This is a genomic window from Paucibacter sp. B51 (assembly GCF_027863535.1).
In the GTDB taxonomy this organism is placed as follows: Bacteria; Pseudomonadota; Gammaproteobacteria; order Burkholderiales; family Burkholderiaceae_C; genus Paucibacter_A; species Paucibacter_A aquatilis.
On sequence record NZ_JAPIVN010000001.1, the window covers coordinates 1 to 230,686 of the forward strand.

General features: G+C 66.6%; 170 protein-coding genes, 8 tRNA genes and 6 rRNA genes (1 of these 184 cut by a window edge). 75 read left to right on the forward strand and 109 right to left on the reverse strand.

Going from position 1 to position 230,686, the window contains the following annotated elements; all coding sequences use genetic code 11:
• Window positions 1–204: 204 nt before the first annotated feature.
• The 11 genes from rrf (OOB33_RS00005) to ptsP all read right to left on the reverse strand — a co-directional run bounded on the left by rrf (OOB33_RS00005) (window position 205) and on the right by ptsP (window position 13,988).
• Window positions 205–317, reverse strand: a 5S ribosomal RNA gene (gene rrf / locus OOB33_RS00005).
• A gap of 239 nt (window positions 318–556) precedes the next feature.
• A 23S ribosomal RNA gene (locus tag OOB33_RS00010) occupies window positions 557–3,391 on the reverse strand.
• Window positions 3,392–3,735: 344 nt separating this feature from the next.
• Window positions 3,736–3,811: transfer RNA gene (locus OOB33_RS00015), tRNA-Ala, on the reverse strand.
• 18 nt (window positions 3,812–3,829) lie between these two features.
• A tRNA-Ile gene (locus tag OOB33_RS00020) sits at window positions 3,830–3,905 on the reverse strand.
• A 182-nt stretch (window positions 3,906–4,087) separates the two neighbouring features.
• Window positions 4,088–5,611: ribosomal RNA gene (locus tag OOB33_RS00025) — 16S ribosomal RNA — on the reverse strand.
• A gap of 485 nt (window positions 5,612–6,096) precedes the next feature.
• Window positions 6,097–6,209: ribosomal RNA gene (gene rrf / locus OOB33_RS00030) — 5S ribosomal RNA — on the reverse strand.
• Window positions 6,210–6,448: 239 nt separating this feature from the next.
• Window positions 6,449–9,328 (reverse strand): 23S ribosomal RNA (locus OOB33_RS00035).
• A 345-nt stretch (window positions 9,329–9,673) separates the two neighbouring features.
• A tRNA-Ala gene (locus OOB33_RS00040) sits at window positions 9,674–9,749 on the reverse strand.
• A gap of 18 nt (window positions 9,750–9,767) precedes the next feature.
• Window positions 9,768–9,844, reverse strand: a tRNA-Ile gene (locus tag OOB33_RS00045).
• A gap of 182 nt (window positions 9,845–10,026) precedes the next feature.
• Window positions 10,027–11,550: ribosomal RNA gene (locus OOB33_RS00050) — 16S ribosomal RNA — on the reverse strand.
• Together the 16S, 23S and 5S rRNA genes with 4 tRNA genes alongside form the textbook arrangement of a ribosomal RNA operon.
• Window positions 11,551–12,203: 653 nt before the next feature.
• Window positions 12,204–13,988: a phosphoenolpyruvate--protein phosphotransferase gene (gene ptsP / locus OOB33_RS00055; protein WP_271007177.1), complete on the reverse strand. Its 1,785-nt coding sequence runs from the start codon at window positions 13,986–13,988 to the stop codon at window positions 12,204–12,206.
• Window positions 13,989–14,113: 125 nt separating this feature from the next.
• Between ptsP and OOB33_RS00060 the strand changes: the two genes are divergently transcribed.
• Complete coding sequence (locus OOB33_RS00060) at window positions 14,114–14,971, forward strand: GNAT family N-acetyltransferase (RefSeq protein WP_271007178.1); 858 nt, start codon at window positions 14,114–14,116, stop codon at window positions 14,969–14,971.
• A gap of 18 nt (window positions 14,972–14,989) precedes the next feature.
• On the opposite strand, the gene OOB33_RS00065 is transcribed toward OOB33_RS00060, so the two are convergent.
• The 3 genes from OOB33_RS00065 to OOB33_RS00075 form a co-directional block, all read right to left on the reverse strand.
• Entirely contained in the window at window positions 14,990–15,259 is a 270-nt protein-coding gene (locus tag OOB33_RS00065) for an HPr family phosphocarrier protein (protein ID WP_102769438.1), read from the reverse strand.
• 68 nt (window positions 15,260–15,327) lie between these two features.
• Entirely contained in the window at window positions 15,328–15,723 is a 396-nt protein-coding gene (locus OOB33_RS00070; protein ID WP_102769437.1) for a PTS sugar transporter subunit IIA, read from the reverse strand.
• A gap of 94 nt (window positions 15,724–15,817) precedes the next feature.
• Window positions 15,818–16,378: a hypothetical protein gene (locus OOB33_RS00075; RefSeq protein WP_271007179.1), complete on the reverse strand. Its 561-nt coding sequence runs from the start codon at window positions 16,376–16,378 to the stop codon at window positions 15,818–15,820.
• A 144-nt stretch (window positions 16,379–16,522) separates the two neighbouring features.
• Here OOB33_RS00075 and OOB33_RS00080 point away from each other — a divergent pair, with 144 nt between their 5' ends.
• The 4 genes from OOB33_RS00080 to OOB33_RS00095 all read left to right on the forward strand — a co-directional run bounded on the left by OOB33_RS00080 (window position 16,523) and on the right by OOB33_RS00095 (window position 20,585).
• On the forward strand, window positions 16,523–17,740 hold the full coding sequence (locus OOB33_RS00080) for a CaiB/BaiF CoA transferase family protein (RefSeq protein ID WP_271009994.1): 1,218 nt from the start codon (window positions 16,523–16,525) through the stop codon (window positions 17,738–17,740).
• A 273-nt stretch (window positions 17,741–18,013) separates the two neighbouring features.
• Complete coding sequence (locus OOB33_RS00085; RefSeq protein WP_271007180.1) at window positions 18,014–19,183, forward strand: hypothetical protein; 1,170 nt, start codon at window positions 18,014–18,016, stop codon at window positions 19,181–19,183.
• Between the two features lie 36 nt (window positions 19,184–19,219).
• The gene (locus tag OOB33_RS00090) at window positions 19,220–19,741 is read left to right on the forward strand and encodes a TlpA family protein disulfide reductase (protein WP_271007181.1); all 522 of its coding nucleotides are present in this window, start codon (window positions 19,220–19,222) and stop codon (window positions 19,739–19,741) included.
• A 19-nt stretch (window positions 19,742–19,760) separates the two neighbouring features.
• Window positions 19,761–20,585 (forward strand): substrate-binding periplasmic protein, encoded by an 825-nt coding sequence (locus OOB33_RS00095; protein ID WP_271007182.1) that lies wholly within the window; start codon window positions 19,761–19,763, stop codon window positions 20,583–20,585.
• A gap of 30 nt (window positions 20,586–20,615) precedes the next feature.
• Here the strand turns inward: OOB33_RS00095 and lipA are convergent, their stop codons facing one another.
• Window positions 20,616–21,623, reverse strand: coding sequence for a lipoyl synthase (gene lipA / locus OOB33_RS00100; protein WP_102769431.1), 1,008 nt, complete (start codon window positions 21,621–21,623; stop codon window positions 20,616–20,618).
• 15 nt (window positions 21,624–21,638) lie between these two features.
• Window positions 21,639–22,307: a lipoyl(octanoyl) transferase LipB gene (gene lipB, locus OOB33_RS00105; RefSeq protein ID WP_102769430.1), complete on the reverse strand. Its 669-nt coding sequence runs from the start codon at window positions 22,305–22,307 to the stop codon at window positions 21,639–21,641.
• A 79-nt stretch (window positions 22,308–22,386) separates the two neighbouring features.
• Between lipB and OOB33_RS00110 the strand changes: the two genes are divergently transcribed.
• Window positions 22,387–23,085: a tetratricopeptide repeat protein gene (locus OOB33_RS00110; protein ID WP_271007183.1), complete on the forward strand. Its 699-nt coding sequence runs from the start codon at window positions 22,387–22,389 to the stop codon at window positions 23,083–23,085.
• Between the two features lie 12 nt (window positions 23,086–23,097).
• Here the strand turns inward: OOB33_RS00110 and OOB33_RS00115 are convergent, their stop codons facing one another.
• The 7 genes from OOB33_RS00115 to OOB33_RS00145 form a co-directional block, all read right to left on the reverse strand.
• Window positions 23,098–23,400, reverse strand: a complete 303-nt coding sequence (locus OOB33_RS00115; protein ID WP_263520865.1) for a DUF493 family protein — start codon at window positions 23,398–23,400, stop codon at window positions 23,098–23,100.
• Window positions 23,401–23,453: 53 nt separating this feature from the next.
• Window positions 23,454–24,329 carry a D-amino acid aminotransferase gene (locus OOB33_RS00120; protein WP_102769427.1) on the reverse strand — a complete coding sequence of 292 codons (876 nt, stop codon included), beginning with the start codon at window positions 24,327–24,329 and terminating at the stop codon, window positions 23,454–23,456.
• 82 nt (window positions 24,330–24,411) lie between these two features.
• Complete coding sequence (locus OOB33_RS00125) at window positions 24,412–25,614, reverse strand: D-alanyl-D-alanine carboxypeptidase family protein (RefSeq protein ID WP_271007184.1); 1,203 nt, start codon at window positions 25,612–25,614, stop codon at window positions 24,412–24,414.
• Window positions 25,615–25,675: 61 nt separating this feature from the next.
• Window positions 25,676–26,314 (reverse strand): alpha/beta hydrolase, encoded by a 639-nt coding sequence (locus tag OOB33_RS00130; protein WP_102769425.1) that lies wholly within the window; start codon window positions 26,312–26,314, stop codon window positions 25,676–25,678.
• An 18-nt stretch (window positions 26,315–26,332) separates the two neighbouring features.
• The gene (locus OOB33_RS00135) at window positions 26,333–26,659 is read right to left on the reverse strand and encodes a (2Fe-2S) ferredoxin domain-containing protein (protein WP_102769424.1); all 327 of its coding nucleotides are present in this window, start codon (window positions 26,657–26,659) and stop codon (window positions 26,333–26,335) included.
• 51 nt (window positions 26,660–26,710) lie between these two features.
• Window positions 26,711–27,817 (reverse strand): VanZ family protein, encoded by a 1,107-nt coding sequence (locus OOB33_RS00140; protein WP_271007185.1) that lies wholly within the window; start codon window positions 27,815–27,817, stop codon window positions 26,711–26,713.
• 14 nt (window positions 27,818–27,831) lie between these two features.
• Window positions 27,832–28,254, reverse strand: coding sequence for a CopD family protein (locus OOB33_RS00145; RefSeq protein WP_271007186.1), 423 nt, complete (start codon window positions 28,252–28,254; stop codon window positions 27,832–27,834).
• Window positions 28,255–28,628: 374 nt separating this feature from the next.
• Here OOB33_RS00145 and hemB point away from each other — a divergent pair, with 374 nt between their 5' ends.
• A complete protein-coding gene (gene hemB, locus OOB33_RS00150) occupies window positions 28,629–29,642 on the forward strand; it encodes a porphobilinogen synthase (protein WP_271007187.1) in 1,014 nt (337 codons plus the stop codon).
• Between the two features lie 8 nt (window positions 29,643–29,650).
• Window positions 29,651–30,751, forward strand: a complete 1,101-nt coding sequence (locus OOB33_RS00155; RefSeq protein WP_271007188.1) for a magnesium transporter CorA family protein — start codon at window positions 29,651–29,653, stop codon at window positions 30,749–30,751.
• A gap of 9 nt (window positions 30,752–30,760) precedes the next feature.
• Here the strand turns inward: OOB33_RS00155 and ybeY are convergent, their stop codons facing one another.
• A complete protein-coding gene (gene ybeY, locus OOB33_RS00160) occupies window positions 30,761–31,207 on the reverse strand; it encodes an rRNA maturation RNase YbeY (RefSeq protein WP_271007189.1) in 447 nt (148 codons plus the stop codon).
• Window positions 31,204–32,238 carry a PhoH family protein gene (locus OOB33_RS00165; protein WP_271007190.1) on the reverse strand — a complete coding sequence of 345 codons (1,035 nt, stop codon included), beginning with the start codon at window positions 32,236–32,238 and terminating at the stop codon, window positions 31,204–31,206. The genes ybeY and OOB33_RS00165 overlap by 4 nt, the downstream gene beginning before the upstream one ends.
• Window positions 32,239–32,334: 96 nt before the next feature.
• Here OOB33_RS00165 and OOB33_RS00170 point away from each other — a divergent pair, with 96 nt between their 5' ends.
• The 4 genes from OOB33_RS00170 (at window position 32,335) to ruvB (ending at window position 36,419) form a co-directional block, all read left to right on the forward strand.
• Complete coding sequence (locus tag OOB33_RS00170) at window positions 32,335–33,864, forward strand: sensor histidine kinase (protein ID WP_271007191.1); 1,530 nt, start codon at window positions 32,335–32,337, stop codon at window positions 33,862–33,864.
• 145 nt (window positions 33,865–34,009) lie between these two features.
• Window positions 34,010–34,663 carry a response regulator gene (locus OOB33_RS00175; protein WP_102769750.1) on the forward strand — a complete coding sequence of 218 codons (654 nt, stop codon included), beginning with the start codon at window positions 34,010–34,012 and terminating at the stop codon, window positions 34,661–34,663.
• Window positions 34,664–34,747: 84 nt separating this feature from the next.
• Window positions 34,748–35,320: a Holliday junction branch migration protein RuvA gene (ruvA, locus tag OOB33_RS00180; RefSeq protein ID WP_102769417.1), complete on the forward strand. Its 573-nt coding sequence runs from the start codon at window positions 34,748–34,750 to the stop codon at window positions 35,318–35,320.
• Window positions 35,321–35,360: 40 nt separating this feature from the next.
• Window positions 35,361–36,419 (forward strand): Holliday junction branch migration DNA helicase RuvB, encoded by a 1,059-nt coding sequence (gene ruvB, locus OOB33_RS00185; protein ID WP_102769416.1) that lies wholly within the window; start codon window positions 35,361–35,363, stop codon window positions 36,417–36,419.
• Between the two features lie 772 nt (window positions 36,420–37,191).
• Here ruvB and rpoC read toward each other — a convergent pair.
• The 13 genes from rpoC to OOB33_RS00250 all read right to left on the reverse strand — a co-directional run bounded on the left by rpoC (window position 37,192) and on the right by OOB33_RS00250 (window position 51,588).
• Entirely contained in the window at window positions 37,192–41,412 is a 4,221-nt protein-coding gene (rpoC, locus tag OOB33_RS00190) for a DNA-directed RNA polymerase subunit beta' (protein WP_271007192.1), read from the reverse strand.
• A gap of 103 nt (window positions 41,413–41,515) precedes the next feature.
• A complete protein-coding gene (rpoB, locus tag OOB33_RS00195; RefSeq protein ID WP_102769414.1) occupies window positions 41,516–45,637 on the reverse strand; it encodes a DNA-directed RNA polymerase subunit beta in 4,122 nt (1,373 codons plus the stop codon).
• Window positions 45,638–46,061: 424 nt separating this feature from the next.
• Window positions 46,062–46,442: a 50S ribosomal protein L7/L12 gene (gene rplL / locus OOB33_RS00200; RefSeq protein ID WP_102769413.1), complete on the reverse strand. Its 381-nt coding sequence runs from the start codon at window positions 46,440–46,442 to the stop codon at window positions 46,062–46,064.
• A 48-nt stretch (window positions 46,443–46,490) separates the two neighbouring features.
• On the reverse strand, window positions 46,491–47,012 hold the full coding sequence (rplJ, locus tag OOB33_RS00205; RefSeq protein WP_102769412.1) for a 50S ribosomal protein L10: 522 nt from the start codon (window positions 47,010–47,012) through the stop codon (window positions 46,491–46,493).
• A gap of 316 nt (window positions 47,013–47,328) precedes the next feature.
• Window positions 47,329–48,036, reverse strand: coding sequence for a 50S ribosomal protein L1 (gene rplA, locus OOB33_RS00210; RefSeq protein WP_102769411.1), 708 nt, complete (start codon window positions 48,034–48,036; stop codon window positions 47,329–47,331).
• 1 nt (window position 48,037) lies between these two features.
• Window positions 48,038–48,469 carry a 50S ribosomal protein L11 gene (gene rplK / locus OOB33_RS00215; RefSeq protein ID WP_271007193.1) on the reverse strand — a complete coding sequence of 144 codons (432 nt, stop codon included), beginning with the start codon at window positions 48,467–48,469 and terminating at the stop codon, window positions 48,038–48,040.
• Between the two features lie 187 nt (window positions 48,470–48,656).
• Window positions 48,657–49,244, reverse strand: a complete 588-nt coding sequence (gene nusG, locus OOB33_RS00220) for a transcription termination/antitermination protein NusG (protein WP_102769409.1) — start codon at window positions 49,242–49,244, stop codon at window positions 48,657–48,659.
• 85 nt (window positions 49,245–49,329) lie between these two features.
• Window positions 49,330–49,713 (reverse strand): preprotein translocase subunit SecE, encoded by a 384-nt coding sequence (gene secE, locus OOB33_RS00225; protein ID WP_102769408.1) that lies wholly within the window; start codon window positions 49,711–49,713, stop codon window positions 49,330–49,332.
• Between the two features lie 149 nt (window positions 49,714–49,862).
• A tRNA-Trp gene (locus tag OOB33_RS00230) sits at window positions 49,863–49,938 on the reverse strand.
• 15 nt (window positions 49,939–49,953) lie between these two features.
• Window positions 49,954–51,144, reverse strand: a complete 1,191-nt coding sequence (gene tuf / locus OOB33_RS00235; RefSeq protein ID WP_102766014.1) for an elongation factor Tu — start codon at window positions 51,142–51,144, stop codon at window positions 49,954–49,956.
• Between the two features lie 48 nt (window positions 51,145–51,192).
• Window positions 51,193–51,267, reverse strand: a tRNA-Thr gene (locus OOB33_RS00240).
• 85 nt (window positions 51,268–51,352) lie between these two features.
• Window positions 51,353–51,426 (reverse strand) — tRNA-Gly (locus OOB33_RS00245).
• A gap of 76 nt (window positions 51,427–51,502) precedes the next feature.
• Window positions 51,503–51,588, reverse strand: a tRNA-Tyr gene (locus OOB33_RS00250).
• A gap of 673 nt (window positions 51,589–52,261) precedes the next feature.
• Between OOB33_RS00250 and OOB33_RS00255 the strand changes: the two genes are divergently transcribed.
• Window positions 52,262–55,054, forward strand: coding sequence for a TonB-dependent receptor (locus tag OOB33_RS00255; RefSeq protein WP_271007194.1), 2,793 nt, complete (start codon window positions 52,262–52,264; stop codon window positions 55,052–55,054).
• Between the two features lie 107 nt (window positions 55,055–55,161).
• Window positions 55,162–56,772 (forward strand): tryptophan halogenase family protein, encoded by a 1,611-nt coding sequence (locus OOB33_RS00260; RefSeq protein ID WP_271007195.1) that lies wholly within the window; start codon window positions 55,162–55,164, stop codon window positions 56,770–56,772.
• 23 nt (window positions 56,773–56,795) lie between these two features.
• On the opposite strand, the gene OOB33_RS00265 is transcribed toward OOB33_RS00260, so the two are convergent.
• Both OOB33_RS00265 and OOB33_RS00270 read right to left on the reverse strand, forming a co-directional pair.
• The gene (locus OOB33_RS00265; protein WP_271007196.1) at window positions 56,796–57,815 is read right to left on the reverse strand and encodes a cupin-like domain-containing protein; all 1,020 of its coding nucleotides are present in this window, start codon (window positions 57,813–57,815) and stop codon (window positions 56,796–56,798) included.
• Window positions 57,816–57,836: 21 nt separating this feature from the next.
• Window positions 57,837–58,787 carry a cupin-like domain-containing protein gene (locus tag OOB33_RS00270; protein WP_271007197.1) on the reverse strand — a complete coding sequence of 317 codons (951 nt, stop codon included), beginning with the start codon at window positions 58,785–58,787 and terminating at the stop codon, window positions 57,837–57,839.
• Between the two features lie 280 nt (window positions 58,788–59,067).
• Here OOB33_RS00270 and OOB33_RS00275 point away from each other — a divergent pair, with 280 nt between their 5' ends.
• The gene (locus tag OOB33_RS00275) at window positions 59,068–61,734 is read left to right on the forward strand and encodes a TonB-dependent receptor (protein ID WP_271007198.1); all 2,667 of its coding nucleotides are present in this window, start codon (window positions 59,068–59,070) and stop codon (window positions 61,732–61,734) included.
• Window positions 61,735–61,847: 113 nt separating this feature from the next.
• Here the strand turns inward: OOB33_RS00275 and OOB33_RS00280 are convergent, their stop codons facing one another.
• Entirely contained in the window at window positions 61,848–63,371 is a 1,524-nt protein-coding gene (locus tag OOB33_RS00280) for a tryptophan halogenase family protein (RefSeq protein ID WP_271007199.1), read from the reverse strand.
• 472 nt (window positions 63,372–63,843) lie between these two features.
• Between OOB33_RS00280 and OOB33_RS00285 the strand changes: the two genes are divergently transcribed.
• The 6 genes from OOB33_RS00285 (at window position 63,844) to OOB33_RS00305 (ending at window position 67,633) form a co-directional block, all read left to right on the forward strand.
• Entirely contained in the window at window positions 63,844–64,329 is a 486-nt protein-coding gene (locus OOB33_RS00285; protein ID WP_171829033.1) for a GNAT family N-acetyltransferase, read from the forward strand.
• Between the two features lie 7 nt (window positions 64,330–64,336).
• A complete protein-coding gene (locus OOB33_RS00290; RefSeq protein WP_271007200.1) occupies window positions 64,337–65,284 on the forward strand; it encodes a polysaccharide deacetylase family protein in 948 nt (315 codons plus the stop codon).
• A 225-nt stretch (window positions 65,285–65,509) separates the two neighbouring features.
• Window positions 65,510–65,836 carry a toxin-activating lysine-acyltransferase gene (locus OOB33_RS24475; RefSeq protein WP_442953031.1) on the forward strand — a complete coding sequence of 109 codons (327 nt, stop codon included), beginning with the start codon at window positions 65,510–65,512 and terminating at the stop codon, window positions 65,834–65,836.
• Complete coding sequence (locus OOB33_RS00295; RefSeq protein ID WP_271007201.1) at window positions 65,794–66,912, forward strand: hypothetical protein; 1,119 nt, start codon at window positions 65,794–65,796, stop codon at window positions 66,910–66,912. Before OOB33_RS24475 ends, OOB33_RS00295 begins: the two co-directional genes overlap by 43 nt.
• Window positions 66,909–67,211: a glycosyltransferase family 2 protein gene (locus OOB33_RS00300; protein ID WP_271007202.1), complete on the forward strand. Its 303-nt coding sequence runs from the start codon at window positions 66,909–66,911 to the stop codon at window positions 67,209–67,211. Before OOB33_RS00295 ends, OOB33_RS00300 begins: the two co-directional genes overlap by 4 nt.
• Window positions 67,212–67,444: 233 nt before the next feature.
• Complete coding sequence (locus OOB33_RS00305; RefSeq protein ID WP_271007203.1) at window positions 67,445–67,633, forward strand: hypothetical protein; 189 nt, start codon at window positions 67,445–67,447, stop codon at window positions 67,631–67,633.
• On the opposite strand, the gene OOB33_RS00310 is transcribed toward OOB33_RS00305, so the two are convergent.
• The 24 genes from OOB33_RS00310 to trpE form a co-directional block, all read right to left on the reverse strand.
• Window positions 67,605–68,324: a 4'-phosphopantetheinyl transferase family protein gene (locus OOB33_RS00310; RefSeq protein WP_271007204.1), complete on the reverse strand. Its 720-nt coding sequence runs from the start codon at window positions 68,322–68,324 to the stop codon at window positions 67,605–67,607. The two genes, OOB33_RS00305 and OOB33_RS00310, sit on opposite strands and share 29 nt — an antisense overlap.
• Complete coding sequence (locus OOB33_RS00315) at window positions 68,321–70,069, reverse strand: FAD-dependent monooxygenase (protein WP_271007205.1); 1,749 nt, start codon at window positions 70,067–70,069, stop codon at window positions 68,321–68,323. The genes OOB33_RS00310 and OOB33_RS00315 overlap by 4 nt, the downstream gene beginning before the upstream one ends.
• Window positions 70,066–71,400, reverse strand: coding sequence for an MFS transporter (locus OOB33_RS00320; protein ID WP_271007206.1), 1,335 nt, complete (start codon window positions 71,398–71,400; stop codon window positions 70,066–70,068). The genes OOB33_RS00315 and OOB33_RS00320 overlap by 4 nt, the downstream gene beginning before the upstream one ends.
• Complete coding sequence (locus OOB33_RS00325) at window positions 71,397–85,070, reverse strand: non-ribosomal peptide synthetase (protein ID WP_271007207.1); 13,674 nt, start codon at window positions 85,068–85,070, stop codon at window positions 71,397–71,399. The genes OOB33_RS00320 and OOB33_RS00325 overlap by 4 nt, the downstream gene beginning before the upstream one ends.
• 60 nt (window positions 85,071–85,130) lie before the next feature.
• Entirely contained in the window at window positions 85,131–92,729 is a 7,599-nt protein-coding gene (locus OOB33_RS00330) for a non-ribosomal peptide synthetase/type I polyketide synthase (protein ID WP_271007208.1), read from the reverse strand.
• Between the two features lie 27 nt (window positions 92,730–92,756).
• The gene (locus tag OOB33_RS00335) at window positions 92,757–99,218 is read right to left on the reverse strand and encodes a non-ribosomal peptide synthetase (protein ID WP_271007209.1); all 6,462 of its coding nucleotides are present in this window, start codon (window positions 99,216–99,218) and stop codon (window positions 92,757–92,759) included.
• Window positions 99,215–101,023, reverse strand: a complete 1,809-nt coding sequence (locus OOB33_RS00340; protein ID WP_271007210.1) for a non-ribosomal peptide synthetase — start codon at window positions 101,021–101,023, stop codon at window positions 99,215–99,217. Before OOB33_RS00340 ends, OOB33_RS00335 begins: the two co-directional genes overlap by 4 nt.
• A 65-nt stretch (window positions 101,024–101,088) precedes the next feature.
• Window positions 101,089–102,249: a hypothetical protein gene (locus OOB33_RS00345; protein WP_271007211.1), complete on the reverse strand. Its 1,161-nt coding sequence runs from the start codon at window positions 102,247–102,249 to the stop codon at window positions 101,089–101,091.
• Window positions 102,250–102,341: 92 nt separating this feature from the next.
• The gene (locus OOB33_RS00350; protein WP_271007212.1) at window positions 102,342–103,490 is read right to left on the reverse strand and encodes an acyl-CoA dehydrogenase family protein; all 1,149 of its coding nucleotides are present in this window, start codon (window positions 103,488–103,490) and stop codon (window positions 102,342–102,344) included.
• Window positions 103,491–103,593: 103 nt separating this feature from the next.
• On the reverse strand, window positions 103,594–103,806 hold the full coding sequence (locus OOB33_RS00355; protein WP_171829044.1) for an MbtH family protein: 213 nt from the start codon (window positions 103,804–103,806) through the stop codon (window positions 103,594–103,596).
• Window positions 103,807–104,124: 318 nt separating this feature from the next.
• Window positions 104,125–105,195: an acyltransferase family protein gene (locus OOB33_RS00360; protein WP_271007213.1), complete on the reverse strand. Its 1,071-nt coding sequence runs from the start codon at window positions 105,193–105,195 to the stop codon at window positions 104,125–104,127.
• 86 nt (window positions 105,196–105,281) lie between these two features.
• On the reverse strand, window positions 105,282–106,238 hold the full coding sequence (locus tag OOB33_RS00365; protein ID WP_207795989.1) for a glycoside hydrolase family 16 protein: 957 nt from the start codon (window positions 106,236–106,238) through the stop codon (window positions 105,282–105,284).
• The gene (locus OOB33_RS00370) at window positions 106,235–107,569 is read right to left on the reverse strand and encodes an MFS transporter (RefSeq protein ID WP_243392847.1); all 1,335 of its coding nucleotides are present in this window, start codon (window positions 107,567–107,569) and stop codon (window positions 106,235–106,237) included. The genes OOB33_RS00365 and OOB33_RS00370 overlap by 4 nt, the downstream gene beginning before the upstream one ends.
• A 36-nt stretch (window positions 107,570–107,605) precedes the next feature.
• A complete protein-coding gene (nagZ, locus tag OOB33_RS00375; RefSeq protein WP_102769397.1) occupies window positions 107,606–109,081 on the reverse strand; it encodes a beta-N-acetylhexosaminidase in 1,476 nt (491 codons plus the stop codon).
• A gap of 15 nt (window positions 109,082–109,096) precedes the next feature.
• A complete protein-coding gene (locus tag OOB33_RS00380; protein WP_271009995.1) occupies window positions 109,097–110,107 on the reverse strand; it encodes an SIS domain-containing protein in 1,011 nt (336 codons plus the stop codon).
• Window positions 110,108–110,126: 19 nt separating this feature from the next.
• Window positions 110,127–111,257 carry an N-acetylglucosamine-6-phosphate deacetylase gene (nagA, locus tag OOB33_RS00385; RefSeq protein WP_271007214.1) on the reverse strand — a complete coding sequence of 377 codons (1,131 nt, stop codon included), beginning with the start codon at window positions 111,255–111,257 and terminating at the stop codon, window positions 110,127–110,129.
• Window positions 111,258–111,264: 7 nt separating this feature from the next.
• Window positions 111,265–112,002 (reverse strand): GntR family transcriptional regulator, encoded by a 738-nt coding sequence (locus OOB33_RS00390; protein WP_171829049.1) that lies wholly within the window; start codon window positions 112,000–112,002, stop codon window positions 111,265–111,267.
• Window positions 112,003–112,012: 10 nt separating this feature from the next.
• Window positions 112,013–112,945 carry a BadF/BadG/BcrA/BcrD ATPase family protein gene (locus OOB33_RS00395; protein WP_102769395.1) on the reverse strand — a complete coding sequence of 311 codons (933 nt, stop codon included), beginning with the start codon at window positions 112,943–112,945 and terminating at the stop codon, window positions 112,013–112,015.
• A 338-nt stretch (window positions 112,946–113,283) separates the two neighbouring features.
• Entirely contained in the window at window positions 113,284–114,003 is a 720-nt protein-coding gene (locus tag OOB33_RS00400) for a uracil-DNA glycosylase (RefSeq protein ID WP_271007215.1), read from the reverse strand.
• A gap of 4 nt (window positions 114,004–114,007) precedes the next feature.
• Window positions 114,008–114,817: an indole-3-glycerol phosphate synthase TrpC gene (trpC, locus tag OOB33_RS00405; RefSeq protein WP_271007216.1), complete on the reverse strand. Its 810-nt coding sequence runs from the start codon at window positions 114,815–114,817 to the stop codon at window positions 114,008–114,010.
• A 34-nt stretch (window positions 114,818–114,851) separates the two neighbouring features.
• Window positions 114,852–115,892: an anthranilate phosphoribosyltransferase gene (gene trpD, locus OOB33_RS00410; protein WP_271007217.1), complete on the reverse strand. Its 1,041-nt coding sequence runs from the start codon at window positions 115,890–115,892 to the stop codon at window positions 114,852–114,854.
• A 12-nt stretch (window positions 115,893–115,904) separates the two neighbouring features.
• Window positions 115,905–116,933 carry a low-specificity L-threonine aldolase gene (ltaE, locus tag OOB33_RS00415; RefSeq protein WP_442952977.1) on the reverse strand — a complete coding sequence of 343 codons (1,029 nt, stop codon included), beginning with the start codon at window positions 116,931–116,933 and terminating at the stop codon, window positions 115,905–115,907.
• 5 nt (window positions 116,934–116,938) lie between these two features.
• On the reverse strand, window positions 116,939–117,523 hold the full coding sequence (locus OOB33_RS00420) for an anthranilate synthase component II (protein WP_171829054.1): 585 nt from the start codon (window positions 117,521–117,523) through the stop codon (window positions 116,939–116,941).
• A gap of 3 nt (window positions 117,524–117,526) precedes the next feature.
• Window positions 117,527–119,026 carry an anthranilate synthase component I gene (gene trpE, locus OOB33_RS00425; protein ID WP_271007219.1) on the reverse strand — a complete coding sequence of 500 codons (1,500 nt, stop codon included), beginning with the start codon at window positions 119,024–119,026 and terminating at the stop codon, window positions 117,527–117,529.
• A 474-nt stretch (window positions 119,027–119,500) separates the two neighbouring features.
• On the opposite strand from trpE, the gene OOB33_RS00430 reads away from it, so the two are divergent.
• Window positions 119,501–120,142 (forward strand): chalcone isomerase family protein, encoded by a 642-nt coding sequence (locus OOB33_RS00430; protein ID WP_102769388.1) that lies wholly within the window; start codon window positions 119,501–119,503, stop codon window positions 120,140–120,142.
• On the opposite strand, the gene gph is transcribed toward OOB33_RS00430, so the two are convergent.
• Entirely contained in the window at window positions 120,114–120,785 is a 672-nt protein-coding gene (gene gph / locus OOB33_RS00435; RefSeq protein ID WP_102769387.1) for a phosphoglycolate phosphatase, read from the reverse strand. The genes OOB33_RS00430 and gph overlap by 29 nt on opposite strands.
• A 245-nt stretch (window positions 120,786–121,030) precedes the next feature.
• On the opposite strand from gph, the gene OOB33_RS00440 reads away from it, so the two are divergent.
• The 7 genes from OOB33_RS00440 (at window position 121,031) to OOB33_RS00470 (ending at window position 129,844) form a co-directional block, all read left to right on the forward strand.
• The gene (locus tag OOB33_RS00440; protein WP_271007220.1) at window positions 121,031–121,363 is read left to right on the forward strand and encodes a hypothetical protein; all 333 of its coding nucleotides are present in this window, start codon (window positions 121,031–121,033) and stop codon (window positions 121,361–121,363) included.
• Window positions 121,364–121,481: 118 nt separating this feature from the next.
• Window positions 121,482–122,612 (forward strand): PfkB family carbohydrate kinase, encoded by a 1,131-nt coding sequence (locus OOB33_RS00445; protein ID WP_271007221.1) that lies wholly within the window; start codon window positions 121,482–121,484, stop codon window positions 122,610–122,612.
• Window positions 122,609–123,559 carry a pseudouridine-5'-phosphate glycosidase gene (locus OOB33_RS00450; RefSeq protein ID WP_271007222.1) on the forward strand — a complete coding sequence of 317 codons (951 nt, stop codon included), beginning with the start codon at window positions 122,609–122,611 and terminating at the stop codon, window positions 123,557–123,559. Before OOB33_RS00445 ends, OOB33_RS00450 begins: the two co-directional genes overlap by 4 nt.
• 113 nt (window positions 123,560–123,672) lie before the next feature.
• Window positions 123,673–124,986: an efflux RND transporter periplasmic adaptor subunit gene (locus OOB33_RS00455; RefSeq protein ID WP_271007223.1), complete on the forward strand. Its 1,314-nt coding sequence runs from the start codon at window positions 123,673–123,675 to the stop codon at window positions 124,984–124,986.
• Window positions 124,987–124,988: 2 nt separating this feature from the next.
• On the forward strand, window positions 124,989–128,105 hold the full coding sequence (locus OOB33_RS00460) for an efflux RND transporter permease subunit (RefSeq protein ID WP_271007224.1): 3,117 nt from the start codon (window positions 124,989–124,991) through the stop codon (window positions 128,103–128,105).
• A 111-nt stretch (window positions 128,106–128,216) separates the two neighbouring features.
• Window positions 128,217–129,272: an alkene reductase gene (locus OOB33_RS00465; RefSeq protein ID WP_271007225.1), complete on the forward strand. Its 1,056-nt coding sequence runs from the start codon at window positions 128,217–128,219 to the stop codon at window positions 129,270–129,272.
• 137 nt (window positions 129,273–129,409) lie between these two features.
• Window positions 129,410–129,844: a response regulator gene (locus tag OOB33_RS00470; protein ID WP_171829063.1), complete on the forward strand. Its 435-nt coding sequence runs from the start codon at window positions 129,410–129,412 to the stop codon at window positions 129,842–129,844.
• A gap of 30 nt (window positions 129,845–129,874) precedes the next feature.
• Here the strand turns inward: OOB33_RS00470 and OOB33_RS00475 are convergent, their stop codons facing one another.
• The 4 genes from OOB33_RS00475 to OOB33_RS00490 form a co-directional block, all read right to left on the reverse strand.
• Window positions 129,875–130,369, reverse strand: a complete 495-nt coding sequence (locus tag OOB33_RS00475; RefSeq protein WP_271007226.1) for a low molecular weight protein-tyrosine-phosphatase — start codon at window positions 130,367–130,369, stop codon at window positions 129,875–129,877.
• Window positions 130,370–130,374: 5 nt separating this feature from the next.
• Window positions 130,375–131,061 carry a ribulose-phosphate 3-epimerase gene (gene rpe, locus OOB33_RS00480; RefSeq protein ID WP_171829064.1) on the reverse strand — a complete coding sequence of 229 codons (687 nt, stop codon included), beginning with the start codon at window positions 131,059–131,061 and terminating at the stop codon, window positions 130,375–130,377.
• Between the two features lie 117 nt (window positions 131,062–131,178).
• Window positions 131,179–131,592: a VOC family protein gene (locus OOB33_RS00485; RefSeq protein ID WP_271007227.1), complete on the reverse strand. Its 414-nt coding sequence runs from the start codon at window positions 131,590–131,592 to the stop codon at window positions 131,179–131,181.
• Between the two features lie 175 nt (window positions 131,593–131,767).
• Window positions 131,768–132,418 (reverse strand): TetR/AcrR family transcriptional regulator, encoded by a 651-nt coding sequence (locus OOB33_RS00490; protein ID WP_102769376.1) that lies wholly within the window; start codon window positions 132,416–132,418, stop codon window positions 131,768–131,770.
• Window positions 132,419–132,655: 237 nt separating this feature from the next.
• Between OOB33_RS00490 and OOB33_RS00495 the strand changes: the two genes are divergently transcribed.
• The 3 genes from OOB33_RS00495 to OOB33_RS00505 all read left to right on the forward strand — a co-directional run bounded on the left by OOB33_RS00495 (window position 132,656) and on the right by OOB33_RS00505 (window position 135,350).
• Complete coding sequence (locus tag OOB33_RS00495; protein ID WP_271007228.1) at window positions 132,656–133,717, forward strand: fasciclin domain-containing protein; 1,062 nt, start codon at window positions 132,656–132,658, stop codon at window positions 133,715–133,717.
• Between the two features lie 175 nt (window positions 133,718–133,892).
• Window positions 133,893–134,846, forward strand: coding sequence for a fasciclin domain-containing protein (locus OOB33_RS00500; RefSeq protein WP_271007229.1), 954 nt, complete (start codon window positions 133,893–133,895; stop codon window positions 134,844–134,846).
• 51 nt (window positions 134,847–134,897) lie between these two features.
• Entirely contained in the window at window positions 134,898–135,350 is a 453-nt protein-coding gene (locus tag OOB33_RS00505) for a fasciclin domain-containing protein (RefSeq protein ID WP_102769373.1), read from the forward strand.
• Between the two features lie 701 nt (window positions 135,351–136,051).
• Here the strand turns inward: OOB33_RS00505 and OOB33_RS00510 are convergent.
• Window positions 136,052–136,687, reverse strand: coding sequence for a DNA-3-methyladenine glycosylase I (locus tag OOB33_RS00510; RefSeq protein ID WP_102769372.1), 636 nt, complete (start codon window positions 136,685–136,687; stop codon window positions 136,052–136,054).
• A gap of 102 nt (window positions 136,688–136,789) precedes the next feature.
• Here OOB33_RS00510 and apaG point away from each other — a divergent pair, with 102 nt between their 5' ends.
• Complete coding sequence (gene apaG, locus OOB33_RS00515) at window positions 136,790–137,164, forward strand: Co2+/Mg2+ efflux protein ApaG (RefSeq protein ID WP_171829069.1); 375 nt, start codon at window positions 136,790–136,792, stop codon at window positions 137,162–137,164.
• Window positions 137,164–139,203: a site-specific recombinase gene (locus OOB33_RS00520; RefSeq protein WP_333780307.1), complete on the forward strand. Its 2,040-nt coding sequence runs from the start codon at window positions 137,164–137,166 to the stop codon at window positions 139,201–139,203. The genes apaG and OOB33_RS00520 overlap by 1 nt, the downstream gene beginning before the upstream one ends.
• 11 nt (window positions 139,204–139,214) lie before the next feature.
• Here OOB33_RS00520 and OOB33_RS00525 read toward each other — a convergent pair whose 3' ends face one another.
• On the reverse strand, window positions 139,215–139,343 hold the full coding sequence (locus OOB33_RS00525; RefSeq protein ID WP_263300076.1) for a hypothetical protein: 129 nt from the start codon (window positions 139,341–139,343) through the stop codon (window positions 139,215–139,217).
• Between OOB33_RS00525 and mltA the strand changes: the two genes are divergently transcribed.
• A complete protein-coding gene (gene mltA / locus OOB33_RS00530; protein ID WP_271007230.1) occupies window positions 139,342–140,580 on the forward strand; it encodes a murein transglycosylase A in 1,239 nt (412 codons plus the stop codon). The two genes, OOB33_RS00525 and mltA, sit on opposite strands and share 2 nt — an antisense overlap.
• Before the next feature lie 31 nt (window positions 140,581–140,611).
• Here mltA and OOB33_RS00535 read toward each other — a convergent pair whose 3' ends face one another.
• Together OOB33_RS00535 and OOB33_RS00540 are read right to left on the reverse strand one after the other, a co-directional pair.
• Entirely contained in the window at window positions 140,612–140,893 is a 282-nt protein-coding gene (locus OOB33_RS00535; RefSeq protein ID WP_271007231.1) for a DUF427 domain-containing protein, read from the reverse strand.
• Between the two features lie 71 nt (window positions 140,894–140,964).
• Window positions 140,965–141,747, reverse strand: a complete 783-nt coding sequence (locus OOB33_RS00540) for an SDR family NAD(P)-dependent oxidoreductase (protein WP_271007232.1) — start codon at window positions 141,745–141,747, stop codon at window positions 140,965–140,967.
• Window positions 141,748–141,931: 184 nt separating this feature from the next.
• Between OOB33_RS00540 and gcvA the strand changes: the two genes are divergently transcribed.
• The 5 genes from gcvA (at window position 141,932) to OOB33_RS00565 (ending at window position 146,356) form a co-directional block, all read left to right on the forward strand.
• Window positions 141,932–142,894 carry a transcriptional regulator GcvA gene (gcvA, locus tag OOB33_RS00545; RefSeq protein WP_271007233.1) on the forward strand — a complete coding sequence of 321 codons (963 nt, stop codon included), beginning with the start codon at window positions 141,932–141,934 and terminating at the stop codon, window positions 142,892–142,894.
• Entirely contained in the window at window positions 142,891–143,133 is a 243-nt protein-coding gene (locus OOB33_RS00550) for a hypothetical protein (RefSeq protein WP_171828703.1), read from the forward strand. Before gcvA ends, OOB33_RS00550 begins: the two co-directional genes overlap by 4 nt.
• A gap of 232 nt (window positions 143,134–143,365) precedes the next feature.
• Complete coding sequence (locus tag OOB33_RS00555) at window positions 143,366–144,358, forward strand: hypothetical protein (protein WP_271007234.1); 993 nt, start codon at window positions 143,366–143,368, stop codon at window positions 144,356–144,358.
• A 214-nt stretch (window positions 144,359–144,572) separates the two neighbouring features.
• Window positions 144,573–145,454 carry a hypothetical protein gene (locus OOB33_RS00560; RefSeq protein WP_271007235.1) on the forward strand — a complete coding sequence of 294 codons (882 nt, stop codon included), beginning with the start codon at window positions 144,573–144,575 and terminating at the stop codon, window positions 145,452–145,454.
• Window positions 145,451–146,356 carry a hypothetical protein gene (locus OOB33_RS00565; protein ID WP_271007236.1) on the forward strand — a complete coding sequence of 302 codons (906 nt, stop codon included), beginning with the start codon at window positions 145,451–145,453 and terminating at the stop codon, window positions 146,354–146,356. The genes OOB33_RS00560 and OOB33_RS00565 overlap by 4 nt, the downstream gene beginning before the upstream one ends.
• 7 nt (window positions 146,357–146,363) lie before the next feature.
• Here the strand turns inward: OOB33_RS00565 and OOB33_RS00570 are convergent, their stop codons facing one another.
• The 4 genes from OOB33_RS00570 to OOB33_RS00585 form a co-directional block, all read right to left on the reverse strand.
• Window positions 146,364–148,037, reverse strand: a complete 1,674-nt coding sequence (locus OOB33_RS00570; protein WP_271007237.1) for an NAD(P)/FAD-dependent oxidoreductase — start codon at window positions 148,035–148,037, stop codon at window positions 146,364–146,366.
• Window positions 148,038–148,218: 181 nt separating this feature from the next.
• Window positions 148,219–148,386, reverse strand: a complete 168-nt coding sequence (locus OOB33_RS00575) for a hypothetical protein (RefSeq protein WP_165794692.1) — start codon at window positions 148,384–148,386, stop codon at window positions 148,219–148,221.
• Between the two features lie 170 nt (window positions 148,387–148,556).
• Complete coding sequence (locus tag OOB33_RS00580) at window positions 148,557–151,778, reverse strand: EAL domain-containing protein (protein WP_271007238.1); 3,222 nt, start codon at window positions 151,776–151,778, stop codon at window positions 148,557–148,559.
• 130 nt (window positions 151,779–151,908) lie between these two features.
• Window positions 151,909–152,922 (reverse strand): NAD(P)/FAD-dependent oxidoreductase, encoded by a 1,014-nt coding sequence (locus OOB33_RS00585; RefSeq protein WP_271007239.1) that lies wholly within the window; start codon window positions 152,920–152,922, stop codon window positions 151,909–151,911.
• A 146-nt stretch (window positions 152,923–153,068) separates the two neighbouring features.
• Here OOB33_RS00585 and OOB33_RS00590 point away from each other — a divergent pair, with 146 nt between their 5' ends.
• Complete coding sequence (locus OOB33_RS00590; protein ID WP_102769359.1) at window positions 153,069–153,323, forward strand: TIGR02450 family Trp-rich protein; 255 nt, start codon at window positions 153,069–153,071, stop codon at window positions 153,321–153,323.
• Window positions 153,320–154,042 (forward strand): SDR family NAD(P)-dependent oxidoreductase, encoded by a 723-nt coding sequence (locus OOB33_RS00595; RefSeq protein ID WP_271007240.1) that lies wholly within the window; start codon window positions 153,320–153,322, stop codon window positions 154,040–154,042. Before OOB33_RS00590 ends, OOB33_RS00595 begins: the two co-directional genes overlap by 4 nt.
• A gap of 8 nt (window positions 154,043–154,050) precedes the next feature.
• On the opposite strand, the gene OOB33_RS00600 is transcribed toward OOB33_RS00595, so the two are convergent.
• The 7 genes from OOB33_RS00600 to OOB33_RS00630 form a co-directional block, all read right to left on the reverse strand.
• The gene (locus OOB33_RS00600; RefSeq protein ID WP_271007241.1) at window positions 154,051–155,340 is read right to left on the reverse strand and encodes a glycoside hydrolase family 18 protein; all 1,290 of its coding nucleotides are present in this window, start codon (window positions 155,338–155,340) and stop codon (window positions 154,051–154,053) included.
• A gap of 121 nt (window positions 155,341–155,461) precedes the next feature.
• Complete coding sequence (locus OOB33_RS00605; protein WP_271007242.1) at window positions 155,462–156,187, reverse strand: hypothetical protein; 726 nt, start codon at window positions 156,185–156,187, stop codon at window positions 155,462–155,464.
• Window positions 156,188–156,211: 24 nt separating this feature from the next.
• Window positions 156,212–158,011 carry an arsenical pump-driving ATPase gene (arsA, locus tag OOB33_RS00610; protein WP_271007243.1) on the reverse strand — a complete coding sequence of 600 codons (1,800 nt, stop codon included), beginning with the start codon at window positions 158,009–158,011 and terminating at the stop codon, window positions 156,212–156,214.
• A 44-nt stretch (window positions 158,012–158,055) separates the two neighbouring features.
• A complete protein-coding gene (locus tag OOB33_RS00615) occupies window positions 158,056–158,943 on the reverse strand; it encodes an EamA family transporter (protein ID WP_271009997.1) in 888 nt (295 codons plus the stop codon).
• A gap of 117 nt (window positions 158,944–159,060) precedes the next feature.
• Window positions 159,061–159,636, reverse strand: coding sequence for a PEP-CTERM sorting domain-containing protein (locus tag OOB33_RS00620; protein ID WP_271007244.1), 576 nt, complete (start codon window positions 159,634–159,636; stop codon window positions 159,061–159,063).
• Window positions 159,637–159,818: 182 nt separating this feature from the next.
• A complete protein-coding gene (locus tag OOB33_RS00625; protein ID WP_271007245.1) occupies window positions 159,819–160,406 on the reverse strand; it encodes a hypothetical protein in 588 nt (195 codons plus the stop codon).
• A gap of 26 nt (window positions 160,407–160,432) precedes the next feature.
• Window positions 160,433–161,026, reverse strand: coding sequence for an Lrp/AsnC family transcriptional regulator (locus tag OOB33_RS00630; protein WP_271007246.1), 594 nt, complete (start codon window positions 161,024–161,026; stop codon window positions 160,433–160,435).
• A gap of 269 nt (window positions 161,027–161,295) precedes the next feature.
• On the opposite strand from OOB33_RS00630, the gene OOB33_RS00635 reads away from it, so the two are divergent.
• The 5 genes from OOB33_RS00635 to OOB33_RS00655 all read left to right on the forward strand — a co-directional run bounded on the left by OOB33_RS00635 (window position 161,296) and on the right by OOB33_RS00655 (window position 170,882).
• The gene (locus OOB33_RS00635; protein ID WP_271007247.1) at window positions 161,296–164,856 is read left to right on the forward strand and encodes an indolepyruvate ferredoxin oxidoreductase family protein; all 3,561 of its coding nucleotides are present in this window, start codon (window positions 161,296–161,298) and stop codon (window positions 164,854–164,856) included.
• Window positions 164,857–165,612: 756 nt separating this feature from the next.
• On the forward strand, window positions 165,613–166,989 hold the full coding sequence (locus tag OOB33_RS00640; RefSeq protein ID WP_271007248.1) for an AAA family ATPase: 1,377 nt from the start codon (window positions 165,613–165,615) through the stop codon (window positions 166,987–166,989).
• Complete coding sequence (locus OOB33_RS00645; RefSeq protein ID WP_271007249.1) at window positions 166,986–167,651, forward strand: RloB family protein; 666 nt, start codon at window positions 166,986–166,988, stop codon at window positions 167,649–167,651. The genes OOB33_RS00640 and OOB33_RS00645 overlap by 4 nt, the downstream gene beginning before the upstream one ends.
• A gap of 123 nt (window positions 167,652–167,774) precedes the next feature.
• The gene (locus OOB33_RS00650) at window positions 167,775–169,256 is read left to right on the forward strand and encodes an IS5 family transposase (protein ID WP_442952978.1); all 1,482 of its coding nucleotides are present in this window, start codon (window positions 167,775–167,777) and stop codon (window positions 169,254–169,256) included.
• A 711-nt stretch (window positions 169,257–169,967) separates the two neighbouring features.
• Window positions 169,968–170,882 carry a pirin family protein gene (locus OOB33_RS00655; protein WP_271007250.1) on the forward strand — a complete coding sequence of 305 codons (915 nt, stop codon included), beginning with the start codon at window positions 169,968–169,970 and terminating at the stop codon, window positions 170,880–170,882.
• 216 nt (window positions 170,883–171,098) lie between these two features.
• On the opposite strand, the gene OOB33_RS00660 is transcribed toward OOB33_RS00655, so the two are convergent.
• Entirely contained in the window at window positions 171,099–171,746 is a 648-nt protein-coding gene (locus OOB33_RS00660) for a PEP-CTERM sorting domain-containing protein (RefSeq protein ID WP_271007251.1), read from the reverse strand.
• A gap of 521 nt (window positions 171,747–172,267) precedes the next feature.
• Window positions 172,268–172,921: an MliC family protein gene (locus OOB33_RS00665; RefSeq protein WP_271007252.1), complete on the reverse strand. Its 654-nt coding sequence runs from the start codon at window positions 172,919–172,921 to the stop codon at window positions 172,268–172,270.
• Between OOB33_RS00665 and OOB33_RS00670 the strand changes: the two genes are divergently transcribed.
• The 5 genes from OOB33_RS00670 to OOB33_RS00690 all read left to right on the forward strand — a co-directional run bounded on the left by OOB33_RS00670 (window position 172,920) and on the right by OOB33_RS00690 (window position 178,072).
• On the forward strand, window positions 172,920–174,395 hold the full coding sequence (locus OOB33_RS00670) for an FAD-binding oxidoreductase (RefSeq protein ID WP_271007253.1): 1,476 nt from the start codon (window positions 172,920–172,922) through the stop codon (window positions 174,393–174,395). The two genes, OOB33_RS00665 and OOB33_RS00670, sit on opposite strands and share 2 nt — an antisense overlap.
• Window positions 174,396–174,494: 99 nt before the next feature.
• The gene (locus OOB33_RS00675; protein WP_102769345.1) at window positions 174,495–175,016 is read left to right on the forward strand and encodes a hypothetical protein; all 522 of its coding nucleotides are present in this window, start codon (window positions 174,495–174,497) and stop codon (window positions 175,014–175,016) included.
• Window position 175,017: 1 nt separating this feature from the next.
• Entirely contained in the window at window positions 175,018–175,704 is a 687-nt protein-coding gene (locus OOB33_RS00680; protein ID WP_102769344.1) for a PspA/IM30 family protein, read from the forward strand.
• Entirely contained in the window at window positions 175,701–176,333 is a 633-nt protein-coding gene (locus OOB33_RS00685) for a YqiJ family protein (RefSeq protein WP_102769343.1), read from the forward strand. The genes OOB33_RS00680 and OOB33_RS00685 overlap by 4 nt, the downstream gene beginning before the upstream one ends.
• 35 nt (window positions 176,334–176,368) lie before the next feature.
• Window positions 176,369–178,072, forward strand: coding sequence for a flotillin family protein (locus OOB33_RS00690; protein ID WP_271007254.1), 1,704 nt, complete (start codon window positions 176,369–176,371; stop codon window positions 178,070–178,072).
• A 27-nt stretch (window positions 178,073–178,099) separates the two neighbouring features.
• Here OOB33_RS00690 and OOB33_RS00695 read toward each other — a convergent pair whose 3' ends face one another.
• The 5 genes from OOB33_RS00695 to OOB33_RS00715 all read right to left on the reverse strand — a co-directional run bounded on the left by OOB33_RS00695 (window position 178,100) and on the right by OOB33_RS00715 (window position 184,911).
• A complete protein-coding gene (locus OOB33_RS00695; protein ID WP_271007255.1) occupies window positions 178,100–180,436 on the reverse strand; it encodes a putative bifunctional diguanylate cyclase/phosphodiesterase in 2,337 nt (778 codons plus the stop codon).
• Between the two features lie 45 nt (window positions 180,437–180,481).
• A complete protein-coding gene (locus OOB33_RS00700) occupies window positions 180,482–181,603 on the reverse strand; it encodes a DUF418 domain-containing protein (protein WP_271007256.1) in 1,122 nt (373 codons plus the stop codon).
• A gap of 200 nt (window positions 181,604–181,803) precedes the next feature.
• The gene (locus OOB33_RS00705) at window positions 181,804–183,630 is read right to left on the reverse strand and encodes an ATP-binding response regulator (RefSeq protein WP_271007257.1); all 1,827 of its coding nucleotides are present in this window, start codon (window positions 183,628–183,630) and stop codon (window positions 181,804–181,806) included.
• Window positions 183,631–183,680: 50 nt separating this feature from the next.
• Window positions 183,681–184,232, reverse strand: a complete 552-nt coding sequence (locus OOB33_RS00710) for a DUF2799 domain-containing protein (RefSeq protein ID WP_102769338.1) — start codon at window positions 184,230–184,232, stop codon at window positions 183,681–183,683.
• 91 nt (window positions 184,233–184,323) lie between these two features.
• On the reverse strand, window positions 184,324–184,911 hold the full coding sequence (locus OOB33_RS00715; protein WP_102769337.1) for an HD domain-containing protein: 588 nt from the start codon (window positions 184,909–184,911) through the stop codon (window positions 184,324–184,326).
• 229 nt (window positions 184,912–185,140) lie between these two features.
• Between OOB33_RS00715 and OOB33_RS00720 the strand changes: the two genes are divergently transcribed.
• The 8 genes from OOB33_RS00720 to OOB33_RS00755 all read left to right on the forward strand — a co-directional run bounded on the left by OOB33_RS00720 (window position 185,141) and on the right by OOB33_RS00755 (window position 191,986).
• A complete protein-coding gene (locus OOB33_RS00720) occupies window positions 185,141–185,737 on the forward strand; it encodes a cytochrome b (protein ID WP_271007258.1) in 597 nt (198 codons plus the stop codon).
• A gap of 84 nt (window positions 185,738–185,821) precedes the next feature.
• Window positions 185,822–186,418, forward strand: coding sequence for a YceI family protein (locus OOB33_RS00725; protein ID WP_442953032.1), 597 nt, complete (start codon window positions 185,822–185,824; stop codon window positions 186,416–186,418).
• A gap of 82 nt (window positions 186,419–186,500) precedes the next feature.
• Window positions 186,501–187,070, forward strand: a complete 570-nt coding sequence (locus OOB33_RS00730) for a YceI family protein (protein WP_271007260.1) — start codon at window positions 186,501–186,503, stop codon at window positions 187,068–187,070.
• A 293-nt stretch (window positions 187,071–187,363) separates the two neighbouring features.
• Window positions 187,364–188,803 (forward strand): sensor histidine kinase, encoded by a 1,440-nt coding sequence (locus OOB33_RS00735; RefSeq protein ID WP_271007261.1) that lies wholly within the window; start codon window positions 187,364–187,366, stop codon window positions 188,801–188,803.
• Window positions 188,800–189,210, forward strand: a complete 411-nt coding sequence (locus tag OOB33_RS00740) for a hypothetical protein (RefSeq protein WP_271007262.1) — start codon at window positions 188,800–188,802, stop codon at window positions 189,208–189,210. The genes OOB33_RS00735 and OOB33_RS00740 overlap by 4 nt, the downstream gene beginning before the upstream one ends.
• 30 nt (window positions 189,211–189,240) lie before the next feature.
• Window positions 189,241–190,086 carry a LytR/AlgR family response regulator transcription factor gene (locus OOB33_RS00745; RefSeq protein ID WP_271007263.1) on the forward strand — a complete coding sequence of 282 codons (846 nt, stop codon included), beginning with the start codon at window positions 189,241–189,243 and terminating at the stop codon, window positions 190,084–190,086.
• Between the two features lie 734 nt (window positions 190,087–190,820).
• The gene (locus tag OOB33_RS00750; protein ID WP_102769326.1) at window positions 190,821–191,714 is read left to right on the forward strand and encodes an SPFH domain-containing protein; all 894 of its coding nucleotides are present in this window, start codon (window positions 190,821–190,823) and stop codon (window positions 191,712–191,714) included.
• Window positions 191,715–191,743: 29 nt separating this feature from the next.
• Complete coding sequence (locus tag OOB33_RS00755; RefSeq protein ID WP_271007264.1) at window positions 191,744–191,986, forward strand: hypothetical protein; 243 nt, start codon at window positions 191,744–191,746, stop codon at window positions 191,984–191,986.
• A gap of 24 nt (window positions 191,987–192,010) precedes the next feature.
• Here the strand turns inward: OOB33_RS00755 and OOB33_RS00760 are convergent, their stop codons facing one another.
• The gene (locus tag OOB33_RS00760; protein WP_102769324.1) at window positions 192,011–194,074 is read right to left on the reverse strand and encodes an ATP-dependent helicase; all 2,064 of its coding nucleotides are present in this window, start codon (window positions 194,072–194,074) and stop codon (window positions 192,011–192,013) included.
• Window positions 194,075–194,165: 91 nt separating this feature from the next.
• Here OOB33_RS00760 and OOB33_RS00765 point away from each other — a divergent pair, with 91 nt between their 5' ends.
• Window positions 194,166–194,918 carry a substrate-binding periplasmic protein gene (locus OOB33_RS00765; protein WP_271007265.1) on the forward strand — a complete coding sequence of 251 codons (753 nt, stop codon included), beginning with the start codon at window positions 194,166–194,168 and terminating at the stop codon, window positions 194,916–194,918.
• Between the two features lie 61 nt (window positions 194,919–194,979).
• Complete coding sequence (locus OOB33_RS00770) at window positions 194,980–196,551, forward strand: alkaline phosphatase D family protein (protein ID WP_271007266.1); 1,572 nt, start codon at window positions 194,980–194,982, stop codon at window positions 196,549–196,551.
• A 22-nt stretch (window positions 196,552–196,573) separates the two neighbouring features.
• Here OOB33_RS00770 and OOB33_RS00775 read toward each other — a convergent pair whose 3' ends face one another.
• Window positions 196,574–197,638 carry a serine/threonine protein kinase gene (locus OOB33_RS00775; RefSeq protein ID WP_271007267.1) on the reverse strand — a complete coding sequence of 355 codons (1,065 nt, stop codon included), beginning with the start codon at window positions 197,636–197,638 and terminating at the stop codon, window positions 196,574–196,576.
• 262 nt (window positions 197,639–197,900) lie between these two features.
• Between OOB33_RS00775 and OOB33_RS00780 the strand changes: the two genes are divergently transcribed.
• Together OOB33_RS00780 and ppk2 (OOB33_RS00785) are read left to right on the forward strand one after the other, a co-directional pair.
• Complete coding sequence (locus OOB33_RS00780; protein ID WP_271007268.1) at window positions 197,901–198,893, forward strand: AEC family transporter; 993 nt, start codon at window positions 197,901–197,903, stop codon at window positions 198,891–198,893.
• Window positions 198,894–199,012: 119 nt separating this feature from the next.
• The gene (gene ppk2, locus OOB33_RS00785; RefSeq protein ID WP_271007269.1) at window positions 199,013–200,161 is read left to right on the forward strand and encodes a polyphosphate kinase 2; all 1,149 of its coding nucleotides are present in this window, start codon (window positions 199,013–199,015) and stop codon (window positions 200,159–200,161) included.
• Between the two features lie 10 nt (window positions 200,162–200,171).
• Here the strand turns inward: ppk2 (OOB33_RS00785) and OOB33_RS00790 are convergent, their stop codons facing one another.
• The 4 genes from OOB33_RS00790 to OOB33_RS00805 all read right to left on the reverse strand — a co-directional run bounded on the left by OOB33_RS00790 (window position 200,172) and on the right by OOB33_RS00805 (window position 204,593).
• Window positions 200,172–200,756, reverse strand: a complete 585-nt coding sequence (locus OOB33_RS00790) for an MOSC domain-containing protein (protein WP_442952979.1) — start codon at window positions 200,754–200,756, stop codon at window positions 200,172–200,174.
• Window positions 200,757–200,802: 46 nt separating this feature from the next.
• Window positions 200,803–203,364 carry a PAS domain S-box protein gene (locus tag OOB33_RS00795; protein WP_102769318.1) on the reverse strand — a complete coding sequence of 854 codons (2,562 nt, stop codon included), beginning with the start codon at window positions 203,362–203,364 and terminating at the stop codon, window positions 200,803–200,805.
• A gap of 4 nt (window positions 203,365–203,368) precedes the next feature.
• On the reverse strand, window positions 203,369–204,064 hold the full coding sequence (locus OOB33_RS00800) for an HD-GYP domain-containing protein (protein ID WP_102769742.1): 696 nt from the start codon (window positions 204,062–204,064) through the stop codon (window positions 203,369–203,371).
• Between the two features lie 157 nt (window positions 204,065–204,221).
• The gene (locus OOB33_RS00805) at window positions 204,222–204,593 is read right to left on the reverse strand and encodes a response regulator transcription factor (protein ID WP_271007271.1); all 372 of its coding nucleotides are present in this window, start codon (window positions 204,591–204,593) and stop codon (window positions 204,222–204,224) included.
• Window positions 204,594–204,728: 135 nt separating this feature from the next.
• Between OOB33_RS00805 and OOB33_RS00810 the strand changes: the two genes are divergently transcribed.
• Genes OOB33_RS00810 through OOB33_RS00820 form a run of 3 tightly spaced genes read left to right on the forward strand, consistent with a single transcriptional unit; the run spans window position 204,729 to window position 206,709 of the window.
• The gene (locus tag OOB33_RS00810; RefSeq protein ID WP_271007272.1) at window positions 204,729–205,355 is read left to right on the forward strand and encodes a helix-turn-helix domain-containing protein; all 627 of its coding nucleotides are present in this window, start codon (window positions 204,729–204,731) and stop codon (window positions 205,353–205,355) included.
• Window positions 205,352–206,140: a hybrid sensor histidine kinase/response regulator gene (locus OOB33_RS00815; protein WP_271007273.1), complete on the forward strand. Its 789-nt coding sequence runs from the start codon at window positions 205,352–205,354 to the stop codon at window positions 206,138–206,140. The genes OOB33_RS00810 and OOB33_RS00815 overlap by 4 nt, the downstream gene beginning before the upstream one ends.
• On the forward strand, window positions 206,137–206,709 hold the full coding sequence (locus OOB33_RS00820; protein ID WP_271007274.1) for an ECF-type sigma factor: 573 nt from the start codon (window positions 206,137–206,139) through the stop codon (window positions 206,707–206,709). The genes OOB33_RS00815 and OOB33_RS00820 overlap by 4 nt, the downstream gene beginning before the upstream one ends.
• On the opposite strand, the gene OOB33_RS00825 is transcribed toward OOB33_RS00820, so the two are convergent.
• The 3 genes from OOB33_RS00825 to OOB33_RS00835 form a co-directional block, all read right to left on the reverse strand.
• Window positions 206,699–208,894: a serine/threonine-protein kinase gene (locus OOB33_RS00825; protein WP_271007275.1), complete on the reverse strand. Its 2,196-nt coding sequence runs from the start codon at window positions 208,892–208,894 to the stop codon at window positions 206,699–206,701. The genes OOB33_RS00820 and OOB33_RS00825 overlap by 11 nt on opposite strands.
• A 42-nt stretch (window positions 208,895–208,936) precedes the next feature.
• Window positions 208,937–209,803 carry a PEP-CTERM sorting domain-containing protein gene (locus OOB33_RS00830; protein ID WP_271007276.1) on the reverse strand — a complete coding sequence of 289 codons (867 nt, stop codon included), beginning with the start codon at window positions 209,801–209,803 and terminating at the stop codon, window positions 208,937–208,939.
• A gap of 111 nt (window positions 209,804–209,914) precedes the next feature.
• A complete protein-coding gene (locus OOB33_RS00835) occupies window positions 209,915–211,702 on the reverse strand; it encodes a LuxR family transcriptional regulator (protein ID WP_271007277.1) in 1,788 nt (595 codons plus the stop codon).
• Between the two features lie 299 nt (window positions 211,703–212,001).
• On the opposite strand from OOB33_RS00835, the gene OOB33_RS00840 reads away from it, so the two are divergent.
• The 5 genes from OOB33_RS00840 (at window position 212,002) to OOB33_RS00860 (ending at window position 218,598) form a co-directional block, all read left to right on the forward strand.
• Complete coding sequence (locus tag OOB33_RS00840) at window positions 212,002–212,649, forward strand: hypothetical protein (RefSeq protein ID WP_271007278.1); 648 nt, start codon at window positions 212,002–212,004, stop codon at window positions 212,647–212,649.
• The gene (locus tag OOB33_RS00845) at window positions 212,649–215,255 is read left to right on the forward strand and encodes a hypothetical protein (RefSeq protein WP_271007279.1); all 2,607 of its coding nucleotides are present in this window, start codon (window positions 212,649–212,651) and stop codon (window positions 215,253–215,255) included. The genes OOB33_RS00840 and OOB33_RS00845 overlap by 1 nt, the downstream gene beginning before the upstream one ends.
• Before the next feature lie 59 nt (window positions 215,256–215,314).
• On the forward strand, window positions 215,315–216,028 hold the full coding sequence (locus OOB33_RS00850) for a PEP-CTERM sorting domain-containing protein (protein ID WP_271007280.1): 714 nt from the start codon (window positions 215,315–215,317) through the stop codon (window positions 216,026–216,028).
• A 175-nt stretch (window positions 216,029–216,203) separates the two neighbouring features.
• Window positions 216,204–216,752 (forward strand): chemotaxis protein CheW, encoded by a 549-nt coding sequence (locus tag OOB33_RS00855; RefSeq protein ID WP_271007281.1) that lies wholly within the window; start codon window positions 216,204–216,206, stop codon window positions 216,750–216,752.
• 58 nt (window positions 216,753–216,810) lie between these two features.
• The gene (locus tag OOB33_RS00860) at window positions 216,811–218,598 is read left to right on the forward strand and encodes a methyl-accepting chemotaxis protein (RefSeq protein WP_271007282.1); all 1,788 of its coding nucleotides are present in this window, start codon (window positions 216,811–216,813) and stop codon (window positions 218,596–218,598) included.
• Window positions 218,599–218,617: 19 nt separating this feature from the next.
• On the opposite strand, the gene OOB33_RS00865 is transcribed toward OOB33_RS00860, so the two are convergent.
• Together OOB33_RS00865 and hemE are read right to left on the reverse strand one after the other, a co-directional pair.
• Window positions 218,618–220,741, reverse strand: a complete 2,124-nt coding sequence (locus OOB33_RS00865) for a primosomal protein N' (RefSeq protein WP_271007283.1) — start codon at window positions 220,739–220,741, stop codon at window positions 218,618–218,620.
• Between the two features lie 376 nt (window positions 220,742–221,117).
• Window positions 221,118–222,209, reverse strand: coding sequence for a uroporphyrinogen decarboxylase (gene hemE / locus OOB33_RS00870; protein WP_271007284.1), 1,092 nt, complete (start codon window positions 222,207–222,209; stop codon window positions 221,118–221,120).
• 164 nt (window positions 222,210–222,373) lie between these two features.
• Here hemE and OOB33_RS00875 point away from each other — a divergent pair, with 164 nt between their 5' ends.
• The 3 genes from OOB33_RS00875 to OOB33_RS00885 are packed head-to-tail and all read left to right on the forward strand — an operon-like array spanning window position 222,374 to window position 224,527.
• Complete coding sequence (locus tag OOB33_RS00875) at window positions 222,374–223,018, forward strand: LemA family protein (protein WP_102769305.1); 645 nt, start codon at window positions 222,374–222,376, stop codon at window positions 223,016–223,018.
• 7 nt (window positions 223,019–223,025) lie between these two features.
• A complete protein-coding gene (locus OOB33_RS00880) occupies window positions 223,026–223,991 on the forward strand; it encodes a TPM domain-containing protein (RefSeq protein ID WP_102769304.1) in 966 nt (321 codons plus the stop codon).
• Window positions 223,991–224,527 (forward strand): TPM domain-containing protein, encoded by a 537-nt coding sequence (locus OOB33_RS00885; protein ID WP_271007285.1) that lies wholly within the window; start codon window positions 223,991–223,993, stop codon window positions 224,525–224,527. The genes OOB33_RS00880 and OOB33_RS00885 overlap by 1 nt, the downstream gene beginning before the upstream one ends.
• Here OOB33_RS00885 and ppk2 (OOB33_RS00890) read toward each other — a convergent pair.
• The 6 genes from ppk2 (OOB33_RS00890) to atpA form a co-directional block, all read right to left on the reverse strand.
• The gene (gene ppk2, locus OOB33_RS00890) at window positions 224,516–225,376 is read right to left on the reverse strand and encodes a polyphosphate kinase 2 (protein WP_271007286.1); all 861 of its coding nucleotides are present in this window, start codon (window positions 225,374–225,376) and stop codon (window positions 224,516–224,518) included. The genes OOB33_RS00885 and ppk2 (OOB33_RS00890) overlap by 12 nt on opposite strands.
• Window positions 225,377–225,421: 45 nt before the next feature.
• On the reverse strand, window positions 225,422–226,294 hold the full coding sequence (locus OOB33_RS00895) for a D-hexose-6-phosphate mutarotase (RefSeq protein ID WP_102769301.1): 873 nt from the start codon (window positions 226,292–226,294) through the stop codon (window positions 225,422–225,424).
• Between the two features lie 151 nt (window positions 226,295–226,445).
• Window positions 226,446–226,859 (reverse strand): F0F1 ATP synthase subunit epsilon, encoded by a 414-nt coding sequence (locus tag OOB33_RS00900; protein WP_102769300.1) that lies wholly within the window; start codon window positions 226,857–226,859, stop codon window positions 226,446–226,448.
• Window positions 226,860–226,942: 83 nt separating this feature from the next.
• Window positions 226,943–228,367, reverse strand: a complete 1,425-nt coding sequence (gene atpD / locus OOB33_RS00905) for a F0F1 ATP synthase subunit beta (protein WP_171828713.1) — start codon at window positions 228,365–228,367, stop codon at window positions 226,943–226,945.
• Between the two features lie 45 nt (window positions 228,368–228,412).
• On the reverse strand, window positions 228,413–229,297 hold the full coding sequence (gene atpG, locus OOB33_RS00910; protein WP_102769298.1) for a F0F1 ATP synthase subunit gamma: 885 nt from the start codon (window positions 229,295–229,297) through the stop codon (window positions 228,413–228,415).
• Window positions 229,298–229,359: 62 nt separating this feature from the next.
• Window positions 229,360–230,686, reverse strand: partial view of a F0F1 ATP synthase subunit alpha gene (gene atpA, locus OOB33_RS00915; protein WP_102769297.1) — the 3' portion only. The gene runs 227 nt beyond the window's last position; 1,327 of the gene's 1,554 nt are visible here — the last part of the coding sequence; the start codon falls outside the window, past its right edge — the gene reads right to left on this strand; it ends in the stop codon at window positions 229,360–229,362.

Sequence of the window (230,686 nt, forward strand, 5' to 3'; positions counted from 1 at the left end):
GGCTGACCGAACTGCAGAGTTTCCTTGAAGTCGGTTTCGACACCTTCAGAGCCATGCTCGGCGTGATCCTTCTGAGCTGGGCATCGAACATCGGCTCGCCAGCGTCTGAGATCCAAAACGATGCAAAGTTGAACCACGCAACGTCGGCTCCACAAAGCAAAACGCCCCCGATTCTTTCGAACCGGGGGCGTTGCTTAAATATTAGCCTGACGATGACCTACTTTCACACGGGAACCCGCACTATCATCGGCGCTGAGGCATTTCACTGTCCTGTTCGGGATGGGAAGGAGTGGGACCGCCTCGCTATGGTCATCAGGCTTAACTGGTTGGCTTGCTGAAGTCTCGTCAGAGATTTTCAACAGGCCCAATTTGTAGAGCTGCGCAGTATACATGAGTTTGTCATGTATTGCACTTCGAATCAGCTGGTTTTGATTGCGTTCACACGTTGGATCATTTCGTTGAATGATCTGACTTCTGAAGAACGGTATAACTTGTGTCCTCAATAATCCTTGATCAGACCGGCTGATGTTTCCATCGCCTGAACTGTCAAAGTTATAGGGTCAAGCCTCACGGGCAATTAGTACTGGTTAGCTTAACGCATTACTGCGCTTCCACACCCAGCCTATCAACGTCCTGGTCTCGAACGACCCTTCAGGGGCGAGTTGCCCGCTTAGATGCTTTCAGCGGTTATCTCTTCCGCACTTAGCTACTCGGCGATGCCACTGGCGTGACAACCGATACACCAGAGGTGCGTCCCCTCCGGTCCTCTCGTACTAGGAGCAGGCTCTCTCAATCTTGCAGCGCCCACGGAAGATAGGGACCAAACTGTCTCACGACGTTTTAAACCCAGCTCACGTACCTCTTTAAATGGCGAACAGCCATACCCTTGGGACCGGCTACAGCCCCAGGATGAGATGAGCCGACATCGAGGTGCCAAACACCGCCGTCGATATGAACTCTTGGGCGGTATCAGCCTGTTATCCCAGAGTACCTTTTATCCGTTGAGCGATGGCCCTTCCATACAGAACCACCGGATCACTTTGTCCTACTTTCGTACCTGCTCGACTTGTCAGTCTCGCAGTCAAGCACGCTTATGCCAATGCACTATCAACACGATTTCCGACCGTATTTAGCGTACCTTCGAACTCCTCCGTTACACTTTGGGAGGAGACCGCCCCAGTCAAACTGCCCACCATACACTGTCCCCAATCCCGATAAGGGACCAAGGTTAGAACCTCAAACACACCAGGGTGGTATTTCAACGTTGGCTCCATGAGATCTAGCGTCCTCACTTCAAAGCCTCCCACCTATCCTACACAGATCTGTTCAAAGTCCAATGTAAAGCTACAGTAAAGGTTCATGGGGTCTTTCCGTCTTTCCGCGGGGAGATTGCATCATCACAAACATTTCAACTTCGCTGAGTCTCTGGAGGAGACAGTGTGGCCATCATTACTCCATTCGTGCAGGTCGGAACTTACCCGACAAGGAATTTCGCTACCTTAGGACCGTTATAGTTACGGCCGCCGTTTACTGGGACTTCAGTCAAGAGCTTGCACCCCATCATTTAATCTTCCAGCACTGGGCAGGAGTCACACCCTATACGTCGACTTTCGTCTTTGCAGAGTGCTGTGTTTTTAATAAACAGTTGCAGCCACCGATTCTCTGCGGCCCCATTCTGCTTCGAGAGTAAATCTCTACACATACTAGAGGCACACCTTCTTCCGAAGTTACGGTGTCAATTTGCCGAGTTCCTTCTCCAGAGTTCTCTCAAGCGCCTTAGAATACTCATCTCGCGCACCAGTGTCGGTTTGCGGTACGGTCGTCAATAGCTGAAGCTTAGTGGCTTTTCCTGGAAGCAGGGTATCACTCACTTCGTCTGCAAGCAGACTCGTTATCACGCCTCATCTAAGCTCTCCGGATTTGCCTAAAGAGCACGACTACACGCTTGAACCAACTATTCCAACAGTTGGCTGAGCTAACCTTCTCCGTCCCCACATCGCACTATTGATCGGTACAGGAATATTTACCTGTTTCCCATCAGCTACGCATCTCTGCCTCGCCTTAGGGGACTCACCCTACGCCGATGAACGTTGCGTAGGAAACCTTGCGCTTTCGGCGAGGGGGCTTTCCCTTTAACGCTACTCATGTCAGCATTCGCACTTCTGATACCTCCAGCAGGCTTCACAACCCACCTTCACAGGCTTACAGAACGCTCTCCTACCACGTGCAATAAATTGCACATCCGCAGCTTCGGTAACTGGCTTAGCCCCGTTACATCTTCCGCGCAGGACGACTCGATCAGTGAGCTATTACGCTTTCTTTAAATGATGGCTGCTTCTAAGCCAACATCCTGACTGTTTTAGCCTTCCCACTTCGTTTCCCACTTAGCCAATTTTGGGGACCTTAGCTGGCGGTCTGGGTTGTTTCCCTCTTGAGTCCGGACGTTAGCACCCGGTGCTCTGTCTCCCAAGCTGTACTCATCGGTATTCGGAGTTTGCAATGGTTTGGTAAGTCGCCATGACCCCCTAGCCATAACAGTGCTCTACCCCGATGGTAATACTTGAGGCACTACCTAAATAGTTTTCGGAGAGAACCAGCTATTTCCAAGTTTGTTTAGCCTTTCACCCCTATCCACAGCTCATCCGCTAATTTTGCAACATTAGTCGGTTCGGACCTCCAGCACCTGTTACGGTACCTTCATCCTGGCCATGGATAGATCACTTGGTTTCGGGTCTACACCCAGCGACTAATTCGCCCTATTCGGACTCGATTTCTCTACGGCTTCCCTATTCGGTTAACCTCGCCACTGAATGTAAGTCGCTGACCCATTATACAAAAAGGTACGCAGTCACCCTTGCGGGCTCCTACTTTTTGTATGCATGCGGTTTCAGGATCTATTTCACTCCCCTCCCGGGGTTCTTTTCGCCTTTCCCTCACGGTACTAGTTCACTATCGGTCGATTACGAGTATTTAGCCTTGGAGGATGGTCCCCCCATATTCAGACAGGATTTCTCGTGTCCCGCCCTACTTGTCTTACGCTTAGTTCCACACCGCAGCATTCTCATACGGGGCTATCACCCGCTATGGCCGGACTTTCCATTCCGTTCTGATATACACGATGCTAAAACGTAAAGGCTACTCCAATTTCGCTCGCCGCTACTTTCGGAATCTCGGTTGATGTCTTTTTCCTCGAGCTACTGAGATGTTTCAGTTCACCCGGTTCGCCACAATGACCTATGTATTCAGTCAGAGTTACCCCTCGCGGGGCCCCATTCGGAAATCTCCGGATCAAAGCTAATTTGCCAGCTCCCCGAAGCTTATCGCAGGCTATCACGTCCTTCGTCGCCTGTAATCGCCAAGGCATCCACCACATGCACTTAGTCACTTGACCCTATAACTTTGACAGCGCTGACTGCACTGTCGTCAAGGACTCGTACAGAGCCTCTCAGCTCCATACGTTTATTGAGTATTCACGCGTTACGCCGTTCTTCATATCTAAACAATTTCTTGCTCAGTTGAAGTCTTGTGTTTGACGCAATCAAAAGCTACTAGCGGCACGGTACGCTCACCCCTTTACGAGATGGCGCTTTCCGCTAGCAGCGCTGATTCGACTCTACAAATTGTTAAAGAACAACAGCCGACTCTTTCGAGCCTTATGACTGACAAACCAGAACAACCGCTCACGCCTTCGCGCAACGGATGCTTTGGTTTGTCAACCATGCCTTCAGAGTAAATTGGTGGAGGATGACGGGATCGAACCGACGACCCCCTGCTTGCAAAGCAGGTGCTCTCCCAGCTGAGCTAATCCCCCGGGATCTCTTCAAATCCGTGGTGGGTCTGGCTGGATTCGAACCAGCGACCCCGCCTTATCAAGACGGTGCTCTAACCGACTGAGCTACAGACCCACGCGTTTCTTGCGTGCACTGCCTCTCAGTAACGCTCGCCTGTTGAGGCCAGCTCGGCAGGCTCACGCTATTACTCTGATGTTGTATTCACAGCCGATAAGTGTGGGCGCTTAAAAATGAGTCATGTGGATCTCGCTGGTCATCTGCTGCACGCAGCAAACAACTGCTCGACCATTTTCTAGAAAGGAGGTGATCCAGCCGCACCTTCCGATACGGCTACCTTGTTACGACTTCACCCCAGTCACGAACCCTGCCGTGGTAATCGCCCCCCTTGCGGTTAGGCTAACTACTTCTGGCAGAACCCGCTCCCATGGTGTGACGGGCGGTGTGTACAAGACCCGGGAACGTATTCACCGCGGCAAGCTGATCCGCGATTACTAGCGATTCCGACTTCACGCAGTCGAGTTGCAGACTACGATCCGGACTACGACCGGTTTTCTGGGATTAGCTCCCCCTCGCGGGTTGGCAGCCCTCTGTACCGGCCATTGTATGACGTGTGTAGCCCTACCCATAAGGGCCATGATGACCTGACGTCATCCCCACCTTCCTCCGGTTTGTCACCGGCAGTCTCATTAGAGTGCCCTTTCGTAGCAACTAATGACAAGGGTTGCGCTCGTTGCGGGACTTAACCCAACATCTCACGACACGAGCTGACGACGGCCATGCAGCACCTGTGTCCAGGTTCTCTTTCGAGCACTCCCACATCTCTGCAGGATTCCTGGCATGTCAAGGGTAGGTAAGGTTTTTCGCGTTGCATCGAATTAAACCACATCATCCACCGCTTGTGCGGGTCCCCGTCAATTCCTTTGAGTTTCAACCTTGCGGCCGTACTCCCCAGGCGGTCAACTTCACGCGTTAGCTACGTTACTGAGAAGAAACCCTCCCAACAACCAGTTGACATCGTTTAGGGCGTGGACTACCAGGGTATCTAATCCTGTTTGCTCCCCACGCTTTCGTGCATGAGCGTCAGTACAGGCCCAGGGGATTGCCTTCGCCATCGGTGTTCCTCCGCATATCTACGCATTTCACTGCTACACGCGGAATTCCATCCCCCTCTGCCGTACTCTAGCTATGCAGTCACAAAGGCAGTTCCCAGGTTGAGCCCGGGGATTTCACCTCTGTCTTGCATAACCGCCTGCGCACGCTTTACGCCCAGTAATTCCGATTAACGCTTGCACCCTACGTATTACCGCGGCTGCTGGCACGTAGTTAGCCGGTGCTTATTCTTCAGGTACCGTCATTAAGTCTCTGTATTAGAGAAACTCGTTTCTTCCCTGACAAAAGCGGTTTACAACCCGAAGGCCTTCTTCCCGCACGCGGCATGGCTGGATCAGACTTGCGTCCATTGTCCAAAATTCCCCACTGCTGCCTCCCGTAGGAGTCTGGGCCGTGTCTCAGTCCCAGTGTGGCTGGTCGTCCTCTCAGACCAGCTACAGATCGTCGCCTTGGTGGGCTTTTACCCCACCAACTAGCTAATCTGATATCGGCCGCTCCAATCGCGCGAGGCCTTACGGTCCCCCGCTTTCACCCTCAGGTCGTATGCGGTATTAGCCACTCTTTCGAGTAGTTATCCCCCACGACTGGGCACGTTCCGATACATTACTCACCCGTTCGCCACTCGTCAGCTTAACCTGTTACCGTTCGACTTGCATGTGTAAGGCATGCCGCCAGCGTTCAATCTGAGCCAGGATCAAACTCTACAGTTCGATCTTGATTTACTCAACGGAATCGACAAAACCATTTACATGATTCCATCTAATTTCCGTGAGCGTTTAAAGTCTAAGAGACTTGATACTCGTCACCGAGCATCAAAACTCACCTTCAAACGCCCACGCTTATCGGCTGTTAATTTTTAAAGAACCAAGAGAGCCAAGCTCATCTTGACAAGACCGACTCGCATCGAGTCTTGCGTCCGTCGACTGCTTTGCAGCTCGTCAACAGCACAGAAGCGAGATTATGACTGATGTTTTTACTATCGTCAACACCTATTGCATGCGATTTTCATCAGCCTGCAACTTCTGCTCTGCTTACCATCAGGCCTAGCCTGGCGGGATCCACAGATGCAAACGCTGCCACACACCAGGCAGACTTCGCTTGCATCTAGGGACCGAGTGCCCGACCTGCCTTAGCAGACCCACACTCAGAGACAGAAACGCCCGGCCATGTGACCGGGCGTTTTGCATAGATATTAGCCTGACGATGACCTACTTTCACACGGGAACCCGCACTATCATCGGCGCTGAGGCATTTCACTGTCCTGTTCGGGATGGGAAGGAGTGGGACCGCCTCGCTATGGTCATCAGGCTTAACTGGTTGGCTTGCTGAAGTCTCGTCAGAGATTTTCAACAGGCCCAATTTGTAGAGCTGCGCAGTATACATGAGTTTGTCATGTATTGCACTTCGAATCAGCTGGTTTTGATTGCGTTCACACGTTGGATCATTTCGTTGAATGATCTGACTTCTGAAGAACGGTATAACTTGTGTCCTCAATAATCCTTGATCAGACCGGCTGATGTTTCCATCGCCTGAACTGTCAAAGTTATAGGGTCAAGCCTCACGGGCAATTAGTACTGGTTAGCTTAACGCATTACTGCGCTTCCACACCCAGCCTATCAACGTCCTGGTCTCGAACGACCCTTCAGGGGCTCAAGGCCCCGGCAAGACTCATCTTGAGACGAGTTTCCCGCTTAGATGCTTTCAGCGGTTATCTCTTCCGCACTTAGCTACTCGGCGATGCCACTGGCGTGACAACCGATACACCAGAGGTGCGTCCACTCCGGTCCTCTCGTACTAGGAGCAGGCTCTCTCAATCTTGCAGCGCCCACGGAAGATAGGGACCAAACTGTCTCACGACGTTTTAAACCCAGCTCACGTACCTCTTTAAATGGCGAACAGCCATACCCTTGGGACCGGCTACAGCCCCAGGATGAGATGAGCCGACATCGAGGTGCCAAACACCGCCGTCGATATGAACTCTTGGGCGGTATCAGCCTGTTATCCCCAGAGTACCTTTTATCCGTTGAGCGATGGCCCTTCCATACAGAACCACCGGATCACTTTGTCCTACTTTCGTACCTGCTCGACTTGTCAGTCTCGCAGTCAAGCACGCTTATGCCAATGCACTATCAACACGATTTCCGACCGTATTTAGCGTACCTTCGAACTCCTCCGTTACACTTTGGGAGGAGACCGCCCCAGTCAAACTGCCCACCATACACTGTCCCCAATCCCGATAAGGGACCAAGGTTAGAACCTCAAACACACCAGGGTGGTATTTCAACGTTGGCTCCATGAGAACTAGCGTCCTCACTTCAAAGCCTCCCACCTATCCTACACAGATCTGTTCAAAGTCCAATGTAAAGCTACAGTAAAGGTTCATGGGGTCTTTCCGTCTTTCCGCGGGGAGATTGCATCATCACAAACATTTCAACTTCGCTGAGTCTCTGGAGGAGACAGTGTGGCCATCATTACTCCATTCGTGCAGGTCGGAACTTACCCGACAAGGAATTTCGCTACCTTAGGACCGTTATAGTTACGGCCGCCGTTTACTGGGACTTCAGTCAAGAGCTTGCACCCCATCATTTAATCTTCCAGCACCGGGCAGGAGTCACACCCTATACGTCGACTTTCGTCTTTGCAGAGTGCTGTGTTTTTAATAAACAGTTGCAGCCACCGATTCTCTGCGGCCCCATTCTGCTTCGAGAGTAAATCTCTACACATACTAGAGGCACACCTTCTTCCGAAGTTACGGTGTCAATTTGCCGAGTTCCTTCTCCAGAGTTCTCTCAAGCGCCTTAGAATACTCATCTCGCGCACCAGTGTCGGTTTGCGGTACGGTCGTCAATAGCTGAAGCTTAGTGGCTTTTCCTGGAAGCAGGGTATCACTCACTTCGTCTGCAAGCAGACTCGTTATCACGCCTCATCTAAGCTCTCCGGATTTGCCTAAAGAGCACGACTACACGCTTGAACCAACTATTCCAACAGTTGGCTGAGCTAACCTTCTCCGTCCCCACATCGCACTATTGATCGGTACAGGAATATTTACCTGTTTCCCATCAGCTACGCATCTCTGCCTCGCCTTAGGGGCCGACTCACCCTACGCCGATGAACGTTGCGTAGGAAACCTTGCGCTTTCGGCGAGGGGGCTTTTCACCCCCTTTAACGCTACTCATGTCAGCATTCGCACTTCTGATACCTCCAGCAGGCTTCACAACCCACCTTCACAGGCTTACAGAACGCTCTCCTACCACGTGCAATAAATTGCACATCCGCAGCTTCGGTAACTGGCTTAGCCCCGTTACATCTTCCGCGCAGGACGACTCGATCAGTGAGCTATTACGCTTTCTTTAAATGATGGCTGCTTCTAAGCCAACATCCTGACTGTTTTAGCCTTCCCACTTCGTTTCCCACTTAGCCAATTTTGGGGACCTTAGCTGGCGGTCTGGGTTGTTTCCCTCTTGAGTCCGGACGTTAGCACCCGGTGCTCTGTCTCCCAAGCTGTACTCATCGGTATTCGGAGTTTGCAATGGTTTGGTAAGTCGCCATGACCCCCTAGCCATAACAGTGCTCTACCCCGATGGTAATACTTGAGGCACTACCTAAATAGTTTTCGGAGAGAACCAGCTATTTCCAAGTTTGTTTAGCCTTTCACCCCTATCCACAGCTCATCCGCTAATTTTGCAACATTAGTCGGTTCGGACCTCCAGCACCTGTTACGGTACCTTCATCCTGGCCATGGATAGATCACTTGGTTTCGGGTCTACACCCAGCGACTAATTCGCCCTATTCGGACTCGATTTCTCTACGGCTTCCCTATTCGGTTAACCTCGCCACTGAATGTAAGTCGCTGACCCATTATACAAAAGGTACGCAGTCACCCTTGCGGGCTCCTACTTTTTGTATGCATGCGGTTTCAGGATCTATTTCACTCCCCTCCCGGGGTTCTTTTCGCCTTTCCCTCACGGTACTAGTTCACTATCGGTCGATTACGAGTATTTAGCCTTGGAGGATGGTCCCCCCATATTCAGACAGGATTTCTCGTGTCCCGCCCTACTTGTCTTACGCTTAGTTCCACACCGCAGCATTTCTCATACGGGGCTATCACCCGCTATGGCCGGACTTTCCATTCCGTTCTGATATACACGATGCTAAAACGTAAAGGCTACTCCAATTTCGCTCGCCGCTACTTTCGGAATCTCGGTTGATGTCTTTTCCTCGAGCTACTGAGATGTTTCAGTTCACCCGGTTCGCCACAATGACCTATGTATTCAGTCAGAGTTACCCCTCGCGGGGTGGGTTTCCCCATTCGGAAATCTCCGGATCAAAGCTAATTTGCCAGCTCCCCGAAGCTTATCGCAGGCTATCACGTCCTTCGTCGCCTGTAATCGCCAAGGCATCCACCACATGCACTTAGTCACTTGACCCTATAACTTTGACAGCGCTGACTGCACTGTCGTCAAGGACTCGTACAGAGCCTCTCAGCTCCATACGTTTATTGAGTATTCACGCGTTACGCCGTTCTTCATATCTAAACAATTTCTTGCTCAGTTGAAGTCTTGTGTTTGACGCAATCAAAAGCTACTAGCGGCACGGTACGCTCACCCCCTTTACGAGATGGCGCTTTCCGCTAGCAGCGCTGATTCGACTCTACAAATTGTTAAAGAACAACAGCCGACTCTTTCGAGCCTTATGACTGACAAACCAGAACAACCGCTCACGCCTTCGCGCAACGGATGCTTTGGTTTGTCAACCATGCCTTCAGAGTAAATTGGTGGAGGATGACGGGATCGAACCGACGACCCCCTGCTTGCAAAGCAGGTGCTCTCCCAGCTGAGCTAATCCCCCGGGATCTCTTCAAATCCGTGGTGGGTCTGGCTGGATTCGAACCAGCGACCCCCGCCTTATCAAGACGGTGCTCTAACCGACTGAGCTACAGACCCACGCGTTTCTTGCGTGCACTGCCTCTCAGTAACGCTCGCCTGTTGAGGCCAGCTCGGCAGGCTCACGCTATTACTCTGATGTTGTATTCACAGCCGATAAGTGTGGGCGCTTAAAAATGAGTCATGTGGATCTCGCTGGTCATCTGCTGCACGCAGCAAACAACTGCTCGACCATTTTCTAGAAAGGAGGTGATCCAGCCGCACCTTCCGATACGGCTACCTTGTTACGACTTCACCCCAGTCACGAACCCTGCCGTGGTAATCGCCCCCCTTGCGGTTAGGCTAACTACTTCTGGCAGAACCCGCTCCCATGGTGTGACGGGCGGTGTGTACAAGACCCGGGAACGTATTCACCGCGGCAAGCTGATCCGCGATTACTAGCGATTCCGACTTCACGCAGTCGAGTTGCAGACTACGATCCGGACTACGACCGGTTTTCTGGGATTAGCTCCCCCTCGCGGGTTGGCAGCCCTCTGTACCGGCCATTGTATGACGTGTGTAGCCCTACCCATAAGGGCCATGATGACCTGACGTCATCCCCACCTTCCTCCGGTTTGTCACCGGCAGTCTCATTAGAGTGCCCTTTCGTAGCAACTAATGACAAGGGTTGCGCTCGTTGCGGGACTTAACCCAACATCTCACGACACGAGCTGACGACGGCCATGCAGCACCTGTGTCCAGGTTCTCTTTCGAGCACTCCCACATCTCTGCAGGATTCCTGGCATGTCAAGGGTAGGTAAGGTTTTTCGCGTTGCATCGAATTAAACCACATCATCCACCGCTTGTGCGGGTCCCCGTCAATTCCTTTGAGTTTCAACCTTGCGGCCGTACTCCCCAGGCGGTCAACTTCACGCGTTAGCTACGTTACTGAGAAGAAACCCTCCCAACAACCAGTTGACATCGTTTAGGGCGTGGACTACCAGGGTATCTAATCCTGTTTGCTCCCCACGCTTTCGTGCATGAGCGTCAGTACAGGCCCAGGGGATTGCCTTCGCCATCGGTGTTCCTCCGCATATCTACGCATTTCACTGCTACACGCGGAATTCCATCCCCCTCTGCCGTACTCTAGCTATGCAGTCACAAAGGCAGTTCCCAGGTTGAGCCCGGGGATTTCACCTCTGTCTTGCATAACCGCCTGCGCACGCTTTACGCCCAGTAATTCCGATTAACGCTTGCACCCTACGTATTACCGCGGCTGCTGGCACGTAGTTAGCCGGTGCTTATTCTTCAGGTACCGTCATTAAGTCTCTGTATTAGAGAAACTCGTTTCTTCCCTGACAAAAGCGGTTTACAACCCGAAGGCCTTCTTCCCGCACGCGGCATGGCTGGATCAGACTTGCGTCCATTGTCCAAAATTCCCCACTGCTGCCTCCCGTAGGAGTCTGGGCCGTGTCTCAGTCCCAGTGTGGCTGGTCGTCCTCTCAGACCAGCTACAGATCGTCGCCTTGGTGGGCTTTTACCCCACCAACTAGCTAATCTGATATCGGCCGCTCCAATCGCGCGAGGCCTTACGGTCCCCCGCTTTCACCCTCAGGTCGTATGCGGTATTAGCCACTCTTTCGAGTAGTTATCCCCCACGACTGGGCACGTTCCGATACATTACTCACCCGTTCGCCACTCGTCAGCTTAACCTGTTACCGTTCGACTTGCATGTGTAAGGCATGCCGCCAGCGTTCAATCTGAGCCAGGATCAAACTCTACAGTTCGATCTTGATTTACTCAACGGAATCGACAAAACCATTTACATGATTCCATCTAATTTCCGTGAGCGTTTAAAGTCTAAGAGACTTGATACTCGTCACCGAGCATCAAAACTCACCTTCAAACGCCCACGCTTATCGGCTGTTAATTTTTAAAGAACCAAGAGAGCCAAGCTCATCTTGACAAGACCGACTCGCATCGAGTCTTGCGTCCGTCGACTGCTTTGCAGCTCGTCAACAGCACAGAAGCGAGATTATGACTGATTTTCTTTCTACTCGTCAAGCATTTCTGCAAGATTTGTTTTGAATCTCAAATCACATCGAATAGCTTCGATCCTCGCCACCCAGATACTCAAGCAACTCTTTCGAGCCACTCGCTGACTTCCGAAGAAGTGTTTCGTTTCTGTGCAGCGAAGCCCTCTACTGTAGCACAGGAATTTTTGACTCAGCAAGACTTTCGCTCAAAAGTTTCATGGCGATCCAGAGGTCACCGGATCGTCACACAGGATCAAGGACGGATCGAGGGCGGCACTCAACCCGACAAAGCCGTGAGGTGGCCCGCCTGAATCCAAACGCTTTGCTCGCTCACATGCCGCTGCGGGCGCGGTCAACACGGATACATCAAGCGCTGCTCGCGCCCGATGCCCGCCGGCCAGCCATCACTGCAGGCTGTGCGTACCCTTGTGCGAAGCGAACACCGCCTGCGCCTCGCGCTGAGGATCTTCGCTGGCCAAGACTTGCGGCAACACGCGAGCCAGGCGGGCGGCATCTGCGCGCAAGATGCGCTGCTTGACCGACGGGATCTGCGACGGGTGCATGGAAAAACTGCGCAGCCCCATGGCCAGCAGCAGGTCCGTGAAGACCGGGTCCCCGGCCATTTCCCCGCAGACGCTCACAGACTTGCCGGCGGCGACCGATTCCGCGATGGAGCGCGACAACAGCTGCAACACCGCCGGATGCCAGGGGTCATACAGATGGGCGACGGCCTCGTCGGCGCGGTCAATGGCCAGGGTGTACTGAATCAAGTCATTGGTTCCAACCGAAACGAAATCGACATGACGCAGGATCAGCGGCAGCATCACGGCCGCCGCGGGAATCTCCACCATCACCCCCAGATCCACTTTCGTGAAGGCCTGGCCGGCGTCGGTCAGCTGCTGCTGCACCTTCTTGACCGATTCCAGGATCTGCCGCACCTCGCCGAGATGCGCCACCATGGGAATCAAGAGGCGAACCTTGCCAAAAGCACTGGCGCGATAGATCGCACGCAGCTGCTGGCGGAACATGCTGGGCTCGGCCAAGCTCCAACGGATGGCGCGCAAACCCATGGCCGGGTTGAGCACATGCTCGTGACGCAGCTCGCTGGCACTCATGCGATCGAGCGGCTTGTCCGCCCCCACATCCACCGTGCGGATCGTCACCGGCATGCCGCGCATGGCCTCGACCGCTGCCTTGTAGGCGATGAACTGCTCTTCCTCGCTCGGCAGCTCACCGCCGCGATTCATGAACAAGAACTCGCTGCGGAACAGGCCCACGCCCGTGGCACCGGATTCGATGGCCCCGGCTGCATCCGCCGGCAGCTCAATATTGGCGTGCAACTCGACCCGCTCGCCGTCCAGCGTCACCGCCGGCGTGTGGCGCAAACGGGTCAGGCGGGCGCGCTCCAGCTCGCTCTGGCGCTGACGGAAGCGGTACTCCTCCAGCATGATGGGCGAGGGGTTGACGATCACCGCACCAGCATCGCCGTCGATGATGACCCAATCGTCGTGGCGGATCAGGCGCGAGGCCTCGCGTGTGCCCACGACCGCCGGGATGTCCATGCTGCGCGCCACGATGGCGGTGTGCGAGGTCTTGCCACCGATGTCGGTGATGAAGCCGTGGAACACGCTGCGCTTGAACTGCATCATGTCCGCCGGTGCAATATCGGCCGCCACCAGCAACAGCGGGTCTTCGCCAGCGAAATCACGCTGCACCACACTGGCAGCATCGACCGGCGCATGGCCTTGCTCGCGCGCCAGGGCGCTGAGTACCCGCTCGACCACCTGCTCCAGGTCGGCTTTGCGCTCCCGCAGGTAATCGTCTTCCATCTCATCGAACTGCCGGGCCAGCACTTCCAGCTGGGCAGACAGCGCCCATTCGGCGTTGTAGTGGCGCTCGATGATCCACTGCTTGGTGGCACCGGTCAGCGCGTCGTCGTGCAGCAGCATCAAATGGACATCGAGCAAAGCGGCCAGCTCGTGCGGTGCATCGCCCGGCAGGTCTTGTTTGAGGGCCTCCAGCTCGGCGGCCACCACATCGCGGGCCCGCAGTGCGCGCTGGATTTCCGATTCGATCTGCGCCTCGGCAATGAAGTAATGCGCCACATCGACCCGGCTGGACGCCACCAGCACCGCCCGGCCGATGGCCACGCCGCGCGAAACAGGGATACCAAAGACCTGGAAGCTCATGCGCCGACTTTAGCAGCGCCGATGGCTCAAGACTGGCGTCATCGAGACGTCATTCCAGCGTCACGGCCCCGTCATTGCGGCCGCCGAGCATGGCGAGGCCAACAACGAACCGCTCGAGGCCACCAATGAGGGATCTTCCGCTGCCCACGCTGCCCTTCTCCGATCTGCGCGCCCTGAAGACCGAGCGCCGCCCCGGCATGACTCCGCCCGCGGCGCTGCGCCCGGCGCCGGCTGCCGCGGCACCCGCGCGTCTGGACGTCAGCTGGGCTCGGCATGAAGACGATGTGCGCGAAGCCCAGCGCCTGCGCTACCAGGTCTTCGCGGAAGAGATGGGCGCCCGCCTGAGCGTGCCGCCCGGCGCACCGGCCCGTCACGACATCGACACTTTCGATGCGTTTTGCGAACACCTGCTGGTGCGCGAAGTCGACGCCCATGGCCGCGTCGGCCAGGTGATTGGCACCTACCGCGTGCTGACTCCGGCCGCCGCCAAGCAAGCCGGCGGCTGGTACAGCGAGACCGAGTTCGACCTGACCCGCCTGCGCGGCCTGCGCGAGCAAATGGTGGAACTGGGCCGCTCCTGCATCCACCCGGATCACCGCTCGGGCGGCGCCATCATGGCGCTCTGGGGCGCGCTGGCGGAATTCATGATGCGAAACAAGCTGGACACCATGATCGGCTGCGCCAGCGTCAGCATGCGCGACGGCGGCCATTTCGCGGCCAGCCTATGGAAGCAGCTGGAGCAAAGCCATCTGGCCAGCATCGAGTGGCAGGTGCGCCCTCGCCTGCCGCTGCCGGTGGAAGAACTGCGCCACGATCTGGTGGTGGAAGCGCCGCCGCTGATCAAGGGCTATCTGCGCTGCGGCGCCCGCATCCTGGGCGCACCGGCCTGGGATCCCGACTTCAACACCGCCGACCTGCCGATGATGATGCGCCTGGCCGACCTGCCCTCGCGCTACCGCCGGCACTTCATGGGCGGCCAGTGAGGGCCGCCCGGGCGGGGCTCACTGGCCCTCGCCGAACTTGTCGTTGACCAAGGCCGTGATGGCGTCCTGAGCCGCTTGCTCATCGACGCCATCGGTTTCCAGCTCAACCTGGGAGCCCAGTCCAGCCGCCAGCATCATGACGCCCATGATGCTCTTGGCATTGACGCGCCGGCTGTTGCGACTCATGAAGACCTCGCACTGAAAACTGCCCGCCAGCTTGGTCAGCTTGGCCGAGGCGCGGGCGTGCAAGCCCAGTTTGTTGCTGATGGTGAGCGTGGACTTGATCATTGAAACTCAGGACTCCAAAGAAAGACGATTCACCGTCGGCATCCATCGATACGCGAGCGCCCTGCGAATCAGGGCGCAGCACCCGGGGTCTCGGACAGAACAATGCCCGACTGCCCGCCCCCACTGGCCCGCTCGGCCAAACTGGCCAGCGGTTGGCCGGCGTAGCACAGCGAGCGCCACAACATCGGCACATTGACCCCGCTGATCACCTGCACCGTGGCGCTGCGCAAGCGCAAGGCCGCGTTGCTGGGCGTGGCGCCGAACACATCGGTCAGCACCAGGTTCTCGGCATGGCCGCCAGCCAGCAGCAAGGCGCGTGCCGCGCTCTCCACCGCCTCGGCGGACATCTCGGGCGTCACGTCCAAGACCTGCAATTGCCGGGCGCAATCCGGAAAGGTGTGCTCCGCCACGGCTTTCAGGGCAGAGGCAAGCGGGGCGTGAGCGATCAAGAGCAGTCCGGACATGGCATCCCATTATCAATGCAGCTCAGCCGCTGGCCGGCTGAAACCCGCTCTGCCGCACACGGCAAGAAGCGGTCTTTTTCATCCATACCGAAGCTCAAGTCTCCAGCTTCATCGCGTTGATGAAGCCTTCCCAAGCCGCCGGCTGGCGCTTGGGTGCCAGCATCAACACCTGGTAGACCCAGAGGCCGCGGGTGAACAGGGCCAGGTCGACCTCGCTCGCGCCCGCCTCACCGGGGCGAGCCGGGCTGCGCAGATGCAACTGCACGGCCTCCGGGCTGGGCGTCATGCCGGGCACCTGAAGGGCTTGCGGCGCGCCGGCCTCTGCAGCACCCAGCTTGCTCATCACCGACTCACGCATCTGCCGCATGGCCGGCGTGACCAGCGCCGGGTCGCGCACCTCGGCCCAGGAGACCGAAAAGGTGATGCCGTCGGCCTTGCACTGCGCCATGCCCATGCGCACCGGCTCACTGGCCGTGGCCGGGCGGCTGTGGACTTCGGGCTTGCAGGGGAACATGAGCAAGAGGCCCGAATCGGCCGGTCGCACCTCGCGCCAGTCCAGCCCTGGCGAACAGGCCGCCAGCGAAGCCGGCACCAGGAAAACACAAGCCCAGCGCGAAAACGCGGGGCGGCGGCGGAACGGGCGAGGCGATGTCATCCGGGCATTATCGGAGCCCGGCACGCAGCGCCAGCACGCACAATGATTCGCATGAATCCATCGCAGACGAATTCCTCCTCGATGCCGGGCGCGGACACGGTCTCCACTCCGCAGGCCCCGCACCTCGCCTCCCTGCTCCCGCCCATGGCCCTGGCCGGCGTGCGCGTGCTGGACCTGTCGCGCGTGCTGGCCGGCCCCTGGTGCACCCAGACCCTGGCCGACCTCGGCGCCGATGTGATCAAGGTCGAGCGCCCCGGCAGCGGTGACGACACCCGCGCCTGGGGCCCGCCCTATTTGAAAGACGCGCAAGGCCAAGACACCTCGGAAGCAGCCTACTACTTGGGCGCCAACCGCAACAAGCGCTCGATCGCCATCGACATCGCCTGCGCCGAGGGTCAGGCCTTGATCCGGCGCCTGGCACAGCAAGCCGATGTGCTGGTGGAGAACTTCAAGGTCGGGGATCTGGCCCGCTTCGGCCTCGATGCGCAAAGCCTGCAAGAGGCCAACCCGCGCCTGGTGGTCTGCTCCATCACCGGCTTCGGCCAGACCGGGCCCTACCGCGACCGGGCGGGCTACGACTACGCCATCCAAGGCATGGGTGGGCTGATGAGCATCACCGGCGAGCGCGACGACAAGCCCGGCGGCGGCCCGCAAAAAGTGGGCGTGGCGGTGGCCGACCTGTTCACCGGGCTCTACGCCACCGTGGCCGTGCTGGCGGCCCTGCGCCATGCCGAAGCCACCGGGCGCGGCCAAATCATCGACATGGCCCTGCTGGACACCCAGGTGGCCATGCTGGCCAATGTCGGCGCCAACTTCCTGTGCACCGGCCGCGCGCCCGGCCGCCTGGGCAATGCCCACGCCAATATCGTGCCCTACCAGGTCTTCGCGGCCAGCGACGGCCACCTGATTCTGGCCGTGGGCAACGACGCGCAGTTCGCCAAGTTCTGCGAAATCGCCGGCCACAGCGAATGGGCGCTGGATCCGCGCTTTGCCCGCAACAACGCGCGCGTGCGCCACCGCGCCGAGCTGGTGCCGCTGATCGAGGCGGCGCTGCTCACCCAAGCGCGCGACCACTGGCTGCGCGCCCTGGAGGCCGCCAAAGTGCCTTGCGGCCCGATCAACAACCTGGCCGAGACCTTTGCCGACCCGCAGGTGCAGGCGCGCGGCACCGTCGTGCCCCTGGCCCACCCGCTCAGCGACGAGCTGCGCGTGGTGGCCAACCCGATCAAGCTCTCGCTGACCCCGGTGAGCTACCGGCACGCGCCACCGCTGCTAGGCCAGCACACCCGCGAGATCCTGAGCGAAGCCGGCTGCAGCGAGGCCGAGATCGAGGCCCTGCTCGCCAGCGGCGCGGTGGCCTGAAGCGGCAGCAGGCGCTTCACCCTAGCCCCTCAAATCAGCGGTATCTGCATGCAAATCCCCAGCTTCAGCGTGCAGAGTTCACCGAAATGCCGCCAGCCGGCCTGCCACTCGGGTTTGCCCCCGGATCGGGGGATGGACGCTGCACCGCTTCACCATGACCATGGCGACCGCTGCGGGAAACGCCCTCTCGAACGCTTCCCAGGCCGATAAACACAAGAAACTCCACGCCCTGCTTCAGCAGCACATCCCACCGCCCCCGCCCCCGCCCCTGTCATGCGCACCCCGCTCCCACCTTCTGCCAACGCCAACGCTGCGAACGATGTCGCTGGCGAGCCGAGCCATGCGCAGTGGGCCGAGATCGTGCAGCAGCTGGGCGCCGAGATCGCCGGGCCGCTGAGCTCCGCGCTGGAGCGCATCCACAAGCTGGTCAGCACCGGACAGATCGACCGGCAAAGCCTGCGTGCCCTGCGTGAAAGCGTCAGCCAGGCGCGCGAGGCCGGCATGGTCGGCCAGCAGCTGGCCCGACTGGCCTCCGGGCGCCTGCACCTGTCGCGCGAAAAAATGCACCTGACCCAGGTGCTGCGCAGCGTGCTGGCCCAACGCAGCCGCGAGACCCAGGCACGTGGCATCCAGGTGCGCCAGGTGCTCAAGCCCATCGAGGTGATGACCGATGGCTCCTTGCTGTTCGCTCTGCTCAATGCCTTGATGGACTGGGCCTTGGCCAGCACGCACAGCTCCATCGACCTGCGCCTGGACCTGACGCCCTGGCCGGCCAAGGCCCGCCTGGTCTGCCGCTTTGCCCATCGCTCGCTGGACCTGCTGGATGACCCGCGCGCCGCTGAAACCCCGGCCACCCTGAACTCCCTGGCCTGGCGCCTGGTCGAACAGACGGCCATCACCCTGGGCGTGCTGCCGCTGCGCGAGGACGAAGCCGGCATCACGGTGCTGACGCTGGAGTTCCCCCACATCGTCGGCGACGAGGCCAATGGCCTGGCCGCCACCGAGCGCGCGCTCGACGCACCCAGCGAAGGCGAGAGCTCGCAGGACTATCCGCCCTCCAGCAATTCCAAACCCCTGGCCGGCAGCCATGTGCTGGTGATCGCCCAGCGCCGCGAGCTGCGCAGCCAGCTGCAGGCGGCCATGCAGCACATGGGCCTGATCATCGATGTGGTCGGCAGCATGGAGGAGGCCGCCCAGTTCTGTTCCGAAGGCCTGCCGCATGGCATCGTCTTCGAAGCCCGCCTGCGCGGGCCCGAGTTCGACCGTCTTTACGCCGAGGCCATGCGTGAAGTGCAGGACTTCAGCTTTGTGGAAGTGCTGGACGAGGCGCACAAGACCCAGCTCTCCACCGCCACCCCCGACGGCCTGGCCCGCATCTCGCGCCAGCATCTCAACGACGCCCTGCCTTCGGTGCTGCTGTTCGAACTGTCCAAAGGCCTGTGAAGGCAGCGCCACGGCGCAGGCTCTAAACTCCAGGCCATGACGACATCGAAGACCTCCCGCCTGCTCGCCCCCGCCTTGCTGGCCCTGGCCCTGGCCGGCGGTGCCTACCTGGCCTACCAGAGCCTGGGTGCCCGCGAAACCGTGCCGCGGGTGGACTATGTGCTGCTGGACGGCAAGAAGGCCGATTCCAGCCAGTGGCGGGGCCAGGTCATGCTGGTCAATTTCTGGGCCACCAGCTGCACCACCTGCGTCAAGGAAATGCCGCAGATCGTCGCCACGCACGAAAAGTTCAAAGGCCGTGGCTTCGACACCCTGGCGGTGGCCATGAGCTACGACCCGCCGGCCTTTGTTGCCAAGTTCGCCGAAAGCCGGCAGCTGCCCTTCGGCGTGGCCATCGACAACACCGGCCAGATCGCCCAAAGCTTCGGCCGCGTGCAGCTGACGCCGACCACGCTGCTGATCAACAAGCGCGGCGAGGTGGTCAAGCGCTATGTCGGCGAACCGGATTTCGCGGCCCTGCACGCCCTGGTCGAAAAGCTGCTGGCCGAATCGGCCTGAGGCCCGCGCGAGCGCTTGCATGTCGAGGACGCGGCCAACCACCCACAGGCGCTGCCTCTGCGCCCTGCTCGCGGCGTTTGCGCTCGGCACGCAGCACCAGGTCTGGGCTGAAGACGGCCCGGGCACCAAGCCCGCGGCGCCCTTGGTCCTGGCCGGCGAGGACGATTGGCCGCCCTACAGCGCCGCCGAGAAGCCCGGCGCCGACACGCAGCGCCCACCGGTCGGCTTCAGCGTCGACCTGATCCGCGCGGCCCTGGCCACGCAGGGTGTGCAGGTGCAGATCGTCACCGTGCCCTTTTCGAGGTGCATGCTTTACGCCAAGACTGGTCAAGTCGCGGGCTGTTTCAACGCCACCATCACCGACGACAACCGCAACGACTACGTCTGGCACCAGCCGGCCATGTTCGAAGAAGAGCTGTCCATCTTCGGCCGGGCCGATGACAAAAGCCCCGAGATGCGCTTGTCCGATCTGCGCGGCAAGCGGGTGGCCTACACCAATGGCTACACCTATCCCAGCGAGTTCATGCACGACGCGCGCATCCAGAAGTTCAGCGCCGTCTCGGATGCCGCCCTGATCCGCATGCTCTTGAGCAAACGCGTGGACTACATCCTCTTGAACCGCACGCCGGCCTGGCTGCGCATCGACAACACGCCCGAGTTCCGTGGCCAGCTGCGCCGCACCGGGCTGATCTCCATGGATGGCTTCTGGGTCGCGTTTTCCAAGCAGCACCCGCAGGGCGAACGCCTGGCCCAGCAGTTCAGCCAGGGCCTGGCGCAGATGCGCAAAGACGGCAGCTACCAGCGCCTGGTCGACGAGTTCAGGCGCCGGGTCCGCTACCGTTGAGCGCGGCGCCGACCCGACGACAGGCCACGTTCAGGACGCGGCCGGGGCTTCCGCGCCGGCGGCCAGCACGCCATGCGCCTGCTGGTCGGCGTGGTAGCTGCTGCGCACCATGGCGCCCACGGCGGCGTGGGTGAAACCCATCTTGTAGGCCTCTTCCTCGAACATCTTGAAGGTATCCGGGTGCACATAGCGGCGCACCGGCAGGTGGTGACCGGAAGGAGCGAGGTACTGGCCGATGGTCAGCATGTCGATGTGGTGGGCGCGCATATCGCGCATGACCTGGAGGATCTCCTCATCCGTCTCGCCCAGGCCCACCATGATGCCGCTCTTGGTGGGCACGCCCGGCACTTCTTCCTTGAAGCGCTTGAGCAGGTTGAGGCTGAACTCGTAGTCCGAACCCGGGCGCGCTTCCTTGTAGAGGCGCGGCGCGGTTTCGAGGTTGTGGTTCATCACGTCCGGCGGTGCGGCCTTGAGGATGTCCAGCGCACGGTCCATGCGGCCGCGGAAATCGGGCACCAGCACTTCGATCTGGGTCGAGGGGCTGAGTTCGCGCACCTTGCGGATGCACTCGGCAAAGTGGCCGGCGCCGCCGTCACGCAGGTCATCGCGGTCCACGCTGGTGATCACCACATACTTGAGCTTGAGCGCGGCGATGGTCTTGGCCAGGTTCTCGGGCTCGTTCACATCGAGCGGATCGGGGCGGCCGTGGCCGACATCGCAGAAGGGGCAGCGGCGGGTGCACTTGTCACCCATGATCATGAAGGTAGCCGTGCCCTTGCCGAAGCATTCACCGATATTGGGGCAGGAGGCTTCTTCGCAAACCGTGTGCAGCTTTTGCTCGCGCAGGATCTGCTTGATTTCGTAGAAACGGGTGCTGGGCGAACCGGCCTTGACGCGAATCCAGTCGGGCTTTTTCAGCGTCTCGGCGGGCACGATCTTGATCGGGATGCGCGCCGTCTTGGCCTGGGATTTCTGCTTGGCCGTGGCGTCGTACGCCTCGCCTGTCTTTGCTTCGTGAGTGATGTTCTCGGTCGCCATGCCAGCCTCGTTTCGTCAACGCTCCAGCTGGGCTTGCAGCCGTTCCCCGAAGCGTTGGGCCACTTCGGGCCAATCCGCAAAAACCCCAAGTGTAACGAGGTCCACCGTGCGCAGCCCCGCATAGCCACAGGGGTTGATGCCCGAGAAGGGTTGCAGGTCCATGGCCACGTTGAGGGCCACACCGTGGTAAGTGCAGTGGCGCGTGACCTTGATGCCCAGGGCCGCCACCTTGCCCAGGCCGCGGAAGGGGTCGTCGGCCGGCGCCGGGCCGGTCAGCGCCGCATGGGCAAACGGGTCGTCCAGGCGCACGTAAATGCCCGGCGCGCCGGCCACGCGGTGACCGGTGACGCCGTAGCTGTCCAGCGTCTGGATCACCGCCGTTTCCAGGCGGAACACAAACTCACGCACATAGATGCCCAGGCGCTGCAGGTTTACCAGCGGGTAGGCAACCACCTGGCCGGGGCCGTGGTAGGTCACCTGGCCGCCGCGGTTGGTCTGCACCACCGGGATGCCGGCGGGGGCCAGCACATGGTCGGCCTTGCCGGCCAGGCCTTGGGTGTAGGTGGGGGGATGCTCGCAGAGCCAGAGCTCGTCTTCGGCCTCGGGCCCGCGCTGTTCGCTGAAGGCCCGCATGGCGTCGACCGTCTCGGCGTAGTCGACCCGGCCCAGGTTTTTCACAATCATGGCGACATGGTAGCCAAGCCTGCAGGGCGGCGGGAAATCGGCTACCGTCTGGCCCTTTCCGAAACGGAAGCTTTCACCGATGCAGCCGATACACACTTTCTCTCTTTGGAAGAAAACCGTCTGGACGGCGGCCTTGCTCGCCTTGAGCAGCAGCGCCGCGCTGCATGCCCAGGAAACCCCAGCGCCCGAGACTCCGCCCACCCCCTTGGAGCGTGCCGTTCAAGCCTACGAAGCCGGCGAGCTGAAGACTGCCGCGCGCGCATTCACCGCGCTGTCGGCCCAGGCTCGCCCCCTGCCCCTGGCCGACTACAACCTGGCCATGATGCATTTGCGCGAAGAGCTACCCAAGCCCAGCGCGCGCCGAGCCGAGCGCCTGCTGAAGCGAGCGGCAGCAGGCGGCCTGGTGCGCGCCGAGCTGGCCCTGGCCCAGCTCTACGAGCAAGGCCTGCTGGGCAAGCCGGACCTGGCCAAGGCCAAGGAATGGAATCTGCGCGCCGCCAAACGCGGCAGCAGCGAGGCCCAGGTCGCCCTGGCCACGGCCATCTACCTCGGCCGAGGCACGCCGGCGGACCCGGAGCAGGCTGCGCACTGGTACCGCGAGGCGGCCAAGGCCGGGGATGTAGGAGCTCAGTACCTCTTGGGCTCGATGTACGAGAGCGGGTATGGCGTGCCGGCCGACCTGCGCCTGGCGCGCTATTGGTACGACATCGCAGCGCGCAATGGCGACGAAGGTGCGCCCTACAAGATCAAGGCGATCGACGCGCAGTTGGGAAACTAAGCCCCAGCTTGCTCAGAGCACGACCTTGACCATGGGGTGAGTCGTCAGCGTGCGATACAGCTCGTCGAGTTGTTCGCGGCTGGTCACGCGCACGGTGATGGTCAGGCCCAGGTAGTTGCCGGCCTTGCTGGGGCGCTGCTCCACGGTGGCGGCGTCGAAGTCCGGGTCGAAAGCCTGGGCCACCTTCACGATGGCCTCCACATAACCCTCGACCTTGGCGCCCATGACCTTGATTGGGAAGTGCGAGGGGTAGGTGATCAGCGACTGCTCGGGCGGGATGTCCGGCGGCGGCTGCATGGGAGGGAATTGGCTCATGGTGCTTCTTCAACAATCAAAAGATTCGGATCAAGGGACGCAGATGCGTCGTTTCAGATCGATTGCAAGGGCTTGGCGCGCTGGTAGGCCTCGTAGAGCCGGGCGTAGACCGGGCCGGGCTTGCCATGCAGGGCGCCATGGCCCACCGGCTGGTGGTCCAGGCGGGTCACGGCCAGCACTTCCTTGCCGGCCGAGCTGAGGATGATCTCGTCGGCCGCAAACAGCTCGGCCTCGGAGATGGGCCGCAGGTTGTAGCCGATGCCGCACTCTTCGCAGAGCTCGCGCAGCAGCTCGACACGGATGCCTTCGAGCAGGTCCTCGCTGCGCGGCGGGCCCAGCAAAGCGCCCTCCTTGACGATCCAGACATTGGAGGAGGCGCCCTCAGTCAGGAAACCGTCGCGCAGCAGAATCGTCTCGGCCGCGCCCTCGTCGGCCGAGATCTGCCGGGCCAGCACATTGCCCAGCAGGGAGATGCTCTTGATGTCACCGCGCTGCCAGCGGAAATCACGCGCGCTGATGCAGGCCACGCCGCGGTGCCGCTCTTCGGCCGACATCGGCTTGGAGGCCATGCTGTAGGCAAACACCGTGGGCACGGCGCCCTCGGGCATGGCGTGGTTGCGCGGCGCGACGCCGCGCGTCACTTGCAGGTAGATCAGCTGCTCGTCCGCAGCCACGCCGCGCACCAGCTCACGCGCCAGCTCCAGCCACTGCGCGCGCAGCAGCGGGCTGGTGATGCGCAGCTTGGCCAGGTTGCGCTCCAGCCGCTCCATGTGCGAGTCAAAGCGGAACAGGCGGCGCTCGTAGACCGGCAGCACCTCGTAGACCCCATCGCCGAAGATGAAGCCTCGGTCCATGACCGAGATCTTGGCCTCGGCCAAGGGCTGAAACGCGCCGTTCAGGTAGCAACGGACATCAGGCAAAGCAAGCATGGGGCGGGCCTCCGGCTCCAAAAAACAGCGTTCTCGTCAGCCCCAAGCTTACGCCCGCGGCGCGCGGGCCAGGCTCAGGAGATCACTTGATCCACAAACGCATGGCGTCCCAGGCGCGACCGAAGATGCCGGCCAGCGGCACCTCCTCCAGCACCACCAGGGGCACCTCGGCCACCGGCACGCCGCCGGCCGTGCTGACCTTGAGCGTGCCCACGCGTTGGCCCTTGCTCAGCGGTGCGACCAGCGGATCGGTGCGCTCGATCTGCGTCTGCAGCTTGGCGCCGTCGCCACGCGGCACGGCCACGAACACCGCACCCGCCGCGCCCAGCTTGGCCTGCGGGCTGGCGCCCTTCCAGACCGGCACGGTGCTGATGGCGGCGTTCTTGTCAAACAGGCGCACGGCGTCAAAGGCCGAATAGCCCCAGTTCAGGAGCTTCTGGCTCTCCGTCGCACGCGCTTCCTTGGAGGCCGTGCCCATGACCACGCTGAGCAGGCGGCGCTTGCCATTGGGGAACTCGCGCTGGGCGCTGGAGACCAGGCAATAGCCCGCGGCTTCGGTGTAGCCGGTCTTCATGCCGTCGACGCTGGGGTCGCGGCGCAGCAGCAGATTGCGGTTTTCCTGGCGGATCTTGTTGAAGGTGAACTCGCGCTGCGAGTAGTAGCCGTAGTACTCGGGGAAGTCGCGGATCAGGTTGGAGGCGATGATCGACAGATCGCGCGCGCTGCTCTTGTGGCCAGGCTCGGTCATGCCGGTCACGTTCTTGAACTGCGTGTTTTTCAAGCCCCAGGCCTGGGCTTGGCGGTTCATCAAGGCCACGAACTGCTCGACCGTGCCGGCCACGCCTTCGGCCAGGGCCACGGACGCGTCGTTGCCGCTCTGGATGATCATGCCGCGCAGCAACTCGTCGACCTTGGGCGTCATGGTCGTGTTGATGAACATCAGCGAGGGGTCGCCCTTGCGCTCGTCCCAGGCGCGGGTAGAGACGGGCAAGGCCTGCTCCAGGGTCAGGCGCTTGTCGCGCAGGGCACCAAACACCACATAAGCCGTCATCAGCTTGGTCAGCGAGGCGGGGTCATTGGGCGTGTCGGCATCGCGCTCGGACAGCACGCGGTTGGCGCTCATGTCCAGCAGCAGATAGCTGCGCGCGGCAATCTCGGGGCCGGGCATCTGCGATGCCGCTTGGGCCTGGCTGGCAGCGGCCGGCGCCTGAGCCAGCACCACGGGCGAGACCAGGGCCGAAGCCGCGGCCAGAGAGATAGCGAGGGGGAGCGAATAACGATTCATCACGGGGTTCTTTCGACTCGGGTTCAGGCGAGTCCAGGCAGGAAAACAGGGGCAGGCGTGCTCAAGCGCGCCAGTTGCGCACGACCAGATTGCGCAGCAGGGGCAGCTGGCCGTGAAAGAAATGGCCGACGCCCGGCACCACCACCACCGGCAGCGACTGCGGCCGCGCCCAGTCCAGCACCGAGCTCAGGGGCACGACATCGTCCACCTCGCCGTGGATGACCAGGGTCTCGGGCGGCACGGGCGCGGTGTCGAAGCGGCTGGTCGCCGGGCCCACCAGCGCCAGCCGTTCGGCGCGCTGGTCTTCGGGCAGGCGCAGCGCGGCTTGCGAGGCCACATAGCCGCCAAAGGAAAAACCGGCCAGCACCAGAGGCTCGCCCGGCTCGCGCAGAGCGGCCAGCACGGCCAGGGCATCGTCGATCTCGCCGCGACCCTCGTCCCAGCCGCCTTCGGACTTGCCGATGCCGCGGAAGTTGAAGCGGGCCACGCGGTAGCCCAGCTGCACAAAGGCGCGCGCCAGGGTCTGCACCACCTTGTTGTCCATGGTGCCGCCCTGGGTCGGGTTGGGGTGGCAGACCAGGGCCAGGCCGCGCGTGGGCGGCATGGGCAGATCGGCATGGCCGCTGGCGGGCCGGTCGATGGCGCATTCGATGGCGCCGGCCGGGCCCGGCACCAGGCGCTTTTCGGTTAGGGAATTCATCGCGAAACCGTGGTGGCGTCAGCGGCCGACGCTGTCGGGCAGCACCAGGCGCTCAACCACTTCGCCACCCTTGAGGTGCTTGTCGACGATCTCGTCGATGTCGGTCTGGTCGACGTAGGTGTACCAGACGGCCTCGGGATAGACCACCGCCACCGGGCCACCGGCGCAGCGGTCCAGGCAACCGGCCTTGTTGACGCGCACGCCGCCCTGGCCGCCCAGGCCCAGTTCGCGCACCCGCGCCTTGCAGTGGTCGAAGCCCGCCTGAGCGCCATGCTGAGCACAGCTGTTGTCACCGTTTTCGCGGTGGTTCAGGCAGAAGAAGATGTGGCGCTCGAAATAGCTCATGCCGCCATTGTAGGGAGCCGAGGCAAGAAACCCTGGGGTTCACCCTTTGTTTCAGGACTCGCGGCGGGCGATCACGCGCAGCAGCCAGGCCAGGGCCGCAAACGGCCAGACCCAGCCCAGCCATTGGGCCAGGCCGTACATATTGATGAAGCGGCCCAGCTCCCAGGTCTGCAGGCGTTCTTCGAGGTAGGGGTCGGTCGGCGCCTGGCTGACCAGGGCGATCAAGCTGCTCAGCACGATCAGGCCCAGGGCCGCATTGACCCGGCGCGGCAAGGCACTGGCCGCCATGCCGAGCAGCGCACCCACCAGCAAGCCCGGCCCGCTGGCCAGGGTCAACCAGGACCAGGCATGTTGCGGGCCGAAGTTGAGGCCGGTGGAAATGGCCGTGCCCAGCGCGCCCAGGCCCAGTGCACTCAAGCCCAGCGCCAGGCGACGCTTGCCCGGCCGCGCCACCGACAAAGCCACCAAGGTGGGGGCAAGCACGCCGAGCGCGATGGCAATCGCCTCCAGCCCCGGCGGCAGGGCGCGCGCCGCACTCTCGCTGAGTTCATCGCCCCATTGCAAAGCCCAGGGCGTGCCGGCCAACAGATCGACCGCCGCCATCTGCAGGCGCGGCAGCCATTGGCCCAGGCCCAGCGGCACCGGCGTCGGGAACAGCAGGCCCAAGGGCCAGAGCGCCAGCAGCGCCAGCGCACCGGCACTGTGCGGCTGGAACCAGTAATCGCGCACATCCTCCCAGCGCCGCAGACCGCCCAGGCGGTAGAGCAGCCAGGCCAGCCCCACCCCGAGCCAGGCACCGGCACTGTTAAGCAAAAAATCGCCCAGGGCGGGCACCCGGTTGGGCAGGAAGTACTGCAGGCTCTCGAGGCTGTAGGACAGCAGCGGCCCGGCCAGCAGGCTCAGCAGCACCCCGCTGCGCAGACGCCAGCCACTGCGCATGGCGGCGGCAAAGCAGAGAAAACCAAAGGGCAGATAGCCCGCCAGATTGGCCTGCAAATCGATCCAGCTGGCATAGCGCGACCAGGGCAGGCCCAGCATGCCGCGCCCGTCCAGGCCAGGCGGCCAGACCCAGGGTCCGAAGGGGTAGAGGCTGGCGTAGACGATCAGTGCCGTGCAAGCCAGCAGCAGCCAGGAGGCAGAGCTTTGGCGGCGCACCATGGCGAGCCCGTGGCTCAGAAGGGCTTGACGACCACCAGCACGACGATGGCGATGAACATCAGCACGGCCACCTCGTTGAAGACCCGGAACCAGCGATGGCTGCGGCGGTTGGCCGACTGCTCAAAGCTGCGCAGGATGGCCTTGCAAACATGGTGATAGCCGATCACCCCGATCACCAGGAGCAGCTTGGTGTGCATCCAGCCCTGGTTGAAGCCGGCGAAATTGAGCGCCCACATCCAGCCGCCCAAGACCAGCGCCGGGATCATCAGCAAGGTGGCGAAGCGGTAGAGCTTGCGCGCCATCAGGAGCAGGCGCTCGCGCTCGGCATGGCTGTCGGCCGGCACCATGGCCAGGTTGACGAAGATGCGCGGCAGGTAGAACAAGCCGGCAAACCAGCTGGCCACGAAAACGATGTGAAAGGCTTTGATCCAGAGCATCGCCACATTATGCGGGGCGCTTTCGCCGGGGCAGGAACCGGGCTTGAGGTGGGAGCAAAACCGCTCTGCAAACCGGCTGCAAATGCCACGCGAAGATCTTGCGGGCAAAAAAAGGCCCCGGCCACAAAGCCGGGGCTGGAAAGCCTTATCGCTGTCATCACGCTAAGGCTCCTGCTCAGGGAGGAAAAGCAGGGAACGACCACCTTGCGGCTATCATTCAAAGTGAATTTTAACATAAGCGTCATCGGAGGGCGCATCAGGGAAGTCGCGTAGATTGCGCAGTCCCTCACGCATGCGAACGAGGAAGCGGCCGATCCGGCCCGCCCCGGCGCGCGCGCCGCCTCCTGCCACGCCCTCTCTCCCGGAGTTGATCAGTGTCCCTGCCCGCCCCCTACCCCGCCAGCCGCCCCCGCCGCCTGCGCCGCGATGCCTTCACCCGGGCCCTGGTCCGCGAGCACCATGTGCGCGCCAGCGATCTGATCCTGCCGGTGTTTGTGCACGAGGGCGAGAACCGGGTCGAGCCCGTGGCCTCCATGCCTGGCGTGGCCCGCCTGAGCCTGGACCGTCTGCTCGACGTGGCGCGCGAATGTGTGGACCTGGGCATTCCGGTGCTGGCGCTCTTCCCGGTGATCGATGCCTCGCTCAAGACCCCTGACGGCCGCGAAGCCACCAACCCCGACGGCCTGGTGCCGCGCGTGGTGCGAGCACTGAAAGAACAAGTGCCGGAGCTGGGCGTGCTGACCGATGTGGCCCTGGATCCGTTTACCAGCCACGGCCAGGACGGCGTGCTGGACGAGCGCGGCTACATCCTCAACGACCAGACCGTTGAGATCCTGGCCCAGCAAGCCCTGGTGCAGGCCGCTGCCGGCGTGGACATCGTGGCGCCCAGCGACATGATGGACGGCCGCATCGGGGCGATCCGCACGGCGCTGGAAGCCCATGGCCACATCCACACCCGCATCATGGCCTACAGCGCCAAGTACGCGAGCGCCTTCTACGGTCCCTTCCGTGATGCCGTGGGCTCGGCCGCCAACCTCGGCAAGGCCGACAAGAAGACCTACCAGATGGACCCGGGCAACAGCGACGAGGCCCTGCGCGAAGTCGGCCTCGATCTGGCCGAAGGCGCCGACATGGTGATGGTCAAGCCCGGCATGCCTTACCTCGACATCGTGCGGCGTGTGAAGGACGAGTTCCGCGTGCCCACCTTCGCCTACCAGGTCAGTGGCGAGTACGCCATGATCAAGGCGGCGGCCACCAACGGCTGGCTGGACCACGATGCGGTGATGATGGAATCCCTGCTGGCCTTCAAGCGCGCCGGCGCTGATGGCGTGCTGACGTATTTCGCGCTGGAAGCCGCGCGCCTGCTGAAGCAAGCAAAAGCCGGCTGATCCCTGGGATGCGCCTGTTCCACATCCACGGCGACCAGTTCACCGAGCTGAGCCAGCTGCCGGCCGATTTGCCCGCCGATGGCTTCCTCTGGCTGGGCTATGGCCGACGCGAGTTCGAGCTGCAGCTGGGCGAGATCCAGCAAGGCCTACAGCGCTGGGGCTGTGGTCAGCTGGTGGACTTGCATGTCTCTGACCTGCTGAACAACCAGCTGCCCTCGCATTTCGACTACACCAGCTGGTACGACCTCTTGGTGTTTCGGCGCCTGGCCGCTGCGCCCGGCCATGAGCATCTGCTCGCCGACCCCGAGCACGGCACCCTGCACAGCACCCATGAGGCGCTCAAGGCCATCGACACCAGCCCGGTGGGCTTTGCGGTCTTCGACCGGGTGCTGCTGACCGTGCACCCGACCGACTGCCTGGTGCGCGACTACTTCGCCAGCAAGATGGGCGCCCTGGCCGAAGGCCGCGATCTGCGTGGCAGCGCCCGCCTGCCCAACAGCCCGGCCGATCTGATGCTGCGCATGGTCAACCACATGGTGGACAGCTATCTGGAACTGCGCCGCCTGCTGACCCGGCAGATGACGGCGCTGCAGCGCACGCTGATGGATGCCAACAGCCATTTCGAGGACTGGCCCCTGCTGCTGGAATCGCGCGACGCCTTGCACCGGCTGGAGGACACCTGCGAGGACCAGCGCAGCGCCATCCAGGAATGGATCGATGTGCTGGACGATTGGCCCTCGGCTGAGGAGCCAGCGGCACAACGCGAGCGCGAGCTGCTGCGGGTGCGCTCACGTGATGTGCAGGAGCATATCGAGCGGGTGCTGGCCCATGTGCGGCGCATGGAGTCGTCCAGCGAGTCGGCGGTGCAGATGCACTTCTCGGCCCTGGGCCACCGCACCAACTCCATCATGCGCACGCTGACGGTGCTGACCGCCATCTTCCTGCCGCTGAACCTGATCACCGGCATCTTCGGCATGAACTTCGACGGCCTGCCCCTGATCCACAAGGCCGCCGGCTTCTGGGTCGCCTTCGGCCTGATGCTGGCCGTGGGCCTGGGCCTGGGCCTGTTCTTCTGGCGCAAGCGCTACCTGGGCACGCGCCACGGCTGAGGCGTCGTTTCAGCGCGCCGCGTACGGATCGGCAAAACCGAGGGTCTGCATCAGCTCGCTTTCACGCGCTTCCATGCAGGCGGCCTCGTCGTCGTCTTCGTGGTCATAACCCTGGGCATGCAGGGTGCCGTGCATCAGCATATGGGCGTAGTGCGCTGCCAGATCGAGGCCGGCTTCTTTCGCCTCGCGCTCCACCACTTCGGCGCAAATGACCAAGTCGGCCGTCACCACGGGTTCGTGGCTGTAGTCGAAGGTCAGCACATTGGTCGCGTAGTCCTTGCTGCGGAACTCGCGGTTGAGCTGCTGCCCCTCCTCGGCATCGACGATGCGCACGGTGATCTCGCCCGGCAGCTCCAGGGCGCTGCGGATCCAGCGCGCCACCTTGTGGCGGGGCAAGAGCGCCTTGTGGCGCGGGTCGGCAAATTGCAGGGACAGGCTCAGTTCGGGCAGGCTCATGGCGCGGCTTTCTTGGTTTTGGTGGACGAGGCCGGGCTCGCTGAACGGCTGTGTGCCTCGTAGGCATCGACGATGCGGGCCACCAGCGGGTGGCGCAGCACATCGGCGCTGCTGAAATGGGTCATGGCCACGCCCTCGACGCCGGCCAGCACCTGCTCGGCCTCGACCAGGCCGCTGTTCACGCCCTTGGGCAGGTCGATCTGGCTGGTGTCGCCGGTGACCACGCAGCGGCTGCCAAAGCCGAGCCGGGTCAGGAACATCTTCATCTGCTCGGGCGTGGTGTTCTGGGCCTCGTCCAGGATGACGAAGGCATGGTTGAGCGTGCGGCCGCGCATGAAGGCCAGCGGGGCGACTTCGAGCTGGCCTTTCTCAAACGCCTTGCTGACCTTGTCGAAACCCATCAGCTCGTAGAGCGCGTCATAGAGCGGGCGCAGATAGGGGTCGACCTTTTGCGTCAGGTCGCCGGGCAGAAAGCCCAGGCGCTCGCCGGCCTCCACGGCCGGGCGGGTCAGGATGATGCGCTGCACCGTGCTGCGCTCGAGCGCGTCGACGGCACAGGCCACGGCCAGAAAGGTCTTGCCCGTGCCCGCCGGCCCCAGGCCCAGGGTGATGTCCTGGCTCAGGATCTGGTGCAGGTATTCATGCTGGCGCGGCGTGCGGGCGGCCAGATCGGCGCGCCGGGTGCGCAGCACGATCTCGCTGGGCGCGGCCCGGGGCAAGACTGCGGCAGCGCGCTTCACCGTGCTGCGCCGGGACATGCGGGCCGGGCCCAGCTCGGCGACCGCCTCGGCCAGGGCCACATGCATCAGCTCGGGCGGAATCGCCCGGCGGCTGCGCTCGTACAAAGCCAGCAAGAGCTGCAGCGCGCGCTCGGCCGCGGCCTTGGGGCCCTCGATGCGCACACGCTCGTTCTGGCGACCGATGCGCACGGCCAGGGCCAGCTCAATCTGGCGCAGATGTTCATCCAGGCTGCCGCACAAATGGGCCAGACGCTTGTTGTCGACCGGGGCAAACTCGTGGTGAAGAATCACAGGGGCACTTTCTTCTAGGGATTTGGCAACAAGTGCATTGTCGCGCGGGCTTCTTGCACATGGGAGAGACGCCTCTGTCCTGCACAATCGGGCCCCATGCTGAGCCTGTTACAAGAAGAAACGCCCCACCCGCTCGCGGCCGCAGCCGCGGCCTCTGAACCTTGCTCCCATCGCCTCGCGGCAAAGCCCGCACTTCGAGGACTGGCCGGCCTGACGCTTTGCTTCATCGGCAGCCCCGCGCTGGCCGCGGGCACCGGGGCATCGAGCGGCCACGCGGGGCTGAGCTTCGGCCTGGCGGGCATGCTCCTGATGATGGCCTTGAGTGTGTTGACCCTGGCCTACCGCCACGGTCATGAGCGCGGTGCCGGTTTGGGTCTGGGCGGGTGGATGCTGAGCCTGGCCCTGACGGCCGTGCTGAGCGTGGTGGGACCGATCGGCAGCGCCACGCTGGCGCCGGCCCTGAACCTGGGCCTGCTGGCCCTGGCCACCTGGTGCAGCCTCAAGTTCTTCCTGAGCCGCACCTTGCCCATGCCGCTGTGGCAAGACCTGCTGCTGCTGGGCCAGATGCTCTTGCTGCCGGCCCTGTCCAGCACCTTGCAGAACAGCCCCAGCCCGGCCACGGCGGCCTGGGCCGGCCTTTTGCACCAGTTCGCGCCGACCTGGCTGGCGCTGCAATCGCTGCTGGCCATGGCCAGCGGCTGGAAGCGGCGCGTGCGCCGGCCTGACGCTGAAGCCAAAGATGGCGGCAACGCTGCGGCCAGCCGTCGGCAGGAGGCCCGCTTCACACCGACTCTGCTGCTCGTCTGCGGCCTCGGTCTGCTGGCCGGCGCGGCGGCCGCAGCCCTGACCGGCGTGGCAGCCATCGAGCTTGGCTTGGCCCTGGGTCTGCTGCTGCCGCTGAGCCTGCTGGCCCTGGGCCTGCAGTACCTGCTGAGCTTCGCCCAGGACCGCCTGGAGGCCGAGAAGGAACATGCCCAGTTCGAGCACCGCATGCAGGAGCGGGTCACCGAAATGGAGCGCAATTTCGGTGCGCTGGCGGAGCAGCGTCTCGAGCAGGTCACCGAGCGCGAGCGCAAGCGCATTGCCGCCGACCTGCACGACGACCTGGGCGCCAAGCTGCTGACCATCGTGCACACCAGCGAGTCGGACCGCATCTCCAGCCTGGCCCGGGAGGCGCTGGAAGAAATGCGCCTGTCGGTGCGCGGCCTGACCGGCAAGCCCGTGCATCTACTCGACGCTCTGGGCGACTGGCGCGCCGAGGTGGTGTCGCGCCTGGGTCAGGCCAATATCAATGCCGAGTGGAAGTCGCCGTCCGAAGACATCACCCACACCCTGCCGGCGCGTGCTTACGTGCAAACCACGCGCATCTTCCGCGAGGCGGTCAGCAACATCATCAAGCACAGCGGCGGCACCAACTGCACCATCAGCTGCAGCGTGCAGGACGGAGACTTCGTGGTGGTGATTCAGGACAATGGCCAGGGCATCCCGGCCGAGCTGGACGGCCGCCTGGACCGAGGCCACGGCATGGCCAGCATGAAGTCGCGGGCCAAGCAGATGCATGGCCAATGTCTGGTGGAGTCGGGCCCTGGCTGGGGAACCGTGATCCGCCTCACGATTCCCCTCTGACCCTTCAACCCCAAACCCGCGCATCATTCAGTTTGACGCTGCAATTGCCGAAATTGTCATACCGCTGGACCCATGTCCAGCCCAACCCTGAACGCCACCCTGCAGGCGCGCATACCGCGTGACCACAGGGCCGACCGAGAACGCCATGGACCACATCCTGCTGCTTGAAGACATTCCCGAGATCCGCGCCTGGTTGAAGGCGCTGGTGAAACAGGTGTTCGCCAATGCCCAGATCACCGAGTGCTCCCGCGTGCAGGATGCGCTGGCCTTGGTCAACAGCCAACGTTTCAACCTCGCCCTGCTGGACCTGGGCCTGCCCGATGGCTCGGGCGTCGATGTGATTGCCGCGCTGCGCGAGAAGCAGCCCGAGGTGCAATCCGTCATCGTCACCATCCACGACGACGACGAGCACCTGTTCCCCGCCCTGCAGGCCGGAGCTTTCGGCTATCTGCTGAAGGAGCAATCGCGCGAGCTGCTGGTCGAGCAGTTGCAGCGCATGAGCCAGGGCGAGCCGCCGCTGTCGCCCTCGATCGCCCGCAAGGTGATCTCGCACTTCGCCAACCAGAAGCGCCCGCAAGCGGCCGCCGTGCTGCATGAAGTCTCCCTGACCGACCGCGAGACCGAGGTGCTGCTGCGTGTGGCCAAGGGCTTCACCCTGCCCGAGATCGGCGTGCAACTGGGCCTGTCGCGCCACACGATTGCCGATTACGTTAAGCAGATCTACCGCAAGCTCAATGTGTCCTCGCGCGCCGAAGCGGCACTGGAAGCGCAGCGCCTGGGCCTGTTCGGTCGGAACTGAGCGGCGCGCCGCCGGCGAAGGTGCGCAGCAAAATACTGGACGAACATCCAGCAGACCCGCGCTAAACGCGGATAATCCGCGCTCATGATTGGCAAGCTCAGCGGCGTCATCGCGGAAAAATCGCCCCCGCAGGTTCTCATCGATGTGCAAGGGGTCGGCTACGAGCTCGACGTGCCCATGAGCACCTTCTACAACCTGCCCGCCCTGGGCGAGCGCACCAGCCTGCTGACGCACCTGAGCATCCGCGAGGATGCCCATGTGCTGTTCGGCTTCCTGACTGCCGAGGAGCGTGCCACCTTCCGGCAGCTGATCAAGATCAGCGGTGTAGGCCCCAAGATGGCCTTGTCCCTGCTGTCCGGCCTGTCGGTCGCCGAGTTGGCCCAGGCCGTGTCCAAGCAGGAGGCCGGCCGCCTGGTCAAGGTGCCCGGCATCGGCAAGAAAACGGCCGAGCGCCTGCTGCTGGAACTCAAGGGAAAGCTGGGCCCCGATCTGGCCCTGCCGGCCAGCCTGGCCAACGACAACCAGGGCGACATCCTGCAAGCCCTGGTCGCCCTGGGCTACAGCGAGAAGGAAGCCACCGCCGCGCTCAAGCTGTTGCCGCCCGATGTGGGCGTCAGCGAGGGCATCAAGCAGGCGCTGAAGTCGCTGTCGCGTTGATGATCAAGGTGTTGATGGGCTGCGGCCGGAGACCTTTCGCATGAGCATTCAGACCGACGATTTCGCCAGCCAAGTCAGCCGCGTCATCAGCGCGGCGCCGGCCTCGCCGCGCGAAGAAGCCATCGAACGCGCCCTGCGGCCCAAGCTGCTGGACGAGTACGTGGGCCAGGCCAAGGCGCGCGAACAGCTGGAGATCTTCATCGGCGCCGCACGCAAACGCGACGAAGCGCTGGATCACGTGCTGCTCTTCGGCCCCCCGGGTCTGGGCAAGACCACGCTGTCCCACATCATCGCCGCCGAGCTGGGCGTGAACCTGCGCCAGACCTCGGGGCCGGTGTTGGAAAAGCCCAAGGATCTGGCCGCCATCCTGACCAATCTCGAGAAGAACGATGTGCTCTTCATCGACGAGATCCACCGGCTCTCGCCCGTGGTCGAGGAAATCCTCTACCCCGCACTGGAGGACTATCAGATCGACATCATGATCGGCGAGGGCCCGGCGGCCCGCTCCATCAAGCTGGACCTGCAGCCCTTCACCCTGGTCGGCGCCACCACCCGCGCCGGCATGCTGACCAACCCGCTGCGTGACCGCTTCGGCATCGTCGCCCGGCTGGAGTTTTACACCGCGGCCGAGCTGCAACGCATCGTCACCCGCTCCGCCGCCCTGCTCAACAGCGCCATCGATGCCGAGGGCGCGCTCGAGATCGCGCGCCGCTCACGTGGCACCCCGCGCATTGCCAACCGCCTGCTGCGCCGCGTGCGCGACTATGCAGAGGTGAAAGGCAATGGCCACATCGGCAAGGACATCGCCGACAAGGCCCTGGCCATGCTGGACGTGGACCCGCAAGGCTTTGACCTGATGGACCGCAAGCTGCTCGAGGCCATCGTCCACCGCTTCGACGGTGGTCCGGTGGGGCTCGACAACGTCGCCGCCGCCATTGGCGAAGAAAGCGGGACGATCGAAGACGTGATCGAACCCTACCTGATCCAGCAGGGCTTTCTGCAACGCACCCCACGCGGCCGCATCGCCACGCTGGCCGCTTACCGCCATCTGGGCATGACCCCACCGAAAGCACACGGGCAGTTGTTCGGGGACGAATAACTTTGCGCTTGTCGCAAGGCTGGCGATGGCCGGACGACAACTTGCGGCATATCGCGGCCCCTCGTTGAGCCAATCGCTCACGCTGCGGTGGCACGGCCCGCCGCCGGGCTCATGGTTCCCGGGTCGGCTCTGCGAGCCGACTCCCCTCGGTGCTTACTGCGCGGCTCAGCGACGCCAAACTCCCTCCGTTCGCTGCGCTCACTGTGGTCAAACAGTGGCGCCGAGTCAGAGCTTGAAGCGCGCGATTACGCGCGCCAGAGCCGCTCCGCTGCGCCCTCGGCCGCGCACAAATCGCCCGTCGGCGGGCCGAACCACCTCCGGGGGTGGCGTGTTCCACCGTTGATGAGGCACATCGACCGCGATGCAAGCGCCCTGCAGCCCGTGCCGCTGCCGGGCGATTTGTGCCGGGCCGAGCAGCGCAGCGCCTCGGGGCGCGCACGTACTCGTGCGCTTCAAGTTCTGACTTGGCGCTTCTGTCTGAACGAAGCGAACGCAGTGAGCGAAGTGAGTTATGCGCCAGCCCCGAGGTGCGAGCAGCGCAGGGAAGTCGGCCCGCCAGGGCCGGCCCCGGAACCATGAGCCCGGTGGCGGCACGGGCTGCAGGGCCTCACGAGAAAATCGAGTCACTGCTTTATGAAGCAAGACACGCTCTAGCAAGCAAACACTCCAAAGCGTCGCGGATGTAAAAAAGCCGCCCGATCTCTCGATCGGGCGGCCTTTGTTTTGAATCCGGGCCCCTGTGGGCGCCCGGGTGTCAAACGCGGTGGATGGCTTACTCGGCAGCCGGCTCGGCGCCTGCGTCGACGCTGGCCATCTGTGCAGACGCCAATTCCTCGGCTTCTTGCTGAGCAATGGCGCGGCGCTCGGCGTCGTCCATCTTCTCCTTGGCATAACGGGCGCGGTGGAAAGCCATGCCGGTACCTGCGGGGATCAGGCGGCCGACGATGACGTTTTCCTTCAGGCCACGCAGCTCGTCGCGCTTGCCCATGATGGCAGCCTCGGTCAGCACGCGGGTCGTTTCCTGGAAGGAAGCGGCCGAGATGAAGGAGTCGGTCGACAGCGAAGCCTTGGTGATACCCATCAGCACGTCGGAATAGGTGGCCGGAACCTTGCCTTCCTTGCGCAAACGATCGTTGGTATCGAGCAGCTCCGAGCGTTCCACTTGCTCGTTGATGATGTAGCTGGAGTCACCGGCATTGGTGATCTGCACACGACGCAGCATCTGGCGAACGATCACCTCGATGTGCTTGTCGTTGATCTTCACACCTTGCAAACGGTACACGTCCTGCACTTCGTCGACGATGTAGCGAGCCAGCTCTTCCATGCCCAGCAGGCGCAGGATGTCCTGCGGATCTGCAGCGCCGTCCACGATCAGTTCGCCGCGGTTCACCACCTGGCCTTCGTGCACCAGGATGTTCTTTTCCTTGGGCACCAGCTCTTCGTGCTTCTTGCCATCGGGGTCGGTGATTTCCAGGCGGTTCTTGCCCTTGGTCTCCTTACCGAACGACACCGTACCGGTCAGTTCGGCCAGCACCCCCACATCCTTGGGTGAACGGGCTTCGAACAGCTCGGCCACACGCGGCAGACCGCCGGTAATGTCACGGGTCTTCTGACCTTCCATCGGGATACGTGCCAGCACTTCACCCGGGGCCAGGTCTTGACCGTCACGCACCTGCACCAGCGCACCGACCGGGAAGCCGATGGTCACCGAGTGGTCGGTGCCGGGGATCTTCACTTCCTGGCCGTTGGCGTCCAGCAGCTTGACTTGCGGACGCACCACCTTGGCAGCACCGCGACGCTTGGGATCGATCACCACCAGGGTGGACAGACCGGTCACTTCGTCGACCTGCTTGGCCACGGTCACGCCTTCTTCCACATTCTCGAACTTCGCCTGACCGGCGAACTCGGTGATGATGGGGCGGGTCAGCGGGTCCCAATTGGCCAGAATGGTGCCAGCCTTGATGGCTTGATCCGGCTTGATGCTCAGGATCGCACCGTACGGCACCTTGTGACGCTCACGCTCGCGACCGTGCTGGTCGGCGATGATGATTTCGCCGGAACGGGAAATCACCACCAACTCACCCTTGCCGTTGGTCACATAACGCATGGTGGCGTTGAAGCCGATCAGACCGTCGGACTTGGCATCCACGCTCGAGGCCACAGCTGCACGCGATGCCGCACCACCGATGTGGAAGGTACGCATGGTCAGCTGGGTACCCGGCTCACCGATCGACTGTGCAGCGATCACGCCCACCGCTTCGCCCACGTTCACCAGGCCACCGCGGCCCAGATCGCGGCCGTAGCACTTGGCGCACAGACCGTAGCGCGTGGCGCAGGTCAGCGGGGTGCGGACCTTGACTTCGTCGGCGCCGGCAGCTTCCAACACGTCGAGGTTGTCTTCGTCCAGCATGGTGCCGGCAGTCAGCAGCACGGCCTGGGTTTCAGGGTGCAGCACGTCGGTGGCGGCGACACGACCCAGGATGCGGTCGCGCAGCGATTCGATCACTTCACCGCCTTCGACCAGGGCGCGCATGGCGATGCCGTTGTCGGTGCCGCAATCGTCCTCGATCACCACCAGATCCTGCGTCACGTCGACCAGACGACGGGTCAGGTAACCCGAGTTCGCGGTCTTCAGCGCCGTATCCGCCAGACCCTTACGAGCACCGTGGGTGGAGATGAAGTACTGCAACACGTTCAGGCCTTCGCGGAAGTTCGCGGTAATCGGCGTCTCGATGATGGAGCCGTCCGGCTTGGCCATCAGACCCCGCATACCTGCCAACTGGCGAATCTGAGCGGCAGAACCCCGGGCGCCGGAGTCGGCCATCATGTAAATGGAATTGAACGATTCTTCGTCCACTTCCTTGCCATGACGGTCGATGGTCTTCTGCTTGGACAACTGGCTCATCATGACCTTGCCGACTTCGTCGCCGGTCTTGCCCCAGATGTCCACGACCTTGTTGTAGCGCTCGCCCGCGGTCACCAGACCGGAGACGTACTGCTGCTCGATCTCCTTGACTTCCTTCTCGGCGCGTTCGATCAGGCCCGGCTTCTGCGGCGGGACCAGCATGTCGTCCACAGCGATCGAGATACCGGCGCGCGTGGCCAACTTGAAACCGGACTGCAGCAGCTTGTCGGCCAGCACCACGGTTTCCTTCAGACCGCACTTGCGGAAGGAGGTGTTGATCAGGCGCGAGATTTCCTTCTTCTTCAGGGCCTTGTCGATGTTCGAGAACGGCAGGCCCTTGGGCAGGATTTCGCTCAGCAACGCGCGACCGACAGTCGTGCTCACCAGCTTGGTCTCGGGGATCCATTCACCCGGGGTCGCGCCCTTGGTGTACTGGGTCATGCGGACATTGACCTTGGCCGTGATCTCGACGGCGCCGTTTTCCAGCGCACGGATCATTTCCGCGATGTCCGAGAACACCATGCCCTCGCCCTTGCCGTTGATGCGTTCGCGGGTCGCGTAGTACAGACCCAGCACCACGTCTTGTGACGGCACGATCGACGGTTCGCCCGAAGCGGGGAACAGCACGTTGTTGGAGGCCAGCATCAGGGTGCGGGCTTCCATCTGCGCTTCAATCGACAGCGGCACGTGAACAGCCATCTGGTCACCGTCGAAGTCGGCGTTGAAGGCCGAGCAGACGAGCGGGTGCAGCTGGATGGCCTTGCCTTCGATCAGCACGGGCTCGAAAGCCTGAATGCCCAGGCGGTGAAGCGTCGGCGCACGGTTCAGCAGAACCGGGTGCTCCTTGATGACCTCTTCCAGGATGTCCCAGACCACGGGGGTGCCGGATTCGACTTCCTTCTTGGCGGCCTTGATCGTCGTCGCGATGCCCATGGCTTCGAGACGCGAGAAGATGAAGGGCTTGAACAGTTCCAGTGCCATCAGCTTGGGCAGACCACACTGATGCAGCTTCAGGGTCGGGCCCACGGTAATCACCGAACGACCGGAATAGTCGACGCGCTTACCCAGCAAGTTCTGACGGAAACGACCGCTCTTGCCCTTGATCATGTCGGCCAGGGACTTGAGCGCGCGCTTGTTGGCGCCGGTCATGGCCTTGCCGCGACGGCCGTTGTCCAGCAGCGAGTCGACGGCTTCCTGCAGCATGCGCTTTTCGTTGCGCACGATGATCTCGGGGGCCTTCAGCTCCAGCAGGCGAGCCAGACGGTTGTTGCGGTTGATGACGCGGCGATACAGGTCGTTCAGGTCGGAGGTCGCGAAGCGGCCGCCGTCCAGCGGCACCAGCGGACGCAGGTCCGGCGGCAGCACGGGCAGGACTTCCAGCACCATCCAGCTCGGCTTGATGCCCGAACGCTTGAAGGCTTCCATGACCTTGAGGCGCTTGGAGTTCTTCTTGACCTTGAGCTCGGAGCCGGTCATGTCGTTGCGGAGCTTGTCGATCTCGATGTCGAGATCCATCTCTTCCAGCAACTTCTTGATGCCCTCGGCGCCCATCAGCGCGATGAACTCGTCACCGAATTCCACGCGCTTCGCGTCGTAGTCGTCCTCGGTCATGATCGCGAATTTCTTCAGCGGGGTCATGCCCGGATCGACGATCACATACGCTTCGAAGTACAGCACGCGCTCGATGTCGCGCAGGGTCATGTCCAGCACCAGGCCCAGGCGCGAAGGCAGGGACTTCAGGAACCAGATGTGAGCGCAAGGCGCGGCCAGGTCGATGTGACCCATGCGGTCACGACGCACCTTGGTCTGGGTGACTTCAACGCCGCACTTCTCGCAGATGACGCCGCGGTGCTTCAGGCGCTTGTACTTGCCGCACAGGCATTCGTAGTCCTTGATGGGACCGAAGATCTTGGCGCAGAACAGGCCGTCGCGTTCGGGCTTGAACGTGCGGTAGTTGATGGTCTCAGGTTTCTTCACCTCGCCGAAAGACCACGAGCGAATCTTCTCGGGCGATGCGAGCCCGATCTTGATTGCGTCGAAATGTTCGTCGGGTGTGAACTGCTTGAAAAGGTCCAGCAAGCCTTTCATGCATAACTCCTTGGTTTTTTAGTCGGATACGGAAACAGTCAGCTCAAGAGAAGGGGCCGCGCCGGGCGCTTCAAGCGCCGCGGCGGGCTGACCCCGCCCTGCCTCAGTTGCGCTCCAACTCAATATCGATACCGAGCGAACGGATTTCCTTGACCAGCACGTTGAACGATTCCGGCATGCCGGCTTCGATGGTGTGCTCGCCCTTGACGATGCTCTCGTAGACCTTGGTCCGGCCGTTCACGTCGTCGGACTTGACCGTCAGCATTTCCTGCAGGATGTAGGAGGCGCCATAAGCTTCCAGCGCCCACACTTCCATTTCACCGAAACGCTGGCCACCGAACTGGGCCTTGCCGCCCAGCGGCTGCTGGGTCACCAGGCTGTACGGGCCGGTCGAACGGGCGTGCATCTTGTCGTCCACCAAGTGGTGCAGCTTCAGCACGTGCATGTAGCCCACGGTGGTCGGGCGCTCGAAGCGCTCGCCGGTGCGGCCGTCCGACAGATAAGCCTGGGTGCGCGTGGCGGTCAGGCCCTTCTTGGCGGCGATGTCATCCGGGTAAGCCAGCTTCAGCATGGCGCGGATTTCATCTTCCTTGGCACCGTCGAACACCGGCGTGGCGAAAGGCACACCGTGGCGCAGATTGCGCGCCATTTCGATGACTTCGTCGTCGCTCAGCTGATCCAGGTCTTCAGGCTTGCCACCGGATTTGTTGTACAGCTCATCGAAGAACTGACGCAGCTCGGACACGCGGGCGTGTTCTTGCAGCATGTCGCCGATGCGCTGGCCAATGCCCTTGCCGGCCCAGCCCAGGTGAACTTCCAGCACCTGACCCACGTTCATCCGCGAGGGCACGCCCAGCGGGTTCAGCACGATGTCAGCCGGCGTACCGTCGGCCATGTAAGGCATGTCTTCGATCGGAGCGATCTTGGACACCACACCCTTGTTGCCGTGACGGCCTGCCATCTTGTCGCCAGGCTGCAGGCGGCGCTTGACGGCCAGGTAAACCTTGACCATCTTCAGCACGCCCGCCGGCAGCTCGTCGCCTTGCGTGAGCTTCTTGCGCTTTTCTTCAAAGCCCAGGTCGAAGCTGTGACGGGTCTGCTCCAGGGAGTTCTTGATCGATTCCAGCTGGTTGGCGACTTCGTCCTCGGCAGGACGGATGTCAAACCAGTGGAACTTGTCGACGCCGGCCAGGTAGGCCTTGTCGATGACCGTGCCCTTGGCGATCTTCTGCGGGCCGCCGTTGGCCACGCGGCCGATCAGCAGCTTCTCGATACGGTCAAAGGCGTCGGCCTCGACGATACGCAGCTGGTCGTTCAGGTCCAGGCGGAAACGCTTCAGTTCATCGTCGATGATCTGCTGGGCGCGCTTGTCACGCTGGATGCCTTCACGGGTGAAGACCTGAACGTCGATGACGGTGCCCGAGGTGCCTTGGTCGACACGCAGGGACGTGTCCTTCACGTCGGAGGCCTTCTCACCGAAGATGGCGCGCAGCAGCTTCTCTTCCGGCGTCAGCGTGGTTTCGCCCTTGGGCGTGACCTTGCCGACCAGCACGTCGCCGGGGTTCACTTCGGCGCCGACGTAGACGATGCCCGACTCGTCCAGGCGAGCCAGCTGCTGCTCGGACAGGTTGGGAATGTCGCGAGTGATTTCTTCGCTGCCCAGCTTGGTGTCACGCGCGTTGACCACCAGTTCCTCGATGTGGATCGAGGTGTAGCGGTCTTCGGCGATCACGCGTTCGGAGATCAGGATCGAGTCTTCGAAGTTGTAGCCGTTCCAGGGCATGAAGGCGACCAGCATGTTCTGGCCCAGAGCCAGCTCACCGATGTCGGTGGAGGCGCCGTCCGCGATGATGTCTTCAGCCGCCACATGGTCACCGCGCTTGACGATCGGGCGCTGGTGAATGTTGGTGTTCTGGTTGGAACGCTGGTACTTGATCAGGTTGTAGATGTCGACGCCGACTTCACCGGCCACGGTCTCCGCGTCATTGACGCGAATCACGATACGGTTGGTGTCCACGTAGTCCACGATACCGCCGCGGCGAGCTGCCACCACGGTACCCGAGTCCTTGGCCGCCACGCGCTCGACACCGGTACCGACCAGGGCCTTTTCGGGGCGCAGGATGGGCACGGCTTGACGCTGCATATTGGCGCCCATCAGTGCACGGTTCGCATCGTCGTGCTCCAGGAAGGGCACGAGCGAGGCAGCGACCGACACGATCTGCGTAGGCGCCACGTCCATGTACTGGATGCGCTCGGGCGAGGTCAGCACCGATTCGCCGTTCTCACGGGCCGAGACCAGCTCGTCGATCAGCGCGCCTTCCTTGCTCAGCGAAGCATTGGCCTGAGCGATGACGTACTTGCCTTCCTCGATGGCGGACAGGTAGTCGATCTGCTTGGTGACCTTGCCTTCAACCACGCGGCGATACGGCGTTTCCAGGAAGCCGTACTCATTCAACTGAGCGTACAGCGCCAGGGAGTTGATCAGACCGATGTTCGGGCCTTCCGGCGTTTCGATCGGGCAGACACGGCCGTAGTGGGTGGGGTGCACGTCCCGGACTTCGAAGCCGGCACGTTCGCGAGTCAGACCGCCCGGGCCCAGTGCGGAGACACGACGCTTGTGCGTGATTTCCGACAGCGGGTTGGTTTGGTCCATGAACTGCGACAGCTGCGAGGCACCGAAGAACTCCTTCAGTGCCGCCGAGATCGGCTTGCTGTTGATCAGGTCATGCGGCATCAGGGCTTCGGTCTCGGCCTGGCCCAGACGTTCCTTGACAGCCTTTTCGATACGAGCCAGACCCGAGCGGTACTGGTTTTCGGCCAGTTCGCCCACGCAACGGACGCGACGATTGCCCAAGTGGTCGATGTCATCGACTTCGCCGCGGCCATTGCGCAGCTCGACCAGGATCTTGACGACGTCCAGGATGTCCTCGTTGGACAGCGTCATCGCGCCTTCGGGCGTGTCGCGGCCAGCACGGGCGTTGAACTTCATCCGGCCCACGCGCGACAGATCGTAGGTGTCGGCGTTGTAGAACAGGCGGTTGAACAGGGCCTCGACGGCGTCTTCCGTCGGCGGCTCGCCGGGGCGCATCATGCGATAGATGGCGACGCGGGCAGCCAGCTGGTCGACGGTTTCGTCGGTGGCCAGGGTCTGGCTGATGTAGGCGCCTTCGTCCAGTTCATTGGTGAACAGGCACTGCACGTCCTTGATGCCGGCGGCGCGCAGCTTCTTCAGCAGCGCGTCGGTCAGCTCGTCATTGGCCTTGGCGATGATTTCGCCGGTGTCGCCGTCGACCATGTTCTTGGCCAGCACGCGGCCGAGCAGGAAGTCTTCGGGCACAGTAACGTGCTGGGTACCGGATTGCTCCAGCTGGCGGGTGTGGCGCGCGGTGATGCGCTTGTCCTTCTCGACGATGACGGCACCGCTCTTGTCGGTGATGTCGAAGCGAGCGACTTCGCCCTTCAGGCGATCGGCCACGAATTCCATCTGCGCACCCACGTCCATCAGACGGAAGTTGTCGAAGACGAAGAAGTGGGCCAGGATCTGCTCGGGGTTCAGGCCGATGGCCTTGAGCAGGATGGTGACCGGCATCTTGCGACGGCGGTCAACGCGGAAGAACAGGATGTCCTTGGCGTCGAATTCGAAGTCCAGCCACGAACCGCGGTAAGGAATGATGCGGGCCGAGAACAGCAGCTTGCCGGACGAGTGGGTCTTGCCCTTGTCGTGTTCGAAGAACACACCGGGCGAGCGGTGCAGCTGCGAGACGATGACACGCTCGGTGCCATTGACGATGAAGGAACCGTAGTCGGTCATCAGGGGCACTTCGCCCATGTAGACCTCTTGTTCCTTGATTTCCTTGACGGTCTTCGCCTGGGGCGATTCACGGTCGTAAATGATCATCTGCAGACGCGCGCGCACGGCGGCTGCATAGGTCAGGCCACGCTGCTGGCACTCACGGGTGTCGAACGGCGGCTTGGCGATGTTGTATTCGAGGAATTTCATTTCCACGAAACCGTTGTGCGAAACAATCGGGAACGCGGACAGGAAGGCTGCCTGCAGGCCTTCGGCCTTGCGCTTGGTGGGCGGCAGATCCTTCTGAAGGAAGGCGACATAGGCCTCCCGCTGCATGGTGAGCAAATAGGGAACGTTGAGAACGCTCTCGCGCTTGCCGAAGCTCTTGCGAATCCGCTTGCGCTCGGTATAGCTATAGGGGGTTGCTTGCGCCATAAACACTCCGTGTCGAGAGCCCACCCCTGGCCGTGGGACGGGCTTCGTCGGCGACTGGCTACTCGAGCATTGCGCTCGCGCTTGGTGGTTGGCCACTACCAACCGCTGGCGGACAACCCCGGTCACATGCTCATGTGAACCGAAGTCCGACCAAACCGGCTCTCTGCAGTCGGATCAGAGAACACTTGAAAGAACCGCGCATCATACCTCGCGCGAAGCTTTCAACTATTCTCAACAGGACTAACCCCTAAAACAGCAAAAGGGGGAGGTCCTCAGACCTACCCCTTTCAGGCTCCAAGCCACCGTCTCGCGGTTCGCTGCCCTACCCCAATCCTCGTCAGGCAGGGGGCCAGCGCACATGCAAGACCCGCTTGCAGCCGGGTCGATGGGAGCGAAGCTGCCAGGCAGCTCACCCCCAAGCCAATTACTTGACTTCGACCTTGGCGCCAGCTTCTTCCAGCTTCTTCTTGGCGGCTTCGGCGTCGGCCTTGGCAACACCTTCCTTGACAGCCTTGGGAGCGCCGTCGACCAGGTCCTTGGCTTCCTTCAGACCCAGACCGGTGATTTCGCGCACGGCCTTGATGACGGACACCTTGTTGGCGCCAGCGTCGGTCAGCACGACGTTGAACTCGGTCTTTTCTTCAGCGGCAGCAGCGCCACCAGCAGCAGCGCCGCCAGCAGCAGGAGCAGCCATCGAAGCGGCGGACACGCCGAACTTCTCTTCAATTGCTTTGACCAGATCGTTCAGTTCCAGAACGGTCATGCTGTCCAGAGCGGCCAGGAATGCGTCTTTATCGAATGCCATGATAGTTTCCTAATAACAGATAGATTGCAGAGTACGGGGCTACGCGCTTCAGGCTGCAGCAGTTTCGGCCGGGGCTTCTGCGCCACCGCCCTTTTGCTGAGCCAGAGCTGCCAGCACGGCCGCGGTGCGTTGCACCGGCGACAGCAGCAGGCCAGCGATTTGCGACAGCAAGACTTCCTTGCTGGGCACGGATGCCAGGGCCTTGATGCCGTTGGCATCCAGAGCCTTGCCACCGTAGGCGCCACCCTTGACGACGAGCTTGTCGTTGGTCTTGGCGAAGTCAGCGATGACCTTCGCGGCAGCGACCGCGTCCTCGGAAAAACCGTAGATCAGCGGGCCGACCATGCTCTCCGCAGCAGCTTCGAACGGGGTGCCAGCGACAGCACGGCGAGCCAGGGTGTTCTTCAGCACGTGAAGATACACACCTTGGGCACGCGCGGTGACGCGCAGCTTGTTCAAGGCTTCAACGGTGAGGCCACGGTACTCGGCCAGCGCCAGGGTCTGCGACTTGGCTGCCTGGGCGGCCACTTCGGAGACGACGGTTGCCTTCTCGTTGCGATTGAGACTCAAGGTCTACTCCTCACAAAAACGTGTCTTCCGCCTTGCGGCATCCGACACACCGGGGTTCAGCGACCTTCTGTCAGGAAACCCAAGCCTTGCGGCTTTTCAATTCCTTTCAGCGGGACCGCCATCTGCGCTGGCCGTGAACCCGGGCTTGCACCCGAAATTCACCGATTAAGCAAAGCGCTGCAGCCACAAGGGCTCGCACTTCGCACCAGCGGTCTTGGATGACGCGCCAGCGAACCGGAATTCGCCGACGCCCCACCAATTCATCAATGCAGCGCCAGACCAGCGCCGCATTTCAATCGAATTCGCTTGCGACCGATCAGGCCGAAGCTTGTGCGTTGATGCTGGCCACATCCACGCGGGCGCCAACGCCCATCGTGGAGGAGATCGCCACCTTGCGCAGGTAGACGCCCTTGCTGCTGGCCGGCTTGGCCTTGTTCAGGGCTTCGATCAGAGCACGCAGATTGCCTTCCAGCTTGTCGTTCTCGAACGAGCGACGACCCAGGGTGCCGTGAATGATGCCGCCCTTGTCCACGCGGAACTGGACTTGACCCGCCTTGGCGTTCTTGACAGCGGTGGCCACATCGGGGGTGACGGTGCCGACCTTGGGGTTAGGCATCAGGCCACGGGGACCCAGCACTTGACCCAGGGTACCGACGATACGCATGGTGTCGGGCGAAGCGATCACCACATCGAAGGGCATGTCGCCCGCCTTGATGCGCTCGGCCAGGTCTTCCATGCCGACCACGTCTGCACCGGCGGCCTTGGCTTCTTCAGCCTTGGCGCCTTGGGCGAACACAGCGACGCGCTTGGTCTTGCCCAGACCGTGAGGCATCACGACCGCACCGCGAACGACTTGGTCAGACTTCTTGGCGTCCACGCCCAGTTGCACGGCCACGTCGATGGACTCGTCAAACTTGGCAGTGGCCAGGCTCTTCACCAGGGCCAGCGCTTCACCCAGGGGGTACAGCTTGGTGGTTTCGACCTTGCCTTGCAGGGCCTTTTGGCGTTTAGTCAGCTTTGCCATTTCAGACACCCTCCACCAGCACGCCCATCGAGCGAGCGGAACCAGCAATCGTACGAACAGCGGCGTCCAGATCAGCAGCGGTCAAGTCCTTGACCTTGATCTTGGCGATTTCTTCCAGCTGGGTGCGGGTCAGCTTGCCAACCTTCTCGAGGTGGGCCTTTTGCGAACCCTTGTCGATCTTGGCAGCCTTCTTGATCAGGGCGGTCGCCGGGGGCGACTTGATCACGAAGGTGAAGCTCTTGTCTGCGAAGGCGGTGATCACCACCGGCAACTTCATACCCGGCTCGTGGCCTTGGGTCTGAGCGTTGAACGCCTTGCAGAATTCCATGATGTTCAGACCGCGCTGACCCAGCGCCGGACCGACCGGAGGCGAAGGATTGGCCTTGCCTGCCGCGACTTGCAGCTTGATAAAGCCGACAATTTTCTTGGCCATGATTTCTCCTGAAAGAGCCACAGCGGCCTCGCCGCAGCTCTTGAGTGCTAGCGCAAGGGGCTGAAGGCATATCGCCTCTTACCCTTGCTCCTCTTGCCCGCGTCTCGTCGCAGGCTGACTACGGACAGGATGCGCTGCTCTTGCGAACGACGCGAGCCCTGTCAGGCTCTTGAACAGCAGATGTGGCTCAGACCTTCTCGACTTGCGAGAAGTCCAGCTCCACCGGCGTGGCGCGGCCGAAGATGGTGACCGACACACGAACCTTGGACTTGTCGTAGTTGACGTCCTCGATGGCGCCGTTGAAGTCCGTGAACGGGCCTTCCTTGACGCGCACGATTTCGCCGACCATCCACTCGACCTTGGGCCGGGGCTTTTCGACACCTTCCTGCATCTGGCTGACGATCTTCATCACCTCAGACTCAGAAATCGGCGCCGGGCGGTTCTTCGCACCACCCACAAAGCCCGTCACCTTCGAGGTGTGCTTGACCAAGTGCCAGGTGTCGTCTTCCATCACCATTTCCACCAGCACATAGCCGGGAAAGAAACGGCGCTCGGTCACGGCCTTCTTGCCGTTCTTCAGTTCCACCACTTCTTCGGTCGGCACCAGGATGCGACCGAACTTGTCTTGCATGCCGGCGCGATCAATGCGCTCACGCAGATTGCGCTCGACGGCCTTCTCCATGCCTGAATAGGCGTGCACCACATACCAGCGCTTGGGAAGCCCGGCGGGGGCTGCAGCAGCCTCGGTCACGACAGTGCCTTGTTCTTCAGTCATTGCAATCCTTCAACGCTCTACAACGCTTGCCTTGCGGCTCAATTCCAGCGCGAAAGACGCCCGCAGGCGTCTGTTCACGATTCGGTCAACGCTTCCAACCCAGAATCAAGTCGTAAATCACCCATTCCAGGGTTTTGTCCGTGATCCAGAGGAACAAGGCCATCACCACGACAAAGGCAAACACATAGCCGGTCATTTGGCGCGCCTCTTTGTGCGTGGGCCACACGACCTTGCGCACTTCGCGACTCGAATCACGACCGTAAGCAATCAACGACTTGCCCGCTTCGGAGGTAAAAAACGCCGCCAACGCTGCCGCCAGCAAGACCAGCAAGGCACCCCACTGAACCCACTGCCCCTGCTTGGCCAGGTAGTAATACGCGAACAGCGCAGCAGCCAGCAACACGGCGGCGGCACCCAGCTTTGCCTTGTCGGCGCTGGTGGTCACGGTTTCGACTTGAGGATTCGACATTGATTCGGTTCCATGCCCAGCCTCACAGCTGCGCATTCAATTCTTCGGAAGTGTCGGTGGCGATACCCACCAGCAGCAAAGCCCGCCGGGATGAACTCCCGCGGGCCGATGCCTGGACCAACAAACCAGCTTCCGCGATCAACGGTGGCTGGCAGGGGCAGAGGGTCTCGAACCCCCAACCTTCGGTTTTGGAGACCGACGCTCTGCCAATTGAGCTATGCCCCTGTGGCCTTACAAATCTTAAGCGAGGATGGTGGCAACCACACCCGAACCCACGGTACGGCCACCTTCGCGGATTGCGAAGCGCAGACCGGTTTCCATGGCGATCGGAGCGATCAGCTTCACGGTGATGCCGACGTTGTCGCCGGGCATGACCATTTCCTTGTCGGCCGGCAGCTCCACAGCACCGGTCACGTCCGTCGTACGGAAGTAGAACTGGGGACGGTAGTTGTTGAAGAACGGGGTGTGACGGCCGCCTTCTTCCTTGCTCAGCACATACACCTCAGCGGTGAAGTGGGTGTGCGGCTTGATGGTGCCGGGCTTGGCCAGCACTTGGCCGCGCTCCACGTCTTCGCGCTTGGTGCCGCGCAGCAGGATACCGACGTTGTCGCCGGCTTGACCTTGGTCCAGCAGCTTGCGGAACATTTCCACGCCCGTGACGGTGGTCTTCTGCACGTCGCGGATACCGACGATTTCGATTTCTTCGCCGACCTTGATGATGCCGCGCTCAACGCGACCGGTCACCACGGTGCCACGACCCGAGATCGAGAACACGTCTTCGACCGGCAGCAGGAAAGCACCGTCCACAGCGCGCTCAGGCGTGGGGATGTAGCTGTCCAGAGCGTCAGCCAGGCGCATGATGGCTTGCTCGCCCAGATCGCCGGTGTCGCCTTCCAGAGCCAGCTTGGCCGAACCCTTGATGATGGGGGTGTCGTCGCCGGGGAAGTCGTACTTGCTCAGCAGCTCGCGCACTTCCATTTCCACCAGTTCCAGCAGCTCGGCGTCATCCACCATGTCGCACTTGTTCAGGAACACGATGATGTACTTCACACCCACTTGGCGAGCCAGCAGGATGTGCTCGCGGGTCTGGGGCATCGGGCCGTCAGCGGCCGAGCACACCAGGATCGCGCCGTCCATCTGTGCGGCGCCGGTGATCATGTTCTTCACATAGTCAGCGTGGCCGGGGCAGTCCACGTGGGCGTAGTGACGGCCAGCGGTTTCGTACTCGACGTGAGCGGTGTTGATGGTGATGCCGCGAGCCTTTTCTTCAGGCGCAGCGTCGATCTGGTCGTAGGCCTTGGCCTCGCCGCCGAACTTCTTCGACAGCACGGTCGCGATCGCAGCCGTCAGGGTCGTCTTGCCATGGTCCACGTGACCGATGGTGCCGACGTTGACGTGCGGCTTGGTGCGTTCAAACTTGCTTTTTGCCATTTCTGCGCTCCTGAGAAGGACTCGATCAGACTAGAAGAAGAAAAGAGGTGGTGCCCATGACGCGGATCGAACGCGTGACCTCTCCCTTACCAAGGGAGTGCTCTACCACTGAGCCACATGGGCATCGGCACGGGTTTGCAGGCTGCTTGCAGAGAACCACAAACCCGTGACGACACAAACTGACACTGCTTCGCTTCTCACCCAACTCTGGAGCGGGAAACGGGAATCGAACCCGTGTCATTAGCTTGGAAGGCTAAGGTTCTACCATTGAACTACTCCCGCCCGGGAGCCTTGCCACTTGACTTGGGATCGAGCTGCCGGACCAGCCGACAGCTCGAATCAAGAAAAGCGTTTGCCTTGGTGGAGGAGGCTGGATTCGAACCAGCGTACGCGTAAGCGGGCAGATTTACAGTCTGCTGCCTTTAACCACTCGGCCACCCCTCCGAGGCAAGCCCGCTACTGTAGCACAGCATTTTTCCTGCGCCAACAAATTTTCTGAAAATCTTTCAGAGCCATGGCCGCGAGCGCTTGAACGCACCCAGACACCCATCCCGAAACGCCCCAGAACTCAGGGGAGGGTTGCCGGTGGCGAACACCCTGAACAAAGGACCGTTGGTCGCAGCCGGCTCTTTTGGACACACTTCTCCGCACTGGCCTCCGCAACAGACTCCCCCCATCAACTGAAGCCAAGCAGATTCACGAGCGAAAGATTCACGACCGAAGGCAGGCTCCACACACGCAGGCGTTTCACGCAAGCCCAAGCCCATAGCCAGCCCTGTTCCAGCACAAGGCAGGTCGCCCGCCCAGCAATACCAATGTGCTACCAAGATTGCGTGACAGTGGTCCGCAGTGCGAGTTTTACCCCACTCCTCTCGACTCAGCGCGGGCGGCATGAGCAAGTACCAAAAAACATGGTGGCACGCTCGCCACAGCAGGGAAAACACGAACCGAAAAGTGGTAGCAAAGTGGCACTAGCGGGCCGTATAGTGGCATGGCATTGGTTGCATTCGTACGTCAAAGGAGGCACCAGGCTCAGACCAATTTGCAGATTGGTCTGCTGCCGGTTCCGCGTCTTAACAGGCCGACTCATCCATACCGGCCATATCGAGGAGCAGTTATGAAGGTCAAACAAAAGCCGATCGCGGCAGCGGTTTCGCTCACCTTGCTGAGCGTGACGCTGGCAGCGCAGGCTCAAACCGCAGAAACCAAGCCGGCCAAGCCTGAAGCCAATCAGCTTGAGCAAGTGGTCGTGACGGGTATTCGTGCTTCGCAAGAGAAGTCTCTGAGCGTCAAGCGCAATGCCGACACCCACGTGGATGTCATCTCGGCCGAAGACATCGGCAAGATGCCGGACAAGAACGTCGCCGACTCGCTGGCCCGCGTGCCTGGCGTGACCATTCTGAACAGCCCTTCGGGTGGTTCGGGCGGCTTTGACGAGCGTGATCGTGTGGGTCTGCGCGGCACCAACCCCAGCCTGACTCAAACCCTGCTGAACGGCCACGCCGTGGCAAACGGCGACTGGTTTGTTCTGGACCAGACCGGCTCCGGCGTCGGCCGCAGCGTCAGCTATTCGCTGCTGCCCTCCGAGCTGGTGAGCCGCGTGGAAGTCCACAAGAACGCCCAAGCCTCGGATATTGAAGGTGGCACCGCCGGCTCGGTCAACATCATCACCCGCAAGCCGCTGGACTTCGCCAAGGCCCTGACCTTTGAAGCCCGCGTCGGTGCCGTGCATGCCGACCTGCCCAAGAAGACCGACCCGCAGCTGAGCGCCCTGCTGAACTACAAGAACGATCAGAAGACCTTCGGCGTCTTGGTGCAGGTTTTCAACGAAAAGCGTTCGCTGCGTCGTGACGGCGTCGAAACCCTGGCCCATGACGGCTTGATCGCGCTGCAGCCCTTCACCGACCTGGGCAATGGCGACGCCTTGATCGCCGCCCACCCGCAATTGAAGGGCGCGACCTTCCCCAACTTGATGGGCTCCGCCTACTTCACCCAAGAGCGTGAGCGCAAGGGCGGCCTGATCAGCGCCCAGATCAAGCCGACCAAGGACATCGACCTGACCCTGACAGGTTTCTCGTCCAAGATGGATGCGGACAACTACAACCGCAACTACCTGCTGTCCAACTGGTGGTCGCTCGGCCGCACGGAAGCAGGCCGTGAAGGCACCATTTCCAACATCACGGTGGATCCGACCACCAAGATCCTGACCAGCGCCAGCTACACCTTCACCAAGCCGATTGAGATTGGTGCGTATGACCTGATCTCGCGCAAGGCATCGGCCGAGACCGGTTTCGTGAGCCTGGACGGCTCGTGGAAGGTCAATGACGCGCTGAAGTTCAAGGGCAATGTGGGCACCTCCAACGGCAAGGGCAAGACCCTGCGCCAGGACGTGTTTGAAGGCGCCATCATGGGCACCGCCTCCAGCTTCAAGCTGAATGGTGGCAGCTCGGCTCCCTCCTTCAGCATCACGCAAGCCCCGGCTGTGGACGGTGTGACCTACCCGATGGACTGGGTGTTCGGTGACCAAAACGTCGTCGTTCAAGACAAGGAAACCTGGGCCCAAGTGGACGGTGAGTACGCGCTGGACGCAGGCATGCTGCGCAGCCTGTCCTTCGGTCTGCGTGGTGCCGAGCACAAGCGCTACACCGATGGCCCCATCGTCGGCCAAGGCCCAGGCCCGGACGCCGGCAAGAACCCCATCAAGGACAGCGAGTACACCGGCGCCTACCCGAGCAACTTCGGCTCGGGTCTGGGCAGCGGCTTCCCGACCAACATCCGCTTCCCCTCGGCTGAAGCGATGGCGGCCTGGGGCGCGAAGTATGCCAACCGCAACCCCGAAACTCGTCGTCGCCTGGACGCCGAATACTCCGTCAAGGAATCCGTCAAGTCCGCTTTTGTGCAGGGCAACTTGGAAGGTGATGGCTGGAGCGGCAATGTGGGCCTGCGCGTGGTGAACACCAAGACCACGACTCTGATCTGGGTGCCTACCGCCGACAAGACCAAGCCGGGCTGGGCAGCTTCGCCCTGGTACGCCGAAGGCGGCGCCTATCAGGAATACAACAAGCACAGCTACACCGACCTGCTCCCGAGCGCAAGCGTCCGCATCGACGTGACGCCGAAGGTCGTGGCTCGTCTGGCCCTGTCGCGTACCCTGACTCGCCCGGACTACACGGCGCTCTCGGCTGCTCGCAACCTGGGTGGCTACACCGATGCGACCGGCAAGACGATCGGCACCGGCAGCGCCGGCAACCCGGATCTGGATCCGATCCGTTCGACGAACTTTGACGCCAATGTGGAGTGGTACTTCGCACCGCGCGCCTTCGTTTCGATGGGCGCCTTCCACATGCATCTGGGCAGCTACATCACCGAAGGCGTCAAGCGTGGCACCTACACCACCGACCTGCGTCAGACCGTGGGCGGCCCCGTGGTGCCACCCGGCACGTTCGTGACGGCCCAGTTCGATCTGCAAACCCAGATCAACAAGAAGGCCAGCGTCACGGGCCTGGAGTTCGCGTTTGAAACCCCGGTCTTCCAGAACTTCGGCATCAGCGGCAGCTATACCTATGCTGACGCGCACGACGAAGACGGCAAGGATCTGCGTGGCTCAGTCAAGCACTCGGCCAATCTGGGTGGCTACTACGAGAACGACAACTTCTCGGCCCGCGTGAACTACGGCTACTCGTCCAACAACTACCTCGGACGTGACCGTGGCAGCCGTTACTACCAACAAGGCGGCGGCGTCCTGTCGGCTTCGCTGGGTTACAAGTTCAACGACAACTTTGCGCTGAGCCTGGACGCCCAGAACTTGAACGACCCGACCCTGAAGTACTTCGGTGACTTTGAGTCTCAGCCGCGCGCCATCTACAAGAATGGCCGCCAGTTCTACGTGACAGCAACCATCAAGTATTGATGCACCAGGGCGCTCGCGATGCCTTCGGGCTTCCGCAGTGCCCAGGTTGAACCACAATCAAAGGGGGGCGTGTTCATCACGCTCCCCTTTTTACTGGCGACTTGCTCATGGCCGACACTGCCACCGTTTTCAACCAACAACTGAATGCACGCCCGGCGGGCGGCACCACGGACGCACCGCCACCGGTTCGCCACGTCTGTGTGGTCGGCGGCGGAACAGCGGGCTGGATGACGGCCTTGATGCTCGCCAGTACGGCCTATGGGCCGCGCTTGCAAGTGACCGTGGTCGAGTCACCGCAGGTGGGCATCATCGGTGTGGGCGAAGGGTCGACGCCCTGGCTGCGCGGTTTCTTCGACGGTCTGGGCATCGAAGAATCAGAGTGGATGCCCGCTTGCAACGCCACCTACAAAAGTGGCATCACCTTTCAGAACTGGTCCACCAAGCCGGGCTTCGAGCGCTATTTCCACCCCTTCGCGTCGATGCTGGACAACATGACCATGCATCAGTTCGTCGACAACGTGCACGCCCGGCTGGAAGGTGCCGATGTGTACGCCCACCCTGACCGCTTCTTTGTCGCTGCGGCGCTGGCCCGTCAGGGCCGTGGGCCGCGAGCCCAACACAGCTTTCCCTTTGACATCTGGTACGGCTATCACTTCGACGCGACCCTGCTGGGGCAGTTCCTCGGGCGCAAGGCCGTGGAGCGCGGAGTTCGGCATGTGCAGCGCCATGTCACACGGGTGCAGCTCAACGAGCACGGTGACATCGCCCGCCTGCAACTCGATGGCGAGCAGTCGGTGGAGGCCGATTTCTTCGTCGACTGCAGCGGCTTCGCGTCGCTGCTGATCGGCCAGGCGCTGCAGACACCCTTCATTTCCTACGCAGAAAATCTCTTCAATGATGCGGCCATCGCCATGCCGACCGAGTTGGCGGGGCCGATCGAATCGCAAACCGTGTCAACCGCGCTGCGTCATGGCTGGGCCTGGAAGATTCCATTGACCAACCGATATGGCAATGGCTATGTCTACAGCAGCGCGCATTGCTCCCCGGATGAAGCCGAAACCGAGCTGCGCCGGCACCTGGGTTTGCTGGACGCGGACACACCGGCCCGGCATCTCAAGATGCGCGTCGGCCGTATGGCCCAGCAATGGAATCGCAACTGCGTGGCCGTGGGCTTGTCTCAAGGCTTCATCGAACCGCTCGAAGCCACCGCGCTGCTGTTCGTGCAACGCACCGCATCCATGCTGGTGGAAGCCCTGGAACAGGGCGATGTCGGCCCGGCCGCACAGCACAAGTTCAACGAGGGGATGGCCTCTCGCTTTGAGAACACGCGGGACTACATCGTCGCTCACTACAAGACCAACTCCCGCAGCGACACGGACTACTGGCGCGCCAACGCTGCAAACATGAACCTGTCGGAATCACTGCAGACTGTGCTGATGACCTGGATGGCGCGCAAACCTCTGGCTGCAGCGCTGAAAGCAGGGCGCTGCGGACACGGCTACCCCATCGTCTCCTGGTACGCACTGCTGGCTGGCATGGGCATCTTTCCCGAAGCTGAAGACCTGCGCCCGCCCAGCGCGCATGAGGGACGGCATCGCCTCGATGCGGTGGACGACTTTGTTGCACGCAGCAGCCTGAACTTTCCGGACCATCGCGAGCTGCTGGCCAACATCCCGCCGCGCGTGGGCGACAAGACCTTGCAGCTCTACCTCTGGTAGCGGCCGCAAGCCGCAAGAGCGCCTCAGACCTTCAGAAAGTCCGCCAGCTCTTTGCGGAGCCTCGCCTCGGTGCCAGCATCGATGCGGCCGAACAGATGACGCTGCGATTCCGGGATATGGGCCAGCGCCTCCGCTTCGGCGCCAAAGACATAGTGCGCGAACAGCGCCAGCCAGGCCTGGCGTTCAGCGGCCGGCAGGTGGCGAAAAGCGAGCATGGACAAACGCATCGCCGGCAGATGCAGATCATCCTTGCGGCCCGGCGCAGGGGCCGGCCGCCACCAGTAGTTCATCAGGATGTTGAGCTGCGGTGCCAAGGCTTCGACCTGATGGAACCAGAGTGGCGGGATGTAGATCGCATCGCCGGGTTCCAGCTCGGCCACCTGAGCCTGCTCCAGTGCTTGCGGAACCAGCGGGAAGCTTGCCGGATCGGCCTGGTACAAGTCACGAACCACCGACATCGGCGCCTGCGTCGGCGCATGGTCGGGCGGGCCCATATAGAGCAAGGGCGCGCATTGTGGCGGCAAAAGAGTGAAGCGGCGCCGGCCTGCCGTAACACAGGCCACATTGTGCGAGTCATCGAAATGCGCGGGCACGGTGGCACGGTTGCCAATCCAGATCCGTGGGGGCGCGAGCGCCGCATCCAGCAACACAAGCTCGTTGGCCTGCGCCAGCCCTGGCAAAGCCTCCGCCACCGCCACACTCTGCACGGCCAGGCTCGGCGGATCCGGAAAATGACTGTAGCGCCACAGCTGCTCGAACAGGGTGGCAAGCGGCCGCTTGTCATGCATGAAATTGAAGCCGTCCAGCTCTGGCCGGTAGCCAAAGGCGCGCACAGGCTCGGGCTTGGCCAGCAAGGCATCGACCGGCTTGCCTTGGTCAAAACCCATCAAATAGCGCAGACAGGGCTCAAGCCCCGCCCGCCCCTGCTGCACCAGGGGCCAATGCGCGGCCACGCCGCGCAAGACCACCGGCTCATAGGCAGGCAGCACCTCGCGCTCGAACTGCGTGCGGCTGATGCTGCCTAACTCCTTCATCGCTTGCATTGAACTCGTCCTCGTTCGGTCTCAGGATCGCCGGGCCAGCGCACCACGCCAGGGCTCAGGAATATGCGCACTGGAATCAAGCTCGCGCTGCACCACATAGTGATTGAACAGGGCCGCCCAGGCCTCGCGTTGCGCGGCCGGCAGCGCATTCAGCACCTGGATCGCCTGCATCAGCGTGGCAGCCGGACTGGGCAATTGCGGCTGCCCCTGCACCGGCCACCAATAATTGATCAACAAATTGACCTTCTCCAACGCTTCGACTTGGTGGTACCACAGCGGAGGTATGTACAGCGCATCACCGGGCTCCAGTTCAGCCACAGAGGCCGAAGCCAGCGCCTCGCGGTAGCGCGGATAGCGCGTCAGATCCGGCGATTGGGGGTGAACGACCGAGATGGGCGCACCCGATGGGGTGTGCTCCAAGGGGCCGATGTAGAGATTGCTCACCTGTTCAGGTGCGAACAGGGTGAAGCGCCGACGCCCGGCCACCACACAAGCCACGTTGTAAGGATGGTCGTGGTGCACCGGCACGGTGAGCGCATTGCCCAACCAAAAATTGGGCACCACACCGGGCAAGGCCTGCAATCGGTTTTCCTCGCTGAAACCCGGGATCACCTCACTGACCTTGGCGCACTGTGCCGCGATCGCGGGGGCCCCATGCACCGGCAGAAATGCCTTCAAGTTGGCGATGAACTCCCCCAAGCTCATGCGAGCTTTGACGAAAGAAAAGTCAGTCAGGCTTTCGTTGTAGCCCATCACCCCACGTGCAGCGGCGCGGGTCTTGGTGGCGACCACCAAATGCCCCCGATCAAACTGGCCGAGGTAGTCGCAAATGGCCGTCTCGCCTTCGCGGCCTCGATGCACGGCCGGCCATTGGGCGACCAAACCCCTGAGAACCAACGGTGTAAGCCGAGCCTCCAAACGCTCGCGCAGCACTGGCTCGTCCTGAGCCGTGCAAACCTCCACTGACTTCATCCATGCCCCTCGACGCAATGCGGAAAAAACAGGCCACCGCCCGGTTTGATGATCCTAGTGCGCCTCCAAGACTCAGATCGCGAGGATGCAACAACAGGGTAAGCACGGGCCCTTAATTGGTAGCATAGTGGCACCATACATTTTGCGCATTGGTATTTCATTGGTTGTTCGTTTTTGGGCAGCCGAGATCGAACCAGTCCATCCGGCCATCGCAGCCGCCGGTCCTCACCCACAAAACATGCCGGACCGTTTCCGACGCCGGCCACACCAAGGAGCATTCATGAAGGTCAAGCACACGCCGATCGCCACTGCGGTGGCTCTGACACTGCTGAGCACGGCGCTGGCCGTGCAAGCGCAGCAGGCCGACGCCACCAAGGCCACGGACTCCAGTCAGCTGGAGAAGGTGGTGGTCACCGGCATCCGCGCCTCGCTGGAATCCGCCGTCAACATCAAGAAGAACGCCAGCGCCGTGGTGGACGCGGTGTCGGCCGAAGATGTGGGCAAGTTGCCCGACTCCGACGTTGGCCAGTCGCTGGGCCGGCTGCCGGGTGTTTCGGTGGGACGAGCCTTCGGCCAGGGCGCTTCGGTGTCAATCCGGGGTTCGGACCCGCAGATGACCTACACCACGCTCAATGGCCAGACCGTCGCATCGACGGGTTGGTATGACCAAGCGACCGTGGATCGTTCATTCAACTACTCGTTGCTGCCTTCCGAGCTGATTGGCGGCATGGAGGTCTACAAGTCTTCCCAGGCCGACCTGACCGAAGGTGGCATTGGCGGAACCGTGATCGTCAAGACGCGCAAGCCTCTGGACCTCAAGCCGAACTCGGTGTTCGGTGGCGTCAAGCTCGGCAAGGGTACGGTCAGCACGGACCTCTCCAAGGATGTGGCTGGCTTGTACAGCTGGCGCAACGAAGCCAAGACCTTCGGTGTGCTGGTGGCCGGGGCGATGGAGAAGAGTGAGTACGTTCGCCGCGGTATCGAGTCGGACAACAGCTGGGCTGGCGACGTGGCTCCTGCCACTTTCGTTCAGGACCGCAAGCGCAATGCTGTGAACGTGACGCTGCAGGCCAAGCCCAGCGACAACATCGAGCTCGGCCTGAACTATCTGAACCTGGAGCTCACCGGTGACAACCTGAACAGCAACCACTACCTGTTCTTCGGCCTGAACGAAGACCCGGGCCAGGTGTCGAACTGCACGCAGAAGAACGCTGCGGGCCTGTGCGTGGCCGGCGACTACGGCATGAACGGCAAGACCAGCCCGATCAACACCTTCATGCAGACCTGGGCTCGCCGCGGCAAGATGAGCTCGGACAGCCTGGTCCTGAACGGCAGCTTCAAGGCCGACGGCTTCAAGCTGGATGCGCTGGCGGGTGAAACCAAGGCCAAGGGTGGCACCAGCCACACCATGAACTACGGGTTCGGCTGGTGGGATGACGGCTTCGGCACCCCCAACCTGCCCAAGTTCAAGGGCACGATCGATGCTACCGGCAAAGAAGTGGTCATCTCTCCGGCCAGCTCGATGGATGTCTCTCTGTCCAATCTGCCCAAGCAAGTGCTGCCCACCGGCTGGGCGCGGGACCTGCAGCAGCCGAACTCGGACAAAGAGCGCTTCGCCCAGGTCGATGGCACGTTTGATCTCGATTGGAACGGCCTGACCTCATTCAAGGCAGGCCTGCGCGCCACCCACCACAAGTACGAGCAAGACGGCATTCGCGCGACCGGCTGGAAAGCCACGAAGACGCCCGGCAACGTGAGCGATCTCTACGGCAACGGCACCATCAAGATGGGCACCAATGGCTGGTCCTTCCCCGGTGCGAACCTCGATGCAATGGAGGCGATCTACACGGCCAATACTGCGGGTTGGACCCAGCAGCGCTCGAGTTTCGGCCAGATCGAGGAGAAGAACACGGCGGCCTACGGCATGTTCGAGTTCGAGAAAGCCGGCTGGCGCGGCAACTTCGGCCTGCGCTACATCCACACGAATGTGACGGGCCGTGCCTATGTGTTTGATGGCAAACCGCAGCCCAACGACATCCCGAACAACTCGGGCTGGAGCAAGAACATCAGCGAGGAGAAGGCCAGCTACAGCGACTGGCTGCCGAGCCTGAATGCGGCCTACAACCTTGATCGCAACACGATCCTGCGTGTTGCGGCGGCCAAGGCCATTACACGCCCCAACTTCGACCGGATGCTTGTCAAGCAGGCTGGCTATGACGACGATCGTGCGGGCAACGAGAACATGTTCTACGGCTCCGTGGCTTTGAAGCCGCAATCGTCGAAGCAGTTTGACTTGGGCATCGAGTACTACTACGGGCGCGGCAATATGGTCGCGGCCACCCTGTTCCATAAGAGCATCGACAACTTTGGCACGGCCATCGTCAAGCGCGACCAGAAGCTGAACGTGGTGGATCCACTCAGCAAGGTCGACAGCTGGACGACCACGACCTATGTCACCGGCGGCGGCGCGAAGATCAACGGCCTGGAACTGCAGCTCAACCACAGCTTCGCCAATGGCTTCGGCTTTGCTGGCAGCTACACCTATTCAGATGCCAAGGCACCTGCCAACAGCTATCCCGATGAGCTGACGGTGTTCACGGATTCTTCCAAGCACAACATGAACCTGGTCGGGTTCTATGAAACTGCGGATTACTCTGCGCGTCTGGCCTACAACTGGCGCTCCAAGTACATGATTCGTGAAAGCGGTTACTACAACTACCGCATGCACGATCCCTACGGTTCCTTGGATTTCAGCGCCGGCTGGAACATCAACAAGTCGCTGCGCCTGACGTTTGAAGCCGTCAACCTGCTGAAACAAGACGATGTGCAGTACGGCGTTGCCGCAGTGGACAACAAGAACGTGAAGTCGAACATGAAGCTCGGCTATCCCGCTTGGTCCTTCATGGGTGAAACAAGCTACCGCCTCGGTCTGAGCGTGAAGTTCTAAGAACCGCTCGCCCCGGCATTCAGGCCCGGCAATGCCGGGCCTTTTTTCGTCTTGCAGTCGCTCTGGAACGGCTGTTTGGCCCGCCCGCGATCGCCGGGCGCCTCCAGCGAAGACTAGCGTCCCGCCGCGCGACGCAGGCCCCGCAGCCAGTCCTCATGCGATGGCAAGGTCTTGAGCAGTTGCCGGGTATGGGCGTGGATCTGCGCCAGCTGTTCGACACCATCCTGCCGCTCCAAGTCGGAGATCGGGAAGCCTTGTGTCGCGAAGTGCATGCCGTAGAGCACGTACAGGAAGTTCTCGACGTTGAACAGCTCAAACCGGCTTGAAAAGTCAGTGGAATGGGGCGGCAGCAAGCGCCATTTGGCAAGCCGCTCCCTCAGCACGGCCGAGAGATGGGTCGGGCATCGCTGCGCACGCCAGAACTCGGAATCCTCACGATCCGAGAGGTGGTAGTGCAGCTGCACAAAATCGATCACGCGCTCCCAGGCATACCGGGTCGCTGCATTGAAATGCCCCCGCAAGGCGCCGGCATCACCGAGCTGGCGCGGGAAATTCTTGGCCAGCAGGTTGGCACTGAAATCGGTCAAGAGGATGGACGTGGCCTCCAGAGGCTCGACAAAGCCTTGCGCCAAGCCCAAGGCCACGCAGTTGTGCGTCCAGAACTCCTGCCTGAAGCCGATCTTCATCGCGATCTTGCGTGGCTCGAAGCCTTGAAGCGGACGTCCCAGGTAGTGGGCAAACGCCTGGACGGCGGCATCCTCGCTCATGCAACTGCTGGCATAAACAAAGCCCGTGCCGCGCCGCTCGGTCACCGGAATGTCCCAGATCCAGCCCGCTTCATGGGCGCGCGCCAGGGTGTAGGGTGGAATCGCTGCACCGGGCTCGAAAGGGACTTGCTGCACCAGCGCCGTATCGGTCAGGACCTGGTGAGACTTGTCGACAAAGGGCACTTTCAACACCTGCTGGGTCAGCAATGAAGCAAACCCACTGCAATCGACATAGAAGTCAAAGGCCCATCGCTCGCCATTCTTTGTTCTCAGGGCTCCGATGTCGCCATTTGGCTGGCGCTCGGCGCCCAGCACCGTCGCCAGGCGATGCTTGACGCCAAAGCGTTGCTGCGCATTGCGCGCCAGCAGCTTGGCAAATTGATGCGCGTTGACGTGGTAGGCATAGTCAACCTCCCCCTCGTAGGCGCCCGATTCGACCCGCTTGGGGCAGCGTCCGGCCTCGGACAGCCCCGCACTCATGGACACATGGTGGAAGGCTGGCGCCTCATGGCCCTGTTGCACCCACCACGGAGCGATGTCCACACCACCAGGGAACGGTGTCGCGAACGGGTGGTAGTAGAAGTTCTCGGGGCCATGCCGGCCCGCATCCAACCAGCCCTGGAACTTGATGCCGGTCTTGAAGGTGGTCTCGCAAGACAACAACAGCTCCGCCTCGGAGATGCCAAATCGGCGCAGCGCCGCCTTGATCGAAGGCACCGTGCCCTCGCCCACCCCGATGATGGGCACATCCTCGGACTCGATCACAGTGATCTCAACCTCAGGATCGGCGTGCAACTCGCGGCCGAGGTGGTTGGCAGCCAACCAACCGGCGGTGCCGCCGCCGATGATGGCAATGCGTTGGGTCTTCATGGGCATGTTGATTCGGAATCAAGCCGACGTGAGCGGGTCGGCCAGGGTTGCCATCGTGACTGGTATTTTATTGGTCGCCATGTGGGAATACCCCGCCTCGGGGCTGCTCACATGCCCGACCGGACACAAGGCCGGCGCCGCCGACAAGCGCCATCGTTCTGCCTGGAACAGGCTCGCATCCCAGGAGCGATGCGGAGCAGAAGCACGACAGATGCAGGGTGGCGTTCAGCCGTCGAGGACGCCGCCGAACTCCGCCGGAGCAGGGGCTGAGCCCCGAGGTTTCACTGAATAAATTGGACTTACATTGGTATACATTTCATCTCCTAACTGGACAGCTGTACGGCCGGTTTCGTAAGCCTCCGGGCCTGGCCATTGCCAAGGCACCGGACAGAGCAGAAGTGTTGCTGGTGGCCCAACGAGCCCTGTCGGCGCAGACCGACGGCCCAGCCACCGGCGGTGCCGGAGGGATGCCATGGACATGTTGATTCGGCTTTACGACCTGCCTTCGCGCGGGCGTTATCAGCCTTGCCTGGACGAGTTGGCGCTGGACCTGCGCCGCGCCCGTTCCTATGAAAAGAGCCAGGTGCTGGACTGGGTCAGACAGCATTTCAGCCGCGGCTGGGCCGACGAGATCAGTGCCGCCTTTGCGCGTGACCCGATCAGCCTCTTCCTGGCCATTCGCGAAGGGCAGATCGTCGGCTTCGCGGCCTACGAGGTGACCTGCCGCGGCTTTGCCGGCCCCATCGGCCTGCACCCAGATCTGCGCGGCACCCAGCTCTGCCATGCGCTGAGCAATTGCGTCTTCCATGCAATGGCTGACGACGGCCATGCCTACGCCGTGCTCGGCGGCATACGCCCCGACTTCGCCCCGCTGCAGCGCCGCTACTTCAAGGCGGTTGAAATCCCGGGGTCCACGCCGGGCATCTACACCAGCCGGCTGCTCGGCGCCGACAGTTGAGCGCGCCATGAACCGTCTGCAATGGTTGGAGAAGCTGGGCCTGCGCCCGGGCGAGCGCGCGGTCGTGCTGCATGCCGACGACGTCGGCCTGTGTCAGGCCACGCTGGAGGCGTACCGACGCATCCACACCGAGGGCTGCCTCAGCTCGGCCTCGGTGATGGCGCCTTCGCCCTGGCTGCCGGCACTGGCCGAGCTGTGCCTGCGCGGCGACCATGATCTGGGCGTCCACCTGGTGCTCAACAGCGAATGGTCGAGCTTTCGCTTCGCGCCGGTCAGCGGCCTGGCGGCTGCGTCCAGCCTGGTCGATGCGCAGGGCTACTTCTGGGCTTCGGCGCGCGACACCCATGCCCATGCCCGGCCTGGCGAAGTGCGGCTGGAGCTGGAGGCGCAGATCCAGCGGCTGCGCAGCCTGGGCCTCAACCCCAGCCACCTGGACAGCCATATGTTGACCCTGGTCGCCCCCGGCCTGCTAAGCATCTATGCCGAACTGGGCATGACGCACGGCCTGCCGATCAGCCTGATACGGCTCAGCGCCGACGGCCTGGCCCGGCTGTGCAATATCGGCGCCGAGGCCGCCCAGCGCGCCCATGGTGAGCTGCTGCAGGCCAGCGCTGCGGGCCAGGTGCTGTTCGATGCCTGGGCCGAACTGCCGCTGAACGATGCCGGCGACCGTTTCAGCCACTGCCAACGGCTTTTAGGCGGATTGCCCGAAGGCGTGTCGCTGCTGATCAGCCACCCGGCCGTCGATGCGCCGGAACTGCGCGCCTTGGCGCCTGATTGGGCGGCACGGGTGGCCGACACCCGCTTGCATCTGGACCCGCGCCTGCCCAAGGCACTCGAGGTCGAAGGGCTGAAGCTGCTGCGCATGCGCGAGCTGATGCAGGCATGGCGCGAGCTACAAGCCGGCTCGGCGCCCGGCGAACGCTTCAAAGCCTGGCCGCGGCCAGAGCACTGAGGGTCTGTTTGGCATCGATCGGCTGCACACGTCCGGTGACGGTGCGCCCGAGCACGCACAGGCTCAGCGCATGACCGGCAGGCGCTGGCAGGCTGCAGAGCCGGTGCGCCACGGCCCCGCCCGGCCGTTCATCACGAACGGCATCGCACCCTTCGTCGGCCTAGACACACCATCGGCAACGCCGCAGCGCTGTATTCGCTCACGCGCACGCAACAAGTCGCGCTCATCAAACCGACCCTATCCGCGCCCCAGTTCATCGTTCATTTCAACGATGCCGATGCCCCAGTCGGCTTCATGCCTTGGGCCACACTCACCGATGCCGACTTGTCGGCATGCCAGCGCGAGCCGAGCTACCTACTTCATTGGCGTGAGTGGAACGACGGTAGCCTGCGCTGCATCTTTGATTCCGTCGACCCTCACGGTCACGCGCAGCCGATCATCAGGGACTCCGCATCACAGGGCCCCTGGCAACCGCTCAGCCCGCGGATCTTCACTAAGGAAAGAAGGCTATGCACTACCCACTTTGGCTCGCAGCTGTATTCGCAGTTCTGACCGTTTCATGGACGCCAAGTTTCGCCGAAGCAGCCTCACTAGAGCCGTTGTGCACGCAATGCGGAAACTCCGTGAATTGGTGGGGCACCGTCGCGATGAGCGTCGATGGGACCCATGTGGTGGCCAGTGGCGAAGACCTGCTGAAGCGGACTACTCCCTGCCGCGGCCCTCGGCAGTGCTCGACGGCGTTCGTACTCAAGAAAGGGGTTGCAATTCCGATGCCGTCGATCAGCGGCTTCGCCGAAGGTTTCGCGCGGGCCGTCGCCAACGATGGCACGGTTGTCGGATACGCGTATGACTCCGCAAGATTCGAACCGCTGTTCTTGCCGGTCGTCTGGCCGGGCGGTGAGGCCGCGAAACGATTGGCGACGCTCGCCCATGTCGAGGAGATGCAGGCGGTCGGCATCGATTCGTCTAGCCGAATCATTGGAATTGGCCAGATCCCGGCCGTGAACCGCGGAATGGGACGGTCAGTCGCCATGGTGTGGTGTTCACATGACTCGACGCCCAGATTGCTGCCTGGCCTAGTCGCCGCAAGGGACTCGAGTTTCAACAGCGGCGCGACCTTAGCGAACGCAATCACGGATGATGGCTACATCGTCGGTGCCGTTGGCCAGTCTGACGGTTTTCATCCAGCTTACTGGCGCATCGACGGACACTGCAATGTTTCGGCGCCGACGCTGCTGTCCAATTCGCCCGGCGCAGCATTGGCACGTACCGCCTCTGGCCAATTCGTCGGGAACATCGATCGGGGTACCAGGTCGGTGGGGGCTGTCTGGGACGCGGGAAAGCAAATCACGCTGGAAGTGCCTTCGCCGTCGATGTTGACTCTCAACACAGGTGACTCTGACACGCTGTATGGCTTCGTCAATCATCCTGATCGAACCGTCAGCCGGATCTATGCCCGCGACCGGCGCAGCAACAGCGACATCAAGCTGCCGGCGAAGGTTGCCGACAGCCTGAGGTTCGTGACCAGCGTAGACCCCAGCGGCATAGCGGTAGGCATGGGGGTTGTGGACGGCCGCTTTCAACCCGTAAAACTGTGTCGCCCTGCCGCTAGCAAGGCCGCCCCATGACCAGCCCGCAAATCGCACTGATCATCCCGACACGCAACCGGCCCACGCTAATGGCCCGGGCGTTGGACAGTGTCGCCGGACAGGGCCTAGCCCCACAGAAGGTCATCGTCGATGATGACGGCGACTGGCAGGATGGCCGCACTGCAGACGTGGTGGCGGCTGCGATCGACACCGGATTGCGCGCGCGTTATGTTCGCAACGGCGGCGCACGCGGCGCTGCCGCTGCGCGCAACTTCAGTGCGCGAAGCACCAAGTCTCTGATGGTCGCTTTCCTCGATGTTGACAGCGCGCGCAGCTAGTCGCGCGCGCGCAATTGCCTTGCACGACGCTTACCGCCGGCAGCATGAAATGTGCGTGGCGTTCGCCGAAGTCGAGACGGACGGGCCCGTGCAAATGCGAGACCGTGTGGTTTTGGCAAGGAGGGGATCGCTCAAAGAAGCAGTCAGGTTCCGCAGAGCGCCCAGGCAGTCCGTCGCGATTTCCATCGGAGGTGCCGATGCGAGGTTCGCCATTCCCACTGGAACTGCCCGCCTTGGCGCCAGATTGGGCGGCACGGGTGGCTGACACCCGCTTGCATCTGGACCCGCGCCTACCCAAGGCACTCGAGGTCGAAGGGCTGAAGCTGCTGCGCATGCGCGAGCTGATGCAGGCATGGCGCGAGCTACAAGCCGGCTCGGCGCCCGGCGAACGCTTCAAAGCCTGGCCGCGGCCAGAGCACTGAGGGTCTGTTTGGCATCGGTCGGCTGCACACGTCCGGTGAGGGTACGCCCGAGCACGCACAGGCTCAGCGCATGACCGGCAGGCGCTGGCAGGCTGCAGAGCCGGTGCGCCACGGCCCCGCCCGGCCGTTCATCACGAACGGCATCGCACCCTTCGTCGGCCTTGACACACAGCTGCAAGGGATTGATCTGGAAGCCCAGGCCCAGCGCCTTGCAGTAGGCCTCCTTCTGCGTCCACAGGCGGCAGAACCAGCGTCGGCGCTGCGCCAGGTCCAGCGGCGCCGCCTGGTGCTCCTCGGCATGGCAGACGATGTCCATCAAACCGGCAAGATCGTCGCCCAGCAAGGCCTCGCTCTCGCCGTCCAGGCCCACCGGCTCGGGCCCCAGCGCCAGCCAAGCCAGGCCGCCGCTGTGGCTCAGGTTGAAATGGCCCGGCACACCGTGAACCCAGGGCTTGCCAAACGGCCCTCGCTGCAACAGCAGGCGCTGAGGCGCCAGACCCCAAGCCAGGCCCAGCAAGCCGCGCAGGGCAATGCGAGCACGGCGGCTGCGGCGCTGATGCTCAAGCACTTTCAGCCGCTCAAAGCCCTGCCACTCCTCGGCACTCAACCAGCCATTGCCCTGGTCCCAGGCTTCGTCATCGAGGCTGAACTGCCAGACCTGGCAGGTCGCCAACCCCGGCCAGAGGCTCATGGCTGCGGCCCGAGCAACTGGTTCATCACCTGATCCAGCTGCTCGAACGCCTGCTCGGCACTGTCGCTGCGCCAAGCGATGTGGCGATCGGGCCGGACCAGCCAGGCGGTCGACGGCCCGGCCTGCGCGAGCGTGAGCCAATTGCCCTCCACATCCTGAACCTCCGCGTCGGGCCCGATCGAGATCACCGTCAGGCCCAGGCCGCGATCCTCGAACAGCCGCTGCGCAGCCTGCCGCCACGGCCCCGCCTCGGCGCCGCACAGCAGCACCCAACGGCCATGGCCGACCAGATCCAGCGTCGAGCAGCGCTGGCCGCCCCGCTGCAGCCAGGCATGCGGCAGCGGCGCGCCGGCCACTGCATGCGGCTGGTAGTGCAGGATGGGATCGGCATCGCCAGCGGGACGCGGCCCGGCGCCGACAACGGCGCCCTGCTCGTACCACTGACCCATCTCGATGCCCAGCGCATTGAGCTGGTAGTTCTGCAGCGCCAGCGCCTGCTGCAGCCGCGCGCGCCGGGCCTCTCCCTCGGGGCTGGAAGCCTTCAGCCCGGCCAGCGTCGTTGCCGCCGCCTCGCTGGGCAGGCCGGGGTAGAGGCCGATGGCCTCAAACATCGCGTGCATCTCGAAGGAGGACTCCATGGCGCGGTGAACGACGGCGCGCGCCACCGGCAGCCGCTCGGCCTCGTAGCTGTCGAGCAGGCTGTCTGCGGCCTGCCCGCGCAGCACCAGGGCCAGCTTCCAGGCCAGGTTGAAGCTGTCCTGGATGCTGGTGTTGGTGCCCAGGCCATTGGTCGGCGGATGGCGATGGGCGGCGTCACCGGCCAGGAAGACACGGCCGACGCGCATCCGGCTGGCCACCGCCCGGCGCACCGTCCAGCGGCTGACATCGCGGATCGCAATGGGCACGCTGGCATCGCCGATCACCGCCCGCGCCCGCGCCAGAAGTGCGGCAGGTTGCAGCTCGGCCTCGATCTGATCGGGCGGCACGCCAAAGGCCATCATCCATTGATGCCAGGGCTCGACATTGACCAAGGTCGCACATTGCACGCCTCGCTCGGCATGCAGCGCCGACAGCCAGTACAGCGCGCCGGGGCGGTCTGCCACCCAGGGGCTCAGGTCGGCCTCGATCCAGCAGCTGATCGCCGTGCCCAGCACCAGCTCGTCGTCCATGCTGACGCCCAGCTGCGTCGCCACCCGGCTGTTGGCGCCGTCGGCGGCCACCAGATAGCGGGCACGCAGCTCGTAGACCTCGCCGCTGCGCAGATCGCGCAGCTCGGCGCGCACACCCTCCTCGTCCTGGCTCAGTGACAGGAACTCCTGCTCGAAGTCGACCCTGGCACCAGCCCCCTGTGCGGCATCGAGCAGCAGTGGCTCCAGCCGGTGCTGGTGCAGATTGCAGGGCGCGCAGGGGCTGGCACGCTGGTACTCGGGCAGGCGCTCAGGGCCGGCGCCCCAGCTGTCCAGCGAGGCCAGCACCTCACCATCGGCCAGCTGCGTGGCCCACTGGCTGTGGCGCATCAGGGCCTGCGGCATGGCCAGCTCACGGGCACGCGACTCCAGGCCCATATCGCGCAACACCTCCATCGTCCGCGCATTGGTGATGTGGCCGCGCGGCGTGTGCGCCGTGCCGCGGTGGCGGCTGATCGCCCGCACCCGGATGCCCTGGCGGGCCAGCAACTGCGCCATTGAAAGCCCCGTGGGCCCGGCGCCGACGATCAGCACCTCAAGATCATCACGGCGCTTCATGCCGCCTCCCCGGCCAGCGTGCTGCGGTCACGCAGCTGCGGCATCAGGCCATGCCAGTAGGCGCCGGCCACGACCAGCAACACGCCAGCGCCGCTGGCGGCAAACACCTGGCTGGGCGAGCACCAGCGCAGCAGCGCCCCAAAGCCGAGCATGGACAGCGGCGCAATCGACAACATCATCAGCATGAACAGGCTCATCGCCCGACCCAGCAGGGCCGGCGGCACCCGCTGCTGGGTCCAGTGGTAGACCATGTTCTGCAGGAAGCCGAACAGCAGGCCGGACAAGGCCAGCAGCAAGGCCATCAGCCACAGCTGCTGCAGCTGAGACAGCAGCAGGAACATCAAGGCGATGATGGCGTCGAACAGCAGCATGGTGTTGCCGACGGTGCCGGCGCGCCAGTCCGGCCGCCAGCCGGCGAGCAGCGTGCCGCCGACACAGCCACCACCGAATGCGCCCAGCAGCAGGCCGTAGGCGCCAGCGCCCCAGCTGCGGCCCAGCTGCTCGGCCAGCACCGGCAGCGCCACCTGCATGGGCCCGGCGGCGCACAGGGCCACCAAGGCGCCGTAGGCGAAGCTGGTCAGCAGCTGCCGATCGGCGCGCACCGCGCGAAAACCCTCCAGCAGCGATTGGCGCACGTTCGGTCGTGCCGGCCGTTCGGCGGCCTCGGTGCTCTCGGCTGCAGCGGCTGGACGCAAGGCCGGCAGGCCCAGCACGCTCAGCGTCGAGGCCAGAAAGCCCAGGGCATCCAGGCCAAAGGCCCAGGCCAGACCCAGCTGCGATTGCCCAGCCTGCGGCCCAGCGCCCAACAAGACGATCAAACCGCCGGCCAGCGGCGGCCCGGCGAACAGGGCCAGCTGCGACATGCCGACCATGGCACGGTTGGCCACCCGCTGTCGCTCCGGCCGTATCACCTGCGGCACCAGGGCCGCTGCCGCCGGGCTGCTGAATGCGGTGGCCGTTCCCAATGCAAGCGCCAGCACCAGCACGCCACTCATCTGCAGCGCTTGAGCAAACACCGCCGCAGACAAAAGCCCCAGCAACAGCGCATTGGCCAGTTGCGCAGCCAGCAGCACCGACCGGGCGCCCCAGCGGTCGACCGCCACGCCGCCGAGCAGGATCAGCAACGAGCGCGGCACCAGCATGGCCGCCAGCACCGTGCCCACCGCCAGCGGATCGGCGCTCAGCGCCAGCACCAGCCAGGGCAGCGCGACCTGTGAGCATTGCGCGCCCAGATGGGACAGCAGCTGGCCACCGAGCAGGCGGCGCAGCAGCGGATCACGGCGCAGCGCCGGCAGCAAGGCGTCTTCGGAATGTTGTGAGTTCTGATTCATGACTGTGGGTTCAACACATGGGCGGGGTTCGGTGCCTCGAGGGCGGTGGCGTCCAGCCACTCATCGAGGATCTGGGTGACGCTGTGCGTGAAGCGCTCGAAGCTGCGTGGGTCGAACTGCGTGCGGCAGTAGGCCCAGACAAAGGTCAGCACGCCCTCGTCAATCGAGCAGGCCGAGAAGGGCCGGAAGCGCGCGCGGATCGGCCCGTCGGTGCTGCCGGCCGCCTCCAGCGCCTTGCTCCAGGCTTGTGCATCGCTGGCCGCGCCAAGCTGCTGCATCGAGGGCGGGTGGTACTGGAACTCGAGCTGCGGATCGGGCAAGGCCGCCATCGCGGCGCGTACCGCTGGGTCGGCATGGGCATCGCGCAGCAGGCTGTAGTCGGCCTCATGGCCCTGCAGCGCGGCCTGCGCCTGGCGCGCCCGCTCCAGCCGCTCCTCGACGCTGTCAGCACCGTTGAGATCCAGTGCCAGCACCGCGTAATGGCCGCACCAGCCGACCGTGCGGGTCAAATCCAGGTCTTCGGGCAGATGGCTGCGACCGTTGTGCACCTGAATGATCTGCACCGCCGGCGAACCGGTCCAGCGACCGTAGGCCTCGGTAATGGCCGCGTGCAGCCAATCGTTCAGCGCCGGTGCGCCGCTGCGCTGGCTGCGCTCCAGCAGGCGCCGCGTTTGCGCCGCCGTCCAGCGGACCAGCGAGAAGCCAGGCAAGCCGGCGCCCGGCAGCGGCGATGCCGGCCGCTCGCCCGCTTCTTCGGGCCAGGGCCGGAAGCGGGCGGCCGTGATGCGGCGCCAGCCCTCGACATCCGGTTCACCCAGTTGGGCCGCGCGGCGCTGCCAGAGCTGAGCCAGGCTGACCATCGAGCCCGTCTTGGCCGGCAGCTGCGTTGCACGGCCGGCCTGCAGCGCCTCGCACAGCGCGCGCAGATCGTCGAGCACCACCGTGCAGGCGTACTTGTCGACCAACAGGTGGTGATAGAGCAGCAGCAGCCGGGCCGACTGGTCGGCCAGGCGCAGATGCACGAGCTTGAACAGCGCATGCTCGATGTCCAGGCTGGCCTGCAGCTCGGCGCACAGAGCCTCGACCGCTACGCGCTGTTCGGCCGCCGGCAACGCCGACAGATCGACCGAGAAGAAGCTCGGCGGCATTTCCTCCGGCAGCCTGACCCATTGCTGCCAGCGCCCGTCGCGATGGGCCCAGACGCTGCGCAGTTCGTCGTGATGGGTCAGCAGCAGCTCGCTTGCCCGCGCCAGCAGCGCCGGCGCCAGCTCGGCATCCAGGTTCAGCAGATCCACCACGTTCCAGTGATGCAGATCGAGGCGCCGGAAGAACCAGCCGCGGTTGGGCATGTCGGCCACCGGCCCGTGCAGCAGTTCGCGCTGCGCGCCTTGCGGGTCGGGCCAGCGAGGCGGCGCCATGGCCAGGCAGGCCTGGGCGATCTGTTCCAGCCCCAGCTGCAATGCGTCCATGAAGGCCTGCATCTGCCCGCCATCCTGGGCCTCGCCGTTGAAGTCCAGCGTGAACTGCAGCCGGCCCTGGTAGACCCCGCCATTGAGCACCATGGCATGGGTGCGGCGAATTGCTGCGCCCATCAGCGCACCGGGCGACTCGGGTGCCGGTTGCCAGGCCTGCTGACCCGGATCGCCCTCGTCACTTGCCGCCTCGCCAAACTGACCCAGGTAGTTGAACAGCAGCGGCGCCGGCTCGCCGGCGGCCAGCGGCGCGGTGGCCAGCTCACGCAGCAGGCCGTGGCCCAGACCGCGGCGCGGCACAGCGCGCAGCCGCTGCTTGACGCCGCGGATCAGCCCGGCCCAATCACCGTCGTCGGCCGGCGTGCTGAGCAGCAGCGGGAACACGCTGGTGAACCAGCCAACCGTCTCGCTCAGATCCATCTCCTCGCTCCAGGGCTCGCGGCCATGGCCTTCGAGTTCGATACGGCCATGGCGGATGCCGGCCCAGCGCCGCAGCGCCCAGGCCAGCGCCGCCAGCAGCAGGTCGTTGATCTGCGTCTCCAGTGCCTGATGGCAGGGCCCCAGCAAGGCCTGGGTGCTGGCCTCGTCGAGGCGCAGCCGCAGGCTGCGGGTCTGGGCCACGGTGTCGAGCGCGGGCGCCATCACGATGGGCCAGGGGTCGACGGGCGCCTGGCTGATCCACTGCCAGCCGGCGCGCTCGGTGGTCAATTCCAGGCTGTCGGCGCGCTGACGCAGCGCCAGGCCCCAGTGCTGCAGCGCATCGGTCTTGGGCGGCAGGCGCAACGCCGCCGCGCCGCCGTCCTGCCATTGCGACCAGAGCAGCTGCAGGTCCTTCATCAAGATGCGCCAGGACACGCCGTCGACCAGCAGGTGGTGCACCACCCACAGCAGCCGCCAGGCGCCGCGCGCGTCACTGCACAGCAGCCAACGCCACAGCGGCCCCTCGGTCAGATCGAGGCTGGCCTGCGCCTGATCGAGCTGCGCCTGCAGTGCCGCGGCGGCGCCCGGCGCCTCGCGGTCGGGCAGCTGCCACTCGCCGACCAGCTGATCGAGCTGCGCCGCGTCCCAGGGCCGATGCTCGGCCTGCCACTGGCCGTCATGCTGATTGAAGACCAGGCGCAGCGCATCATGGCGCTGCACCAGCGCCGCCGCCATCGCACGCAGCGCCTCCAGGCCAAGCGCGGCCGGCGGCACGAGCAGCACCGCCTGGTTGAAGTGATGCAGATCGCCGCCGCCCGCGCGCAGGAACTGGCGCTGGATGGGCAGCAGCTCCAGCGGCCCGCTCACCGCCCCCTGCTCGGCGCTGTCACGCCGCAGCTCGCGCCATTGCGACAGCAAGGCACGCACCGTCTGGTGCTCGAAGACCTGGCGGGCCGAAAAGACCAGGCCGATGTCCTTGGCGCGCGCCAGCATGCGGATGGACTGGATGGAATCGCCGCCGAGCGAAAAGAAATTGTCTTCCGGGCCCACCGGGCGCACGCCCAGCACCTCTTCCCAGACCCGGCACAGCGCCGCCTCCTTGGGATGGGCCGGCGCCACATCGCCACGTTCACCCAGCGCTTGCGCGCTGAGCACCGGCAGGGCCTGGCGGTCGAGCTTGCCGCCGGGCGTCAGCGGCAGCCGTGCCGCCCAGGCCCAGCAAGCCGGCACCATATAGGCCGGCAGCTGCCGGCTCAGGCGCTCGCGCAAGGCAGCCAGCGGCTGCGGCCAGCCGGCCTGCGGCTCGGCATCGGCCAGCGCCTGCAGCGCCTGGAGATCGCCGTCCGGCCAGGCCTCGTGCTCGACCACCCAGAGCTGCTGCACCGCCAGCGCAACCGGGCTCGGCCAAGCCTGCCAGGGATCGTCGCGCCTTGCGCCCATGTCCAGCGGCTCATGGCGGACCCAGATGCAGGGGTCCTCATAAACGCCCACTTGCCGCTGCGGGTCGAGCTGCACCGGCGCCAGCGTGTCGCCCGGTGTCCAGCTGCCGGCCTCGGCCGGCGACATGCCGCACCAGCGCGCCCAGTCGGTCAAGGGCGCCTCGACCCGCTGCGAGCGCGCCTCACTGCCCAGCAGCTGGCCGCCGGCGTTCAGATGCAGGCGCAACCAGCGGTCAAAGACGCGACCCTGTTCATCGCGCAGCTGGGCATAGTCGGCAATCGCCATCTGCGGATGGGCGACCTTGTCCAGCGGCCGCAACGCGACCAGCACATGCGCCAGCCCCAGTTGCGCGGCCAGACGCTTGAAACCGTCAACGATCAGCCCGGCCAGCTTGCGCGATTTGTGCTGCGGATCGATCACCCCAGCCAGCACGACCAAGGCGTTAGGGTTTTGACCGCGTTCGGCGCCAGCCAGGCCTTCGCGCAGCGCACCCTCCCAGCCGGCCGGCAGCGAGCCCGCATCGCCATCCCAGTGCAGCAGCACCGCATTGCCGATGCCCAGCAGCGTGTCGCGGCCCTCGCGCAGCAGCATCTGCGCCTGCGGGAAGGTCTGGTACATCGCGTCCCAGTCCTCGCCCAGCACGGCGGAGCCGGCGAAGTAGGCCGGCCAGGCCTCGGCATGCAGGGCATCAAAGCAGCGCCGCCACTGCGGATGCAGGGCCAGGCTGGTGACGCGGGCCTCGCCCCCATCGGCCAGCGGAAGGCGCAGCGGCGAGCGGTGGCGCAGCAGGCCCAGCGGCCAGGCTTGCGCCGCCGTGTTCGCCTGCAGTGGCCAGGCGCCGGTCCAGCCCTCGTCCAGCCGGTCCACGCCCGCCAGCGGGCCACCCAGCCCCAGCGCACCACGCGGCGGCACGCCGATCCAGCGCTGCGGCTGCAGATGGGCGGCCAGCTGCGGTCCCTGCTCGCTCGACTGCAGGCGCACCGCCGCCGCCTGCACGCCAGGCAGCTGCGCCAGCTGCGCCTCGATCTCCTCCAGCTCGATGCGGAAGCCGCGCAGCTTGACCTGCTGATCAATCCGGCCCAGATACTCCAGCCCCTGCGGCTCGCGCCAGCGCACCAGATCGCCGGTGGCATAACGGCGGCTGCCCGGCGGGCCGTCGGGGTCGGGCACAAAGCGCTCGGCGGTGGCCGCTGCGGCGCCCAGATAGCCGCGCGCCAGCGCCACGCCAGCGAGGACAAGCTCGCCCGGCTGGCCCTCGGCGACCGGCTCACCCGCCGCATCGACGATGGCAAAGCGCACGCCCGGCTGCGGCCGGCCGATCACGGGCCGCTCGCCCTCGACCGGCGCCCACACCACATCGACGCAGGCCTCGGTCGGGCCATAGGCATTGAAGACCCGGGTGCCAGCCAGGCCACCCAGCCGCGCCCACAGATCGCGCGAGATCGCCTCGCCACCGCAGACGATGCGCGCCGGCCAGGGCGCGTCCAGCCCGGCGTCGAGCAGATAGCGCAGCTGCGCCGGCGAGCTGTCGAACACGGCGATCTGGTGGCGAACCAGGAAGGCGCGCAGCAGCTCGGGGCTGAGCCGTACTTCGTCGGGGAAGACGTGCAGGGTCTGGCCGTCCAGCAACAGGCTCAGCTCGGACAGCGAGGCGTCAAACACCAGCGCAGCGTTGAAGCTGCACGCATGCGGGCCCGGGCCCAGCGGTCGCAGCAGCGTCTCGGCATGAACCTGGGCCAGGCGCATCAGCGCGCCATGTGTGCCGACCACGCCCTTGGGCCGGCCGGTCGAACCGGAGGTGTAGATCACATAGGCCGCCTGCAGCGCATGGCGAGGCGGCTGCACCAAGGGCGCAAGGTCTGCCGGCAGGTTCTCGTCCACGCAATGCAGCGGCAGGCCATGCGCCTGCATCGCCTCGCGATGGCGGACATCGCTGAGCAGCAGCACCACCTGCGCATCGTCAAGCATGGCCTGACGGCGCGCGGCCGGGTAAGCGGGATCCAGCGGCACATAGGCAGCGCCGGCCTTCCAGACCGCCAGCAGCGCGCCAATCATGCGCCAGCTGCGGTCCATGCAGATCGCCACCCGCTGCTCAGGCGCCACACCGGCCGCCTGCAGCTGCTGGGCCCAGCGGGTCGACCAGGCGTCGAGCGCGCTGAAGCTGAGCGTCTCGCCGCCGTCAACGACGGCCGCGCGCGTCGGATGCGCGCGGCACTGCGTCTCGAAGGCCTGCAGCGCATGGCAGCAGCCGCCGTCGCTCCAGGCCGGCCCCTGGCGGGCGGCCCACAGCGCGACACGTTGCGGCTCGGGCGCCAGCGGCAGCGCCAGCAGCGGCCGGCTGGCGTCAGCGCTGATCGCGGCCAGCAGTTGCTGCCACAGCGCGACCCAGGCCTGCACCGTCGGCGCTTCCAGCACATCGCTGCTGAACTCGAACACGCCCTGCAGTGCGCCGTCCTGCTCCTGCACCGCCACCGTCAGGTCGAACTGCGATTCCAGCCGTTCGAAGGCCAGCGGGCTGACACGCAGCCCCGGCAGCTGGGGGGCCTCGGTGGCCGCGTTCTGCAGCACCAGCATCACCTGGAACAGCGGATTGACCGCCGCCTCGCGCGACAGGCCCAGCGCATCGACCAGGCTCTCGAAGGGCAGATCCTGGTGTTCGTAAGCCTGCAGCAGGCGCTCGCGCACCTGGGCCAGCAGCTCGGTGAAGGGCTGCGCCGGTGTCGATTCAGTGCGCAGCACCAGGGTGTTCGCAAAATAGCCAATCAGGCCTTCCAGCTCGGCATGGCGGCGGTTGGCAATCGGCAGGCCCAGGCAGATGTCATGCTGACGCGACAGCCGTGCCAGCAGCACGTGCAGCGCGGCAGCCAGCACCATGAACAGGCTGGCGCCCTGGCGCTGCGCCAAGGCCTGCAGGCCAGTCAGCGTGGCGGCGTCGACGCTGAAGGGCAAGCGCGCACCCTGGAAGCTGGGCCGCGCCGGGCGCGGATGATCCAGCGGCAGATCCAGCAGCGCCGGCGCAGCGCGCAGCCGCCCGGTCCAGTAGTCCAGCTGCGCCTGCAGAGCGCCGCTGGCCATCGCGTCCAGCTGGGCATGGGCATGGTCGGCGTACTGCAGCGGCAGCGGCGCCCAGTCCGGCACCTGGCCAGCGGCCAGCGCCGCGTAGGCCTCGCCCATCTCGCGCATCAGCACGCCCAGCGACCAACCGTCCGAGACGATGTGATGCATGCGCAGCAAGAGCACATGCTGCGCGGGCGACAGCTTGATCAGCAGCGCCTGGAACAGCGGATCGCGAGCAATGTCCATGCCCTGCTGCACGGTCGCCTGCACCCGCCAGAGCGCCTGCGCCCGCGCCTCGGCCAGCGGCAGCGCCGCGAGCTCCAGCGTTTGCCACTGCCAGCCCGGTGCCTCATGCAGGCGCAGCACGACGGCGCCGTCCACGGTGTCGAAGGCCGCGCGCAGGCCCTCATGGCGCTGCACCACCGCATCCAGCGCGGACTGCAGCGTGGCGGCGTTCAGCGCGCCCTCGATCTGCAGCGCCGTGGCGATCTGGTAGGGCGAACGATCGCCGTCCAGATGCTGCAGAAACCACAGCCGCTGCTGCGCCGGCGAGGCGCGGCGCGGCGCGTCCGCCGGACGCCGCTGCGGCGCCGGCAGCGAGGGCTGCGCCGAGGCTGCAGCCGCCATCGCCTGCAAGGCTGTGGCCAGATCGGCAAAGGTCGATCCCTCGAAGATGCGCCGCAGTGGCAGCTCCAGGCCGGTATCGGCACGCAGCGCCGCGACCAGGCGCGTGGCCAGCAGCGAGTGGCCGCCGGCGGCAAAGAAGTCCTGCCGCTTGTGCGCCGGCGCACGCCCCAGCACCCGCTGCCAGGCCGCGGCCAGCGCCGCCTCGATCTCGCTCAGCGGGCCCTCAGCATCGAGCGCCTCGGCAGATTCGGCCTCAGACGCCGTGGCCGGCGCCGGCAGCGCGCTGCGATCCAGCTTGCCATTGGGTGTCAGCACAAAGGCCTGCAGCGCGATCAGATGGCTGGGCAGCATATAGGCCGGCAGCTTTCGTGCCGCCCCCGCCAGTAGCACGGCGGCGCCGGGGTCGGCCTGACCCGGCTTGCAGCTGTAGTAGGCGCACAGCGCCTGATCGCCGGCACCATCGGCGCGCACCACCGCCAGCACCTGCTCGACGGCCGGGTGCTCGGCCAGCACGGCCTCGACCTCGCCCAGCTCGATGCGGAAGCCGCGCAGCTTGATCTGGTGATCGATGCGACCCAGGCATTCGAGCACGCCGTCGCGGCGGTAGCGGGCGCGGTCGCCGGTGCGGTACATGCGCCCGCCCTCGGCCGACCAGGGATTGGGCACAAAGCGCTCGGCCGTCAGCCCCGGCTGGCCCAGATAGCCGCGGGCCAGGCCGTCGCCGGCCAGATAGAGCTCGCCAACGACGCCGGGCGGCACGAGCTGGCCCTGCTCGTCCAGCACATAGGCCTGGCTGCCCAGCATCGGACGGCCGATATCGCAGAGCCCGCCCTGCCCGCGCGGCATCAGCGCCCAGGTCGAATAGGTGGTGTCCTCGGTCGGCCCGTAGAGGTTGTAGACCTGCAGCTGCGGCGCGCTGTCGTGCAACGCCTGCACCAGCGCACGCGGCAGCATCTCGCCGGCCAGATTGACGACCTGAACTGTGGCCGGCAGCGCGCCCAGGCGCAGCAGCTCGGTCATTGCCGAAGGCACGGTATTGACCAGGCTGACCGGGTAGGCCGCGGGATCTTCGGCCAGCGCCAGCACCGAGGGCGCCAGCCAGCAGGCACCGCCCTGCACCCAGGGCGCGAAGATCTCGAAGATCGAGAGGTCAAAGCAGACCGAGGTGGCGGCCAGCACGGCGCGCATCGCCGCCGGCTCAAACACGGTGGCCGTCCAGGCCAGGAAGCTGGCCGCATTGCCGTGGCTGATGCCCACGCCCTTGGGCCGGCCGGTCGAACCCGAGGTGTAGATCAGATAGGCCAGCTGCTCGGCGGCGATGGGCACATGCAAGGGCGTGTCCAGCTCGGCATCGGCCAGCGCCCACAGCGCGGCCAGCGGCAGTTGCTCAGTCTCGCCCGCGCCCAGCAGCGCCGCCGTCTCGGCGGTGCTGATGCACAGCAGCGCGGCACTGTCGGCCAACATGTGCTGCAGCCGCCCGACCGGATAGGCCGGATCCAGCGGCACATAGGCGGCGCCGGCTTTCAACACCGCCAGCAACACCGGGATCAGTTCAGCCGTGCGCGGCAGACAGACGGCGATACGCCGCTCGGTCGCCGCACCGCGTGCCCGCAACACCCGCGCCAGCTGGTTGCTGCGCGCCTCCAGCTGCGCATAACTCCATATTTGACCGTCCACAACCAAGGCCGGCGCATCGGCATGGGCCGGCAGCTGCCGCTGCGGCCACTGGTGCATCCAGACCAGCGGCCGCGCGGCGTGGCCGGTGGCGTTCCATTCGTGGGCGGCGCGCTGCAACTCCAGCGCCGTGCACAGCGGCCACTGGCCCAGCGGCAGCGTGCTGGCCTGAGCCGCCAGCTCCAGCCAGCGGCAGAAGGTCTGGGCCAGGCGGGCCATGGTGTCGCGATCAAACAAATCGCTGCGGTACTCGAAGGCGCCGACCAGTCCCTGCTCGCCGTCCTGCAAGCCGACGCTGATGTCGAACTTGGCGCCGCGGCCGCCGACCGGCCAGCTCTGACGTGTCAGCCCGGCGGCCGAGCTCAGCGGCCGGCCGCCCTCGGCAACCAGCAGCAGCACCTGGAACAGTGGCTCGTGGCCGGTATTGCGCGGCAGCTGCAGCGCCTCGACGATCTGCTCAAAGGGCAGGTCCTGATGGGCAAAGGCCTGCAGCGCCCGCTCGCGCACCTGCTGCAGATAGTCGGCCAGACCCAGCTCGGGCTGCCATTGCAGACGCAGCGGCAGCGTGTTGACAAAGAAGCCCTGCATCTGCTCGGTGCCCGGCAGCTGGCGGTTGGCCACCGGCGTGCCCAGGCAGACATCGCGCTGCGCGCTGCTGCGCCCCAGCAGCAGGCTGAGCAGCGCCGCGCTGAGCATGAACAGCGTGCAGCCCTGCGCCTGGCACAGCGCGGCCAGCGGTGCGCGCAGCTCGGGCCGCAGCGCAAAGGCGACGCGATCGGCCGACGCACTCAGCTGGCTGCCGCGCGGCCGGTCGCTTGGCAGCTCCAGCAGCGCCGGCAGGCCGGCCAGCGTCTGCTGCCAGAAGCTGCACTGCGCCTGGGCCTGCTGCTGTGCCGCCGCGCTGCGCTGCCAATGCGCGTAGTCGACGTATTGCAGGGCCAGCTCGGGCAGTACCACGCCCTCACCACAGGCGGCACGGTAGGCGCTGAACAGCTCCTCGAACAGCAGGGCCAGCGCGACGCCGTCGGTGATGGCGTGATGCAGAACCAGCACCAGCACCGTCTGCGCCACCTTTTCGTTAGGCGCTCCCTCATGGACTCGAGCCGGCCCGCGTATCGCCCGCAGCCGCGCCAACGGCGCACGGTCCAGCGCGAAAGCTTCGGCCACGCAGGCATCGACCAGCGCCTGCAGCGCCGCCTCGCTGTCCGCTTCGGCCCACTGCAGCACAGCCAGCGGCTCGGGGTGGACGCGCAACAGCAACTCGCCATCGGCCTGCTGCTCGATGTCGGCGCGCAGCAGCTCATGCCGCCGCTGCAGCTGCGTCCAAGCCTGCGCCAGCGCCCTCGCGTCCAGCGGGCCGCTCCAGCACTGTGCCTGCGGCGTGTTGTAGAGCCCGGCGCTGGCCGCCGCCTCGCCTTCGAGCTGGTGCAGGAACCACAGCCGCTCCTGGCCCGGGCTGAGCGCAAAACGCTGCAGCTGCTCGGGCTGCCGGGGCAGCGCCTGCAGCGCCGGGGCGGCCTCGGCAGCCTGCTCACGCAACGCATCGATGGCGGCGGCCAGCGCGCGCAGCTGCGGTGCCTCGAACACCGCACGCAGCGGCAGTGCCAGGCCGAACTGCTCGCGCACCCCGGCCACCAGCCGGGTGGCGAGCAGCGAATGGCCGCCCTGACGGAAGAAATGCGCCAGCGCCCCCGGCGGCTCGCCGCCCAGCAGCGCCTGCCAGAGCCGTGCCAGGCCCTGCTCGGTGGCCGTCTGCAGCGGCTGCTCGGCCTCGGCCTGTGGCAGCGGCGCCGGCAGTGCACGGCGATCGAGCTTGCCGCTGCGGGTCAACGGCCACTGTTCCAACACCATCAGCTCGGCCGGGCAGGCGGCCTCGGGCAGACGCTCGCGCAAGGCCTGCATCCAGGCCTGCTGTTGGGCCTCATCGACGCTGGCAGCGCCATCGGCCAGGCGCAGATAGCCAATCAGCCGGCGCTGTGCATCCTCGCCCTGCAGCGCTGCGGCCGCCGCCTGAACGCCCTCGAGTTGCATCAGCGCCTGCTCGACCTCGGCCAGCTCGATGCGCACGCCGCGCAGCTTGATCTGGCCATCGCGCCGGCCCTGCAAGGTCAGGCCCTCGGCGGCCGTCCAGCGGCCCAGATCGCCGCTGCGGTAGAGCAGATCGGCAGCGTCGCGGCGCAAGGGATTGGGCACCCAGACCTCGCTATTGCGTTCATCGGCGCCCAGATAGCCGAGGCTGCGATATGGCGTGCGCAGATAAACCTCGCCCTGCTGCCCCTCGGCGCAGGGCTGCAAGGCCTCGTCCAGCAGCAGCAGCTGCGCGCCGGGCAGCGGCCGGCCGACCGGCAGCTGCGTCGGCCATCCTTTTTCGGGGTTAGCTTCTGTCGGCAGCTGGTAGACGCACTTGGCCAGCGTCGTCTCGGTCGGGCCGTAGAGATTGAACAGCTCAGCCGCGGCGCCCATCAGCGTGCGCCAGCGCTGCACATCGACGCCCAGCAGCGGCTCGCCGGCCAGCACCAGCTGGCGCAAGGCCGGCAGGCGCTCGGGACTCAGCGCGGCCGCCATCAGATGGCGCCACAGCGTCGGCACCGCATGCATCAGCGTCACGCCGGCCGCCTGCAGCCAGTCGCACAGCGCTTCCGGCGACAGCGTGCGCACCGGCGGCGGCAGATGAACGCTGCCGCCGGCCGCCAGCGGCGCCCAGACCTCGCGCAGATAGACGTCGAAGCTGGCCGGTGTCAGCTGGCTGGCCCGCGTGCCGGCATCCAGCGCCAGGCTGCGGCATTCCCAGTCGATGAAATGGGCCAGGCCCTGCGAGCGCCCCAGCACGCCCTTGGGCTCGCCGCTGCTGCCCGAGGTGAAGTAGAGATAGACCGGCGCGTCCGGCGCGAGCGCCTGCCAGGGGCCGGCGAAGTCGGCATCGGTTGGCGATAGCGCTGCGTTGTCGAACGCGAAGCCGGTGGCATCGATGCAGCGCGGGCCGCTGTCTCCCCATGAGGCGTTGAACTCGGCAGTCAGCGCTGCGCTATCAGCATCGTGCAGCAGCAGTGTCGGTCGGGCGGCGGCCAGCATCGATTGCAGACGCCGCGGCGCCTGCTTGGGATCAAGCGGCATGAACAGCGCCGCCGCCCACATCAGGGCCAGCATGCTGCGCAGCTGCAGCAGCGGATCGTCGCTGAGCACGGCCACCGTCTGGCCCGGCTGCAGACCGCAGGCCTGCAACTGCCGCCCGAGAGAGATCGCCTGTGCGGCCAGCTCGGCATGGCTGTAGCGGCGCTCATGCTGTTGAACGGCCAAGGCCTGTGGCGCCTGCTGCAGCGGGCGCTGCCAGAGCGCCAGCACATGGGCCGGCAGCCCCAGCAGACGCAGCGCGTCCTGCGGCTCGCTGGCAATGCCGGGCATCTGTTCGGCCCAGAAGCGGCGCCGCCGCGCGCCCTCGGCGGCCGAGCAGCTGGGCAGGCGCTGGCAGGGCAGATCGGGGTTCAAGGACAGCGCATCCAGCATCGTCTGCCAGGCCGCGGCCCAGCCGGCAATCGTGGCTGCATCGAACAAGGCGCAGCGGTATTCGATGCCACAGTACAGGCCTTCGGGCATCTCGGTGACCGAGAGGCGCAGGTCCAGCTTGGCCGCGCCCGATTCACCGGCCAGTGGCTGCAGCTGCGCACCGCTGAGTGCCCAGCGCACCGGCGGCGTGTTCTGCAGCACCAGCATCACCTGGTAGAGCGGGCTGTAGGCGCTGCTGCGCTCGGGATTCAGCGCATCGACCAGACGCTCGAAGGGCAGCGCCTGATGGTCGAAGTCCGCCAGCGTTTGGGCGCGCACCTGGCGCAGCAGCTCGCGGAAGCTTCCCGGCTCGGACAGGTCGGTGCGCAGCACCAGGCTGTTCAGGAAGCAGCCGATCAAGCCCTCCAGCGCCGCCTCGGTGCGGCCGGCCACCGGCGTGCCGACGCAGACATCGGTTTGCCCCGACAGCCGCCCGAGCAGCAGCGCCAGCGCCGCCTGCAGCACCATGAACAGCGTCGCCCCTTCCTCATGGGCCAGCGTGCGCAAGCGCTCGGCCAGCCCCGGCGGAATGATGAAGCCGTGGTGCGCGCCGGCCTGGCCCTGCACCGCCGGCCGCGGCCGGTCGGTCGGCAAGGCCAGCAGGGCCGGCGCGCCGGCCAGGCGCTGCTGCCAGTAGCCCAGCGCCGCCTGCAGCTGGCGCTGCTGCGCCGGTTGCTGTTGCCACAGAGCGTGGTCGGCCACCTGCAAGGCCAGCGGCGTCCAGTCCGGGCTGCCGCCCTGCAGCGCGGCGGCATAGGCCTCGGCCAGCTCGCGGGTCAGCACCGCCATCGACCAGCCGTCGGCAATGATGTGGTGAACGGTGATGCTCAGCAGCTGCGGCCCGGTCTCGCCTGCGGGGCGCTGTGCATAGCGCACGCGCAGCAGCGGCCCCTGGGACAGATCGAAAGGCTCGCGCGCCTCCTGATCGGCGCGGCGCTGGCAGGCCTCGCGGCCGCTGCCTGCGAGCGTCTCGACACGCAGAATGCCCGGCATGGCTTCGAGCACCCGCTGCGTGGCCTGCGGCTGCGCTTCGCTGGGCGCGATGAAGACGGTGCGCAGGCTGTCGTGACGCTGAACCAGCGCGTCAATCGCCGCGCTCAGCGCCGCCACATCAAGATCACCTTCGACGAGAAAGGCAGCCGGGATGTTGTAGCTGGGGCTACCGGGATCGAGCTGGTCCATGAACCAGAGCCGCTGCTGCGCGGCCGACAGCGGCAGCTGCGCCGGCCGTGGCAGTGCCTGCAGCCGTGTCGCCGCCTGGTTCTGCGTCAGCAGAGCGATCAAGGCGTCGCGATGCTGGCGCACCCAGGCGAGCTCGGCGGCGTCGAGCACCGCCTGCGCGCCCTGGCTGCGCAGCTTGCCCTCGACGACGCTGAAGCGTGCGCCGCGAGCCGCGAAATCAGCCAGTCTGGCCGTCAGTGTGTGTTCGATGTCCATTGCCCCGTCCTCCAGCGTCCAAGGCCCCTGCGGGCCCGACGCCTATGCCGCTTGCGCGGCTCAATACTCGATGTCGTCCAGCTCGGCAGCCGCTTGCTGCAAGTCCTCGCAGCGCGCCGCCAGATCGGCCAGCAGCGGCGTCTCGAACAGATCACGCAGCGACAGCGTCAAGCCCAGCTGCTCGCGCAGCTGCACCGTCAAACGCGTGGCCAGCAGCGAATGCCCGCCGAGCAGGAAGAAGTGGTCGTTCAGCCCGACCCGCTCGCAGCCCAGCAGCTGCTGCCACAGCTGCGCCAGTTGTTGCTGCAGCTCGGTTTGCGGCGCCTCGTAGGCCGCCGCATCCTCGCGCGGCCGCTCGGCCAGCAGCCGCTCGAGCGCGGCCTTGTCGACCTTGCCATTGGCCGTCTGCGGCAAGGCCTCCAGCAGCAGCAGCCGCCCCGGCAACAGGTGCTCCGGCAGCCGCTGGGCCAGCGCCTGGCGCAGCTGCATGGCCGTCTGCCCCGGGGCGACCAGCACGCCGACCAGCTCCGGCTGCTGTGCACTGCGCTGCACCAGCACCGCCGCCGCCTGCACGCCCGGCAGCGCCGCCAGCGCGCCCTGCACCTCGCCGAGCTCGACGCGGATGCCGCGCAGCTTGAGCTGGTCGTCGCTGCGGCCGAGGAATTCCAGCGTGCCATCGCGCCGCCAGCGCGCCAGATCGCCGGAGCGGTACAGCCGCGCCCCGGCCTGGCCGCTCAAGGCGTCCGGCACAAAGCGCTCGGCCGTCATGCCGGCTCGGCCGAGGTAACCCCAGGCCAGGCCTTCGCCGCCGAGCCAGAGTTCACCGGTCACGCCGGCTGGCACCGGTTCGCCCTGCTCGTCCAGCACATAGGCGCGCGCATTGGCGATCGGCTGGCCAATCGGCACCACGCCTTGTTCCAGCTGTTCGGCTTGCAGCGTTTGGGCCGTGGCGCAGACGGTCAGCTCGGTCGGGCCGTAGGCATTGAGCAGGCGCCGGCCCGGCAGCCAGCGTGCCGCCAGCGCCGCCGGGCAGGCTTCACCGGCGGTGATCAACAGGCGCAGCTCGGGCAGCGTCTCGGCGTCCAGCAGATTCAGTGCCACCGGCGGCAGCGTGGCCACCTCGATGGCCCAGTCCTGCAGCGTGGCTTGCAGCGCCGGGCCGGGCATCAACGCCTCGCGCGGCGGGATGCACAAGAGCGCCCCGGCGGCCAGCGTGGTGGCCAGCTCGGACACCGAGGCGTCGAAGTTCAGCGAGGCGAATTGCAGCACCCGCTGGCCCGGCTGGATGTCGAACAGCCGACCCTGGGCGTGGGTCAGGTGGCTGAGGCCGCGATGGCCCAGCAGCACGCCCTTGGGCTGGCCGGTCGAGCCGGAGGTGTAGATCACATAGGCCAGGTCGGCGCCTTGCACCGCGGGCAGCGGCTCAGGCTCGATGGCTTCTGCTTCAGCATGCAGCTCGGCCAGCGAGCGCCAGCCCGGCAGCGGGGTCAGGTCTTGCGGGGGTGCCTCGTGTTCGCTGAGCACCAGCAGGGGCCGGGCGTCTTCCAGCATGAAGGCCAGCCGCGCGGCCGGATAGGCCGGGTCCAGCGGCAGGAAGGCGCCGCCGGCGGCCAGCACGGCCAGCTGCGCGACCGCCGTGGCCACGCCGCGGTTCAGGTGCAAGCCAACGACGACACCGCGCCCCACACCCCAGCGGCGCAGCACCATGGCCTGGCGGCGCAGCGCTTCGGCCAGTTCGGCGTAGCTGAGCTGCTGGGTCTCATCCAGCAGTGCCGGCCGGCTGGCGTGGCGCGTGGCCAGGGCCAGCAGCTGCTCGTGCAGTGGGCGTTGATCGAAGGCTTGTGCAAAAGGCTCGACAGGCGACTGGCGCAGCAGCGCCTCGCGCTCGCCCGGCAGCAGCCACCAGCCACCGCCCACCGGTGCCTGCGGGTCGCGCACCAGCTGTTCCAGCACGTGGACAAAGCGGGCGGCCTGGCGCTGCACCGTCTCGGCATCGAAGAGATCGCGGCGGTACTCGATGCTGACGCCGAGGCCCTGCTGCAGCGGTGTCAGGCTCAGCGAGACATCGAACTGCGAGCCGCCCGGATGCAGCGCTTCGGCACGGCTGCTCAGCCCGGCCAGGTCCAGCGCCTGGGTGTTGCCGGCCTGCAGCGTCAGCAGGGTCTGGAACAGCGGCGTGCGGCTGCTGTCGCGCGGCAGCTGCAGCTGCTCCACCACCTGCTCAAACGGCACGTCCTGGTGCGCAAACGCATCCAGCGCGACCTGACGCACCGCCGACAAGGCCTGGCTCAGCGTCTGCTCGGCGGGGAAACGAGCCCGCAGCACCAGCGTGTTGACAAAGAAGCCCACCAGCGGCTCCCAGCCCTCCTGCTGGCGGCCGGCCACCGGCGTGCCGACGCACACCTCATCCTGGCCGCTGAGCCGCGCCAGCATCAGCATATGGGCGCACATCAGCGTCATGAACAGCGTGGCCTGATGCGCCTGCGCCAGCCCTTGCAGGCCCTGGCACAGCGAGGCGCTCAGCTCGAACTGCAGCACGCCGCCGGTGCTGGACGGCAGCGGCGGCCGGGCCCGGTCGGCCGGCCAGCTGCTCAGCAGCGGCGCGTCGGCCAGGCGCTCGCGCCAATGGGCCAGTTGGCGCTCCAGCCGCGGGCCGCGCAGCAGCTCGCGCTGCGCCCTCGCGTAGTCGCGGTACTGCATGGGCAGCGCCGGCCACGCGGGGCTTTGTCCAGCAAGGGCGGCGCGATAGGCCTGCTGCAGCTCGCGCAGCAGGATGCCGGTGGACCAGCCGTCGGACGCGATGTGGTGCTGGCAGATCACGAACAGCGCGCGGCCATCGGCCCAGCGCCACAGCCGCGCCTTGATCATCTGCCCCTGCTGCAGCGCAAAAGGCTCAGCAATCCACTGCCGCGCCTGAGCCAGCGCTGCCTCGGCCTCGCCCTCGAAGGCCTCGGCGTGCAGCAGACGTGCCGGCGGCGGCAGCACGCGCTGCACCAAGCCGGTCTCGCTCCAATGCAGGCCGCTGCGCAGCACCTCGTGGCGAGCCAACAGCTGCTGCAAGGCCTGCTCCAGCGCCTGCTCATCCACACCACCATCCAGCCACCAGGCCGAGGGCATGTGGTACAGCGGCGCGCCCTGCGCCATCTGCTCCAGCATCCACATGCGCTGCTGGGCAAAAGAGGCCGGATGCTCATCGCTCGGCAGGCTTGGCGACGCTTCGGTCGCCGCTTCTGCAGGTGCCTCGGCGCCCGCAAGCTGCAGCGCCTCCAGCGCCGCGCACATCGACGCAAAGCCGGGATGCTCGAAGACAAAGTTCTGCGGCAGCTCCAGCTGCAGCTGGCGGCGCAGCTGGGCCAGTAACTGCGTGGCCAGCAGCGAATGGCCGCCGAGGGCAAAGAAGTCGGCGTCCGATGCGGGTGCCGCCACACCGAGCAGCTGCTGCCACAGCGCCGACACGCGGCGTTGCAGCGTCGAAACGCCCTCATCGGCAGCAAGATCCTGCAGCTCGGCGTCGGGCAGCTTGCCTTGCAGCAGCTCGCGATTGAAGACGGCCGTTTGCTGCTGCACCAGGGCCAGCGGCTGCGGCGACACCATCCACAGCGGTTCGCTTGAGCCCAGCAGCAGCGGCAGCAGTCGGGCGGCCTGGGCCGGCTGGATCTCGTTGTGGCCGCCGGCCTGGGCCAGCGAGCCGCTGATCCTGGCGGCCATGCCGACCTCGCTCCAGGCGCACCAGTCCACCGCCACCAGCCGCGCCACACCACGCCAGGCTTGCGCCAGCGCGGCCTGGAAGGCATTGGCCGCGGCGTAATGCGCCTGGCCCAGCCCCGGCGCCCAGGGGCTCAGCGAGCTGCACATCAGCATCACCGCCAGCTCGGGGCCATCGAAGGCCTGCAAGAGATTCAGGCTGCCCTGCACCTTGGGGGCGAACACGGCATCGAGCGCCGCTTCGTCGAGCTGGTCCAGCAGCGCGCCGCCGGCCACACCGGCGGTATGCAGGATCGCGTTCACCGGCCCGCCGAAGGCGCCGGGGCGGGCGCAGTCCTGCGCCAGCGCCTGCAGTGCCGCCGCATCGGCCACATCCAGCGCCAGATAGCGCAGCTGCGCGCCCAGCCCTTGCAGCTCGCGCAAGGCCTCGCGGCGCTGCGCGACCACCGCGGCCGGCCCCTGCTCCAGCGGGCTGCGGCCCAGCAGCGTCAGGCGCAGATCGGCCACGCTGCCGGCCAGTGCGCGCGCAAACGTCAGGCCCATGCCGCCCAGGCCACCGCTGATCAGCACATGGCTGCCGCTCGGCAGCGAGAACCCGGTGGGCAACTGCTCGACGCTGCCACTGAACTCAGCGGCCACCCAGCGGCTCTGGCCCCGCCAGGCCTGCCACCAGGGCTCCAGCGCGGCAGCCGCCGTGGAAGCCAGGCCCAGCCGCTCGGCCTGCGCCTCGCTCGGCGCTTCGGCGCCCAGATCAATCAGCTGCAGCGCCAGCTGCGGCCATTCGGCCGCCGCCGTGCCGACCAGGCCGCGCCAGACGGCACGCGCCGGCAGCAACGCCTCGCCATCGAGCACGGCCGCACTGCCGCGGCAGAGCAGCTGCACCGGCAGCGGTTCAGCCAGATCCAGGGCCTGCACATCGGCGGCCAGGCCGCGCAGCAACTGCTGCAGCGAGAGGAATTCCTGCCGCGGTGTCAGTGGCTCGGCCAGGCCCCAGGCGCAGACCACGGCGCCCGGCGCGCTGCGCCATTGCTCGCGCCATTCCTCCAGCCAATGCGACCAGGCCGAGGACTGCGGGCCCGGCGCCTGCACTGAGCGCCAGCCGGCGGCACGCGGCAGCCAGGGCTGGCCCTGCGCCTGCTCACGGGCCAGATACCAGCGCCGTGACTGGGCCTGCGGCTGAACACGCGGACCGGCCGGCAGGCGCTGCCAGCTGGGCAGACCGCACCAGTCGCGCAGCTCGGCGCGGCGGCCACCGGCCGGTGCCGAACGCGAAGGCGGCACCCAATGCGGCTGGTGCTCGAAGGGGTAGCTGGGCAGCACCGCTTTGCGCTGCGCACGCGGCTGCAGGGCGGCGGGCAGCGCCAGCCCAAAGGTCCAGGCCTGCGCCCAGGCATCCAGCCACTGGCGCCAGCCTTCCGCCGTGCCCAGCATGTCGGCCTTGGGCTGCAGCGGCAGCGCCAGGCGGCTGGCATCGTCGGGCCAGCAGGCGCCGGCCATGCGGCTGAGCGCGCGGCCGGGGCCCAGTTCCAGCAGCAGGGCCGCGCCCGCCGCCACCGTCTGCAGCCCGGCATGGAAGCGCACCGGCGCCAGCAGCTGCTGCTGCCAGTAGGCAACCGACTGTGCATCTTCGGCGCGTATCCAGTCGCCGCTGACATTGGAAACAAAGGGCCGCTGCGGCGCTTTCAGCTGCCAGCGCGACAGCAGCTCACCAAACGGTGCCAGCGCGCCCTGCATCAGGCCGCTGTGATAGGCGTGCGAGGTGGCCAGCCACTGGCAGGCCAGGCCCTCGGCCTGCAGCCGTGCGGCCAGTGCCTCGAGCGCCGCCGCCTCGCCAGACAGGCTGCATTGCGCCGGTCCGTTGACGGCGGCCAGCCACAGCCCCGGGCCCAACAGCGCCTCGGCCGCCGCTTCGCCGACACCGACGGCCAGCATGCGCCCGGTGGGCTGCGCCGCCATCAGACGCCCGCGCCACATCACCGCCTCCAGCGCCTGATCGCGCGTGAACACGCCGGCCTGCGCGGCGGCCACCCATTCGCCGAGGCTGTGGCCAATCATCGCGTCCGGCTCCAGGCCGAGCTGGCGCAGCACCGTGGCCAGCGACCATTCGATCGCAAACAGCGCCGGCTGGGTCAGCTCGGTTTGCGCCAGCAGCTGTTCGGCACGCGCCTTGTCGGCGCCCTCGGCCCAGATCAGCGCCAGCAGATCATGGCCCCAGCCGAGCCGCTGCAGCACCGCATGGCAGGCCTGCAGCTCGGCGGCAAAAGCCGGCAGCTGCGCGGCCAGCGCACGGCCCATGCCCAGTTGCTGGGCGCCCTGGCCAGGGAACATGAAGACCAGCGCTGGCCGCTGTGCCGGCGCCTCACGCGAGGGCAGCAGCTGGGCCAGGCGCTGGCGGGCATCGGCGGCATCCGTGCAGGCCAGGGCCGCGCGCCAGCGCAGCTGCTGGCGGCCATGCCACAGCGTTGCCGCAACCGCGCCGGCATCGAGCTCGGGATGAGCATTCCAGTGCGCGAGCAGCGCCGCTTGCTGGGCCTGCAGCGCGCTGCGGCTGCGAGCGCTGAGGACCAGCAGCTGAGCCCCGGCCGTAGCTTCAGCGTCGTACGCCGCAGCCGGCGCCTGCTCCAGCACCACATGCGCATTGGTGCCGCCCACGCCAAAGCTGCTGACCGCTGCCCGCCGCGGCCGGCCACGCGCGGGCCAGGGCTCGGCGCTAGCGCTGACGCGGAAAGCGCTGGAGGCAAAGTCGATATTTGGATTGGGCTGCTGGTAGTGCAGCGTCGGCGGCAGCGCGGCGTGCTGCAAGGCCAGCACCGTCTTGATCAGGCCAGCGACACCGGAGCAGGCGTCCATATGGCCGAAGTTCGATTTCAGCGAGCCGAGCACCACCGCGCCGGCCGGCACGCCGGCCGCGCCATAGACTTGCTGCAGCGCGGTGACCTCAATCGGATCGCCCAGCGCCGTGGCGGTGCCATGCGCCTCGATGAAGTCGATGTCCTGCGGCTCCAGACCGGCCACCGCCAGGGCCTCGGCAATCACCGCCGCCTGCCCGGCCACCGAGGGCGCGGTGAAGCTGCTCTTGTCGCGGCCATCGTTGTTGATGGCCGAGCCGCGGATGACGGCGTGGACGAGATCACCATCGGCCAGCGCCCGGTCCAGCCGCTTCAACACCACGGCGGCCACGCCGCAGCCCGGCACCGTGCCCTGGGCCGAGGCATCGAAGGGCCGGCAATGGCCATCGGGCGAGGCGATGCCGCCCTCGGTAAAGACATAGCCCTGCGTGCCCAACCGGGTCAGCGAGGCGGCGCCGGCCAGCGCCAGCTCGCACTCGCCGTTGAGCACGCTTTGCGCCGCCAGGTGCACGGCGACCAGCGAGGTCGAACAGGCCGACTGCACATTGACGGCCGGCCCGGTCAGGCCTAGCTTGTAGGCGCTGCGACCGGCGATGTAGTCCTTGTCATTGCCCATCACCAACTGCAGCGCGCCAGGCAGCTGGGCCTCGGGCTGGCTCAGCAGATGATCGACCAGGTACTGGTTGCGCGAACTGCCGGCAAAGATGCCGATACGGCCCGGCTCGCGCTGCGGGTCGACCCCGGCATGCTCCAGCGCCGCCCAGGCCACTTCGAGGAAGAGCCGCTGCTGCGGATCGGTGCAGGCCGCCTCGCGCGGGTTCATCGCAAAGAAGGCGGCATCAAAGCCGGCCACGTCCTCGATCACCGCGCCGGCCGGCACATAGTCGGGCCGCGAGAACTCCTCCTCGGGCACGCCGGCCTGGCGCAGCTCCTCGACGCTGAAGCGGCTTATGCCCTCGCGGCCCTCGATCAGCAGCTGCCAGAAGGCGTCCAGCGCCTCGGCCTGCGGGAAGCGACCGGCCATGCCGATGATGGCCAGGCTCAGCGCGGGATCGCTGTCGTCGTTGCTATCGTCGTTGCTCTCGACGTGCGGGAGGGAATGCATGGGATGGAGTCCTGTCTGAATGTCGTGTCAGGCGGCGGGGCGCTCGCCGGCGCGCGGACGTTGCAGGCGCTGGCGGCGGGCCTCGCCGCGCAGCCGGGCCGCATCAGCCGTGCCCTCTGTCGGCGTATCGCCAGCGCTGCGGCCCTGCAGCTGCTGAGCCAGGCCTTGCACCGTGGGCCAGCGGAACAGGTCGACGACCTGCAGCCGCTGCGGCCACAGCGCATCAATGCGGCGGTGCAGCTTGACGGCCAGCAGCGAGCTGCCGCCGAGTTCGAAGAAGTTGTCCTCGCGGCCGACCTGGGCCAGGCCCAGCAGCTCGGCAAACAACGGCGCCAGCGCCTGCTCGATGGCGCCCTGGGCGGCCAGGCCGGTGACGCGCTGGCGCTGCGGATCGGGCAGCGCAGCGCGGTCAATCTTGCCGTTAGGCGTCAGCGGCCAGCGCTCGACCCAGACCCAGTGCGCCGGCACCATATAGCTGGGCAGGCGCTCCAGCAGCGCGTCGCGCAGGGTCTGGCTGACAGGCGGGTGCTCCGACTCGGTGCCGGCGGCGCCGAGGTAGGCGATCAGCTGCGGCTCGGCCTCGCTGCCCAGGGCCCGCGCCAACACCACCGCCTCGCGCACGCCGGGCTGAGCCGTCAGCGCCGCCTCGATCTCGCCGAGTTCGACGCGCAGGCCGCGCAGCTTCAGCTGATGGTCGAAGCGGCCGAGGAACTCGAGCTGCCCATCGTGGCGCCAGCGCACCCGGTCGCCGCTGCGGTAAAGCCGAGAGCCGGGCTCGCCCCAGGGGTCAACGCCAAAGCGCTCGGCGCTCAGGCCCGGCCGGCCGGCATAGCCCTGGCTGACGCCGCGGCCACCAATGCACAGCTCGCCCTGGGCGCCGGGCGGCAGCAGCTCGCCACGCTCGTCGAGCACATAGAGCCGGGCGCCGGCGATCGGCCGGCCGATCGGTACCGACGTGGCCAGCTCGGCCTCGGCCGGCATCTGCCAGACGCTGGACCAGACGCTGGCCTCGGTCGGCCCGTACTCATTGAAGAGCTGCAGCGCCGGCCAGCGCGCGCGGGTCTGCGCCAGCAGCGCCGGCGGGCAGGCCTCGCCGGCCAGGATCACGCGCTGCAACTCGCCGCATCCCCCAGCGGGCCAGCCCAGCAGCATCTCCTGCCACAGCGAGGGCACGCACAGCAGTGTGTTGACGCGCTGCGCCAGCACCAGCCGGGCCAGCGCGGCCGGGTCCTGCAGCGCCTCGTCCGAAGGCATCACCAGGCAGCCGCCGGCGCCCAGCACGCCGAACAGCGCCGCCACCGAGCTGTCGAAGGCAAAGGACGAGAGCAGCAGATAGCGGCCCAGCGGCCCGTAATAACGCCAGCGTGCCTCGGTCGAGGCCCAGAGGCTGCGGTGGGCCACGGCCACGCCCTTGGGCTGGCCGGTCGAGCCCGAGGTGTAGATCAGGTAGGCCAGCTGGTCGACATGGCTCGGGCCCCAGTCGTCCGAACCCAAGGCCAGCCCCTCGTCCTGGCTTGCCAAGGCGGCCCAGTCTTGCGCCAGGTCCAGCCAGAGCAGCGTCTCGCTGGCCCAGGCCGCCCGGCTCAGCAACAGCCGCGGCTGCGCGTCCTCCAGCATGAACTGACGGCGCGCCGCCGGGTAATGCGGGTCGATCGGCACATAAGCGGCGCCGGCCAGCAGGATGCCCATCAGGCCGATGCCCATCTCAAGCGAGCGGCTGGCACACAGGGCCACCCGGTCGCCAGGCCTGACGCCAAGACTGCGCAGCCGCCGCGCCAGCGCCAGCGCCTGGCGGTGCAGCGCGCCATGGCTGAGCCTGCTCTGGCCCAGCAGCAGGGCGTCGGCCTCGGGCTGGCGGAGCGCCTGCTGGCGGTACAGCCCCAGCACGCCCTGTGCCGGCACGGCCGGCAGCGGCTCGCCGCCACCGAGCTGCAGCAAGGCCTGCTGCTGCGCCGTCGAGAGCAAGGGCAGCGCGGCCAGCCGCGCGCTGCCAGCGCTCATCATCGCCCGCTGCAGCGCCAGCAGGCAGTCGGCCCAGGCCGCCACGCTGGCGGCATCGAAGAGCGCCGTGCGGTATTCAAAGGCCAGTGCGATGCGGCCGTCGGATTGCGGCTGCACGAGCAGGCTGAGGTCGAACTTGCTGACCGCGGCCGGCAGCTCGGCCGCGCGAGTGCGCAGGCCAGGCCCCCAGTCACCGGCATCACCCTGGCCCGGGTTCATCACCAGCATGACCTCGAACAGCGGCGTGCGCCCCGGCTCGCGCCGCGGCTGCAGCGCCTCGACGACGGCATCAAAAGGCAGGTCCTGATGGGCCAGGGCGGCCAGCACCTGCTCGCGCACCTGCCGCAGCCAATCGCTCAGCGGGCCGTCGAGCTGCGGTCGGCCACGCAGCACCACGGTGTTGACGAAAAAACCGATCAGACCTTCCAGACGCTGGTCCGGCCGGTGCGAGACCGGCGCGCCGACGCAGACCTCGGCCTGACCGGTGAGCCGCACCAGCCACAGCTGCAGCAGGGCCAGCCAGGCCATGAAGGGGGTCAGGCCTTGCGCACGGCTCCAGTCGGCCCAGGCCTGCGCCTGCGGCGCGCCCAGCTCGAAACGCTGCCAGGCCCCGGCCGGCGCCAGGGTGGCGCTGCGCGGCCGGTCCAGCGGCAGCTCGGCAGCGGCCGGCGCACCGGCCAGGGCCTGTTGCCAGTAGAGTCGCTGTGCCTCGGCCGCCGGGCTGTCCAGCCAGCGCTGCTCGGCGCGTGCCCAGTGATGGAATTGCAGCGGCAGCGGCGCCAGGCAGCCATCCAGCACGGCAAGGCCCGTCGCCGCAGCCTTCCACAACTCGCCCAGTTCGTTCCACAGCAGCGGCACCGACCAGCCATCGGCGACCGCATGGTGCAGCTCGATCAGTAGCAGCGCCTCCTGCGCGCCGGTTTGCCAGACCTGGGCGCGCAGCAAGGGGCCTCGGGCCAGATCAAAGGGCTGCAGCAAGGCATGCTGCAGGGCCTCATCGAGTGCAGCCGCCGGCACCCTCTGCCAGCGCACATCAACGGCCGCCTCCAGCGGCAAGGCCTGCGGCCGGCCCTGCGCATCGGCGGCCAGCGCGGTGCGCAGCACCTGGTGGCGCTGCAGCAGCTGACCGAGCGCCGCCGCCAGGCTGCTGGCGCTGGGCCAGAGCTCGCCATCGAGCTGCAGCCAGCGCGCCGTGGGCAGCACATAGTCGGCCGCGCCGGGCTGCAGCTGGTCCAGCACCCAGAGGCGCTGCTGGGCCCGCGAGAGCTGCGGCGCAGCAGCAGGATCGGCATCGAGAAACTGCGCCATTTCAAGTGCTGCGGTGCCCGGCTCACCGGCCAGCGCCTGCTCGAAGCGCGCGGCCAGCTGCGCCAGCACCGGCGCCTCGAACAGCGTCTTCAGCGGCAGCGCCACGCCCAGCTGGGTCTGCGCCCGCGCCATCACCTGGGCGGCCAGCAGCGAATGCCCGCCGAGCAGGAAGAAGTGGTCGTTGAGCCCGACCCGCTCGCAGCCCAAGAGCTGCTGCCACAGCTGCGCCAGTTGTTGCTGCAGCTCGGTTTGCGGCGCCTCGTAGGCCGCCGCATCCTCGCGCGGCCGCTCGGCCAGCAGCCGCTCGAGCGCGGCCTTGTCGACCTTGCCATTGGCCGTCTGCGGCAAGGCCTCCAGCAGCAGCAGCCGCCCCGGCAACAGGTGCTCCGGCAGCCGCTGGGCCAGCGCCTGGCGCAGCTGCATGGCCGTCTGCCCCGGGGCGACCAGCACGCCGACCAGCTCCGGCTGCTGTGCACTGCGCTGCACCAGCACCGCCGCCGCCTGCACGCCCGGCAGCGCCGCCAGCGCGCCCTGCACCTCGCCGAGCTCGACGCGGATGCCGCGCAGCTTGAGCTGGTCGTCGCTGCGGCCGAGGAATTCCAGCGTGCCATCGCGCCGCCAGCGCGCCAGATCGCCGGAGCGGTACAGCCGCGCCCCGGCCTGGCCGCTCAAGGCGTCCGGCACAAAGCGCTCGGCCGTCATGCCGGCTCGGCCGAGGTAACCCCAGGCCAGGCCTTCGCCGCCGAGCCAGAGTTCACCGGTCACGCCGGCTGGCACCGGTTCGCCCTGCTCGTCCAGCACATAGGCGCGCGCATTGGCGATCGGCTGGCCAATCGGCACCACGCCTTGTTCCAGCTGTTCGGCTTGCAGCGTTTGGGCCGTGGCGCAGACGGTCAGCTCGGTCGGGCCGTAGGCATTGAGCAGGCGCCGGCCCGGCAGCCAGCGTGCCGCCAGCGCCGCCGGGCAGGCTTCACCGGCGGTGATCAACAGGCGCAGCTCGGGCAGCGTCTCGGCGTCCAGCAGATTCAGTGCCACCGGCGGCAGCGTGGCCACCTCGATGGCCCAGTCCTGCAGCGTGGCTTGCAGCGCCGGGCCGGGCATCAACGCCTCGCGCGGCGGGATGCACAAGAGCGCCCCGGCGGCCAGCGTGGTGGCCAGCTCGGACACCGAGGCGTCGAAGTTCAGCGAGGCGAATTGCAGCACCCGCTGGCCCGGCTGGATGTCGAACAGCCGGCCCTGCGCGTGAGTCAGGTGGCTGAGGCCGCGATGGCCCAGCAGCACGCCCTTGGGCTGGCCGGTCGAGCCGGAGGTGTAGATCACATAGGCCAGGTCGGCGCCTTGCACCGCGGGCAGCGGCTCAGGCTCGATGGCTTCTGCTTCGGCATGCAGCGCGGCCAGCGAGCGCCAGCCCGGCTGCGGGCTCAGGTCTTGCGGGGGCGCCTCGTGTTCGCTGAGCACCAGCAGGGGCCGGGCGTCTTCCAACATGAAGGCCAGCCGCGCGGCCGGATAGGCCGGGTCCAGCGGCAGGAAGGCGCCACCGGCGGCCAGCACGGCCAGCTGCGCGACCGCCGTGGCCACGCCGCGGTTCAGGTGCAAGCCAACGACGACACCGCGCCCCACACCCCAGCGGCGCAGCACCATGGCCTGGCGGCGCAGCGCTTCGGCCAGTTCGGCGTAGCTGAGCTGCTGGGTCTCATCCAGCAGTGCCGGCCGGCTGGCGTGGCGCGTGGCCAGGTCCAGCAGCTGCTCGTGCAGCGGGCGTTGATCGAAGGCTTGTGCAAAAGGCTCGACAGGCGGCTGGCGCAGCAGCGCCTCGCGCTCGCCCGGCAGCAGCCACCAGCCGCCGCCCACCGGTGCCTGCGGGTCGCGCACCAGCTGTTCCAGCACATGGATGAAGCGGCGCGCAAAGCCCTGCACGCTCGCCTCGTCATACAAGTCGGTGGCGTACTCGATTTCGGCTGCCAGGCCCTGCTCGCGCGAGGCACGGGTCTCGAACAAATTGATGCTGAGATCGAACTTGGCGCCGCGATGGGCGATGGCGCGCTGGCGCGCCTGCAGGCCGTCGAGGTGAAAGCCCGGCGTCTCGTTGTTCTGCAGCACCAGCATGACCTGGAACAGCGGGTGCTGCGCCAGGCTGCGCTCGGGCCGCAGCGCCTCGACCAGGCGGTCAAAAGGCAGGGACTGATGGCGGTAGGCCTCCAGGCAACGCTGGCGCACCTGGCGCAGCAGGGCCAGCAGGCTGTCTTCGCTGCGGCAGTGGCTGCGCAGCACCCAGGTGTTGGCGAAGAAGCCAACCAGGCCGTAGAGCGACTCATCCTCGCGGCCGGCAATCGGGCTGCCGACGACGATGTCTTCGCCTGCGCCCTGGCGGTTCAGCAGCAGGGCCATGGCCGTTTGCAGGACCATGAACAGCGTCGCGCGCTCGGCCCGCGCCAGCGCCATCAAGCCAGCCAGCAGCGGCGCCGGGACCTGAAAGCGCAGCGTCGCGCCGCGATGGCTGGTCTGTGCCGGCCGCGGCCGGTCGGTGGGCAGGCTGCACAGGGGCACCGCGCCCTGCAGGCGCTCGACCCAGTAGGCGCGCTGCCGCGCCTGCAGGCTGTCAGGATCGGCCGCGTCGCCCAATTGACGGGCCTGCTGCTGGCTGAACTCGATGTATTGCAGCGGCAAGGGCGACCAGGCCGGCGCCTGGCCTGTGCAGCGCGCCGCATAAGCCTGGCCAAGATCTTCGGCCAGCGGCACGATGGACCAGCCATCGCCGGCGATATGGTGCAGCACCAGCTGCAGCACATGGTGGCTGGCGCTGAGGCGCAGGCACAGCGCGCGCAGCGGGCCTTGATGCACGAGGTCAAAGGCCTGATCGGCCTCATCGGCGAGCTGCTGTTCCAGCTGTGCTTCGCTGACACCCGCAGCCAGGCAGGCATGGCGCAGCGGCGGCAGGCCCGGGCCGGCCGGCAGCACGCGCTGCCAGGGCTCACCCTGCTCGTCGGGAAAGACGGTGCGCAGCGCCTCGTGGCGCTCGACCACATCCTCCAGCGCCTGCTGCAGCGCCCTGACGTTCAGCTGTCCGTGCAGATCCAGGGCCAGCACGATGTGGTAGGCCGGCTGTGGGCCCATCAGCCGATCGATGAACCACAGCCGCCGCTGGGCGGCGGACAGGGCCGGGCGCTGCTGCAGAGTCATCGCGAAGCCCCGGCCAACAAGAGCGCCAGTTCGCGGACGCTGGGCGCATCGAAGAGCTGTTCGAGGTCCAGATCGGCGCTGGATGGCCAGCGCGCGCGCAGCCGGCTCAGCAGCCGCGTGGCGCTGAGCGAATGGCCGCCCAGGTCGAAGAAGCTGGCATTGCAAGGCACCTCGGCCAGGCCCAGCACCTCGGCAAAGACGGCCGCCAGCGCGTTCTCGCGTTCATCCCGCGGCAGGCTGTCGTCCGCCGCCTCCTGGCCGGCCCAGCTGTCGGCCGCACACGGCAGCGGCAGCGCCTGGGTGTCGAGCTTGCCATGGCTGTTGGCCGGCCACGGATCGAGCAGCACCAGATGCGAGGGCACCATATGCGCCGGCAGCCGCGCCTGCAGCGCCCGGCGCAATGCCTGGCGATCGAGCGAGGCCCCGTCGTGCGCATGGACATAGGCGACCAGCGCCTGCTGCGTCTCGTTCAACTGGCGCAGGCAGACCTTGACAGCGGCCACGCCCGCCTCAGCGCCCAGCAGCGCCTCGATCTCGCCGGGCTCGATGCGGAAGCCGCGCAGCTTGATCTGCTCGTCGACGCGGCCGAGGAACTCGAACTGCCCGTCGTCGCGGCGACGCACCCGATCGCCGGTGCGATAGAGGCGCTCGCCACCGCGGCCGCTCGGATGCGGCACGAAGCGCTCGGCCGTCAAGCCCGGCAAGCCGGCATAACCCCAGGCCAGAGCGGGCCCACCCAGGCAAAGCTCGCCGCTGGCGCCGCTGACGCCGCTTTCAGCACCAGGCAAGACCTGCCCCTCTGCGTCGAGCAGCAGCGCCTCGAAGCCGGGCAACAGGTAGCCAATCGGCGGCGTCAGCGCCCCGCTCAAGGGGGCGCTGACGCTGGCGCAGACGGTGGCCTCGGTCGGCCCATAGGCATTGACCATGCGCCGTCCGATCGACCAGCGCGCCACCAGCTGCGCCGGGCAGGCCTCGCCGGCAAGGACCAGGCTGCGCACGGTCGCCAGACTGTCGGCGGGCATCACCGCCAAGGCCGATGGCGGCAAGGTCATCGCGGTGATGGCCAGGTGCTGAGCCGTGCGCGCCAGGGCCTCGCCGGGCATCAGCTCGGCCTGCGGCGCCAGCACCAGTGTCGCCCCGGCGCCCAGGCTGACCAAGGTTTCGGCGACGGCGGCATCAAAGCCGGGGCTGGCGAACTGCAGCACGCGGTCCCCGGGGCCGAGATCAAAGGCCTCGGCCTGCGCGCGCACCAGCGTCGCCAGACCGCGCTGGCCGACCAGCACACCCTTGGGCCGCCCGGTCGAGCCCGAGGTGTAGAGCCGGTAGGCCAACTGCTCGGGGTGGGTGAGCACCGCTGCCGCACTTTCACCCGCGGGCAGGCCCTCACCCCAGGCGCTGACGTCGATGCAGGCCACGCCAGGCGGCAGCAGCTCGGCCTGCTCGGCATCGCTGAGCAGGGCCACGACCGCGGCGTCATTGAGGATCAGCTGCTGGCGTGCGGCCGGGTAGGCGGGATCGAGCGGTACAAAGGCCGCACCCAGGCGCTGTAGGCTCAGCCAGGCCGAGACCAGCGCCGGGCCGCGGGGCAGCAGCACCGCCACGCTGTCGCCAGCACCGATGCCGCACTCGCGCAAGCGCCTGGCCCAGGCCTCGATGCGCTGCTCCAGCTCGCGCCGGCTCCACAAGCCCATTTGGCCGGGCACGGCGCTGAGCAGCGCCGGCGCAGCAGGGTCACGCTCGCACTGGGCCAGCCACAGTTCGGTCCAGGTGTTTGCCGTTTCCGGCAAGGCATCAGTCATCGGCATCTAGCGCTCCGCGCAGGCTGCCGCTCGGCCACCGCAGGGGCGGTGGACCGGCAGCCGGTCAGGGTTCAGAGAAAGGCGAACTGGGCGGCGTCTTCGCGGCCGAGCAGCAGCTGCGCCGCTGGCAGCTGGCCCTGGCGCTGGGCCATGATGTGCTGGCAGGCGGTGTTCAGATCACGCAAATGGCGCTCCAGCGAGCTGCGCTCGCAGTAGATTGCGCCGCCGCCGAGGGCATCGAACAGCACCTCGACCGCATGGCGTGCGCGGTGAAAGGCCTCGCTGCGGGCCAGGAAGACGTCGACCCGCTCCTCGGTGCTGGGCGCCTCGCCGGCCTGCAGCCGGTCCCAGATCGCCTGCAGCGACTGGCGCACATGGGCGCGCGCGCCGTGATAGGCGGTGTGCGCCTCGGCCAGGGCCAGCGCCCAGATCGGGGGCAAGTCCTGGCGCTGGCTCATCATCGCGCGGGCTTCCTGCAGCGCGGCGCGGGCGATGCCCAGCGGCACGCCGGGCATCTTGCCGCACAGGACCGCCGGCCAGCGGTAGATGGCGCCCTCGTGCCCCGGCGCATCAAGCGAGAAGGCATGGGCCTCGGGCACAAAGAGCTGTACGGCTTCAAGGTCATGGCTGCCGGTGCCGCGCAGGCCCAGCGTCTGCCAGGTGTCCAGCCGGTTCAGCGAGCGCGGCGCCATCAGCAGCATGCAGTGGCGCGGCCGGCCCTGCGCGTCGAGCAGGGGCTTGTCGCAATCCCCCTCATGCAGCATCACGCCACCGGCAAACCAGTCGCTATGGCCGCAACCGCTGGCATAGGCCCAGCGCCCGTCAACGATGAAGCCGCCCTCGACCACCTGCGCATAGCCGCTGATGCGCAGCACATTGGAGGTGGCCAGGTCCAGCGAGGGAAACAGCTCGCGCCGCACCTGCGCATCGAGCATGCCGCTGTAGAGCCCCCCGTCCATCTGAATCATCGCGCACCAGGCGGCCGAGGCATTGCCGCTGGCCAGCACTTCGAGCACATCGTTGATCGCCATCGGCGTCATCTCCGGCCCGCCCCAGGCGCGCGGCATCAGCATGCGGAAGGCGCCGCTGTTGCGCAGCGCGTCCACCACCTCGGCCGGCAGCGCGCGGGCCTCGTCGATCTCAACGCTGCGCTCGCGCAGCATGGGCACCAGGGCCTCGGCACGGCACATGATGTCGCCCGCCTGCAGCGCCGCCCCAAGGGCTTCGTTCATGCTCAACTCCTCAAAAGATGCTGGGCACCGCTCGACTGGCCGGCTTCCTCACCTGACTGCGTTTCTCAATCAATCAATCTCGCTCGCCCGCGTCACGGCAGGGCGTAGGCGACCACTTCCTTCATCAGTTCATTCGCACCACCATAGATGCGCTGCACGCGCGCATCGGCATAGAGCCTGGCCATCGGGTGTTCGCGCGCATAACCAGCGCCGCCAAACAGCTGCAGACAGCGATCCATCACCTCGCCCTGCATCTCGCTGAGCCGCCACTTGGCCAGCGCTGCGGTCGCTTCGTCGAGCCGGCCTTCCAGTTGCGCAGCAATGCAGTGGTCGACCAGCAGGCGGCCCATCACGACATGGGCCTGCACCTCGGCCAGCGTGAAGCGGGTGTGCTGCAAGTCGAACAGCGGCTGGCCATAGATCCGTCGGCTGCGGCTGTGCTCCAGCGTCAGCGCCAGCGCTCGTTCCATGCTGGCCTGCGCCATCACGCCGAGCATGGCGCGCTCATAGCCCAGCTGGCGGCGCAACTGGGCCAGGCCTTTGCCCGCCTCGCCGCCGAGCAGCGCCTCGGCCGGCAGCCAGACCTCGTTGAAGAACAGTTCGCAGCAGTCATGCCCCGGGCGGCCCAGCAGCGGCTCGATCGGCCCACGCTCGAAGCCGCGCAGCCCGGCCGTTTCGACCAGCATCAGCGACAGCGACTTCGGCCCCGGCCGCTCATCGGTCCGCACGGCCAGCAGCACGAGATCGGCCAGATGGCCGTTGGAGACAAAACACTTGCTGCCGTTGATCCGATAGCCGCCCTCATGCGGCACCGCGCGACACTTCAGGCCCTGCAGATCGCTGCCTGCCGCCGGCTCGGTGATGGCAATGGCGGCAATGCTGCGGCCCGCCGCCAGCGCCGGCAGATGGCGTTGCTGCTGCGCCTCAGTGCCGTGGTGGAGCAGATAGCGGGCCACGACGGCCTGCAAGGGCGCACCAAAAGCCGTATCGCCGACCTCGGCCAGAGCAGCCCAAAACACCGCCATATGGCGGAAATCTCCACCGGCACCGCCATAGCCTTCCGGCACATCGGCCAGCAGGCAGCCCAGCTGCCCGGCGGCCAGCCAGGCTTCGCGATCGACATGCCCCTGGGCATGCCAACGCGGCTGCTGCGGCTCGAGCTGCTCGCGGACAAAGCGGCGCACGCTGTCCCGATAGCTCAGCAACTCCGCGTCCAGCCACGGTGATTCCAGTGGAAACATCTCACAGCCCCGCCAAGGAAAGCGCTGCACCCCAAGGGCGCGAGATCGCTCCTGCCCAACCCAGCCCGCGCCGTCTGTGCGGCGCCGGCCCCTCTTGGCCACCTCACTGGGCGGCTTGCTGCTCCATGAACTGACGCAGCGAGCGCGGCCGCATATCGACCCAGACGGCCTCGATATGGGCCAGGCAGGTGGCCTTGGGACCACGCACGCCCACCGCCTGCCAGCCTGTGGGCAAAGGCCGATCGGCGGGCCAGATCGAGTACTGGTCCTCGCCGTTGACTACCACTTCGTACTGCACCTCAGCTGCGTCAGACATCGTCTCCTCCGCGGGTCATTGAACCGGTGGCACCCTCTTTGGTACTGCGTCCGAGGGTTTCTTTACTGCATGCCGCAATGCTGATTGGTCTTTTATTGGTAGTCAAGTGGCTTTCTACTTAGGCGGCATAGAAAATACCAGTTGAGAGCCACTAACGGTTTGCATGCGTCGAACATGAGGGCGCGCCATGGCAGCCCGCCCCTCGGAATCGGGCCACACCAAAGCCGCTGAAGCAGCGCGTCAGCAATCAAGCGGGCAGATCCGGGCGATGAACAAGCGCCGTTCCGGCGTCGGGCGCGTGCTGCGCGCCGGCGCCGTTCAGACCTTGAAATGGAGGCCGCGCTTGTCGAGCAAGCGCACGATCAACGCCCACACCGCGACGAAAGCAATGGCAAAGGCCAGGGAGGCATTGAAAGGGCCGGCCAGGCGATCGATCCAGCCGAAGGCGCCGGCATAGAGCGGCGCCATCAGGCCGAAGCCTTCGAGGATGACGGTGCACATCCAGGCGCCGGCATACGCGGCGATGGCGTTGACACCGAAGCTGCGACCCAGGGCCGGCCAGCCGGCCTGGTCGATCAGGCGATGAGCCAGGCCCAGGGCCAGGGCGCCGAGGCCGCCGGTCCAGAGCACAAAGCTCGGCGTCCAGAGCTGCTTGTTGAGCGGCTGGAATTCAGCCACCAGCAGGCCCAGACAGGCACTGCCCAGACCGAGCAGCCAGAGGTTTTGCCACTGGGCGCGGCGCAGGTACTGGCCGGCTTGCAGGCCCAGCAGGCTGGTGGCCAGCGCGCCCAGGGTGCTGACCAGGCCTTCCGGATCGTGGCCCAGGCCGGTGGCCGCATTCCACTCGTAGCCGAAACGGCCGAACAAGGCGGCGTCCCACCGCGAGGCGATGTTGCCGACCTTGTCGAGGCTGCCGCCCCAGGCCAGCAGCAGGCCGTAGCCCAGCAGCAGCAGCGCCAGCAAGCCCCATTGCTGGGCCGAGCGGCGCAAATGCAGGACCACCAGGCCGCTGAGCGCAAAACAGATCGCGATGCGCTGCAGCACACCTGGGATGCGCAGCTCGGGCTTGCCCATCAGCCACCAGGCCAGCAGGTGCAGCACCATGCCCAGGGCCAGGATGCGTGCCGCGCGGACCAGCACAGTGCGGCGCAAGGGCGCGACCGGCGCCTGCGCATCAAGCCGCGGCCCCAGGGCCAGGGCCAGCGAGACGCCGACGATGAACAGGAAGAAGGGGAAGATCAGGTCGGTCGGCGTGCAGCCATGCCAGGCCGAATGTTCCAGAGGCGCGTAGACATGGCCCCAATCGCCGGGGTTGTTGACCAGCAGCATGGCGGCCACGGCCAGACCTCGCAAAGCGTCCACCGACGCAAACCGTTGGCTAGCGCTCATCGCGGCCCGCCCTTTCCATCACACTCACACAAAAACACCCGGTCACCGCCCCGACCAGCTGGGGTGCGGGGTCGCTGCACCCGGAATCAGAAATCACACAGGCTGCTGAGCGCCGGCTCAGCCGCCGGCACGGTGTCCAGCTGCGCCACGCCGCCGGCGCGCAGGCGCTTGACCTCGGCATCGACCTCGGCCGGGCTCAGCACCTTGTTGCGAGCATGAAAGACCCAGTCCACATCCTGCTCGTACGCGCGCGCCTGGCTGCTGGCCGGCAGCAGGCCGCCGGGCGAGAACCAGAGGTTGAAGTTGATGGACATCAGCGAGACCGGGTAGTTGCGGCCGCCATGCGTGGCCAGCTGCCGGCCATCGAGGAAGAGCTTGACCTGGCCCCCTGACACCTGCATCAGCAGCTGGTGCCAGCCATTCAGGTTGGTGAACTCTTCGTGCGACTGGTTGTAGCTCTTCCAGGGCTCGAGCTGCACGGTCTGCCAGGCGATGCCATAGAGCCGCGTCTTCTCGCTGCCCCAGCCGCCGTTGGGCAGGTATTCCCAGTCGATCTCGCTGAACTCAGGATCGAAGTCATGGCGCAAGGGCGCCACCACATAAAAGGTCTGGATCACTGGGTCGCCATCGACACCGCGCACCGGCGCATCGCTGAAGCGCAGGCGCGCCGCATACGTGCCTTCCAGGTATTTGCGCTGGTGGCAGATCTGGGCCTGTGCCGTGCCGGCGCCGCTGCCGTCGGTCTGCGCGGCCAGGCGCAGCAGGCGGTTGCCGGCTTGCTGAGGATCATCGACCAGGCTCAGCTGCTCGGCGCTCCAGCGCGCACCGGTCACGCCGGGATGGCCGGCCTTGCTGCGCGGCGTCCAGCCCTGGGCCCAAAGGCCGCTCAGGTCGCGGTAGCTGAAGTCATCGAAGAACAGGCCGGCCGGTGCTGGCGCAGGACTCGTTGCCGGAGCCGCCACAACCGGCGCCAGCAGCGAGCTCAATCCCAGCGTGAGCGCGCCGATGCGCAAGCCCACGCGCACCGCAGAAACGGTCTTCATGCTTCGGGCGTGGGCTCAGCCGCTTCGTCCTCGCGAATCGGCAGCACCTTGAGCATCAGGAACACCGGAATCGCCGAGAGCACCACCCAGAGGAAAAAGTTCTGATAGCCCAGCAACTTCTGAACATCGCCGCTGATGGCCTTGAAGATCACATAGCCCAGGGCCATGAAGCCCGTGGCGATGGCGTAGTGCGCGGTCTGGTACTTGCTCTTGGCCACGAACTGCATCATGAACAGGATCACGGCAACGAAACCGAAGCCATAACCGAAGGTCTCCAGGCTCACGGCCAGGGAGATCCACCAGAGGTTGGTGGTCTGGCTCACCGCCAGCGCATAGAAAGCCAGATTGGGCAGATTCATCGCCAACAGCAGCCAGATCATGGCGCGGCGCAGACCCAACCAGGCGGTGAAGTAACCCGAGGCAATGCTGCCCGCCAGAAAGGCCAGGGTGCCTGCCGTGCCGTAGGACAGGCCCACCTCGGTGGTGGCCATGCCCAGGCCGCCGAGTTCGCGGGCGTCCTTCATGAACAGCGGGCCCATGGCCTGCACCTGGGCCTCGCCAGCGCGGAACAGGATGATGAAGGCGATGGCCACCCACACGCCTTCGAGCTTGAAAAAGCTGCGAATCACATCGCCCAGGGTGCCGGCCACTTCGATGCTGCCGCCGGCCTCGACGCTGCTGCGCGTGTCGGGCAAGGCCCAGACGTGGTAGGCCGCCAGCACCGCCATGGTCACGGCCGCGATGCCGAAGACCGTGGCCCAGGCCACCACCGGGCCGGCGCTCTTTTCCAGCGTGCCGGCGAGGATCACCAGGCCGCCCATGGCAAAGAGCTTGGAGCCATTGAAGCAGGTGCCCAGCCAGCCCGCCCACACGGCGCGTTGCTTGCCGCTCAGAGTGGCGATGTAGAGGCCGTCGCAGACGATGTCATGCGAGGCGGAAGCGATCGCGGCCACCGCCAGCAAGGCGATGCAGATGACAAAGAAGCTCGGCAGATTGAGCGAGAGCGCGATCAGGCCGAGCGCCGCCGCACCCAGGGCCTGGAAGCTGATCACCATCCACTTCTTGCTCGGGGCCAGTTCCAGCAGCGGGCTCCACAGGGGCTTGAACACCCAGGCCAGACCGAGCAGACCGGTCCAGCGCGTGATGTCCTCGTTGGACACACCCAGGCTCTTGAACATCAGGGCCGAGACCAGATTGACCATGAAGAAGGGCAAGCCCTGCAGGAAGTACAGGCTGAGCACCCAGGTGCCGGGCGCGCGGGCCTTGTTCTTCGTGTCGGCTGGGCTCATGGAGGTCTCGGTGCGCTCGGCGTTCAAGGTGGTGGTGTTCATGTCTCAACAAGCCCCAGGGTGGAGAGGGAAAGGGCGTCAGTCCAGACGCACAGGCGACTGCGCAGCGGCCACATGCTCGCCCTGCAACCATGCCTGCAGGCCGGCCAGAGCGCCATCGGCATAACCCCAGCTCACCACGGTCGGTCCCGGCACATCGAGGGCCTGGAAAGGGTTCCAGAGCACCAGATGCAGGTCAGGCGTCCAGGCGCGGGCGTTCTGGCCGTAACGCATGCGGTGGGTGGAGGCGACGATGTTCAGGCACCCATCCTGCGGCACCGTGGCCCAGTCCAGGGCCAGGATGTCCTCGACGAACTCAATCTGGGCATTCGGGAAGGCACGGAAGAGCTCGACGATTTGCGCGCCCGAGGGGCCGGCTTCCGAGACGCCATCGGTCGGCACCTCGGGCTGCACGAACACGCGCAGCGCCGCGTCGCGGACCGGCGGCGTGGCGCCGCGCAAGGCGGTCAGGCCGGCGGCCCAGGCTTGGCGCATCAGGCGGTCATCGGCGCCGCGCGGCTCGCCCTGGTAGTCGTCGTGACGCACCGGGTAGGCGGCGGCCAGCTTGTCCAGGCGGGCGGCGGCGATGCGGCCCTGCTCCAGGGTCAGCTCGCCGCGCTCGAAGGCGTCTTTCAAGGCCTGGATGGACTGGCCCTGCTCGTCCAGCGAACCCTGGGCCAGGATCATGTCGGCACCGGCCTGGATGGCCATCACGGCGGCGCGGGCGTAGCCGTAGCGCTCGAAGATGGCCTTCATCATCAGCGCGTCGGTGATGACCACGCCGTCGTAGCCCCACTCACGGCGCAGGATGTCGCCCAGGATCTTGGTCGACAAGGTGGCCGGGTGATCGGGGTCGATCTTCGGGTAGACGATGTGGGCCGTCATCACGGCGGGTGCCGCATCACGCAAGGCCTTGAAGGGGCGCAACTCCAGCGCATCCAGCTCGGCGCGGCTCTTGTCCACCGTCGGCAGGGCCAGGTGCGAGTCCACATGGGTGTCGCCGTGGCCGGGGAAATGCTTGACGCAGCAGGCCACGCCTTCGCGCAGCGAGCCGGCCATCCAGGCGCCGGCCAAACGGGTCACATCATCGGCATCTTCGGAGAAGCTGCGCTCGGCGATCACCGGGTTGGCCGGGTTGTTGTTGATGTCCAGCACCGGCGCGAAGTTCCAGTTCACACCGATGGACGCCAGGCCGCGAGCGACCGCGGCGCCGACCTTCTCGGCCAGGGCCGCATCATCGGCCGCGCCCAGGGCCATGGCCGAGGGCGCTTGCGGCAGAAAGGTGGCGCGCACCACCGAGCCGCCTTCCTGGTCGAGGCCGATCAGGGCGCCGGGGCCCATGACCTCGCGCAGATCGCGGGTCAGCTGGCGCACTTCGGCTTCGGTGCCCAGGTTCTTGCGGAACAGGCAGACGGCGCGCACCTGGTTGGCGCGCAGGAACTCGGCGGTGGCCGCGTCCAGGGACTTGCCCTGGATGTCGACCATCACCAGCTGGCCGGGATGAAAAGCAGTCATGACAGCCGGCCCCGATCAGTTCGTCTTGGTGACCTTGGCCAGATGCGGCGGCGCATCCGGGTTGCGGCCGCGGGCGCGGGCCAGGGCCTCCACCATGGGGTAGAAGCTCTGCACCACGGCGATCGGGTCCAGGTCTTCATTGCCGGTGCAGGCCAGGGGCAGCTCGGCGCCGGGCGTGCCGGCCGGCGCAGCCAGCAGCACGCGGGCACCACGGCCGCGCATTTCCTCGGCCAGGGCAATCAGGCCGGCCTGGGCCGGGCCACGCGGTGCGAACACCAGCATGGGGTAGCCCTCGTCCACCAGGGCCATGGGGCCGTGCTTGACCTCGGCGCCCGAGAAGGCCTCGGCCTGGATGCCGCAGGTTTCCTTGAACTTCAGCGCCGCTTCCATGGCGATGGGCAGGCCCGTGCCACGGCCGATGACGAAGAGCTTGTCCGCGCCCTTGAGCACGTCCACCGCCACATCCCAGCGCTGCTTGGCCGCCTCTTCCAGGGCCGAGGGCAGCTGCTGCAAGGCAGCCTGCAGGTCTTCATCACCGCTCCAGGCGGCCACCACGCGGGCGCCGGCCACCAGCTGGGCGATATAGCTCTTGGTGGCGGCCACGCTCAGCTCGGGGCCCGAGCGCAGCGGGAACACGAATTGCGCGGCATCGGCCAGGGGCGAGCTCTCGGCATTGACGAAGGCCACGGTGCGGGCACCGCCTTCACGGAAGAATTTCGTCGGTGCGACCAGATCGGGGCTTTGGCCCGATTGCGAGAAGGCAAGGGACACCAGGCCGTCGCAGACGATCTTGCTTTGGTACAGCGTCACCAGCGACATCGGCAGCGAGGTCACCAGGCGGCCCATGCGCGCCATCATCAGATAGGCCATGTAATGGGCGGCGTGGTCCGAGCTGCCACGGGCCACGGTCAAGAGGGCTGTGGGCGGCTGCTCGCGCAGGGCCTCGCCGAGCTCGGCGTAGGCGTTCTGGTCGTGGGCCAGCTGGTTCGCGACAGCGGCGGGGGCGCTCAGGGCTTCTTGCAACATGCGCGAGGCATGCACCAACTCAGGCGAGGTCAATTTTTTCTCCTTCAACGACCACGCCTTGCAACTGCAAATCACGGTCCAGTACAACAAAATCCGCCCAAGCCCCAGGCTGCAGGCGACCGCGATCTTCCAAACCCATGTAGTCGGCCGCGTAGGTCGACACGCGCCGCGAGGCGTCTTCAATCTCCAGGCCCAGGCCGACCAGATTGCGCAGGGCCTGATCCATGGTCAGGGTGCTGCCGGCCAGGGTGCCGTCGGGCAGGCGCACGCCGCCCATGCACTTGGTCACGCGGTGGCGGCCCAGGCTGTATTCACCATCGGGCATGCCGGCCGCGGCCGTGGAATCGGTGACGCAGAACATGCAGGGGATCGAGCGCATGGCCACGCGGATGGCACCCGGGTGCACATGCAGCAGGTCCGGGATGATCTCGGCGAACTTGGCATGGGCCAGGGCCGCGCCCACCATGCCGGGCTCGCGGTGGTGCAGGCCGGACATGGCGTTGAACAGATGGGTGAAGCCGCCGGCGCCATGCTGCAGGGCCTGCACGCCGTCCTCGTAAGTGCCGGCCGTGTGGCCGATCTGCACCTGGAAGCCCTCGGCGCGCAGCTCGGCGATCAGCTCCAGCGTGCCGGGCAGTTCCGGCGCCAGGGTGATCAGGCGGATGGGCGCCAGCGCATGCAGGGCATGGATCTCGGCCAGGGTCGCGGGCTTGGCGAAGTCGGGCTGGGCACCGAGCTTGCCGGGGTTGATGTAGGGGCCTTCCAGGTGCACGCCGAGCAGGCGGGCCGAGCCCGGCGCGCGCTCGGCACAAAACGGGCCAAGGGCGCTGAGCGCCGAGCGGATCTCGTCCAGCGGCGCCGTCATGGTGGTGGCCAGCATGGAGGTGGTGCCGTGGCGCACATGCAAGCGCGCGATCTGACCCGCGGCGTCGCCGCCTTCCATGGTGTCGCGGCCACCGCCGCCGTGCACATGCACATCGATGAAACCAGGCAGCACGATCTGGCGCTCGCCGGCATCGTGCCGGACCTGGCTTTCCGTGACCGGGCTGCCGTGGATGGCGCTCACGCGCCCTTCAACATAGTCCAGTCGACCCCGTACAAAGCCTTGCGGCGTGAGGATGTCTGCGTCGATGTGCTGTACTGAGGTCATCCTTCGCCTATCCCTCGCGCCGCATCTCGGCGACAAAGTCGTAGTAATCGCTGCGGCAGTAAGAATGCGTCAGCTCGACGGCATGACCCGATTCCAGATAGCCCACACGGGTGATGAACAAAACGGCCTGGCCCACCGGCACTTCCAGCAGACTGGCGAGTTTGGTGTCGGCATTGATGGCCCGGATGTGCTGCAGCGCGCGCACCGGGGCACCGCCGAGCTTGGCCAGGTGTTCGTACAAAGAGGCCTGCACACTGGCCGGATCGGGCAGCACGGCCTCGGGGAGCACGCTCACTTCGTAGGCCATGACCACGGTGTCGGCCAGGCGCAAGCGCTCCAGGCGCGCCACGCGCTCGCCAGTGGACAGGCCCAGGCTCAGCTGCTCGTCCGGTGCGGCCGGTGTGAAGCTGCGGGTCAGCCAGCGCGAGCTGGGCTTGAATCCGCGCTGCTGCAGCTCTTCCGAGAAGCTGGTCAGGCGCGACAGCGGCTGCTCCAGCTTGGGCGCGATGTAGTTGCCCGAACCGCGCTTGCGGATGATCAGGCCTTGCTCGACCAGGCGATCGATGGCCTTGCGCGCGGTCACGCGCGACAGGTCCAGCGATTCCGACAGCACCCGCTCCGAAGGCAGCGCCTCGTCGGCGTGGTACACGCCCTCACGGATGGCCTGGGCCAGCTTGTGAGCCAGCTGCATGTACAGCGGCGAGGCGGCGTCCGGATCGGGCTTGAATTGAAATGCGATGCTCATCACGAAATCCTCAACGTTGCAGTGCACTGCGCACCAGGTGCAGCGCACCTTCGGCGGAATCACCCCGAGGTGACACGCAGCGGGCACGAATGGTGCCTGAGAATTCGGAACTCAAACGCAAAGCGATGCTGCCGCACAGCGCCAGAGGCAGTTCAGCCTGGGGATCCAGGGCGTGGGCCAGGCGTTCCAGCTCGCTCACGGCGTCGGCGACAAAGCCTGCCGCCACCGGATCGTTCGGCGCGTGGTCGAAGACCAGGGGCGCCAGGCTGGCATAACCATGCTGACCGGCGGCAGCGCACCAGGCCAGGATGGTGGCGCGGTCCTGGCCGGCCACGGCCCAGACAGCGCGGGCCAGCGCGCCGGCTTCAGCGCGGCCATCCAGGGCCTGCTGGGCATGACGCATGGCCTTCAGGCCCAGCCAGGCACCGCTGCCCTCATCGCCGCAGACCCAGCCCCAACCGCTGATGTAGGCGCGCTCGCCATTGCGGCGCAGGCCTTCACCGATGGTGCCGGTGCCCGCCGCGACCACCGCGCCGGGCTCACCGCCATGGGCGCCCAGCAAGGTGGTGAAACCGTCGTTGTCCAGGGCCACCAGGGCATAGCCAGGCTGCAGGGCCGAGAAGGCCTCGACCTGCGCCTCGACGCCGGTGCCCGACAGGCCCAGGCCGATGGCGCAGCGCGACAGATCCAGCTCACCCAGGCCTGCTTGCGCAGCCGCGGCCTGCACGGCCTGCTGGATGTGGCGCCAGGCTTGCTCGGCGCCTTGACCCAGGGCCGAAGGGCCGGACTCGCCCTGCCCCAGCAGCACGCCGTCCCGGTCGCTCAAGCGCACGCGGGTGCCGGTGCCGCCACCGTCCACCCCGATCAGGTACTGCACCGCTGCCGAAAGATCGGAAGCCGTGGCGCCCTGCAGGGCTTGTGAACGAAGGATGACCGTTTTCATATTAATACCAGTTTAGTACCAAAAATGAAGACCCGTCAATGGCTGGTCTACCCTGGTTGCAGCCGTGCAGAAACGCCACATGGGCGCCTTGTCAGTGCCGAGTCAGAGGTACAGAACTGCACAGCACCCTGGGCAAACACCATACCAGTTTAGAACCAAGCTGGCGACTGGTAGCAGCCCGGAGTGCATGTGAATCTTGAGCAAACCTTGAGCAGGTCTTGAAGAGGTCTTTAGAGCAAAGCTCCATCGACCGGCAAAACGACAGATTGTCGTTGACGGCTCTTTCGTTTCCGGGCGTGATGCCTCGGGGATAGCCCTGAGTCGGGCCGCGGCAACCCTCAGTCCAGCGACCAGTCCAGCGCGCGGCCGTGCTGCGCCAAAAAGGCCGCCGCGGCGCTGAAATGCCCGCAGCCGATGAAAGGCACGGGCGGCCGCAAGGCCGAGAGCGGCGAGGGGTGGTTGGCCTGCAAGACGCAGTGCGGCGCAGCGCCCGGGCCTTGGGCGGCCGCGATCAGCGGCGCCTTGGCCTGCGCGTAGGCGCCCCAGAGCATGAAGACCTTGGGCGCGGGGTCGCGCGCGGCCGCGGCGATCAGGGCGTCGCTCAGGGCTTCCCAACCCTGCTTGGCGTGGCTGGCGGGCGCACCGTCTTCCACGGTGAAACAGCTGTTGAGCAGCAGCACACCGCGCCGCGCCCAGGCGCCCAGATGCGGCGACATGGGCGGCTGCTGGCCCAGATCGCGCTGCAGTTCCTTGAACACATTACGCAGGCTGGGTGGTGGCGTCACCCCCTCGGGCACCGAGAACGCCAGACCCTCAGCCTGCCCTGGCCCGTGGTACGGATCCTGACCGAGGATGAGCACACGGGTCTCGGCCAGGGGCGTGAGGCGCAGGGCACGCAGCGGCTCGGACGGGTAGATCAGGGCGCCGGCCTCACGGCGGCGCTGCAAGAAAGCCAGCAGGCGCTGGCCCTCGGCGCTGGCCACCCAGGCCTCGAGCACCGGCTGCCAGCCGGGGTCCACGGGGGCCAGCAGGTCCAGACTCACAGGCTCGCCCGGCAAGGCCTCAGGCGAACAAGGCGGCCAGCGCCTCGCCCGGATCGGGCGCACGCATGAAGGCCTCGCCAACCAGGAAGGCATGCACGTTCGCGGCGCGCATGGTCTGCACATCGGCCGCAGCCAGAATGCCGGACTCGGTCACCAGCAGGCGCTCGGCCGGCACGCGGTCCAGCAGGCCCAGGGTGGTGTCCAGCGTGACCTCGAAGCTGCGCAGATTGCGGTTGTTGATGCCGACCAGCGGGGTCTTGAGGCGCAGGGCGCGGTCCAGCTCGGCACCGTCGTGCACCTCGACCAGCACGGCCAGGCCCAGACTCTGCGCCGCGGCCTCCAGATCGGCCATCTGCGCGTCATCGAGGCAAGCTGCGATCAGCAAGATGCAGTCGGCCCCCATGGCCCGCGCTTCAAAGACCTGGTACTCGTCGACCATGAAGTCCTTGCGCAGCACCGGCAGCGCGCAAGCCGCGCGAGCCTGCTGCAGGTAGGCGACCGAGCCCTGGAAAAACTGCGCATCGGTCAGCACGCTCAGGCAGGCGGCGCCGTGGCGGGCATAACTCTGCGCGATGGCGGCTGGCTCGAAGTTGGCGCGCAGCACGCCCTTGCTGGGGCTGGCCTTCTTGATCTCGGCGATCACGGCACTTCCCTTCAAGGGATTGCCAGCGGCGATCCGGGCGCGCAGCGCCGCTTCGAAGTCGCGCAGGTCGGCGCGGCGCTCGGCGCTCTCGGCCTCCTCGCGCAAGCTGGCCAGCGAGCGCTGGCGGCGCAGCACGGCCAGCTCTTCATGTTTGACCGCAACGATGCGGCGGAGGATGTCGGACATGGTGTGAATCGGCAGAGGGAAGATGCGAGGGCGCTCAGCCCCGGGCTAAGGCCTGTGTGGCGGCCACAAACTGGTCAAGCTTGGCGCGGGCCGCGCCGCTGGCAATGGCCGCGCGGGCGCGGGCGATGCCGTCGGCGATGGAGCTGGCCACATTGGCGGCATACAGGGTGGCGCCGGCATTGAGCAGCACGATGTCGCGCGCCGCGCCGTCCTCATTGGCCAGGGCGCCGAGCAGCATCACGCGCGACTCCTCAGGGCCGGCCACGCGCAGGCTGCGGTTGGACACCATCGCCAGGCCAAAGTCCTCGGGGTGGATCTCGTACTCGCGCACCTCGCCGTTCTTCAGCTCACCGACCAGAGTGGCGGCGCCCAGCGAGATCTCGTCCATGCCGTCCTTGCCGTAGACCACCAACGCATGCTCAGCGCCCAGGCGCTGCATCACACGCACCTGGATGCCGACCAGATCGGGGTGGAACACGCCCATCAGGATGTTGGGCGCGCCGGCCGGGTTGGTCAGCGGGCCTAGGATGTTGAAGATGGTGCGCACGCCCATCTCCTTGCGCACCGGGGCGATGTTCTTCATCGCCGGATGGTGGTTGGGCGCGAACATGAACCCGATGCCGGTCTGGGCCACGCTCTCGGCCACCTGGGCCGGGCTGAGCATGATGTTGGCGCCCAGCTGCTCCAGCACATCGGCGCTGCCGGTCTTGCTGGAGACACTGCGGTTGCCATGCTTGGCCACCTGCGCGCCGGCAGCGGCAGCCACGAACATCGAGCAGGTGGAGATGTTGAAAGTGTGGGCGCCATCGCCGCCCGTGCCCACCACATCGACCAGATGCGGATGCAGGGCCGGCTCCAGCGGCACCTTGTTGGACAGCTCGCGCATCACCTGCGCGGCGGCGGTGATCTCGCCGATGGTTTCCTTTTTCACCCGCAGGCCGGCCAGCAGGGCGGCGGCCATCACAGGCGACATCTCGCCGGCCATGATGCGGCGCATCAGGGTCAGCATCTCGTCGTGAAAGATTTCCCGGTGTTCGATGACGCGGGTCAGGGCTTCGGTGTCGGTGATCGGCATCTCAGTTTCCTCTCAAGCGAAATACTCGCGCACGGTCGCCACAGCGTGGTCCACACCGGCCGCATCCACATCCAGATGGGTCACAAAACGCAGGCGATACAGGCCCGTGGCCAGCACGCCGCGCGATTTCAGGAAAGGCAACAAGCCTGCAGCACGCTCTCCCTGAGCCACATCGACAAACACGATATTGGTCTGCGGCGCCTCCACGCTCAGGCCGGCAATGCCTTGCAAGCCCTGGGCCAGGCGCTGGGCCAGGGCGTGGTCCTCGGCCAGGCGATGGACGTGATGATCCAGCGCATGATGGGCCGCTGCCGCCAGCACACCGGCCTGACGCAGGCCACCGCCCAACATCTTGCGCCAGCGGTGGGCGCGCTGGATCAGCGCCGCCGAGCCGCAGAGCACCGAACCGACCGGGGCGCCCAGGCCCTTGGAAAAGCAGACCGAAACGCTGTCGAAATGGCTGCAGATGCGCCGGGCCGCGGCGTACGGGTCCGCGGCATCCACCGCCACCGCCGCATTGAACAGGCGCGCGCCGTCCAGATGGCGCGTCAGGCCATGTTTCTGCGCCAGGGCCGAGGCGGCAGCCAGATAGTCCATGGGCAACACCTTGCCGCCGATGGTGTTCTCCAGCGTCAGCAAGCGGGTGCGCGCGAAATGGGCGTCATCGGGCTTGATATTGGCCTCGATATCGGCCAAGGACAGCGAGCCGTCGGCCTGATGCGGCAGTGGCTGGGGCTGGATGGAGCCGAGCACGGCCGCACCGCCGCCTTCCCAGCGGTAGGTGTGGGCGAACTGGCCGACGATGTACTCCTCGCCGCGCTGGCAATGCGCCATCAGCGCCGCCAGATTGCTCTGCGTGCCGGTGGGCATGAAGAGTGCCGCCTCAAAGCCGAGACGCTCGGCCAGGGCATGCTGCAAGGCATTGACCGAGGGGTCATCGGCAAACACATCGTCACCCAACGGAGCCGCCATCATGGCAGCCCGCATCGCGACCGTCGGCTGAGTCACCGTATCACTGCGAAGATCGACAACAGTGCTCATGGTGATCAAAGGGCCAGTTGGAGAAAGTTCTTGAGCATGGCATGGCCATGCTCGCTGAGGATGGACTCGGGGTGGAACTGCACCCCCTCCATCGGCGTGGCCGTGCCGGCCAGTTCGCGGTGACGCACGCCCATGATCTCGCCGTCCTCGCTGCGGGCGGTGATATCGAAGACTGCGGGCAGCGAGGCCTCCTCGATCACCAGCGAGTGATAACGGATGACGCTGAAATCACGCGGCAGGCCATGGAACACGCCCTTCTGATCGGTGCTGATGGTGCTGGCCTTGCCATGCATCTGGGTCTTGGCACGGATGATCTTGCCACCCATGGCCGCCCCCATGCTCTGGTGGCCCAGACAGACGCCCAGGATGGGCAGCTTGCCGGCGAAATGCTGGATGGCCGGCACGCAGATGCCGGCCTCTGCCGGGGAGCACGGCCCGGGCGAGAACACCAGGTGATCGGGCCGCAAGGCCTCGATCTCGTTCAGGGTGATCTCGTCATTGCGCACGACTTTGACCTCAGCGCCGAGTTCGCCAAAGTACTGCACCAGGTTGAAGGTGAAGCTGTCGTAGTTGTCGATCATCAGCAGCATGGCTCAGAACCCCTCTTCCACCAGTTCAGCGGCGCGCAGCAAGGCGCGGGCTTTCGCTTCCGTTTCTTTCCACTCGAGCTCGGGCACCGAGTCAGCCACGATGCCGGCCGCCGCCGAGACGTACAGGGTCTGATCCTGCACGATGCCGGTGCGGATGGCGATGGCCAGGTCCATATCGCCGGCAAAGCTCAGGTAGCCGCAGGCGCCGCCGTAGATACCGCGCTTGACTGGCTCCAGCTCATCGATGATTTCCATGGCGCGGATCTTGGGCGCGCCCGAGAGCGTGCCGGCCGGGAAGGCGGCACGGAACACATCCATATTCGACAAGCCCTCGCGCAGCCGGCCCTCGACATTGCTGACGATGTGCATCACATGCGAGTAGCGCTCCACCGCGTAGGCATCGGTCACCTTGACCGAGCCGATCTCGGCGATGCGGCCCAGATCGTTGCGGGCCAGGTCGATCAGCATCAGATGCTCGGCGCGCTCCTTGGGGTCGGCCTTGAGCTCGGTTTCCAGGGCCAGGTCTTGCTCTGGCGTGCCGCCGCGCGGCCGGGTGCCGGCCAAGGGGCGGATGGTGACCTGCTGGCCCTCGGCCGTGCGCTCATGCCGCACCAGGATCTCGGGCGAGGCGCCAACGATCTGGAAGTCGCCCATGTCGTAGAAATACATGTAAGGGCTGGGGTTGAGCGAGCGCAGGGCGCGGTACAGGCTCAGCGGTGACTCGGTGTAGCGCTTGGACAGACGCTGGCCGAAGACGATCTGCATGCAGTCGCCGGCGGCGATGTAGTCCTTGGCCTTGAGCACGGCCGCTTCGAAATCAGCGCGTGCAAATTCGCGCTGCACCGGGTGCGCCTGGCCGCGCTTCACCTGGGGCGCGCTGACGCTGTAGCTGAGCTTGTCGCGCAGCTCGGTCAGGCGCTTCTTGGCCTTGTGGAAGGCTTCGGGCTGGGCCGGGTCGGCGTAGACGATCAGGTAGAGCCGGCCCGAGAGGTTGTCGATGACGGCCAGCTCCTCGCATTGCAGGAGCATCACATCGGGCGTATCCAGACCCCCGGCTTTCTCGGTCTTGGCCAGCTTGGGCTCGATGTAGCGGACCGCGTCGTAGCCGAAGTAGCCGGCCAGGCCGCCGCAGAAGCGCGGCATGCCGGGGCGCAGGGCCACTTTGAAGCGCTGTTGATAGGCCTCGATGAAGGCCAGCGGGTCGCCTTCGTGGGTCTCGATCACCGCGCCGTCGCGGATCACCTCGGTCTTGCGCCCATGGCTTTTGAGCACGGTGCGGGCGGGCAGGCCGATGAAGGAGTAGCGCCCGAAGCGCTCGCCACCGACCACGGATTCGAGCAGGAAGCTGTGCTTGCCCGAACTGCCACCGTAGGCGCCAGCGCCGGAGCAGAGTTTCAGGTACAGAGACAGCGGGGTCTCCAGGTCCGCGAAGGCCTCGCTGATCAGCGGGATGCGGTTGTAGCCCAGGCTGGCCAGGCTTTGGAATTCAAGTTCAGTGATCATCACGTCAAACCCTTGCAGGCAGGCGACGCGCACCGGGAATCAGGGGGTGGCGGTGGCGCGGCGCATCAACAAAGAAGAGACGACGGGCGCTGGGACCGGATCAACGACAGGCGACACCCAGGTTTGGGCGCACGTAGAGCAGCGTCGATTCAGGAGGCCATGGTCAGGCATGGTGTGACGAGCTGCGCGCGGGGCGGCTCGGACATCACGCCTGCGGCAAGCAGCAGGCCAAGCGGCGTCTTCTTCAGCGAAGGAAGGCGAGCGGGCGACGCCAGGGCCAGGCTCCCCGGTCGTGCGACCCCTTGATGTGCTTGCGCGTGATGAACATAGTGCGGGCGAGTGTAGCAGCCCCATTCAAACAGGCGTTGGCAGAGTCTTGAGCTTGCAGCCATACTGCCGCTTACTTTTGCTTACCTGGCGCATGTTCCAGCGCAAAAGCATGACACCACAACAAAGACGACGGAGACAACACGCATGCGTGACGCAGCAGGATTTTCACTTCGCTCCCGGCGAGCCCTGGGCTTGAGCGCCCTGGCCGGCCTGTTCTTGTTCGCCATGGGCGGCAGCGCCCAGGCGCAGACCGTGGAGCTGGCCGGAGTGAAGTACGAGGGACAGGCCGACATCGGCGGGCAGAAGCTGCAACTGAACGGTGCGGGCATCCGCTACAAGGCCGTGTTCAAGGTCTACACCGCAGGCCTGTATCTGGCCGAGAAGACCAGCAATGCCGAGGCCGCCCTGGCCGCCCCCGGCGCCAAGCGCATCCACCTGGTCATGCTGCGCGAGGTGGATGGCAACGAACTCGGCAAGCTCTTCACCAAGGGCATGGAGCAGAACGCCTCGCGCGAGGAATTCGGCAAGGCCATCAACGGCGTGCTGCGCGTGGCCGAGATCTTCTCCACCCGCAAGAGCCTGACCTCGGGCGAATACTTCTGGATCGACTACGTGCCCGGCACCGGCTCCACCGTCTTCCTGAACGGCAAACCCATCGGCGCACCGATCAAGGAACCCGAGTTCTTCAGCGCCCTGCTGCGCATCTGGCTGGGCAAATCGCCCGCCGACGATCAGCTGAAAGACGCCCTGCTGGGCGTCAAGCGCTCGCTGCGGGAGCGAGGCTGATCTGATCGAGCCGGTCCAGGTGCTGCAGCGCGGGCAGTGCCGTGATCGGCTCGCCATGGTTGTAGCCATAGCTGAGCAGCAGCACCGGGCAGCCGGCCGCCGCCGCGGCGCGCGCATCGTTGCTGCTGTCGCCGATCATCCAGGTTCGCGCCGGTGCCGTGCCCAGCGCTTCGCAGGTTTTGAGCAGGGGCAAGGGGTCGGGCTTTTTACGCTCGAAGTCATCGCCTCCGAACACGAAATCGAAGAAGCCTGACAGCTGCTTGCGCGCCAGCAACTCGCGCGCAAAAGCCGCCGGCTTGTTGGTCAGGCAGGCCATGGGCCGCCCGGTCGCACGCAACTGCACCAGACCCTCACGCACGCCGGGGTAGACCTTGGAAAACTGCCCGTTGAGCTCGCGGTAATGCGCCTGGTACAGCGCCCAGGCCGGTTCGTAGAGCTGGGCCGGGTCGGCGCCGACATGGTCCAGGGTGCTGCGGATCAAATGCTCGCTGCCCTGCCCGACCGTGCGCTCGACAAAGGCGCGCCGCACCTCGGGCAGCCCCAGCTCATTCAAGACCCGGTTCAGAACCGCGACGAAATCACCGAGGGTGTCAACCAGGGTGCCGTCCAGGTCGAGGATGAAGGCATCGGGCATCAGGCTCATGGTGGGGCGCAGGTGTTGGGCGAACCGAGGTTCAGGCGGGCATCGAGTTGGGCGCCAAGCATATCGCCCGGCGGCACACCCGCCCCTCGCTGCGCGATGGCGGGAGCACACTCGCTGGCATGACGGACCCGCAGGTGCATCCCGCGGCACTCCTTACGTAACCCAGGGTCCGATGCCGCATCGCTGGCAGACTGGTCGACGTCCTGTTTGCTGACCCGACGCTGCCCTGCCCTGACACGCCTGCCATGTTCACACCCGCACCCACAACTGCGCCCCGCCTCACGACGCCGTCCGCGCTGCCGCGCCTGATCCTGGCCCTGTGCCTCATGCCGCTCAGCGCCTGTGTGGCCATCGGTGAGCTGGCCTACGACACCCGGCTGGAACAGGAGCGGGAACGCTGCCAGAGCCTGCTGCCCAGCAGCGAGCGCAGCGCCTGCCTGGAACGAGTGCGGTCCACCGAGCGGCAGGCCCAGCAGGTGCGCCAGCAAAACGAAGACCGCGACCGCGGCCAGGAGAAAAAGCGCCCGGGTGAAATCTGCATCACCCGCAGCAACGGCGAACGGGTGTGCTCCAACTGAGCGTCCGCCGGCCCGGCTCAAGCTGGGCAGAGTGCCGCGTGGTTCGATGGGCCTGAGTCCCACCCTGCCGCCATCAAGACAATAGTTTGCATTCTCGACAATTGTCTAGAATGCTCGCATGGACAGCAAAAAAAAGCTGCTGCTGGCATTGCTGCAGCAAGACCCCTTCATCGGCCAGCAGGCGCTGGCCGAGCGCCTGGGCCTGTCACGCTCGGCCGTGGCCGGGCATATCGCGGCGCTGACGCGCGAGGGCCGCATCCTCGGCCGGGCCTATGTGCTGCCGCAGCAGGCGCCGGTCCTGTGCATCGGTGGCGCCAACATCGACCGCAAGCTGCGCACCCTGGGCGCGCTGCAGATGGGCAGCTCCAACCCGGCCGTGATGAGCGAAAGCCTGGGCGGCGTGGCGCGCAATGTGGCCGAGAACCTGGCCCGCCTGGGCCTGCCCACCCAGCTGATCACCGCCGTGGGCGAGGACGCCGCTGGCCAGGCCTTGCTGGCGCAAGCGACGGCGGTGGGCATGTCCACCCAGGGCACGCTGCGCGCGGCGGACGCACCGACGGGCAGCTACACCGCCGTGCTCGATGCAGCCGGCGAGATGCAGCTGGCCTTGGCCGCCATGCCCCTGGCCGAGCGCCTGGACCCGGAGTTTCTGCGCCGCAGCTGCGCCCAGCGCCAGCAAGCGCGGATGATCGTGCTGGACCTCAATCTGCCGGCCGATAGCATCGCCCTGCTGCTGCGCGAGGCGCAAGAGAACCCGGGCCGGCGCCTGCTGGCCGTGGCGGTCTCCGAGGCCAAGATGCGCCACCTGCCGGCCCAGCTGCAGGGCTTGACGACCTTGCTGCTGAACCGCGGCGAGCTGGCGGCCCTGCTCGGCCACGCCCTGCCCGCCCACGACCCGCAGCAGCCCCTGCCCGCCCTGGCCCCGGCCCTGGCCGAGCTCCATGCCCGTGGCCTGCCCCAGCTGGTGCTGAGCCTGGGCGAGGCCGGCTTGATCTGCAGCGAGGCCGGCCAGGCCCCGCAGCATCTGCGCGCCCCGGCCGTGCCGGTCTGCGATGTCACCGGCGCCGGTGATGCCCTGGCCGCCGGCGTCTGCGCCGGCCTGCTGCAGGCCGAAGCCAGCCTGGCCAGCGCCTGCCGCCTGGGCCTGCGCCTGGCGGCCTTGACCGTGCAAAGCCCCCACACCGTTCACCCCGAGCTCAGCCCCGCGCTGCTGCAAGAGCCAGAAGACTTCACGAAGCCACACGCATGAACCCCTCCTCCCGTACCGCCCGCACCACCCCCTCCGCCGATTTCCTGGTCTTCTCCGCCGAAGTGGCCGCCGCGCGCGCCGCCGGCCAGCCCGTGGTGGCCCTGGAGTCCACCATCATTTCGCACGGCATGCCCTACCCGCAGAACGTGCAGACCGCGCGCGAGGTGGAGGCCCTCATCCGCGCCGAGGGCGCCGTGCCGGCCACCATCGCCATCCTGGACGGCAAGATCCGCATCGGCCTCTCGGACGCCGAGCTGGAGCTGCTGGGTCGCTCGCCCGAGGCGATGAAGGTCAGCCGCCGCGACCTGCCCTTTGTGCTGGCCAGCGGCCGCATCGGCGCCACCACCGTGGCGGCCACCATGATCTGCGCCGAGCTGGCCGGCATCGAGGTCTTCGTGACCGGCGGCATCGGCGGCGTGCACCGCGGCGCCGAGACCAGCTTCGACATCTCGGCCGATCTGCAGGAGCTGGCGCAGACCTCGGTGGCCGTGGTCTGCGCCGGCGCCAAGAGCATTCTGGACATCGGCCTGACCCTGGAATACCTGGAAACCCACGGCGTGCCCGTGCTCAGCGTGGGCCAGGACAATTTCGCCGCCTTCTACACGCCGGACAGCGGCTTCAAGGCCGACTTCCGCCTCGACAGCGCCGCCGAGCAGGCCCGCTTTCTGCGCTGCAAATGGGCGCTGGGCCTGCGCGGCGGCGTGGTCGTGAGCAACCCGGTGCCAGCGGCCGAAGCCATGCCGCGCGAGGAAATCGACGCCATCACCGCCCAAGCCCTGCAGGAGGCCGAGGCGCAAGGCATCACGGGCAAGGCCGTCACGCCCTTCTTGCTGGCGCGCATCAAAGCCCTGACCGAAGGCCGCAGCCTGGCCACCAACATCGCCCTGGTGAAGAACAACGCCCGTGTCGGTGCGCAGCTCGCCCGCGCCATGCAAGCCCTGGCCTGAAGCCCAGGCCCGTTCACGGAGCAGCAATACAGGCCATTTCTTGATCGCTTAAGCTTCGGCACCCCTCCCACAGCGCACCCTGCCTGGGTGCCTGCGCCGAAAGCGAACAAGAAATGCGCCTCAAGCCCATCGCCCTGAGCACCGTCGTCCTGCTGAGCCTGGCCGGCGGCGGCTGGTACCTCCAGCAGCACAAGAAATCAAACCCAGGCGTCGACAGCGCGGCGCCTGCCAACCCCGCTTCCGCGGCCAGCGGCGCAGCCGGCAGCTCCAGCAGCAAGAGCCCGCCGCAAACCGTGGGCGTCATGGCCGCCCGCCTGCAGGACGTGCCGGTAACGGTGGAAGCCAGCGGCACCGTGGCCTCGCTCAAGACCGTGGATCTGCGCGCCCAGACCAGCAGCGTGGTGCGCGAGGTGCTGATCAAGGACGGCGACACGGTGCGCCGGGGTCAGGTCTTGTTCCGCTTCGACGACCGGCCGGACCGGGCCAATGTCGAGCGCGCCCGCGCCCAGCTGGCCCGCGACCGCGCCAGCCTGGCCGATGCCGAGCGCCAGTACAAGCGCGCGCAAGAGCTGCGCGCCCAGAACTTCATCGCCCCCAGCGCCCTGGACAGCAGCCAGGCCGCGATGGAAGCGCAACGCGCCGCCGTGCAGGCCGACGAGGCCGCGCTGAGAACGGCTGAATTGAGCCTGGGCTACAACGAGCTGCGCGCGCCCATGGACGGCCGCGTCGGCCTGATCAGCGTCAACCCCGGCAGCCTGGTGCAAGGCGGCAGCGCGGCGGCCACACCCCTGCTCAGCATCGTGCAGATGAACCCCATCGGCGTGAGCTTCAATCTGCCGGAAACCCAGCTGGCCTCGCTGCTGGCGGCCACGCGCGCGGCGCCGGGCGAGAAGAACCCGCCCGCACTGGATGCCCAGCTGCTGATGCCCGGCGCCCGCGGGGGCAGTGATCAAGCGGCCAAGGAACAGCCCCTGAAGGGCAAGCTCGGCTTTGTCGACAACCTCGTCGACAGCACGACGGGCACGATCAAGGTGCGGGCCGAGTTCGACAACAGCCAGCAGACGCTCTGGCCCGGCCAGTACGTGCGCATCCGCATGACGCTGCGCACGATCAAGGACGCGGTGGTGGTGCCGCAGGCGGCCATCATCCAGCGCGGCAACGAGCGCTCCGTCTACGTGGTGGGCGCCGACAAGAGCGCCGAGATGCGCCCGGTGCAGACCCGCTACCCCTTCGGTGACTGGGTGGTGGTCGAAGGACTGAAGGCCGGCGACAGCGTGGTGGTGGAAGGCAAGCAAAACCTGCGCCCCGGCACGCCGCTCAAGACCCAGCCGGCCCAGCTGAACCCGGCCCAGAGTGGAGGCGGCAAACGCGGGGCGGCGGCTTCTGCGGCCTCCGCTGCGTCCAGTGCATCCGCCGCCGGAGCCTGAGCATGCGCCTGACGGAAGCCTTCATCCGCCGGCCGGTCATGACCGTGCTGCTCAATCTCGCCCTGGTGATCGCCGGCCTGGCGGCCTGGAGCAAGATCCCAGTGGCCGCCCTGCCCTCCTACAACACACCCGTCATCAATGTGCAGGCCAGCCTGCCCGGCGCCTCGCCCGAGACCATGGCCTCCTCGGTGGCCCTGCCACTGGAGAAACAGTTCTCCACCATCGCGGGCCTGAGCGCGATCTCCTCCAGCAGCATCCTGGGCTCGACCTCGCTGACCCTGGAGTTCGACCCCTCGCGCAATATCGATGCGGCCGCGGTGGATGTGCAGGCGGCGCTGTTCCGCTCGCTGCGCGCCCTGCCCACCGAGATGAGCTCGCCGCCCAGCTACCGCAAGGTCAACCCGGCCGATGCGCCGGTGCTGCTGGTGGCGCTGACCTCGCCCTCGATCAACCTGTCCGAGCTGAACGATTTTGCCGAGAACCTGATCACCCCGGCCCTATCCACGCTGGACGGCGTGGCGCAAGTCTCCATCTTTGGACAGAAGCGCTATGCGGTGCGCATCAAGGTCAAGCCCGAGCTGCTGCAGCAGCGCAACCTGACGCTGGAAGAGCTGCAGACCGCGATCCGCGGCGCCAATGCCAACACCCCGGTGGGCGTGCTCGACGGCACGCGCCAGACCCTGACCATCCAGGCCAACAAGCAGCTCAAGAATGCGCGCGAGTTCGGCGCCATCGTCGTCGCCAGCCGCAACGGCGCACCGATCTTTCTGCGTGATGTGGCCGAGGTGCAGGACAGCTTCGAAACGGTCAAATCCTTCGCCAGCTTCAACGGCGAGCGCTCCATCACCCTGGCCGTGCAGCGCCAGCCCGATGCCAACACCGTCAAGGTGGTCGATGCGGTCAAGGCCATGCTGCCGCGCTTCCAGGCCCAGCTGCCGGCCTCGGTGCAGATGAGCACGCTGAACGACCGCTCGCTCTCGGTGCGCGAATCGCTGCACGATGTCTACTTCACCCTGGCCCTGACCGTGGCCCTGGTGGTGATGGTGATCTTCATCTTTCTGCGCAAGGCGGTGGCGACGCTGATCCCGACCCTGTCGCTGCCGATCTCGCTGATCGGCGCCCTGACCCTGCTCTACGCCCTGGGCTACAGCCTGAACAACATCTCGTTGCTGGGCATCACCCTGGCCGTGGGTCTGGTGGTTGACGACGCCATCGTCATGCTGGAGAACATCGTCCGCCATGTCGAGGACGGCATGGAGCCGTTTGCGGCCGCCGTGCGCGGCGCGCGCGAGATGGCCTTTACCATCGTCTCGATCTCGATCTCGCTGGTGGCGGTGCTGATCCCCATCTTCTTCATGCCCGGCGTGATCGGCCTTCTCTTCCACGAGTTCGCGGTGGTGGTCAGCCTGTCCATCCTGGTGTCGGCCGTGGTCTCGCTGAGCCTGGTGCCCATGCTCTGCAGCCGCTTTCTGCGCTACCACGAGCCGCAGGAGGAAGGTCGCTTCGGCCGCCTGTTCGAGCGCGGCTTCAAGGCCGTGCTGGGCGCCTACACCCGCAGCCTGGACGCCGCCCTGCGCCACCGCCGCTGGGTGCTGGGCGTGGCCCTGCTGAGCTTTGCCGCCAGCGCCTGGCTGTACGACCGCATTCCCAAAGGCTTTTTCCCCGAGGAAGACATCGGCCAGATCCAGGCCAGCACCGAGGCCTCCGAGGACATCTCCTTCAACGCCATGCAGGTGCTGCAGGAGCAGGCCGCCGAGATCGTGCGCAAGGACCCGGCCGTGGCCAGCGTCTCGGCGGCGCTGGGCGCCGGCGGTGGCGGCGGCAATGCGGTCAACACCGGCCGCATGTTCATCAACTTGAAAGCACGCGGCGAGCGCCCGCCGATGAAAGAGGTGGTCGAGGGCCTGCGCAAGAAGCTGCGCGCCGTGCCCGGCCTGGCCGTCTACCTGCGCCCGGTGCAGAACCTGCAGCTGGGCGGGCGGCAAAGCAAGAGCCGCTACCAGTTCAGCTTGCAATCGGTGGCGACGGGTGAGCTGAACAGCTGGGCCAGCAAGCTGCAGGAGAAGCTGCGCGGCGACCCCATGTTCCGCGATGTGACCAGCGATTCCCAGCTGCGCGGCCTGCAGGCCAATCTCATCATCGACCGCGAACGCGCCGCCCTGCTGGGCGTGCAGATGCAGGACCTGCGCAGCGCGCTCTACGCCGCCTTCGGCGAGCGCCAGGTCAGCAGCATCTATGCCGAGAGCAACACCTTCCAGGTCATCATGGAGGCAGCCGACAGCGAGCGCCTGAACGAAGAGGCCTTTGGCAAGATCTATCTGCGCGGCAAGGGCGGCGCCTTGGTGCCGCTGACGGCCTTTGCCAGCGTGCAGCGCGGCCTGGGGCCCACCTCGGTCAACCACCAGGGGCAGCTGCAAGCCATCACCCTGTCCTTCAATCTGGCGCCCGATGTGCCCCTGGGCAATGCCACGGCCAAGCTGGATGGCTATGTCAAGGAGATCCAGCTGCCGGCCAGCATCATCACCAGCTACGGCGGTGATGCCGCGGTGTTCCAGGATTCGCAAGGTGGGCAGCTGCTGCTGATCGGCCTGGCGATTGCGGTGATCTATGTGCTGCTGGGCGTGCTCTACGAGAGCTACATCCACCCCATCACCATCCTGGCCGGCCTGCCCTCGGCGGCCGTGGGCGCGCTGATCACGCTGGAGCTGTTCGGCATGGACCTGACGCTGATCGCCACCATCGGCATCCTGATGCTGATCGGCATCGTCAAGAAGAACGCCATCATGATGATCGACTTCGCGCTGGAGGCGCAGCGCCACGGCGGCATGAGCCCGGCCCAGGCCATCCGCGAGGCCTGCATCCTGCGTTTCCGCCCCATCATGATGACCACCCTGGCCGCCTTGATGGGCGCCCTGCCCATCGCCCTGGGCCTGGGCGCCGGCGCCGAGCTGCGCCAGCCCCTGGGCCTGGCCGTGGTCGGCGGCCTGATCCTGTCGCAGGCGGTGACGCTCTACATCACCCCGGTGATCTACCTGGCCCTGGACCGTTTCAGCGGCAAGGGCCCGGACACCCGGGTCATCGAGGACAGCGCTGCAGCCCCCCATGCCCAGCCGAGCTGAAGCCGTTTGCGCTAGCGCAAATTCGGCGCGCGCGCTGCTGCAGGTTTTTTGCTGCGGTGCTAACTTCTCGCACTTGCTGCCCGGCGCAGCGCCAACCCACTGAACACAGCCATGCTTTTCTCTCCCCTCCAAGTCGGCGCCCTGACCCTGCCCAACCGCATCCTGCTGGCCCCGCTGACGCGCACCCGCGCCGACGCCGGCCACATGCCCAATGCGCTGATGGCCGAGTACTACGCCCAGCGCGCCAGCGGTGGCCTCCTGATCACCGAATGCACCATGGTGGCCCCCAACACCTCGGCCTTCATCAATGAGCCCGGCATCTACAGCGCCGAGCAGATCGAAGCCTGGAAGCAGGTCACCGCCGCCGTGCACGCCAAAGGCGGCCGCATCTTCATGCAGATCTGGCACGCTGGCCGGGCCGCCCACCCGGCCATGAACGAAGGCACGACCCCGGTGTCTTCCGGCTCGGTCGCCATCGACGGCGAGGTGCACACCCCCAATGGCAAGGAGCCCAACGCCCAGCCGCGCGAGCTGCGCGCCGACGAGATCCCGGCCCTGGTCGAGGCCTATGCCCAGGGCGCACGCAATGCCATCGCCGCCGGCTTTGACGGCGTCGAGGTGCACGGTGCCAACGGCTACCTGATCGACCAGTTCCTGCGCGACGGCGTCAACAAGCGCAGCGACGCCTACGGCGGCTCGCTGGAGAACCGCGCCCGCTTCCTGTTCGAGGTGCTGGATGCCGTGACGGCCGCCATCGGCGCTGATCGCGTGGGCCTGCGCCTGTCGCCGCTGAACAGCTACAACAGCATGGTCGACAGCGATCCCGTAGGCTGGATCGGCTTCCTGGCCGAGAAGGTCAGCGCCTACAAGCTGGCATACCTGCACGTGATGCGCGCCGACTTCTTCCAGGTGCAGAAAGCCGATGTGATGCCCGTGGCCCGCGCCAAGTACCAGGGCGTGCTGATCGGAAATATGGGCTACAGCGGTGAAGAAGCGAGCCAGGCCATCGAGGCGGGCCAGCTGGATGCGGTCGCCTTCGGCACCAGCTTCCTGGCCAACCCGGACCTGCCGGCCCGCCTCAAGGCCGGCGCCGCCCTCAATGCACCGGACCCCAGCACCTTCTACACCCCGGGCGCCAAGGGCTACACGGACTACCCGACGCTCTGAGTGAGGCTCCGGCGCTCGCGCTGAGCTGAGCCAAACTCCACACATTTGCGGGCAGCCTTCGGGCTGCCCGCTGTGTTTGGGGGCGCGCCTGCGTGTCACTGGGTAGGATGAGGAGACACGATGAAGGATGCCCCGGCATGGTCACGACGATCAAACGCGACGATTTCTGTTTTCTGGTGGTGGACGATTTCTCGACCATGCGCCGCATCATCTCGGGCCTGCTGCGCGAGCTGGGCTTTCGCAAGATCCTGGAGGCCGAGGACGGCCAGGTCGCGCTGCGCACCCTGGAGCTGGCGGCCGAATCGGGCGAGCCGGTGCACTTTGTGCTCAGCGACATCAATATGCCGGTGATGAACGGCTTCCAGCTGCTGGAAGCCCTGCGCCAGAAGCCCGAAGGTTCCGTGCTGCGCCAGGTGCCGGTGCTGCTGGTCACGGCCGAGGGCCGCAAGGAAGACATCATCCGCGCCGCCCAGCTGGGCGCCAGCGGCTATGTGGTCAAGCCTTTCAACAAGGACACCATCGGCGACAAGATTCATCTGGTCCTGAAGAACCGCCACGTCATGGTCGAGTAAGTTGCAGGCCCGACTCGGCCGGCCGCCTGCTCAGGCGCGCGGCAGCGCCCCTTTGCGCCAGGCCTGACCCAAGGTCACCAGGCCACGCTCCAGCAGCATCAACACCTGATCAAAACCGCTGGCCGGGCCAAAGTAAGGGTCGGGCACGTCCTGGCCGGCCATGCCGGGCACCAGGTCCATGAACAGATGCAGGCGGTGCTGCAGCTCGGGCGGGCATTGCTTGCGCAGGGCCACCAGATGGTCGTTTTCCATTGCCAGGATCAGCTCATAACGCTGGAAATCCTCGGCCCGAATCCGGCGCGTGCGCCACTTTTTGTCGATCCCCAGGCGCACGCGCTCCAGCGCTGCGATCGCCCGCTTGTCGGCCGGCTCGCCGCGCGAGCCGGCATGCACGCCGGCCGAGGCCACATCGGCAAACGCCGCCTCGCCGCCCGGGCCAAAGCCGGCCCGGCGGGCCTTCAGCAGCGCCTCGGCCATGGGCGAGCGGCACAGATTGGCTGTGCAGACGAAGAGAACGGCGGACACGGCGATCAGCGCGCGAGTTCGGCGCGCATGGCGTCGATCACGGCCTTGTAGTCGGGCTTGCCGAAGATGGCCGAGCCGGCGACAAAGGTGTCGGCCCCGGCATCGGCGATTTGGCGGATGTTGTCGACCTTGACGCCGCCATCGATCTCCAGGCGGATGTCACGGCCGCTCTTGTCGATGATCTTGCGCGCAGCCTCCAACTTTTTGAGCGCACTGGGGATGAAGCTCTGGCCACCGAAGCCGGGGTTGACGCTCATGATCAGGATCAGGTCGACCTTGTCGATCACCCACTCCAGCACATCCAGCGGCTCGGCCGGGTTGAAGACCAGACCGGCCTGCTTGCCCTCGGCCTTGATCAGCTGCAGGGTACGGTCCACATGCTTGGAGGCATCGGGGTGGAAGCTCACCAGATCGGCGCCGGCCTTGGCAAAGGCCACGGCCAGGGCATCGACCGGCTCGACCATCAGGTGCACATCGATGGGCGCGGGCGTGCCATCGGGCTTGACCGAATGCTTGCGCAGCGCCTCGCAGACCATGGGCCCGAAGGTCAGATTGGGCACGTAATGGTTGTCCATCACGTCGAAGTGGATCCAGTCGGCGCCGGCGGCCAGCACATGGCGGACCTCCTCGCCCAGGCGGGCGAAATCGGCGGACAGGATGCTCGGGGCGATGCGGTATTGGGGGGTGCTCATGGCTGGCTGCTGGCGCGCGGGCGCTCGGTGGGGCGGATGAGCGGGGATTTTAGAAGCCCCCGGCGCCTGGGCCGGTTTCAGCCCCGGACAGCACGCTGACGCGCCTGGCCCACCGCCTCACTCGGGGCGGTGGCAGACCGCCTCGATATTGTTGCCCTCGGGGTCGATGACGAAGGCCCCGTAGTAGTTCGGGTGGTAATGCGGGCGCAGGCCCGGCGCGCCGTTGTCGCGGCCACCGGCGGCGATGGCGGCGGCGTAGAAGGCATCGACCTCGGCACGGCTGGCGGCGCGCCAGCAAAGGTGGCAGCCCATGGTCGCCTCCGGGCCACCGTAGGGCGACGGGCCGTCGATGAACCAGACATCGGTGCGCTTGCCCTCGGGCTCGCTGGGATCCGGATGGCCGAAGCCGACGATGTTGGCGCCGAAATTGCCCTCCAGCGCCAGGGTGTAGCCCAGCGGCGCCAGCGCGGCGGCGTAAAAGGCTTTGGCTTGGGCGATGTCACGCACGCGGAAGGTCATGTGGTCCAGCATGGCTTGGCTCCTGGCAAAGGGTTTGGGGGGGCCTGGCTGCGCATCAGCCGGGTACTAGATACTGTATATTCATACAGCACATCCAGCAATGGGCCTAAGGGCCTGTGCCATGGACTTCAGGGCGATTGCCGCCCCGGTCACGGGGCCGGCGAGCCGGGCTCCCCCCTGCAATCGCTCAGGCCTTGCGAACCCGCTTGGTGGCGGCAGCCGCTTGCGCTTCCTGCCCGGTGGACAGGCCGCCGAAGCAGCTGAGCAGCAGGATGTCGATGATCTGCGCGTCGCTGTACTGGCCGGCGGCCTTGAGCAGGCCCAGCACTGGGTCGCAGGCGCGAGCAAACAAGGTGTAGAGCAGCACCTCGGGCGGCAGCTCGGCGCGCAGACTGCCGTCGGCCTGGCCGGCTTCGATCCACTCGCCCAGCAGGTCAGACAGGCGCAGCAGCCGGTCCATATAACCCTTGTGCGCCACCAGGGCGGCGCGCAACGTCGAGTTCTGCGAGGGCAGCGAGGGCATCTCGCCCGCCAGCTGCACTTGCATGGTCCAGCGGGCCACGGCGCGCAGCTGTTCCAAGGGCGCCGCAGGCTGCTGGCGCAGGCGCTCCACCTCGGCCAGGGCCAGATCCAGCACGCGCACCATGGCGGCGGCGGCCAGTTCTTCCTTGGACGAGAAGTGCTTGTAGAGGCTGGCTTTGGCGATGCCGACATCGGCCACCACCTCGTCCACCGTCATCAGGTCAAAGCCTTTTTCGGCCAGCAAGCGATTGACGGAGGCCACGATGGCGTCCTCACGCACTTGCAACACTTGTTCGCGAAAAGAGACTTTTGCCATGCCGCGATTCTAGGCGCCATCGGCCGCGGAAACGACAGCGCCGTTTCCAAACACCCTAATTCGTAACTTTTTAAACGCAACAGTTGACTTTGTGAACTACTCAGTTCACATTTCATCCCAAGCGGTGCAGCGCTGCCTAGCAACACGAGGCTCGCACCGAGCGCATTCGCCAAGACCTTCGCCCATTCCATCGTCAAGGCCACCCAAGAGCCCAAGACAGCCCACGGAGATCCACCCATGTTGAACTGGCTCATCGATCCCACCCGCCTGGCACGCATGGCACGCAGCGAGCTGCTGCCCCGCGACAGCGCCTGCGTGTCGCCGCGCCCGTCGGCCCCGGTCGAGGCGCCGCGCCTCGAGCGCTGGCGCGCCGCGGTGCATCTGGCCGGCATGGAACGCGCGCTGGACCTGACCGCCACCCAGGGCCAGCTCAGCCTGCTGGTGCCCGAAGACGCCGCCTTCGCCGCCTTCGAGGCCGAGCTGGAGCAAAGCGGCAGCAGCTGGGCCGCGTTCTGCGAAGACCGCGCCGCCCTGCGCCGCTGGCTGCTCGGTCATGTGCTGCCCCAGCCCTGCACGGCGCAAACACTGCGGAGCTACCGCGGCGCGGCGCTGGACACCCTGGGCGCCCACGCCCTGCGCCTGGCCCCCGCCGCCGACAGCCTGGCCGCGCCCGCCCTGCTCGACGCCCGCGGCCGCCGCGCCCAGCTGCTGAGCAGCCGCCAAACCGGGCCGCAGCGCCATCTGCATGTGATCGACCGGGTGCTGCAGCCAGCGACGCAGGGCCTGCTGGACCTGCTCGCCCAGAACCCTGAGCACCGGGACTTCTTGGCCGCCCTGCGCAGCACAGGCCTGGACGCGCTGCTGGCCGGCAGTGGCCCCTTCACGGTGCTGGCGCCCAGCAACGCCGGCATGGCCCGCCTGGCCCCGCGGCTGGGCCTGCGCGAGCGCGAGCTGGCCCGCCAGCCGGCGCTGCTGCGCCAGGTCTTGCTGCAACACCTGCTGCCGGGTGACTGCCCCGTGAACGATCTGCCCTGGGGCGGCCAGTTGCGCACCGCGGCTGGCGAGGCCTTGAGTTTCAGTGCGCTGGGCCTGCTGGGCGAAGGCGAACAGCTCCAGCCGCTGCTGCCCGGTAGTGATCAACTGGCCCGCAACGGCCGCTTGCATCAGGTGGAGCAGCTGCTGATCCCGCCCTCGCTGCAGGACGAACACGAAGCGAACGCTGCCGCCGACGAGCTGACGGTGATCCCGCTGCCGCTCTGGCGAGCGCCGCCCTGCGCACCGCGCAGCCACGCGCACTGAGGCCGGCACCGCAGCCGCGGTTCATCTCCTCTCACTGTTCCTTTTCTCTCCAGCCACGCCCTCCAGGCGCGGCCGGGTGGGCGCGAGCCTGCCTGTCTTGTTGCTTGTCTCTCGCATGGGCCTTGCCCTCGTTCCTCAACTTCTCTTTTGTTCAATTCAAGTCAGGAGCACGACGATGTCCCTCATCAATTGGCTGAAACCTTGGATCCTGCTGGGCTCTGCCGCCCTGATGCTGAGCGCCTGCGGCGGCGGCGATGACCCTGCACCGCCACCCAAGCCGGAACCGACCCTGGTCGACGTGGCCAAGGCCGATGCGCGCTTCAGCATCCTGGTCGAAGCGGTGGTCGCCGCCGACCTGGCCACCACCTTGTCGGGCCCCGGCCCCTTCACCGTCTTTGCGCCAACCAACGACGCCTTCGCCGCCCTGCTGACCGAGCTGGGCGTCACCAAGGAACAGTTGCTGGCCAACAAGGACCTGCTCAAGACGGTGCTCACCTACCACGTGCTGCCCGCCCGCGTCGCCAAGGCCGCGGTGCCGGCCGGCAAGGCGATCACCACCGTGCAGGGTGGCATCTTCAAGGTCGATGCCGTGGCCAGTGACCTGGTGATCACCGACGGCCGCAACCGCAAGGCCAAGATCACCGCCACCGATGTGGCTGGCAGCAACGGCCTGATCCACGTGATTGACAAAGTGATCCTGCCCGCCAACAAGAACCTGGTGGAAACGGCGATCGCCACGCCCGATCTGAGCATCCTGGTCGAAGCCGTGGTGGCCGCCGACCTGGGCGCCACCCTCAGCGGCACCGGCCCCTTCACCGTCTTCGCGCCGACCAACGCGGCCTTCGCCGCGCTGCTGACCGAGCTGGGCGTCACCAAGGCCGAACTGCTGGCCAACAAGCCGCTGCTCACCAAAGTGCTGACCTACCACGTGCTCTCGGGCCGCGTGCTCAAGGCCGATGTGCCCATCGGTACCGCCGTCAACACCGTGCAAGGCGAGAGCCTGACGGTGGACGCCAACCTCGACATCACCGACCGCAACGGCCGCAAAGCCCGCATCACCGCCACCGACGTGATGACCAGCAACGGCGTCGTTCACCTGCTCGACAAGGTCATCCTGCCCAAGCAGTGATCACCCAACTCTCCACTTTTCGTTCACCCACCCACCACCAAAGGCAACACCATGAAGCACTTCATCGCCATCACCGCCCTGAGCCTGAGCGCCCTGTCTGCCCAAGCCAAGGACATCGTCGATACCGCGGTCGCCGCCGGCAACTTCAAGACCCTGGCCACCGCCCTGCAAGCGGCCGGTCTGGTCGACACCCTCAAGGGCAAGGGCCCCTTCACCGTCTTCGCCCCGACCGACGAAGCGTTCGCCAAGGTGCCCAAGGCCGATCTGGAAGCGCTGCTGAAGGACAAGGCCAAGCTGACCGCCGTGCTGACCTACCACGTCGTGCCGGGCAAGGTCATGGCCAAGGACGTCAAGGCCGGCAAGGTCAAGACCGTGCAAGGCAGTGAGCTGACCATCGGCACCACGGGCGGCGTCACGGTCGACAAGGCCAAGGTCACCGCCACCGACATCGCCGCTGACAACGGCGTGATCCACGTCATCGACAGCGTGATCATGCCCAAGTAAGCGGGCAATTCGCCCGCCCAGCCGCCAGCGGTGCGAGAGCACCCTGGCGGCTTCTTGTTTTCTTGGCTCGCGCGCTGTGCTTTGACGTGAGGCTGGTTGCGGCACGAAGCAGCCCTTGGGTTTGCTCGGAAGGCCCTGCAGCCCGTGCCGCCACCGGGCTCATGGTTCCGGGGTCGGCCCTGACGGGCCGACTTCCCTGCGCTGCTCGCGCCTCGGGGCTGGCGCATAACTCACTTCGCTCACTCCGTTCGCTTCGTTCAGACAGAAGCGCCAAGTCAGAACTTGAAGCGCACGAGTACGTGCGCGCCCCGAGGCGCTGTGCTGCTCGGCCCCTCACAAATCGCCCGGCAGCGGCACGGGCTGCAGGGCGCTTGCATGGCGATCGATCTGCCTCACCAACGGTGGAACACGCCACCTCCGGAGGTGGCTCGGCCCGCCGACGGGCGATTTGTGCGCGGCCGAGGGCGCAGCGGAGCGGCTCAGGCGCGTGGTCTCACGCGCTTCAAGCGCTGACTCGGCGCCACTGTTTGACCACAGTGAGCGCAGCGAACGGAGGGAGTTTGGCGCCGCTGAGCCGCGCAGCGAGCACCGAGGGGAGTCGGCTCGTAGAGACGACCCGCGAACCATGAGCCCGGCGGCGGGACGAGACACCGCAGCGAGAAAGATCAATCAAGACAGCGGAAGTCCGCAATGTGCCGCTTTCATCCACCCGCCGGCGAGCGAAACTTCGCCCTCGCCGCCGCCACCTTCTCGCGCGTGATGCATCCCGGCGCATGGTCGTTGATCAGCCCCATGGATTGCAGGAAGGCGTACATGGTGGTCGGGCCGACAAACTTCCAGCCGCGCTTTTTCAAGTCCTTGGACAAGGCGCGCGAGGCGTCGGACTCGGTGGCGATTTCGCCCGGCACCGGCTCGGCGTGGTGGCTGGGCTCGAAGCCCCAGATGTAGCGCGCGAGCGAGCCCTGCTCGGCCACCAGCTCCCGTGCGCGGGCGGCGTTATGGATCACCGCCTCAATCTTGCCGCGGTGGCGCACGATGCCGGCGTCCTGCAACAGACGCTCGACATCGGCCGGGCCGAAACGGGCCATGCGCTCGATCTCGAAGTTGGCAAAGGCGGCGCGAAAGGCCTCACGCTTGTTGAGGATGGTGCGCCAGGACAGGCCCGACTGAAAGCCCTCCAGGCAGAGCTTCTCGAACAGGCGGCGGTCATCGGCCACAGGAAAGCCCCACTCGCTGTCGTGGTACTCCAGATAGACGGCATCACCGGGCGCAGCGGCGCACCAGCGGCAGCGGGGCCAGCCATCGGCCGGCAGATACAGGGTTTGTTGCGGGGTCATGACGGTGGCGAAGAAGAGGCAAAAAGACCAAGGCCGCCCGAACACAAGGGCTTGGGTCGCAGCATAGCGCCCCGGCCAGAGGGACAACCTAGAATCGGCCGCATGCCCAAGCCTCAGTTCAAATGCTCCGCGCTCGTGCAAGTCCTGCCCGAACAGACCGATGTCGCGCAAGACCTGTACGCCTTCAGCTACACGATCACGATCGAGAACACCGGCGACATCAGTGCCCAGCTGATCGGCCGGCATTGGCACATCGTTGATGCCCGCGGCCATGAACAGGAAGTCCATGGCCTGGCGGTCGTGGGCCACCAGCCCCTGCTGGCACCGGGCCAGAGCTTCCAGTACAGCTCCTGGGCGCAGATCGCCACGCCGCAAGGCAGCATGCGCGGCCGCTTCCTCTGCGCCACCGAGAACGCCGAAGTGTTCTACGCCGAGGTGCCCGAGTTCCTGCTCGCCGACAGCGGCGCCCTGCATTGATGATGGGGGGCTCGCTGCGCCGCGCGCCGAGCTGGGACCTGACCGCCCTGCTCAACGCCGCCGATCCGCGCGCGGAACTGGCCGCACGCAATCTCTGGCTGGCCCGGCTGCTCGAATGGCTGCGCCACCCGCCCAGCCGCGAAGAAGAACGCGAGCGCAGCGGCAGCAGCCTGCTGCCCGTGCTGCGGCTCAAGCACCTGCTCAATGTGCTGGAGCGCAACCCCGAGCACGCGCAGGCGGTGCGCCTGCTGCTCAACTCGATCTGGCGCGACATCGACGCCAGCGGCCTGTTCGCCGACGTCGGCTTTGCGCCGCGTGTGGCGCTCTGGGCCGAGTTCCAGCACCGCCTGCAGCAGCGCCTGCTGCCGCGCACGGCCGACACCCGCGATCTGGCCGAGCTGTTCGGCCTGCTCTTCCCCGAAGACAGCGATGAGCAATGGCTGCTGGCCCTGGACGAGCCCCTGCTGCAGCGCCTGGCCGCCCTGCTGAACCCGGCCCTGCCCGCCGCCAGCGAGACCAGCGCAGCGCCCGACACCAAGCCGCAGTGGCGCGAAGCCATGCTGCGCGGCCTGACCGTTCTGGTCAGCAGCGTGCGCGCGGCCGGTCTCTCGGGCCCCTTGCGCAAGCGCATGAGCCCCGAGCTGCTGGCCGATCAACCGTTCGAGCAACTGGCCGGCGCCTGCGACCAGTTGATCCAGGCCCTGCGCAGCGGCGACGCGGCGCGCAGCGGCCAGGCCCTGCAGCTGCTGCGCGCCCTGCTGGATGTGTGCCAGCGCGCTGCGGCCAGCGTGCCTGAGCATCTGGAGGCCTACGGCGTGTCGGTGGACATCGTCTTTGCCGTGGAGCAGATGCTGGCGCGCGTGCAGCGCATCGAGGCCTTGCTGGACTGCCTGGGCGCCGAGCAAAGCCCGCGCGAGCTGGCCCGGCTGCTGGCCGGCCTGGTGCGCGTGGGCCATGAGCGGCGCAGCATCCGCACCCTGTTCTCGCACCACTACTCGCTGCTGGCCCGCAAGGTGGCCGAGCGCAGCGCCGAGACCGGCGAGCACTACATCACCCGCAGCCGCGAGGATTACCGCCAGATGCTGCGCCACGCGGCAGGCGGCGGCGCCATCATCGCTGGCACCACCTTCGCCAAGTTCATGGTCATGGCGCTGGGCCTGACCGCCTTCTGGGCCGGCTTCTGGTCGGGCGTGAACTACGCCGCCAGCTTCGTCATCATCCACCTGCTGCACTGGACGGTGGCCACCAAGCAGCCGGCCATGACGGCGCCGGCCATGGCCGCCAAGCTGCAGCACATCAACACGCCGGAGGGCCTGAGCAGCTTTGTCGATGAGGTGGCGCATCTGCTGCGCTCGCAGATCGCCGGCATCCTGGGCAATCTGGCCGTGGTGGCGCCGGTGGTGCTGGGCGTGCAGCTGCTCAGCGGCCTCGTGATGGGCGCGCCCCTGGTGGGCGAAAAGAATGCGCACTACGTGCTGCATTCGCTCAGCCTGCTCGGCCCCTCACCCCTGTTCGCGGCCTTCACCGGCGTGCTGCTGTTCGCCAGCAGCCTGATCGCCGGCTGGGTGGAGAACTGGTTCGTGCTGCACCGCGTGGACGCCGCCATCGCCTGGAACCCAGGACTGATCGCCCGCCTGGGCCAGGCGCGCGCACAACGCTGGGCGGCCTGGTGGCGCGGCAATGTCTCGGGCCTGGCGGCCAATATCTCGCTGGGCCTGATGTTGGGCCTGGTGCCGGCCCTGCTGTCCTTCATCGGCCTGCCCATCGAGGTGCGCCACGTGACCCTGTCCACCGGCCAGCTGGCCGCGGCCGTGGGTGCGCTGGGATTTGAGGTGCTGCAGCAGCCGGCGTTCTGGTGGTGCGTGGCCGGCATCGCGCTGACCGGTGTGCTGAACCTGGGCGTCAGCTTCTACCTGGCCCTGCGTGTGGCGCTGCGCTCACGCGGCATTCAGCTGGCCGACCAGGCCTTGCTGCGCCGCTCGATCTGGCAGCGCTTCCGGGCGCAGCCGCGCAGCTTCTTCCTGCCGCCCAAGGACTGAGCGCCGACGACTTATTTTTCCTGCTCGTCCTGCTCCGGCAGGCGACGCTCGCCGCCCTTGCGACCGGAAAACATGGTCCACCAGATGATGAACACGAACAGCGCCAAGGCCCCCAAGGCCTCCAGCAAGATCAATCCCATGGCGTCGGCCTCGAATGCGTGGTGTGAGCGGCTGCAGCAGGGCACAGCCGCCGCGATTCTAGGGCTGCTGGCGGCCTGCTCGAGCACGCCGCTGCCACCGGCCACACCGCCCGTCCCCGGCAGCAAAACCTCCGCCCCCAGCGACCCGAGCGGAGCCAGCAGCGCCAGCAGCCCCGAGCGCGCGCGCCTGGTGCTGCAGCGCGAACGCTCGCGCTGGGTGGCGGTGGACTGGAGCGAGCTGCCCGGCTGGGGCGAAGACCGCGCCGCCGAGCTCTGGCCGGCGCTGCTGCAAGGCTGCGCGCGGCCGGCGGCCGGCTGGGCCGAGCTCTGCGCCCGCGCCGCACTGGCTTCGCCGGGCGACGACCACGAGGTCACGCTGTGGCTGATGCAGCACCTGCAAGCCTTTCGCGTCGAATCGCCCGAGGGCGAGACGCAAGGCCTGCTGACCGGCTACTTTGAACCCATGCTGGACGCCACGCGCAAGCCGCTGGGCGGCTACCAGGTGCCCGTGCATGCCGCACCGCCCGATCTGCAGCAACGCCGCCCCTACTTCAGCCGCCAGCAGCTGGAAGGCGAGCAGCGCCAGCGCCTGCGAGGCCTGGAGCTGGCCTATCTGGACGACCCGCTGGACCTGCTGGTCCTGCAGATCCAGGGCTCGGGCCGCTTGCGGGTGAAAAGCCACCCCAGCGACGAGAACGGCAGCTGGGTGCGCCTGGCCTTTGCCGGCCACAACGACCACCCGTATCAATCCATCGGCAAGCTCTTGATCGAGCGCGGCGAGCTGCGCCCCGGCGAGGCGTCCTGGCCCGGCATCCGCGATTGGCTGCGGCGCAACCCGCAGCAGGCCCGCGAGGTGCTGTGGAGCAACCCGCGTTATGTCTTCTTCCGTGAGGAGCCCCTGGCCGACCCCAACATCGGCCCGCGCGGCGCCCAGGGCGTGCCGCTGACACCCGGGCGCTCGGTCGCGGTGGACCGCGGCAGCATCCCCTACGGCACCGCCCTCTGGCTGGAAGCCGGCGACCCATTGCAAAGCGGCAACTCGCCGCTGCGCCGCCTGGTCATGGCCCAGGACACCGGCAGCGCCATCACCGGCGCCGTGCGCGCCGATTTCTTCTGGGGCTGGGGCCGCGACGCCGAAGCGCAAGCCGGCCGCATGAAGCAGCCGCTGCGCCTGTGGGCACTGTGGCCGCGCAAGAGCCTGGGCGCGGGCGGGCAGGTGCTGGGCACGCGCCCCTGAGCTCAGCTCGGGAGCGACTGGTCAGCGACGCTCAGTCGCTGATCTGCACACCCTTCCAAAAGGCATAACGCCCGCGAATGGCGGCAGCCGATTCGGTCGGCTCGGCATAGAACCAGACCGCATCGGGGTTGAACTCGCCGTTGACGAACAGGCTCAGGTACTGGGCCTGGCCCTTGTCGCTGCTGCTGCGGTGGTTGCTGAAGCTGGTGTACTCGCGCTTCAGCGACTCGGCGGGGAAGTAGTGGTTGCCGTCCATCAGCACCGTGTCATCGCTTTCGGCGATCACGACGCCGTTCCAGATTGCTTTGGTCATGCCTGCGGCCTCCCCGATTGGGTTCGTTCCATTCATCGAACGCCGATTCTAGGAGGCCGGTGGCAACGGCCTCAGTTGCGGCCGGCCATCACGCCACCGTCGACATCCCAGATCGCGCCGGTGACCCAGGCTGCGCGCTCGGAGAGCAGGAAGGCAATCACCTCGGCCACATCCTGCGGCAGGCCGACGCGGCCGATGGGGTGGAAGCTGTTGAAGCCCTGCAAGGTGCTCGCCAGCTCAGCCTGGGGGATGAAACCTTCGTAGATCGGCGTCTGCACCACGGCGGGCGAGACCGCGTTGACGCGGATGCGGTGCGGCGCCAGCTCCATGGCCAGATGCTGGGTCAGGGCATGCAGGCCGGCCTTGGCCATGGAGTAGGCCGAGGTCGGCGTGGCCGCAATCGCCTGCTGCGCCCACATGGAACCGATGTTGACGATGACGCCCGGCCGCTGCGTCTCGACCCAGCGCGCCGCCACCGCCTGGGTGATGAAGAAGCTGGCCTGGTTCAGGGCCATGTACTGCTGGTAGTCGGCCAGTTCGTGGGCCAGGAAGGGCTTGGGGAAGAACACGCCGGCGGCATTGAGCAGCAGGTCCACATCGCCGTGTTCGGCACGCAAGGTGGCGATCAAGGCCTCGGTGCCGGCCGTGCTGGCGAGATCGGCCTGCAGCGCCGTGACCGGGCCCAGCCGGGCCAGATCCTGGCGCGCGGCCTCCAGCTTCTCGGCCCGCTGGCCGACGATCACGGCCGCGCCGCCGCCGGCCAGCACCCGGCGGGCGCTTTCCAGCCCCATGCCGCTGCTGCCCCCGAGCACCAGCAGCGTCTTGCCTTCGAATTCGGTGGAATGGGTGTTCATGTGGGTGTGTCCTTGTGTTTGGAAATGAGTAGAAGAATGCGGTCGCGGGGCACCGAAATGAGAAGAAAAACTTTCCTTTTTCAAACCGCGTTTCGCCGTGCCAGATCCAAATTTTTTCGAACTTACAAGGCTTCAGCAAAGCACTTAAAGTTGTCCTTCCACAAAGAAAAACTTTCTCACGCTCATGAAATTGCCCGTCCACCTGAACGCCCTGCGCGCCTTCGAGGCCAGCGCCCGCCACCAGAGCTTTGCCGGCGCGGCGGCCGAGCTGCATGTGAGCGCCGCCGCCGTAGGCCAGTTGGTACGCTCCCTGGAAGACAGCCTGGGTCTGCCCTTGTTCCACCGCAGCAGCAGCGGGCGTCAGCGCCTGCTGCCCAGCGCTGCGGCGGTGCAGGCGCTGCCTGACATCCGCGCCGGCTTCGAGCGCCTGGCCGCCGGCCTGACCCAGCTGCAGCAGGCCCGCCTGCGCCCGACCCTGACCGTGACCTGCAGCCCCGCCTTTGCCGCCAAATGGTTGCTGCCCCGCATCGAGCGCTTCCAGGCCGCCTGGCCCGGCACCGAACTGCGTTTGGACACCAGCCTCAAACCGGCCGACTTCGTGGCCCAGAACATCGATCTGGGCATCCGCTATGGCAGCGGCCATTGGCCCGGCCTGCTGGCCGAACCGCTGCTGCAGGAGGAGCTGTTCCCGGTCTGCGCCCCCCGTCTGCTGCAGCGGGGCGATCGCCTGCGCGAGCCGGCCGATCTGCTGCGAGAAGTACTGATCCACGACCACTCGATGGATGGCCATGCCGATTTCCCTGACTGGCCCCGCTGGCTGCGCGAGGTTGCCGGCTTGCGCGTGGCAGCTGAGTTGCGCGGCCTGCTGCACATCAACAACTCGGCCGCCGTGCTGCAAGCCGCCAGCGAAGGCCAGGGCGTGGCCCTGGCACGCAGCGTGATGGCGCGCGAGGACCTGGCCGCCGGGCGACTGCAGCGCCTGTTTCCGGCCCTGCGCTGGGCCTCGCCCCTGGCCTATCACGTGGTCTACCGCGAGGCGGGTCGCGAGCTGCCGCAGTTGCAGGCCTTCCGCGACTGGCTGTTCGCCGAAGCGGCGAACGAGCGCGGCACAGAGCCCGAGCCCGCGGCGGCGACAATGGCGCCGTGAAACGCTACCACTCCCACCACAACAAAGACATCTTCGTCACGGCCGGCTCGGCCAAGACCTTGGCCCCGGGCAGCTTCGGGGTCTGCGCCATCGGCGGCGGCGCGGAGGGCTGGTCCGTCGTCCATATCGGCCCGGACGGTGATGTCGCCGACCTCGGCGGCGAGTACTACTTCGCCACGCCGGAAGAAGCCCTGGACTTCGTCAAGGAGCTGATCGACCTGATGGTGGGCACGGCCTGAACTCAGCGCTCGGCCACCCGGCCCGGTACGCCCTTGCCGCCTTGCGCACAAATGCGCGGCGGCGCGGCAAAACCCTGAGCCAGACAGCGCGGAGCGCCCGCTATGCTCGGCCCGCCTTGGAGGGGGAGGCCGTCGCTGGGCAGGACGCTTGCCCCCCCGGTATTGCAACTTCGCTGGTTTTTTCAGGCCTGACGCCTCCCCCGCTTCAGCCTTCCGGTTCCGACTGTCTCGTGTGAATCCTGTCTCCTGCCCTGCTCCGGCCTCTGCGCCCTTCAACTTCGTGCGGCTCGCCGCCTCCTTGCTGGCTCTGGCGAACTTCGGCCTCGGCCTCCCGGCGCTGGCGGGTGAACCCGCAGCCGCAGTTCGCGCGACGGATGCCGAAGTCCATCAGATCACCTGGCTGATGCCCGACAGCAAGGTGGCCGGCCTCGGCACCGGGCGCAGCCTGGGGTTCTCCGATCGGCTGGTCGGCTATCTGAGCGAACACCTGCCCCACATCCAACACCGCAGCCTGGTCGCCAACAGCAAGCGCAGCTGGCAACTGCTGGCGCGTGGCGAGCCCGTGTGCATTCCCGCCGCGCTGCGCACCCCCGAGCGCGAAGCGCTGGCCTACTTCATCGACGCACAGTGGGTGCCCCCGCCCCAGCTGATCGTTCGGCGTGACCGGGTCGAACGGGTGCCGCGCAACAGCGCCGGCGAGGTGGATCTGGCCCGTTTGCTGAGCGACAGCAAGCTGCGCGGCGCCTTGTTCGAAGGGCGCAGCTACGGCCCCCACCTCGACAATCTGCTCAAGCAAGCCCAAGGCAGCAGCGCGATCGCGCTCTACGCCCACGCGGGCGCTTCCGACAAGCTGCTGAACATGGTGCTGGCGGATCGCGCCGACTACACCCTGGACTACAACTTCATGCTGCGTCTGCGCGCTCCGGACCACGAGGCCATCCAGCGCAGCCCGCCGCCAGCCAGCGGCCCGGGCGGCGATGCCGATCTGCTGACCCTGCCGGTGCAGGGCGCCGAAGAAGGCATGATTGGCGCCATGGCCTGCCCGCGCAATGCCTGGGGCATGGGCGCATTGCGCCAGGTGGACCGTGTGCTGGGCACACCTGCCGGTGCACGTTTTCTGCGCGAAGCCGTGGAGGGGCTGCTGAGCCCCGACATCCGGCGCCACTACGGCCCCAAGATCGACGCTTTCTACCGCGAACGCGCGCGGCCCTCCAAGCCGGGCTGAGGCCCGCCCGGCCAGTCCGCACGCGGCAGAGAAAGCAGCCCTTTCCGGCACACCCAGGCCAGGCTGGGCGGGCTATGCTGAGGGCCTGATCCGCTGCCCGCTTTGACTTGCCGTGTCTCGCTCCGACTCGCCGTGCTCGCGCGCCCTGCCCCTGAAGATTCAAATTCGTCGCTCAGCGGGCGGGTTGCAGCGCTTGCGCTTCTTGGGGACGCTCGTGCATGCGCTCATCGGCAGCGCGGCCCTTGCAGCGCCCTCGGACTCCGGCCCGCACGCCAACACCAGCGCGCCACCGATGCGCTGGCTGCTTTCGCCGGAGCTGAAGGACGCGCAAGGCAAGGTGGTGGATGCATCGCCTCCCGAGCAGGTGGTTCGTTACCTGCAAGTCCACTGGCGCGACCAGGAGCACGAGATCCTGCGCGCCAACGGCTCGCGCAGCATGCAGATGCTGCGCGCCGGCGAGCCCTATTGCCACGGGGCCATGATCCGCAGCCCTGAACGCGAAGCCCTGCTGCTGTTCAGCACCACGGCCATGACCCCACCGCCCAGTCTGATCGTGGCGCGCCATCGGCTGGCCGCCTTGCCGCGCAACGCGGCCGGCGAGGTCGATCTGGTGACGCTGGTGCACCAGGGTCACTGGCGTGGCGCCCTGGTCAGCGGCCGCAGCTACGGCCCGGTGGTGGATGGACTGCTACGTGCCCTCGGCCCCGAAAACAAGACCCCGGGCTTGAGCTTCTACTCACCGAGAGACTTCGGATCGCCCCTGCTGGCCATGTTGCATCGGGGCCGTGCCGACTACACCATCGAGTACGAGTGGATCCTGCGCGCCCCCGGCACCGGCGACCGCGCCGCCGACGGCCTGGTGGCCGTGCCCATCCAGGGCGCCAACCAGCTCACGCGCAGCGGCATCGCCTGCCCACGCACCGACTGGGGCCGGGCCGCGATTGCACGCGTCGATCGCATCCTGAGCACGCCCGAGGCCGTCGAAGCGCTCAAGCAGGCACATGAGGACCGCTATCCTGCGGAGGTCCGGCGCCGTTACGCCAACCAGCTCGATCAGTTTTACCGAAAGCGAGCCCAGCCAGGAGCATCACCATGAAGGCACCGAAGACCGCGTGCCAGCACGCGCTCGCGCTGGCCATCTGGTGGGCCATCTGCGGGGCCGCTATCGAGCTGACCCCGGCGCACGCAGGCACCGACCGCAGCCCGGCAAGCGCGCCGCACGTGACGCACATCCTCTGGCTGCAAGGCAGCAGCGCGCGTCTCAACCCCATCGTGGCGTACTTGAAGGAACAACTCCCGGCCGTCCGCCACGAGGCCCTGGAAGTCAATGCAGTGCGCAGCTGGCAGATGGTCCAGCGCGGCGAGCCGGCCTGCCGGCCGAGCACGGTGCACACCCGGACGCGCGCGGCCGAGGCCTATTTCGCCGACACCCTGCTGGCGCCGCCGCCCGAGCTGGTGCTGCGGCGCGACAAGCTGCATCTGCTGCCGCGCGACGCCGAGGGCGCGGCCGATCTCCGGGCGCTACTGGCCCAGAAGCGTCTGCGCGGCGCCTTCGCGCGCGGGCGCAGCTTTGGTGACGCGGTGGACGCCCTGCTGGTCGCCGAGCAGCAGAGCAAGAACCCCATGCTGGCCGACTACGCCACCGCCGCCTGGGGCGACCGCATGCGTGACATGCTGGCCCGGGACCGCACCGACTACCTGATCGACGCGCCCGGCGCGCTGCTCCAGCTGCAAAAGCTGGGCCTGGCGGCCGAGGACTACATCGCCCTGCCCATCCACGGCGCCACCGAGCCCCTGGTGCTGGGCATCGCCTGCCCACGCAACGCCTGGGGTCGCGCGGCCATCCGGGCCATCGACCAGGCCCTGGGCACACCGGCTGGCGCCGCCCGCCTGCGGGAGATCGGCAAAGACTGGCTCAGCGCCGAGGCCCGCGAGCGCTACGCGCCGCAGATCGAGCAGTTCTTTCAGCGCCGCAGCAAGCCGATGAACCCGGAATGATCCGCGCTCAGCCCTGGCCCAACAAAGCCGCGCCCAGCGCCTCTGCGACCTCGATGCCATCGACGCCGGCCGACATGATGCCGCCGGCATAACCAGCACCTTCACCGGCGGGGTAGAGCCCCTTGATGTTGAGGCTTTGGTAGTCGCGGCCGCGGGTGATGCGCAGGGGCGAGGAGGTGCGGGTCTCGACGCCGGTGAGCACGGCGTCGGGGCGCGAGAAGCCCTTGATCTGGCGCTCAAAGGCCGGCAAGGCCTCGCGGATCGCGTCCAGGCAGTAGTCGGGCAGGCTGCCACGGCCTTTTTGCTGCAGATCGGTCAGGGTCACACCGGGCTTGTAGCTGGGCTCGACATTGCCCAGCACCTTGGAGCGCTGGCGCTTGATGAAATCACCGACCAGTGCGCCCGGCGCCAGGTAGCCGCCCTCGCCCAGCTCGTAGGCGCGGCTTTCCCAGATGCGCTGGAAGGCCATGCCGTCGAGCGGGCTGACCGGGCCTTCGTGCTTGCCGTCCTGGCGGTAGTCCTGCGGGCTGATGCCAACGACGATGCCGGCATTGGCATTGCGCTCATTGCGCGAGTACTGGCTCATGCCGTTGGTGACCACGCGATCGGGCTCGCTGGTCGCGGCCACCACGGTGCCGCCGGGGCACATGCAGAAGCTGTAGACCGAGCGGCCGTTCTTGGCGTGGTGCACCAGCTTGTAATCGGCCGCGCCCAGGATGGGGTTGCCGGCATTGGGCCCGAAGCGGGCCGCGTCGATCACGCTTTGCGGATGCTCGATGCGGTAGCCGATGGAGAAGGGTTTCGCCTCCATGAACACGCCGCGCTGATGCAGCATGGTGAAGGTGTCGCGGGCGCTGTGGCCCAGGGCCAGCACCACATGGTCGGTCCGGATCTGCTCGCCCGACTCCAGCGTCACGCCGCGGATGTGCTGGCTGCCATCGGCGCTCTTTTCGATCAGCACATCGCTGACCTTTTGCTCGAAGCGGATCTCGCCGCCCAGGGCCTCGATCTCGGCGCGCATCTTGATCACCATGCTGACCAGGCGGAAGGTGCCGATGTGCGGCTTGCTGACGAACAGGATCTCCTCCGGCGCGCCGGCCTTGACGAATTCGGTCAGCACTTTGCGGGTCAGGTGGCGCGGATCAGAGATCTGGCTCCAGAGCTTGCCGTCGGAGAAGGTGCCGGCCCCGCCCTCGCCGAACTGCACATTCGATTCGGGGTTCAGGCGCTGCTCGCGCCACAGGCCCCAGGTGTCCTTGGTGCGCTCGCGCACCTGCTTGCCGCGCTCCAGCACGATGGGGCGCAAGCCCATCTGGGCCAGGATCAGGGCGGCAAAGATGCCGCAAGGGCCGAAGCCGATGACCACCGGCCGGGGGCGCTCGCCACCCTTGAAGAAATCCACCGGCGCATGGCCGACGAATTTGTACTGCGTGTCCGGCGAGGGCTTGATGTGCGGGTCGCCGACGAACTGCTGCAGCACCGCCGCCTCGTCGCTGAGCTCGCAGTCCACCGTGTAGATCAGCTGGATGGCGGTCTTCTTGCGTGCGTCGTAGCTGCGCTTGAAGACGGTGAAACCCAGCAGCGCCGCATCGTCTTTCAGCCCCAGGCGCTGCAAAACCGCGGGGCGCAAGGCCTCCTCGGCGTGGTCCAGCGGCAAACGGAGTTCGGTGATGCGGAGCATGGCGTGTCGGAGTGGTTCAGGGTGAGCGAACAAAGGACGCGAGATGGGGCTGCGCATGGCCGCTGCGGGCGGCCGGCCCCCAAAAAAGCACAGGCCCTACCGCGAGGAAGGGCCTGTGATCAGCTCAGGCTGTGCCGGGTGTCCTTGCGTCGCAGGCCCGGGCACAGAAGGCTGGGAGGGATCAGCCGCCGCTGCTGGCGCGCTTGCCCGGGTTCTTCTTGCTGCGGGTGTGCGAGCCGCGCTCCAGGCTGATCTTTTGGCCGCGGGGAGCCGTGAAGGTCACGCCCTTGGGGGCGACGGGACGGGGGGTGGCGCGTGCAGCGGCTTCGGTGATGATCTTGTTGCCCATGATGGCTCCGGTACGGAAAAAGAAGTCGGAAAAAAACTGCAAAACCTGGGGTCCTGCGAACCAATCCACTGCCGCCGCCCGCACCGGCTTGGAGCGGCTGCGGCAGGGTGGGTCATGGATCGGACCTGGGATTTTACTGTGTTCTCGGCCAGCCTGGACCGGCCGCCCGCTCAGCCCCCTGCGCCGGGCGGCAGGAGCTGCTCCAGGGCCACCGGCCGATGCAGCAGAAAGCCCTGGCTGAAATCCACCCCCAGGCGGCCCAAGCGGGCCTGGGCGGCCTCGCTGTCGACACAGCCGGCCACCGTGCGCAGGCCCACCACCTGGGCCACATCCACAAAGGCGCGCACCGCGGCCTCGTCGAGCGGATCCTCGGCCAGATCGCGCACGAACTGGCCGGCGATCTTGAGGTAATCGAGCGGCAGGCTCTTGAGATAGCCGAAACTCGATGCTCCGGCGCCGAACTCATCCAGCGCGGCACTGGCGCCCAGGGCCCGCACCTGTTCCAGAAACAGGGCCGCATCGGCCAAGCCGGCCAGGGCCGTGTGCTCGCTGATCTCGAAGCAGAGCTGGGCGCAGACCTCGGGGCCCGCCGCGCGCAGCAAGTCCAGGGCCCAGCGGTGAAACGCCCGGTCGCCGATGGCCTGCTCGGACAGATTGAGGCTCAGCAGCCCCACCTGGCGCGGCAGCCGCGCCTGCAGGCACTGCACCACCTCGGCCAGCACCCAGCGGTCGATCTGGGCCGCCATCTGAAAGCGGGCGGCCGCCGGCAAGAAGGCGGCGGGCAGCACCAGGCCCGGCGCAGCAGCAGCAGCCGTCGCCGCTGCCTCGGCCTGGCCGCTGCCCGTGGGCGCCTCCTCGCGCATGCGCAGCAGCACCTCGGCGCGTAAGGCCCCAGGCGCCAGGGCGGTGCGCTGGCCGCGCAGCGAGCGGCGCCAGGCCTGGCCGACACCGGTTTCGCCGGCCTTGCCGGCCTCGGCCGGGTGGGCCGAATGGGCCGGGCCCGCCAAGGCCTCGATGCGCTGGCCGTGCAGGACAAAACGCCCCTCGCGGAGGGCCCGGGCGATGCGCGCCTGCCACTGCTGCTCGGCGCTGCGCGTGGCACGGTGGGCCGGGCTGTCCTGCCAGACCTGCACCCGGTTGCGCCCGGCCTGCTTGGCGGCGTAGCAAGCGCCATCGGCTGCCTGCAGCGCCAACTCCAGATGGTGCCAACGCCCATCGAGCGGCAGCAGGCCGATGCTGGCGCCGATCGGGAAGCGCCGGCCGTCGTGGCTGAACTGGAACGCCTCCATGCGCTCGCAGATCTGGCGCGCCACGCGCTCGGCCTGGGCCGGCGGGCAATGCTCCAGCAGCAGGGCGAACTCGTCGCCGCCCAGGCGCGCCAGGGTGTCATGGCCGCGCACCACCCCGGCCAGCAGGCGCGCCACCTGCTGCAGCAAGACATCGCCGACGGCGTGGCCACAGGCATCGTTGACGGCCTTGAACTGATCCAGGTCGATGTAGAGCAAGGCATGGCGGGCCGGGGTGGATTGGGCTCCATCCTCAGGCACCTCCTCGGGCACGCCCTCGGCCGCCATGCGCTCCAGCAAGCCCCGCAGCCGGCTCTCGAACTCGCTGCGGTTGAACAGGCCGGTCAACGGATCGTGGCTGGCGCGGAAGCTCATTTCGCCGGCCAGGCGGCGCTGTTCGGTCACATCGTGGAACACCAGCACGGCGCCGAGCAGCTCGCCGCGCTCGTTGCGGATGGGCGCGGCCGAATCCTCCACGCCCAGGCGCCGGCCATCGGGCGTCAGCAGCAGGGCCTGGCTGGCCAGCCCTGCCGGCCGGCCCGTGGCCAGGCAGCGCGCGACCGGGTTCTCCAGGGTTTCGCCGCTGGTCTCGTGCACGACATGGAAGACCTGCTCCAGCGGCCGCCCGGCGGCGCTGGCGGCGGGCCAGCCGCTCATGCGCTCGGCCGCGGGGTTGAGCCAACGCACCTGGCCGCGGGCATCGGTGGTGATGACGGCATCGCCGATCGAGCGCAGGGTCACGCGCAGCAGCTCATGCTGCTCGGCCAGCTCGGCCGCCAGCTGCTCGGCCAGCTCGGCCGCCAGGCGGCGCATCTCGGTCAGATCCCAGTTGCTGCCGACCAGGCGCAAGGCCCGGCCCTGCTCGTCGCGGATGACGCGGCCCGAGGCGCGCAGATGATGAGTGCTGCCGTCCGGCCAGACCACCCGGAACTCGGTCAGAAAAGGTTGGCCGCTGTCGATGGCCTGCAGCATGGCCTGGTGCGAGGCGGCCAGGTCCTGCGGGTGGACATGGCGCGACCAGAGTTCGTAGGCGCTGGCCGGCGAGCGCGCACCCAGGCCGGGCGCCGGCGGGGTGAGGCCGTAGAGCCGGTACATCCAGCTGTCCCAGTGCATCTCGCCGCTGCCGAGGTCCCACTCCCAGATGCCGATCTGGCCGCTGTCGGCCGCCACCGAGAGGCGCTCTTCGCTGGCGCGCAGCCGGGCCTGCATCTGCACCTGTTCGCTGACATCCTCGACCGTGCCGACAAAGCCCAGCACCTGCTGCTGCGGCCCCAGCACCGGGCGGGCGCGCGAATGGACATGGCGCTCGCTGCGGTCGGGCCGGCGCAAACGGAACTGCTGGTCGAACTCGCTGCGCAGGGCGGCACAGCGCTGCCACTCGGCCAGGACCCGCCCGGCATCGTCGGGGTGCAGGGTGGCCGGCCAGCCGCGGCCCAGACTTTGCGCATGGCTGAGCCCGTAGATCGCCTGCCAGCGCGGGTTGGTGTAGGTGCATTCGCCCTCGGCATCGGTGGCAAAGATGCCCAGGGGCGAGGATTCGCTGAGGGTGCGCAGCCAGGCCTCGCGGGCCGCCAGCTCGCGCGCCATGCGCTGAGCATCCAGCTCGGCGCGCCGGCCTTGCAAGGCCAGGGCGGCCGCCTGCGCCAGCTGGCGCAAGACCCCGGCCTGGCTGGCCGTGAGCCGGCGCGGCACATGGTCCAGCACACACAGCGTGCCCACCGCCTGCCCGTCTCGCAGGCGCAGCGGCATGCCGGCATAAAAACGCAGACCTGGCTGACCGGCCCCGCCGCGCACCAGCGGGCGGGCCGAAAACCGGGCATCGAGCGCCGCGTCGGGCACCTCAAAAAGATCCGTGCCCTGGATGGCGCTGTCGCAGCAGGTCAGCTCACGCGGCAGGGATTTGACCTCGCTGCAGCCCACCCCCGCTTTGAACCAGACCCGCCGCGCATCCACCAAGGCCAGGCGGGCCACGGGCGCATCACAAGCCAGGGCGGCCGCCTGCACCAGGGCATCGAACTCGGCCTCGGGCTCGCTGTCCAGCACCTCCAGCGCGAGCAAGGCAGCCAGGCGCTCGGTTTCCACCGAAGGCGGCAACATCTGCGACATGGGCCCCTCCTGCTGTGCGCCTGCCCAGCCATCCGGGCGGCGCGCCGCGATTCTTGCAATCGATTGTGCGGCGCCGCCGCCGGCGCCGCACCCGGGTTCGCCCTGATCCGTCAGCCCGCCGCGGGCCAGCTCAGCCGCGCGATTGCAAGAAGGCTTGCGCCAGAGCCCGGCCGCTGCGCCAGGCGCCTTCGACCTTGCCGCCCATCAGCCAGTCGCCACACAGACCGAGGCCGGCGGCGGCATCCCAGTCGCAGCCCAGGTCCAGCGGCGGCGCGCTGTCGGCATAGCGCCAGCGGTGCACCGCCAGTTGATCGGGCGCACGGCCGCCCAGCGCGGCAAAGGCAGCCAGCAAAGGTTCGCTGGCCTGCTCGGGCGTCAGCTCCAGATTCGCCTCGCTCCACTCGGCCTCGGCGTGCAGCAGCCAGGTCTCAGCCACGCCGGCCGGGGCGCGACTGGGCTTGCTGCTGTCGCGTGCGACCCAGCGCAGCGGGCCCTGGTTGACGAAGGCGGCATCGAAATCCAGGCCCAGGGCCTGCTCGTAGTGCAGCATCAGCGCCCAGCTGCCGCGCATGCGGGCGGCGGCAGCGCGGGCACGTAGGGCCTCGCTGTGGCCCGCCAGCAGGGGCACGGCCTGCGGCGCGGGCACAGCCAGCAGCACCGCGGCAAACGCTTGGGTCGCCAGCGCCTGATGCTCGGCTTCAGCCAGCTGCAGCTGCCAGGCCCCATCGGCACGGCGCTGCAGGCCTTGCACCGTGGCCTGCAGCTGCACCGGCAGCGACTGGGCCAGCCAGCGCGCCGGCGCCGTCATCTGCGGCAGGCCGACGAAACGCTCCGTCTCACCGGCGCCGCGCGCCTCGGGCTGCGGCCCGAAAACACGCAGGCGCGGCTGCCAGGGCGCGGCCACGCCGGCCGCCTGCCAGCGCGCCAGCTCAGCGCGGAACTCGGGGGCGCGCGCGGTGAAGTACTGGGCGCCGTGGTCGCATTGCCAGCCCTCGCCGCGGCGCGTGCTCATGCGGCCGGCCGGGCCGCGGCTCTTCTCGAACAGCTGCACCGGCACGCCCGCCGCTTGCAAAGCCTGGGCGCAGGACAGGCCGGCCAGGCCGGCGCCGACGATGGCCACGGGGGCGGCGGAAGAAGCAGACATGGGCTGGGGCATCAGGATCGAACAGGTTGCCGATTGTGCGGGCCCGCAGGCCTGCGGGTGGGTCGCTCGCCACAAGCGCCGCGGCCGGGCTCGGGCATTGCCGGCCGGCGCTGCGCGGCCCGCGGGCTTGGGCTAGGCTGCGCCCCATGAGTTCCTCACACCCGGCCCCGCCCCTGCACCCCAAGAAACTGCTGCACAGCAAATGGACCGCGCTGCAGCCGCAGCAGCGCGAGCGGCATTTCCTGGTCAGCCGGGTGATCGCGCCCGAGATCGGCCCCAGCGGGCAGCCGGGCCCGATCGAGTGGATCGAGCTGGAGGCGGTGCTGTCCAAGCGGGTGCAGCGCCTGGCCTGGCGCGAGTTGCGCGACAGCGAGCGTTGGCGCCAGGGGTGGCTGGCATGAGTGAGGCCCCCCCATTCCAGGGCATGGCCAGCTTGCCCGAGAGCTACCGCGCCCTGGTGATCGGCGCTTCGGGCGCCCTGGGCGCGGCTTTTGTGGCTCAGCTGCAGGCCGACCCGCGCTGTGCGGGCGTGACCGGTCTGCACCGGCACTCCGTCCCCGCCCTGGACTTTGCCGACGAAGCCAGCATCGCCGCGGCCGCACAAGCCCTGCGTGAGCAAGCGCCCTTCCACTTGCTCATCAACGCCGCCGGCCTGCTGCACAGCGCCGACTTCATGCCCGAGAAAAAGCTCGGCGAGCTCAGCTATGCCCAGCTGCAGGCCACCTTTCTGGTCAACACCTTCGGCCCGGCCCTGCTGCTGCGCCACCTGGTGCCCCTGATGGACAGGCAGCGCAGCCTGCTGGCCCTGCTCTCGGCCAAGGTGGGCAGCATCGAGGACAACCGCCTGGGCGGCTGGTACAGCTACCGGGCCTCCAAGGCGGCGCTGAACATGCTGATCAAGACCGCGGCGATTGAAGCCAAACGCCAGCTGCCCGGCGCGGCCCTGATCGCTCTGCACCCAGGCACGGTCAGCTCGGCCCTGTCACGGCCGTTTCGCGGCGACGAGATCGGCCGGCCGCCGGCCCTGGCCGCACAGGAAATGCTGGCCGTGCTGGACCGCGTGCAGGCCGAGGACAGCGGCAGCTTCTTGAGCTACCAGGGCGAGCGACTGCCCTGGTGAACGCAGGCTCAGCGCGTGAGCAAGAGATTGCCCACGCCGTGGTTCATGGCATTGAGCAGATCGCCGTTGTCCTGGGTCAGCTCCCAGGCGAACAGGCCGGCCAGGCCCTGCTTGACGGCGTACCGGCCCTTGGCGATGACGGCGCGCGGGTCGTCGTAACCCATCCAGAGCTTGTGCTTGGGGTGGAACAGGCTCCAGGACTGGGTCTGGGCATCGAACTGGGCCAGATAGCCGTTCACGCCCTGGCCCTTGGGCCCGAGGTAGCGGGCGGCGATTTCGCGGTAGCCGGCCGAGCCATCGGCGCCGGGGTAGCCGCCGGTCTTGCTGGCCCCCGTCTGCGCACGCTCGACGCCGGCAAAGCCGCGGCCGTACATGGCCACGCCGCCCACCAGCTTGGCGCGCGGCACGCCGGCGACCTCGAGGTTGCGCACCGAGCGGTCGAGGCTGTCGTCGGCCTCGATGCCGGCGGTGTTGCGGCTGCTCATCAGCGTCGTGTGGTGGCCCGCCGCGGCTGACCAGTTGCCATAGAAGTCGTAGGTCATCATGAAGATGAGATCGAGCGCGGGGGCGGCCTGCTTGAAGTTGATGCGCTTGACCACCGTCTCGCCGCTGTTGATGGCCGTGCTCAGCAAATAGGGCCGGCCGGTCTCGGCCTCCAGGCGCTGCAGGCCGCGGCGCAGGTCCACCATCAGATCGGCATAGGCCTGGCCATCGGCCGGGCCGCCCAGGGGCACGCCGTTGGCGGAACCGTTGTCGCCGGGGTGCTCCCAGTCGATGTCGATGCCGTCGAAGCTCGGGTGATCGCGCAAGAACTGCAGCGACGACTCGACAAAGACCGCGCGCTTGGCCGCATCGGGCGCCATGTGGAAGAAGCCGTCCGAGCCGCCCCAGCCACCGACCGAGGCCAGCACCTTGACCTGGGGCTCGCGCGCCTTCAAGCGCGCGAAGGCGGCGTCAAAGGTTTTCTCGGCGCCGCCGGTGCTGAGCTGGAAATCCTTTTTGCCCTCGCAGCGCGCTGCGTCCTTGACGATCTGACCCGGGCCGCACAGGCGCAGAAAGGAATACAGCAAGTGCGTCACGCTGCCGGCCGGGATGCGGTCGACATGGGCAGCGCTCTCCCACATGGGCACGTAGACCCCCACGACCTTGGCGCTGGTGCGCTCGACCGGCAGGGGCTTGGCGCCGAACACAGGGTACGGCGGCGCATCGGCAGCCTGAGCCGAAGCCGACAGCAGCAACATGCACAGCGCAGAGGCGGCCAGGGCCGGGCGAGAGGGAAACAGCGACAACTTCAACATGATCGAACAGCAGGCTCCAAACAGCGACGCCGGAGACTAGCAGGGGCAGGCGCCCCGCCACCTCAAGATTGGCTTAAGCGGCTCACGAATGAGGGCGCAGGCCGCGCACGGCGGCCATCACTCACGGCGCCAGATCGACGCGCAGCTGCAGCTCGCGCTGGGTCTGCGATTCGGCCGCCCGGGTGCTGAGCACGCCGCGCTCCTGCGCCTGCACCGCCGCGCCGGTGCGCGCCACCGTCAGCCATTCGCCCAGGCGCAGCTGCACGCTGCTGTCGAGCTGGGTTTGGCCCGCGGGAACGCCGTTCGGGCCGGGCTCGCCCGAGGGGGTTTGCACCTTGATGTCCAGGCGCGCCGGCTGCTGGCCGCCGGGCCAGAACACGGCCACGGTGAAGCCACGCGTCTGCTTGACAAAGCCGCTGCGTGGCACGGCACGCACGCGCGCATCCGCCATGCCGGGCACGCCGCCGCCCGCCGCCGCGGCGCCGTCCATCTGCACCGAGACATCGACCCACTGCACCGGCACTTTCTCGTTGAGCTGGAACTGCGCCTGGCGGCCGTTCAGCACCAGCACGCGCTGGGTCTGCTGGCCGCTCTGGCTGTGGCTGCTCGTGCTCAGGCTCACACCGGGCGTGGGCGAAACACTGCCGCCCGTGCCCACCACCACCGCGCCATCGCGCACGCCGGCCAGGCTGGCGCCGTCCATGCGGCTTTCCACCCAGCGCATCTCGACCCAAAGATTGCGCGGGGGCAGCTTGGCCGCGGGCTGGGCCAGCGCGAGCAGCGGCATCAGGCCCAGTCCGGCAAGAAGCAGGCAGGCACGACGGGGAAGCAAGTGGAGTGCGTTCATGCGCCCAGCATAGGCCGGCCCGGCCTAGCGCGCCAGCGCGGCCAGGGCCGGAATGCCGACCGGCGGCTGCGCGCACCAGGGCAGCCAGAACAGGCGCTGGACCAGATGCTCGTCCACGATGCGCTGCATCTGCCGCCGCTCGCCCGCCAGGCGGGCGCTGAGCAAGGGATCGTGCGCACCAGCGGCCAGCAGGCTGCGGTTCATGATCCAGGCAAAGGGCTCGATGCCGGCGCGGCGCAGATCGCTTTGCAGCGCGGCTGCTTGTGAGACCGGCGTCTGTTCGGCCAGGGTCACCAAGAGGATGCGGGTGTAGGCCGGGTCTTGCAAGCGCATCAGCGGCGTGATCAGTCGTGCGCTCGCACCACCACCACCACCACCACCACCACCACCACCACTGCCACCACCACCCTGCAGCTCGCGGCGCATCTGGCGGTCGTAGGCGCCGGTGGCGTCCATCAACAGCAGGGAGTGGCCGGTGGGCGCGGTGTCCAGCACGACAAAAGCGCTGCGCGCCTCGCTGACCACGCGCGAAAAGGCGTGGAACACCGCCACCTCTTCGGTGCAGGGCGATTGCAGATCCTCCAGCAGCAGGGCGCGGCCGGCCTCATCCAGATCGCGGCCCTTGTGGGCCATGACCTTGGCGATGTAGGCCTCGGTCTCGCGCTTGGGATCGATGGCATCAACGCGCAAACCGGGCAGCTCGCCCTGCAGCGTGGGCAGCACATGGGCGGCCGGGTCGGTGGTGCTCAGGTGCACCGCATGGCCGCGCTGCACCAGGCCGATGGCCAGGGCCGCGGCGATGGTGGTCTTGCCCACGCCGCCCTTGCCCATGACCAGGATCAGGCCCCGGCCGGCGGCGGCCAGCTCATCGCACAGGGCCGACAGGCGGGCGGATTCACTGGGCGCTGCCAAGCTCACAGCTTCGCTCGGCTGCATCGGAAGCGGCGCGCCAGGCTCTTGAAACAAGGCGCGCAGCGCGGCCAGGCCCACCATGTCCACCGGCCGCAGCGGCAACTCGCGGCGCGGCAGTGCGGCCAAGGCCGCCGGCATGGCTTCCAGCGCCGCCTGGCCCTGGGCCTCGAGCGCGGCCGCCACCGGGTCATCCGCCACGCTGGCATGGAAGACACCGTTGACCAGCAGGCGCTGGCGCTGCAAGCCCAAACCCTGCAGCTCGACGGCACTGCGCGCGGCCTCGTCCAGCGCGCCGCGCTCGGGCCGGGCCACCAGCACCACCTCGGTCAGCGCCGGGTCGCACAAGGCCGCCAACGCGGCCTGGAAGCGTGCCTCCTGCATCTTCAAGCCCGAGTGCGGGCCTAGGCAGGAAGCGCCGCGATCGTTGTCGGCCAGAAAGCCGCTCCAGGCCTTGGGCAGGCTGAGCAGGCGCAGGGTGTGGCCGGTGGGTGCGGTGTCGAAGACGATGTGGTCAAAGCCCGGCGCGCCTTCGGCCAGCAGGCTGGCGAACTCGTCAAAGGCCGCGATCTCGGTGGTGCAGGCGCCGCTGAGCTGCTCGCGCACCGTGTCCCGCTCGGCGGCACTGGCACCGGCGCCCAGCTGGGCCAGCACGCGCTGGCGGTAGTCCTCGGCGGCCTGGTTGGGGTCGATGTTCATGACCGACAAGCCCGGCGCTCCTGGCACCGAAACCGGCTGCTGGCGCAAGGGGATGGCCAGCATCTCGTCGAGGTTGGAGGCCGCGTCGGTGCTGACCAGCAGCACGCGCCGGCCGGCGTCGGCCAGGGCCAAGGCGGTGGCGGTGGAGCAAGAGGTTTTGCCGACACCGCCCTTGCCGGTGAAGAACTGGAAACGCGGGGTAGTCGAGATGTCCATGGGCTCAGCCTAATGCAGCATCAAGGCCTTGACTCTGCGCTGGGTCACGCCACCTGCGTTCTGGCTTTGCGCAGCGGCCACAACAGATTCAGCGCCAGACCGGCCAGCACCAGGCCGGCGGCGATCAGCTTCCAGGCCGGCAGGCCTTCGCCCAGCACCAGGGCCGCGGTGCTCATGCCGAAGACGGGCACCAGCAAGGCCAAGGGCACGACGGTGGCCGGCGCATGGCGGGCCAGCAGCCAGCCCCAGGCGGCGTAGCCGAACAAGGTGTTGCCCAGGGCCTGCCAGAGCACCGCGGCCCAGGTGCCGAGATCCGCCTTGTGCAAGCCCGCGGCCATGGCCTGCGGCCCCTCGACCAGCAGGGACAGCAGCAGGAGCGGCGGCACGGCGAAGACGCTGGTCCAGACCATATAGGCCAGCATGTTCACGCGCCCGGCCTGCTTGCCCACCATATTGGCGCAGGCCCAGCTGAAGGCCGCGGCCAGCACCATGGCCAGGCCCAGCGGCGTGGCGCTGCCGTCGGTGTGGCTGGCGATCAGGGCGATGCCGGAGGCGGCCAGGCCCAGGGCCAGCCATTGGTAGCCCTTGACCGGCTCGCGGGTCAGGCGCATGGACAGCATCAGGGTGAAGAAGACCTGGGTCTGGATCACCAGCGAAGCCAGGCCGGGCGAGATGGCCGGCTGCGGACCGCGCATGGCCAGAAACAGCAGGCCGAACTGACCGACGCCGATCAAGAGCCCATAGCTGGCGAGATTGCGCCAGGGCAAGTCGGGCCGCTGGATAAAGAACACCGCCGGCAGCACCGCAAAGCTGAAGCGCAGGGTGGCAAAGAGCAAAGGTGGCAGGGCGTCAAGTCCCAGCCGGATGACGACGAAATTGCTGCCCCAGATGGCCACCACGGCCAAGGCCAACAAAAAGTGCGCGAAGGGCAGGCGGTTGCTGGCGCTCATAGGGCTAGGCGTCGAGGGTGGGTGCGCCCAAGCCTAGCAGCTGCTTGCCCTCTGCCGGATCCGGCCGGGCGGCCACCGCCCATGAGCCCCATCAAGCCATCAGGCCCGGCGACGCCCCTGGCTGACCATCACACCAAGGGCCAGCAAACCCGCCAAGAGCAGAGCCGCGCTGGCGGGCTCCGGCACCGGCGACACCTGGCCAGCGCCATTGATCGTGTTGACGAAGCTGCCCATGTCCTTGTTCAGATAGCCACTGGTCACCAGCACATAACGGCTGCCGGCGCTCAGGTCGAGGCTCAGCTTGGCGGCACCAAAGCCAAGGCCGCTGGAGCCCTTGAGGATGTTGACCCGCGCATCGGCCGGATTGAAGGCGGTTTGGTAGAGGAACAGGTAGTTGTCCCACACGCCACCTGTCGGGCTGGTGTCACCGGGCACCAAGCTTTCAAAACTGTAGCTGCCGGCTTGGCTGACGCTGAACTCGAAGGCATTGAAATGCACCGCATTGGCCACGGTGGACAGATTGGGGCCGCTGCCGATCAGGCGCTGGAAGGTCGGGCTGCTGCTGATGTCGCCGCTGAACTGGTAGGTCTCAGCGTGGGCGGCGCCAGCGGTACTGAGCAGGCAGGCGGCGGCCAGGGCCGCAAGTCGGAACATATTGTGGGGCTTGGTATTCATGAGAAAGGTCTCCTCCTCGATCGATGTTGTGAGTGCGGGCCTGGCGCGCATGGCATTGAACTGGCCCGCGACGGCTCCGCCGCCTTACCGCCTAACGGTCGGTTCAGTCGGGGAGCGGAATATAGAGTTCTTTCCCCCAGCTTCGCACCAGGGAAAACCAGCCTACGCCAACGAAGAAGCAATCAGCGCCGCCGCGCCGCCCGATCGGCCGGGTAGATGACCACGCGCTGCAGCCAGAGCGCGAACTTGTGGCCGCGCGGCTGGGCCGTGCCCTGCAGGCCGGCCAGCAAAGCGTCCGCGCGCAGTTGCAGGCGGCGACCGCGCGCATCTAGGCGGCAGCGCGCCGGGTCCAGCCGGGCCTGCACAACCCAGGCTTGCGGCAGGTCCACGCCCGCGGCGCGCACCTCGTCACAGGAGAGCCAGGGCTGGCCCTCGGCGTCGCGCTCGATGTGCAGGTAGGCACCCATGAAGCTGTAGCGCTGACCCTGGACATCGGCCCAGCGCGCCGGCGCGGCCCAGGCCCAGAGCTCGGGCAGCCCTTCCGCCAGGGCCGGCATTAAAAAGAACCACAGCCCCGGCGCACAGAAGATCAGGCCCCAGAAGCCCAGCCCCCAGAGCGGCAGCAGGCACAGCAGCAGGCCGAACACCCCCTGGCCGAGCAGGCGCAGGCCCGACTGCTCGCCATTGCTGCGGCGCACCGCCGCACGCATGGCCCGCCGCAGCGCCTGGCTTTGGCGGGCGGCAATGGCGTCCAGATCGGCCCAGGCCATGGCAGTGGCAGCCCTTCAGCCGCCCCTCAGCCGCCGCGCAAATGCCGCAGCGGCACACCGCCGCCGGCCTTCACCTCACCCAGCGAGAAGCTGGTGTGCACATCCTTGACATTGGGCAGGTGCAGCAGCGTGTCGATGGTGAAGCGGCTGAAGGCGTCGAGGTCGGTGGCCAGCACCTGCAACTCGAAGGTGCCGGCGCCCGAGATGTAGTGGCAGGAGATCACCTCGGGCAGCTGGCGCAGTGCGTCTTCCAGCGGCTTGGTCGAGGTGCCGGTGTTGCGGTCGGCGTCCACGCGCACAAAGGCGAGCACGCCCAGGCCGATCTTGCGGCGGTCGATCTCGGCGCGGTAGCCGGTGATGAAGCCCTGCTCCTCCAGCCAGCGCACGCGCCGCCAGGTGGGCGCGGTGGACAGGCCGATGCGGGCCGAGAGCTCGGCGTTGGAGAGGCGCGCGTCGCGCTGCAGCTCGGCCAGGATGGCGATGTGATAACGGTCGAGGGTGTCGCCCTGGGGCAGCAGATCCACGGCGGCAGCGGCATCGGCGCCCGCGTCCGTGGCCGGGTCCGCGGCGCCGGCAAAAGACTGCGGGTTTTTACTAGGTCCGGGCTTTCTCGATGCCATTTCTTGCCCCAAAACAGATTGCTGGAAAGATTATTGCTCAGCGCCCGGGTTTCCAAGACCAAATAGAAAGCACCGCTCGCGACCCTTTCCCTACACTGGCGCCTGCCTTTTGAAGGGCAAATACCGTGCTGCGGCCCTGTACACAGGGCCTGCAGGCCGGACATACTGTGCCGCACCCAGTGCCGGCATCCAATGCACACGGGAGCATGGCCGCCACAAGCGGCAGCAGCCAGCCCGGTTCCACCCCGAGACAAGCCGAGATCCCCACCATGAATGCTCCCCTGCCCGATCACGTCCTGCGCGCGCTCGAAAAGGTCACGCTGGACGACAAATACGCGCTGGACAACGGCCGCGCCTTCATGAGCGGGGTGCAAGCCCTGGTGCGCCTGCCCATGCTGCAGCGCACGCGCGATGCCATCGCCGGGCTGAACACCGCCGGTTTCGTGTCGGGCTACCGCGGTTCGCCGCTCGGTGGCTACGACCAGGCGCTGATGGCGGCCAAGAAGCATCTGGCCAAGCAGAACATCGTCTTCCAGCCCGGCGTCAACGAGGAACTCGGCGCCACCGCCGTCTGGGGCACGCAGCAGCTCGAGCTGTTCAAGGAAAAGGCCAAGTTCGACGGCGTGTTCGGCATCTGGTACGGCAAGGGCCCGGGCGTGGACCGCTGCATCGATGTGTTCAAGCACGCAAACATGGCCGGCACCTCCAAGCATGGCGGCGTGATCGCCATCGCCGGCGATGACCACATCGCCAAGAGCTCCACCGCCGCCCACCAGAGCGACCACGTCTTCAAGGCCGCCGGCTTCCCGGTCTTCTTCCCCAGCAGCGTGCAAGACATCCTGGACATGGGCTTGCACGCCTTTGCCATGAGCCGCTTCTCGGGCCTGTGGTCGGGCATGAAGACCATCCAGGAAATCGTCGAGTCGGGTGCCAGCGTCAGCGTCGATCCGGACCGCGTCAACATCATCACGCCGGACGATTTCCCCATGCCCCCGGGCGGCCTGCACATCCGCTGGCCCGACCCGCCGCTGGACCAGGAAGCGCGCATGCTCGACCACAAGTGGTACGCGGCCCTGGCCTATGTGCGCGCCAACAAGCTCAACTACAACGTCATCGCCACGCCGAACGACCGCCTGGGCCTGATCGCCTCGGGCAAGGCCTGGAACGACACCCGCCAGGCCCTGCACGACCTGGGCCTTGATGACGACACCTGCCGCCGCCTCGGCATCCGCCTGCACAAGGTCAATGTGGTCTGGCCGCTGGAGGCCAATATCACGCGCGATTTCGCGACCGGCCTGCAGGAGATCCTGGTCATCGAAGAAAAGCGCCAGGTCATCGAATACCAGATCAAGGAGCAGCTCTACAACTGGCGCTCCGACGTGCGCCCGCATGTGCTGGGCAAGTTCGACGACGACGCCGAAGGCGGCATGGGTGGCGAGTGGGGCCTGCCCAACCCCAGCAAGAACTGGCTGCTGCGCCCGCAGGCCGACCTGACCCCGGCCATCATCGCCCGCGCGATCGCCAAGCGCCTGAAGAAGCTGGGCGTGGATGCCGATGTGGCCGCCCGCCTGGACGCCCGCGTGGCCCTGATCGACGGCAAGGAAAACGCCCTCAAGCAGGAAGAGAAAGCCGCCGGTGGCGCCGACCGCACCCCCTGGTTCTGCTCGGGCTGCCCGCACAACACCAGCACCCGCGTGCCCGAGGGCTCGCGCGCCGTGGGCGGCATCGGCTGCCACTACATGGTCACCTGGATGCCGGGCCGCAACACCGCCACCTTCACCCAGATGGGTGGCGAGGGCGTGCCCTGGGTCGGCCAGGCCGCCTTCACCAACGAGAAGCACATCTTCTCCAACCTCGGTGACGGCACCTACTTCCACAGCGGCATCCTGGCGATCCGCCAAAGCATCGCCGCCGGTGTGAACATCACCTACAAGGTGCTCTACAACGACGCCGTCGCCATGACCGGCGGCCAGCAGGTGGGCGAGCGCGCCGAGGGCCACACGGTGCTGCAGATCATGAACAGCCTGGTCTCGGAGGGCGTGGCCAAGCTGGTCATCGTCACCGACGAGCCGGACAAGTACATGGGCGTGGCCCTGGCCAGCGGCGTGACCGTGCACCACCGCGACGAGCTCGACGCCATCCAGCGCCAGTTCCGCGAGATCCCCGGCACCACGGCCATCATCTACGACCAGACCTGCGCCACCGAAAAGCGCCGCCGCCGCAAGCGCGGCAAGCTGGCCGATCCGGCCAAGCGCACCGTCATCAACGAGCTGGTCTGCGAGGGCTGCGGCGACTGCTCGATCCAGTCCAACTGCCTGTCCATCGAGCCGCTGGAGACCGATTTCGGCCGCAAGCGCCAGATCAACCAGAACACCTGCAACAAGGACTTCAGCTGCGTCAAAGGCTTCTGCCCCAGCTTCGTCACCATCGAGGGCGGCGAGCTGAAGAAGCCCAAGAAAGACAAGCGCATCTCGCCCTTTGATGCCAAGCTGGGCGCCCTGCCCGAGCCCAGCATTCCCAACGCGCAGGAAGCCTGGGGCATCGTCGTCGCCGGCGTCGGCGGCACCGGCGTCATCACCATCGGCCAGCTGCTGGGCATGGCGGCCCATCTGGAAGGCAAGGGCGTGATCACGCAGGACGCCGCCGGTCTGGCGCAAAAGGGTGGCGCCACCTGGAGCCACATCCAGATCGCCAACCGTGCCGAAGACATCCACTGCACCAAGGTCGGCACGGCCGAGGCGCAGCTGGTGATCGCCTGCGATTCCATCGTCGCCGCCAACAAGGCCACCTTGGCCGTGATGCGCGAGGGCCGCACCTTTGTGGCCTTGAACACCCACGGCTCGCCGACCGCGGCCCTGGTGAACAACGCCGACTGGTCCTTCCCCGGCGCCTCTTGCGAGGCCGCCGTGGCCAAGGCCGTGGGCGCCGATCACTTCCGCGCCTTCGATGCCGAGGACGTGGCCGTCAAGCTGCTGGGCGACTCGCTCTACACCAACCCGCTGATGCTGGGCTATGCCTGGCAGCAGGGTCGCATCCCGTTGTCCCACGCCGCGCTGATGCGCGCCATCGAATTGAACGGCGTGCAGATCGACAACAACAAGGCCGCCTTCGAATGGGGCCGCCGCTGCGCCCATGATCTGGCCGGCGTGCAATCGCTGTTCGCCGCTCAGCAGGTGATCCAGATCGTCAAGCGCCCGGGCGTGGACGAGCTGGTGGCCAAGCGCGTGGACTTCCTGACCGGCTACCAGAACGCGGTCTATGCCGCGCAGTACAAGGCCTTCGTCGAGAAGGTGCGCGCGGCCGAGGGCAGCCTGAACAGCACGGCGCTCACCGAGGCCGTGGCCAAGTACCTGTTCAAGCTCATGGCCTACAAGGACGAGTACGAAGTCGCCCGCCTGCACACCGACAAGAGCTTTGTCGAGAAGGTGGCCAGCCAGTTCGAAGGCAATTACAAGCTGGTGCACCACCTGGCCCCGCCGCTGCTGGCCAAGAAGAACGACAAGGGCGAGCTGGTCAAGCAGCAGATGGGCGCCTGGGTCCGCCCGGCCTTCGGCCTGCTGGCCAAGCTCAAGGGCTTGCGCGGCACGGCGCTGGACATCTTCGGCTACACGGCTGAACGCAAGATGGAACGCGCCCTGATCGGCGAATACCGCGCCAGCATCGAAGCCATCCTGGCCAAGGGCCTGAGCGCCGATCGCCTCAAGCTGGCCACCGAGATTGCCCGCATCCCCGAAGAGATTCGTGGTTATGGCCATGTCAAGGAGCGCCATGTCCACGCGGCCAAGGCCAAGTGGGAAACGCTGATGCAGCAGTGGAAGCAGCAGGCCTGATTGCCGGGCACTCACCTGCACACAAAAGCCCGCCCGGATACGGCGGGCTTTTTCTTTGGGCTTTTGCGTGATTGCGTTGGCGTTTGAACAGCAGGAATCGACCACGGAGACACGGAGACACGGAGGAAGTCTGGGCTGCTGCCGGTTTCATGGACACCTTGTTAAGGTGTGAAGTGAAATCGGAGGTTGGAGCAGGTCATTGCCCTCGAGAAGCTGACGAAGGAAGAGCGAAAGAAGCTTCGTGAGTCAGACACGGAGGTGATTGCCGGACTGCTTGATTTGAAGAGCCGCGTGGAGGCGACCTTGAGTCCAAATGCGGCGAGCGTGGCAGCCCGAATTGAGGGATTTGCCAAATCCGTGGACGGAAGTTAGGAAGTTCCCTTGCGACTTCCGCGAACAACCTCAGAAGGCATGAGCCCTGCGCGCCACCACAGGCCCCACAAGCTCGCTCAAAAGCCCGTCAATTCCCGGCACCCTTCGCCCCCCCGCTGAACGCCCTACGGGCCGCACCAGGCCTTGCGGTGCCCTCGCTCGCCAGGACCGGCAAAAGCGACCCATTTAGACCGCGGGCGGGGCGGGGTCCCGAGCGCGCGCCAAAAGGAGTCCCGTGCCTGAACACCTGAATCGGCACCCACGGAGGCGCTCGAAGCTTGGGTCGGCGCGAAATGCTGGTCTTCGGCACTTCCGTGGATCAACAAGCATCCGTAACCACAAAATGTGCGAAGATCAAGCAAATTTTTAATTTTGGAGGGCTTAATGCTGCTTCGATTTGGCGTTGCGAACCACGGATCTATCGCCACATACCAAGAGCTTCAGCTGACTGCTACCGCGCTCAAAGATGCGGAGCATGGGCTATTCGTATTTGGAACGGGCGAAGGGAGCCCTGCCAGCAAAGTGTTCCGCGTACTGCCTGTTGCGGGCATCTATGGCGCGAACGCGTCAGGGAAGTCGACGCTACTGTCAGCGTTCGAGTTCTTCATTGGCGGAATTGTTACCTCGCACACAGGAGTTGCTGCTAGCGCGGGAACGCCCTACTTTCCATTCCGCCTCGACGAAGAATCTCGCAAGCTCCCGTCCCAATACGACGCCGATGTCGTCTTGGATGGCATCCGATATCACTACGGATACGTTGTAGATGGCAAGAAGATTGCGCGTGAGTGGCTCTACTCTTTTGACCTGGCCGCTAGCCGTCAAGCGCGCACCATCCTGTTCATCCGAGAGACCGATGACAAACTCCTTACTGAATTTCAGTTCAGCAAGAGCTTGCGGGGCGAGAACAAATTAATTTCGAAGCTTGTTCGTCCGAATAGCTTATTCCTCTCCGCCGCAGCACAGAACGCGCATCCACAGCTCGGACCACTTTTTGACTACTTTTATAAGAACGTGGCCCAACGGCTGGACAGCGCCATTGAAGAATCAACTATTCCAGAACAGCTAGAAACGTATTTCGGAAATGATGAAGCTCGCCGAGCAACAGCTGTCGAATTCCTCAAGGCTGCAGATATTGGAATAGCCGGGATTGATTTCTCCAAAGCCCCAATCGGAGAACGAGAAACTCTGCTCTTACAAGAGCTCGAGCAAATTCTTCGCAAACACTATCCAAAGAGCGAGGAAATTTCGCTTATTGACGGCAAGAAAAAGGAACGCGCCAAGGTAAGCCTTTTGCACCTTGGGGCAGACGGAAAGAAATATCCCATTGCACTTCAACAAGAAAGCTCAGGAACGCGTGCACTCTTGCAGCTTCTGGGCCCCGCATTTGCGCGCCTGGGCAGCGGCGGCCTGCTCATAGTCGATGAACTGAATAGTGCCCTTCACCCCCTCGTGTCTAGAGAACTGATACGCCTCTTTTCGTCCCCGGTTACGAACCCAGGCAAAGCGCAGCTCATCTTCACGACTCACGACACCAACTTGCTGAGTGGTGGTCTTCTCAGGCGAGATCAAGTTTGGTTCACAGAGAAAGATCCCACTGGCGCTACCCACGTTTATGCCCTGAGCGACATTAAGGTGCGGGCCAACGACAACTTGGAGCGGGGCTACTTAATGGGACGCTTCGGCGCGATCCCATTCATGGGATGCGGGTTAACCGATTTCGCAAATCTGTTTCAAAAAGCTATCCAGGAAGATAGCAAATGAAGAAGCCTCCTTCGACTCCATCCATTGTTCGACGCTCGGCATTTGCAAGTCCCAAAGTGGAGCTGGTCGTAGCGTGTGAAGGCAAAAACACCGAGCGTCGCTACTTGGAGGATTGCAAATCGGAGTACGGTGCAGGGTTAGTGAAGCTTCGATTTCTTCCAATCACCGGTGTTCCGCTTACGGTAGTGAACGCGGCCATAGAAGAGCGGCAACGACTCATTGCGCAGAGGAACAGGTCAAAAGACAGCTTTGACGTGTTCCGCGTGTGGGCAGTATTCGATAGAGACGCGCACCCAAACGTCGACGAGGCATTGAGCCTTGCGGAAGAAAACAAGATTGACGTTGCGTACTCCAATCCATGCTTTGAGATCTGGCCGCTCCTTCACCTGATTGACTACGGCGCGCAGGATGGGCGCCACGCCGTGCAGGCAAGACTCCGCGAGGAAATGCCGAACTACGATCATGACAAGGGGGCAATAGTGGACTTCCAGCTGATTAAGGATGCCTTTCCAACTGCGTATGAGCGGGCGCGTGTTCACAATTCAGCGCGAGTAGTTGAAGGAGCGCCGCGCGGCTGCCCATCCACAACCGTTGGCGAGCTGGTCAAGAAGATGGCTGAGAACGGCAAGTGCGTGTTTGCGAGAAGGCAATCCCATACCTAGTCGACCATGCAAAACGCCTAGAACCCGCATGAACACTGGTGATGCGGGGTGAATGCCGATGGTCAGAACTCCCAGAATCAAATTCAATGGCCCCTGATTCCTGGGAGTTCTGGAGGGCTGGCGATGGCGACTGACGACTTCTTCCGCGCACGGCTGGACGGCATGGTGGATCCCCGCCATCCGCTTGCAGTCCTTGGTCGGCGGATGCCCTGGTCGCAGATTGAAGCCTCGCTGGCGCCGCTGTTCGCGCGCAAGGCCCGCATGGGCAAGTCTCGCGAGGACGCCGATATGTTTGGCCCCACGCTGGTGGTGGCCGCCGGCGGCGTCAGCCGCGCGGGCCGGCCGCGCCTGCCGATCCGGCTGATGGTCTCGCTGCTGTACCTCAAGCATGCTTTCAACGAGAGCGACGAATCGGTGGTGGAGCGCTGGTCGGAGAACGTGGTCTGGCAGCTCTTCAGCGGCATGGAGCACTACCAGAGCAAGCTGCCCTGCGACGCCACGCAGATCGGGCGCTTCCGGCGCGTGCTGGGCGAAGCCGGCGTGGAGCAGTTGCTCAAGACGACCATTGAGGCGGCCGTGGCCATGAAGGCGGTCAAGCCCGTGGAGCTGGAGCGGGTGACGGTGGACACGACCGTCCAGGAGAAGGCCGTTGCCCACCCGACGGACAGCCGGTTGTTGGAGGTCGCCCGAGCCAAGATCGCCCACTTGGCCAAACGTGCAGGGCTGCAGCTGAAGAAGACGCATGAACGCGAGGGGCAGACCTTGCGTCGCCGTGCCGGCGGCTACGCCCACGCCAAGCAGTTCAAGCGACTGCGCCAAGTGGTACGCCGCCAGCGCACGATCCTGGGCGTGCTGCTGCGCGAGGTGCAGCGCAAGATGACGACGCTCGCGCAGGCCACGCAGGATCAGCTCAAGCCCTGGCTGGAGCGCGCCGAACGCATCCGCAGTCAACGACCTCACGACAAGAACAAGCTCTACGCCCTGCACGCGCCCGAGGTCGAATGCATCGGCAAAGGGAAGGCCCGCAAGCCCTACGAGTTCGGCGTCAAGGTGAGCCTGGCGGTGGCGCACAAGAGCGGCCTGATCGTCGGCGCCCGCAGCTTCCCCGGCAACCCCTTCGATGGGCACACGCTGGCGCAGCAACTCGAACAGACCGGCACCTTGCTGCAAGACCTCGGCGTCAAGCCCAAGACCGCCGTCGTCGACCTGGGCTATCGCGGTGTCGACAGCGACATCAGCCCCGTGGAACTGATCCACTGGGGCAAGTACAAGTCCTTGAATGCGCAGCAGCGGCGCTGGCTCAAACGTCGGCAGGCGATCGAGCCGACCATTGGCCACACCAAGCACGACCACCGGATGGACAAGTGCTGGCTCAAGGGCTCCGACGGGGACGCGCTGCACGCCGTGCTGTGTGCTGCCGGCTTCAACATCCGCTGGCTGATGCGGGCGCTGCAGCGCCAGCGTCTGGCCGGCAGCCTGAAGCACGTTTGCTTGGCCTCAATCGCCCTATGCGCGACCTGGCTGGTGGGCCTCATGGCCGTGTTGAACGGCCTCCTCGGCGCCAAAGCTGCTCAACAGCGTTGGTCGCCGCTCAGTCCAGCATGACCACAAGCTGCTCGCCGTCCACTCCCGACTGCGAACCCCCGCCGAAATGGATTTCGCAGGTCTGACTACCTAGGCAGCTAGGTAGAGAGCGCACAAAAATGTGTGCCTGTTTTCGACGTTTACGAACCCGTCTGCATGATTTGCGTTAGCAATCCACTCTACCCTGCTGCGGGGTACACGGTCGAACGAGTCGATTTGGGCAAGTTCGGGGGCAAGTCTCAAACAAGTTCGGGGTCAAGCAAGTTCGCAAAGTCCGGGGTCAAGTCTCAAAAGTTAAGCCCCCCCCCCGCCCCGCCGATCCACCGCCAGCGCGCACCGTGCGCGGCCGGGGTCAGGCCTTGAATTTGAAGGCCTTTGCTGAAAGCACAGCTGGCTTTCGTTTCCCGGAACGCTGCTCCCGCACAGGGATCAGCCCGCCTATTGATGGTCATCGGACATCACCACGACTCAAAGCATCCCGCGCCTCTCGATGCAAGGCGCTCGAACAGCGCCGGCTTTCACCAACCACGGTCACAGTGAGGCAGCGCCGGGTCAAGACTCGTGGGCAGAAAGTCCATCACGCTGCTGCGCAGCAGTAGCTGCTGCCTGATAGCGAGCCGGAACCTCCGGCTTTCGGCATGCCCAAGCAAGCCCCGCCGCCTGGACCCACGCCGCAGGCCTTGCTTACTCTTTTCAGGCGATGATGTTGCCCAGCCCAACCGGAGCCTCGCCATGACAAGCCCTCTGTTCGACCGCATCCCCGCCCGCCGCACCGAGCTGGGCGAGGGCCTGACCATTCGCCGCGCCCTGCCGACGGCGCAGCGGCGCCGCGTGGGTGCCTGGTGTTTTCTGGACCACATCGGGCCCGTGCAGTTTGAGGGTCAGGCGCTGGCGAACGGCGGCCTGCATGTCGGCGGCCATCCGCACATCGGCTTGCAGACCTTCACCTGGATGATCGAGGGCGAGATCCTGCATCGCGACAGCCTGGGCAGCGAACAGCTGATCCGGCCCGGCGAGGTGAACCTGATGACGGCCGGCCACGGCATCGTCCACACCGAGGATGCACCCGCCGGCACGGCGCGCATCCACGCGGCCCAGCTCTGGATCGCCCTGCCCCCGGGTGAGGAAGACCGGCCGCCGGCCTTCGAGCACCATGCCAGCCTGCCGCGCTGGCAGGAGCAAGGCGCGCAATGGACCCTGCTGGCCGGCACGCACGCCGGCCGCACGGCGGCGCCCAAGGTCTACACGCCGCTGCTGGGCCTGGAGATCCATGCACCGAACGAAGCCGTCGAGCTGCAGTTGGAGCTGCGCGGCGATTTCGAGCATGGCCTGCTGCCGCTGGAAGGCGAGCTGGGCCTGGCCGGCGAGACCCTGGGCACGGGCGAGCTGGCCTATCTGGCGCCGGGGCAGGCGCCCGCGTCCATTCGCCTCAGCGCCGGCGGCCGCCTTCTGCTGCTGGGCGGCGAGCCCTTCCCGGCCGAGATCGAAATGTGGTGGAACTTCGTCGGCCTCAGCCGCTCAGCGGTGGCCCGGGCGCAGGCCGATTGGGATGCGCAACGCGAGGCCGGCGGCCCGCGCTTTGGCCGGGTACAGGGCGATGAAGGCCGGCGCCTGGTGGCCCCGCGCCTGCCGGCCAGCGGCTACTGAGGTCAGCCCCCAAAAGATGGGCGCGGGTTTGCGGCTAACTAGCTAGCTAACGCCGGCTTGCAGCGGCTACATTTTTTCGAAGCGCTTCAATCGCACCCGCGCTCCCTCTTCAAGGGCGGCCACATCACGGCCACCCACTCACCGAGCATCGCCTCTTCGGGCGGCCGATGCTGGGCGCCGTGTTCAGCCGGCTCTAGCCGAGCTCGAACGTCAAGCTCAGGCGCCGCGGCGACGTGCAGCGAAGGCTGCGAACAGAGCCAGCCCGGCCAGTGCCCAGGACGAGGGCTCGGGCACTTGATTGCCCGAAGGGATGCGCGACAGCGTCACTTCGAAGCCGGCGCCCGCGTTGTCCCAGAAGGCCGAATCGCTCACACCCAGGTAGAGGCGGCCGCTGCGGGTCGCGGTGAACTGCACGTTCGTACCGAGAGCGAACAAGGAGCTTTGCGAGATACCGTTTGCCACGTCGGCGGCATCAAAGGCCTGGAAGTTGCCACTGTCGTCGCCAACAATGCTGCCGACCAAGGCGCCGAAGAGATTGTTCAGCCCCGTGAAGTGCGCCGTCCCGTTGCCAAGACCCTGCATCACTTGCCCGTTCGCGTCGCCACAGCCCGCATTGCCACTCAGGCACAGGGTGCCGCTTGCCGTGACCTGCACTTTGTCGCCGGCCTGGACTTGAAACCCGCTGTTGACGAAGCCCAGGGTCGAAGACAGGATGCCTTGCTGCGCGGTGTTGGCATTGCCATTGACGCCACCGAAGCCGCCGCCGTTCATCACGCCAACATGGACGGGTCCAGCGTGGGCGGCGCCTGCGAGGGCCAAGCCAAGGGTTGCGATGGCAAAGGAATGGATTGCGTTTTTCGTCATCTTTCTGTCGCTCTTTCGAATTCATGGTGTTCCGCCCCCCCTATCGCATGGACGGGCTCCCCCAAGTGGAGAGCAAACGCCACTAAGCAAATGACATGCCAAGGCGAGTGCTGCGCCAAGAGGAGTCCAGCACAAGACGACTCAGGGCAGCCCTGTTTGCGAGCAGATGGCCGGATTTGAGAACGAGCAAGCGCGTCTTGCTTCGCGGTCAGGGACGCCCCCCCGAAACGCGGGGAACCTTGCAAGGCCAGGCGGTATGGCCACATCGGCAACGGCTCACGAAACAAGTTGTAAAGATTGGCGACAGTCTGCCGCGAAGCCCACCGAGTGCGCCGCAGCTTTGGCTGCCAAGGCCCACTCGTGCAGGCCGCATGGGTGCCGCGTTACTCAGGCACCAGCACCGGCGGGCGGTCGGGCGAGCGACTCGCCTGGCCAAGCAGTGCGCCATCGCCGCGCCATCGCCGCTCTAACGCCCAAGCCCCAGGCGCCCGGCCACATGCGGCAGGGCACGGCGCTCCTCTTCATCGGGGCTGGCGGCAGACCATCTCCGGCGCCTGGTAGCCCCAGACGATACGGGCTTCGCCCTGGTGCTCCCAGAAGCTCTCATTGCGGCCGACATAGCGGCTGCCGCTGGCGCTGCGCTCGGCAAACATCAGCGAGCTGCTGTCGCCGAACTCGGCCACCAGGGTCGGCGGCTCGGTGGCGAAGAAGCTCACCACCACCTCCTTGGCGGCATTGCCATCACAGGCCCAGCGGATCGGCCCCTGCGGCGGCAGCAGTCGGTAACGGGCCTGCAGCTCGGCGATGCGGCGGACATAACTGTCTTTCACGCAGGCCGGTTTGTCCTGGCTCTTCCAGCACTCGTCCCGGCCCTTGACCCAGCCGCGCTGCTCGGCCTTGAGCAGGGGCGGGCGCTCCTTGGCGGCCTTCTTCAGAGCCTGGCCGTAGACCTGAGCCAGCTGGCGGTCCAGCTGCACCAGGCCCGCATCGGCGCAAACCAGGGCCGCCATGCTGCCGGGCTGGACCTTGGCGCAGTCGAAGGCCGGCCCGGGCGCCGCCTGCAGCGCCGGTGCGGCGCCGCCGAGCAGGGCCAGCAGCAGGCCGAACAGGCCGGGCCGCATGCGGCTTGCGCTACGCTGCGCGAAAACCAGGGAGCGCGGAACGATGCAAGACATGGCAGGGACTCCAAAAGTTAGCAGCGATCAGAGATTAAGCGATCTTGCCGCGCTGCCCGCGCTGGGCCGGCGCCGCCTGGTTCTGGGCCTGGCCCAGGCCGGTCTGCTCAGCCTGCTGCCCACGGCGGTGCATTGCGCGCCGGAGCTGTGGGTGCACAACGTCACCCGTCTGTACAGCGTGCCGGTCGCCGGGATCGAGCACCCGCGCTCGGCCGCCGAGATCGCGGCCGCTTTGCGCGCCTGGCCCGGGCAAGTCGCTGTGGGCGGCGGGCATTTCAGCATGGGCGGTCAGGTGGCGATAGCCGGCGGCCTGCAGCTGGATTTGCGCGGCATGAGGGCCTTGGTCTGGCTGCGACCAGAACAGATGCGGGTGCGGGTGCAGGCGGGCATGAGCTGGCGGGATCTGCAAGACCATCTCGACCCGCTGGGCCTGGCCGTCAAGACCATGCAGAGCTATGCCAACTTCAGCATCGGCGGTTCGGTCTCGGTCAACTGCCATGGCCGTTATGTCGGCCATGGGCCTGTGGGCCGCACCGTGCAGGCACTGCAACTGGTGCTGGCCGATGGCCGCATCGTCGAAGCCAGCCGCAGCGAGAACGCCGAGCTGTTCCGCGCGGCGCTGGGTGGCTACGGGGTGCTGGCGGTGATCAGCGAGGTGGAGCTGGAGCTCGCGCGCAACTGCAAAATCCGCCGCGAGGTGAAAAGCCTGGCGCTGGCCGACTACCCGGCCTACTTCCAGCGCGAAGTGCTGGCGCGCGGGGACTGCGTGCTGCACAACGCCGATCTGCTGCCGCCACGCTTCGACCAGCCGGTCGCTGTGAGCTGGCGCCGCTGCCCGGATGGCACGGCGCTGACCGAGACCGCCCGCCTGGTGCCGCGCGGCGCCAGCTACCGGCTGGAGCAAAGCCTGATCTGGGCCATGAGCGAGTTGCCGGGTGGAGCGCTGTTGCGCAGCCAGGTCGTGCACCCCTTGCTCAGCGCTGGCAAGGCGGTGCAATGGCTGAACCACGAGGCCAGCCTTGATGTGGCCCAGCTGGAGCCGCGCCAGCGCAGGCACTCCAGCTATGTGCTGCAGGAGTACTTCATTCCGCCACGCCATTTCCTGAGCTTCACCCGAGCCATGGCGGCCCTGCTGCGCCAACGCCAGGTGATGGCGCTGAATGTGTCCATCCGCCACGCGCCGCCCGACACCGACAGCCTTCTGCCCTGGGCCAAAGAGGAGGTCTTCTGCTTCGTGCTGTACTACAAGCAAGGCACGGGCGCAAACGCCCAAGCCCTGGTGGCCGGCTGGACGCGCGAACTGATCGCCCTGGCCCTGGAACACGAGGGGCGCTACTACCTGCCCTACCAACTGCACGCCAGCCGCGCGCAGTTCGAGCGCGCCTACCCGGAGGTGAGCGAGCTGCGCCGGCTGAAGCAAGCGCACGACCCGGCCGGCAAGCTGAGCAACCAGCTCTGGGAGCGCTATCTGTAGGACTCGGTCCTTTCACCCCCTTCTGGGGGTGTTGTCGTTTGAATTCAAACGAATACACTGCCTCGCATCGGGTCGTCTCAAGCCCGCAGGAGCAGGACCATGACGCAAGCGACGAGCACGACGATGGAGCCGCTGTCGGCGCGCATCCCTAGCGACCTCTACCTCTGGCTGGCGCAGCTGAAGGTCGAGGGCGCCAGCACCAACAGCGACAAGCTGCGCGTGCTGCTCGGGCAGCTCAAGCGCCAGCATGACGGCGCTTTTGACTTCGTCACCGCTCTGGCCTGGTGCCGCGATCTGGCCGCCCGGCCGCGTGCCGCCCTGGCCCAGCTGGAGGCCAGCACTGGCCAACATTCCGAGGTGCTCAGCCAGGCGCTGGAGCACATCAGCCATGCCATGGCGCTGCTGATCAGCGCCGAGGTCGGCAATCTGGAACAGGCCAAGCAGTTGGAAGACAAGCTGCTGCGGCGCAGCTTTGCGCACACCGAATCCCTGCTGCGCCAAGCCACCACCCCCCAGGCTGCGGCCTTCGACCCCGACGGCGTGCAACGCCATATCGGCGCCACGCTGCAACTGGCGCAAGCCATCCAATGTCTGCAACAAGCCCGTCAACAAGGAGCGTGAAATGGCCGAAACCCTGAGATCCCGCGTCACCCGTGCCATGGCTGGCGGCGTGCACGCCTTGCTGGACCGCATCGAAGACCATGCGCCCGAGGCCATGATGGAGCAAGCCTTGCGCGAACTCGACCAGGTGGTGGACGAAGTGCGCCATGAGCTGGGCACGGTCACCGCCAACCGCCATCTGGCCCAGCAGCGCCATGCCGAGCTGAACCGCCAGCACGACACGCTGAAAGCGCAAATCGACACCGCCCTGGGCCAGGGCCGCGAAGACCTGGCGCGCGCCGCCGTGGGCCGCCAACTGGACATCGAAACCCAGCTGCCCTTGCTGGAGGCCAGCCTGGCCGAGCTGGCCCAGCAGGAAGGCGAGCACCGCGGCTACGTCGATGCCCTGCTGGCCAAGCGGCGCGAGATGGAAGCGGCGCTGAGCCAGTTCCGGCAAAGCCGGGCCAGCAGCGCCGGCACCGCGGCCAAGCCCGGCAGCAGCGCGGCCCAGATTGAACAGCGCATGGCGGGCGCCACCGACGCCTTTGACCGCATCTACGAACGCCAGACCGGCCTCTCGGGCGTGGCCCGCGCCGGCCGGCTGGACGACGCCAGCAAGCTGCAGACGCTGGAAGATCTGGTGCGGCAGACGCAGATCGACGCGCGCCTGGCCCAGCTGAAACAGTCCGGCGCTGACGGTCAAGCATGAGCCTGTTCACCACCCCGGAGAACCTGCCCTTCGGCATCGCCTTCGCCCTGATCGTCGGCATCGCCCTGCTGGAAGGCCTGGGCATGATGATCTCGATGAGCCCCAGCAACTGGCTGGACGACTGGCTGCCCGAAGCCGGCCACGACGGCGCGCTCGACCGGGTGCTGGGCTGGCTGCATCTGGGCCGGGTGCCGGCCCTGGTCTTGCTGCTGCTGTTCCTGACCGGCTACGCCTTGTTCGGCTACAGCCTGCAAATGGTCAGCCGAGGTCTGGTCGGCCACTACCTGCCGGCATGGATCGCCGGCCTGGTGGCCGTGCCCGCAGGCCTGACCACGGTGCGCGCGCTCGGCGCCCTGGTGGCCCATATCGTGCCGCGCGATGAGAGCTCGGCGGTCAGCGCCCAAACCCTGCTGGGCCGGGTTGCCACGGTCTATGCCGGCCACGCCCGCCAGGGCCTGGCCGCCCAGGCGCGGGTGCGCGACGAGCATGGCCGCGTGCACCACCTGCTGGTCGAGCCCGACCTGGCGGACGAGGTCTTCGAAGAGGGCAGCGAGCTGCTGCTGGTGCGCAAGAACGGCGCCATCTACCGCGCCATCCGCAACCCGCACCCGGGCCTGGTCGAGCGCTGAGGCGCCCCACTGATTCAAGGAGGAAGAAGAAAGCCATGGACAACAATCTGATTGAACTCGGCAGCATCGCCGGCATCGCCCTGCTGGGCCTTCTGGCCATCGGCCTGGTGTTCGCGCGCCTGTACAAGCGCTCGACCAAGGAAACCGCCTTTGTGCGCACCGGCCTGGGCGGGCAAAAGGTCATCATGGACGGCGGCGCCATCGTGCTGCCGGTGTTTCATGAGCGCGTGCTGGTCAATATGAACACGCTGAAGCTCGAGGTCATGCGCCGCGAGCGCGAGAGCCTGATCACCAAGGACCGCATGCGCGTGGACGTGACCGCCGCATTCTTCGTGCGCGTGCAGCAAACGGCCGAGGCCGTCAGCACCGCCGCCCAGACCCTGGGCACGCGCACCCTGGCACCGGAAGCGCTGAAAACCCTGGTGGAAGACAAGTTCGTTGACGCCCTGCGCGCCACCGCCGCCACCATGACCATCCAGGAGCTGCAAGACAAGCGCCGCGATTTCGTGCAGGCGGTGCAGAACGCGGTGGCCGAAGACCTGGAGAAGAACGGCCTGGAGCTGGAGTCGGTCTCGCTGACCAGCCTGGACCAGACCGACAAGCAGTTCTTCAACCCCAACAACGCCTTCGACGCCGAGGGCCTGACCCGCTTGACCGAACAGACCGAGGCGCGCCGCAAGCAGCGCAACGATGTCGAGCAGGAAACCGAGATGCAGGTGCGCACCAAGAACCTGGAAGCGCAGCGCCAGAAGCTGACCATCGAACAGGATCAGGAATTCGCCACCCTAGCCCAGCAGCGTCAGGTGGAAACCGCGCGCGCCGAGCAGGCCGCGCAGATCGCCACCCAGCAAGCCGAGCGCAGCCGCGAAGCCGAAGCCGCCAAGATCGAGGCCGAGCGCCAGGTCAGCCAGAAGAAGATCGAAGCCGAGCGTGAGATCAAGTCGGCCGAGATCGACAAAAACCTGGTCGTGCAGACCCGCGAGATCGAGCTGGAGCGCAAGACCGAGATGCAGCGCGCCGAGCAGCGCAAGCAAGTGGAAATCGCTCGCCAGGACATGCAGATCGCGATTGCCAACAAGAGCAAGGAACAATCGGTGGCCGACGCCTTGGCCAACCAGGCGCGTGCCGATGCCGTCAAGGCCGAGGAAGGCGTGAACACCGCCCGTCAGGTGGCGGTGGCCGAGCGGGAAAAGAATATCCAGCTGATCGAAGCCAGCAAGGAAGCCGAACAGCTGGCGATTGCGGTCAAGGTCTCAGCCTCGGCTGAGAAGGAAGCCGCGCTGGACCGCGCCGAGGCCATCACCATCGAAGCACGCGCCAAGCAGGCCGCAGCCCTGGCCGAAGCCGAAGGCAAGCGCGCCATCAACGAGGCGCTGAACACCTTGTCGGCCGCGCAGATCGACCTGCAGGTGCGCACCCTGCTGCTGCAGCAACTGCCGCAGATCATCGAACAAGCCGTGCGACCGATGGAGAAGATCGATTCGATCCGCATCTTCCAGGTCAATGGCATGAATGGGGGCAACAACGGTGGCGCACAAGACGGCGCCACCAACGCGCCGGCCGGCACCTTCCCGGAGCAGGTCATGAACTCGGCCCTGCAGTACCAGATCGCCAAGCCCATCGTCGACGCGGTGATGAAGGATGCCGGCCTCAGCAACGAGGGCATCACCGGCATTGCCCACAATCTGGCTGGCCTGCTGCAGCCCGGATCGACCACGCCGACCCAACTCGCCAACTGAGCGGGGCCGCGCGGGCCAGGCAGCCCGTCAACCGCGCCGGGCCAACCACGCCAACAAATCCGGCAGCGGCATGGGCTTGGCGTGCAGATAGCCCTGGATCAGGTGGCAGCCGAGGTCGAGCAGGCGCTCTTGCTGCTCGAGGGTTTCGATGCCTTCGGCGATCACCTGCAGGCCCAGCTGCTCGGCCAGGGAGATGATGGAGCGGGCGATGCGGGCATCGCCCTGGCCCAGCATGACGACGAAGGATCGATCGAGCTTGAGGGTCGAGAAGGGCAGGCTCTGCAGGCGGTGCAGCGAGGAGTAGCCGGTGCCGAAATCGTCGAGATGCAGGTGGAAGCCGGCGGCGGCCAGGGCGTCGAGCTGTTGCTTGGCAAAGTCGGCATTGCTGGCCAGGGCTGATTCGGTCAGCTCGAAGTGGATGCTGTCGCGCGACAGGCCGGCGCCGTCGACCAGGCTGCACATCTGCTCGACCAGATGCCGGCTCATCAGCTGACGCGGCGACAGGTTGACGTTGACCACATGGCGGGCGTCGAGGGCCAGCAAGGCGGGCAAGGCAGCAATCACCTTGCGCGCCACCGCCGCGCCCAGCTCGTTGATCAGGCCGGTCTCCTCCGCCACCGGGATGAAACGGGCCGGTGAGCAATAGCCGCCCTCCAGTGGCCAGCGGGCCAGCGCCTCGAACATGGCCACCTCGCCCGTGCGCACATCGAGGATGGGCTGGAACCAGACCTCGAGCTGATCCTGACGCAGGCACTCGCGCAGCTGCTGCTCCAGCAGCATGCGTTCCTGCACATCACCGAGCAGGGCATCGTTGAAGAGGCTGTAGCGGCCCTTGCCGGCACGCTTGGCGGCATACATGGCCAGCTCGGCATTGCGCAGCAGATCGTCCTTGTTGATCGTCTGGCCGGGCTTGGCGTGGAGGTAGGCGATGCCGATGGAGCCGGTGACCGTGACCTCCATGTCCTGGTAGCTGACCGGCTGGGCCAGGGCCTGCTGAAGCCGGCGCACAAAGCTCAGCACGCCCAGCTCGCCCTTCTCGGCCACATAGATCAGGGCGAACTCGTCGCCACCCAAACGCGTCACCACATCGGAGGCGCGCACCAGCTTCTTCAGCGTCTGCCCGGTCTGCACCAGCAGGTGGTTGCCCAGCTCGTGGCCAAGCGAGTCGTTGAGCAGCTTGAAATCATCGAGGTCGATCAAGAGCAGGGCCAGGGTCAGCTCGCGGTGGCGGGCCTTCTGACCCAGCAGCTGGTCGATCTGCTCGTAGAGCTGGCGGCGGTTGCCCAGGCCGGTCAGGGCATCGGTGCGGACATCCCGCTCCAGCTCGGCGCGCGCCTGATCCAGGCTGCCCACCATGCCGTTCAGGGCCAGGGCCAGTTCATCCAGCTCATCCTGCCCTTGCACCGGCCAGCGCTGGGCCTGGGCCTGCCCAGGGCGAGCGCGGCCCGCGCCGCGATGGCGCCGGGCCAGACGGGCGAACTCGGCCAGGCGACGCAGGATCAGCCGGTCGAGCAGCAGGACCGCCGCCGCACCGGCCAGCAGCACCAGCACAAAGCTGTTCAGCAGCAGCACCAGCAAGCCGGTCTGGCGCTGCCGCTCCAAGGTGGGCGGCAGGTCCACCTGCAGCAGCAGCTCGCTCTCGCCCAGGGCATCGCGCAGGGGCTGGGTGATCTGAGCCGCAGCCGTGGTCATGGCCGGGGAAGCAGGCGACAACTCGCCGCCGGCCGCCGGCAGCAGACGAAACGTTGACCCCGTGCTCAGCGACAGCTCGCGCAGATTGGCTTCGTCCATCACCTGCACCATGACCAACCAGCCGAGCTGCGGCGACAGGCGCTCGGTGCGCCGCACCGGGCTGAACACCATCAGCATGGGCCGCCCATCGACCCAGCGCTTGACATCGCCACCAATGCTGCGGCTCACCAGGGCCTGGTCCATGGCCAGCGCGCGCATGCGCTGCACCAGAGGACGGGTTTCATCGAGGGTTTCACGCTGGCCATCGCGCATCTCCACACCGGCGTGGAAATGGCCATCCAGGGCAAAGAAGGCAACCGCGCTGACCTGGGCATTGCGCAGGGACTCGGCGGTGAAATTGACCGTCAGGAACTTCTCGTCCGGCTCGCTCATGAAAGCGGCGGCATCGTCCCAGAATCCGTAATCGCTGGCCACACGGATGCGTGCGCTGACGTCTTGCTGGATGGCTGCGGCCACGCGCGCCACGCGCTCCTGGGCCACTCTTTGCTCGAAATCACCGAGACTGCTGTCCAGCATCCAGGCGCTGGCCGCGAAACTGAGCGCCCCGACGGCGCACAGCAAGAGGCCCAGAATGCCCAGAGTCTTCAAACGCAGGCTGCGACGATTCCACATGCGCGTGCGGGGCCTGGATCAGGCCTTGGTCAACGTGGTCGCATCTTACGGGCTGCCCCCGGCTTCAAGGCGCGAGAACTGCCCGGGTTTTCGGATCAGTCGTCGCATCAACATTTCAACCGGACCCTGTGGAAAGCGGCGAAGCCAGGCCCAAGAGCCCAGCAAGGCCAACGCACCGAAGCCCAGGCCCAAGGCCAGCACCTCGGCCAGGCTGCGCCCGGACAAGAGCCCGGCTGATTCCAGCAAGCCCATGCCGAGCAGGATGTGAGCCAGATAGACCGACAGGGTGCTGCGGCCCAGGGCCCGCAGGGCCGCCCAGTCGGGCAAGGCCAGCAAGGCCGCCCCGACCAGCGCCGTGGCAAGCGCCCCGGCGCTGAACATGTACAAAGGCCCCGGCGGCAAGGGCGTCGTGCCCCACAGTGGGGCCCAAGCGGGCAGCCACAGGGCCACACCCTCACGCACACCCAAGCAGATCAGAAACACCGACGCACCGCCCAGCATCAGTCGCCACTGCACGGGCCGCTGCTGCAAAGGCAAGCGGGCCAGGCCCATGCCCCAGAGGAAAAACGCCATCCAGGGCAGCACCGGATGGAAGCCGTTGAACAGCAGGTGACGGACAAAGCCCTGGGGCTGCCACAGATCGATGTAGCTGAGCGTCTGCCAATCCCAGCCGCTGTCATAACTCCAGCGGAACAAGGCCGCCACGTACAACAGCGGCAAGAGCAGGGCCAGTGCCATGCACAAGCGACCCGAGCGCCCCAAAAAAACGGCACCCAGGGCGAAGTAGCAGGCGTAGAAATGCAGGATGTCGGCCGGGAAGATCAGCAGATTCAACAGGCCCATCACAGCCAGCCAGAAAGCACGGCGCAACGCTTGCGAACGCGCCTGGGCCAGGGGCTGGCGGGCCGCCCCCATCACCAGGCCCATGCCGGCCAGGGTGACAAAAATGGCGGCCGTGCGCCCCTCCAGGGCCAGAAACAGCGAGCCCAAGCCCGCGTCGGCCGAGGCCTCGACGCCCATGGCCAGGCGAAAGTTCACCAACACCATGCCCAGCATGCTGAGCCCGCGCAGGCCATCCAGCGCGGTCAGGCGCACGGCCGGCGGGGCCGAAGCGGTCGAAACGGTCGAAGGGGGCGAAGCTGCAGTCAAAGTTGAGGGGATCGGCATGGGGTGGCAGCGATGAGGGATCGATCACGCCAGGGCAGAGCCAGCCGCCACCGCCGCGCGGGTCCAAGAAAACGCTGGAGCGTAGTGCCAGCTCTCGGCAGCCAGTGTCACCACAGGAATCGTCGAAGCCCAGGCCCCGCGCCGGTGCAAACGCCGAGATTCAGCGCATGGCATCCGCCATGCGCACGCCAGTTGAGCGGTCAGGCCGTACCGGCCAGCACCCGGCTGATCGGGCTGATTCCGCCAGCCTCGACCAGGGCCTGGTGGATGGCCGCGATCAGCTGCTCCTCCAACACGGGCTTGTGCAGCAGCACCAGACCGGCGGCATGGGCTTCGCGCAGGCGCTCGGGCGCCGTGTCGCCGGTGATCAGTACCGCGGGTAGGCCCGGCAGGGCATTGCGCAAGGTGTGGAGCGCGGAGATGCCGTCGTCGCCATCACGAAGGCGGAAGTCGGTCAGCACAATGTCGGGGCGGCGCATCATGCACTTGAGCAAGGCTTCGCGCGTGCTGCCGGTGGTGGTGACCTCGCAGCCATGGCTGCTCAGCAGGGCACGCATGGCCTCGCGCACAGGCGCCTCGTCGTCCAGCACCAGCACATGCAGGCGGGGCAGGCGCGGCTGGGCGGCAGCTGAGGCTGCCGCACCATCACCGATCGGCGCGGCCGAGGCCGGGGCACCGGCGATGCTCAGGCTGAAGGTGCTGCCCTGGCCCAGCTCGGATTGCAGCTGCAGCGGCAGGTCCAGCAGGTCGACCATGCGGCTGACGATGGACCGGCCCAGGCCCAGGCCCTTGGCCCGGTCGCGCTCGGCATTGCCGATCTGGTAGAACTCTTCAAAGATGCGGGCCTGTTCGGCCGGCGCGATGCCGCGGCCGGTGTCGATGACGCGGATGGCCCACATGGGCTCGTCATCACCGTCCTCATCGTCATCGCCGAATTCCGGAGACACGACGACCCGCACGCCGCCACGCTCGGTGTATTTGATGGCGTTGTCGATCAGATTGCGCATCACCCGTTCGAGCAGCAGCGGGTCGCTCTCCACGAACACCGAATCCGGGCACTCGAACACCAGACTCAAGCCCTTGCCCTGGGCCGTGGCCTGCATCTCGAGGCAGATGCGGCGCAGCCAGCTGCTCAGGCAGAACACCTGGTTGGCCACCGGCACCACCTGGGCATCGAGCTTGGAGATGTCCAGCAGCCCGTCCATCTGTGAGGCCAGGGACTGCAGGGCCAGATTCATGTGGCGGCCGATCTCGGCGCTCTCAGGATCCAGAGGCCGCCGCACCAGGGCCGAACCGAGCAAGGACAGCGTGTGCATGGGCTGACGCAGATCGTGGCTGGCGGACGCCAGAAAGCGCGTCTTGGCCTCCATGGCCTGCTCCGCCTTTTGCAGGGCCAGACGCAATTGCTGGTTGGTCTGGGTCTGTTGCTGGCGGATCAACACCGACTCCACAAACACACGGTAGGCATCGCGCCCGAGGCTGGCCAGAATCCAGGCAAAGCCCAGGATCAAGGCCCCCAGGGCCACCTCCAGCCAGGTGCTTTCGCGACCGCCGGCATGCCAACCCAGCCAGGCCAGGCTGTTGCTGAGGCTGACCGGCAGCAAGAAACTCAGCAGCACCGGCGCCGAGCCGGCCGTGGTGGCCACCGAACCGGCACACAAACCCAGCAGCAGCATGGTCTGCACCATGCGCTGGTAGTCGTCGAAATAGGGCACAAACATCAGCGAGGCGCTGAACACCAGGCCATTGAGCAGGCTCAAGCCGGTGGCCGCGCGCAGGCGGCGGCGCAACGAGAGATGGCGCCAGACGGCCAACTTGCCCAAGCCCCACCAGCGCAGCGCCAGCACGCCCACCACCAGGGCCAACCAGAGCATGGCGAGCCAGTGCTGGGTGCCCTGCCAAGCCATGATGGCGATCACGGCGGCGCTGAATCCGACCGGGTACGGCATGCGCCGGCCCTGCTGGGCCAGCAGGCGCAGCAGCTCTTCGTCAACACTGGCCTGTTCGGCCGAGATCGCTCGTGTCATGGAGGTGGGTGAAGGACCGGGGCCAGTATCCCCCGGCCGGATGCCCTGTGTCAGCGCGGCGCGGCCAGATGCAAGCCCGCGATCAGCGCACGCAATCGCAGCTGATCCATGTCAAGGCGGCGCATCTGCTCACGCAGGCGCGCCCGCTCTTCATCGTTCTTGGAGTCGCGCAGAAGGCGCTCGAGGCGCTGCAGCTCGGCATCGTTGCGAACGATTTGCTGCTGCAAGCCATAGAGCTGCTGGCCGATCTGGTAGTAACGCAGGAACTCGTCCTCACCTGCCTGGCCGCGGCAACCTTCCCAGTAGATTTGGTTGCGCATGCCCTCTCGCCAGCCATTGCTGGCGGTGCAATAACTGCGGATGCCACGCTCCCAACCCTCGGTCCAGGCCTTGCTGTCGGGGCTGATGCCGATCTTGCCGCAGGCTTCGACATGGTCTTCGATGCGCTGGGCGCTGCGACCCTCGCGGCCGTCAGCCAGGCCACGGGCCTGCCAGTCGGCCTGACGGCATTGCGATTCGCTCATGCTGGCGCAGCCGCTCAAGACTGCCAGGCTGGCCAGGATGCACAGGGCCACACGTGGGCCGCGATGGTGTTCGATCATGCTGCGATGCTAGCCCATGCCGAGGCAGGCGAGGCCCGCCCCGCTGTGCACTTGTCGCGCGTTTCGCCCCGATCGATGTGTGCTGGGCGCTTCAGGCCAGGGCCACCCGGCTGGGCTGGCGCGCGTCCTGCAAGACGCCGTCCAGCAAGTCCAGGTAGTAGCCCAGCGGCGGCGTGCGCTTGCCCGGGTGCTTGGCCAGGTCGTCCCAGCGGCGCAGCTGCAGCGCCCGCGCCGCCTGCGGTTGGGCCAGGAAGAGCAGGCGCTCTTCGGCATTCATGCGGCCGCCTTGCAGGGACAGGGAATGCAGGGAGGCTGCCGACAGGCTGTCGGCATAAGCCGGGTCGCTGCCGACCAGAAAACGCTTGGCCTGCACATGCAGACGGATGGGCTCCAGCACATCGGCCGCGAAGCCACCGCTGGCCAGAAAGACCAGGGCGCGGGTCTCGTGCTGGTCGTCCTGCAGCTCGGCCTCGGCCGGCGCATCCATCAGCTGACCCAGGTCGTGCAGAAAGGCGGCCGCCACCAGGGCGTTGTCGGCATGGGCCCATTCGGCCAGCTGGGCGCATTGCAAGGCATGCTCGAGCGCGCTGACGGCCTCGCGCCGCTCCAGGCGCTGGCCGGTGTAGACCAGGGCGCCGCGGCGCTGAAACAGAGCTTCGATCTTGCTGACGATATCCATGGCGGGGCTCCCGAGAAACGGACGATGCGATCCATCGCCCCCGGCATCTTGTGCTGGCGACCGTGACCCGCACATGACGCCCGCATGTGCACCCCGTGAAGGTGAAGAATGCCCCGGGCGGCCATTCAAATTCCCTGAACCCAGGCATCAAGCGCCATGAACCGCCACACCGCGGCGACGGCGCACACTGCCGACATTGCGACACACCGGCGCCCCGCGCCAGACCGCCATGACCGCTTCAGCACCAGCCCCAGCCTCCGCCCCCGAGTCCACACCTGAGCCCGCACCCAGCGCCGCCGTGCCGCGCTACAGCCCGGTGGCCATGGCCCTGCACTGGCTGCTGGCCCTGCTGATCATCGCCACCTTTGCCTTCGGCGTGTACATGGCCGACCTGCCCTTCTCGCCCAGCCGGATCAAGCTCTACAGCTGGCACAAATGGGCGGGCGTGACCATCCTGCTGCTGTCCACCCTGCGCCTGCTCTGGCGCCTGAGCCACCGCCCGCCGGCCGATGCCCCCATGCCCGCCTGGCAAGCGCGTGCGGCCCACGCCACCCATCTGCTGCTCTACGTGCTGTTCTTCGCCGTGCCCCTGGCCGGCTGGGCCTACAGCTCGGCAGCCGGCTTCCCCATCGTCTGGTTTGGCGTGCTGCAGCTGCCTGACTTCGTGCCGGTGGACAAGACCCTGGCCGACACCCTCAAGGAAGCGCACAAGCTGCTGGCCTTTGCCATGGCCGGCCTGGTGCTGATGCACATCGCCGCTGCGCTGAAGCACCAGCTGCTGGACCGCGACGGCCTGCTGCTGCGCATGATGCCGGCGCGGCGCTGAAGCCTTCGGCCCCTGCCTGCCCCACCTCCTTTTTTCGAAACCGAAGCGAAAGGCTTTGCGATGAAACCGATCCGTTTGATGGTGATGACCGCCCTGCTGGCCAGCCTGAGCACCAGCTGGGCGCAAACCAAACCCAGCGCTGCAGCCAAGCCCGCAGCGGCCGCACCGGCGCCCGCCGCCGCGCCGCAGTTGCAGGCGGCTGGCAGCGAGCTGCTTTTCGTCAGCCGCCAGATGGGCGTGCCGGTGGAAGGCCGCTTCAAGAAATTCGACGCCCAGCTGAGCTTTGACCCCAAGAAGCCCGAGGCCGGCCGTGTCGCCTTCACCATCGACCTGGCCAGCGCCAGCCTGGGTGCGCCCGAGTTCGACGCCGAGCTGGGCAAGGCCGCCTGGTTCGACAGCAAGCGCCTGCCGCAGGCCAGTTTTCAGAGCAGCGCCATCAAGGCCTTGGGCGGCGGCAAGTTCGAAGTCAGCGGCAAGCTGAGCCTGAAGGGCCAGACCCGCGACCTGAGCGTGCCCATCAGCTTGAGCCAGGCCGGCGGCATCACCACCGCGAATGGCAGCTTTGTGCTCAAGCGCCTGGAGTTCAAGATCGGTGACGGCGAGTGGGCCGACACCTCCATGGTCGCCAACGAAGTGCAAGTGAAGTTCAAGCTGCTGTTCAGCGGCGTGGCGGCACTCTGAGCCTTCGCAGCAAGCAGATCACCCACCCAATTTCCCCCGCCCCCTTTTTCAACTTTTTTTGACCCAGCAAGGAAGCCCTGAGATGAACAAGACCCTGATCGCAGCCCTGGCCCTGGCCGCCTCCAGCTTCGCGCAAGCGGAATCGGCCACCTACGCCATCGAGCCGACCCACACCTACGCCACCTTCGAGATCTCGCACTTCGGCGTGTCCACCAACCGCGGCCGCTTCGACAAGAAGGAAGGCACGGTCACCCTGGACCGCGCCGCCAAGACCGGCCGCGTCGAGCTGACCCTACAAATGGCCAGCGTCAACACCGGCTCGGCCGCCTTTGACAAGCACCTGCAAAGCGAAGACATCTTCGACGCAGGCAAGTTCGCCACCGCCAAGTTCGTGGGCGACAAGTTCAGCTTCAGCGGCGACAAGGTCACCGAAGTGGCCGGCGAGCTGACCCTCAAGGGCAAGACCGCCCCGGTCACGCTCAAGGCTGTCGGTTTCGGCTGCTACCAAAGCCCCATGCTCAAGCGTGAAGTCTGCGGCGGCGACTTCGAGGCCACCCTCGACCGCACCCAGTGGGGCGTGGACTACGGCCTGGCCTGGGGCTTCCCCAAGGCGGTGAAGCTGGTGATCCAGGTCGAAGCCGTCAAGCAATAAGTCGATCCCTTGGCCCTGCGCCGGCTCCGGCGCAAGCGGGGCCGATCGCTCGCCCGCCCGCCGCGCCTCACGAGGCCGGCGGGTTTTTTTCGTGGGCTCGGGCCATTCGTGATGGACTTCACGCCCGACACCCTGCCCCCATTCCCTCGGGGCCGGCGAGCCTGAAACCCGGCCTCCGGACTGTCGCTCGTTCCTGCAATTCAGCCCCTTGCCCGCACGGCGCGTCGCGCTGCCGTCGCTCGGCTGGTGCAGCTTGCGTACAGTGCGTGCAAAGACCCAAGGTTTCCTCCGCCATGTCCCCCTCGCCCTCGCTCCCTCCTACCTTGTTGCAGCGCCTGCAGCATTTCTACGCCCAGCTGCTGCGTTGGTTCCATATCTACGCGGGTTGGCTGGTCAGCATTAGCTGGAAGAACTTCATCATCTTCTCGGCAGCGCTGATCATCGGCGCCAATCTGATTTCCAATCTGCCCTTCTTCACCTGGCGCATCACCGAGGAAGTCGAAAGCGGATCGGTGCCCTACAACAAGCTGCCGCGTCTGCCGCCGGCTGAGAAGCCCGAGAAGCGAGAAAAGGCTGAGAAGGCGGAGAAAACCGACAAGAGCGGCAAGGGCATCCACTACGAGATCAGCATCGACGAGCGTGGCGTGCGCGTGCTGCCCCGCGCGGCCTCGGGCGACAAGGCCGCGTCGGAAGCCGGCAGCGAGGGCGCAGGGCCGGGCGTGAACATCCGCTTCCCTGAGTCGGCCGAGCGCGAGGACATCCGGCGCGCCGTCGAAGACGCGCGGACAGCCCTGGAAAAAATCGCCGAGGAAGCGCGCGAAGCCCAGGAGAAGGCCGAACAAGACGCTCAGCAGGCCGAGGAAACCAAGCAGGCCATCGAAGAAGCACGCGCCGAGACCGAGCGGCTGATCGAAGAGGCCCGAAGCGGCGGGCCGAGATCCCGCGTGCGCGTCATCCATGCCGGAGACTTCTTGGTTGAATGGGCGGTGTTCTGGGTTGCGGCCTCCCTTTTGATCAAGATCACCTACAAAGGCCGCATCCAGGCCGAGGTGAAAGCCGCCAAGGCGACCGAGACGGCGGAGGCCGAATCGCTCAAGCGCCAGGTCATCGAAGCCCGCATGGCCGCCATGCAGGCCCAGGTGGAGCCGCATTTCCTGTTCAACACCCTGGCCTCCATCGACCACCTGATCGAAACCGACCCGCCGCGTGCCTCGCAGATGCAGAAGAACCTGATCGCCCTGCTGCGCGCCTCCATGCCCACCATGCGCGAGGCCAATGCCAGCGGCGTGCGTGACCTGGGCCGCGAGCTGGCGGTCATCAAGCCTTACCTCGAAATCCTGCAGATGCGCATGGAAGAGCGGCTGCAGACCGAGATCGATGTGCCCGAGGGCCTGCTCTCGGCCGAGTTCCCGCCCATGATGATTCAGAGCCTGGTCGAGAACGCCATCAAGCATGGCCTGGAGCCCAAGGCCGAAGGCGGCCTGCTGCGCGTCAAGGCCGAGGTGCTGCACGGCAAGCTGGCCGTGACCGTGGCCGACACCGGCCTGGGCTTCGGCCGCGCCGCCACCGCCGGCACCGGCGTGGGCCTGGCCAATATCCGCGAGCGCCTGATGATCCTCTACGGCTCACGCGCCAGCGTCACCGTCACCGAAAACCAACCCAGCGGCACCGTGGTGACCATCACCGTGCCTTACCGCAGCCGCGCCGACGAGCACGAAGGAGCCTCCGCATGAAAAGCTTTGCCAAGTTCACCCTGGCCCTGAGCCTGGTTCTGGCCCTGGTGGCCGCCGTGTCCGGCGTCTGGCTCTGGCAGGAAATGTGGAGCCACCCGGGCGTCAGCATCAGCATCAATGGCGAAGACCTGTACCTCGGTGAGATGGCCTCCGGCCAGTGGGCCGAGCTGCTGGTCGGCGGCTTGATCACCGGCGTGGTGCTGCTGTTTGTGCTACCCCTGGTCTTGCTGCTGGGCGTGGGCCTGCCCCTGCTGATCGTCGGCGGCGTGCTGGTCTGCGTGGTGGGCACGGTGCTGGCGGCGCTGTTCAGCGTCGGCGCGGTGCTGGGTTCACCGCTGATCCTGCTGGGCCTGGTGCTCTGGCTGCTGCTGCGCGACCGCCGCCCCAAGCGCAATGCGCAGGCCTGAACACCTCCGAAGCCGACTTAACATCCGCGCATGAACCAGCCAAACACCCCCGCCCCCACCCGCGTGCGCGCCGTCCTGGCCGACGACGAGCGCCTGATGCGCGAACAGCTGCGCAGCCGCCTGACCGAGGTCTGGCCCGATCTCGACATCGTCGCCGAGGCCAAGAACGGCCTGGAGGCGGTGGAGCTGGTGCGCGAGCACCGGCCCGACCTGGTGTTTCTGGACATCCGCATGCCCGGCCTGACCGGCGTCGATGCCGCCCGCCAGATCGCCCAGCTGCCCGAGGATGACTCCTGGCTGGTGCCCGAGATCGTCTTCATCACCGCCTACGACCAGTACGCGGTCGAAGCCTTCGAGCAGGGCGTCGCCGACTATGTGCTCAAGCCCGCCGAACGCGAGCGCCTGCTGGTGACGGTGCAGCGCATCAAGAAGCGCCTGGCCCAGCGCCAGGACGGCGCCAGCGTGCCCGATGTGGCCGAGCCCGCGGGCGCGCCGTTGCAGCAGCTCTTGCACAAGCTCTCCAGCCAGCTCAACCCGGGCGCCAAGCCCAACTACCTGCAATGGATCCAGGCCACGGTCGGCCAGGCCATCCAGATGATCCCGGTCGAGGACGTGCTGTTCTTCATCAGCGATGAAAAGTACACCCGCGTGCAGACCGCCCGCATCGAAGCCCTGATCCGCAAGCCGATCAAGGAACTGGTCGACGAGCTCGATCCCAGCCTGTTCTGGCAGATCCACCGCTCCACCCTGGTCAATGCCCGCGCCATCGACGGCATCACCCGCGATTTCCGCGGCCGCCAGATGGTCGGCGTCAAAGGCCTGAGCGAAAAGCTCGAAGTCAGCCGCAGCTACACGCATCTGTTCAAGGGCATGTGAGTCTGTGGGCCTCTGGGGTGGGGCTGCTTTCGGCGCGAAGCATTCTCTCGGTTTTCTCGTGAGGCCCTGCAGCCCGTGCCGCCGCCGGGCTCATGGTTCCGGGGTCGGCCCTGGCGGGCCGACTTCCCTGCGCTGCTCGCGCCTCGGGGCTGGCGCATAACTCACTCCGCTCACTGCGTTCGCTTCGTTCAGACAGAAGCGCCAAGTCAGAGCTTGAAGCGCGCGGGTACGCGCGCGCCCCGAGGCGCTGTGCTGCTCGGCCCTGCACAAATCGCCCGGCAGCGGCACGGGCTGCAGGGCGCTTGCATCGCGATCGATCTGCCCCATCAAAGGTGGAACACGCCACATTCGAAGGTGGCTCGGCCCGCCGACGGGCGATTTGTGCGCGGCCGAGGGCGCAGCGGAGCGGCTCATGCGCGTGTACTCACGCGCTTCAAGCTCTGACTCGGCGCCACTGTTTGACCACAGTGAGCGCAGCGAACGGAGGGAGTTTGGCGCCGCTGAGCCGCGCAGTGAGCAGCGAGGGGAGTCGGCTCGCAGAGCCGACCCGCGAACCATGAGCCCGGCGGCGGGGCGAGACACCGCAGCGCGAACGCCGAGTACAACGAAGGACCGGAACAAGCCGCCAGCCGCGATTCACCACCATTCACCGCCGATTTCCGCAGTTCATCCCAGCCCAGTTGACAGCGCGAAAATTGAGATTAAAGTGATATCACCTTTAATCGGAGGACGCGATGAGAACCCAGCAAGAATTTCGCACCGAAACTGCCGCCCGCACCCACAGCGGCGCCCTGGCCGTGGGCCTGGCCCTGATCGGCCTGGCCGGGGGGACGGCCTTGGTGATCAGCACCGTGGCCCTGGGCCCCTGGGCTTTGCTGCCGGGATTGGGCCTGGTGCTGGTCGGCATCCTGGCCCTGGCCGGGCTGTACATGCAGCAGCCCAATGAGGCGCGCATCCTGACCCTGTTCGGGCGCTACTGCGGCAGTGATCGGCGCGAAGGCCTGCGCTGGGCCAACCCGCTGATGCTCAAGCGCAAGATCTCGCTGCGCTCGCGCAACTTCAATGCGCCCACGCTCAAGGTCAACGACAAGCGCGGCAACCCGGTGGAGATCAGCGCCGCCGTGGTCTGGCGGGTCCAGGACACGGCGCGTGCGGTGTTCGAGGTCGATGATTTCGAGGTCTATGTGCGCATCCAGGCCGAAGCCGCGATCCGCCATCTGGCGGCGCAATTCGCCTACGACGAGGGCGACGACATCCATTCGGGCGAAATCACCCTGCGCGCCGGCCAGGACGAAGTGGCCGCGGCCCTGGTCAAGCAGTTGCAGGAGCGTTTCGGTGACGCGGGCGTGGAAGTGCAGGACGCCAAGATCACCCACCTGGCCTATGCGCCCGAGATCGCCCAGGTGATGCTGCGCCGCCAGCAGGCCGAGGCCATCATCAGCGCCCGCAAGAAGATCGTGCTCGGTGCGGTCAGCATGGTGGAGGAAGCGCTCAAGGGTCTGAGCGAGCGCTCCATCGTCGAGCTGGACGACGAACGCAAGGCCGCCATGGTGTCCAACCTGCTGGTGGTGCTGTGCTCGGACAAGGAGACGCAGCCCATCGTCAACACCGGCACGCTGTACAACTGAGGCCCACCCCGCCTCTGCCCTGATCGACCATGGCCAGCCCCGACAAAAAAAGCTTCGCCCTGCGCCTGGACCCGGCGCTCTGGGCCGAGGTCGAGCGCCTGGCCGCGCAGGAGCTGCGCTCAGCCAATGCACAGATCGAATACCTGCTGCGCGAAGCGCTGGCGCGGCGCGGCATCAAGCCCGCTGTGAACCGCAGCCCACGCGGCCGGCCACCCAAGGAAGGCAGCGGCGCTGAGCCGGGTAGCGATTCGCCTGAATCCAGCGAGTGCTGAGCCTGCCGCAGCCGGCAAACGTCCTCAGCCCTGGTCTTTTTGCGCCTGGGCCTGAGCGGCCGCCGAAGCGGCGCCCTTGGCCGCAAAGGTCTCGCGCAGCCGCTTGAGCTTTTCACGCGGGTCTTCCTTGACCTCGCTCTCGTTCAAGCGCATCTCGGTGATGAAGCGGCTGGGAATGCCCATCACCAGCTCGCGGCTCTTCTTGCGGCGGCGCAGGGTGCTCACGGCCAGGGTCTTGCGCGCGCGGGTGATGCCCACATACATCAGGCGCCGCTCTTCCTCGAGGCGCTGGGCCGTCATCTCCTCGTCGTCGGCCTTGAAGGGCAGCAAGCCCTCGTTGACGCTGGCAAGAAAGACATGCGGCCACTCCAGCCCTTTGGAGGCATGGAGCGTGGTCAGGGTGACCTGGTCCTGCTCTTCGTTGCGCTCGGACAGCGAGATGATGACGCTGATGGTCTGCGCCACCTGCAGCACCGATTCCTTCTGCGCCTCCATGGTGACTCCGCCATCGTTGGTGACCTGGCCGCCGCAGCGTTTGGCCACCCAATCGACGAAATCGAGCACATTGTTCCAGCGGGCCATGCCCACTTTTTCGTTCTCTTCGCTCTCGATCAGGTGCTGCTCGTAGCCGATGTCCTTGAGCCATTCCAGCAGCAAGGCCTTGGCCGGTTCGGCGCCCTCGGTGTGACGGGCGCGGTACTCCAGCTCGTTGACATAACGGCCAAACTCGTGGAGCGAGCCGATGGCCTTCTTGCTCAGCACCGTGCCCAGACTCTCGGCGAACAGGGCCTCGTACATGCTGCACTTCCACTGCCCGGCAAACTGGCTCAGCGCGCCCAGGGTCTGGTGGCCGATGCCGCGTTTGGGCGTGGTGATGGCGCGCAGAAAGGCCGGGTCGTCGTCCTGGTTGACCAGGAGGCGCAGCCAGGCGCACAAGTCCTTGATCTCGCTCTTGTCGAAGAAGCTCTGGCCGCCCGAGACCTTGTAGGGGATGTTGGCGCGGCGCAAGGCCTGCTCGAACACCCGCGCCTGGTGGTTGGCACGGTAGAGGATGGCGAATTCCTTGAAATCCTTGGCCTTGCCGTCGCCACGCAAGGCCTGGATGCGCGCGACGGCGCGCTCGGCCTCGTGGTCCTCACCATCGGCCTCGACCAGCACGACCGGGTCGCCGTCACCAAAATCGCTCCACAGCTTTTTCTCGAACAGCTTGGGGTTGGTGGCGATCACATTGTTGGCGGCGCGCAAGATCGCGCCGGTGGAGCGGTAGTTCTGCTCCAGCGGGATCACCTTGAGGTGCGGAAAGTCCACCGGCAGGCGCTTGAGGTTTTCGATGGTGGCGCCGCGCCAGCCGTAAATGCTCTGGTCGTCATCACCCACGGCGGTGAACATGGCCCGCGGCCCGACCAGGGCCTTGAGCAGGTCGTACTGCACCGCATTGGTGTCCTGGTACTCGTCAACCAGCACATAGCGCAGCTGGTCTTGCCAGCGGCCGCGCGCCTCGGCGTCCTCGGTCAGCAGGCGCAGCGGCAGGCTGATCAGGTCATCGAAGTCCACCGCCTGGTAGGCCGCCAGGCGATCCTGGTAGCGCTCCATGACGATGGCGGCGGCCCTCTCATTGTCGTCTCGCGCCATGGCCAGGGCTTGCTTGGCGGTCAGCCCCTGGTTCTTCCACATCGAGATGGTCCATTGCCAGGACTTGGCCTGGTTGGCATCGGCCGTGCCGCCGGCATCGCGCAGCAGGCCCAGCACATCGTCGCTGTCGAGGATGGAGAACTGCTCCTTCAACCCGACCCGCGTGCCCTCCTGGCGCAAGATGCGAACGCCCAGGCTGTGGAAAGTCGAGATCACCAGATCCTTGGCCGCCCGTGCGCCCACCAGATGGCGCGCCCGCTCGCGCATTTCCTGCGAGGCCTTGTTGGTGAAGGTGATGGCGCCAATCTGCTTGGGCGCATAGCCGGCCTGCAGCAGGCGCGCGATCTTCATGGTGATCACCCGCGTCTTGCCCGAACCCGCCCCGGCGATCACCAGACAAGGGCCATTCAGGTGGTGAACGGCTTCGAGCTGGGCGGGATTGAGGGTGTCGGACATGATGGGCGCGAGGGAGAACGGGCGATGATAGCCAATCACCCGCTGCGTGGGCTTCGCCCTCCATAATCGCCCCAGCATGCGGAACAACGCCTTGACTCGAAACTGGGCCCTGATGCTGCTGTGCGCCCTGCTGTTCGGCGGCGCGGCGCAGGCGAGAGAACTGCTGGCTGTAGGCACGCAGTTCCCGCGCATCCTGGAATTTGATGCCAGGGGCAACGCGCGCGGTCTGGCCGTGGACCTCTTGACCCGCGCGGCTGCCCAACAGGGCCACACGGTTCGTTTCGAAAACCTGCCCTGGGCACGCGCGCAGTTGGTGGTGGAGCAGGGGCTGGCCGATGTGCTGGTGGGCCCCTACCGCAGCCCTGAGCGTTTGCAACGCTTCTTGTTTTCACAGCTGGCGTTCTACGAGGACGCCCTGGTGTTCTACGCCAGCCCCGCCAAGGCGGAGCTGTGGCAGGGCGACTGGAGCCGCTTGAGCGGGCGCTCGGTCGGCCTGGTTCTGGGTTGGGCCTACGGCGACGCGATGGAGCAGGCGCGCAGCAGCTTGCTGATCAGCCACCCTGGCGATGTGGCCACCGGCCTGCGCATGTTGCAGCGCGGCCGCATCGACCTGCTCGCCAGCAATGAACGCAACACCACGCCGGTGCTCGAGGCCATGGGCCTGAGCGCCCAGTTTCTGGTGCTGAAGCCACCGATCGCGGTCCAGACCGGCCACTTCGCCTACAGCCGCAACGCCAGTGGCGAGGAGCTCCGCGTCAACCTCGATCGCAGCCTGGAGGCGCTGCGCAGCAACGGCACGCTGCGCGAGCTCGCGCGGCAATGGGCTGTGCGGATTCCGGATTGACGGATTGAGGCACTGCTTGTGAAGGCAGTTTGCGCCATTTTCTTTCGCTATCCTGCTCGCAATGAGCACGAGACCGCCCCACCCTGCCCTGCAACGACGTCAACTGCTGCAAGCGGTCCTGGCCGCCGGCAGCGCCCCGCTGTGGGTCCGCCACGTCCATGCGGCCGACACGGTCGAGCGCTTCGCCCTCGGCATCGCCTCGGGCTGTCCGCGGCCCAGCAGCCTGGTGCTGTGGACCCGGCTGAGTGGGCCGGCACTGCCGGCCCAGGTGGCGGTGGACTGGGAGCTGGCCGAAGACGAGGCCTTCAAGACCGTGGTGGCCAAGGGCCAGGAGATGGCGCTGGCGGCCGATGCGCACAGCGTGCATGCCGAGCCGGCCGGGCTCAAGCCCGATCGCTGGTACTGGTACCGCTTCACCGCCCTGGGCGCGCGCAGCCCGGTCGGGCGCACGCGCACGGCGCCGGCGCCTGACGCCAAAGTCAGCTCCCTGCGCTTCGCCATTGCCTCCTGCCAGCGCTGGGACCATGGCCGCTACGCCGCCTGGGCCGATATGGCACGCCAGGACCTCGATCTGGTGCTCTTCCTCGGCGACTACATCTACGAAAGCGCGGCGATCTCCAACGCCTCGGCCAGCGGCCCGGCGCCGCGCGTGCATGTGGGTGGCCTGTGCCGCAGCCTGGACGACTACCGCCAGCGCTACGCCCAGTACAAAAGCGACCCGTCCTTGCAAGCCATGCATGCGCGTGCGCCCTGGATCGTCACCTGGGACGACCACGAGGTCGACAACGACTGGGCCGGCGACCACTCACAAGGCCTGGAGGCTGACTTCCCGCAGCGCCGCATCGCCGCCGCCAAGGCCTACTGGGAGCACATGCCCTTCCCCAAGGCCTTGCGCCCGAGCGGCAAGGACATCCGCATCCACGAGCACTACGACTGGGGCCAGCTGGCGCGGCTGATCAGCGTGGACGGCCGGCAATGGCGCGATCCGCAGGTCTGCCCCAAACCCGGTCGCGGCGGCTCCAACACCTTGTCGCTCAAAGACTGCCCGGACTTTCTCGACCCGCGCCGCAGCCTGCTGGGCGCCGCCCAGGAGCAATGGCTGGCGCAAAGCTGGGACGCCTCACGGCCCTGGAACCTGCTGGCCCAGCAGACCCTGATGGCTCGCATGAACTGGCAGACCCAGGCCGGCGAGCCGGGTGTCTACTGGACCGATGGCTGGGATGGCTATCCGCTGGCGCGCCAGCGCCTGCTGCGCGATATGGCGGCGCGCAAGCTGCGCAACACCGTCGTGCTGGGCGGGGATGTGCACGCCAACTATGTGGCCGATCTGCGCGCCGATTTCGATGCGCCGGTGAGCGCCGCCAACCCGCTGCTGGCCACCGAGTTCTGCGGCACCTCGATCAGCAGCCAGGGCCTGGACCAGAGCCGCATCGAGCGCGCCCTGCCGCACAACCCGCATCTGCGCTACGGGCACGCCGATCAGCATGGCTATGTGCAATTCCTGCTGCGCCCGGACCGCCTGGAGGCCGAGCTGCGCTCGGTGCAGGAGCTGTGGAAGGCCGACAGTGCGCTCGAAACCTCGGCCCGCTTCACGGTGGAGAACGGGCGGGTCGGGGCGATTCAGGGCACTTGAGCCGCCAGCGCGGGCGCCGCGCTCAGGTGCGCGCCAGCGAGGTGTTGGTCGGCGCGCTCTGCGCCGTGGCCGGGCCCTGCAGGTACTGCTTGCCCAACCAACCGCCCACCAGCAAGGTGGCGGTGATCACACTGGCCAGGGCCAGGCGGCGGCTCCAGCGCGGCTCGCTGCCGGCCGTGGCCGTCTCGGGCAAGGCCGACAGGGTGTCGGGCCCGTCCACCGCGTCAGCACCGATTCCGGCGACCGGCATGGGGTTCAGGGTCAGGGCCGAGTGGTTTTCACCGGCCAGCCAGGCGCGCAAATCATCGGCCAACGCTTCGGCGCTGACATGGCGGCGGTCGGCGCGCGGCGCCACGGCCTTGTGCAACAAGGCATCCAGACTGAACTGCTCGGCGCCACTGAGGTTGGACCAGCTGGCCGAGGGCGAGGCCTCGTCCACATCGCCGCCAAAAGCCGAGGGCAGGCGGCCATCGACCAGCATGTAAAGCAAGGCGCCGAGGCCAAAGACTTCGCTGCCCAGGCTGGGTGGCTCGCCGGCCAGGGCTTCCGGGCTGGCGTAGCCAGGCACCGAGCCCAGGCCCATGCCGCGCTCGAACGGATCTTCCGGATCGGGCATGCGCATCAGGCCCATGCCCATCAGGGTCAGACGCTGGTCGGGCGTCACCCAGATCATGCCGGGATCCACCTCAGCCAGCAGCCAGCTTTGCTGATGGGCGTAGCGCAGCACCTCGCAGAGCTTGACGATCAGGTTCAGGCGTGCGCGCAGCGGCAGGTGAGAGCAAGCCCGCACGATGGGCTGGCCTTCGGCCCAGCGCAGGATCATGTAAGGCTGGCCCAAGGGCGTGACGCCGCTGTCGCTGGGCACGGAAATGCTGGGATGCGAAAGCTGGCCCATGTCCAGCGCCTGGTCGGCGAAGCGCAGCATCACGCCGGCGGCGCGCTCGCTGCGCGGCAGCACCAGCACGGCCGCGGCCTGGTCAGCGGCCAAGGCATGCTGGGCGCGGTACCACTGGCCGCTGGGGCCACCATCGGCGCCATGCAGCGCGGTGGTCAGGCGCCAGACGCCCAGGGCAGTGCCTTCGCTCAACGTGGTCGGAGCTGCCGGGGGGGGAAGGGCAAGTTCGGGCATTCGCATAGGGTTTGTGCTGACATGCTAGGGGATAGCGCCCCGCTTGGGGAAGCGCATCAGCCCTTGAACCGGGGGGCGATGCGCATTTGCTCACGCGATTTGGGGCTTATTCACACCCCCCAAAGCGATGGTCGGCCCACGCCAGGCGCCCACCAGCCCGCCCAGCGGGCCAAATGCGCTGCGAAGTGAGAGCCTGACCCTTGCGATACTGAAGCCTCATATGAGCGCCATTCTCGCCGTCACGCTGCCCTTTTTCGCCCTGGTCCTGTGCGGTTATGTCGCCGCCCGCCAGGGCCTGCTGGCCGAGACGGCAATTCCGGGGCTGAATGGCTTTGTGCTTTTCTTCGCCCTGCCCTGCCTGTTGTTCCGCTTCGGCATGAACACGCCGGTGCTGCAGCTGCTGAATCCGACCGTGCTGGGGGTCTACCTGGCCGCGGCCTTGCTGATCGTCGGCCTGTGCATCGCCTTGACCCTGTCGCCGCGGGTGCAACTCAAGGACGCGGCCTTCGGCGCCCTGGTCGCCGCCTTTCCCAACACCGGCTTCATGGGCGTGCCCCTGCTGGTGGCCCTGCTCGGGCCGGCGGCGGCCGGGCCGGTGATCTGCACCATCCTGGCCGATCTGTTTGTGACCAGCTCGCTGTGCATTGCACTGGCGCGCGCCCACGACGCGGTGGCCGGCGCGCCCGGCCGCAGCGCCGCTCGCCTGGCTGCAACACAGGCCTTGCGCGGCGCCCTCTCCAACCCCTTGCCCTGGGCGATTGCGCTGGGCGCCTTGGCCAGCGCCACGGGCTTGCGGCCGCCCGGGCCGCTGGACCGCGTCATCCAGATGCTGGCCGATGCGGCTTCGCCGGTGGCGCTCTTCACCATCGGCGCCGTGCTCTGGCGCGCGGGGCAGCATGCCCACAGCCGCACGCCGCCGACGCTCTACCTGCCGGTGGCTGCGCTCAAGCTGCTGCTGCATCCGGCCCTGGTGCTGGGCCTGGGCCTCGCCGCGCAGCGCCTCGGGGCGGGGCTGGGTTCCTTCGAGCTGACGGTGCTGACCCTGGCCGCTGCCCTGCCCAGCGCCAGCAATGTCTCCCTGCTGGCCGAGCGCTATGGCGCCGACAACGGCCGCATCGCCCGCATCATCCTGGCCAGCACCAGCCTGGCCTTCCTCAGCTTCAGCGGCCTGGCCTGGTGGCTGCAGGCCCATCCGCTGGGCCCGGCGGTGTGACGCACTGCGCAGCCGGTCGCCGGCTGTGCCCGCACAAGCGCCGCTTCTTGAGTTGCATCAAGACAAAGCAGCCACAAGGATGAGAATGTGACGGATTCATGACAGCACCCCCACCCGCCATGAGCACCAGCACAGCCAAGACTTCGAACACCCCGGCCCCACGCGCCGCGCGCAAGAAAAGCGCGCCCCGCCCCAGCCGCAGCGGCGACACCACCCGCGGCCACAGCAGCCAGGGCATCGCCCGCCAGGTGATCCAGAAAGCCGTGGATGCCGCCCAGGCCCGCGAGCTGGAGGCGCTGAAAGACATCGTCGCCAGCCAGGGTCCGGCGGCCCTGGCGTCCTCGGTGAGGGCCATCGTCGCCGGCTGCGCGCCGGACGATGCGCAAGCGCTGCGCCAGGCCCTGCTGCAAGAGCTGCAAGCGCCCGAAGATGGCGCGGCAGGCCCCGACCCCGACCAGGTGCTGTCCAGCCACTGGCGCAGTGGCGCCTACCCCTACAAGAACCTGCTCTCGCGCAAGAGCTACGAAAAGCAGAAGTACGCGCTGCAGGTGGAGCTGCTCAAGCTACAGGCCTGGGTCAAATCCAGCGGTCAGCGCCTGGTGATCCTGTTCGAAGGCCGCGATGCGGCCGGCAAGGGCGGCACCATCAAGCGTTTCATGGAGCATGTGAACCCGCGCGGCGCGCGCGTCGTGGCGCTGGAAAAACCCAGCGAGGTCGAGCGCGGCCAGTGGTACTTCCAGCGCTATGTCCAGCACCTGCCCACCGCGGGCGAGATCGTGCTGTTCGACCGCAGCTGGTACAACCGCGCCGGCGTCGAGCGGGTGATGGGCTTCTGCAGCCAGGACGAGTACACGGAGTTCATGCGCCAGGCGCCCGAGTTCGAGCGCAATCTGGTGCGCAGCGGCACCCATCTGGTCAAGCTCTGGTTCTCGGTCAGCCGCGAGGAGCAGCGCCGCCGTTTCAAGGAGCGTGAGGCCCACCCGCTCAAGCAGTGGAAGCTCTCGCCCATCGACCTGGCCTCGCTGGACAAATGGGACAGCTACACCAAGGCCAAGGAGGCGATGTTCTTCCACACCGACATCGCCGAGGCGCCCTGGACCGTGGTCAAGTCCGACTGCAAGAAGCGCGCGCGCCTCAACGCCCTGCGCCATGTGCTGCACCAGTTGCCCTACACCAACAAGGACCTCAGCAAGATCGGCCCGCTGGACCCGCTGCTGGTGGGCCGGGCCAATGTGGTCTACGAGCGCGGCGAGGGCCGCGGCGGCTGAAGCACCAAGCTCACACCCGCTCCAAGGGCCGGTGCGGCAGCGCCGGCCCTTGCACCCGGATGGCATCGCCGGGGCGCACCCAGCCGCCCTGCAGCACCACGGCCATGATGCCGGCCTTGCGGATCAGCTGCCCCTCGGGCCCGCGGTCCAGCACGGCCGCCAGCAGACCCGGCATGAAGTTCTCGATCTGGGCGCAGGGGTTGCGCAGGCCGGTGATGCGCAGGCGCACCTGCTCGCCGATCTGCAGCTCTGTGTCGGTCGGCAAGGCCAACAGGTCCAGGCCTGCCGTGCAGATGTTCTCGCCCAGCTGCCCGGGCGCCAGCACCAGGCCACGCGGCGCCAGCGCCTCGAACAGCTCGCGCTGGATCAGATGGACCTGGCGCAGATTCGGCTGGCTGGGGTCCTGGGCCACGCGCGAGCGGTGCTGCACGGTCACGCCGCGGTGGGCATCACCGCGCACACCCAAACCGGCTTCCAGCTCGATGGCCGCAACGGTCTGTTTGGAAAAACCATGAAGCGCGCTGAGGCTGACCGCGCACACGGTGGCGGCATCCGTGGGCGGAAACTGCGGTGGGGCTAGGGTTGGAGCGTGCATCAAGCCATGCGCGAGAGCCAAGGACCGGCGCATCGGGCGCAAGGCCTCAGTCCAAGGTGCTCATGACCTGCGAATCACCCTGCTGGCGCAGCGGCAGCAGGATGTGGAAGGCCGCGCCCGAGCCCTCGCTGCCGGGTTCGCCCAGGTTCTCGGCATAGATGCGGCCACCGTGGATCTCGATGATCTTGCGGCAGATGGCCAGGCCCAGGCCGGTGCCGCCGGAACCATCCTTGGTCTGGCTCGATTGAACAAAGGCATCGAAGATCTTCTCCAGCTCCGCCGGCGGGATGCCCGGCCCCTGATCGGCCACACGGATGTGAACCTCGCCTTGCGGCGACAGCTGAGCCCGCACATCGAGCGCACCGCCCTCGGGTGAGAACTTGATGGCATTGGCCATGACATTGCGCACCACCTGCTGGAAGCGCAGCGGGTCGACCTTGGCCGCCAGCGGCGTGGCCGGCTGGCGCAGCGACAAGCGCAGATGGCGGCGCGCCATCAGCGGCTCCAGCTCGCGCATCACGCCCTGGATCAGGCCGCGCAGATCGCAGCGCTCCAGGTCGAAGGTGCCGACCGAGCTTTCGATCTTCGAGACATCAAGCAGATCGTTGACCAAGGCCAGCATGCGCTGACCGGCCTGCTGGATGTCGCTGAACATGCTGGCCAGCTTGGGCGCATCACGGCCGCGTGCCATGCCCAGCTCGGAGAAGCCCAGGATGGACTGCAGCGGCGTGCGCAGCTCATGGCTGATATTGGCCACGAACTCGCTCTTGGCGCGCGAGGCCTCCTGGGCCACATCGCGCGCCTCGCGGGTGGCGCGCTCTGCGGCGCGGAACTCGCTGACATCCTCCAGTGTGCACAAGATGCCGGCCACACCGCCGTTCTGGTCGGGCACGCGCACCTTGGTGATCAGCATGTCGCGCAGGCTGCCGTCGCGGTGCTGGATCTGCGTCTCGTAGCGGATGCGGCCACCCTCGCGCAACAGGCGCGCATCCTGCTCGTCGTGCACCAGGCGCTCGGCCTTGGGCATGAAATTGCCGACCGGCTGACCCAGCGTCACCTGCCGGCTGCGCCCGGTGAACTCTTCCCAGGCCTGGTTGACGGTGACGTAGCGGCCCTCGGCATCGAACATGGACACCGGCAGCGGACTCATCTCCTGGAGCAAGGCGCTGAAGGCGAGCTGGTGCTGCAGGCTTTGCTGGGCCACCCAGCGCTCGGTCACATCGACCGCGCTGCCGGCAAATCCGCTCAGGGCCTGGGTCTGTTCGTCGCGAAGGGGCAGCACCGAGATTTCAAAGCGACGCATCTGCCCATCGGGCGCCTGCAAGGCGAACTGCGTGCTGCGCGACTCGCCTGGCTGACCTTCGGGCGCAAACAAGGCCTCCATGCGCTGGCGGTGCTGTGGCGCTACCAGATCGGGCAGGCGCAATCCCTGGGCCTCACGGATGGGCAAGGCACTGAGGGCGGACCAGCGCGCATTGACGAAGGTGATGCCGCCCTGTGCATCGGTGCGGAAGACAAACTCCTGCAGGCTCTTGAGCAACACGCGCAAATCATGCTCACGGGCGGCCACGCGCTGGTGGGCGCGGTCCAGCGCCGCGCGGGCGCGCGCCCCGTTGCTGAGGCTGCGCAAGGCCACCCAGGCCGCGCCCGACACCAGCACCAGGCCGGCGCCAGCCACCGCCAGCAGCACATGCATCAGCTCGCGCCAACCCTGCAGGGCCAGGTCCAGGCGCTCCTCCACCAGCACCACCAGGGGTCGGGTGCGGGAAACGCGGAAGGCCACAACCTGGGTGCCCGGCTGGGCGCCCACGCCGACATAGCTGCCGTGCTCACGGGACGGCAGCCACTGGGCAAACACCGGATGGTGGCTGAGGCGCGTGCCGGGGTCCTGGCTGACCGACTCGCTGGCGGCCAGCAGCTGGCCATCGAAGCTGCTCAGCAGGGCCGAGCCTTTGGCGTCCGCCAAGGCCTGGCTTTGGTAGTTGGCCAGTGCATCCGGGTTGATCAAGGCCAGCAAGAGGACATGGCGACCTCCTGGCAGTCGATGCTGGCGCAGCAGGGGCAGCATGAACACCGGCGAGGCCGGAGCTCCGAGGCGCAGATCGCGCAAGCCACGTCCCGGCAACAAGGCAGCCAGTCGGTCGCCCCCCTCTGGCGGCAGGGCGCCCAGCAAAGGCAGGCTCAGCTGCAGGCCGGCTTCGCCCGCTTCCGAGCTGGCCAGCACCTGGCCTTGCAGACTGAGCACCGCCACATTGCGCAACACCGGCTGGCCTTGCAGGGTCTGGCTCAGTTGCTGGCTCAGCGCTTCACCGGCCGCGTGGCCCTCGCCGCCGGCCAGGGCGGCCGCCAGGGCCGGGCTGTCACCCAGGCTGCGCAGGCCTTGCGCGGCACTCTCCACCGCGCGGGTGATCTGGTCTTCCAACACCCGACTCATCAGCCGGCTGCGGTCCTGGGCCGCATCCACCGCCTCGCCGCGCTCGTACCAGGCCAGGCCGGCCAGGGACACCAGCAAGGCCAAGCTCAGCAACACCGCCGCCAGATAGACCGCCAGGCGCTGCCGATCCACGGTGGGCCGGTGTTCCTGGAGCACAAGGGCGTCGAGCTTCATGGCCTCAGCTCGCGTCGATCATGGACTCGAAGCTGGGCGGGTCGCTGTTGATGCGCTCGCGCAGTTCGATCAACTCGCCGGCGTGTGCCAGCACCAAATCCACCAGATGCGGGTCAAAGGCCAGGCCGCGCTGCGCGGTCAGCATCTCGAGGGCTGTGGCGTCGTCCAGCGCCGGGCGGTAACAGCGGTCCATGGTCAGGGCGTCGAAGAAGTCCACAACCGCCACGATACGCCCCGACAGCGGAATCGCCGCACCAGCCAGGCCCATGGGGTAGCCGCTGCCGTCCCAGCGCTCGTGGTGGTTCATGGCCACCTCGGCCGCCAGCTGGAACAGCGGGATGCGCGAGCGACCCAGGATCTGCGCGCCGATCAGCGGATGGCGGTTCATGATCTGGCGCTCTTCGGGCGTGTAGGCACCCGGTTTCTTCAGCACATGGTCGGGCACACCGATCTTGCCGATGTCGTGCATGGGCGCGGCCCAGCGCAGCATCTGGGCGGCCTGAGGCGTCTGCCCGGCCAGCAGGGCCAGGGCCTCGGCCAGGAAGCCGATGCGCACGATGTGCACACCGGTGTCGTCATCGCGGAAATCGGCGGCCCGGGCCAGACGCAGCAAGGCCTCGTGATGGGCTTGCGCCACCTCGCGCAAGGCCTCGTTGCGCTCCTGGTACATGCGCCCCAGGTCGGAAAGAATGCATTCCATTTGCGCCGAGGCCATGGCATCGAACTGGCGCGCGCCGGCGGCCAGGCGCTCGGGCTCGGCAAGCAGATCGACAGGGGTGTCGTTGGGTTTCATGGCCATCAGATCCGCGAAGTTGGAATTCTGGTGGAAGCCAGACCGGTCCAGAGTTGCCATGGCTTCAGTCCACCAACCAGAGCGAGGCCAGCGCGTCGATCAGACGCAGCGGGCTGAAGGGCTTGACCAGATAGTCGTGCGCGCCGGCCTTGAGACCGGCCTCCTTGTCCTGCGACTGGCCGCGGGCACTGAGCAGGATCACATGGGTGTTGCGCAGGCTGGGCTCGGCGCGGATGCGGCGGCAGGCTTCCAGGCCGTCCATGCCGCCGGGCATCATCACGTCCATCAGCACGAAGTCCGGCTGCAGGGCCAGGGCTCGCTCCAGCGCGCTGTCGCCGTTGGAGGCCTCGTGGATCTCATAGTCCTCGAACTCCAGCGTCATGCGGATCAGGCGGCGAATGTCCGCGTGGTCATCGACGATCAAGATCTTTTTCATGGCGGGCTCCTGCAAACTGAACTTCAGTGCGTTCAATTTATCATTTGTATCAATTGAAGTGCGATAAAAAAACGCATGCCCGTCGGGCAAATTCGGCAAAATCACACAATGCCTGAATCCAAACACAGCAAAGACATGGACAGCCCCGACTACAGCACCATGGAGGTGGCCCGCATGCTGGGCCTGGCGGTGCGCTCGGTGCAGCTGATGGTGGACCGCGGCGAACTGACCGCCTGGAAAACCCCCGGCGGCCACCGGCGCATCTCGCGTGAATCGGTCGAGGCCTGGCAGCTGCAACGCCAGGGGCCGGGCGCCCTGGCCCGGGCCGCCGGGCGCCTGCAGGCCACGGTCGCGCAGGAAAGCAGCGCTGGCCGGCCGCGCCGCGTGCTGGTGATCGAAGACTCGGTGCACTACCAGAACCTGATCGCCATGCTGCTCAAGCAGCAGTTCCCCGATGTGGAGCTGCACACCGCGCACGACGGCATCGTCGGCCTGGCCATGGTGGGCCAGTTGCAGCCCGAGGTGCTGATCGTCGACATCCTGCTGCCCGGCATCGACGGCGCCACCCTGATCACCAGCCTGCGCTCGCATGTGCAGTTCGCGCACAGCCGCCTGGTCGTCGTCACCTCGCTGGACGAAGACCAGCGCCAGCCCTATGCCTTCGCCCTGGCCGGCGTGCCCCTGGTGCACAAGCCGCGCCTGGTGCTGGACCTGCCCCAGGCTCTGCGCGAGGCCCTGGGCGCGCCGGAGCAGGCGGCATGAGTTCGCGCCGGGTCCTGCTGGTCGAAGACGACCCCTCGCTGCAGCGCTTTGTCGCCATGGTGCTGGAAGACCTGGCGGTGCAACTGCGGGTCTGCGGCAATGTCGGCAGCGCCCTGCAAGCCCTGGCCGAGCAGCCGGTGGATCTCCTGATCACCGACCTGATGCTGCCCGACCGCTCGGGCCAGGACCTGCTGGCCGAGCTGCAGACCCGCCCCGCCCTGCGCGGCCAGGCCCATTTGGTCGCCTTCAGCGCCGGCCTGCAACCCCAGGTGCGCAGCCAGCTTCAGACCCTGGGCGTGGAGCGCATGCTGTTCAAGCCCTGCTCGGTCAGCGAGCTGGAAGCTTGCGTCGAAGAAGCCCTGGGCCCGATGCCCCTGGACCAGCCGCCCGCGGCGGCCGCACAGACCTTGCCGACAGCTGCGCCCGAGCTTGGCGTCGCCCCCACGCCCGACCTGGAAGCCATCCAACGCAATTTCGGCGGCGATATGACGCTCTACCGCGGTTTTCGCACCGCCAGCCTGCAGCAGTTCGCCATGGACCGCGCCGAAGGCGAGCGCGCCTGCGCCGCGCGCGAGCTGGCCACCGTGCGCCGCCTGGCCCACAGCCTCAAGAGCGTGCTGCTGATCCTGGGCCTGGAGGCCAGCAGCGATCTGGCCGGCCGCCTGGAGCGCCAGCTGGAAGCCGCCCTGGCCACAGGCCAGCCCTGGCCTGCTGGCGCTGAAGCCCTCTGGGCCGAGCTGAGCGCCCAGTTGCAAGCCTTGAGCGCGGAAACTGCCACGCCATGAGCGCCGGCGAGGCGCCCGCCACGCGCGACGACGAGCTCCCGGGCTCGCAACGCTTCGCCGCGCTGTACAGCGAGCTCAAGCTGATCGCCCGAGCCCGCCTGCGCCGGGCCGGCGCCGACCAGCTGCAACTCAACACCACGGCCCTGGTGCACGAGAGCTATCTGCGCCTGCTGCGCAGCGAGGCCGCCCCGGCATCCGCGGCGCCCGAGTTCGCCAGCCCCGGCCATTTCCTCGCTTACGCCGCGCGGGTGATGCGTTCGGTCGTGGTGGACCTGGCGCGCGAGCAGGCGGCCGAACGCCGCGGCGGTGGCCAGGGCGCACTCAGCCTCGACACCGAGAGCCTGGCCGCCCTGCCCGGCCCCGCGCCCGAACCCGAGGCCCTGGCCGTGCACGAGGCCTTGCTCGCCCTGCAGGCGGTCGAGCCGCGTCTGGCCCAGGTGGTGGAGATGCGTTACTTCGGCGGCCTCAGCGAAAGCGAGATCGCCGCAGCCCTGGGCCTGACCGAACGCACCGTGCGGCGCGACTGGCTCAAGGCCCGCGCCCTGCTGCTGAGCATGCTCAGCGCCTGAGCCCGCAAGCCTCGGCCTGGGCCAGCAGCGGGCGAGCGCGCGCATCACGGCTGGCCACGACCAGGGGCTGCAACTCCTGCCACAAAGCCTCGGCCTGGGTCTGCATCGCCGCCCCACCCTTGCAGAAAAACCCCAGCTGTTGCCCCAGCAAGGCCCAGCCCAGCGGATTGGCCAGCCCCAGGCTGCCACGCAGCAGGCGCACGGCCTCGGCCAGATCGCGTGCCTGTGCCTCAGGCTGGCCCTCGGCCGCCCAGAGCTCGGCGCGCAAACCCAGCAGCCGCGCTTGGTCGAGGGCAATCGGCGGCTCGGCGCGTGGCGCCAGGGCCAGGGCCCGGTCCAGCCAGGCCTTGGCCTCGGCGCGCTCACCCTGCGCCAGATGCCAGCGCGCCAGATGCCCCAGCACCACCACATGGCCGCTGTCCAGCGGCGCCTCGCCCTGGTAGCGCTGCAGTGCCTGCTGCAGGGCATCCCGTCGCGCAGCCGGCACGGCGCCCCGCTCTTCCAACACATCGTGCCGCGCCAGCCACCACTCCGCGCGCAGCAGGCCGCGCGCCGGCAGCTGCGTGTCGAGCAGTGCCAAGACCTCGGCCGCCTGCGCGCGCTGCCCGCCCGACCACAGGGCCCAGAACCAGCTGAGGCCGGCCTCACCGCTGCGCGGGTGGCCGGGGCCTAGCCTTTGCTGCAGCAGGCGCCAGCGCAGGCCGGCCAGTTCCAGGCTGCGGGCCTCGTCACTGAGGTAGGTGGCCACCGTGCTGCTCAGGCGCAGCAAGGCATCGGCGGTCTCGGGGTCTTGCGGCAGCTGCTGCTCGATCTGCGACATCTGCTGCTGCAGAAGGCGGCGCATGGCGGCAGCCGGATCCTGGGCATCGCTCTCACGCGGGTCCAGGGTGCGGAAAAGACCCAGCAAATAACGCTGAATCGCCTCGGCACGCTGGGCCTGCCGCTGCGCTTGCTGGGCCTGCCAGGCCGTGCCCGCCAGACCCAGCGCCAGGCTCAGGATCAGGGCGGTGAGCAGGGTGGCCATCAGCCAGTGGCGCCGCCAGGCCAGACGCAGCCGCGACCAGGCGCCGATGCGGCGCGCCTGCAGCGGCCGCCCGGCAAGGTGGCGGCGCAGGTCCTCGCTCATGGCTTGCACGCTGCCGTAGCGGTCTGAGGGGTTCTCGGCCAGAGCCTTGGCCAGCCAGGCATCGAGATCGCCGCGCAAAGCCCGCTGCAGCCGGCGCCGGCTCAGGCCGCAGCCTTCGGCCTGCCCCTCGCTCACGCTCTGCGAGGCCAAACGCTCGCGGCTTCCGCGCGCTGGCGGCTGGCCGCACAGCAGGGTGTGCGACAAGGCGCCGAGGGCAAACACATCGGTGGCCACGGTGATGGGGCTGCCGTTCAGCTGCTCGGGGGCGGCATAGGCGGGCGTGGCCATCAGCAGGCGGGTGGCCTCGGCACCGCCCGACGCATCGCCCTCGGCACCAAGCAGCTTGGCGATGCCGAAGTCCAGCAGCTTGACCTGGCCCTGGGCCGTGACCATCACGTTCGACGGCTTCAGATCGCGGTGCACCAGCAGCCGGCCATGGGCATGCTGGACCGCCTCCATCACCTGCAGCATCAGCAGCAGGCGCTCGCGCAGCGGCAGGCGCCGGGCCTTGCAATCCTCGGCGATGGACTGGCCCTCGACATACTCCAGCGCCAGCCAGGGCTGGTCCTGGCCCGCGGCGTCCTCGGCCGTGCCGGCATCGAAGAACTGGGCGATGTGGGGGTGCTGGAGCGCGGCCAGGATGTCGCGCTCGCGGGCAAAGCGTTGCCGCCCCGGGCCGGCCAGGGCCTGGGCATGGGGCAGCTTGAGCGCCACCTGGCGCTGGTAGGCGCCGTCGCAGCGCTCGGCCAGCCAGACCTCGCCCATGCCGCCCTGGCCCAGCCGGCGCAGAAGGCGCCAGGGGCCGAGAACCTGCTGGGGCTGCAATTCGATGCCAGGCCCCTTGTCTTCCCCCATCCCGGCCAGATGCGGCAGCTCCAGCTGCGGCGCACCCGGCTCGTCCTGACGCAGCACCCGGCTCAGCGCCGACCGCAGGTGCGCGGACTCCGGCGGCAAGCCCTGCAGCCAGGCGGCCCGCTCGCCGGCCGGCAGCTCCAGGGCGGCATCGAGCAGGGCCGAGAACTCGGTCCAGTGCTCGGGCGCGCAAGGCAGGCGTGTCATGGCGGGCCATCATGCCAGGGCCGCGCCCAGCGACTCCAACGCTCAGCGCCGACGCCCTTGCAGCCAGCCCAGCAAGCTCAGCAGCCCGGCGCCCAGCAGCAGGCCCGAGCCCGGCTCGGGCACGGCGCTGATGTTGAAGTCATGGCCGCTCATCCCGGTGGTGTTGAGCCCGGGCTCCGAGGTCTGCAGGTAGTAGCGCGCGGTGTGGCCAAAGTCGGCCACGACCTCACGTCCCAGGGTGGCGCTGGAGGAGATGTCGGCCCCGGCGTAGAGCATGCCGGTGATCATGAGGTCATGCCCGACCACGGTGTCGAGGCCGATGCGGTACCAGCCGGTGGCGTCGCGTTTGGCGTCCCAGCTGAAGCTCTCACGCAGATTGCTGCTGCGGTCGATCAGCTGCATCTGGGCCAGGCCGTTGGCATTGAGGACACCCCCGATCTCGAGGTTGGGGCTGCTTAGCCGGCCGTCGATCCACAGGCGCAGCTCATAGCGCACCGGCGTGCCCACGGCCAGACCCGCGCCCTGCACGCGCACCGTGTCGGCAAAGGTCGCCTGGGCGGTGCCGAAGGCATAGCCGTAGTAATGCGGCTCCGGGATGCCGCTCGGATAGGCCGCATGCGCAAAGGCGCGCAGCTCACCCATGCCGGCCGAGAGCGTGGCCCGGCCAAAGCCTCCGTTGCTGACCTGGGAGAACTGGTCCAGGGACTGCAGCACCCGTGCCTCGGGCCGGTCGTACCAGTTGAAATCAGCGGCATGCTGCTGGTCCTCGCGCGGGCCGGGCGAGAACAGGGCGGCGAGGGTGTTGACGTTGCCGGTGATCTGGTAGTTCTGCGCCCGGGCGGGCGCAGCCGGCACAAGGGTGCTGGCAAGGACAAAGCTCAGCCCGAGGCTGGACAGGCGGTTTTTCATGGTCATGGCTCCTGGAGTCTTGAAGGGCGCACCTTGCGCACTCAGGGAAAGCCAACGGCAGCACAGCAGCCGAACCGGACATGCCGGCGTCCATGAATTAGGGGGGGGCGATCAGGCGCTGCTGTGCAACATGCCCAGCGTGCGGGCTTTGGTCACCGCATGGCGGCGCGAGCCCGCAGCCAGCTTGCCGTACAGGCCTTTGAGGTGCCACTTCACCGTCTCGGCGCTGACGCCCAGGGCCTGCGCAATTTCCTTGTTGGAGTAGTTGCGCGCCAGCAGCTGCAGGATCTCGCCCTCCTTGGGCGTGAGGGACTCGGCGCCGGCGCTGAGCGGCCCCGGCGCCGGCAGGGTGGGTTCCGCGGCCGGCCGCAAGGGCGGGGGCGCCACCGGCTCGCTGGCCCGCGCGGCCAGCAGGCTGCGGTAGCCCAGCAGGTGCAGCATGGTGCGCGGGTCCTTGAGCTTGAGGGCGTCGCCCTGCTCATGGGCCAGGCGGGCCAGGCGGGCGTAGGAATAGGCCTGGGCCATCTCGTCGGCCTCGGCCCAGGCGTCGGCCAGATAGGCCAGCAGGGCCGGCGGCGGCTTCCAGCCCGGGATGCTCATGCCGCGGTGCAAGGCGGTCTGGGCGAAATGGATGGTGGCGCTGGGCGCGGTCATGCCGGGCGGCGGCGGCAGCTTGGCGCCGCCGTGGCGGTGCACCTCGGCCAGGGCCTCGTCCAGCTCGACGGCCAGGGCCGTGTAGCCAAAGCGTTCGATCAGCGCCTGCGCCTCGCCAGCCGCGGCCAGGGCCGCCTCGGTGGCGCCCAGCTGGGCCTGGGCGCGGGCCTGGCGCACCAGGTTCAGCGCCAGGTTCACATTCGACTGGGCGGCGCGGTAGAGGGAGATGGCCTCGTCCATCACCGCCACCGAGGCCGGCGCCTGGCCCAGAGCCAGCAGGGTCAGGGCCAGCTCGCTGCAGGCAAAGGCCTTGATGGTGCCGGGCGGCGCCACCCGCAGCAGGGCCAGGGCTTCGTGCAACACGGTCTGGCTTTCCTCGAAGCGACCCAGATGGCGCAGCACCCGGCCGATCTGCGTCTGGCTGGTGCCCATCAGCACCGGCCAGCCGGTGCGCGCGGCCAGCTCGGCCGCCTGCTCGAAGCAGCTGGCGGCATTGTTGAGGTCACCGAGCTCCAGCCAGGCGTTGCCGGCATTCATGGTGACGATGCAGACAAAGCGGCGCATGCCCATGCCGCGCGCCAGCTCGGCCGCGCGCAGGAACAGACCGGCCGCCGTGGCCGGCTCGCGCAGGCACAAGGGGAAGGCCTGGGCCGCCAGCTGCCAGGCCTCGGCCGCCGGGCCGCCGGCGACCGGGGCGCCACTGGCGGCGGGCGCGTGTTCATCGGCCGACTGGCTGATGCTGAACTCGCTGCAGGCCACGCCGCGGGCAATGCCGGCGCGCTGGGCGTCGCCGCTGGCGGCACAGACCGCCTCGGCCTGGCGCAAGGCCTGCAGCTCGCGGCTGCGCTCGCCGCTGGCCTTGGCCAGGGCCGCCTCGACCAGCCAGCAGTCACCCACGGCCCAGGCGTAATCAACCTCGCTCAGCCCGAGCAGGCAGGCGCGCGCCCGGCGCAGCTGGGTGTGGGCCTCGTCCAAACGACAGAAATGCACGGCGATCTCGCTGGCCGCCAGGGCCAGACGCAGGCCCAGGCGCGCGGCCAAGGGCGGCGGCAGGGGCTTGCCGGCGGCCTGGGCAATGGCCAGGCGGCGTTCGCTCTCGGCAATCAGCTTGAGGGCGCGCAGGCTGTCGCGCTGGCGCAGATGCCAGGCCATCTCGGCCAAGGCTTGCAAACGGGCCAGGCCGCCGGCGTCCTCCAGCTCCTGCTCCAGCCCGGCCAACTCCTCATCGCACAGCTCGAACTTCATGGCCAAAGTCTAGGGGCAGCCCCGGGGCCGCTGCCTCAGGCAAAGCCCCCACCCATGGGGTCCGGCCGGGCCTCCAAAACCCTTGGGGTCCACCCCGATCCGCCCCGGGTTGCACCACTTTGCACCAGGGCGGTGCCCGGCACGCCCGCAGGGGCTCAGGTTTTCCCGGGTGGGCCGCGGCCACCCCACCACCCGCGGCGGGGGGGGTGGTGCCCGCCCCGGCTGGCTAAGGTGCGGGCTTGCACTGGGCCGGCCCGGCCCACCCTCGCAAGCACCGAACCGCAACGGAGGAATCCCCCATGAACCACAGCCCCCTGGCCGGGAGCGCGCGCCTTGGCGCCGGCCTGGCCCTGATTGCTGGCCTGACCCTGCTGCTGCCGCAAGCAGCCCAGGCCACCCAGCTGCCGAACCAGAACCTGGCCCAGCTGATCGGCCGTGCCGACCTGATCGTCAATGGCCAGGTCACGGCCGTGAAAGACGGCATCCAGGACGGCCTGCCCTACACCGAGATCACGCTCAAGGTCAGCAGCAGCGCCAAGAAGCCCCTGGCGCCGCAAAGCGCCTACACCTTCCGCCAGTACGGCCTGCTGCGCGCCCGCAAGATGGACGATGGCCGCTACCTGCTGCCGGCCAAGATCGAAGGCATGCCGAACTGGCAGGTGGGCGAGAAGGTCATGGCCTTCATGAACAAGCCGGCCGCCCGCTCGGGCTTCAGTACCCCCGTGGGCCTGGCCCAGGGCAAGTTGACCATCAATGGCAACAAGGCCACCAACGGCTTCAACAACGTCGGCCTGTTCGAGGGCCTGGAAGTGACGCCGGGTCTGCTGCGCCGCAATGAGGCCCGCATGCTGGAAAGCCGCGCCGGCGGCGTGGACCTGAACACCTTGCAAGGTCTGGTGCAACGCACCGTCAAGAACAACTGGCTGGCCACGGGAGCGATGCGCTGATGAACACCTTCTTCACCCCCCCCATTCGCAAACCCCTGCGCCGCACGGTGCTCGCGGCACTTCTGCTGCTGGCCGCCGGCAGCCAGGCCGCCGGCCCGCTCTATCTGAACGACAAGCCCGGTGACCCGCAGCCCCTGCGCTGGGACACGACGCAAGGCCCGATCAAGGTCTACACCGATGTCGGCGTATTCACGCGCAAGAACGACGGCAGCGTCTTCCTGAGCGCCGAGCAGGCCAATGCCGTGACCGCGTTTGCACTCCAGCAATGGAGCTCGGTGGCCACCTCGACCTGGCGCGCCCAGACCAACCCCGCCCAGTTCACCCCCTTCACCGCCGTGCCCAGCATCGGCCGCGACGTCAATGATGCGGCCAGCGCCCAGCTGGTCTACGGTCAGTACAACCAGGGCGGCTTCTACGTCATCTACGACGAAGACGGCCGGGTGCTGGAAGACTTTTTCGGCGTGCCGCGCGACCAGGTGCTGGGCATCGCCATGCCCGAGTTCGCCGAAGACCGCGATGGCGACGGCTACCCCGAGACCATCGTCAAGGCCACCGCCTTGATGAACGGCTGGATGGTCAGCCACGAGAACCCGCCCATCGGTCAGCGCTCGGCACCGCCGGCGGACGTCAAGGGCGCGCGTTATGCCGGCGTCTTCACCCACGAGTTCGGCCACGCCATCAACCTCTCGCATTCGCAGGTCAATGGCCAGCTCGCCTTCATGAGTCAGCCCACTTACAACCGCGACCTCTACCCCGGTGTGCTCGGCTGCGTGGCGCCGGTGCACCACTGGCTCTACGGCCCCGCCGCCAGCCACATCGACCCCAAGCAGGTCGAGACCATGTTCCCCTTCATCGATCCGCACAATGTGGCCAAGGGCCGCTCGATCGGGCAGGAGATGAGCACGGTGGACCGGGCCGATGACATCGCCGCCATCTCCAACCTCTACCCCACGGCCGATTACCTGACGCGCAGCGCTTCCATTGCCGGCAGCCTGCTGCTCAAGGATGGCAAGACCGGCTTCAGCGGCATCAATGTCGTGGCACGCAATGTGCGCGACCCGCTCGGCGACGCGGTCTCGGCCATGTCGGGTGACCAGAGCCAGGGCAAGCTGGGCCCGGACGGGCGCTTCCGCATCAACAACCTGAAGCCGGGCGAGCGCTACCAGCTCTACATCGAGGAAATCAGCGGCGGTGGCTACCCGACCCGGCCGGCCATGCTGCTCTCGCAGGCCGAATACTGGAACGCTGGCGAAAGCCACGATCCGGCGCTGGATTCGCCCTGCAAGGCCAGCGCCATCGAAGTGCAGGCTGGCCAGGTGGCCCAGGCCGACATCGTCTTCAACGGCCATCGCGACGGCGTGCAGTACGACTTCATCGGCGGCGTGTTCCTGAGCAGCCTGTCGCTGGACGGCCAGCGCGCTGGCGGCGGCTACGGCTTCGGCTACCCGCTGTACTGGGACGCCAAGGACGGCATCCAGCTCTTCCCCGACAGCCTGGACCTGCTCGCCTCCTCGCGCAGCAACCTCTCGGCCGATGGCCGCAAGATGCTGGTGGAAGCCAATTTCGACGGCATCGTCCACACCGACCCCGATGGCTACAGCTACACCATCAAGCAGATGGCGCTGTGGGATTTCGACACCGGCCAGGCCAGCCCCATGGGTGCGCTCAGCGATGCGTGCGGCCTGGGCGGCGCGGCCGGCGTGACCAGCAGCTACGGCTTCAGCATGAATGCCACCGGCACGGCCGCCGTGGGCTACAGCGGCCACCAGAACCCCGATGGCAGCTGCGTCGTGCACGACTGGAACACCGATCTCGGCCTGCAAGTCGTGCCCTACCGCTGGACCGCCGAAGGCGGCGGCCAGGCCCTCAAGCTCGACGGCCTGGACCTGCGCGGCCTGCCCTGGATGCGCGCCGATGGCATCTCCGGTGACGGCCGCGTGGTGGTGGGCACGGCCAATTTCGACCGCGCCATCGCCTGGGTCGGTGACGCCAACCCCGTGGACCTGACCGCCCTGACCGGCGCAGCCAGCGCCGAGGTGGTGAACTACGACGGCAGCCGCGTGCCCCTGGCCACCGCGCAAGGCATGGTGATGTGGAATGCCCTCAAGGGCACCGGACCCGATGCCTTCACCCCGCGCAGCAGCCCGCGCTACTGCACCGACATGCCCTTCATCAGCTGGGACGGCATCGACCACTGCGCCGTGGAAGGCGCCGACTGGGTGGAAGCCAATGCCGGTCGCCCGCCCATCAACATCAGCGCCATCAGCGATGACGGCCGCGTGGTGCTGGCCCGGGCCGGGGATTTCTTCACCATGTTCGCCGGCTTCATGTGGGTGGAAGACATCGGCTGGATCGGCCTGAACGACTTCCTCAAGAAGCAGGGTGTGGTCGAGGCCGAGAAGTACGGCCTGGAGAACCCCATCGCCCTGAGCGGCAAGGGTCAGGTCTTGATGGGCGGCATGACCGGCGTGCAAGCCACCTGGCGCATCGACCTGAGCACGGCCTACGTCTGCCGCGCCGGCCAGTCACTGCCGACCCGCTTCCCCGATGAGTTCCGCGACCAGATCAAGGCCGGCGCCCGCATGGGCCGCTGCGAAAAGCTGTGAGCCGCTTTGATCCCGCGCACCGCCCTTCCTCTTCACATGAAACCAAACAGGCACTACGCATGAATTTCTACTTCACACGCCTCGCCGCTCCGGCCCTGGCCTGCGCCGCCCTGCTGGGCAGCGCCCTACCCGCCCAGGCGGACATGCGCTTCTACAGCTCCCAAGCCGCCTTCAACGCCGCCATCTCGGCGCCGGTCACGGACAGCTTCAACGACCTCTTCTGGGCCCAGGGCCCGAGCTCGCTGTACCGCGAACCCGGTGGCGGCTACAGCTATGTGGTCAATGCGCTGAAATTCGACGGCAGTGACTACTCGAGCTTCTACAACGCCGGCAGCGACAGCGATGTCTGGCTGTCCACCGACCAGGCCACCGATGTCATCAGCTTCGACTTCAACTACACGGACAAGGTCTACGGCGTTGGCGGCTTCTTCTTCGGCACCGATGCACTCGGCGCCTTTCTGCCGGGCCAGAGCATCAAGCTCAATGCCCTCGATGCCGACGGCATCGAGCAGGTGGTGATCATCGAGAACGCCCAACCGGGCACGTTCTACGGCTTTGCCTCGACCAGCCAGATCCGCTACTTCGAGATCAGCGCCGTGCAGCCCAGCGATGGCCTGACCTGGGTGGCGGCCAATGACCTGGTCTTGGGCCAGGTGGCTGCCGTGCCCGAGCCGAGCAGCGCGGCCCTGCTGCTGGGAGGCTTGGGCCTGTTGGGCTGGGGGCTCCGGCGTCGCACGCAGCTCGGCTGTACGCCGAGAACACCGCAAATCTGACAAGCCAGCGCAAGCGGCCGGGCCAGCGCCGGCCCGCCAAACTGCGGCGCATGAAGGCCGCCTGAACCTGCGTGAACAAGCGCACGGCAGGCGGTCTTATCATTTAGCAAAGCTGGTTTTTATCATTTTGATTATTTAAAGTGGAGGCCTGTACCGACCCACCGAGGACTCCCACATGAGCGCGCTTCAAATGATCCCTGAGACCAGCAGCCACACGCTGTCCGTGATGCAAGAGCATCTGGACCGTGGTCGGAGCCAGGAGTTCTTGAGCTGCCAGCTGGGCGGCGTGTCCTACGGCATTCCGCTGCGCTGCGTGCAGGAGATCCGTTCCTACGAAGCGCCCACCCAGATTGCCAACGCGCCCGCCTGGGTCAAGGGCATCGTCGATCTGCGCGGCGTGATCGTGCCCATCGTCGACCTGCGCATGAGCTTCGGCCTGCCCCAGGTGAACTATGACGCGCTGACCGTGACTGTGGTGCTGCACTTGCGGGAGCGTGTGATCGGCGTGGTGGTCGATTCGGTCAGCGATGTGCTGGCCCTGAGCGGCCCCCAGATCAAGCCCGCACCGAGCTTCAGCCAAGCGCTGGATGCCGGCTACATCGCCGGCATCGGCACGCCGGATGCCGAGGACACCCAGCGCATGCTGATCCTGCTCGACATCAAGCGCCTGCTTGGCGGTGCGGCCATGGGCCTGCTGCCGGCCGAAATGCTGGCCTTGAACTGATGTGCATCAGTGCTCCACAACACGCCCTGAGCTCGCCTTTTCACACCGGAGTCCCGCAATGAAGCTGATCGCCTCGCTGGGCATCACCCAGCGCCTCTACCTCGTCTCCGCGCTGGTGTGCAGCAGCCTGGCTGCCGTGACGGTCTATGCCTGGTCCAATCTGGGCTCGGTCACGGCCACTGCCCGGCAGACCGAAACCGTGCGCGTTCCGCAACTCTCGCGCATGAGCCAGATGGAGCTCAATATGACGCGCGCCTCCTTGCAGCTGCGCCATGCCATCCTGGCGCGCAGCCCCGAGGAGCAGGCCAAGGCCCTGGCCGACATCAGCACCCGCCGCCAACTGATCCAGGAAGAGCTCGATGGCTTTGAAAAACACCTGAGTACCAGCCAGGGTCGGCAGATGTTCGCCAGCCTGCCCGCCAAGCTGCAGAGCTTCTGGCAAACCGCGGAGCAGGACATCCGCCTGCTCGAAGCGGGCCAGAAGGCCGAGGCCTTCGCCCATCTGGCAGAGCAGACCGTGCCCAAACGCAACGAGGTGTTGGCCGTGCTGGAACCCTTGGTCGACTACCAGACCGAGCTGCTGGTCCATGACCTGCAAGACGTCGAGACCCGCACCGCCCAGATTGAGCGCGGACTGGAAGCCCTGGTCATCGGCTGCATCGTCCTGCTGCTGAGCTCCACCTTTCTGATCGGCCGGGGCTTGCGCCAGCGCGTGGGCCTGGCCCGCCAGGTGGCCGAGCGTGTGCGCGACGGTGACCTGAGCCCCGTTCCTGCCGACGAGCGGCGCGATGAGTTCAGCCCCTTGTTGCAAGCGCTGCAGCAGATGCAATCCGGCCTGTCCGAGCTGGTCACGCAGGTGCGCGGCAGCTCGGAGAGCGTGGCCACGGCCAGCAACGAGATTGCGCAAGGCAATCTGGAACTGTCCAGCCGCACCGAGGAGCAAGCCAGCGCCCTGCAGCAAACCGCGGCCTCGATGGAACAGCTGGGCGCCACCGTGCGCCAGAACAGCGAAAACGCCCAGCAGGCCAATCAGCTGGCCCAGGGCGCCAGCCTGGTGGCGACCAAGGGCGGCCACGTCGTCGGCCAGGTGGTCAGCACCATGAAGGAGATCAACGAGGCCTCACAGCGCATCGCCGACATCATCAGCGTGATCGACGGCATTGCCTTCCAGACCAACATCCTGGCGCTGAACGCCGCCGTCGAGTCGGCCCGGGCTGGCGAGCAGGGCCGCGGCTTCGCCGTGGTGGCCAGCGAGGTGCGTCATCTGGCGCAGCGCAGCGCCGAGGCGGCCAAGGAGATCAAGAGCCTCATCACCGCCAGCGTCGAGCGGGTGGAAAAAGGCACGCTGCTGGTGGACGAGGCCGGCGCCACGATGGACGAGGTGGTGCGCGCCATCCAGCGTGTCACCGACATCATGGGTGAGATCAGCGCCGCCAGCGTTGAACAGAACGCCGGCATGAGCCAGATCAGCGACGCGGTCACCCAGATGGATCACACGACCCAGCAGAACGCCGCCCTGGTGGAAGAAAGTGCGGCCGCAGCTGACAGCCTGCGCTCGCAAGCGGCCGGTCTGGTGCAATCGGTGGCGGTGTTCCGCCTGAGCGAGCAGGCGCAACAGCCTGCGGCGGCCGAATTCAAAGCCGTGGCCCACAAGCGCACCTTCCAGCCCGCGGCGGCCGCCAACGCCGGCTGGGCCGGCCAGGAGCGCCGCAGCGCCGAGCGCGCGCAGAACGTGGTCCGGCCCGAGTTCAAGGCCTCCTCGGCTGCCCCGGTGGCAGCGCCCCGGGTTCAGGCCAGCAAATCGGCCGCCACCGGCACCCACGACGCGCAGTGGGAGAGCTTCTGAGGCCGCACGGGGGTGCGGCTCAGATCGCCAGCGGGTCCACGTCCAGCGCCCAGCGCAGCAAGCCCTTGTGCTCGCGCTTGAGGGCGTGCAGCTCGGGCATCCAGTGCCAGAGCAGGCGTTGCAGGGCGCCGCGGCTGCCGGCTTCGACCAGCATCTGCATGCGCTCGACATTGGCCACCCGAGCCACGCTCATGGGAATGGCCGGATAGACCAGGCAGCCCTGCGCTTCGGGCATGGCCTGGGCAAAGGCTGCGGCGGCCTTCAAAAAGCCTTGCGCGGCCTCGACCGTGCGCCCCTCGGCGCGCAGCAGGGCCAGGTGGGCAAAGGGCGGCAGGCCGGCCGATTCGCGCTCGGCCAGCTGGCTCTTGGCGAAGGCTTCGAAGTCATGCTGCTTGAGCGCCTGGTAGAGCGCATGCTCGGGGTGCCAGGTCTGCACCCACATCTCGCTGCGCGCGGCCGCCTCGGCATCACGCCCGGCCCGGCCGCCGGCCTGCATCAGCAGGGCGAACAGGCGCTCAGGTGCGCGGAAATCGCTGCTGAACAAGGCACCATCGGGGTTGACCGCCGCCACCAGGGTGATGCGGCGGAAGTCGTGCCCCTTGGTCACCATCTGCGTGCCGACCAGGATGTCCACCTCGCCGCTGTGCACGGCGGCCAGCTGCGCCTCCAGCTCGCCCTTGTGCTTGGTGCTGTCGGCATCGATGCGCAGCACGCGGGCGCCGGGCAGCTGTTCCTGCAACTGCTCTTCCAGGCGCTCGGTACCGCGGCCCAGCGGGGCAATGTCTTGGTTGCCGCAGCTCGGGCAGGCGCTGGGCACCCGCTCGGTGAAGCCGCAGTGGTGGCAACGCAGGGTGCGGTCGCCCTTGTGGAACACGCGCCAGGCGCTGCAGTGCGGGCAATCGCTTTTCCAATTGCATTCGGCGCAGTGCAGCACCGGGGCGTAGCCGCGCCGGTTCAGGAAGATCAGGCTTTGCTCACCGCGCTCCAGGCGCAGGCGCAGGGCGTCCAGCAGGGGCGTGGTCAGCGCCGTCGTGACGCCTTTGCTCAGCGGCATGCGCTTCATGTCAAAGAGGCGCACGCGCGGCAAGGCGCCGCCGCCGATGCGGCCCGGCAGCAGGAGGCGCTTGTAGCGCCCTTCGTTGGCGCGCTGCCAGCTCTCCAGCGAGGGTGTGGCCGAGCCCAGGATGACCGGGATCTTTTCCTGATGGGCGCGGTAGATGGCCAGGTCGCGGGCCGAGTAGCGCGCGCCATCCTGCTGCTTGTAGGACGGGTCATGCTCCTCGTCCACCACGATCAGGCCCAGGCGCGGCATGGAGGCGAACACCGCCAAGCGCGTGCCCAGCACCAGATCGGCTTCACCCAGATGAGCGGCCAGCCAGTTGCGCAGGCGCTGGGCCGGGGTCAGAGCGCTGTGCAGGGAGACGATGCGATGCGCGGCGCCGCCGCTCGCGGCTGAGCCGCCAAAACGCTCGGCGAAGCGGGCCTCCAGCTGCGGCGTCAGATTGATCTCGGGCACCAGCACCAGCACCTGGCGGCCTTGGGCCAGTGCATGCTCAGCGGCGCGCAGATACACCTCGGTCTTGCCGCTGCCGGTGATGCCGTAGAGCAGCACGGGCGCGGGGGCGCTGTTGCGCGCGGCATCCAGCAGCGCGTCAAGTTCATCCAGCACCTGCTGCTGGGCCGGGCTCAGGGTCGGTCGGCCGGCCGGGGTTTCGCCCGCATCCGGCGCGCTGCCCTGCGCCTCGGCAGGGCTGGCGAGGAACTTGCCCAGCTTCTTCAGCCGCGCCCGCAGCTGGGTGTTGTCCAGCTCGCGCAGCTGGGGCGGCAGCACGGCCAGGGCCAGCTCACCGATGCTGCGCTGGTAATAGCTGGCAGCAAACTCGACCAGCTGGCACCAGCTGGCGCTCAGCGGCGGCACGCCGTCCAGCTCGGCCAGGATGGGGCGCAGGGCGGCCGCCTCGGCGCCCCCGTCGGGCTCACCGGGCCAGACGATGCCCATGAGCTCGCGCCGCCCCAGCGGCACCCGCACCAGGCTGCCCGGTGCGAGCGCACGCTCACTCAGATAGTCCAGCGGGCCGCTGAGGCCGCTGTGCTGCGGCGCCTCCACGGCGACGCGAATGCGCTGCACCGGCAATTCAGCCATGGCGCCGGCGCCGAAGCGGTTGCTCCTGCGAGTTTGAATGAGCTTTGAGGCCTAAGTGCATGATTTGAAAGGGCTCAGAAAACAATGCACCAAAACTGTGGATAACTTTGTGGGGAACGTTCGAAGAAGCCGGCCGCAGCCGCTTTGTCACCCAGCGTACCGATCACAGACCATTCTCGTGCTTGGGTCCCGGACTTGTTATGAATCAAGCACTTAGCCTTCAACCGGGAAAACACGGAGCTGCAGCGCAGCATGAAAGCTAGGCTTGTCCCGCTTCGGGATTTGTGGGGATAAGTCTCTACCCTGAGTGCTTACTTCACGTTTTGTGGCCGTGTTTTTTGGCCCGGCACGCAGGGCGGCCGGGCCCTGCGGTCACTCAGGCGCCTTGGCGCAGGCGACGCGAATGGGCATGCACCTCGTCCACCAGGGCGGTGACATGCTCGGGGGGGGTGTGCTGGCTGATGCCATGTCCCAGATTGAACACATGGCCGTCCCAGCCGCCATCGGCCCGCTGCGGATTGCCGAAGCTGTCCAGCACCGAACGGACCTGCTCGCGGATGGCATCCGGCGGCGCGAACAGCACGTTCGGGTCGAGATTGCCCTGCAGGGCAACCCGGCCACCGACCTGGGCGCGGGCACGGCCGAGGTTGGCCGTCCAGTCCAGGCCCACCACATCGGCGCCGGCATCGGCGATCTCATCCAGCCAGAGCGCGCCGCCCTTGGTGAAGAGGATGCGCGGGATGCGCTGGCCTTCATGCTCGGTCTTGACCTGGGCCAACACCCGGCGCGAGTACTCCAGGCTGAAGCGCTGGAACATGCCGTCGGCCAGCACGCCGCCCCAGCTGTCGAACAGCATCACGGCCTGGGCGCCGGCTTCGATCTGGGCGTTCAGGTACTGCGCCACGGCATCGGCATTGACCTGCAGGATGCGGTGCATCAGGTCGGGGCGGGCGTACATCAGGCTCTTGACCTGGCGGTAGTCGTCCGAGCCGCCGCCTTCGACCATATAGCAGGCCAGGGTCCAGGGGCTGCCGGAGAAACCGATCAGGGGCACGCGGCCGTTCAAGGCCTTGCGGATGGAGCTGACCGCGTCAAAGACATAGCGAAGCTTGTCCATGTCGGGCACGGCCAGGGCAGCCACGGCAGCCTCGTCACGCACGACCTGGGCGAACTTCGGCCCCTCGCCGATGGCAAAGGAGAGACCCAGGCCCATGGCATCGGGCACGGTCAGGATGTCGCTGAACAGAATGGCTGCATCGAGCTCGTAGCGCTCCAGCGGCTGCAAGGTCACCTCGGTCGCATAGTCGCGGTTGGTGGCCAGACCCATGAAGCTGCCGGCCTTGGCCCGCGTGTCGCGGTACTCCGGCAGGTAGCGGCCGGCCTGGCGCATCAGCCAGACGGGGGTGTAGTCGGTGGGCTGGCGCAGGCAGGCGCGCAGGAAGGTGTCGTTTTGCAGAGGTGCATTCATGCACGGATTATCCGATGCCCAACGTGCCTGATCTTGCTGCAGAGCAAGCGTGTCACACCAGCCCTGTCATCGCACGCTGCGATACTGGGGCAGCACTTGATTTCGCAGAGCGGGCCGCCACCTGAAGCGCTGCCCCTTGAACGATTCCACACCGGAGGATTTCCATGACGGCCATCTCGAAGACCTCACGCAACGCCCGCAACACCCGCAGCGCCCTCAGCGCCGCTGCGGCACTCGCCCTGACGCTCTCGCTCAGCGGCTGCGGCTACAACGAATTCCAGACCCTGGACGAGCAGGTCAACGCCAACTGGGCCGAGGTGCTAAGCCAGTACCAGCGCCGCGCCGACCTGATCCCCAACATCGTCAACACGGTCAAGGGCGAGGCCAACTTCGAGCAAGAGACCCTCACCAAGGTGATCGAGGCGCGTGCCAAGGCCACCAGCATCCAGGTCACACCCGAGCTGGCCAAGGACCCGGAGGCGCTGAAGAAGTTCCAGGCCGCCCAGGGCGAGGTGTCGAGCGCGCTGTCACGCCTGCTGGTGGTCAGCGAGAACTACCCCAACCTCAAGGCCAACCAGGGCTTCCAGGATCTGCGCGTGCAGCTGGAAGGCACCGAGAACCGCATCACCGTAGCGCGCAACCGTTACATCAAGTCGGTGGCCGACTACAACGTGCACACCCGCCAGTTCCCCAACAACCTGACCGCCAAGGTGTTTGGTTATGAGGTCAAGCCCAACTTCACGGTGCAGAACGAGGCGGCGATCAGCAACGCCCCGGCCGTGAGCTTCGACAAACCGGCGTCCAAATAAGCCCGCCATGAGCAAGGCACTGCGGCTGCACCCGCTACTCCTGCTCGGCGGGCTGCTCAGCCTGCTGCTGGCACTGGCCGGCGGGCCGGCGCGCGCGCAGGAGCTGCGCCCCGTGCCTGTGCTGACCCAGCAGGTGATGGACCAGACGGGCACGCTCAGCGCCGCGCAGCGCGAGGCCCTGACGAGCAAGCTGGAGCGCTTCGAGCGCGAGAGCGGCTCGCAGCTGGTGATCCTGATCGTGGCCAGCAGCCAGCCCGAGGACATTGCCGCCTTCGCGCAGCGCGTCGGCGATGCCTGGAAGATCGGCCGCAAGGATGTAGGCGACGGCCTTCTGATCGTGGTGGCCAAGAACGACCGCAAGGTGCGCATCGAAGTGGCCAAGGCGCTGGAAGGTGCCGTGCCCGATCTGGCCGCACGCCAGATCATCCAGAACGCCCTCAGCCCCGCGTTCAAGGCGGGTGACTATGCCGGCGGCTTGAACCTGGCAGTGGACCAACTTCAAGCACGCATCCGCGGCGAAGCGCTGCCCGCGCCCGCGCCCGGCGCCACGCCGGCCCGAGGCACGGCGTCCGGCGATGGCGGCCTTGATTTCGAAACCCTGGGCGCCCTCTTCTTCATCGGCGTACCCATCTTGGGGTCCCTTCTGAGCAGCATCTTCGGGCGCAAGCTCGGCAGCCTGTTCACCAGTGCGGTGGCGGGCTCGGCGGCCGGCTGGATGGCGTCCAGCGCGCTGATCGGCGGCTTGGTGGGATTTGTGGCCTTGATCGTGGTGGGCGTGATGGGCTTGGGGGGATCGCGGAGCCACAGCGTTCGCCGCGGTGGCCGAGGCCGCAGCGACAGCGGCCCCGTCATCTGGGGAGGGTCGGGCGGATCTTGGGGCGGAGGCGGCGGCGGCAGCGACAGTGGCGGTGGCGGTTTCAGCTCAGGCGGCGGCGGCGACTTTGGTGGCGGCGGCGCCTCGGGAGACTGGTGATGAACGCTGGATCGACAAGCAAGACAAGAAAGCAGGGCTGGCTGCGCTGGTGGCGCCACCGCTGGATGGACAGCCGGGATGCCGAACGCGCCCTGCCCGATGCGGCACTGGCGCGCATCGAGGCCCAGGTGCGCGCCAGCGAGGCCCGTCACCAAGGCCAGATCTGCGTCTGCGTCGAAGCCGGCCTGCCCACCTCCTATTTGTGGAAAGGGCTGCAGGCGCGTGACCGCGCGATCACCTTGTTCGGCAAGCTGCGGGTCTGGGACACCGAGGCCAACAACGGCGTGCTGATCTATCTGCTGCTGGCCGACCGGGCCATCGAGGTGGTGGCCGATCGCGGCCTCAAGCCCTGCGTGAGCCCGCAGCAATGGCAAGCCCTGGTGGCCTCGCTTGGTGAGGCCTTGAAGGCCGGCCAGTTCGAGCCCGGACTGGCGGCCGCGGTGAACGGGGTGAGCGAGCTGCTTTGCGAGCATTTCCCGTTGCGCGAAGGTGAGACCGCCCGCAACGAACTGCCCGACGCCGTGCTACGCCTTTGACCCTTTGCCTGCAGCCGCACCGCCCTGAGCTCGAAGCGGCTTGAGCCTGCCGCTGAACGTCTCCGTCAGCGGCTTGTGCCCCAGCGGCGGAAACTTGAGCTTGGCCTGGGGCACGCGCACATCGGGCAGCTGATCGAGCAGGTGGCGGATCAAGGTCAGGCGACCCTGGCGCTGGTCATTGAAATCCACCAGGGTCCAAGGCGCGTAGGTCTTGTGCGTGGCCGCCAGCATGCGCTCACGGGCCTGGCCGTACTCGGCATAGCGGGTGCGCGCCTCCAGGTCGATGGGCGAGAGCTTCCAGCGCTTGAGCGGGTCGGCCAGGCGCTCGGCAAAGCGCAGCTCCTGCTGCTCCTGGTCCACGCAGAGCCAGTACTTGAGCAAGAGGATGCCGTCGTCCACCAAGAGCTTCTCGAACACCGGCGCCTGCTGCAAAAAAGCCTCGGTCTGGGCCGGCGTGCAAAAGCCCATGACGCTCTCCACCCCGGCGCGGTTGTACCAGCTGCGGTCGAACAGCGCGATCTCGCCCGCGGAGGGCAGATACGGCACATAGCGCTGAAAGTACCAGGCGCCCTGCTCCCGCTCGCTGGGTTTGCCCAGGGCCACGGTGTGGCACTGGCGCGGGTTCAAGGTCTCCGAGATCGCTGCGATCGTGCCGCCCTTGCCGGCCGTGTCGCGCCCCTCGACCAGCACCACCAGGCGCTTGCCACTGTGCTGCAGCCACTGCGCCATGGCATTGAGCTCCAGCTGCAGCGGCGCCATGCGCTCGAGGTATTCGGACTTGTTGAGCTTGCTCGGTTCAGACCTGGGTTTGGTCTTGCTGCTGTTCTTGCTGTCTTTCTTGCCGGCCATGACACCTCCGAGATCGGTCTGAGGCGGCCAGCATACGTGCTCAGCTCAAGCCTGCACGAGCGTCTGCATGCCCACCCAGCTCTCACCGGGCGCGAGCTGCACGGGCTGGCGGATCTGGGCTGCTTCGATGCAGAGCATGTGCTGGTAGCCATCGGCCGGCATGTCCGGCAGCTGGGCGCATTTCTCGGCACCGGGGTTCCAGACCACGGTGTCCTCAAAACCCTGCTGGCGGATCAGCAGCTGGCGGCCGCGGTTGATCAGCTGTTCCTTGAGGGTCAGGTCTTGCTTGAGGCCGTGGTAGATGCGGTCGAGATCGCCGCCCGGCAGCAAGAGTTCGACCCGCTGGCGCTTGAGCTCGCCGCCGGCAGCGCTGTCCTCGTACTGCAGGCCGCTCAGGCCTTCGACACTGCTGGAGTCCAGATCGTGGACGCGCAAATAGGTGTGCAGTGCGCTGGTGAAGTCGAAGGCGGTGTCGCCCTTGTTCTCACAGGCCAGCTCGATCTGCAGCTCGCGGCCGCTGATGCGCACGCTCAGCTCCAGCTCAAAGGCGTGGGGCCAGAACATGCGGCTGGCGGCATCGTCGGTCAGACGCAGCACGGCCAGCGCGTCGTCCGCGCCCTGCTCGGCCGACACCAGCTGCCAAGGTTTGCTGCGGGCGAAGCCATGACGCTTGAGCGGGCCGCGGGTGGAGAACTGCGGAAAGATCACCGGCACGCCGCCGCGGATCGCCTCGCCATTGGCATAGGCCGTCTTGGGCGACACGTAGAGCTGCTCTTCGCCGCCAGCGGGTACCCAGGAGAGCAGGTGCGCGCCGTGCAGCAGCACCGTGGCACGCGCGCCATCCGGCGACTTCAGCTCGATCGCATCGAGGCCCTGGTGGCGAGAGATGGCAATGGGTTGGGGCGTGGCGGCGGTCATGGCGGTTCTCTCGGCGGCAGAAGGGCGAAGGGAGGCGAAAGGGGAAAGGGGGAATGGAGAACTTCAAATGGACAACGCCCGCCGGACTTGCGTCGGCGGGCGCTGAGGTTCCGGCCGGCAACCTGGGTTCCCGGCGGAAGCGTCTTGCAGATTACTTCTGACGGAACTTGCGCAGCGCCGCGATTTGGGCCGCCATGGCGGCGAACTCGCTTTGCGCGGCGGCAAAGTCGATGTCGCTCTTGGCGTTCTTCATCGCTTCCTCGGCCAACTTCTTGGCTTCGGTGGCCTTGGCTTCGTCCAGGTCCTTGCCGCGGATGGCGGTGTCGGCCAGCACGGTCACCGTGCCCGGCTGCACTTCCAGAATGCCGCCGGCGACGAAGACGAACTCTTCGCTGCCATCGGCCTTCTCGATGCGCACGGCACCCGGCTTGATGCGCGTGATCAGCGGGGTGTGCTTGGGCAGGATGCCCAGCTCACCACCTTCACCCGGCAGCGCGACGAACTTGGCTTCGCCGGAGAAGATCTGCTCTTCGGCGGAGACCACGTCAACATGAATGGTTGCCATGATTTGTATCGTCCTTAGCGTTGAAAAAGAGAGTTAGAGGGAACTGCCGCCGAGGGCTTGAGCCCCGCGGCGGCGAACTTCCATCAACCCAGCTTCTTCGCCTTTTCGAACGCTTCGTCGATGGTGCCAACCATGTAGAACGCTTGTTCCGGCAGGTGATCGCACTCGCCAGCCACGATCATCTTGAAACCACGGATGGTTTCCTTCAGCGGCACGTACTTGCCCGGCGAGCCGGTGAACACTTCAGCGACGTGGAAGGGCTGCGACAGGAAGCGCTGGATCTTACGGGCGCGAGCCACGATCAGCTTGTCTTCCGGTGCCAGCTCGTCCATTCCCAGAATGGCGATGATGTCGCGCAGTTCCTTGTAGCGCTGCAGGATGCCCTGCACCGCACGGGTGGTCGAGTAATGCTCTTCGCCGATCACGTTCGGGTCGATCTGACGCGAGGTCGAGTCCAGCGGGTCCACAGCGGGGTAGATACCCAGCGAAGCGATGTCACGCGACAACACGACGGTGGCGTCCAAGTGGGCGAAGGTCGTGGCAGGCGAGGGGTCGGTCAAGTCATCCGCTGGCACGTAGACGGCCTGGATGGAGGTGATCGAACCGACCTTGGTCGAGGTGATCCGCTCTTGCAGACGGCCCATTTCCTCGGCCAGCGTCGGCTGGTAGCCCACGGCGGAAGGCATACGGCCCAGCAGTGCGGACACTTCGGTACCGGCCAGGGTGTAGCGGTAGATGTTGTCCACGAAGAACAGCACGTCACGGCCTTCGTCACGGAAGGATTCCGCAATGGTCAGACCGGTCAGGGCCACGCGCAGACGGTTGCCCGGAGGCTCGTTCATCTGACCGTAGACCATGGCGACCTTGGAGTCTTCGAGCTTCTCGAGGTTCACGACGCCCGAATCGGCCATCTCGTGATAGAAGTCGTTGCCCTCACGGGTACGCTCGCCCACACCCGCAAACACCGACAGACCGCTGTGGGCCTTGGCGATGTTGTTGATGAGTTCCATCATGTTCACGGTCTTGCCCACACCGGCGCCACCGAACAGACCCACCTTGCCGCCCTTGGCGAACGGGCAGATCAAGTCGATCACCTTGATGCCGGTTTCCAGCAGGTCTTGCGAGGGGCTCAGTTCGTCGTAGGCGGGAGCAGCGCGGTGGATCGAAGCGATTTGGGCTTGATCAACCGGGCCACGCTCGTCGATGGGCGAACCCAGCACGTCCATGATGCGACCCAGGGTGGCCTTGCCGACCGGCACCTGGATGTTTTCGCCGGTGTTGTACACCTGCGAACCGCGACGCAGACCGTCCGACGAGCCCAGAGCAATGGTACGCACCACGCCGTCGCCCAGCTGTTGCTGAACTTCCAGCGTCAGGGCGGAGCCTTCCATCTTCAGCGCGTCATAGATCTTCGGCATCTGGTTGCGCGGGAACTCCACGTCCACCACGGCGCCAATGCACTGAACGATCTTGCCAACCGCGTTGGTTTGAGTGTTCGACATATCGATTCCTTCAATCAGTATTCGTTGCGTATGGTTTGGCGAGCAGCGGGATCAACCCACCGCGGCCGCGCCACTGACGATTTCGCTCAGTTCCTTGGTGATGGCGGCCTGGCGGGTCTTGTTGTAGACCAGCTTCAGCTCACCAATCAAGGTGCCGGCGTTGTCGGTTGCGGCCTTCATCGCCACCATGCGTGCCGATTGCTCGGACGCCATGTTTTCCGCCACAGCCTGATAAACCAGCGCTTCGGTGTAACGCACCAAGAGCTCGTCGATCACGGTCGCCGCGTCGGGTTCGTAGATGTAATCCCAAGCGTGCGAGGCCTTGGAGCCTTCAGCGCCACCGGCCAGACCCTCGGTGCTCAGCGGCAGCAGCTGCTGCACAACCGGCTCCTGCTTCATCGTGTTGATGAAACGGGTGTAGCACAGGTAAACCGCCGAGAGCTTGCCTTCCGCGTACGCGTCGAGCAAAACCTTGACCGGGCCGATGATCTTCTCGATGTGCGGCTGGTCACCCATCTGCGTCACATGCGAAACGACCTTGGCGCCGATGCGGTTCATGAAGCCCAAGCCCTTGTTGCCGATGGCAACGACTTCAGCCTTCTGACCGCCCGCTTCCAGGTCTTTCAACTTGGCCGTGGCTGCGCGCAACAGATTGGTGTTCAAACCGCCGCACAGACCCTTGTCCGTCGTGACCACCACGAAACCGACCTGCTTGGCCGACTCGTTCGTCACCATGAAGGGGTGCTGGTACTCGGGGTTGGCCTTGGAGAGATTGGCAGCGATGCTGCCGATCTTCTCGCTGTAGGGCCGAGCCGAGCGCATCCGTTCCTGCGCCTTGCGCATCTTGGACGCAGCGACCATTTCCATGGCCTTGGTGATCTTCTTGGTGTTCTCGACCGACTTGATCTTGCCGCGAATTTCCTTGCTTGATGCCATGATTTCTCCTGTTCAGATGGGGCGGTTCAGCGCGTGGTGCTTGTTCCGCCCCGTCATGGGCATTAAGCGAAGGACTTCTTGAACGTCGTGATGGCGGCGTTCAACTCGGCTTCCGCATCCTTGTCCATGGCCTTGTCGGCTTCCAGCTTGGCCAGCAGAGCGGCGTGGCTGGTCTTCAGGAACTGGTGCAGGCCGTGTTCGAAAGCCAGAACCTTCTTCACGTCCAGGCTGTCCATGAAGCCCTTGTTCACCGCGTACAGCGTGGCAGCCATCAGGCTGATCGGCAGCGGCGAGTATTGAGCTTGCTTCAGCAGTTCGGTCACGCGGGCACCGCGGTCCAGCTGCTTGCGGGTGGACTCGTCCAGATCGGAAGCGAACTGCGCGAACGCAGCCAGTTCACGGTACTGCGCCAGGTCGGTACGGATACCGCCGGACAGGCCCTTGATCAGCTTGGTCTGAGCAGCGCCACCGACGCGCGACACCGAGATACCGGCGTTGATCGCGGGGCGGATGCCGGCGTTGAACAGATTGGTTTCCAGGAAGATCTGGCCGTCGGTGATCGAGATCACGTTGGTCGGCACAAAGGCGGACACGTCACCGGCTTGGGTTTCGATGATGGGCAGCGCGGTCAGCGAACCGGTCTTGCCCTTCACTTCACCCTTGGTGAATGCTTCGACGTAGTCGGCATTCACGCGAGCGGCACGCTCCAGCAGACGGCTGTGCAGGTAGAACACGTCGCCCGGGTAGGCTTCACGGCCCGGCGGACGGCGCAGCAGCAGCGAGACCTGACGGTAGGCCACAGCTTGCTTGGACAGATCGTCATAAATGATCAGCGCGTCTTGACCGCGGTCGCGGAAGTACTCGCCCATCGTGCAGCCCGAGTAGGCCGAGACGTACTGCATGGCCGCCGATTCAGACGCAGAGGCGGCCACGACGATGGTGTAGTCCATCGCACCGTTGGCTTCCAGAGCCCGCACCACGTTCTTGATCGACGAAGCCTTCTGGCCGATCGCGACGTAGATACAGGTCATGTTCTGACCCTTCTGGGCCAGGATGGCGTCGATGGCGACGGCGGTCTTGCCGGTCTGGCGGTCACCGATGATCAGCTCGCGCTGGCCACGGCCGACGGGCACCATGGAGTCGATGGACTTCAGACCGGTTTGCACCGGCTGGTCCACGGACTTACGTGCGATCACGCCAGGCGCGACCTTTTCGATCACGTCGGTCAGCTTGGCGTTGATCGGGCCCTTGCCGTCGATCGGCTCGCCCAGGGCGTTGACGACGCGACCCACCAGCTCGGGGCCGACGGGCACTTCCAGAATGCGACCCGTGCACTTGACGGTGTTGCCTTCGGAGATGTGCTCGTAAGCGCCCAGAATCACGGCGCCG

Bases quoted from the DNA above. Each gene is read 5' to 3' on its own strand.
- ptsP (WP_271007177.1), bottom strand. From the start codon at position 13,988: ATGAGCTTCCAGGTCTTTGGTATCCCTGTTTCGCGCGGCGTGGCCATC.
- OOB33_RS00060 (WP_271007178.1), top strand. From the start codon at position 14,114: ATGAGGGATCTTCCGCTGCCCACGCTGCCCTTCTCCGATCTGCGCGCC.
- OOB33_RS00065 (WP_102769438.1), bottom strand. From the start codon at position 15,259: ATGATCAAGTCCACGCTCACCATCAGCAACAAACTGGGCTTGCACGCC.
- OOB33_RS00070 (WP_102769437.1), bottom strand. From the start codon at position 15,723: ATGTCCGGACTGCTCTTGATCGCTCACGCCCCGCTTGCCTCTGCCCTG.
- OOB33_RS00075 (WP_271007179.1), bottom strand. From the start codon at position 16,378: ATGACATCGCCTCGCCCGTTCCGCCGCCGCCCCGCGTTTTCGCGCTGG.
- OOB33_RS00080 (WP_271009994.1), top strand. From the start codon at position 16,523: ATGGCCCTGGCCGGCGTGCGCGTGCTGGACCTGTCGCGCGTGCTGGCC.
- OOB33_RS00085 (WP_271007180.1), top strand. From the start codon at position 18,014: ATGCGCACCCCGCTCCCACCTTCTGCCAACGCCAACGCTGCGAACGAT.
- OOB33_RS00090 (WP_271007181.1), top strand. From the start codon at position 19,220: ATGACGACATCGAAGACCTCCCGCCTGCTCGCCCCCGCCTTGCTGGCC.
- OOB33_RS00095 (WP_271007182.1), top strand. From the start codon at position 19,761: ATGTCGAGGACGCGGCCAACCACCCACAGGCGCTGCCTCTGCGCCCTG.
- lipA (WP_102769431.1), bottom strand. From the start codon at position 21,623: ATGGCGACCGAGAACATCACTCACGAAGCAAAGACAGGCGAGGCGTAC.
- lipB (WP_102769430.1), bottom strand. From the start codon at position 22,307: ATGATTGTGAAAAACCTGGGCCGGGTCGACTACGCCGAGACGGTCGAC.
- OOB33_RS00110 (WP_271007183.1), top strand. From the start codon at position 22,387: ATGCAGCCGATACACACTTTCTCTCTTTGGAAGAAAACCGTCTGGACG.
- OOB33_RS00115 (WP_263520865.1), bottom strand. From the start codon at position 23,400: ATGAGCCAATTCCCTCCCATGCAGCCGCCGCCGGACATCCCGCCCGAG.
- OOB33_RS00120 (WP_102769427.1), bottom strand. From the start codon at position 24,329: ATGCTTGCTTTGCCTGATGTCCGTTGCTACCTGAACGGCGCGTTTCAG.
- OOB33_RS00125 (WP_271007184.1), bottom strand. From the start codon at position 25,614: ATGAATCGTTATTCGCTCCCCCTCGCTATCTCTCTGGCCGCGGCTTCG.
- OOB33_RS00130 (WP_102769425.1), bottom strand. From the start codon at position 26,314: ATGAATTCCCTAACCGAAAAGCGCCTGGTGCCGGGCCCGGCCGGCGCC.
- OOB33_RS00135 (WP_102769424.1), bottom strand. From the start codon at position 26,659: ATGAGCTATTTCGAGCGCCACATCTTCTTCTGCCTGAACCACCGCGAA.
- OOB33_RS00140 (WP_271007185.1), bottom strand. From the start codon at position 27,817: ATGGTGCGCCGCCAAAGCTCTGCCTCCTGGCTGCTGCTGGCTTGCACG.
- OOB33_RS00145 (WP_271007186.1), bottom strand. From the start codon at position 28,254: ATGCTCTGGATCAAAGCCTTTCACATCGTTTTCGTGGCCAGCTGGTTT.
- OOB33_RS00155 (WP_271007188.1), top strand. From the start codon at position 29,651: ATGCGCCTGTTCCACATCCACGGCGACCAGTTCACCGAGCTGAGCCAG.
- ybeY (WP_271007189.1), bottom strand. From the start codon at position 31,207: ATGAGCCTGCCCGAACTGAGCCTGTCCCTGCAATTTGCCGACCCGCGC.
- OOB33_RS00170 (WP_271007191.1), top strand. From the start codon at position 32,335: ATGCTGAGCCTGTTACAAGAAGAAACGCCCCACCCGCTCGCGGCCGCA.
- OOB33_RS00175 (WP_102769750.1), top strand. From the start codon at position 34,010: ATGGACCACATCCTGCTGCTTGAAGACATTCCCGAGATCCGCGCCTGG.
- ruvA (WP_102769417.1), top strand. From the start codon at position 34,748: ATGATTGGCAAGCTCAGCGGCGTCATCGCGGAAAAATCGCCCCCGCAG.
- ruvB (WP_102769416.1), top strand. From the start codon at position 35,361: ATGAGCATTCAGACCGACGATTTCGCCAGCCAAGTCAGCCGCGTCATC.
- rpoC (WP_271007192.1), bottom strand. From the start codon at position 41,412: ATGAAAGGCTTGCTGGACCTTTTCAAGCAGTTCACACCCGACGAACAT.
- rpoB (WP_102769414.1), bottom strand. From the start codon at position 45,637: ATGGCGCAAGCAACCCCCTATAGCTATACCGAGCGCAAGCGGATTCGC.
- rplL (WP_102769413.1), bottom strand. From the start codon at position 46,442: ATGGCATTCGATAAAGACGCATTCCTGGCCGCTCTGGACAGCATGACC.
- rplA (WP_102769411.1), bottom strand. From the start codon at position 48,036: ATGGCAAAGCTGACTAAACGCCAAAAGGCCCTGCAAGGCAAGGTCGAA.
- rplK (WP_271007193.1), bottom strand. From the start codon at position 48,469: ATGGCCAAGAAAATTGTCGGCTTTATCAAGCTGCAAGTCGCGGCAGGC.
- nusG (WP_102769409.1), bottom strand. From the start codon at position 49,244: ATGACTGAAGAACAAGGCACTGTCGTGACCGAGGCTGCTGCAGCCCCC.
- secE (WP_102769408.1), bottom strand. From the start codon at position 49,713: ATGTCGAATCCTCAAGTCGAAACCGTGACCACCAGCGCCGACAAGGCA.
- tuf (WP_102766014.1), bottom strand. From the start codon at position 51,144: ATGGCAAAAAGCAAGTTTGAACGCACCAAGCCGCACGTCAACGTCGGC.
- OOB33_RS00255 (WP_271007194.1), top strand. From the start codon at position 52,262: ATGAAGGTCAAACAAAAGCCGATCGCGGCAGCGGTTTCGCTCACCTTG.
- OOB33_RS00260 (WP_271007195.1), top strand. From the start codon at position 55,162: ATGGCCGACACTGCCACCGTTTTCAACCAACAACTGAATGCACGCCCG.
- OOB33_RS00265 (WP_271007196.1), bottom strand. From the start codon at position 57,815: ATGCAAGCGATGAAGGAGTTAGGCAGCATCAGCCGCACGCAGTTCGAG.
- OOB33_RS00270 (WP_271007197.1), bottom strand. From the start codon at position 58,787: ATGAAGTCAGTGGAGGTTTGCACGGCTCAGGACGAGCCAGTGCTGCGC.
- OOB33_RS00275 (WP_271007198.1), top strand. From the start codon at position 59,068: ATGAAGGTCAAGCACACGCCGATCGCCACTGCGGTGGCTCTGACACTG.
- OOB33_RS00280 (WP_271007199.1), bottom strand. From the start codon at position 63,371: ATGAAGACCCAACGCATTGCCATCATCGGCGGCGGCACCGCCGGTTGG.
- OOB33_RS00285 (WP_171829033.1), top strand. From the start codon at position 63,844: ATGGACATGTTGATTCGGCTTTACGACCTGCCTTCGCGCGGGCGTTAT.
- OOB33_RS00290 (WP_271007200.1), top strand. From the start codon at position 64,337: ATGAACCGTCTGCAATGGTTGGAGAAGCTGGGCCTGCGCCCGGGCGAG.
- OOB33_RS00295 (WP_271007201.1), top strand. From the start codon at position 65,794: ATGCACTACCCACTTTGGCTCGCAGCTGTATTCGCAGTTCTGACCGTT.
- OOB33_RS00300 (WP_271007202.1), top strand. From the start codon at position 66,909: ATGACCAGCCCGCAAATCGCACTGATCATCCCGACACGCAACCGGCCC.
- OOB33_RS00310 (WP_271007204.1), bottom strand. From the start codon at position 68,324: ATGAGCCTCTGGCCGGGGTTGGCGACCTGCCAGGTCTGGCAGTTCAGC.
- OOB33_RS00315 (WP_271007205.1), bottom strand. From the start codon at position 70,069: ATGAAGCGCCGTGATGATCTTGAGGTGCTGATCGTCGGCGCCGGGCCC.
- OOB33_RS00320 (WP_271007206.1), bottom strand. From the start codon at position 71,400: ATGAATCAGAACTCACAACATTCCGAAGACGCCTTGCTGCCGGCGCTG.
- OOB33_RS00325 (WP_271007207.1), bottom strand. From the start codon at position 85,070: ATGGACATCGAACACACACTGACGGCCAGACTGGCTGATTTCGCGGCT.
- OOB33_RS00330 (WP_271007208.1), bottom strand. From the start codon at position 92,729: ATGCATTCCCTCCCGCACGTCGAGAGCAACGACGATAGCAACGACGAC.
- OOB33_RS00335 (WP_271007209.1), bottom strand. From the start codon at position 99,218: ATGACTCTGCAGCAGCGCCCGGCCCTGTCCGCCGCCCAGCGGCGGCTG.
- OOB33_RS00340 (WP_271007210.1), bottom strand. From the start codon at position 101,023: ATGCCGATGACTGATGCCTTGCCGGAAACGGCAAACACCTGGACCGAA.
- OOB33_RS00345 (WP_271007211.1), bottom strand. From the start codon at position 102,249: ATGAACGAAGCCCTTGGGGCGGCGCTGCAGGCGGGCGACATCATGTGC.
- OOB33_RS00350 (WP_271007212.1), bottom strand. From the start codon at position 103,490: ATGTTTCCACTGGAATCACCGTGGCTGGACGCGGAGTTGCTGAGCTAT.
- OOB33_RS00355 (WP_171829044.1), bottom strand. From the start codon at position 103,806: ATGTCTGACGCAGCTGAGGTGCAGTACGAAGTGGTAGTCAACGGCGAG.
- OOB33_RS00360 (WP_271007213.1), bottom strand. From the start codon at position 105,195: ATGAGCGCTAGCCAACGGTTTGCGTCGGTGGACGCTTTGCGAGGTCTG.
- OOB33_RS00365 (WP_207795989.1), bottom strand. From the start codon at position 106,238: ATGAAGACCGTTTCTGCGGTGCGCGTGGGCTTGCGCATCGGCGCGCTC.
- OOB33_RS00370 (WP_243392847.1), bottom strand. From the start codon at position 107,569: ATGAACACCACCACCTTGAACGCCGAGCGCACCGAGACCTCCATGAGC.
- nagZ (WP_102769397.1), bottom strand. From the start codon at position 109,081: ATGACTGCTTTTCATCCCGGCCAGCTGGTGATGGTCGACATCCAGGGC.
- OOB33_RS00380 (WP_271009995.1), bottom strand. From the start codon at position 110,107: ATGTTGCAAGAAGCCCTGAGCGCCCCCGCCGCTGTCGCGAACCAGCTG.
- nagA (WP_271007214.1), bottom strand. From the start codon at position 111,257: ATGACCTCAGTACAGCACATCGACGCAGACATCCTCACGCCGCAAGGC.
- OOB33_RS00390 (WP_171829049.1), bottom strand. From the start codon at position 112,002: ATGAGCATCGCATTTCAATTCAAGCCCGATCCGGACGCCGCCTCGCCG.
- OOB33_RS00395 (WP_102769395.1), bottom strand. From the start codon at position 112,945: ATGAAAACGGTCATCCTTCGTTCACAAGCCCTGCAGGGCGCCACGGCT.
- trpC (WP_271007216.1), bottom strand. From the start codon at position 114,817: ATGTCCGACATCCTCCGCCGCATCGTTGCGGTCAAACATGAAGAGCTG.
- trpD (WP_271007217.1), bottom strand. From the start codon at position 115,892: ATGCCGATCACCGACACCGAAGCCCTGACCCGCGTCATCGAACACCGG.
- ltaE (WP_442952977.1), bottom strand. From the start codon at position 116,933: ATGAGCACTGTTGTCGATCTTCGCAGTGATACGGTGACTCAGCCGACG.
- OOB33_RS00420 (WP_171829054.1), bottom strand. From the start codon at position 117,523: ATGCTGCTGATGATCGACAACTACGACAGCTTCACCTTCAACCTGGTG.
- trpE (WP_271007219.1), bottom strand. From the start codon at position 119,026: ATGATCACTGAACTTGAATTCCAAAGCCTGGCCAGCCTGGGCTACAAC.
- OOB33_RS00430 (WP_102769388.1), top strand. From the start codon at position 119,501: ATGCGTGACGCAGCAGGATTTTCACTTCGCTCCCGGCGAGCCCTGGGC.
- gph (WP_102769387.1), bottom strand. From the start codon at position 120,785: ATGAGCCTGATGCCCGATGCCTTCATCCTCGACCTGGACGGCACCCTG.
- OOB33_RS00440 (WP_271007220.1), top strand. From the start codon at position 121,031: ATGTTCACACCCGCACCCACAACTGCGCCCCGCCTCACGACGCCGTCC.
- OOB33_RS00445 (WP_271007221.1), top strand. From the start codon at position 121,482: ATGGACAGCAAAAAAAAGCTGCTGCTGGCATTGCTGCAGCAAGACCCC.
- OOB33_RS00450 (WP_271007222.1), top strand. From the start codon at position 122,609: ATGAACCCCTCCTCCCGTACCGCCCGCACCACCCCCTCCGCCGATTTC.
- OOB33_RS00455 (WP_271007223.1), top strand. From the start codon at position 123,673: ATGCGCCTCAAGCCCATCGCCCTGAGCACCGTCGTCCTGCTGAGCCTG.
- OOB33_RS00460 (WP_271007224.1), top strand. From the start codon at position 124,989: ATGCGCCTGACGGAAGCCTTCATCCGCCGGCCGGTCATGACCGTGCTG.
- OOB33_RS00465 (WP_271007225.1), top strand. From the start codon at position 128,217: ATGCTTTTCTCTCCCCTCCAAGTCGGCGCCCTGACCCTGCCCAACCGC.
- OOB33_RS00470 (WP_171829063.1), top strand. From the start codon at position 129,410: ATGGTCACGACGATCAAACGCGACGATTTCTGTTTTCTGGTGGTGGAC.
- rpe (WP_171829064.1), bottom strand. From the start codon at position 131,061: ATGAGCACCCCCCAATACCGCATCGCCCCGAGCATCCTGTCCGCCGAT.
- OOB33_RS00485 (WP_271007227.1), bottom strand. From the start codon at position 131,592: ATGCTGGACCACATGACCTTCCGCGTGCGTGACATCGCCCAAGCCAAA.
- OOB33_RS00490 (WP_102769376.1), bottom strand. From the start codon at position 132,418: ATGGCAAAAGTCTCTTTTCGCGAACAAGTGTTGCAAGTGCGTGAGGAC.
- OOB33_RS00495 (WP_271007228.1), top strand. From the start codon at position 132,656: ATGTTGAACTGGCTCATCGATCCCACCCGCCTGGCACGCATGGCACGC.
- OOB33_RS00500 (WP_271007229.1), top strand. From the start codon at position 133,893: ATGTCCCTCATCAATTGGCTGAAACCTTGGATCCTGCTGGGCTCTGCC.
- OOB33_RS00505 (WP_102769373.1), top strand. From the start codon at position 134,898: ATGAAGCACTTCATCGCCATCACCGCCCTGAGCCTGAGCGCCCTGTCT.
- OOB33_RS00510 (WP_102769372.1), bottom strand. From the start codon at position 136,687: ATGACCCCGCAACAAACCCTGTATCTGCCGGCCGATGGCTGGCCCCGC.
- apaG (WP_171829069.1), top strand. From the start codon at position 136,790: ATGCCCAAGCCTCAGTTCAAATGCTCCGCGCTCGTGCAAGTCCTGCCC.
- OOB33_RS00520 (WP_333780307.1), top strand. From the start codon at position 137,164: ATGATGGGGGGCTCGCTGCGCCGCGCGCCGAGCTGGGACCTGACCGCC.
- mltA (WP_271007230.1), top strand. From the start codon at position 139,342: ATGGCGTCGGCCTCGAATGCGTGGTGTGAGCGGCTGCAGCAGGGCACA.
- OOB33_RS00525 (WP_263300076.1), bottom strand. From the start codon at position 139,343: ATGGGATTGATCTTGCTGGAGGCCTTGGGGGCCTTGGCGCTGTTCGTG.
- OOB33_RS00535 (WP_271007231.1), bottom strand. From the start codon at position 140,893: ATGACCAAAGCAATCTGGAACGGCGTCGTGATCGCCGAAAGCGATGAC.
- OOB33_RS00540 (WP_271007232.1), bottom strand. From the start codon at position 141,747: ATGAACACCCATTCCACCGAATTCGAAGGCAAGACGCTGCTGGTGCTC.
- gcvA (WP_271007233.1), top strand. From the start codon at position 141,932: ATGAAATTGCCCGTCCACCTGAACGCCCTGCGCGCCTTCGAGGCCAGC.
- OOB33_RS00565 (WP_271007236.1), top strand. From the start codon at position 145,451: ATGAAGGCACCGAAGACCGCGTGCCAGCACGCGCTCGCGCTGGCCATC.
- OOB33_RS00570 (WP_271007237.1), bottom strand. From the start codon at position 148,037: ATGCTCCGCATCACCGAACTCCGTTTGCCGCTGGACCACGCCGAGGAG.
- OOB33_RS00575 (WP_165794692.1), bottom strand. From the start codon at position 148,386: ATGGGCAACAAGATCATCACCGAAGCCGCTGCACGCGCCACCCCCCGT.
- OOB33_RS00580 (WP_271007238.1), bottom strand. From the start codon at position 151,778: ATGTCGCAGATGTTGCCGCCTTCGGTGGAAACCGAGCGCCTGGCTGCC.
- OOB33_RS00585 (WP_271007239.1), bottom strand. From the start codon at position 152,922: ATGTCTGCTTCTTCCGCCGCCCCCGTGGCCATCGTCGGCGCCGGCCTG.
- OOB33_RS00590 (WP_102769359.1), top strand. From the start codon at position 153,069: ATGAGTTCCTCACACCCGGCCCCGCCCCTGCACCCCAAGAAACTGCTG.
- OOB33_RS00595 (WP_271007240.1), top strand. From the start codon at position 153,320: ATGAGTGAGGCCCCCCCATTCCAGGGCATGGCCAGCTTGCCCGAGAGC.
- OOB33_RS00600 (WP_271007241.1), bottom strand. From the start codon at position 155,340: ATGTTGAAGTTGTCGCTGTTTCCCTCTCGCCCGGCCCTGGCCGCCTCT.
- OOB33_RS00605 (WP_271007242.1), bottom strand. From the start codon at position 156,187: ATGAACGCACTCCACTTGCTTCCCCGTCGTGCCTGCCTGCTTCTTGCC.
- arsA (WP_271007243.1), bottom strand. From the start codon at position 158,011: ATGGACATCTCGACTACCCCGCGTTTCCAGTTCTTCACCGGCAAGGGC.
- OOB33_RS00620 (WP_271007244.1), bottom strand. From the start codon at position 159,636: ATGAATACCAAGCCCCACAATATGTTCCGACTTGCGGCCCTGGCCGCC.
- OOB33_RS00625 (WP_271007245.1), bottom strand. From the start codon at position 160,406: ATGGCCTGGGCCGATCTGGACGCCATTGCCGCCCGCCAAAGCCAGGCG.
- OOB33_RS00630 (WP_271007246.1), bottom strand. From the start codon at position 161,026: ATGGCATCGAGAAAGCCCGGACCTAGTAAAAACCCGCAGTCTTTTGCC.
- OOB33_RS00635 (WP_271007247.1), top strand. From the start codon at position 161,296: ATGAATGCTCCCCTGCCCGATCACGTCCTGCGCGCGCTCGAAAAGGTC.
- OOB33_RS00640 (WP_271007248.1), top strand. From the start codon at position 165,613: ATGCTGCTTCGATTTGGCGTTGCGAACCACGGATCTATCGCCACATAC.
- OOB33_RS00645 (WP_271007249.1), top strand. From the start codon at position 166,986: ATGAAGAAGCCTCCTTCGACTCCATCCATTGTTCGACGCTCGGCATTT.
- OOB33_RS00650 (WP_442952978.1), top strand. From the start codon at position 167,775: ATGGCGACTGACGACTTCTTCCGCGCACGGCTGGACGGCATGGTGGAT.
- OOB33_RS00655 (WP_271007250.1), top strand. From the start codon at position 169,968: ATGACAAGCCCTCTGTTCGACCGCATCCCCGCCCGCCGCACCGAGCTG.
- OOB33_RS00660 (WP_271007251.1), bottom strand. From the start codon at position 171,746: ATGACGAAAAACGCAATCCATTCCTTTGCCATCGCAACCCTTGGCTTG.
- OOB33_RS00670 (WP_271007253.1), top strand. From the start codon at position 172,920: ATGGCAGGGACTCCAAAAGTTAGCAGCGATCAGAGATTAAGCGATCTT.
- OOB33_RS00665 (WP_271007252.1), bottom strand. From the start codon at position 172,921: ATGTCTTGCATCGTTCCGCGCTCCCTGGTTTTCGCGCAGCGTAGCGCA.
- OOB33_RS00675 (WP_102769345.1), top strand. From the start codon at position 174,495: ATGACGCAAGCGACGAGCACGACGATGGAGCCGCTGTCGGCGCGCATC.
- OOB33_RS00680 (WP_102769344.1), top strand. From the start codon at position 175,018: ATGGCCGAAACCCTGAGATCCCGCGTCACCCGTGCCATGGCTGGCGGC.
- OOB33_RS00685 (WP_102769343.1), top strand. From the start codon at position 175,701: ATGAGCCTGTTCACCACCCCGGAGAACCTGCCCTTCGGCATCGCCTTC.
- OOB33_RS00690 (WP_271007254.1), top strand. From the start codon at position 176,369: ATGGACAACAATCTGATTGAACTCGGCAGCATCGCCGGCATCGCCCTG.
- OOB33_RS00695 (WP_271007255.1), bottom strand. From the start codon at position 180,436: ATGTGGAATCGTCGCAGCCTGCGTTTGAAGACTCTGGGCATTCTGGGC.
- OOB33_RS00700 (WP_271007256.1), bottom strand. From the start codon at position 181,603: ATGCCGATCCCCTCAACTTTGACTGCAGCTTCGCCCCCTTCGACCGTT.
- OOB33_RS00705 (WP_271007257.1), bottom strand. From the start codon at position 183,630: ATGACACGAGCGATCTCGGCCGAACAGGCCAGTGTTGACGAAGAGCTG.
- OOB33_RS00710 (WP_102769338.1), bottom strand. From the start codon at position 184,232: ATGATCGAACACCATCGCGGCCCACGTGTGGCCCTGTGCATCCTGGCC.
- OOB33_RS00715 (WP_102769337.1), bottom strand. From the start codon at position 184,911: ATGGATATCGTCAGCAAGATCGAAGCTCTGTTTCAGCGCCGCGGCGCC.
- OOB33_RS00720 (WP_271007258.1), top strand. From the start codon at position 185,141: ATGACCGCTTCAGCACCAGCCCCAGCCTCCGCCCCCGAGTCCACACCT.
- OOB33_RS00725 (WP_442953032.1), top strand. From the start codon at position 185,822: ATGACCGCCCTGCTGGCCAGCCTGAGCACCAGCTGGGCGCAAACCAAA.
- OOB33_RS00730 (WP_271007260.1), top strand. From the start codon at position 186,501: ATGAACAAGACCCTGATCGCAGCCCTGGCCCTGGCCGCCTCCAGCTTC.
- OOB33_RS00735 (WP_271007261.1), top strand. From the start codon at position 187,364: ATGTCCCCCTCGCCCTCGCTCCCTCCTACCTTGTTGCAGCGCCTGCAG.
- OOB33_RS00740 (WP_271007262.1), top strand. From the start codon at position 188,800: ATGAAAAGCTTTGCCAAGTTCACCCTGGCCCTGAGCCTGGTTCTGGCC.
- OOB33_RS00745 (WP_271007263.1), top strand. From the start codon at position 189,241: ATGAACCAGCCAAACACCCCCGCCCCCACCCGCGTGCGCGCCGTCCTG.
- OOB33_RS00750 (WP_102769326.1), top strand. From the start codon at position 190,821: ATGAGAACCCAGCAAGAATTTCGCACCGAAACTGCCGCCCGCACCCAC.
- OOB33_RS00755 (WP_271007264.1), top strand. From the start codon at position 191,744: ATGGCCAGCCCCGACAAAAAAAGCTTCGCCCTGCGCCTGGACCCGGCG.
- OOB33_RS00760 (WP_102769324.1), bottom strand. From the start codon at position 194,074: ATGTCCGACACCCTCAATCCCGCCCAGCTCGAAGCCGTTCACCACCTG.
- OOB33_RS00770 (WP_271007266.1), top strand. From the start codon at position 194,980: ATGAGCACGAGACCGCCCCACCCTGCCCTGCAACGACGTCAACTGCTG.
- OOB33_RS00780 (WP_271007268.1), top strand. From the start codon at position 197,901: ATGAGCGCCATTCTCGCCGTCACGCTGCCCTTTTTCGCCCTGGTCCTG.
- ppk2 (WP_271007269.1), top strand. From the start codon at position 199,013: ATGAGCACCAGCACAGCCAAGACTTCGAACACCCCGGCCCCACGCGCC.
- OOB33_RS00790 (WP_442952979.1), bottom strand. From the start codon at position 200,756: ATGCACGCTCCAACCCTAGCCCCACCGCAGTTTCCGCCCACGGATGCC.
- OOB33_RS00795 (WP_102769318.1), bottom strand. From the start codon at position 203,364: ATGAAGCTCGACGCCCTTGTGCTCCAGGAACACCGGCCCACCGTGGAT.
- OOB33_RS00800 (WP_102769742.1), bottom strand. From the start codon at position 204,064: ATGGAATGCATTCTTTCCGACCTGGGGCGCATGTACCAGGAGCGCAAC.
- OOB33_RS00805 (WP_271007271.1), bottom strand. From the start codon at position 204,593: ATGAAAAAGATCTTGATCGTCGATGACCACGCGGACATTCGCCGCCTG.
- OOB33_RS00810 (WP_271007272.1), top strand. From the start codon at position 204,729: ATGGACAGCCCCGACTACAGCACCATGGAGGTGGCCCGCATGCTGGGC.
- OOB33_RS00815 (WP_271007273.1), top strand. From the start codon at position 205,352: ATGAGTTCGCGCCGGGTCCTGCTGGTCGAAGACGACCCCTCGCTGCAG.
- OOB33_RS00820 (WP_271007274.1), top strand. From the start codon at position 206,137: ATGAGCGCCGGCGAGGCGCCCGCCACGCGCGACGACGAGCTCCCGGGC.
- OOB33_RS00825 (WP_271007275.1), bottom strand. From the start codon at position 208,894: ATGACACGCCTGCCTTGCGCGCCCGAGCACTGGACCGAGTTCTCGGCC.
- OOB33_RS00830 (WP_271007276.1), bottom strand. From the start codon at position 209,803: ATGAAAAACCGCCTGTCCAGCCTCGGGCTGAGCTTTGTCCTTGCCAGC.
- OOB33_RS00835 (WP_271007277.1), bottom strand. From the start codon at position 211,702: ATGAAGTTCGAGCTGTGCGATGAGGAGTTGGCCGGGCTGGAGCAGGAG.
- OOB33_RS00840 (WP_271007278.1), top strand. From the start codon at position 212,002: ATGAACCACAGCCCCCTGGCCGGGAGCGCGCGCCTTGGCGCCGGCCTG.
- OOB33_RS00845 (WP_271007279.1), top strand. From the start codon at position 212,649: ATGAACACCTTCTTCACCCCCCCCATTCGCAAACCCCTGCGCCGCACG.
- OOB33_RS00850 (WP_271007280.1), top strand. From the start codon at position 215,315: ATGAATTTCTACTTCACACGCCTCGCCGCTCCGGCCCTGGCCTGCGCC.
- OOB33_RS00855 (WP_271007281.1), top strand. From the start codon at position 216,204: ATGAGCGCGCTTCAAATGATCCCTGAGACCAGCAGCCACACGCTGTCC.
- OOB33_RS00860 (WP_271007282.1), top strand. From the start codon at position 216,811: ATGAAGCTGATCGCCTCGCTGGGCATCACCCAGCGCCTCTACCTCGTC.
- OOB33_RS00865 (WP_271007283.1), bottom strand. From the start codon at position 220,741: ATGGCTGAATTGCCGGTGCAGCGCATTCGCGTCGCCGTGGAGGCGCCG.
- hemE (WP_271007284.1), bottom strand. From the start codon at position 222,209: ATGAATGCACCTCTGCAAAACGACACCTTCCTGCGCGCCTGCCTGCGC.
- OOB33_RS00875 (WP_102769305.1), top strand. From the start codon at position 222,374: ATGACGGCCATCTCGAAGACCTCACGCAACGCCCGCAACACCCGCAGC.
- OOB33_RS00880 (WP_102769304.1), top strand. From the start codon at position 223,026: ATGAGCAAGGCACTGCGGCTGCACCCGCTACTCCTGCTCGGCGGGCTG.
- OOB33_RS00885 (WP_271007285.1), top strand. From the start codon at position 223,991: ATGAACGCTGGATCGACAAGCAAGACAAGAAAGCAGGGCTGGCTGCGC.
- ppk2 (WP_271007286.1), bottom strand. From the start codon at position 225,376: ATGGCCGGCAAGAAAGACAGCAAGAACAGCAGCAAGACCAAACCCAGG.
- OOB33_RS00895 (WP_102769301.1), bottom strand. From the start codon at position 226,294: ATGACCGCCGCCACGCCCCAACCCATTGCCATCTCTCGCCACCAGGGC.
- OOB33_RS00900 (WP_102769300.1), bottom strand. From the start codon at position 226,859: ATGGCAACCATTCATGTTGACGTGGTCTCCGCCGAAGAGCAGATCTTC.
- atpG (WP_102769298.1), bottom strand. From the start codon at position 229,297: ATGGCATCAAGCAAGGAAATTCGCGGCAAGATCAAGTCGGTCGAGAAC.